Origin of the sequence: Psychrobacter raelei (genome assembly GCF_022631235.3) — a bacterium.
Taxonomy (GTDB): Bacteria; Pseudomonadota; Gammaproteobacteria; order Pseudomonadales; family Moraxellaceae; genus Psychrobacter; species Psychrobacter raelei.
In genome coordinates this window covers 2710565-2941250 of the sequence record NZ_CP093310.2, presented here as the reverse complement: position 1 = coordinate 2941250, position 230686 = coordinate 2710565, and the positions used below count along the sequence as shown (strand labels likewise).

181 protein-coding genes, 4 tRNA genes, 3 rRNA genes and 2 pseudogenes (2 of these 190 cut by a window edge) are annotated in these 230686 nt (G+C 45.0%); 101 read left to right on the top strand and 89 right to left on the bottom strand.

What is annotated here, in order from left to right; translation table 11 throughout:
• From parE to MN210_RS12300, 3 genes and pseudogenes are all read left to right on the top strand, one after another.
• Positions 1-1213, top strand: partial view of a DNA topoisomerase IV subunit B gene (parE, locus tag MN210_RS12310; protein WP_162522620.1) — the 3' portion only. The gene continues 677 nt to the left of window position 1, outside the view; the window shows 1213 of its 1890 coding nt (coding positions 678-1890); its start codon lies beyond the left edge, outside the window; its stop codon occupies positions 1211-1213.
• Between the two features lie 71 nt (positions 1214-1284).
• The gene (locus MN210_RS12305; protein WP_011961466.1) at positions 1285-1950 is read left to right on the top strand and encodes a 1-acyl-sn-glycerol-3-phosphate acyltransferase; all 666 of its coding nucleotides are present in this window, start codon (positions 1285-1287) and stop codon (positions 1948-1950) included.
• Positions 1951-2150: 200 nt separating this feature from the next.
• Positions 2151-3256, top strand: a pseudogene (locus tag MN210_RS12300) (RNA-guided endonuclease InsQ/TnpB family protein).
• A 62-nt stretch (positions 3257-3318) separates the two neighbouring features.
• Here MN210_RS12300 and MN210_RS12295 read toward each other — a convergent pair.
• Together MN210_RS12295 and MN210_RS12290 are read right to left on the bottom strand one after the other, a co-directional pair.
• Positions 3319-3996: an SDR family NAD(P)-dependent oxidoreductase gene (locus MN210_RS12295; RefSeq protein ID WP_011961465.1), complete on the bottom strand. Its 678-nt coding sequence runs from the start codon at positions 3994-3996 to the stop codon at positions 3319-3321.
• A gap of 188 nt (positions 3997-4184) precedes the next feature.
• A complete protein-coding gene (locus tag MN210_RS12290; RefSeq protein WP_011961464.1) occupies positions 4185-5762 on the bottom strand; it encodes a mechanosensitive ion channel in 1578 nt (525 codons plus the stop codon).
• 648 nt (positions 5763-6410) lie between these two features.
• Here MN210_RS12290 and bamJ point away from each other — a divergent pair.
• Positions 6411-7169: a BamJ family beta-barrel-assembly machinery protein gene (bamJ, locus tag MN210_RS12285; RefSeq protein WP_110817148.1), complete on the top strand. Its 759-nt coding sequence runs from the start codon at positions 6411-6413 to the stop codon at positions 7167-7169.
• 97 nt (positions 7170-7266) lie between these two features.
• Here the strand turns inward: bamJ and argA are convergent, their stop codons facing one another.
• Positions 7267-8589, bottom strand: a complete 1323-nt coding sequence (gene argA / locus MN210_RS12280; RefSeq protein WP_011961462.1) for an amino-acid N-acetyltransferase — start codon at positions 8587-8589, stop codon at positions 7267-7269.
• A gap of 298 nt (positions 8590-8887) precedes the next feature.
• On the opposite strand from argA, the gene MN210_RS12275 reads away from it, so the two are divergent.
• Positions 8888-9460 carry a hypothetical protein gene (locus tag MN210_RS12275; protein ID WP_011961461.1) on the top strand — a complete coding sequence of 191 codons (573 nt, stop codon included), beginning with the start codon at positions 8888-8890 and terminating at the stop codon, positions 9458-9460.
• Positions 9461-9546: 86 nt separating this feature from the next.
• Here MN210_RS12275 and MN210_RS12270 read toward each other — a convergent pair whose 3' ends face one another.
• Positions 9547-10587, bottom strand: coding sequence for a patatin-like phospholipase family protein (locus MN210_RS12270; protein WP_338412286.1), 1041 nt, complete (start codon positions 10585-10587; stop codon positions 9547-9549).
• Positions 10577-11467, bottom strand: a complete 891-nt coding sequence (locus tag MN210_RS12265; protein ID WP_110817146.1) for a CBS domain-containing protein — start codon at positions 11465-11467, stop codon at positions 10577-10579. The genes MN210_RS12270 and MN210_RS12265 overlap by 11 nt, the downstream gene beginning before the upstream one ends.
• Positions 11468-11650: 183 nt before the next feature.
• Here MN210_RS12265 and MN210_RS12260 point away from each other — a divergent pair, with 183 nt between their 5' ends.
• Positions 11651-12847 carry an Lnb N-terminal periplasmic domain-containing protein gene (locus MN210_RS12260; protein WP_110817145.1) on the top strand — a complete coding sequence of 399 codons (1197 nt, stop codon included), beginning with the start codon at positions 11651-11653 and terminating at the stop codon, positions 12845-12847.
• Here MN210_RS12260 and MN210_RS12255 read toward each other — a convergent pair.
• From MN210_RS12255 to MN210_RS12245, 3 genes are all read right to left on the bottom strand, one after another.
• Positions 12844-13557, bottom strand: coding sequence for a metal-dependent hydrolase (locus tag MN210_RS12255; RefSeq protein ID WP_241878716.1), 714 nt, complete (start codon positions 13555-13557; stop codon positions 12844-12846). The two genes, MN210_RS12260 and MN210_RS12255, sit on opposite strands and share 4 nt — an antisense overlap.
• A 121-nt stretch (positions 13558-13678) precedes the next feature.
• The gene (locus MN210_RS12250) at positions 13679-13972 is read right to left on the bottom strand and encodes a 4a-hydroxytetrahydrobiopterin dehydratase (protein ID WP_011961456.1); all 294 of its coding nucleotides are present in this window, start codon (positions 13970-13972) and stop codon (positions 13679-13681) included.
• A gap of 155 nt (positions 13973-14127) precedes the next feature.
• Complete coding sequence (locus MN210_RS12245) at positions 14128-14409, bottom strand: GNAT family N-acetyltransferase (protein WP_241878715.1); 282 nt, start codon at positions 14407-14409, stop codon at positions 14128-14130.
• 415 nt (positions 14410-14824) lie between these two features.
• Here MN210_RS12245 and ettA point away from each other — a divergent pair, with 415 nt between their 5' ends.
• The 5 genes from ettA (at position 14825) to MN210_RS12220 (ending at position 35668) form a co-directional block, all read left to right on the top strand.
• Entirely contained in the window at positions 14825-16486 is a 1662-nt protein-coding gene (ettA, locus tag MN210_RS12240) for an energy-dependent translational throttle protein EttA (protein ID WP_241878714.1), read from the top strand.
• Positions 16487-17437: 951 nt separating this feature from the next.
• Positions 17438-27439, top strand: a complete 10002-nt coding sequence (locus MN210_RS12235) for an ESPR-type extended signal peptide-containing protein (RefSeq protein WP_241878713.1) — start codon at positions 17438-17440, stop codon at positions 27437-27439.
• Between the two features lie 129 nt (positions 27440-27568).
• Complete coding sequence (locus MN210_RS12230) at positions 27569-28426, top strand: OmpA family protein (protein WP_338412285.1); 858 nt, start codon at positions 27569-27571, stop codon at positions 28424-28426.
• A gap of 641 nt (positions 28427-29067) precedes the next feature.
• On the top strand, positions 29068-33567 hold the full coding sequence (locus MN210_RS12225) for a two-partner secretion domain-containing protein (protein ID WP_338412284.1): 4500 nt from the start codon (positions 29068-29070) through the stop codon (positions 33565-33567).
• A 103-nt stretch (positions 33568-33670) separates the two neighbouring features.
• Positions 33671-35668 (top strand): ShlB/FhaC/HecB family hemolysin secretion/activation protein, encoded by a 1998-nt coding sequence (locus MN210_RS12220; protein WP_338412283.1) that lies wholly within the window; start codon positions 33671-33673, stop codon positions 35666-35668.
• A 135-nt stretch (positions 35669-35803) separates the two neighbouring features.
• Here MN210_RS12220 and MN210_RS12215 read toward each other — a convergent pair whose 3' ends face one another.
• Both MN210_RS12215 and MN210_RS12210 read right to left on the bottom strand, forming a co-directional pair.
• Positions 35804-36049, bottom strand: coding sequence for a YheV family putative metal-binding protein (locus tag MN210_RS12215; protein ID WP_011961453.1), 246 nt, complete (start codon positions 36047-36049; stop codon positions 35804-35806).
• Between the two features lies 1 nt (position 36050).
• Positions 36051-38189 carry a M3 family metallopeptidase gene (locus tag MN210_RS12210; RefSeq protein ID WP_241878708.1) on the bottom strand — a complete coding sequence of 713 codons (2139 nt, stop codon included), beginning with the start codon at positions 38187-38189 and terminating at the stop codon, positions 36051-36053.
• Between the two features lie 534 nt (positions 38190-38723).
• Here MN210_RS12210 and MN210_RS12205 point away from each other — a divergent pair.
• Positions 38724-39836 (top strand): AOC03_06830 family ribosome hibernation factor, encoded by a 1113-nt coding sequence (locus MN210_RS12205; RefSeq protein WP_201544993.1) that lies wholly within the window; start codon positions 38724-38726, stop codon positions 39834-39836.
• A gap of 301 nt (positions 39837-40137) precedes the next feature.
• Complete coding sequence (locus MN210_RS12200) at positions 40138-40893, top strand: endonuclease/exonuclease/phosphatase family protein (protein ID WP_011961450.1); 756 nt, start codon at positions 40138-40140, stop codon at positions 40891-40893.
• 138 nt (positions 40894-41031) lie between these two features.
• Here the strand turns inward: MN210_RS12200 and rnr are convergent, their stop codons facing one another.
• Positions 41032-43344, bottom strand: a complete 2313-nt coding sequence (rnr, locus tag MN210_RS12195; RefSeq protein ID WP_011961449.1) for a ribonuclease R — start codon at positions 43342-43344, stop codon at positions 41032-41034.
• A 709-nt stretch (positions 43345-44053) separates the two neighbouring features.
• Positions 44054-44281 (bottom strand): HP1242/YdcH family protein, encoded by a 228-nt coding sequence (locus MN210_RS12190; protein ID WP_011961448.1) that lies wholly within the window; start codon positions 44279-44281, stop codon positions 44054-44056.
• Between the two features lie 446 nt (positions 44282-44727).
• Between MN210_RS12190 and ahpF the strand changes: the two genes are divergently transcribed.
• Complete coding sequence (gene ahpF / locus MN210_RS12185; RefSeq protein ID WP_338412282.1) at positions 44728-46308, top strand: alkyl hydroperoxide reductase subunit F; 1581 nt, start codon at positions 44728-44730, stop codon at positions 46306-46308.
• Positions 46309-46551: 243 nt separating this feature from the next.
• Positions 46552-47679 carry a tetratricopeptide repeat protein gene (locus MN210_RS12180; protein WP_338412281.1) on the top strand — a complete coding sequence of 376 codons (1128 nt, stop codon included), beginning with the start codon at positions 46552-46554 and terminating at the stop codon, positions 47677-47679.
• Positions 47680-47834: 155 nt separating this feature from the next.
• Here the strand turns inward: MN210_RS12180 and MN210_RS12175 are convergent, their stop codons facing one another.
• From MN210_RS12175 to MN210_RS12155, 5 genes are all read right to left on the bottom strand, one after another.
• Positions 47835-48506 carry a CDGSH iron-sulfur domain-containing protein gene (locus tag MN210_RS12175; RefSeq protein ID WP_338412280.1) on the bottom strand — a complete coding sequence of 224 codons (672 nt, stop codon included), beginning with the start codon at positions 48504-48506 and terminating at the stop codon, positions 47835-47837.
• 429 nt (positions 48507-48935) lie between these two features.
• A complete protein-coding gene (locus MN210_RS12170; RefSeq protein ID WP_110817135.1) occupies positions 48936-49724 on the bottom strand; it encodes a dienelactone hydrolase family protein in 789 nt (262 codons plus the stop codon).
• Between the two features lie 120 nt (positions 49725-49844).
• Positions 49845-50177, bottom strand: coding sequence for a protein tyrosine phosphatase family protein (locus MN210_RS12165; protein WP_241878700.1), 333 nt, complete (start codon positions 50175-50177; stop codon positions 49845-49847).
• Between the two features lie 92 nt (positions 50178-50269).
• Positions 50270-50596 carry a protein tyrosine phosphatase family protein gene (locus MN210_RS12160; protein ID WP_011961445.1) on the bottom strand — a complete coding sequence of 109 codons (327 nt, stop codon included), beginning with the start codon at positions 50594-50596 and terminating at the stop codon, positions 50270-50272.
• Between the two features lie 111 nt (positions 50597-50707).
• Positions 50708-52501, bottom strand: coding sequence for a SulP family inorganic anion transporter (locus MN210_RS12155; RefSeq protein ID WP_338412279.1), 1794 nt, complete (start codon positions 52499-52501; stop codon positions 50708-50710).
• 294 nt (positions 52502-52795) lie between these two features.
• On the opposite strand from MN210_RS12155, the gene trxA reads away from it, so the two are divergent.
• Entirely contained in the window at positions 52796-53233 is a 438-nt protein-coding gene (gene trxA, locus MN210_RS12150; RefSeq protein ID WP_011961443.1) for a thioredoxin, read from the top strand.
• 17 nt (positions 53234-53250) lie between these two features.
• On the opposite strand, the gene MN210_RS12145 is transcribed toward trxA, so the two are convergent.
• From MN210_RS12145 to accB, 8 genes are all read right to left on the bottom strand, one after another.
• Positions 53251-54648: an anhydro-N-acetylmuramic acid kinase gene (locus tag MN210_RS12145; RefSeq protein WP_338412278.1), complete on the bottom strand. Its 1398-nt coding sequence runs from the start codon at positions 54646-54648 to the stop codon at positions 53251-53253.
• A gap of 89 nt (positions 54649-54737) precedes the next feature.
• On the bottom strand, positions 54738-55208 hold the full coding sequence (locus MN210_RS12140; protein WP_338412277.1) for an acetyl-CoA carboxylase biotin carboxyl carrier protein: 471 nt from the start codon (positions 55206-55208) through the stop codon (positions 54738-54740).
• An 81-nt stretch (positions 55209-55289) separates the two neighbouring features.
• Positions 55290-56474 (bottom strand): NRAMP family divalent metal transporter, encoded by a 1185-nt coding sequence (locus MN210_RS12135; RefSeq protein ID WP_011961439.1) that lies wholly within the window; start codon positions 56472-56474, stop codon positions 55290-55292.
• Positions 56475-56561: 87 nt separating this feature from the next.
• Complete coding sequence (pxpA, locus tag MN210_RS12130; protein WP_241878694.1) at positions 56562-57326, bottom strand: 5-oxoprolinase subunit PxpA; 765 nt, start codon at positions 57324-57326, stop codon at positions 56562-56564.
• Positions 57316-58275: a 5-oxoprolinase subunit C family protein gene (locus MN210_RS12125; RefSeq protein ID WP_110817130.1), complete on the bottom strand. Its 960-nt coding sequence runs from the start codon at positions 58273-58275 to the stop codon at positions 57316-57318. The genes pxpA and MN210_RS12125 overlap by 11 nt, the downstream gene beginning before the upstream one ends.
• 21 nt (positions 58276-58296) lie before the next feature.
• Positions 58297-58992, bottom strand: a complete 696-nt coding sequence (gene pxpB, locus MN210_RS12120) for a 5-oxoprolinase subunit PxpB (protein WP_338412276.1) — start codon at positions 58990-58992, stop codon at positions 58297-58299.
• 37 nt (positions 58993-59029) lie between these two features.
• The gene (gene accC, locus MN210_RS12115) at positions 59030-60376 is read right to left on the bottom strand and encodes an acetyl-CoA carboxylase biotin carboxylase subunit (RefSeq protein WP_338412275.1); all 1347 of its coding nucleotides are present in this window, start codon (positions 60374-60376) and stop codon (positions 59030-59032) included.
• Positions 60377-60467: 91 nt separating this feature from the next.
• Positions 60468-60974, bottom strand: coding sequence for an acetyl-CoA carboxylase biotin carboxyl carrier protein (gene accB / locus MN210_RS12110; protein ID WP_241878692.1), 507 nt, complete (start codon positions 60972-60974; stop codon positions 60468-60470).
• Positions 60975-61471: 497 nt separating this feature from the next.
• Between accB and tyrS the strand changes: the two genes are divergently transcribed.
• The 3 genes from tyrS (at position 61472) to MN210_RS12095 (ending at position 63646) form a co-directional block, all read left to right on the top strand.
• Positions 61472-62716: a tyrosine--tRNA ligase gene (gene tyrS / locus MN210_RS12105; RefSeq protein ID WP_011961433.1), complete on the top strand. Its 1245-nt coding sequence runs from the start codon at positions 61472-61474 to the stop codon at positions 62714-62716.
• A gap of 116 nt (positions 62717-62832) precedes the next feature.
• Complete coding sequence (locus tag MN210_RS12100) at positions 62833-63414, top strand: GNAT family N-acetyltransferase (RefSeq protein ID WP_338412274.1); 582 nt, start codon at positions 62833-62835, stop codon at positions 63412-63414.
• Positions 63407-63646, top strand: coding sequence for a DUF1653 domain-containing protein (locus MN210_RS12095; protein WP_110817126.1), 240 nt, complete (start codon positions 63407-63409; stop codon positions 63644-63646). The genes MN210_RS12100 and MN210_RS12095 overlap by 8 nt, the downstream gene beginning before the upstream one ends.
• Positions 63647-63740: 94 nt before the next feature.
• Here the strand turns inward: MN210_RS12095 and MN210_RS12090 are convergent, their stop codons facing one another.
• The 3 genes from MN210_RS12090 to MN210_RS12080 form a co-directional block, all read right to left on the bottom strand.
• Positions 63741-64946: a low temperature requirement protein A gene (locus tag MN210_RS12090; RefSeq protein ID WP_011961430.1), complete on the bottom strand. Its 1206-nt coding sequence runs from the start codon at positions 64944-64946 to the stop codon at positions 63741-63743.
• 168 nt (positions 64947-65114) lie between these two features.
• On the bottom strand, positions 65115-65714 hold the full coding sequence (locus tag MN210_RS12085) for a YceI family protein (RefSeq protein ID WP_011961429.1): 600 nt from the start codon (positions 65712-65714) through the stop codon (positions 65115-65117).
• Positions 65715-65982: 268 nt separating this feature from the next.
• Positions 65983-66432, bottom strand: coding sequence for an Mpo1 family 2-hydroxy fatty acid dioxygenase (locus MN210_RS12080; protein WP_011961428.1), 450 nt, complete (start codon positions 66430-66432; stop codon positions 65983-65985).
• A 268-nt stretch (positions 66433-66700) separates the two neighbouring features.
• On the opposite strand from MN210_RS12080, the gene htpX reads away from it, so the two are divergent.
• Positions 66701-67612, top strand: a complete 912-nt coding sequence (htpX, locus tag MN210_RS12075; protein WP_011961427.1) for a protease HtpX — start codon at positions 66701-66703, stop codon at positions 67610-67612.
• Positions 67613-67700: 88 nt separating this feature from the next.
• Here htpX and pnuC read toward each other — a convergent pair whose 3' ends face one another.
• Both pnuC and nadR read right to left on the bottom strand, forming a co-directional pair.
• Entirely contained in the window at positions 67701-68444 is a 744-nt protein-coding gene (pnuC, locus tag MN210_RS12070; RefSeq protein ID WP_338412273.1) for a nicotinamide riboside transporter PnuC, read from the bottom strand.
• Positions 68445-68536: 92 nt separating this feature from the next.
• The gene (gene nadR, locus MN210_RS12065; protein ID WP_255017098.1) at positions 68537-69595 is read right to left on the bottom strand and encodes a multifunctional transcriptional regulator/nicotinamide-nucleotide adenylyltransferase/ribosylnicotinamide kinase NadR; all 1059 of its coding nucleotides are present in this window, start codon (positions 69593-69595) and stop codon (positions 68537-68539) included.
• Between the two features lie 480 nt (positions 69596-70075).
• Between nadR and MN210_RS12060 the strand changes: the two genes are divergently transcribed.
• The 6 genes from MN210_RS12060 to epmA all read left to right on the top strand — a co-directional run bounded on the left by MN210_RS12060 (position 70076) and on the right by epmA (position 77460).
• On the top strand, positions 70076-70291 hold the full coding sequence (locus MN210_RS12060; protein WP_011961424.1) for a PspC domain-containing protein: 216 nt from the start codon (positions 70076-70078) through the stop codon (positions 70289-70291).
• A 322-nt stretch (positions 70292-70613) separates the two neighbouring features.
• Positions 70614-71567 (top strand): glycine--tRNA ligase subunit alpha, encoded by a 954-nt coding sequence (gene glyQ, locus MN210_RS12055; protein WP_011961423.1) that lies wholly within the window; start codon positions 70614-70616, stop codon positions 71565-71567.
• Between the two features lie 57 nt (positions 71568-71624).
• On the top strand, positions 71625-73718 hold the full coding sequence (gene glyS / locus MN210_RS12050) for a glycine--tRNA ligase subunit beta (protein WP_338412272.1): 2094 nt from the start codon (positions 71625-71627) through the stop codon (positions 73716-73718).
• A gap of 206 nt (positions 73719-73924) precedes the next feature.
• Positions 73925-75154: an AI-2E family transporter gene (locus MN210_RS12045; protein WP_011961421.1), complete on the top strand. Its 1230-nt coding sequence runs from the start codon at positions 73925-73927 to the stop codon at positions 75152-75154.
• 140 nt (positions 75155-75294) lie between these two features.
• A complete protein-coding gene (locus MN210_RS12040) occupies positions 75295-76419 on the top strand; it encodes a 4-phosphoerythronate dehydrogenase (RefSeq protein ID WP_338412271.1) in 1125 nt (374 codons plus the stop codon).
• A gap of 48 nt (positions 76420-76467) precedes the next feature.
• Positions 76468-77460, top strand: a complete 993-nt coding sequence (epmA, locus tag MN210_RS12035) for an EF-P lysine aminoacylase EpmA (protein ID WP_110817120.1) — start codon at positions 76468-76470, stop codon at positions 77458-77460.
• A gap of 91 nt (positions 77461-77551) precedes the next feature.
• Here epmA and MN210_RS12030 read toward each other — a convergent pair whose 3' ends face one another.
• From MN210_RS12030 to MN210_RS12010, 5 genes are all read right to left on the bottom strand, one after another.
• Complete coding sequence (locus MN210_RS12030; protein ID WP_041773844.1) at positions 77552-78001, bottom strand: YaiI/YqxD family protein; 450 nt, start codon at positions 77999-78001, stop codon at positions 77552-77554.
• Positions 78002-78045: 44 nt separating this feature from the next.
• Positions 78046-79245 (bottom strand): 5-(carboxyamino)imidazole ribonucleotide synthase, encoded by a 1200-nt coding sequence (locus tag MN210_RS12025; RefSeq protein ID WP_338412270.1) that lies wholly within the window; start codon positions 79243-79245, stop codon positions 78046-78048.
• A 174-nt stretch (positions 79246-79419) separates the two neighbouring features.
• On the bottom strand, positions 79420-79980 hold the full coding sequence (gene purE, locus MN210_RS12020) for a 5-(carboxyamino)imidazole ribonucleotide mutase (protein ID WP_011961416.1): 561 nt from the start codon (positions 79978-79980) through the stop codon (positions 79420-79422).
• A 109-nt stretch (positions 79981-80089) separates the two neighbouring features.
• Positions 80090-81079, bottom strand: a complete 990-nt coding sequence (locus MN210_RS12015) for a metallophosphoesterase (protein WP_338412269.1) — start codon at positions 81077-81079, stop codon at positions 80090-80092.
• Positions 81080-81330: 251 nt separating this feature from the next.
• Positions 81331-81486, bottom strand: coding sequence for a DUF1328 domain-containing protein (locus MN210_RS12010; protein ID WP_011961414.1), 156 nt, complete (start codon positions 81484-81486; stop codon positions 81331-81333).
• Positions 81487-81753: 267 nt separating this feature from the next.
• On the opposite strand from MN210_RS12010, the gene MN210_RS12005 reads away from it, so the two are divergent.
• From MN210_RS12005 to MN210_RS11985, 5 genes are all read left to right on the top strand, one after another.
• Positions 81754-82314, top strand: coding sequence for a DUF421 domain-containing protein (locus MN210_RS12005; RefSeq protein WP_241878686.1), 561 nt, complete (start codon positions 81754-81756; stop codon positions 82312-82314).
• A 156-nt stretch (positions 82315-82470) separates the two neighbouring features.
• Positions 82471-83805, top strand: coding sequence for an FUSC family protein (locus MN210_RS12000; protein ID WP_241878685.1), 1335 nt, complete (start codon positions 82471-82473; stop codon positions 83803-83805).
• Between the two features lie 71 nt (positions 83806-83876).
• A complete protein-coding gene (locus MN210_RS11995; RefSeq protein WP_241878684.1) occupies positions 83877-84593 on the top strand; it encodes a hypothetical protein in 717 nt (238 codons plus the stop codon).
• Between the two features lie 274 nt (positions 84594-84867).
• Positions 84868-86472 (top strand): AbgT family transporter, encoded by a 1605-nt coding sequence (locus MN210_RS11990; RefSeq protein ID WP_011961410.1) that lies wholly within the window; start codon positions 84868-84870, stop codon positions 86470-86472.
• 317 nt (positions 86473-86789) lie between these two features.
• Positions 86790-87407, top strand: a complete 618-nt coding sequence (locus tag MN210_RS11985) for a hemerythrin domain-containing protein (protein ID WP_241878683.1) — start codon at positions 86790-86792, stop codon at positions 87405-87407.
• Positions 87408-87558: 151 nt separating this feature from the next.
• Here the strand turns inward: MN210_RS11985 and MN210_RS11980 are convergent, their stop codons facing one another.
• From MN210_RS11980 to parC, 3 genes are all read right to left on the bottom strand, one after another.
• Complete coding sequence (locus MN210_RS11980) at positions 87559-88758, bottom strand: L,D-transpeptidase family protein (RefSeq protein ID WP_338412268.1); 1200 nt, start codon at positions 88756-88758, stop codon at positions 87559-87561.
• A 112-nt stretch (positions 88759-88870) separates the two neighbouring features.
• Positions 88871-89299 (bottom strand): lysozyme inhibitor LprI family protein, encoded by a 429-nt coding sequence (locus tag MN210_RS11975; RefSeq protein ID WP_338412267.1) that lies wholly within the window; start codon positions 89297-89299, stop codon positions 88871-88873.
• A gap of 53 nt (positions 89300-89352) precedes the next feature.
• The gene (gene parC, locus MN210_RS11970; protein WP_338412266.1) at positions 89353-91641 is read right to left on the bottom strand and encodes a DNA topoisomerase IV subunit A; all 2289 of its coding nucleotides are present in this window, start codon (positions 91639-91641) and stop codon (positions 89353-89355) included.
• Between the two features lie 571 nt (positions 91642-92212).
• Here parC and MN210_RS11965 point away from each other — a divergent pair.
• The 5 genes from MN210_RS11965 (at position 92213) to MN210_RS11945 (ending at position 98347) form a co-directional block, all read left to right on the top strand.
• A complete protein-coding gene (locus MN210_RS11965; protein WP_338412265.1) occupies positions 92213-93943 on the top strand; it encodes an AMP-binding protein in 1731 nt (576 codons plus the stop codon).
• Positions 93944-94306: 363 nt separating this feature from the next.
• Positions 94307-96073, top strand: coding sequence for an AMP-binding protein (locus tag MN210_RS11960; RefSeq protein WP_155587331.1), 1767 nt, complete (start codon positions 94307-94309; stop codon positions 96071-96073).
• Between the two features lie 238 nt (positions 96074-96311).
• A complete protein-coding gene (rph, locus tag MN210_RS11955) occupies positions 96312-97028 on the top strand; it encodes a ribonuclease PH (RefSeq protein WP_011961403.1) in 717 nt (238 codons plus the stop codon).
• 35 nt (positions 97029-97063) lie between these two features.
• Positions 97064-97552, top strand: a complete 489-nt coding sequence (locus tag MN210_RS11950; RefSeq protein WP_011961402.1) for a hypothetical protein — start codon at positions 97064-97066, stop codon at positions 97550-97552.
• 96 nt (positions 97553-97648) lie between these two features.
• Positions 97649-98347: a hypothetical protein gene (locus tag MN210_RS11945; RefSeq protein WP_227832409.1), complete on the top strand. Its 699-nt coding sequence runs from the start codon at positions 97649-97651 to the stop codon at positions 98345-98347.
• Between the two features lie 92 nt (positions 98348-98439).
• Here MN210_RS11945 and hemJ read toward each other — a convergent pair whose 3' ends face one another.
• The 5 genes from hemJ to serB form a co-directional block, all read right to left on the bottom strand.
• Positions 98440-98874, bottom strand: a complete 435-nt coding sequence (hemJ, locus tag MN210_RS11940) for a protoporphyrinogen oxidase HemJ (protein ID WP_110817106.1) — start codon at positions 98872-98874, stop codon at positions 98440-98442.
• Positions 98875-98908: 34 nt separating this feature from the next.
• On the bottom strand, positions 98909-100012 hold the full coding sequence (gene bioB, locus MN210_RS11935) for a biotin synthase BioB (protein WP_425605611.1): 1104 nt from the start codon (positions 100010-100012) through the stop codon (positions 98909-98911).
• A 264-nt stretch (positions 100013-100276) separates the two neighbouring features.
• Positions 100277-100783, bottom strand: coding sequence for a hypothetical protein (locus MN210_RS11930; protein ID WP_041773365.1), 507 nt, complete (start codon positions 100781-100783; stop codon positions 100277-100279).
• 339 nt (positions 100784-101122) lie between these two features.
• Complete coding sequence (aciT, locus tag MN210_RS11925; RefSeq protein ID WP_011961397.1) at positions 101123-101566, bottom strand: AciT family ciprofloxacin tolerance protein; 444 nt, start codon at positions 101564-101566, stop codon at positions 101123-101125.
• A 453-nt stretch (positions 101567-102019) separates the two neighbouring features.
• Positions 102020-103327: a phosphoserine phosphatase SerB gene (serB, locus tag MN210_RS11920; protein ID WP_338412264.1), complete on the bottom strand. Its 1308-nt coding sequence runs from the start codon at positions 103325-103327 to the stop codon at positions 102020-102022.
• Between the two features lie 99 nt (positions 103328-103426).
• Here serB and MN210_RS11915 point away from each other — a divergent pair, with 99 nt between their 5' ends.
• The 12 genes from MN210_RS11915 to MN210_RS11860 all read left to right on the top strand — a co-directional run bounded on the left by MN210_RS11915 (position 103427) and on the right by MN210_RS11860 (position 116528).
• Positions 103427-104866 (top strand): hypothetical protein, encoded by a 1440-nt coding sequence (locus tag MN210_RS11915; RefSeq protein ID WP_011961395.1) that lies wholly within the window; start codon positions 103427-103429, stop codon positions 104864-104866.
• Positions 104867-105067: 201 nt separating this feature from the next.
• The gene (locus MN210_RS11910) at positions 105068-105316 is read left to right on the top strand and encodes a PA3496 family putative envelope integrity protein (RefSeq protein WP_011961394.1); all 249 of its coding nucleotides are present in this window, start codon (positions 105068-105070) and stop codon (positions 105314-105316) included.
• Between the two features lie 453 nt (positions 105317-105769).
• Positions 105770-106321, top strand: a complete 552-nt coding sequence (locus MN210_RS11905) for a YecA/YgfB family protein (protein WP_011961393.1) — start codon at positions 105770-105772, stop codon at positions 106319-106321.
• A gap of 3 nt (positions 106322-106324) precedes the next feature.
• The gene (locus MN210_RS11900) at positions 106325-106759 is read left to right on the top strand and encodes a YbjQ family protein (RefSeq protein ID WP_241878674.1); all 435 of its coding nucleotides are present in this window, start codon (positions 106325-106327) and stop codon (positions 106757-106759) included.
• 61 nt (positions 106760-106820) lie between these two features.
• Positions 106821-107312: a YbjQ family protein gene (locus MN210_RS11895; protein ID WP_011961391.1), complete on the top strand. Its 492-nt coding sequence runs from the start codon at positions 106821-106823 to the stop codon at positions 107310-107312.
• A 184-nt stretch (positions 107313-107496) separates the two neighbouring features.
• Entirely contained in the window at positions 107497-110427 is a 2931-nt protein-coding gene (locus tag MN210_RS11890) for a valine--tRNA ligase (protein WP_241878673.1), read from the top strand.
• A gap of 329 nt (positions 110428-110756) precedes the next feature.
• Positions 110757-111227, top strand: a complete 471-nt coding sequence (locus tag MN210_RS11885; RefSeq protein ID WP_241878672.1) for a hypothetical protein — start codon at positions 110757-110759, stop codon at positions 111225-111227.
• 391 nt (positions 111228-111618) lie between these two features.
• Positions 111619-113070: a peptide MFS transporter gene (locus MN210_RS11880; RefSeq protein WP_110817100.1), complete on the top strand. Its 1452-nt coding sequence runs from the start codon at positions 111619-111621 to the stop codon at positions 113068-113070.
• A gap of 50 nt (positions 113071-113120) precedes the next feature.
• Positions 113121-113471, top strand: coding sequence for a hypothetical protein (locus MN210_RS11875; RefSeq protein WP_241878667.1), 351 nt, complete (start codon positions 113121-113123; stop codon positions 113469-113471).
• Between the two features lie 103 nt (positions 113472-113574).
• A complete protein-coding gene (brnQ, locus tag MN210_RS11870; protein ID WP_338412263.1) occupies positions 113575-114918 on the top strand; it encodes a branched-chain amino acid transport system II carrier protein in 1344 nt (447 codons plus the stop codon).
• A gap of 143 nt (positions 114919-115061) precedes the next feature.
• A complete protein-coding gene (locus MN210_RS11865) occupies positions 115062-116102 on the top strand; it encodes an ornithine cyclodeaminase family protein (RefSeq protein ID WP_338412262.1) in 1041 nt (346 codons plus the stop codon).
• A 6-nt stretch (positions 116103-116108) separates the two neighbouring features.
• Positions 116109-116528 carry a YbaN family protein gene (locus MN210_RS11860; protein ID WP_338412261.1) on the top strand — a complete coding sequence of 140 codons (420 nt, stop codon included), beginning with the start codon at positions 116109-116111 and terminating at the stop codon, positions 116526-116528.
• A gap of 130 nt (positions 116529-116658) precedes the next feature.
• On the opposite strand, the gene MN210_RS11855 is transcribed toward MN210_RS11860, so the two are convergent.
• On the bottom strand, positions 116659-117117 hold the full coding sequence (locus tag MN210_RS11855; protein ID WP_011961383.1) for a universal stress protein: 459 nt from the start codon (positions 117115-117117) through the stop codon (positions 116659-116661).
• Positions 117118-117569: 452 nt separating this feature from the next.
• Between MN210_RS11855 and MN210_RS11850 the strand changes: the two genes are divergently transcribed.
• Both MN210_RS11850 and MN210_RS11845 read left to right on the top strand, forming a co-directional pair.
• Entirely contained in the window at positions 117570-117779 is a 210-nt protein-coding gene (locus MN210_RS11850) for a cold-shock protein (RefSeq protein ID WP_011959622.1), read from the top strand.
• Between the two features lie 263 nt (positions 117780-118042).
• A complete protein-coding gene (locus MN210_RS11845) occupies positions 118043-119059 on the top strand; it encodes a putative bifunctional lysylphosphatidylglycerol flippase/synthetase (protein WP_338412260.1) in 1017 nt (338 codons plus the stop codon).
• Between the two features lie 92 nt (positions 119060-119151).
• On the opposite strand, the gene ccmE is transcribed toward MN210_RS11845, so the two are convergent.
• The 5 genes from ccmE to ccmA all read right to left on the bottom strand — a co-directional run bounded on the left by ccmE (position 119152) and on the right by ccmA (position 122467).
• Positions 119152-119679 carry a cytochrome c maturation protein CcmE gene (gene ccmE / locus MN210_RS11840; protein ID WP_011961381.1) on the bottom strand — a complete coding sequence of 176 codons (528 nt, stop codon included), beginning with the start codon at positions 119677-119679 and terminating at the stop codon, positions 119152-119154.
• A 125-nt stretch (positions 119680-119804) separates the two neighbouring features.
• Positions 119805-120008: a heme exporter protein CcmD gene (gene ccmD / locus MN210_RS11835; protein WP_110817096.1), complete on the bottom strand. Its 204-nt coding sequence runs from the start codon at positions 120006-120008 to the stop codon at positions 119805-119807.
• Between the two features lie 11 nt (positions 120009-120019).
• Positions 120020-120808, bottom strand: a complete 789-nt coding sequence (locus MN210_RS11830) for a heme ABC transporter permease (RefSeq protein WP_011961379.1) — start codon at positions 120806-120808, stop codon at positions 120020-120022.
• A 184-nt stretch (positions 120809-120992) separates the two neighbouring features.
• Positions 120993-121703 (bottom strand): heme exporter protein CcmB, encoded by a 711-nt coding sequence (locus tag MN210_RS11825; RefSeq protein WP_338412259.1) that lies wholly within the window; start codon positions 121701-121703, stop codon positions 120993-120995.
• Positions 121700-122467, bottom strand: a complete 768-nt coding sequence (gene ccmA, locus MN210_RS11820) for a heme ABC exporter ATP-binding protein CcmA (RefSeq protein WP_241878663.1) — start codon at positions 122465-122467, stop codon at positions 121700-121702. Before ccmA ends, MN210_RS11825 begins: the two co-directional genes overlap by 4 nt.
• A gap of 374 nt (positions 122468-122841) precedes the next feature.
• Between ccmA and MN210_RS11815 the strand changes: the two genes are divergently transcribed.
• Both MN210_RS11815 and MN210_RS11810 read left to right on the top strand, forming a co-directional pair.
• Positions 122842-124038: a type III secretion system chaperone family protein gene (locus MN210_RS11815; protein ID WP_338412258.1), complete on the top strand. Its 1197-nt coding sequence runs from the start codon at positions 122842-122844 to the stop codon at positions 124036-124038.
• Between the two features lie 24 nt (positions 124039-124062).
• Positions 124063-124971, top strand: a complete 909-nt coding sequence (locus tag MN210_RS11810; RefSeq protein WP_011961375.1) for a histone deacetylase family protein — start codon at positions 124063-124065, stop codon at positions 124969-124971.
• A 125-nt stretch (positions 124972-125096) separates the two neighbouring features.
• Here MN210_RS11810 and MN210_RS11805 read toward each other — a convergent pair whose 3' ends face one another.
• Together MN210_RS11805 and MN210_RS11800 are read right to left on the bottom strand one after the other, a co-directional pair.
• Positions 125097-126905: an ATP-binding protein gene (locus MN210_RS11805; protein ID WP_338412257.1), complete on the bottom strand. Its 1809-nt coding sequence runs from the start codon at positions 126903-126905 to the stop codon at positions 125097-125099.
• Between the two features lie 117 nt (positions 126906-127022).
• Positions 127023-127745, bottom strand: coding sequence for a response regulator transcription factor (locus MN210_RS11800; protein ID WP_011961373.1), 723 nt, complete (start codon positions 127743-127745; stop codon positions 127023-127025).
• A 723-nt stretch (positions 127746-128468) separates the two neighbouring features.
• On the opposite strand from MN210_RS11800, the gene pilG reads away from it, so the two are divergent.
• The 7 genes and pseudogenes from pilG to MN210_RS11765 all read left to right on the top strand — a co-directional run bounded on the left by pilG (position 128469) and on the right by MN210_RS11765 (position 137851).
• Positions 128469-128858 (top strand): twitching motility response regulator PilG, encoded by a 390-nt coding sequence (gene pilG, locus MN210_RS11795; RefSeq protein ID WP_241878658.1) that lies wholly within the window; start codon positions 128469-128471, stop codon positions 128856-128858.
• A 101-nt stretch (positions 128859-128959) separates the two neighbouring features.
• Positions 128960-129322, top strand: coding sequence for a response regulator (locus tag MN210_RS11790; RefSeq protein ID WP_155587319.1), 363 nt, complete (start codon positions 128960-128962; stop codon positions 129320-129322).
• Positions 129323-129327: 5 nt separating this feature from the next.
• The gene (locus MN210_RS11785) at positions 129328-129867 is read left to right on the top strand and encodes a chemotaxis protein CheW (protein WP_338412256.1); all 540 of its coding nucleotides are present in this window, start codon (positions 129328-129330) and stop codon (positions 129865-129867) included.
• 721 nt (positions 129868-130588) lie between these two features.
• Positions 130589-131764 (top strand): annotated as a pseudogene (locus tag MN210_RS11780) (methyl-accepting chemotaxis protein); the annotation flags it as partial.
• A 3-nt stretch (positions 131765-131767) separates the two neighbouring features.
• Positions 131768-136591, top strand: a complete 4824-nt coding sequence (locus MN210_RS11775; RefSeq protein WP_338412255.1) for a hybrid sensor histidine kinase/response regulator — start codon at positions 131768-131770, stop codon at positions 136589-136591.
• A 124-nt stretch (positions 136592-136715) separates the two neighbouring features.
• Positions 136716-137171 carry a hypothetical protein gene (locus tag MN210_RS11770; RefSeq protein ID WP_338412254.1) on the top strand — a complete coding sequence of 152 codons (456 nt, stop codon included), beginning with the start codon at positions 136716-136718 and terminating at the stop codon, positions 137169-137171.
• A 137-nt stretch (positions 137172-137308) separates the two neighbouring features.
• The gene (locus MN210_RS11765; protein WP_201545271.1) at positions 137309-137851 is read left to right on the top strand and encodes a cytochrome b; all 543 of its coding nucleotides are present in this window, start codon (positions 137309-137311) and stop codon (positions 137849-137851) included.
• A gap of 109 nt (positions 137852-137960) precedes the next feature.
• Here MN210_RS11765 and minE read toward each other — a convergent pair whose 3' ends face one another.
• The 5 genes from minE to yihG form a co-directional block, all read right to left on the bottom strand.
• A complete protein-coding gene (gene minE, locus MN210_RS11760) occupies positions 137961-138248 on the bottom strand; it encodes a cell division topological specificity factor MinE (RefSeq protein WP_011961364.1) in 288 nt (95 codons plus the stop codon).
• A 2-nt stretch (positions 138249-138250) separates the two neighbouring features.
• A complete protein-coding gene (gene minD / locus MN210_RS11755; protein WP_011961363.1) occupies positions 138251-139063 on the bottom strand; it encodes a septum site-determining protein MinD in 813 nt (270 codons plus the stop codon).
• 371 nt (positions 139064-139434) lie between these two features.
• Complete coding sequence (gene minC / locus MN210_RS11750; RefSeq protein ID WP_155587315.1) at positions 139435-140304, bottom strand: septum site-determining protein MinC; 870 nt, start codon at positions 140302-140304, stop codon at positions 139435-139437.
• A gap of 156 nt (positions 140305-140460) precedes the next feature.
• A complete protein-coding gene (locus MN210_RS11745; RefSeq protein WP_338412253.1) occupies positions 140461-141537 on the bottom strand; it encodes a hypothetical protein in 1077 nt (358 codons plus the stop codon).
• Between the two features lie 108 nt (positions 141538-141645).
• Positions 141646-142632 (bottom strand): 1-acylglycerol-3-phosphate O-acyltransferase, YihG family, encoded by a 987-nt coding sequence (yihG, locus tag MN210_RS11740; RefSeq protein WP_011961360.1) that lies wholly within the window; start codon positions 142630-142632, stop codon positions 141646-141648.
• A gap of 770 nt (positions 142633-143402) precedes the next feature.
• Here yihG and MN210_RS11735 point away from each other — a divergent pair.
• From MN210_RS11735 to MN210_RS11710, 6 genes are all read left to right on the top strand, one after another.
• Complete coding sequence (locus tag MN210_RS11735; RefSeq protein WP_110817083.1) at positions 143403-144059, top strand: YiaD family glycine zipper/OmpA-like lipoprotein; 657 nt, start codon at positions 143403-143405, stop codon at positions 144057-144059.
• Positions 144060-144294: 235 nt separating this feature from the next.
• Entirely contained in the window at positions 144295-145755 is a 1461-nt protein-coding gene (locus MN210_RS11730) for an imelysin family protein (RefSeq protein WP_011961358.1), read from the top strand.
• Positions 145756-145935: 180 nt separating this feature from the next.
• Positions 145936-147561, top strand: coding sequence for a di-heme oxidoreductase family protein (locus MN210_RS11725; RefSeq protein WP_110817082.1), 1626 nt, complete (start codon positions 145936-145938; stop codon positions 147559-147561).
• Between the two features lie 116 nt (positions 147562-147677).
• Positions 147678-148820 (top strand): imelysin family protein, encoded by a 1143-nt coding sequence (locus MN210_RS11720; RefSeq protein WP_011961356.1) that lies wholly within the window; start codon positions 147678-147680, stop codon positions 148818-148820.
• Complete coding sequence (locus tag MN210_RS11715) at positions 148820-150238, top strand: DUF1513 domain-containing protein (RefSeq protein WP_338412252.1); 1419 nt, start codon at positions 148820-148822, stop codon at positions 150236-150238. Before MN210_RS11720 ends, MN210_RS11715 begins: the two co-directional genes overlap by 1 nt.
• A 5-nt stretch (positions 150239-150243) precedes the next feature.
• Positions 150244-150948: a M48 family metallopeptidase gene (locus tag MN210_RS11710; protein ID WP_241878642.1), complete on the top strand. Its 705-nt coding sequence runs from the start codon at positions 150244-150246 to the stop codon at positions 150946-150948.
• Between the two features lie 69 nt (positions 150949-151017).
• Here the strand turns inward: MN210_RS11710 and MN210_RS11705 are convergent, their stop codons facing one another.
• Positions 151018-151929, bottom strand: a complete 912-nt coding sequence (locus tag MN210_RS11705) for a hydrogen peroxide-inducible genes activator (RefSeq protein WP_011961353.1) — start codon at positions 151927-151929, stop codon at positions 151018-151020.
• Positions 151930-152456: 527 nt separating this feature from the next.
• Between MN210_RS11705 and ahpC the strand changes: the two genes are divergently transcribed.
• Positions 152457-153023 carry an alkyl hydroperoxide reductase subunit C gene (gene ahpC, locus MN210_RS11700; protein WP_241878641.1) on the top strand — a complete coding sequence of 189 codons (567 nt, stop codon included), beginning with the start codon at positions 152457-152459 and terminating at the stop codon, positions 153021-153023.
• A gap of 119 nt (positions 153024-153142) precedes the next feature.
• Here the strand turns inward: ahpC and MN210_RS11695 are convergent, their stop codons facing one another.
• The 3 genes from MN210_RS11695 to thrS all read right to left on the bottom strand — a co-directional run bounded on the left by MN210_RS11695 (position 153143) and on the right by thrS (position 157165).
• A complete protein-coding gene (locus MN210_RS11695) occupies positions 153143-154396 on the bottom strand; it encodes a toxic anion resistance protein (protein WP_011961351.1) in 1254 nt (417 codons plus the stop codon).
• A 307-nt stretch (positions 154397-154703) separates the two neighbouring features.
• Positions 154704-155207, bottom strand: a complete 504-nt coding sequence (gene infC / locus MN210_RS11690; protein WP_011961350.1) for a translation initiation factor IF-3 — start codon at positions 155205-155207, stop codon at positions 154704-154706.
• 23 nt (positions 155208-155230) lie between these two features.
• Positions 155231-157165, bottom strand: coding sequence for a threonine--tRNA ligase (gene thrS, locus MN210_RS11685; protein ID WP_338412251.1), 1935 nt, complete (start codon positions 157163-157165; stop codon positions 155231-155233).
• Between the two features lie 965 nt (positions 157166-158130).
• Here thrS and MN210_RS11680 point away from each other — a divergent pair.
• From MN210_RS11680 to yjgA, 13 genes are all read left to right on the top strand, one after another.
• Positions 158131-159665: ribosomal RNA gene (locus tag MN210_RS11680) — 16S ribosomal RNA — on the top strand.
• A gap of 61 nt (positions 159666-159726) precedes the next feature.
• Positions 159727-159803: transfer RNA gene (locus MN210_RS11675), tRNA-Ile, on the top strand.
• A 131-nt stretch (positions 159804-159934) separates the two neighbouring features.
• A tRNA-Ala gene (locus tag MN210_RS11670) sits at positions 159935-160010 on the top strand.
• Between the two features lie 320 nt (positions 160011-160330).
• Positions 160331-163184: ribosomal RNA gene (locus tag MN210_RS11665) — 23S ribosomal RNA — on the top strand.
• Between the two features lie 162 nt (positions 163185-163346).
• Positions 163347-163460, top strand: a 5S ribosomal RNA gene (gene rrf, locus MN210_RS11660).
• The 16S, 23S and 5S rRNA genes sit together here with 2 tRNA genes alongside, the layout of an rRNA operon.
• Before the next feature lie 147 nt (positions 163461-163607).
• The gene (locus MN210_RS11655) at positions 163608-164603 is read left to right on the top strand and encodes a 5'-nucleotidase (protein ID WP_338412850.1); all 996 of its coding nucleotides are present in this window, start codon (positions 163608-163610) and stop codon (positions 164601-164603) included.
• A gap of 53 nt (positions 164604-164656) precedes the next feature.
• Positions 164657-165253 carry a rhomboid family intramembrane serine protease gene (locus tag MN210_RS11650; RefSeq protein ID WP_338412250.1) on the top strand — a complete coding sequence of 199 codons (597 nt, stop codon included), beginning with the start codon at positions 164657-164659 and terminating at the stop codon, positions 165251-165253.
• A gap of 146 nt (positions 165254-165399) precedes the next feature.
• Entirely contained in the window at positions 165400-167544 is a 2145-nt protein-coding gene (gene pcnB, locus MN210_RS11645) for a polynucleotide adenylyltransferase PcnB (RefSeq protein WP_338412249.1), read from the top strand.
• Positions 167545-167580: 36 nt separating this feature from the next.
• Positions 167581-168108 (top strand): 2-amino-4-hydroxy-6-hydroxymethyldihydropteridine diphosphokinase, encoded by a 528-nt coding sequence (gene folK, locus MN210_RS11640; RefSeq protein ID WP_011961345.1) that lies wholly within the window; start codon positions 167581-167583, stop codon positions 168106-168108.
• A 74-nt stretch (positions 168109-168182) separates the two neighbouring features.
• Positions 168183-168995, top strand: a complete 813-nt coding sequence (panB, locus tag MN210_RS11635; RefSeq protein ID WP_338412248.1) for a 3-methyl-2-oxobutanoate hydroxymethyltransferase — start codon at positions 168183-168185, stop codon at positions 168993-168995.
• Positions 168996-169014: 19 nt separating this feature from the next.
• Positions 169015-169875, top strand: coding sequence for a pantoate--beta-alanine ligase (gene panC / locus MN210_RS11630; RefSeq protein ID WP_241878638.1), 861 nt, complete (start codon positions 169015-169017; stop codon positions 169873-169875).
• A gap of 66 nt (positions 169876-169941) precedes the next feature.
• Positions 169942-170889: an RNase adapter RapZ gene (gene rapZ / locus MN210_RS11625; RefSeq protein ID WP_241878637.1), complete on the top strand. Its 948-nt coding sequence runs from the start codon at positions 169942-169944 to the stop codon at positions 170887-170889.
• A gap of 169 nt (positions 170890-171058) precedes the next feature.
• The gene (gene yjgA / locus MN210_RS11620; RefSeq protein WP_011961341.1) at positions 171059-171568 is read left to right on the top strand and encodes a ribosome biogenesis factor YjgA; all 510 of its coding nucleotides are present in this window, start codon (positions 171059-171061) and stop codon (positions 171566-171568) included.
• Between the two features lie 14 nt (positions 171569-171582).
• Here the strand turns inward: yjgA and cutA are convergent, their stop codons facing one another.
• The 4 genes from cutA to dapA all read right to left on the bottom strand — a co-directional run bounded on the left by cutA (position 171583) and on the right by dapA (position 174342).
• Positions 171583-171894: a divalent cation tolerance protein CutA gene (gene cutA / locus MN210_RS11615; RefSeq protein ID WP_011961340.1), complete on the bottom strand. Its 312-nt coding sequence runs from the start codon at positions 171892-171894 to the stop codon at positions 171583-171585.
• A gap of 140 nt (positions 171895-172034) precedes the next feature.
• Positions 172035-172754, bottom strand: a complete 720-nt coding sequence (gene purC, locus MN210_RS11610; protein ID WP_338412247.1) for a phosphoribosylaminoimidazolesuccinocarboxamide synthase — start codon at positions 172752-172754, stop codon at positions 172035-172037.
• A 138-nt stretch (positions 172755-172892) separates the two neighbouring features.
• The gene (locus tag MN210_RS11605) at positions 172893-173258 is read right to left on the bottom strand and encodes a hypothetical protein (RefSeq protein WP_011961338.1); all 366 of its coding nucleotides are present in this window, start codon (positions 173256-173258) and stop codon (positions 172893-172895) included.
• 175 nt (positions 173259-173433) lie between these two features.
• Positions 173434-174342 carry a 4-hydroxy-tetrahydrodipicolinate synthase gene (gene dapA, locus MN210_RS11600; RefSeq protein WP_110817070.1) on the bottom strand — a complete coding sequence of 303 codons (909 nt, stop codon included), beginning with the start codon at positions 174340-174342 and terminating at the stop codon, positions 173434-173436.
• 416 nt (positions 174343-174758) lie between these two features.
• Here dapA and MN210_RS11595 point away from each other — a divergent pair, with 416 nt between their 5' ends.
• A complete protein-coding gene (locus MN210_RS11595; RefSeq protein ID WP_338412246.1) occupies positions 174759-176018 on the top strand; it encodes a saccharopine dehydrogenase family protein in 1260 nt (419 codons plus the stop codon).
• Between the two features lie 182 nt (positions 176019-176200).
• Here MN210_RS11595 and MN210_RS11590 read toward each other — a convergent pair whose 3' ends face one another.
• Entirely contained in the window at positions 176201-178717 is a 2517-nt protein-coding gene (locus MN210_RS11590) for a helix-hairpin-helix domain-containing protein (protein ID WP_338412849.1), read from the bottom strand.
• A 688-nt stretch (positions 178718-179405) separates the two neighbouring features.
• Between MN210_RS11590 and ompR the strand changes: the two genes are divergently transcribed.
• A complete protein-coding gene (gene ompR / locus MN210_RS11585; RefSeq protein ID WP_011961334.1) occupies positions 179406-180152 on the top strand; it encodes an osmolarity response regulator transcription factor OmpR in 747 nt (248 codons plus the stop codon).
• A 168-nt stretch (positions 180153-180320) separates the two neighbouring features.
• Here ompR and MN210_RS11580 read toward each other — a convergent pair whose 3' ends face one another.
• The 4 genes from MN210_RS11580 to ubiG form a co-directional block, all read right to left on the bottom strand.
• On the bottom strand, positions 180321-180587 hold the full coding sequence (locus MN210_RS11580; RefSeq protein WP_011961333.1) for a DksA/TraR family C4-type zinc finger protein: 267 nt from the start codon (positions 180585-180587) through the stop codon (positions 180321-180323).
• 222 nt (positions 180588-180809) lie between these two features.
• Positions 180810-181586, bottom strand: coding sequence for a YciK family oxidoreductase (locus MN210_RS11575; protein ID WP_241878636.1), 777 nt, complete (start codon positions 181584-181586; stop codon positions 180810-180812).
• Positions 181587-181663: 77 nt separating this feature from the next.
• Positions 181664-182371 carry an HAD family hydrolase gene (locus MN210_RS11570; RefSeq protein WP_241878635.1) on the bottom strand — a complete coding sequence of 236 codons (708 nt, stop codon included), beginning with the start codon at positions 182369-182371 and terminating at the stop codon, positions 181664-181666.
• 81 nt (positions 182372-182452) lie between these two features.
• On the bottom strand, positions 182453-183241 hold the full coding sequence (ubiG, locus tag MN210_RS11565; protein ID WP_155587550.1) for a bifunctional 2-polyprenyl-6-hydroxyphenol methylase/3-demethylubiquinol 3-O-methyltransferase UbiG: 789 nt from the start codon (positions 183239-183241) through the stop codon (positions 182453-182455).
• 477 nt (positions 183242-183718) lie between these two features.
• On the opposite strand from ubiG, the gene MN210_RS11560 reads away from it, so the two are divergent.
• The 6 genes from MN210_RS11560 (at position 183719) to MN210_RS11535 (ending at position 188826) form a co-directional block, all read left to right on the top strand.
• A complete protein-coding gene (locus tag MN210_RS11560; RefSeq protein WP_110817065.1) occupies positions 183719-184360 on the top strand; it encodes a thiol:disulfide interchange protein DsbA/DsbL in 642 nt (213 codons plus the stop codon).
• 298 nt (positions 184361-184658) lie between these two features.
• Complete coding sequence (locus tag MN210_RS11555; RefSeq protein ID WP_011961328.1) at positions 184659-184868, top strand: (2Fe-2S)-binding protein; 210 nt, start codon at positions 184659-184661, stop codon at positions 184866-184868.
• A gap of 307 nt (positions 184869-185175) precedes the next feature.
• Positions 185176-185655 (top strand): bacterioferritin, encoded by a 480-nt coding sequence (bfr, locus tag MN210_RS11550; protein WP_011961327.1) that lies wholly within the window; start codon positions 185176-185178, stop codon positions 185653-185655.
• A gap of 66 nt (positions 185656-185721) precedes the next feature.
• The gene (gene bfr, locus MN210_RS11545) at positions 185722-186195 is read left to right on the top strand and encodes a bacterioferritin (RefSeq protein WP_011961326.1); all 474 of its coding nucleotides are present in this window, start codon (positions 185722-185724) and stop codon (positions 186193-186195) included.
• A gap of 203 nt (positions 186196-186398) precedes the next feature.
• Positions 186399-187547 carry an aminotransferase class V-fold PLP-dependent enzyme gene (locus MN210_RS11540; protein ID WP_011961325.1) on the top strand — a complete coding sequence of 383 codons (1149 nt, stop codon included), beginning with the start codon at positions 186399-186401 and terminating at the stop codon, positions 187545-187547.
• Between the two features lie 172 nt (positions 187548-187719).
• On the top strand, positions 187720-188826 hold the full coding sequence (locus MN210_RS11535; RefSeq protein WP_338412245.1) for an RNA-guided endonuclease InsQ/TnpB family protein: 1107 nt from the start codon (positions 187720-187722) through the stop codon (positions 188824-188826).
• Positions 188827-188868: 42 nt separating this feature from the next.
• Here MN210_RS11535 and MN210_RS11530 read toward each other — a convergent pair whose 3' ends face one another.
• Complete coding sequence (locus MN210_RS11530; RefSeq protein ID WP_011961324.1) at positions 188869-190551, bottom strand: AMP-binding protein; 1683 nt, start codon at positions 190549-190551, stop codon at positions 188869-188871.
• Between the two features lie 473 nt (positions 190552-191024).
• On the opposite strand from MN210_RS11530, the gene MN210_RS11525 reads away from it, so the two are divergent.
• On the top strand, positions 191025-193130 hold the full coding sequence (locus MN210_RS11525) for an FAD-dependent oxidoreductase (RefSeq protein ID WP_338412848.1): 2106 nt from the start codon (positions 191025-191027) through the stop codon (positions 193128-193130).
• 114 nt (positions 193131-193244) lie between these two features.
• Here the strand turns inward: MN210_RS11525 and MN210_RS11520 are convergent, their stop codons facing one another.
• The 11 genes from MN210_RS11520 to MN210_RS11470 all read right to left on the bottom strand — a co-directional run bounded on the left by MN210_RS11520 (position 193245) and on the right by MN210_RS11470 (position 203309).
• A complete protein-coding gene (locus MN210_RS11520) occupies positions 193245-194213 on the bottom strand; it encodes a calcium/sodium antiporter (RefSeq protein ID WP_011961322.1) in 969 nt (322 codons plus the stop codon).
• 108 nt (positions 194214-194321) lie between these two features.
• Positions 194322-194702 carry an aspartate 1-decarboxylase gene (panD, locus tag MN210_RS11515; RefSeq protein WP_011961321.1) on the bottom strand — a complete coding sequence of 127 codons (381 nt, stop codon included), beginning with the start codon at positions 194700-194702 and terminating at the stop codon, positions 194322-194324.
• Between the two features lie 187 nt (positions 194703-194889).
• Positions 194890-195474: an aminoacyl-tRNA hydrolase gene (gene pth / locus MN210_RS11510; RefSeq protein WP_041773826.1), complete on the bottom strand. Its 585-nt coding sequence runs from the start codon at positions 195472-195474 to the stop codon at positions 194890-194892.
• Between the two features lie 83 nt (positions 195475-195557).
• Positions 195558-196232: a 50S ribosomal protein L25/general stress protein Ctc gene (locus MN210_RS11505; RefSeq protein ID WP_110817060.1), complete on the bottom strand. Its 675-nt coding sequence runs from the start codon at positions 196230-196232 to the stop codon at positions 195558-195560.
• Between the two features lie 226 nt (positions 196233-196458).
• A complete protein-coding gene (locus tag MN210_RS11500) occupies positions 196459-197415 on the bottom strand; it encodes a ribose-phosphate pyrophosphokinase (RefSeq protein WP_011961318.1) in 957 nt (318 codons plus the stop codon).
• Positions 197416-197496: 81 nt separating this feature from the next.
• Positions 197497-197572 (bottom strand) — tRNA-Gln (locus tag MN210_RS11495).
• Positions 197573-197793: 221 nt separating this feature from the next.
• Positions 197794-197869: transfer RNA gene (locus MN210_RS11490), tRNA-Gln, on the bottom strand.
• Positions 197870-198031: 162 nt separating this feature from the next.
• Complete coding sequence (ispE, locus tag MN210_RS11485) at positions 198032-199003, bottom strand: 4-(cytidine 5'-diphospho)-2-C-methyl-D-erythritol kinase (RefSeq protein WP_338412244.1); 972 nt, start codon at positions 199001-199003, stop codon at positions 198032-198034.
• Between the two features lie 69 nt (positions 199004-199072).
• Positions 199073-199795, bottom strand: coding sequence for a lipoprotein insertase outer membrane protein LolB (gene lolB / locus MN210_RS11480; RefSeq protein ID WP_241878630.1), 723 nt, complete (start codon positions 199793-199795; stop codon positions 199073-199075).
• A gap of 247 nt (positions 199796-200042) precedes the next feature.
• The gene (locus MN210_RS11475) at positions 200043-202229 is read right to left on the bottom strand and encodes a tetratricopeptide repeat protein (RefSeq protein WP_338412243.1); all 2187 of its coding nucleotides are present in this window, start codon (positions 202227-202229) and stop codon (positions 200043-200045) included.
• Positions 202230-202373: 144 nt separating this feature from the next.
• On the bottom strand, positions 202374-203309 hold the full coding sequence (locus MN210_RS11470) for a polyprenyl synthetase family protein (RefSeq protein WP_338412242.1): 936 nt from the start codon (positions 203307-203309) through the stop codon (positions 202374-202376).
• Positions 203310-203782: 473 nt separating this feature from the next.
• Here MN210_RS11470 and fadB point away from each other — a divergent pair, with 473 nt between their 5' ends.
• The 5 genes from fadB to MN210_RS11445 all read left to right on the top strand — a co-directional run bounded on the left by fadB (position 203783) and on the right by MN210_RS11445 (position 209343).
• Positions 203783-205942: a fatty acid oxidation complex subunit alpha FadB gene (gene fadB, locus MN210_RS11465; RefSeq protein WP_338412241.1), complete on the top strand. Its 2160-nt coding sequence runs from the start codon at positions 203783-203785 to the stop codon at positions 205940-205942.
• Between the two features lie 161 nt (positions 205943-206103).
• Complete coding sequence (gene fadA / locus MN210_RS11460) at positions 206104-207276, top strand: acetyl-CoA C-acyltransferase FadA (protein WP_011961312.1); 1173 nt, start codon at positions 206104-206106, stop codon at positions 207274-207276.
• Positions 207277-207432: 156 nt separating this feature from the next.
• Positions 207433-207831: a hypothetical protein gene (locus MN210_RS11455; RefSeq protein WP_338412240.1), complete on the top strand. Its 399-nt coding sequence runs from the start codon at positions 207433-207435 to the stop codon at positions 207829-207831.
• Between the two features lie 149 nt (positions 207832-207980).
• On the top strand, positions 207981-208559 hold the full coding sequence (locus MN210_RS11450) for an isochorismatase family protein (RefSeq protein ID WP_011961310.1): 579 nt from the start codon (positions 207981-207983) through the stop codon (positions 208557-208559).
• Between the two features lie 166 nt (positions 208560-208725).
• Positions 208726-209343 (top strand): HD domain-containing protein, encoded by a 618-nt coding sequence (locus MN210_RS11445; RefSeq protein WP_110817054.1) that lies wholly within the window; start codon positions 208726-208728, stop codon positions 209341-209343.
• A 78-nt stretch (positions 209344-209421) separates the two neighbouring features.
• Here the strand turns inward: MN210_RS11445 and asd are convergent, their stop codons facing one another.
• The gene (asd, locus tag MN210_RS11440) at positions 209422-210309 is read right to left on the bottom strand and encodes an archaetidylserine decarboxylase (protein WP_049751019.1); all 888 of its coding nucleotides are present in this window, start codon (positions 210307-210309) and stop codon (positions 209422-209424) included.
• A gap of 236 nt (positions 210310-210545) precedes the next feature.
• Between asd and dtd the strand changes: the two genes are divergently transcribed.
• The 3 genes from dtd to phoR all read left to right on the top strand — a co-directional run bounded on the left by dtd (position 210546) and on the right by phoR (position 213783).
• A complete protein-coding gene (dtd, locus tag MN210_RS11435) occupies positions 210546-210986 on the top strand; it encodes a D-aminoacyl-tRNA deacylase (RefSeq protein WP_241878624.1) in 441 nt (146 codons plus the stop codon).
• A 242-nt stretch (positions 210987-211228) separates the two neighbouring features.
• Entirely contained in the window at positions 211229-211930 is a 702-nt protein-coding gene (gene phoB, locus MN210_RS11430) for a phosphate regulon transcriptional regulator PhoB (protein ID WP_110817052.1), read from the top strand.
• A gap of 185 nt (positions 211931-212115) precedes the next feature.
• Positions 212116-213783 (top strand): phosphate regulon sensor histidine kinase PhoR, encoded by a 1668-nt coding sequence (gene phoR / locus MN210_RS11425; protein ID WP_338412239.1) that lies wholly within the window; start codon positions 212116-212118, stop codon positions 213781-213783.
• A gap of 146 nt (positions 213784-213929) precedes the next feature.
• Here the strand turns inward: phoR and MN210_RS11420 are convergent, their stop codons facing one another.
• Positions 213930-214412 carry an FKBP-type peptidyl-prolyl cis-trans isomerase gene (locus MN210_RS11420; protein ID WP_011961304.1) on the bottom strand — a complete coding sequence of 161 codons (483 nt, stop codon included), beginning with the start codon at positions 214410-214412 and terminating at the stop codon, positions 213930-213932.
• A gap of 433 nt (positions 214413-214845) precedes the next feature.
• On the opposite strand from MN210_RS11420, the gene MN210_RS11415 reads away from it, so the two are divergent.
• Positions 214846-216741 (top strand): M61 family metallopeptidase, encoded by a 1896-nt coding sequence (locus MN210_RS11415; protein WP_338412238.1) that lies wholly within the window; start codon positions 214846-214848, stop codon positions 216739-216741.
• Between the two features lie 61 nt (positions 216742-216802).
• Here MN210_RS11415 and MN210_RS11410 read toward each other — a convergent pair whose 3' ends face one another.
• The 4 genes from MN210_RS11410 to MN210_RS11395 all read right to left on the bottom strand — a co-directional run bounded on the left by MN210_RS11410 (position 216803) and on the right by MN210_RS11395 (position 222886).
• Entirely contained in the window at positions 216803-217414 is a 612-nt protein-coding gene (locus MN210_RS11410; protein WP_338412237.1) for a pseudouridine synthase, read from the bottom strand.
• A gap of 55 nt (positions 217415-217469) precedes the next feature.
• Positions 217470-217997 (bottom strand): ion channel, encoded by a 528-nt coding sequence (locus tag MN210_RS11405; protein WP_241878618.1) that lies wholly within the window; start codon positions 217995-217997, stop codon positions 217470-217472.
• Between the two features lie 115 nt (positions 217998-218112).
• Positions 218113-220335 (bottom strand): NADP-dependent isocitrate dehydrogenase, encoded by a 2223-nt coding sequence (locus MN210_RS11400; RefSeq protein WP_425605608.1) that lies wholly within the window; start codon positions 220333-220335, stop codon positions 218113-218115.
• 331 nt (positions 220336-220666) lie between these two features.
• A complete protein-coding gene (locus MN210_RS11395) occupies positions 220667-222886 on the bottom strand; it encodes an NADP-dependent isocitrate dehydrogenase (RefSeq protein ID WP_110817047.1) in 2220 nt (739 codons plus the stop codon).
• Between the two features lie 624 nt (positions 222887-223510).
• Between MN210_RS11395 and MN210_RS11390 the strand changes: the two genes are divergently transcribed.
• The 3 genes from MN210_RS11390 to glyA all read left to right on the top strand — a co-directional run bounded on the left by MN210_RS11390 (position 223511) and on the right by glyA (position 226918).
• Positions 223511-224863, top strand: a complete 1353-nt coding sequence (locus MN210_RS11390; RefSeq protein WP_338412235.1) for a GNAT family N-acetyltransferase — start codon at positions 223511-223513, stop codon at positions 224861-224863.
• 34 nt (positions 224864-224897) lie between these two features.
• A complete protein-coding gene (locus tag MN210_RS11385; protein WP_011961297.1) occupies positions 224898-225407 on the top strand; it encodes a chorismate--pyruvate lyase family protein in 510 nt (169 codons plus the stop codon).
• Between the two features lie 254 nt (positions 225408-225661).
• Positions 225662-226918: a serine hydroxymethyltransferase gene (gene glyA / locus MN210_RS11380; protein ID WP_241878615.1), complete on the top strand. Its 1257-nt coding sequence runs from the start codon at positions 225662-225664 to the stop codon at positions 226916-226918.
• Between the two features lie 556 nt (positions 226919-227474).
• Here glyA and MN210_RS11375 read toward each other — a convergent pair.
• Complete coding sequence (locus MN210_RS11375; protein ID WP_241878614.1) at positions 227475-227723, bottom strand: DUF2164 family protein; 249 nt, start codon at positions 227721-227723, stop codon at positions 227475-227477.
• A 187-nt stretch (positions 227724-227910) separates the two neighbouring features.
• Between MN210_RS11375 and pepF the strand changes: the two genes are divergently transcribed.
• Positions 227911-229707, top strand: a complete 1797-nt coding sequence (pepF, locus tag MN210_RS11370) for an oligoendopeptidase F (protein WP_241878613.1) — start codon at positions 227911-227913, stop codon at positions 229705-229707.
• A 72-nt stretch (positions 229708-229779) separates the two neighbouring features.
• Here the strand turns inward: pepF and gltS are convergent, their stop codons facing one another.
• On the bottom strand, positions 229780-230686 hold the 3' portion of the coding sequence (gene gltS / locus MN210_RS11365) for a sodium/glutamate symporter (protein WP_011961293.1). Its footprint extends 368 nt past the window's final position; the window shows 907 of its 1275 coding nt (coding positions 369-1275); its start codon lies beyond the right edge, outside the window; the stop codon is at positions 229780-229782.

The window sequence follows — 230686 nt, the reverse complement described above, 5'->3', positions numbered from 1 at the left end:
TGATGGCCTAGAAACACTACCACCAGAGCCGTTTTATTTTTCTTATGAAGCAAAAGAAGGGGAGCGCTCAGGGGTAACCTTTGCTTTGTCATGGCTGCCCGAAGGTGGCACACCAATTCAAGAAAGTTATGTTAACTTGATTCCGACTGCCCAAGGCGGCACGCATGTTAATGGTCTGCGTACCGGTATTTTAGAAGCCTTACGTGAGTTTTGTGAAATTCATAACTTACTGCCGCGTAATGTTAAACTGACCGGCGAGGATGTGTGGGATGGGGTTAACTACATCTTATCGCTGAAGTTCTCAGAGCCACAGTTCTCAGGGCAGACAAAAGAGCGTTTATCTAGTCGAGAAGCAGCAGGTGCGGTGCAGGCTCAGGCCAAAGATGCTTTTAGCTTATGGTTAAACCAACATGCTGATTTAGGAGCGCAAATTGCTGAGCTCGCTATTTCTAAAGCAGGCAGACGTTTAAAATCGGCCAAAAAAGTGGCGCGCAAAAAAATCACACAAGGCCCAGCGCTACCTGGTAAATTAGCTGACTGCCGTGGTGGAGTGCGAGATGGTGCTGAGCTGTTTTTGGTTGAGGGTGACTCAGCTGGGGGGAGTGCTAAGCAAGCACGTGATCGACATTTTCAAGCGATTTTGCCATTAAGAGGTAAGATCTTAAATACTTGGGAGGTCTCACCTGATACAGTACTTTCAAGTCGTGAGATCCATGATATCGCCATTGCTATTGGTGTGGACCCGGCATCAGATGATTTATCAGAGCTGCGTTACGATAAGGTATGTATCTTGGCCGATGCTGATTCAGATGGACTACACATTGCCACACTTATTTGTGCGCTGTTTGTGAAGCACTTCCCAGCTTTGGTCGATGCAGGGCATTTGTTTGTGGCTATGCCGCCCTTATATAGAATTGATATCGGTAAAGAGGTGCATTATGCGCTGGATGAAAGTGAGCTTGAGCATATCTTAAGTAATGTACCTGGCAATAAAAAACCACAAATCACCCGGTTTAAAGGTCTGGGCGAAATGAGCGCCGAGCAGCTGCGTGAGACTACCATGAACCCAGATACGCGAAGATTGGTGCAATTAGATATGGATGACATGCAGCTAACCAATAGTGTGATGGATATGCTATTGGCCAAAAAACGAGCCGGTGATCGTAAAACGTGGTTAGAGAGCAAGGGGGATCTTGCCGAGATTATGGTCTAAGCATATCAGCACTTAGTAAACGAAACCAACCGCGATAATAAATAAATCTAGAAATGTAGGGATGCAGTTTAATGTCTAACACTGACACTTCAAAAAACACAGCAGTGGCTAAATTCAAGCGACTGACGCATAAAGACCTAGGGGATAAGGTACCTAGGCGTGGCGGAAGCGTTGCACCACCTATTGCCCGTGCTCTGTTTAAACTTATGGGTTGGCGGGCAGTCGGTGAGATTCCTAATGTACCAAAGGCGGTCTTTTTGGCTTTACCGCACACCTCAAATTTTGATGGACTATACGCCATACCTTTGGTGTTGGGGTTAGACTTAGACATTAATATCATGGGAAAAGACAGTTTATTTAAGTATCCAGTATTGGCGAGCTTCTTTAAATGGGCGGGTATTATTCCTATTGATCGCAGCAAAAAGGGTACGGTGCTACAGGCCAGTATCCATAAGTTAAAATCCAGTAAATCGATGTACTTAGGATTATCACCTGAAGGTACTCGAGACTATACCGATAGCTGGAAAACTGGGTTTTATTATATTGCCGATGGTGCTCAGGTTCCTATCGTGCCAGTCGCTATGGACTATAAGAGCAAAGAGGTTCGCTTCTTAACGCCGGTCTATACCACGGGTGATTATGAAAAAGATGTGCTCAAAATCGTAGAGCAATACAAAGGAGTAGTGCCCAAACACCCTGAGAAGATGTCAAAACCCCTGCAGGATATTAACAAATAGCAGTAAATTTTAATGATAAAAAACCGCTTATTATGAACTAAACCGTCCAAGATTTGGGGTTCAGTTCAATTAAAGCGGTTTTTTTATCACCGGTCGCCGTAAAACCACCCACTTCAGGGGGTGGATATAAGGCGACACACACTGTCGTGATCAGTACTTAAAGTATTGCAAGTTAAAATTAACCTCGCCATACTGACCCTATGAAAACACTCAAGCTACGCATCAAAGACAAACACGTAAACCAGCTAAACAAACTAGCTGGGAGTGTTAACTATGCGTGGAACTATGTTAATGCGTTAAGCTTTGAGCATTTAAGACGCACAGGTAAGTACTTTTGGGCCTATGATTTAAGCCAATACACCAAAGACAGTGGTGAGTATTTAGGCTTACACTCGCAAACTTTGCAAGCCATCAACGAAACTCATGCCAAATCTCGTAAGCAGTTTAAAAAAGCCAAACTTAATTGGCTAACCAATCGTCCTGATGCCAAACGAAAAGCTTAGGTTGGATACCTTTTAAAAAGTCTGCCATAAAGTATCTACATACCAGACAAACAGGTAAAAAAGCACTTAAATCAACCATACAGCTATCGCTCTGTAAAGGTCAAAAGCTTATCATAGACGTATTCGATAGCTATAATCTAAGCCTATATCAAATCAACACGCTTGAGATAGTGCAAGACAGTCGTAATCGTTGGTATGCCTGTATTACCGTCAAAGATTTTCCTAGACAAGCAAGTGGCAAAGGCAGCGTTGGTATTGACTTAGGCTTAAAGCAGTCTGCTACCACATCAAACGGTGACAAGCTGACTATTAAGCAAACGCAAAAATGGGCGAATAAATTAGCAGTCGCCCAGCGTGCTAAGAATAAGAAGCATGTCAAAGCAATACATGCCAAAATTAAAAATACAAGATTAGACTTAATTCATAAATTCACCACCAAGCTAGTGCAGAGTAATGCCTTAATTGTGGTCGGTGATGTTAAATCACGCTCATTTACAACTAAAAAGACCAAAATGGCTAAATCGACATACGATGCAGGATGGTTTGAACTTAAACGACAACTGGAATACAAATGCAAGCATGCAGGTTGTCAGCTTGAGATCGTAAATGAGAGTTACACTACCCAGACCTGCTCGTACTGCCGCCAAATAAGTGACAGTAGTCCAAAAGGTAGAGCAGGTCTTGGAATAAGAGGATGGAGGTGTGCTGAGTGTGGCACATGGCATGATAGAGATATCAATGCTGCTAAGAACATCCTTGCGGTCGGGCTTGACCGTCTAGCTGTAGGAATCCCCTCGGTTTAGCGAGGGGAGGAAGTCAAGGCTGTACAGCTAGCAACTGCTTATCTTCACTTATCACGCATAATCTAATAGGTTAAGCTTAATCCCCCATCGACTGGTAAGGTGACACCAGTAATCATACGGGCCTCTTCACTGGCTAAAAAAGTAATGGCCTCAGAGGCGTCCTCTAAGCTGACAAGGTCGCCTAAAGGACTGTGCTGTAAAAACAGCTGACGGCTGTCATGACTATTACGATCGTCAGCTGTTAGCCCTACATTTACCGCATTGACACGTATACCGTTCGTACTGTGCGTTAATGCCAGCTGCTTAGTGTTTTCAGCTAGCTGATGGTTTTGTTGCTGATAATCGTGAAGACTCCACTCACTGCTATTGTCCGACAGTAAGCCAACATTAACTACACTGCCTTTAGATTGGGCTAACGCTTGCACTAAGCTGCCCTCCAAAGGCAGCGAGGTATTTATATTAATTAAAACATCGATTTTTTGATACTTTTGTAAAACGTGAGTAACCAGCTCATCTGACGGTGTGGCCTGGTCTAGACGATAGGTAATGGCTAAGTGATTGCCTGAATTGATCCAAGTATGGTCTTCTGGCAAGTCTGCTGCTATATATTGTAATACCTTGCTGTTACTGCCTACTAAGATCACATTAGCGCCTTCTCTGGCCAGTTTCATAGCAGTGACTCGGCCCAGGCTTGAATCAGCTCCAGTCACGATAACGGCTTTATCATTAAAACGCTTCATAAGAGTTGGCCTTATTTTATTTAAAAGTTTTTCGTGTTTATGATTTTGACAAGATTTAGCCTTTATAGCAACCTTCAATAATAAGGCTGGCAAAGTGTAAAAATTACACTTATTCGGGGCATAGAAAAAGCAGCCTATAAAAGGCTGCTTTTTTGAGATTAGAGACAATGACAGCTAGTCGTTAGCTGTTATTTGTTATCCACATCCACATTAGGAATTGAAGGCTCATCACCTGAAACAGTAGTGATTGAAGGCTCTTTATCTGTCTGTTTAGCAGTATCAGCAATGGCTTTTTCAACTTTCGCTTTTTCAGCTTCAGTTTCTGCCTTGTCTTGTAGCTTACGTAAGAAGCGAGCAGCAGCCTCTTGACCACCAAGACCGAACGATAGGGCAAAGGCAACAGCCACAGCACCCAAAGTAAGACCAAAGGCAAGGTTAACAATAGAATCGGCAATCCCCATCGCTTTTAGACCCATCGCAAGCACAAGGCCCATGATAAGAACACGAACGATATTGGCTAAAAATTGTGATCCTTTATCAGAACGCTCAACCACACCAGCGATGATGTTGGCTAACCAGAAACCGATGAACAAAATAACAGCGCCTAAGATAATGTCAGCACCAAAAGCAATGAACATAGTGATGATGCCACTGATTTGCCCAAAGCCTAGTAAGTCTGCAGCTAAGATACCTGCAAATAACATAGCAAAGAAGATGATAGCATGGCCAACAAGGTCTGAAACTTGGGTTTTACCCATAGCACTGTCTAGACCAACCTTGGCAGGCAGGGCATTAACTGTGGTGTTTTCAAGCAAGCCTTTAACCACATTCGCGACCATTTTCATGATGTAGTAGGTGATGATTAAAATGGCTGCTGCAGTAAAGACATTCGGCAGCGCGCTCATAATTTTGTTCAGCATATTAGTCGCTGGACGCGAGATAACTTCGATGTTTAGGGCATCTAAAGCTATGATCGTGGTTGGAATAATGACCAATAAGAACGCCAATGAACCGGCGATATTAGGTAAGCTATTTTCACGATTATTACTAATACCGGCTTTCTCAGCAAAACCTTGTAGGTTTAAGCTGGTAACCATATTAGTTACGATACCACGGACAATTTTTGCCACGATATAACCCACAAAGAACACCACACCTGCCATAAATAGGTTCGGGATGTAACTTACTGCTTTATTTAGCATGTTGGTTAATGGGGCAAATAAGCCATCTAATTGTAGCTGGCCTAATACAATAACGAGTACAAACAGCAAGATAACCCAGTAAACCATATCAGCAATGGTGCTGCTCATAGGTTGAACGCCCGCTTGTGCACTTAGTCTTTCATCAAGAGTGGTCTTAGATAAAGCGGTGTTGATAGCGGTACGTGCCACTGTCGCCACGACCCAACCAATCACGCCAATAATCACAGCGCCTAGTAAGGTGGGAATAAATGACAGTACGTTGTCAATCATATTAGCAAATGGGGCTGAAATGGCATTTAGGCTCAACATACTTAATGCGCCTGAGATTGCCATTAAAAAGATAAACCAAAAAACGACCTTAGAAATTATGTTTTCAAGGTCGTAAGCTTTACCTGTTGAGGTGTTCATACGTTGGTTTAAATTAACACGGGCCAGTAAGTTGCGTACAACACCAGCCAGTGCCATAGCAATTAACCAACCAATAACGAATACCAAAATGGCTGCGATAATCGAGCCGATTGGTCCGCCTAGATTGCTATTAAACCAAACAAACATGTTGTCCATGCTGTTTCTCCTGTAATGTAATTCAATAAGTGGATCTAAAGATGACCCTAATATACTTTTGTATTTTTAAGTTTGTCTATCTAAAAAGGTCAGTTTAATAGTATTTTTATCTGCTACTTATAAGAAAATCAATAAGATAACTTATTTTATTTTTGACAATCTTAAGGCTGCAAAAATTAGGTTAACTACTTTAGTTAAATTTATTTCTAAAAAAAACTAACCTATATCTTAGATAAGAAGCTGTCAGTAGTTACGTTCACTATAAAAAAGTGACAGCTTACGATGTCACTTTATCGGAATAACCAGTAATAATAAATAGCTATTTTTAATATTAGTTTAGATATATGTGAGAAGGTGTGACATATTTAGCATTTATTAACATTTACTATACAATACTTTAGCATGTTAACTTAGTTATATGGTGATTAATTGCCATTTTTGATATTATTACGCCTATTATTATGCGAAGCACTTTATTATGCGAAGCACTAAATGTCGAATGACTCATAACTTTGTGAGTCAATGAAAATTAGAGGGGCTTATTGGTTTAAACCCTTAAAGACACCTTGGCCTGTGTAGATGCTGACAGCGTATAAATAATAACCAGATTTAGCAGACAATAATTTTAATTAACAATAGAGTTTATTTATGAAAAAAGTAATGGTTCCTAAGTTTTTAGCAGTAGCTTTAGTGAGCACCTTAGCTTTTGGCTGTGCTAATAATGGCAACAAAGCTGACCAAAGCAGCTCAAGCACTACCGTAACTGAAAAAAGCTCTGAGCTTGAAAAAGTAGGCTACAGCATTGGCTATGCCACAGCAGAGAGTTATAAAGAGTCGTTGAATGACTTAAATCTCGATACCTTCGAAATGGGCTTTCGTGATGCTTATGGCGATAAAAAAGCAGCTTTGACCAAAGAGCAAATGCAGGAGGTCATGGCTAAGTACGAAGAAAAGAAACAAACTGAAATGATGGAAAAGATGAAAAAAGACGCCGTCACTAATAAAGCCGCTGGTGACAAATTCTTAGCCGAAAATGCTAAAAAAGAAGGCGTTCAAACCACCAAATCAGGATTACAGTATAAAGTTATCAAGCCAGGTACTGGAAAATCAGTAACTGCCAGCGATATGGTTAAAATTAACTATGAAGGCAAATTGCTAGATGGTACAGTATTTGACAGCTCGTATGACCGCGGTGAGCCGGTAGTATTCCCTGTTGAAGGCATGATTCCTGGCTTCACAGAAGGTCTAGAGCTGATGAAAGAAGGCGGTGAGTATGAATTGTATATCCCAGCTGATCTGGCTTATGGCGAAACCGGTAACTCAGGCATCGATCCTAACAGCACTTTAATCTTTAAAGTGCAGATGATTGAGGTAAATCCAAAAATGCCTGAGCAGCCTGCACAATAATTAATAATTGGCAGATTTGACAATTTCAAAAATCATCAAAAAAATACCTGCTAATTAGCAGGTATTTTTTATGGTCTACAGTCGTAGCAAAATAGTGCTACAGTCTTTTTTGGAATACTTTTGAATTACGACCATTGTGATAGGCGGTGCGGCGTGGCTCAGGCAATTGATCTGCGCTCACTTCGATAAAACCTTGCTCCACAAACCAGTGTGCGGTACGGGTGGTCAACGCAAATAGGTTGTGCAGACCATGACTGCGAGCTTGCTGCTCTAAAAAGGCGAGCAAATCTGCACCACGACTGCCATTACGATAATCTGGGTGAATGGCAATGGACGCCACTTCTGCTGACTCGTCATCTAAGGGATGCAAGGCTGCGCAGCCCAAGATCATACCATCGCGCTCGATCACACTATACAGCTCAATCTCCTGCTCTAAGCGCTCACGTGAACGCTGGACTAAAATGCCTTGTTCCTCAAGAGGGGAGAGCAGCTCAATTAAGCCTACCACATCATCAATGGTGGCACGGCGAATCTCTTCATAAGGGTCATGGCTAATGAGTGTGCCTGAGCCATCACGAGTAAACAGCTCCTCTAGCAGTGCCCCATCTTCAGCATACGAGATGATGTGTGTACGGTGGATACCGGCACGACAAGCTTGAGCGGCGCAGTATAAGAAGTAATAAATCTCACGGTCCAAGTCACGATCACGTAAGAAGCGGTCCACTTCATTAGGGATCATAGCGTGTAGCAAACGACCCTCTTCATTAATTCCCGTCTCATTACCTAAGAAAATCAGCTTATCGGCATTGAGTGCAACGGCCGCTTTAAGCGCCACATCTTCTCCAAGTAAGTTAAATACTTCGCCGGTGGCCGAGTAGCCCATTGAGCCTAGGATGACGATATGATTGTGAATAAGATTGTTTTTGATGGCTTCAACATCAATGGAGCGCACTTCGCCGGTCATTTGATAATCAACGCCATCACGGACACCATAAGGTCTGGCAGTAACGAAGTTGCCTGAGACAGCATCGATGCGTGAGCCATACATGGGGGAGTTGGCAAGGCCCATCGAAAGCTGAGCTTCGATCTGTAAGCGAATCGCACCCACAGCTTCTAAAATGGCGGGCATGGCTTCGCGCGGCGTGACTCGAATGTCTTTATGTAGTGGAGAGTCTATACCCAATTTATCTAAGTTCTTCTCAATCTGGGGCCGTGCACCATGCACTAAGACTAAGTTAATACCTAGACTGTGCAGTAACGCAAAGTCATGAATAAGATTGCTAAAATTAGGATGGTTTACAGCTTCGCCGCCAAACATAATGACGAACGTTTTGCCTCTATGGGTATTGATATAAGGAGCTGAGTTTCGAAACCAATGAACATAGTCTGGCGTTATTTTTGGCATAGCAGTATCAATCATATGAAAATATCACAATAGGCTTAAGGCATAAGGGAATGAAATAAACGCTTTTACGATAGCAAAAAATGCCAACTTGGGCTATCTTTATTTTAGGTGTAAGACTGAGGCAACTGACTTAATACAGATAATTACGTGAATTTGTCGCATACTATCGATTTATGTCCTTATACTGTAAGTTTGCAGTATTTTTAAATCATAAAGATAATAACAACAGCAAAGACACTGCGGCGCTTACTACCTAATGGCTGACTTTATTTAACCCTTGTTTATCACCCCACTTCAAAAGGATACGTATTTTATGAAATTTTATGCATCAACTTCCTCTAAATTGGTCACAAAGCTTGCCGGCAGTATGGCCATTGGCTCAATGCTATTGGCAGGTAGCGTAAGCGCTCAAGCTATGTTACCCACACCAGAGCCTGAAATGAGCAGCCCAAGCAATCAAGCCAATGCCGCCGCCATGCAAGCTACCCAGGCCAATCAAGTTGTGTCTAAGACTGTGGCCGCCTTAGTTAGTGTGGATGCTCAAGGTCAGCCTACTTTGAAGCCTATTGATGCCAATACTCGCCTACAAAAAGGCAATGTGATTGAGTACCACAGCTATTTTACCAACACCGGTAAAGACCGTATGCGTAAAATGGATGTGACCATGACTATTCCAGAAGAGGTGAAGCTCGTCGGTCAAGTATCACCCGATACAGCCTCTGCCAGTATCGATGGCACCAACTTTAGTCATATGCCACTGCGTGGTAGTATTAATGGCCAAATGCAAGATGTGCCACTTGAGTACTATAAGAACTTACGCTGGACCATAGAAGGCTTGGGTATTAATGAAACTGCGGTGGTTAAATATCGCGCCATCGTAAAATAAACACAGTTTATTGTATAAAAAAAGCCCACTATCAATATGATAGTGGGTTTTTCAATTTGGGCTTATTCAATGGCAAAGATTGCGTGTCAATTATTGAGCCGATATTGCACGTGAGCCTTAGCAATCGCTGCGCGGATGGCTGGCAAGTTTTGCTCGGTGGCAGCAGCGCCAGCAGCAATGGCTTTTTCGCGATCTAAGGTGGTAATGGCACTGATAGTCGCTACATCAGGGCGAATGACCACATCAGCACGGCCTATTTCTGCCTCATTAATCGCCGCATAGTGTTGACGGTAAGCTTGAGTGGCTGAGTCTTTAGCACTGCTATTAAGATAGCTATTATAGCCTTGTTCAATTAATGACCACAGACTGCGGTTGGCATCTTTGATACCCGATGGAGAGGTGTTTTTATTTTTATTTATTTGTAGATCCACCGCAATTACAATATCTGCACCCAGTGCTTTGGCGCTATCCACGGGTACGATACTGACCACCCCGCCGTCGATATATTTTTTACCCACGATGCCTGACGTCTTAGGATCAGGAATACGGGGAGCAATAAATACATTAGGGACACTACTTGAGGCCTGTACAGCAAGTCCAGCTTCACCTTGGGTAAATGCGGTCTTAGCTAAGCTGTGCTTTTCAGCCGCCACTGCGCCAAAGCGAATGGGAAAGGCTTCAATGGGCTGATTATTGACCTGTAGATTGACAAAATCACGCAGCTTGTTGCCCTCGATGATACCTTGATAAGCTAAGGTAAAGTCGGTCAGCTCGCTGTCTGCAGTAGTGCGGGCAATGCGCTCAAGTTCGGCAGCAGATTTACCACTGGCATAAAGACTGCCCACAAAGCTACCGACGCTGGTGCCTACCACCAAGTTTGGGTGAATGTTATTGGCCTCCAAAGCTTTAATCACACCTACATGAGCAAATCCCTTAGCGCCGCCGCCACCTAATACCAAAGCGATGGTTGGGGCAGAGGCAGTAGACGTCGCTACATGTTGGCCAGATTTGCCAGAAGCGACAGATGAGGTATGACAAGCGCTCAACAGCAGCGTAGAGGCCATGACCGCTACACAGGTTAAGCCGGTCTTTTGGCCATTAAAAGGCAAGCCAGCTCTAGTCCTCATTGTATAAGTCTTCAGCCACGGGGGTTAATTCAAGCAGTTTGATAAAGCGTCCTTCCACATCAATGATGGAGATGTGCCAGCCTTGAGTAGTCACGCTTTCACCTTCTAAGTCGCCCACATAGCCCAGCTCCTGCATGACTAGCCCGCCCATGGTATCAACGTCGGTGTCATCAAAATTAGCATTTAGCTCTTCATTGCAGTCTTCAATGAGGGTTGAGGCCTGAACAATCCAAGTATTGGGTTTTTCGGGGTGAGGAATGATGTTATTGATGTCACTGTCTTCTTCAAAGTCATCGTGCTCATCAACAATGTCACCGACGATTTCTTCGAGCAAGTCCTCCATCGTGACCACGCCCACCATGTTACCAAACTCATCGACCACAACAGCCATGTGCACTTGAGTACGCTGTAGTGAGCGCAACAGCGTGTCAGAGCGTGCGGTTTCGCTGATATATAAAGGTTGACGGATCAATGACTTTAGGCGAAAAGAAGTATCTGCATCTTCATCTTGACGAATCATGTTGACCAGCAAAGGAATTAGGTCTTTGGCCAATAAGATACCAATGACGGCATCATCATCTTGACTGTCAAACACCGGATAGCGTGAATGACTGGTCTCCATGATCATGTCCATAATATCGCCTAGGGTATCATGTTCACGAACTCCCTCGACTTGAGGACGCGGGGTCATAATCTCACGAACTTGCGTGGCGGGTAGGTCAAGCACCCCTTCCAGCATATCTACGGTATCGGCTTCTAAAAACTGGCGTGAGTTTTGGACCAATTTTATCAGCTCGTCCCGGGTTTCGGGGGCAGTATGAAGCCAGCGCTTTAAGCCGCGCATGGACCAGCTGGTTGTGCCAGAATTGTCATCAGACATGGGGGGAGTATCACCTCGTATGGTTATTTAGTTGCTCTCACTTTATCCCAAGGTGCATTTATATTCAACGCCCAAGGCTACTATTTTCTCGTCTATTTTGTATTATCCCTGTGAGCTTATTTGCTAAGTTACGGACACTAAAATAAACTTACGGCAAACCTAGCCTTTGGACGCCTCCCACTTATGACCAAAATCAACCCCTCTCATACTGCTAATCTGACCAAACAGCTTGTGGTTAAGCCCCCGCAGGCACGTATTTCACCGCTCATAAAAGCAGGCGTAACTCTGGCGGTGCTACTGGCTGCATTATGGGCAGGCTTGGTGCTGTGGATACATTTGGTGCCCCTAGGGGGTCTGCGAGTAATTATACTGCTGGTGCTTGGTGTGGGCGTTGGGTTAACTTTAAAGTCGTATTGGCAGCAAGCGCTGCACTGGCAAAAACAGCTGGCTCTACTGTGGACGCTGTGGCTGATGCTTTTGATGTGGTTTGTTTGGTTGCCACCTAAGCAGGATAGACACTGGATGCCAGAGGTGAGTCAAGTGCTACAGTTTACCCAAGATCCCCAAAACCCCAATCTGATTACCTTGCATAATGTGCGTAACTTTGATTGGGTACGAAGCACAGGCACTCAGCCTCTACCGCAGCCTGAGGCGCCTTATTATTATAAAGTGGCCAGCGATGACACAAAGGAAGTAGTCGCCACCGAGCGCTGGAGCGAGCGTACGGTAGATTTAGACAAGCTGAGCGGGGTAGATATTGTCAACTCGTACTGGATGGGTGAGCAAATAGCGCACACTTTGCTAAGTTTTCGCTTTGAAGATGAGCGGCCACTGAGCTTCTCTATTGAAATACGTAAAGAAGAAAGTGAGTCATTCTCAGCGTTTGGCGGATTTGTAAAACAATTTGAAATGGCCGTAGTGGCCGCAGAAGAGCGCGATATTATTTATACCCGTACCAATGTACGCGGTGAGCAAGTATATCTGTTGCCTATTGAGGGGATGAGCAAAGCGCAGATGCAAGCGCTGTTTAAGGCCTATTTGCAGCAGGTCAAGCAGCTACAGCAGCAGCCCATCTGGTATAACACTCTCATTCGTAACTGTACCACGGTCATATTTGATATGGCACGTGCCATTGATGGTAGGGACTTTCCTTGGGATTATCGCATCTTGATGTCCGGCTATGTGCCAAATTACCTTTATGACCAACACCTATTGCCTAGGCAGACAGAGAATTGGCGTATTGAGCAATGGTATAAAGCGGCGCATATCAATCCCAAGGTGGCACACTTTAGCGTTGAGAACAATCAAAGCGCAGACAGCTACTCAAAGCAAATCCGTCAACAGATACCGCAGCCAGCTTTAGTGGCCAAGGCAGACTAAATATTACGCATAAGTACCTGAGGTAATATCTCATCTTTTAATACCCACCAAGTGATGGGGTCGGTAAGTTTTTCAAAAAACGGCTCAAAAGGCGGGGAGATGAAAATAAATATCAATAAAATAGTATATAGCCCCAGATAATAATAGCGCTGAGAGTCTTGATAAAACTTCATGGCTGTACCCGATGAGCGCTTCAGACGACGGTTTAATAAGTCAACGCTATACGCTTCATCTAAGCCCAAATGTACCAGTGAGCCTAACAATAAAAAGGATCCATAAAACCAGCTAATAATGGCGGGTATATCAAAGATATAAAAGTTCAGACACGTCAGCCCCAGTGCCAATACCAGCATATAAGGAACCGAGTGGATAATACCGCGATGCACCGTCAAACGGGTGAAAATAGCAAAAACCCCATAGCGCACAAAGCCATAGCCTGCCAGCCATAACAGTATCATTGAAACCAGCGACAGCTCACTGCGCCAGTGAATCACCAACGCAAAGGCAGTCGCCAGTGACACAAAGTCAAAGCCCATTTTAATTGGCGTGGAGTTGTCAGAGTCGATATCAGGCAGCAGGCCGCCCACCGTGCCTGCCAACACACACATTAAGAACTGCTGAGCATCTACCAAGCCTGCTTTATAAGTAATCAAGCCCAAAACCCCACTGACTGCAAAGCCGCCAGTAAGGTGGGTTTTAAAATTTGCCACAGAATATTAGCCTATCAATCAAAAGAGGGTGATAAAAAATAGGTAGCTGTTGATTACGCAACCGCTACCTATGCAAACAGAGGGTTAAACCATTAATCTCTAAGAGCTTTGCTCAGTGAAATTAAAAGGTTTTTTGCTGCAATATTTGCTCCATACGCTTGGCCAGACGAATATCATGGCTTGAAATACCGTTTAAGTCATGGGTAGTCAAACGCACGTGGACCTCATTATAAATATTGGTCCATTCAGGATGATGCTCGAGCTCTTGGGCGCGAAAAGCGGCTTGAACCATAAAGCTCATCGCCTCGACAAAATCATGGAAAATAAAGGTCTTGACGATAGCATTACCTTCTTTAACCCAGCCTTCTAAATCTTGCAATTGCAGCTCTACTTGAGAGTCGGTGAGATGGCTCATAAAGCCCTCCTAAATAAGTCAAAGATACCCCTATAATAATACACCAGAGCACTGCAAAACAGCCTCTAGTATATTATATTTGCTTTATGGGAATTGTAATGCCTAAGTGTGTATTATTGCTTATATTTTTTTATAAACCACCTTGGTTTTTATGGCTATTTTACCAGGTCTTGGTACGCCTCATGTTTGTTAATATAGGAGGCTACGAATGAGCACTGTGGCACTACTTTTTTGTTCTCAGTACGGGCATAGTCTAGGGCATGCTTCACCAGCGCCGACCCCACGCCTTTACCACCAAGCTCTGATGGCACGATAGTGTGGTCATATACAATGGCATCGCCTTGATCTTGATAGCTGATAAATCCTGTATGACCATCAATTGTGGTTTCAAAACGGTTTTCAGCGGTGTTATGAGTGATATCGATAGCTTGTGTCATAAACGACTCCCTAATAAATGGTTAAGGTAGAACAGTTAAGCCCTTAAATAAGTAATAGACCGATTTATAAGTTTTATTACTCACAGATTACTAAAGTGTTGGGGGGTATTTAGAGCGCAAACTCTAAGTAAGATGTCCAAATGATAAGGGCTGACTCTTAATGATTACTTTAGCATAAAGCGCTACAATTCATGCAGTGTATTGTTATAGCTTTTGGGTGATAACGTAAATAGGCCCCCGTTTGTGGCAATAGGCTGATAATAGCTATGAAAAAGCCATACAATAGCAGGAAAACCACAACATAAGATGATAACTGTAGGCCAATATGCGATAATGCTGCTTAACCGTATATTCGATTTCTAATTGCTTTTTTATTTGATTTTTAATCAGACCTAACCCTGATAATGGAGTCTTAATGGCACAATATATTTATACCATGAACAAGGTATCAAAACTTGTTCCGCCAAAACGTGAAATTCTAAAAGACATTAGCTTGTCTTTCTTTCCTGGCGCAAAAATTGGCGTTTTAGGCATTAACGGTGCGGGTAAATCAACACTGCTACGCATTATGGCTGGCGTGGACACCGATTATAGTGGTGAAGCTCGTGCGCAGCCCGGTACAAAGATTGGTTACCTGCCTCAAGAGCCACAGCTAGATGACAGCAAAGATGTACGCGGTAACGTTGAAGATGGTATGCGTGAGGCGTTAGATGCGCTGACCCGTCTGGATGAGATTTATGCAGAATATGCCGCCCCCGATGCCGACTTCGATAAGCTGGCTGAAGAGCAAGGTAAGATGGAAGACATCATTCAGGCTTGGGATGCGCATAACTTAAATACCCAGCTTGAAAAAGCCGCCGACGCACTACGTCTGCCACCTTGGGATGCCGATGTAAGCAAACTATCGGGTGGTGAAAAGCGCCGTGTGGCACTGTGTCGTCTGTTGCTATCTCGCCCTGACATGTTACTGCTTGATGAACCGACTAACCACTTGGACGCAGAGTCTGTGGCGTGGCTAGAGCAGTTCTTGAAGAACTTTAGTGGTACCATCGTTGCCATTACCCACGATAGATACTTCCTGGATAACGTGGCCGAGTGGATTTTAGAGCTTGACCGCGGTTATGGCTATCCCTATGAAGGTAACTACACTGAGTGGCTAGAGCAGAAGAACAAGCGTCTAGAAGAACAGCAGAAGCAAGAAGAGTCTTTTGCTAAAGCACTGAAAAAAGAGCTTGAGTGGGTGCGTAAAAACCAAAAAGGTCAACAGGCCAAATCTAAGTCTCGTATCCAGCGCTTTGAAGAGCTAAACTCAAAAGAATTCCAGCAGCGTAACGAGACCTCAGAGATTTATATTCCACCAGGTCCTCGTTTAGGTAACAAAGTAATTGAGGTGAATAACATCTCAAAATCTTTCGGTGATCGTCTATTGTACGAAAACCTAAGCTTTAACGTACCACCAGCGGCCATCGTCGGTATCATTGGCCCTAACGGTGCTGGTAAGACCACTTTGTTTAACATGATGACCGGTCTTGATAAGCCAGACACGGGTTCAGTTGATTTAGGTGAAAGTGTGAGCGTGGCCTATGTGGGTCAGGTTCGTGATAACCTTGATGATAACAAAACGGTGTGGGAAGAAGTATCAGACGGCTTAGACATCATTAAAGTAGGCGACTATGAAACCCCAAGCCGTGCGTACATTGGCCGCTTTAACTTCAAAGGTCAAGATCAGCAAAAGCTGGTAGGTAACCTGTCTGGTGGTGAGCGTAACCGTCTGCAATTAGCAAAAACGCTAAAGCAGGGCGCCAACGTTATCTTACTGGATGAGCCATCGAACGACTTGGACGTAGAAACCTTACGTGCCCTAGAAGACGCGATTCAAGTATTCCCAGGTACCGTATTGGTCGTATCGCATGACCGCTGGTTCCTTGACCGTATCGCAACCCATATCTTGGCGTTTGAGCCAGAAGGTCCCGTATGGTATGACGGTAACTATTCAGAGTACGAAGCGTATCGCAAGAAGACTTTAGGTGATGATGCTGGTCCTAAGCGTATGAAGTACAAGAAGATTAGCGGCTAACGTTAAACGTCGGCATCTATAAAACAATAATAGGGCATAACTGAAATTTCAGTTATGCCCTATTTTTTTATCTGGGTTGTTTTTATCTGGGCTATAGATAGCAAATAGCGATTTTAGAGGATAAATATGGTACCTACTTATACATACAGCTTTTAATATTTTAGGCAGGTTATTAATAAATAACATTATTTTTATTTACAATATTAATGGTCATTTTTTAGAGTTTGGGTGGCAGACTTATTGAAATAAAGTTCGTACAAAAATAATGAAAGTATGTAATATTTATTGTACTATAGTAATTCTACATATCTGTTTAGTTAATATACGTAATAAAATAGTTAGCAAGTGAGCTATTCAATGCTACAAAATTGAAATGAATTATGCTTAATGGAAGAAGTAGAAGTAATATTACGTTAACTTAACCCTTAATTTTTCCTTTAAAATTACCACAATCTTCTGGAATGTGGTCGTCCCAATTTATATCAAAATAATACCCCTCGTACTGTGCAAAGCACAATGACATCAACCTGACTCTAATCACGGCGGAATCACTATCAAGATATCTTTATCTGGTGATCTCTATTTATCCTTTTTTTAAACCATAAACCAGGATATTTAAGGCACTGAGATTGCGATCAAGTTTATTCAAATTATCAATCAATTTTATTTGATTGATAAAGATAATTATTCACAAGCAAGCTATTAGATATTAAACAAGACGAAGCCCGTGACCATAACACTAAACCTGCGACTTTTAACAAAAGATGGTAAACATTCAACAGGTTAATTTGGAGCTCTATGGTGCTTATATAAGCGATGTCACTCTTATTGATTAAATAAAGTGTATAAATTATATGTTTTTTCTAATCAATAAAAGACTAAAGTATCCTTCCACAGCCCGCCTTATCTTATATAGCATATTTCATCCCATACCCTCCAAGGAAAAGCCATATGAACCACATTTATAAAGTTATCTTCAACAAAGCCACAGGTACATTTACCGCCGTAGCAGAGTATGCCAAGGGACAAGGGAAAAAGAGTCATGGCTCAGTAAGCAAACCGTCTTTTATCGCAGCGGGGATATTTAAGTTTTCATCGTTAGCAATGGCCCTCTTAGTGGTTAACAGTCCTGTTATGGCGGCTGAAATAAATGGAAGCACAGTAGGCTGTAGAGGTGATACAAATGCAGTTTGTGGGAACCCTAATACTGGTACACCCGGTGGCGAATATTCTGCTTATAGATCAGGTGTGGTAGTAGCAGGTAATGATCAGACACGAGGCAATGGCGGGCTGCCCACCGCAACAGGAGTTAATAATAGAAATACAGATATAGGTGGTAATCAGGCCATCGCTATTGGCAACAGAACAATTGTTCAAGGTGGACAAGCAGGTATTGCTATAGGTTATGGCAACTATGTAGATACTGGTCTTGTCGGTGGTACAGTCTTAGGTACTGGCTCTAGAGTCACAGGGACACGTTCTACAGCGATTGGTTACTCAACAGAGGTAACGGCAGCAGATGCTGTGGCAATAGGAACTGATGCAGAGGCTAGACGCGAAGGGTCGGTAGCACTAGGACAAGGCGCCACTACTGCCAATGCAGCGACAAGTGCTAGTTCAGCGACAGTAAATGCCCAAACTTACGATGGGTTTGCAGGTAGCAGCGGTGTTGCTGCTGGCGATCAGGTCTCTGTAGGTTCTGTAGGAAATGAACGTCAAATCAAAAACGTCGCACCTGGTACAGTAACAGCAAATAGCACCGATGCGATTAACGGCAGTCAACTGTATTCAGTAGCGGATAATCTTGGTAATTTGGCAGGAGATACAGTTAGTGCCTTAGGCGGTAACGCCACACTAAATCCTAACGGTACGTTTACCGCACCGACTTATAACGTAACAAATGCAGCAACGGGTAGTAATTATAATGCTACACCAGCCAATAATGTTGGTACAGCACTAACCAATTTAAATAATTATGTGAACGAAGGGTTTGATGTTCAAGATAATGCGGGTACGGTGCAGGGCACAGTTACTCCAACTGAAGCGATACGGTTTAACAATGGAGATGCCACTACTGCTAATGTATCAACAGAAACAAATGGCGTCACCAATGTGCAGTATGACGTAGCCGTGGATGGCACTACCATTGATGTTGTAGGTGGCGCCTTGACAGTTATAGGCGGCGGTGACCCTGTTCATTTCTATAGCGTGAATAATGATGATGAGACAGCAGCTAACTATAATAATGATGGTGCGACCGGCACCAATGCGATAGCCTCAGGCGTCGGTGCGTCAGCGGATGGCAATAACAGTATTGCTATGGGTACAGCGGCAGGTGCGACGGGTGAAGGTGCTTTGGCAGCAGGTCGAGATGCATCGGCAGACGGAGAGTTTAGTGTTGCTATTGGCAGAAATGCGACAGCAACCAATGGCGGATCATTAGCCTTTGGTGAAGGTACTAACTCTACAGGTGCTAACAGTATTGCCATTGGTGAGGCGGCTCAGTCTATTAATGACAACACTATTGCTATTGGCGCAGACACCATTGCTAATACTACTTATTCTACATCAATAGGCCGAGCAGCCTCTTCTACTGGCTCAGGTGCTACGGCTATAGGTGGGGGTAATTATAATGAAAGTGCAGGTACAAGAAGCTCTGCTATTGCAGAGGGTTCTGGTGCAGTAGCTATTGGTGGAGGCTACAATAATACTAACATTGGTGCGAGAGCAGAAGCTTCACGTTCAGTAGCTATTGGCAACAGATCATCTGCTACTTTAGCTGACTCAGTGGCTTTAGGTTCGCAGTCTGTGACTACAGTTAATAGGGGTGTGGAAGGTGTCAATCCTTTAAGCGTAACCCAAAATGTTGATTTAGCAAGCTCTACTTGGACATCCACAGCAGCAGCAGTATCAGTAGGTGACGTAAATAATAATGAAAGTATTACTCGACAAATCACGAGTGTAGCAGCAGGCACCAATGCTACAGATGCAGTAAACGTGGCACAGTTACAAGCCAATGTGTCAGAAGTGACAGCAGGCGACAATGTTGCCGTTACTCGTGACGATACGTCAGGTCATCCTGTTTATACTATTAATGCTGAAGATACGACAGTTACTTCAAACAATGGCTCATTAATAGTAACCCCTAATTTGACAGACAGTACTGCTGAAAATGCGGGCATTGATAACTATGACATTAGCTTAAGTCAGGCGACGCAAGAGGCCATCGAAGCGGGACAACGCAATAACACCGTGACTGCAGGTAACAATGTTAGCATCACTGAAAGTGCTAATGCTGAGGAGGGTACTGAGTACACGGTGAATGCACAAAGCGCCACCGTATCATCAAATCGTTTAGAGGTTACGCCTACAGAAGGCGCTAATGCTGATGTTACTGATTACCAAGTAGAATTATCAACCACTGATCAAACCACATTAGATAATGCGAGCACGGGTCTTAATATCAATGCAGACAACGGTGCCACTGACAACATTCAGTTATCAGAAACAGTTACCTATACCGCTGATGACAGCAACATCGTTACCACGGTTCGTGACAATGAAGTTGGCTTTGGTTTGGCTGATACTTTAACGATTGGAGACACTGAGCAGAACCAAATTACAGTAGATGGTACGACGGGTACGGTAGGTGGCTTAAATAACACCACTTTTGATCCAAATAACTTTACATCAGGACAGGCAGCCACAGAAGATCAGCTTAGCGTAGTTGCTTCAGGTGTCACCGACCTAACCAACTCACCGCTTACCTTTACCGGTAATATCAACAACGATACAAATGGTGATGGTACTCAGCAAACATTAGGATCAACACTTAACATCGTTGGTGGTGATGGTGTTGGTGTTGGTGACTATTCAACGACTAACGTGAGAACAGTAGTTACCGATGGTCAAGTAGAAATACAACTATCGGATACGCCTGAGTTTACATCAGTGACTACAGGCAACACGGTCATGAACACAGATGGCGTGCGTATTACCAATGGACCAAGCTTAACAGCGACCGGTCTTGATAGCGCAAACCAAACCATCACTAATGTGGCGGCTGGTAACAATGCTACAGATGCTGTAAATGTCAGTCAGTTAGAAGCAGTGCAGAATGTTGAAAATTACTTTCATGTTAATGACGGTACTAATGCAGGCACAGGCAATGCAAATACAAACTCAGGCAAAGTAAATGAAGCGGGCGGGGCAACGGGTAATCAATCTATAAGCGCAGGGCAATATGCGACAGCAGCAGGTGCTCAGAGTATGGCACTTGGCTTAGCTGCAGAGTCTGCAGGCAACAGTAGTGTGGCTGTTGGTTTTTTATCAGATGCAAATGGTCAACAAAGTGTCGCTACTGGTTATCAAAGTGAAGCAAATGGGACTCTAGTTACTTCAGTAGGCGCACAAAGTGGCCTAGATTCGACCGGTAATATACAAACAAATATCGGTGCGTTAGCAGGTGCTTACGCCAGTGGCCATTCTAATACCTCTGTTGGGATGCAAGCCGGCTCAGGCACGGCAAATAACAATAATACAGGTCATAATAATGTATCAGTTGGTTATCAAACCGGTTCTACTGTTACGGGAAGCTGGAATACAGCGTTAGGTTCGCAAGCAGGACGCAGAGTAACAGGTGCACAAAATACAGCGGTGGGCCGTTGGTCTGGGCAGAATGTAGTCGGTGCAGACAACTCAACCTTAGGTGTGCGTTCCGGTCAAAATATTGATGGTTCTGATAATCTAGCTCTTGGTGCAGGAGCAGGTAACAATATAACAGGCAGTGCAAATATTGCAATTGGTCTTAATGCAGGACGTAGTATTGGTAATGACAATACCACTGTTAATGACACGATTGCCATTGGTGACTCAGCCACAGCAACTGCTAGTAATGCCGTGACTATTGGTGCTGACTCTCAGGCAAGCGTTGAGAGTAGTGTGGCTTTAGGTGCTAACTCTTCTGCAGATGTAGATAGTGGCATTCAAGGTGTGAATCCTTTAGGTGTCACTCTACCAGACTTAACAAGTAGCACATGGACATCGACTGCAGCGGCTGTCTCTGTTGGTAACACTCAGGACAATATTACCCGTCAAATTACCAATGTCGCAGCAGGCACTAATGCTACAGATGCGGTCAACGTAGCTCAACTTGCTGCTAATGTAAGTGAAGTGACAGCAGGTAACAATGTTGCCGTCACTCGTGATGATACGTCAGGTCATCCTGTTTATACCGTTAATGCCGAAGATACAACGGTTACCTCAAGTAATGGCTCATTAACGGTAACCCCTAATTTGACAGACAGTACTGCTGAAAATGTGGGCATTGATAACTATGACATTAGCTTAAGCGATGACACTCAAGCGGCGATTGCTCGTCAAACTTCAGTAACTGGTACAGGCCCGATTACAGTGGCTGCATCTGATACACCAAATGCCTCTGGCGGTGCAGAATATCAAGTTACTATCAATACGGACGATACGCTTAATACGACTAACAACCAACTGGGCGTCAACACAGGTAATGTCACTACTGCCACACCAACATCAGGTACGGTAACCGCAGCAGATGGCGCCACCATTGCTACTACAGGTAATGTTGCTGATGCCATTAACTCTGCGTACTTTACGGCTAATGGCACCAATACAAACACCCAAGTGGATGCAAGCGATGGCAGCGCTCAAATATCAGCGGGTGACACCTTATCACTTGAAGCTGGTCAAAACTTAGCCTTAGCGATGACTGACGCAGGTGCTATCCAATTATCTACGACACCTAATGTCGCATTTAACAGTGTTACCACAGGTAATACGGTCATGAACACAGATGGCGTGCGTATTACCAATGGACCAAGCTTAACAGCGACCGGTCTTGATAACGCAAACCAAACCATCACTAATGTTGCGGCGGGTAGTAATGCTACAGATGCTGTGAATGTTAGTCAGTTAGAGCAATTAGCGCAAAATTCTGATAGACAAACTTACTTCCATGTTAATGCAGATGGTAATAATACAGGTGGAGATGCAGCAACCAATTTAGGTAGTGTCGGCACAGCTGCAGGCGCTACGGGTAACCGTTCGCTTACGGCTGGCGCTCAGGCTCAAGCTTCAGGTGTTCGTACAGTAGCTGTGGGCAACTGGTCATCCGCTATTGGTAATGACAGCACGGCACTTGGTAATAATGCTTCGGCTAATGGACAACGCACTACCGCTATTGGCAGTAGTGCACAAGCTAATGGTGAAACAGTATTAGCCATAGGACGTCAAGCTGGTAACGGCGCAGCTGAGGGACGTTATAACACCTTTGTTGGTGCACAAAATACTGGCGCACGCTCAACGGGAGAAGTAAACACCTTTATTGGTACCAATGCAGGGTTTAGTGCAGATGGAGGTCAAAACAGCTATCTAGGTGGCTATGCGGGTAACCGTGCTACTGGCTCTGATAATACCTATGTGGGAACCAGTGCTGGTTGGATTTCAGAAGGTAATCAAAACACCGCATTAGGAACCTATGCAGGCAATAGCGCAGAAGGTAATGAAAATACCTTTATTGGTTATGGTAGTGGGTTTAATGCTGGTGTTAATGGAGAGTCAACTGGTAATGCTGTATTAGGCTACCAAGCAGGCCAAAATTTAAATGGTGAACAAAACTTAATTAGTGGTTATCTTGCGGGGAGTTCATTACAAGGTGACCGCAATGTTGTAATGGGTGCGTTTGCAGGAGCGACAGACACTGAAGTATCAGATACTGTAGCGATTGGTTCAGTTGCTGAAGCCACACAAACAGGAAGCATTGCACTTGGTGCAGGGTCACTGGCTAATACAGCAGAAGGCTTTACAGGTGTTAACCCACTTGATATAGAAAATATTGATTTGTCTAGCAGCACATGGACATCGACTGCAGCGGCTGTCTCTGTTGGTAACACTCAGCACAATATTACCCGTCAAATTACCAATGTGGCGGCAGGTACTAATGCTACAGATGCGGTCAACGTAGCTCAACTCGCTGCTAATGTAAGTGAAGTGACAGCAGGTAACAATGTTGCCGTCACTCGTGATGATATGTCAGGTCATCCTGTTTATACCGTTAATGCCGAAGATACAACGGTTACCTCAAGTAATGGCTCATTAACGGTAACCCCTAATTTGACAGACAGTACTGCTGAAAATGCGGGCATTGATAACTATGACATTAGCTTAAGCGATGACACTCAAGCGGCGATTGCTCGTCAAACTTCAGTAACTGGTACAGGCCCGATTACAGTGGCTGCATCTGATACACCAAATGCTTCTGGCGGAGAGGTATATGAGGTATCAGTAGAGACAGACAGTTTTACGCCAGCTGCTATAGGCACAATTAGTGCAAATACCCCAGCGGCGCTCGCTACAGCAGGTGACATTGCCAATGCCATTAACCAATCAGGCTTTACTGTTAGCGCCAATGGTGATGCTGGTGAGATGATTAACCCAGGTGATGCGGTTGACTTCATCAATGGTGATAATATCGAAATCACTAGTACAGGTGGACAGTTCACGGTTGGCACCAAAGCAGATGTTGTCTTTGATAGCATGACCGCAGGTCCTGTTGTGATTAACAATGAGGGCATCAATGCTGGTAATACGAAGATCACCAACGTCGCTGCAGGCACTAACCCAACAGATGCGGTGAATATGAGTCAGTTGGGTGAACAAGTGGCTGCTGCTACTACAGAAGTGGCTGGTGGCACCAATGTAGCCGACGTTATTACCTCCACCGGTGATAACGGTCAAACGGTTTATACTGTTAACGCTCAGAACGCTAGTGTGTCATCAGACAGTTTGGATGTGATAACAACCACGAATGCAGAGACCAATGTCACCGACTATCAAGTAGAGCTCACAACACAGACACAAGACAGTCTTTATAGAGCTGACAGTGCCCTACAAACAGTGGTTACTCAAATTGATGGTAACGATGTTAAGACCATTAATAAAGACAACAACACTGCCAATTTTGTCACAGGCGATAACATCGTTTTAAGTGATGATGGTAATGGCGGTATTGAAGTGGCCACCGCTGATGATGTGACATTTAACACCGTGACTGCTAATACTGTGACAGCTGGTGATACCGTGATGGACAACTCAGGAATCACGGTTAATAACGGTCCTAATGCTCCTGTTCGTCTAACCAACACCGGATTAGATAACGGCAATAACACCATTACTAACGTTGCTAATGGTACCAACCCTAATGATGCGGTAAATAAAGAGCAATTAGATACTGTTGCTGCTGCTGCAAAAGCATCTAAAACAACAGTTGAGGCTGGTCGTAACACGACAGTAGCCGCGACTACTGATGATGAAACAGGTGCAATGACCTATGTCGTGAATGCCGATAGCTCAAGTGTTAGTGCAGGCTCAGAAGCTGTGACCGTTGCTGCTGGTGAGCGTGATGAGCAAGGCAACACAGACTTTGCGGTTGATTTAAGTGATACTACCAAAGCCAGTATTGCCAAGGCAGACACAGCCATTCAGTCTGTAACAGGTGCTGATAATCTCACGGCAACCACTGACGGTAATAACAATGTCATTGTTGAGCTAAACGATGACATTACAGTAAGTAACGTCAACACCGGCAGTACAACGATTGGTGATACCGTGACAATCAACAATGAAGGTATCAACGCTGGTGGTACTAGAATCACCAACATCGCTAACGGTACCAATCCAAATGATGCGGTGAATAAAGAGCAATTAGATACTGTTGCTGCTGCTGCAAAAGCATCTAAAACAACAGTTGAGGCTGGTCGTAACACGACAGTAGCCGCGACTACTGATGATGAAACAGGTGCAATGACCTATGTCGTCAATGCCGATAGCTCAAGTGTTAGTGCAGGCTCAGAAGCTGTGACCGTTGCTGCTGGTGAGCGTGATGAGCAAGGCAACACAGACTTTGCGGTTGATTTAAGTGACACTACCAAAGCCAGTATTGCCAAGGCAGACACAGCCATTCAGTCTGTAACAGGTGATGATAATCTCACTGCAACCACTGACGGCAATAACAATGTCATTGTTGAGCTAAACGATGACATTACAGTAAGTAACGTCAACACCGGCAGTACAACGATTGGTGATACCGTGACAATCAACAATGAAGGTATCAACGCTGGTGGTACTAGAATCACCAACATCGCTAACGGTACCAATCCAAATGATGCGGTGAATAAAGAGCAATTAGATACTGTTGCTGCTGCTGCAAAAGCATCTAAAACAACAGTTGAGGCTGGTCGTAACACGACAGTAGCCGCGACTACTGATGATGAAACAGGTGCAATGACCTATGTCGTCAATGCCGATAGCTCAAGTGTTAGTGCAGGCTCAGAAGCTGTGACCGTTGCTGCTGGTGAGCGTGATGAGCAAGGCAACACAGACTTTGCGGTTGATTTAAGTGACACTACCAAAGCCAGTATTGCCAAGGCAGACACAGCCATTCAGTCTGTAACAGGTGATGATAATCTCACTGCAACCACTGACGGCAATAACAATGTCATTGTTGAGCTAAACGATGACATTACAGTAAGTAACGTCAACACCGGCAGTACAACGATTGGTGATACCGTGACAATCAACAATGAAGGTATCAACGCTGGTGGTACTAGAATCACCAACATCGCTAACGGTACCAATCCAAATGATGCGGTGAATAAAGAGCAATTAGATACTGTTGCTGCTGCTGCAAAAGCATCTAAAACAACAGTTGAGGCTGGTCGTAACACGACAGTAGCCGCGACTACTGATGATGAAACAGGTGCAATGACCTATGTCGTCAATGCCGATAGCTCAAGTGTTAGTGCAGGTTCAGATGCAGTGACTGTTGCTGCTGGTGAGCGTGATGAGAATGGTAACACTGACTTTGCGGTTGATTTAAGCGACACTACCAAAGCCAGTATTGCCAAGGCAGACACAGCCATTCAGTCTGTAACAGGTGATGATAATCTCACGGCAACCACTGACGGCAATAACAATGTCACTGTTGAGCTAAACGATGACATTACAGTGAGTAACGTCAACACCGGCAGTACGACTATTGGTGATACCGTGACCATCAACAATGAAGGCATCAATGCTGGTGGTACTAGAATCACCAACATCGCTAATGGCACCAATCCAAATGATGCGGTGAATAAAGCTCAGTTGGATAGTGTCGATGCTAGAACTGGTGCAATTGATGCTCGTGTGACAACAAATGAGGGTAATATTGCGGCCAATACCAACAATATCACTCAAAATGCAGGAGCTATTTCACAGATAGGTGACAAAGTTGCTGTTAATGAAACGAATATCCAAGCCAATACGAATAGCATCAACAAAGGCCTGAATATAGGTGATGGCGTGACTGCAAATAACTATCAGCTTGGAGATACGGTAGCGGTCACAGGTGATAGCAACATTACCACTACCACACGCACAAGCGGCGTTGAAGTTGGCTTAGCAGACAATATCACAGTAGAGACGGTCACTGCTGGCAATACTACCATTAATAATGAAGGTGTTGTGGTTAAAGCACCGGCTAATAGTGAGGGCCGTACAGATGTGGCATTAACGGCACAAGGGCTTAATAACGGCGGTAATCGATTAACCAATGTCGGGCCAGGTGTTGATCCAATGGATGCGGTTAATGTGAATCAACTAAATAATTTAGGCTACAAGTTAAGTAGCAAAATTGATGATGTTGAAGATGATGCCAATGCAGGTGTCTCCTCTGCAATGGCAATGGCCGCTTTACCGCAGGCCTATATACCAGGTAAAAGCATGGTAACCGGTGGTATGGCTTCTTATAACGGTCAAGGTGCTGTTGCTATTGGTTTGTCTAAATTATCGGATAATGGCCGCTGGGTATTTAAGATCAGTGGTAGTGCCGATACAGAAGGTAATGGCGGCGGTGCAGTAGGTGCAGGTTTCCACTTTTAATCACGCTTAATTGAATGTGTATTCACAAACAAGCTTGCCGCTTATTTTGAGTAAGTGACAAGCTTGCAAGTTGTATTAGAGTGATATCCAGTATTTTTATTTAATCTGATTAATAGTAAAGGAATCCTAATGAAGAAGAGTAAACTCAACAAATTAGTGCATCTAGGCAGTATCGGACTTGCTGTCGTTGCGATGAGCAGCTGTATGGGCACCCGTTATTTAAGTGAAGGTATCTCAGAGGAGGGACGTGTCCAACAACAGGATTTGGTATTTCCCAATATAAAAGACGCGTGGCAGACGGAGGGTCAATTCGCTAATACAGAAAATCTGTCTAAAATTAGACCCGGTATCAAAAAAGAAGAGCTGTATCAGCTAATTGGACGTCCACATTTTAGCGAAGCTCAATATGCGCGTGAATGGGACTATATTATGAAGTTCTATCAACCAGATGATTCTGTCAAAGTATGCCAATATAAGGTTATCTTTGATAAAAATTATCGAGGGCAGGAGTTTTATTGGCATCCAGAAGATTGCCCGCCTAAAAAGGCCGAGCCAGCATCTAATATAGCGCCAGTGATTGTGGCAGCGCCGATTAAAGAGCATATTAATCTTAGTGCTGATGCGCTTTTTGAGTTTGATAAATGGCAACAAGAATATATGTTGCCTCAAGGTCGACGTGAGCTTGATACGCTGGCTAAAAAGCTCAACCAGTATCAAAGCATGGGGGATAGCCGTATCATTATTACCGGCCACACTGACCGTAAAGGGGATGATATGTATAATATGAGTTTATCCCAATTACGTGCTCAGGCTGTCCGCTCTTACTTAATCAATCAAGGTGTTGAGCCAAGCTCTATGATTGCCAATGGTGCAGGGGAGTCACAGCCGATTCAACAGTGCTCAACAAATCTACCCCGTCAACAAGAAATTAATTGTTTACAGCCCAATCGCCGCGTCACCTTAGATGTGACGGTTACCCAAGACTAGGTCATAACAGCCCTCAAAAAAGCTAATAAAACCAGTCACTAACCAAAAAGTGTCTATCTTCTGATAGGCACTTTTTTAGTTACAAAGCAGTTACAATTTTTTTTGTTAATGAGAAGTAACAAGTCACAGTATGAGATAGCAATTATTTTTATTTAGTATTATTAATTTAACAATTAACCTGAAAATAATTCTCATTATTGTTATGTCTGATAGATAAAGTGCTGAGCTACAAGAGGACAAGTATTTGCAGAGAAGACGAGCGATTCATATGAGTAATATTTATCTTGATATATGTAACTTAATTTAAATTTATTAATTAATGATTATTTTAAATAGAGTCCTATTATCACATTTAGATACAAAAATAGCAGCTAAGCAGTTGTTTTATTTGCTAATTTAAATGATGAAGTGTGGTTAATAAATGATCTACCATTAACTATAGGTAACAAGTGGTGGCAATTGTAACGACAGCGTTAATTGTAATAATAATGTCATATTTATCTGATTAGATGAATCATAGATTTGATTTTATTAGTAAGTTGATGTGATAGAGCTTCATCACTGTCAAATCTAGCTTATGGTACGGATGAGCTTCAACAATGAAGATAGGTTTGGCAATAATTACTAAAAAGGGCACGGTTATGAATCACAGACAAGCTTTTAGATTATCCCCTCAAGGCCGGATTGCAAGCGCAGTCAGCATGGCACTGGTATTACCTTTTATGAGTGTTGCTGCACTTGCAGACAATATTAAACCCGTTGGCGAAACCAGTGTGAGCCAAGTAGGTAATGTCGATGTTGTCAATATTGCTAACCCAAACTCAAAAGGTCTTTCTCATAACCAGTATAAAGACTTTAATGTGAGTAAATCGGGCGCTGTATTAAATAACTCACTGACCGCTGGTAAATCACAGCTTGCGGGTCAACTTGATGCTAATAGCAACTTAACGGGGACCGCCTCTGTTATCTTAAATGAGGTGGTCAGCAAAAACCCATCATTGTTGTTGGGTCAACAAGAAGTATTTGGGATGGCTGCTGATTATGTACTTGCTAACCCTAATGGCATTACCTCTGAGGGCGGCGGTTTTATTAATACCAACCGTGCGTCGTTGGTTGTGGGTACGCCAAATATTGCAAAGGAGCGTCTAGAGAGCTTTAATGTGGGTGACCGTCAAAGCAATACCTTAACGGTAAGCGGTGATGTGAATGGTGCACAGCGTTTGGATTTATTGGCACCAAAAGTAGATATCAATGGCAATATCACAGCAACGGATGCCATTAATGTCATCTCAGGGCGTAATAAAGTAGATTATGACACGCTTGAAGTAAGCGGCTTAGAGCGCTCTCAGCCCAAAGTAGTGTTAGACGGCCAAATCCTAGGCAGTATGCAATCAGGCCGCATCCGTCTGCATAATACAGATGAGAAAGCGACACAAACTTTACAAGGTCAGTTTACTGCTGGGCAAGAATTTGATGCCACGGCTGCCAACCTAAAAGTTGTTGATAGCACTATTAAAGGTGGCTCAGTTGATTTAACAGGTCGTGATAGCTTGTCTGTTGGCGGTGATGTTACAACGGCCCGTACGGACAAAGAAGTCACTAAAGAGGAGCTTGAAGATAGAGTGACACTAACCCATTCAGGCTATCAAGAGACAGAGACATTTAACGGCTCAAGCATCTCTGGTACAGACGTTGCACTAGCAGGCGGTGATATCACCGTATCAGGCAGCCAAGTGACAGGTGATAATATTAATGTCAGCGGTGAGACAGTTGATTTAAGTGGTGTGACCACAACCGATACAGACAGCACGACGGCACGTAACAGCAAAGGCTTGTGGTTTAATGAAGATGAAACCTTAAACAAAACCCAGCAGTATCATCAATCAAGCCTAGATGCTGCCGACCAAATTAATGTCAGCTCTGCGGCAGATACCAGTATTGCAGGGACAGCGATTAACGCGAAGACTGTAGCGGTTAATACTGGCGGCGATTTGCAAGCGTCTGCTGAAGCCACTGAGAATTCACAAAGCCAAATCAATCGCTATAAGCGTGAAACGGCTGCCTTAAAATCAGGTGCGCGTACTCAAACAGACACAACTCAAGCCGGTCATCAAACTGCTATTAACGCAGATAGCGTGGCACTGAACAGTGACGGTGAGCTGGGTTTAGAAGGTGTACAGCTAACGGCAGATAGCGCTCAATTAACAGCCAATAAAGGGCTGAGTATTGCAGGCAGCACCATCACAAATCGCCAAACAGATGAAGAAGACTTCAAATATTGGGGCGGTATCGGTGGCGGTGAAACTCACATTGATAACAAACAACAAACCGCGGTTACTGGCAGTCAAATCAAAGCCAATAACGTAAGCTTAGCCAGTGATACAAATGTCAGCGTCAATGCCAGTTCAGTTACTGCTGACGATACACTGGATATCAATGCAGGTGAGGCACTAGAAGTCGCTAACGGTTTTGCAAAAGAGAAAGATTATAGCGAAGATCGTCACGGGACAGCCTTTAATATCACCGATAAAAAGTCAGCGACAGATCGTGTTGCGACATCTGCAGTTGCCAGCAGCTTAACAGCAAAAGATATGCGCTTAACCGGTGACAGCGTGACGGTTTCAGGCAGTGATGTTTCAGCAACTGACCGCCTAAATGTGACCGCAAACAGTGAGCTAAATACAGAAGCTGCCAATGCGACTGATATTACCAAAACCGAAACCTATGATATTGAGAGCGGTACAGAAGCCAGCCTTAATGTTGATTTGAGCCAAGGTTTAGCGGCGTTTGATAAGCCAGATTTATTTGAATCAAAAAGCTCTATTAAAGGTGTGACCACGCTAACGACGACTGGTACAGGTAGTGCCCGTGCTAACACGCTACAAGCGGGTAATGCTGAGCTTAATGCCGCAGAAATCAACTTAAATGGCAGTGATTTAACCACCGCACAAAACACCACTATCCGTGCAGATAATGTGACAGTCGGTGCCAGTGAAGCGCTGACTGCAGTTGATAGCAAAGTGGCTAAGAGCACCGGCCCTGAAGCTTATATTAGAGGCGGCGCAACGGGTGTTGAAGTTGGTCTGAGTATCGGAACCGATCAAATTATTGATGAGCACAATGAGTATCAGGCCGTTAACTCTAGTGTTAACGCAGGCGAGAGCGCCTCATTAACGGCGACTGAAACCTTAGCCAATAAAGGGGCACAGATTACAGCGGCTGACGTACGCTTAAGCGGTCAAGACATTACCAATGAGGCGTCTTACGACCGTGTGGTTGATCGTAATGTTGTGGCCGGTGGTGATGCCGCATTAACGGCTTTCGCAGGTATCAGCCCAATTATTGGCGGTGCGGTTAGCCTATCTGGAGACGGTATTGGTCAAACCACTGAGGTCAAAACAGCCCATACGACAGCCATCAATGCCGACAATACAGTGACAGTTGATGCGGCCAATAGTGCGGTTGATGCCGGTACCCAAATCAAAGCCAACAGCATTAATATTAAAGCAGATGACTATAATGGTACTTCTGCATATGATTCAACGGTCACAACCACGCACAGCGGCCGCGGTGATGTAGGCGTTAGCGCCAGCAGCAGCACCTTGGCTGATGTGACCATTGGTGTTACTGGCAGCGGTGAGTATGAGTACTTACAAACCGGTGATGCAAAAGCGGTTAAAGGCCAATTAAACGCAAAAGAGGTTGCGATTAATGCAGGCACACGTGCGACAGCGGCACAAGATGTCACGGCAGATAACTATACGCTTAGCGCCGGTGAAGAGGCACGAATCGGACAAGATAATGACAAGCAATGGACCACTGTAGGCGGCGGTAAACTTGGTGGTTCAGTGGGTCTGACGGTTATTCCTGCCACAGCCGCAGCGGGAGCAGTCGTTGGTACGCCTTCATTTAATGGTCAAGCAGGCTTTAATTACCTAAGCGTAGAAGACTCACAAGCCAAAACCGCAAATGTAGATGCACAAAAAGTAGCCGTAACAGCTCAGCAGTTAGCACAAGTTGATGGCGCAACTATCAATGCCGATGAGGTCGTCATAAAAGGCAACCGTGCTAATATCGCAGCAGCTCAAGACAACCATCGTGCCGTTGGTGTCGCTATGGGCGGTAACACAGGGTTTTCACTAAATATTGCTGATACTATTCTTAGTAGCGATGACATCGGTGTTGGTGGCCACTTAGGTGTGGTTAATGAGACTGGTAATAAAGCGCACGGCGCTACCGTTAATACCAGTGACTTAACCGTGACCGCAAATGAGGCAGATGACGCTTTGGTTGTTGAAGGCGCCACAATCCATGCGGATACTGTGAGCTTAACCAATGACAATAAAGACGGTAACGTCGCGGTTATTGCCGCCGAGTCTCGTAACAAAGTAGGCAATGTTGGTATTGGCGGTAATGTCCCTGCCAATGCAGGTGAGGGCAGCTTTAATACCGATAATATCGGTGCTCACCTAAATGTTGAGACCGACAACAGTCAGTACTATCAGTTGGGTGAAGTCAATGCCGACCGCATCACCATCAATAGCGGTAAGGATGTGACATTACAGAGTAATGTCGATGCAGGCAGCTTGCAAACCGTCTCGGGCAATGATCTGACTATCAGCTCAGCGCAAGATGTGGTTAGAAAGGTAGATGTAGATACTGACCTTGCTGTTGATGGCTCACCTATTCAGTTTATTGCAGATGCGGCTAAAGGCGATGTGCTGGGCTTATTAAAAGATGACTTTAATAATGGCACTATCTTAGGTGTCAGCGCCGCTGGTAGAGCTGGATTTGATATTGATCATCAGCAAACGACGCACCACGCTACAGTGACTGCGGATAATCTTGATGCGTCAGTGGGTAGCAATGATATTGCTGTCAAAGCTGCCACCGTCAGAGCCGCTAATAGCAAGCTGGGTGATGCAAAGGTGAAAACCACCAATAATGATGACTTTGTGCATAATGTTGGTGCAAGCGTAGATGCAAAAACCTTTAGTATCCCAGGCTTTGTTCAAAGCATCCCAAGCTTGGTTCAAGATGCCTTTGAAGGCAAGCCGCTAGATTTACCTGTAAATATTGATGCTAATTTTGATTGGGACGATAGTGATGGCGCTCATACCAAGGCAGATGTTAAGCTTTAACGCCTCGCTGTAGCAGCTATTGTTTTTATAGATGCTTTGTACGTTATTCGAGCCCATACCTGTCACAGGTGTGGGCTTTTTAATCCTCCATGATAGATGTTGAATGATTATGTTATCACCTTTTATAACGGTCGCTATTAATAGCAACGAACCCTCTTTTAAAACCAGACATGAGTCTCACGGTTATCTACGCAGTACGCTGCTAGCTCTAATGACCAGTGGTGCTGTATTGCCTGTCGTAGCGGCGGCTGCCACAGGAGATATCAGTAGTGCCGCAGCGATTAATAACACTTTGGCCTCTCCCTCAAAGCAGACCATTGAACAACAACAAGCTTGGCAAGAGTCGCAGCAGCAGCAGCGTATTGATGCCCTGCGTCAGTCGCAGCAAAGCGGCAATGACCAAGGTGCAGACGCATCGGCTAATACTCAGCCCAGTCCAGCTGAACCAAGCACGGCGGCTTGCCTGCCTATTCAGCAAATCACGTTGGGTGACATGCCGCAGTTAACTCAATCTGTGCAAGCTAAGCTGCGTCAACAAGCCAGACAGCTGTCTGTAGATAACAAGGAGATGACGGCTAATCCGCAGACTGATTCTCAAACTACGGCGTCTTCATCAAACCTCCAGACAGGGCAGTGTGTGTCAGTATCTGATGCTAACGACTTGGTGCGTGCGATTACTGAAGCGTATCTGGATGCCGGTTACTTTAAGATAACCATTGATCCCACTCCGGCTGAAAATGGCCGGTCTACATGGCAAATACTGGTAGCAAACATTCGTGAGATAGACAATCAAACCAAGCTTCCGACCGCACGCTTATTTGGCGATATTATTGGCAAAGCGGCAAATATGGCGATACTGGATCAGGCGGTCAGTCACGGTGAGCGTGTGATTGATGGGCAATTGCTACTCGATATTTATCCTGTCGGTCAAGATGTGCGTATCAAGGTCAGTCAACAAGGTGAGGTTGATCCGTTTAGTACCGATATACAGTGGCGCTATGACCCAGATGACAGCTACGGCCATAACTTAATTCAGCTCCATGGCACCCTACGTAACGTATTAGGTCAGGCAGATTATACCTCGATATCGATGGAGCAAAGCCTACGTGATAACTACGGCTATGATGAAGACAATCAGCGCCGTAGTGCCAGTATTTACACCCTAGTTCCGAATGGTCGCTGGCAGTGGTCAGCACTATTTGCAGCAGATGAGTACAAACGAACCACTCAACTGCCAAACTCAGTACTTGAGCAAGAAGGGGACAGCTGGCAGGCCAATATTCGTGGCGATTATATGTTCAAGCGTGACCAAGACAGTATTACCACGTTATATGGTCAGGTCGCTCACCAAGAGGTGACCAGTGAGCTGCTAGGCAGTCGGTTAGATATTCAAAGCCCCACATTAAGCAGCGGCCGCTTAGGTATCAGCCACACCAAGCTTTTTGATAAGCGCTCAAGCACTGATCCGAGTAAAATCACTACGGGGGCGTGGGTGGTCGACTTAAGTGCTGAGCAAGGATTTGGTAATCATGATAATCCGGCGACTGAGCAAGGGCTAGAGGATGAGTATTTACGCTGGCTGTTGTCAGGTTACTTCACCCATCAACATCCCATCATCAAGTCTGGTCAAAGTAAAGGCTATTGGCAAATGACACATGAGTTACAAGCACAGTACAGCGACGATCAGCTATTTGGTGTCAGTCAGCAGTCGCTTGGCTCAACTTACTCTGGAGTGCGCGGTATTGATAATGCCTATAATGCGGCCGAAAGTGGGGTCACGCTACGCAACACGCTAAGCTATGAGCCGAGTCAGGCAGACTGGAAAAGCTTTGGCTCTCAGAAAATACGGTGGTCGCCTTATGTGGGTGTCGACTATGGGGTGGTCAAATACAGCGACCATCGTTTGGATGATGATACCAGTGATGCAGCCAGTGGCACGCTTGGTCTAAAATTGACCGCATATGATGCACAAGATCCCTCGTTTGATAGACGATGGCAGCTGGATGTGAGCGCCAGTCGTGCCCATACCGATTATGCCAATCGAGAAGACGATGGCTCACAAGATACAGAGATATCAGCCGCTTGGCAGTGGTTCTTTTAATAAGCAGCACCGCTCATTAGGTGATATGTCCTGTCCTAAAATAAGTTGATGATTTTAAAAAAGACAAAAGCCAGATACTAAATTTAGTATCTGGCTTTTTTGTGGCCAAGCGCTTAGCTAATTTAGATGCTTAGACTAGTCTAAGAACTTAACCGTCCCTGAGGTACCGGTACTCATGGCGTCATTGGCCAAGGCGTTTTTTTCGATAATCGCTTCTGGATCAGGGCGCCGCTCAGTATGGCCACACTGTGTACACTCGATGTATTCATCAGGCTCAGGTTCAAATACCCGAACCTGTACCACAGCATCCATGGTCTGACATTTTGGACAGCTGACACCGGCTAAGAACTGACGCTTAGGGCGAGTAGATTGATAGCGCATCTTAGGCCACCTCGTCATCTATAAAGCCGCCATGACGCAGTAGTGCCTCAATGCTGGCTTCACGGCCTCTAAAGGCTTCAAAGTTGGTCTTGGCAGGCAAGCTGCCGCCTACCGCTAAGATATTATCGCGGAAAGATTGACCGGTGTCTGCATTAAAAATCCCCTCTTCCTCAAAGCGGCTAAAGGCATCCGCGGACAATAGCTCTGCCCATTTATAAGAGTAGTAACCTGCCGCATAGCCCCCAGCGAAGATATGACTAAAGCCATTGGCAAAGCGGTTGTAATCTGGGGTATCTAGGATGGCAATATCATCACGCACACCATTTAAAGTCGCTAAAATGTTCTGATAATCGGGTGCCGGTGATTGGGCATGGATGAGCAAATCAAATAAAGCAAATTCAATTTGACGTAAGGTTTGCATACCGCTTTGGAAGTTTTTGGCTGCCAATAGTGCCTCAAGCTGCTCTTTTGGTAGCGCCTCACCAGTGTCAACATGCGCACTAATAAGTGCGATACCCTCTGAATGCCAAGCCCAGTTCTCTAAGAACTGACTGGGCAACTCCACAGCATCCCATTCAACGCCATTGACGCCGGCCACATCGCTAACGCTCACTTGGGTTAATAAATGATGCAGGCCATGCCCAAACTCATGGAACAAGGTCAATACTTCATCATGGGTCAATAAACTTGGCTTATCGGCAGTTGGCGGTGTGAAATTACCCACCATAAAGCACACAGGCAGTTGGCTATAAGCATCATGTGTACTGCCAGTATACTCATAATGGGCCTGAAAACCGCTCATCCAAGCACCGCCACGTTTGCCGCTGCGAGCATATAAATCGAAGTAGAAACCGCCAATTAAACTGTCATCTTTATCAAACAGCTCATAAAAGCGCACATCGTTATGCCACAGTGCCACTTTGTCAGACTGCTCTATGGCACGTACCCCAAACAGCTTGTTGACAATGGTAAATAGCCCTTCAATCACTTTAGGCAGAGGGAAATAAGGACGGATTTCTTCTTGTGATAAGTTGAATTTGGCCTGTTTTACTTTTTCGGCCAAGTAGGCAGTATCCCAAGGCTGAATCTGCTCGATGCCCAGCTTAGCAGCTTCTGCTTGTAACTGTGCTAAATCAGCCTCGGCAGCAGGCATAGCTTTGCTGGCCAAGTCACGTAAGAAGCGCTCTACTTGCTCAGCACTGTCTGCCATCTTGCGTGATAAGGAGACTTCAGCATAGTTGTCAAAGCCCAAAAGCTGTGCTTTTTGAGTGCGCAACTGTAATATCTGCGCCATGATATCGCTGTTATCCAGCGTCTCTTGTTTGGCGTTTGTGTGGCTATCAAACTGTGAGGCACGAGTGACATACGCTTTGTATAATATTTCGCGCAGCTTACGATCCTCAGCATGAGTCATCACAGCCAGATACACTGGGATATCTAGGGTAGCCACATACTCAGGCTTATCTTGCATCGACGGGTCGGCGTCTTGCTTGGCGATATACTGCTCAGCTGCTGCTTTGAGCATGGCAAGACCACTTTCGGTAATGCCGGCAAGCTGCTCATTGCTTAAAGGTAGCGCAAAGGCCTGTGTGGCATCCAAAATATTGTCTGAGAACTTAGCAGATAAGGTCGATAACTGGCTTTGAATATCAGCATAACGGGCCTGCTCTTCGGCAGCTAGGCCAATACCAGACAGCTCAAAGCTTTGAATAGCAAGCTCAATAGCACGCTTGCGTGCAGGCTCTAAGCTTGCAAAGAATGCGCTGTCATTTTTGATGGTTTGATAGCGGCTATATAGAGGTTTGTTTTGACCCACACGGGTACCAAAGGCGGAGAGGGCAGGCAGCAAGTCATGATGCACATCACGGATATCCTCATTACTCATCACGCTATTAAGATGAGACAAAATACCCCAACTGCGGTCTAAGTCTAGGCCAATATGGTCAAACTCGATAATATCATCCAAAGCCTGCTGAGCTTCAGCCGGTGCACTGTGCTGCGTATCTAATTTATCCAAAAAAGCGGTGCCTTTCGCTAAAGCATCAGTTACCTGCTTTTTGAGCTGCTCTGGGGTAACTTCAGAGAAGTTGACCAGATGTAAATTTGGATCAATATCTTTGGTATAAGAGGTAGGGTGCATAAATGAATTCCTAAAGCTAACAAGCGAATGGACAGTAATAAAAGGGATATTAACTTAAATACCGGCCAGCTACATAACAGTCTAATAACAGCCGGCTAAATAGTAACTGTAAACAAATTAACAGCTTAAAGTATAAGAAATCCTAGGTTAATACTGTAAAAATAGACGACAAAATACGCGCTTTGTAATAACTATTGAGTCTATCAGCACAGATTACAAGAGGCCAGTTGCGCCCTTATCTGCTGATTGTGCGATTAAGCGGTGTTTAGGGCAATTTGTTTATCGCCGTTGTTTTTATGGTTTGTTTGTAGTTTTGTCTGCAGTGAGATTGTAGGAATACTTGATCGACAAAAAGGGCGACTCACTTAATTACACAACACACACAAGCTATTAAGTGCCCTCAACATTGCTTTACAAAATCATGTGGCAGATAGGGTGTTTAGTTGTTAAGGTGAATTATATAGTCAAAATAAACAATAATTTTAAGAAAGCAAAGCAACAATAGTCCAAAGCAACAATAATAAGGAAATTTTTATGAAAGCGACTTTGAAAAGTTTACGCGAAAGCACAGCAAACCCTGCAGTAAGTATCTTTGTAACCACGCACAGACAGCATCCTGATAATGAGCAAGACCCTATTTCTTTAAAGAATCAACTTAAAGTGGCGCAAGAGCGGATTACTAATGAGTACGATAAAGGGACAGCGGCGGCTATTATGGACAAAATCCATGCCGAAACTGATCATCTAGACCACAACTATAACCTAGATACCTTAGCGATATTTGCCAGTACAGAAGATGTCCAGGTTATTCGTCTGCCTTTTGATGCCAAAGAGCGTGTGATTATCGGTGAACGTTTTGCGACCCGTGATTTGGTTCGTGATATGGCAAGTGCTGTACATTATTACGTGGTGGTACTCGGCCGTGACCAAGCCCGCCTGATTGAAGCGGCAAACGGCCGTGTGATCAAAGAGTTTGATCAGAATGACAAAGCGCAAAACCACATGGAAAGTATTCCCTTTCCTATTGAGAACAACAGCCTTTATAAAACAGGCGATGGTGGCTCTGATCGTTCAGCGAACAACGAAAACAGCTACCTAAAAGAGTACTTTAACCGTGTGGATAAGAGTGTTCAGGAGCTGTGGGGTGAGCATAGAATGCCACTGATTTTAGTAGGGGATAACCGTAACATCAGCTATTATAAAGAAGTCTGTGATCGCCCTGATAATATCATCGGCGCCGTATCTAACGTAACCGATTTAGAAAATGGCAGTGCTCAGCATATAGTAGATGGCGTACAAGAAGCCGTTGAAGCATATCGCAGCTCACTGCATGAAGCGGCGTTAGGCGATATTGATAAAGCGCGTGGTGTAGAGATGCTGCGCACAGATTTACAAGAAGTTTACCGTGCAGCCTTCCAAGGTGCGGGTGAGACCTTGTACTTGCGCCGTGGTTATATGCAGCCTGCAACAATCGATGAAAAAGCGCAGACGTTAGAATTAGCAGAGGATCCTACTGCTGACGGGGTAACCGATGATGCGGTGGGTGAAATTATTGAACAGGTCATTCATAATGGGGGTAAGGTGGTATTTATGCCGCAAGACATTATGGATGAACAGATGCCGATTGCTTTGGTAACTCGCTATTAGCCTCAAATCGTATCATCCAAACAGCGCTAAACCCAAGCTGCTGTGAGTGATATAAAAAGACACTGATTTATAATCAGTGTCTTTTTTATTAGGTTCATAAGATGGGTTTATTAAGCCGATAAGATAAGTGAGCTATTAAGTCTTGCCAAATAATTGCTAACAATATACTGCATTAAAAAACGAATCGACCTCAAACCTTAAGCCCAATCCATATTATAATCATCCAGACAAGGCTAAGCGCTCATAATAAAAATAAAGCCATTTTAGTTCACTCACTTTGACACTATTAAGTATATTGATAATGATAAATTCCAATAGCATCACCATTACCACTTATAACATCCATAAAGGCATGTCTCCGCTCAATCGCCAAGTTGTGACCAAGCAAATAGGCATGGCTTTAAAAGACTTACACCCTGATATCTTATGTCTACAAGAAGTGCAGGGGCAAAATCTTAAACGTATGGTCAAATACAACGAATACCCCAATCAGTCGCAACATGAGTGGTTTGGTGAATATCTAAACTGCGCACATAGCTATGGTAAAAACTGCGAATATGAAAATGGTCACCATGGCAATGCAGTGCTCAGTCGTCATCCACTTGACCCCAAGCACAATGTAAATATCACTGTAAATAAGCTTGAGCAAAGAGGCGTGCTGCACTGTGAAGTGTTGCCTTTGGGTTGGCCTGAGCCGGTGGTGGTGCTGTGCGCTCATTTAAATCTGTTAGAGAATGATCGTCAAAAGCAGTATAGAGCCATTGCTGAGTACGTCAATGACACCATTGATCAAAGCCGCCCCCTTATCTTAGCGGGTGACTTTAACGACTGGAAAAAAGTCTCGTGTCAAAGATTGGCGCATGAGCTTAATATGACAGAAGCTTTTATGCAAAAACATAAAAAGCTGTTGCCCACTTATCCGGCTAAGCTGCCGGTACTAAGCCTTGATCGTATCTATGTACGTAACCTAAAGGTTAAGCGGGCTTGGGTGCATAAGGGCAAGCCTTGGTCTGAGCTATCGGATCATTTACCCATCAGTGCTGAGCTGAGCTTATAGGGGACAATAAACCTCAAGCATTAACTGTCAGCTAAAATGATAAGCCAATAAAAAAGCCACCCAGATAACTGAATGGCGCCTTTTTATGCTTAACGGTTCAACTTTTTTGTCTCAAGCGTTGTAAGCTTATAGACCGGTCTAAGACTTAGGTTTACCACGGCCTCGGCTACTACGGCGACGAGACGGTTTTTTGTCTTCCCCATGTTTAGCGCTGCTGTTTTGAGCCGATGGCTTTTGTTTAGCGTTGGCTTTACCGTCTTTTTTGGTTTGGTTCATGGCGCTGGCTTTAAGCTTGGCAATAAGCTCAAAGTCAATTTGCAATAAGTCCATGTTGACCGCAGCCACTTTAATACGTACTAAGTCGCCTAGACCATAGACCATACCTTTGTCTTGGCCGATAAGTTGCTGCTGCTTTTCATCATAAACGAAGTAGTCTTTACCCACGTTTGAGATGTGCACTAAGCCATCAATAAACAATTCAGTCAAATTGATAAATAGACCGAAGCTGGTGACTGTGGTGACCACACCATCAAACTCTTCACCCACATGATCTTTCATGTAGTGGCATTTTAACCAGCTCTCAACAAAGCGCGAAGCTTTTTCAGCACGGCGCTCCGTATCTGAAGTCTGCTGACCGGCTTCTTCTAGCGTAAAGTCCATTTGCGGTTGTTTTTTACCAGTGACTTTGGCCTTAATAGCACGGTGCAGCATTAAGTCAGGATAACGGCGAATCGGTGAGGTAAAGTGTGAGTATTCATCATAAGCAAGACCGAAGTGACCGATGTTGTCCGGTGAGTAGTTGGCCTGCATCATAGAGCGCAGCAGCATGCTGTGAATACTCACCGCATCTGGACGATCTTTGGTGGCTTCGATAATCCGCTTGTAGTCCGCCTGAGTGGGGTTTTCCTCTGGGAAACTGATACCGAAGTTTTTGGCGTATTCATGCACTGTGCGAGATTTCTCAGAATCTGGCTTATCGTGATTACGGTATAACACGGGCAGCTCATTTTTAAGGGCAAAGTTAGCAGCACAGGTGTTGGCCAATAACATAAGCTCTTCAATCAGCTTGTGCGAGTCACCACGGGTACGTGGCACGATGGCATCAATGCCGCCTTCTTCATTAAACTTAATATAAGTCTCAGGTGTCTCAAACTCCATCGCATTGCGCTCTTCGCGCTTTTTAACCAATACTTTGTATAGCTGATGCATGGTATCGACAGATTTTTTAACGTCTTTATTGCCTGTTAAAGAGTCTGGGACATTTTCCATATTACCGTCAAAGTAATCATTGACTTGGTTATAAGTCAAACGGGCTTGAGAGTGCATCACAGAAGGGTAGAACTCATAACCGGTGATATTGCCGGCGCGTGATAACTTAATATCGGCGACCATGCATAGACGGTCAACGCCTGGGTTTAATGAGCACAGGCCATTAGACAATACTTCTGGTAGCATCGGTACCACATGATGTGGGAAATATACGGAAGTACCCCGCTCGAAGGCTTCATGGTCTAATGCTGAATTGGGGGTGACATAATGGCTCACATCGGCGATGGCCACTACCACACGGTAGTTACCGCCTGGACGCTTCTCCGCATATACCGCATCGTCAAAGTCGCGTGAATCTTCACCATCAATGGTGACCATTGGCAAGTCGCGGATATCAATGCGGCCTTGCAAATCTTTCTTGTTAGGCTCTTTATAACTATTGGCTTGCTTGATAACACCTGCACCAAATTCGCTTGGGATATCATAGTTAAGCAAAGTGGTTTCAATAATTACCTCACGGTCATTATCATCATCCATCACGTTAACGATTTTACCCGTGGCAAATTCGTGTTGAGTCGGCCAATCGATAATGTCGACTTTTACCGCAACACCTGGCTTGGCATTCACTGCCTTGACATTGTCTTCGGTAACGGTAATCGGTTGATGATTGTTGGGGCTTGCCAAAGATACGGTATAGCCTTCATCATCTTTTTCTAAGGTACCGATAAAGTGAGTCTGTTGCCGATCGATAACCTCAACAATACGTCCTTCAGTGCGGCCACGATTATCGGTGGTGGTGCCGATAGCATTAACGGTATCACCGTTGAATACCCAGCGCATCTGTTTTTCATGCAAAAACAAATCTGGCATGTCATCAAGTACCAAAAAGCCGAAGCCTTTGGCATGCGCTGATACGGTACCTGTGACCACATCTTGCTTTGTCACAGCGCGGTATTTATAAGGTCTACCTTCACGGTTGACTTGGCCATCACGGGCCATGGCCTTTAGGCGGTTGCCTAAAGCGTCAAATTGATCTTCATTGTCAATCCCAAAAGATTGAGCCAATTGTTTGTGAGTAAGCTCTCCTTGATCGGCCAAGGTTTGCAAAATAAGCAAGCGGCTTGGGATAGGATTTTCGTAGTTTTGAGCTTCTTGTTGTGCGTTAGGATCGTTCCAGGTCATATAATACCGTATGAGTTATTTGTGTTTTAATTTAAATGTAAGGGTGGTCTGATAGTTCAAGTGATTTGATAGTTAAATTGACCAAGTCAGTGTTTATAAATAAGGTGACTGTGTTGGTCTCACAACCGATTTTTTCGTGCTAAGTTGAGTAGCCATATAGGCTAATAAACACGGTTTGGTTCAATAGCGCTTTCATTAGGTACTATGTGATTAACTATATAAGTGATTCATTATAAGTCAGTACAGGGTAGGGGGTATCGAATCGCTTATTAACCCGGTGGCCCTTATTATTTGCTTTTTTTAGCATGTGTACTTATTTTAGCGTGTGTACTTAGTTTGTACTGAGTCTTATAGATAGTCAAATGAAGGTTTTTGTACCATCGAAGCTATATTAACATAAAAAAAGCGTTAATAAGTATGAGCAACGATGATACTACGGGTTAACTAACGTAAACAAAGCGTATTGATTGTGACTGCTTGATTTCCTGCCCTCACTAAAGAGATTGCATTTGTAGTGCAGTTGTCTTGTAAGATTAAGCCATCTAGCCTTGTATGTTGATGTGGCCAGCTTGGTTTTTTTGTGAAATGAGCGTCATTTGACACAAGTTAGCCGACCCCCACCACAATTAGGCCCTAAAAAGTCAAAGCCCCACTGTAATCAGTAGGGCTTTGATGTTTCGTTGATGAAAACTACGAAGAGCATGGTGGCTTATTCAGCTTTGCTTTTTTCGTCTAAATAACGACCGATTTCATCTTTAAGAGCCAATTTACGGCGCTTCATTTCCTCGATTTCTTCTTCACGGCTAACTGACTTAACTACGTCATTTTCAAGCTTACCAATTTCAGTATCTAATTCGTTGTGTTCTTTGAACATTTTTTGGAAATGAGAGTCTGTGTTTTTAAGTTCAGAGATTAAATCACGGTGTTCATGGAACATAGCGTAGTCCTTATTTTCTTGGTTTTATAAACTAAATAAAGCGCTTATCTTAATGTTAAAAGTAGCACCCTATTTAGTGGGAGAGTTTATATTTATTGTTGGCTTTAACTAAATTGTACCCAAAATTGTTGCTAAACACTATGCCTAAAAGCGGTTATTTTGCCAAAATTACAATACTCCTCATCTCATCCATTATTAAGGTAGTGGCCTGACCAAAGGCGCATGATAAGCAAATGTATTGTTTTGGAATACAAAACGTTTAATCTTAATCGTTTAGTTTTATAAATTGCAGTGTTGAGGTTTATCCGCTTGCCGTTTGGGGCGCAAGCTTCGATAATAGGGGTATGAGATAACACGACAATCAGTCAATGGGCTGGCTCATTAATGTCGTGTTTCACCCTTTTTGGTAATAAGACAGCAAATAAAAATTAGATAAGGAGCTTACCATGTTAGACCAAAGTTTATTAGATGCGGTAAAAAGTTATAGTGAAAATATGACTCGCCCAATCCATTTTGTGATTGGTACTGGTGAGCATGATAAAAAAGCTGAGTTGGTTGATTTTTTAAGCAAAATTGCAGGCACCACAGACAAGATTAATTTTGATGAAAATAACACAGACGACAGCCTGCCAAGCCCAATCAGCTTCAAGATTACCACAGAAGGCGATGATGTCAGCAGCGAGACCGGTATCGTATTTAGTGGTATTCCAGGCGGTCATGAGTTTACCTCACTTATCTTAGCCATCTTACAAGCGGGTGGTCACACACTAAAGCTTGATGAGAGCATTCAAAAGATGGTGAAGCGTATTGGTCATCCATTACAGTTCCAAACTTATGTGTCGCTATCTTGCCACAACTGTCCTGAAGTGGTGCAGGCGCTTAACCAGTTTGCGTTATTAAACGATGGTATTAGTAATGAGATGATTGATGGCGGCTTGTTCCAAGAGCAAGTGGAAGCCAACAACATTCAAGGTGTGCCAGCGGTATTCCTAAATGGTAAGCCATTCTTAAACGGTAAAGTGGACACAGCACGCATTATCGACAAGCTACAAGAGCAGTATCCTGACTTGTTAAGCGCAGCAAGTGAAGACGATGCTGAGCAGCTAGAGCGTCAAGATGTGACTGTTATTGGTGGTGGCCCAGCCGGCGTTGCAGCAGCAATTTATACCGCACGTAAGGGTCTAAAAGTGACCATCGTTGCCGACCGTATCGGTGGTCAGGTGAAAGACACCCAAAGCATTGAGAACTTAATCTCTGTGCCATTGACCACAGGTACTGAGCTGTCTGCTAACTTTGAAAAACACCTAAACGAATATGACATCAACATCAAAGAGCATGTGAGTGTCAAAGAGCTGGGCGAAACTGAAGATGAAAACTACACCATCGAGCTAAACACCGGCGAGCAGTTTGAAACCCGCAGTATCATCTTAGCGACAGGTGCGCAGTGGCGTAAGCTAAACGTACCAGGTGAAGATGAGTACGTCGGTAGTGGTGTGGCATACTGTGCACACTGTGACGGTCCGTTCTTTAAAGGCAAAAAGATTGCCGTTGTTGGCGGTGGTAACTCAGGTGTTGAAGCGGCGCTTGACTTGGCAGGTATCGTTGAGCATGTGACCGTGGTTGAGTTTGCTGATGACTTAAAAGCCGACCAAGTACTGATTAACAAAGCAAAATCAAAAGACAATATTGACTTTATTACCTCAGCGGCGACCAAAGAGATTAAAGCCACTGACGGCAAAGTAAGCTCGATATTGTATGAAGACCGCGCCTCAGGCGAAACCAAAGAGCTTGATTTATCAGCGGTATTCGTTCAGATTGGCCTAGTGCCAAACTCAGAGTTTGTTAAAGGCTTTGTCGATGTTAACCGCTTTGGTGAGATTGAGATTGATGAAGCTTGTAAGACAGACCGCAGAGGTATCTTCGCAGCCGGTGACGTGACTACCGTTCCCTTTAAGCAAATCAACATTGCGATGGGCGAGGGTTCAAAAGCGGCACTATCAGCGTTTGAATACCTAATGATGCAGTAAGCTGCATGATTTATTAGCCAATATTAAATCATTAGCATCTACTAATATGATCCAATATTGAGCGACTTAGAAAGCCATCCTACGGTGTAGGGTGGTTTTTTTTGTTTTCAATAGTCACTGTTAAATGGTTATTAGGTTTATTTGCTTGGAATGCTGTATGGTCTAATACTAAATTTATTGCTTTTAATCGATAAAATAAAACAACCGGTAACGTGAAATGGGCCAGAGGATGGGCGGTATAAAATGAATGATGAACTTAATAACTTGCTGACTCAGCTTCAGCAGCAGCCTGATAATGACCAACTGATGGCATCTCTTGCGCTTTACTATATGCAACATCCAGAGGGTGACAAAGACCTTGAGTATTTAAAAAAAGCTTATCAGATAAATCCCTCTATCAAGAACACTCACAATCTCGCCTTTTGGTCTTTTTTTGAATATGGTGTGGATGATAGTCTGCCGTTGCAACAACAGGTTCTACAACTGGCCCCACACGCTTATTATCCCTATGCGGCTTACGCTCAGATGCTGATATCTAATGAGGTCACTTTTGAAGATGTTCAGCCTGTTTATCATTATCAGGCTGAGGATTATCAAGCGATTATAGCTGTCTCACACACTGCTTTAGAGAAGTTAGAGAGGCTCAATCAGTCTCAGTCAGATGGCAGTGAATTTATTTTTTATAACAATATCGCTTATGCATATGCAAAATTAGGTGACTATTTGCAAGCTTTTGCTTACTTCGAAAAAAGTGAAAGTCATATCAAGGTATTAATAAATGGCGGCAATAGCCAATATGTGGAACCGATTCTTAATGATCATTTGTATTCGGTGTTATTAAATAAAATCCGCTTGCATATCCTAATGGGCAACAAGCAGCAGGCATTGAATTTACTAAAAGATGCCAACAATAATGAAGCGTCTGACACATTAGATTTGGCCGATTTGTACGCCCAGATAGGAGAGTATGATAGGGCAAATAATCTGGTTCAGACCGAGAATGTGGATGTATCCTGGGGCTGGATTTGGTATGCGATTTACAACAGTGATAAGCAGAATTGGCAGCAAAAAATTGAGCAGAAACTGTATCAGGAGCAGGAGATACTATTAGAATATCAGAATGACCTCAAAGTGTTACTAACAAGCCCTAATAGTGAGGATATAGCCGCAAAGCTAAAAGAGTCTGAGGAAGAGATTAGCTATCAAAAAGCAGAGGTTGAAAAATTAGAGACACTATTGGCAAACGACAGACAGCCCAAGCCACAAGACAACATTCTTAATGACTTGCGTGCTATGTATATTGGCTGTTTATTGTTCGGTTGCCAATGTCATCATAACTTATTTGATGACTCTCTCATTAAAAATGATTAGAACACCATCCCTACTTTTAATCATTGTGAAGAAAAGCTTTGGAATAGCGTTATAACCAATCTAACCCTTCCTTTTAAAAAGGGAGGGTTAGTTATGAGCAGATAAAGCTCTACAAAATCAAGCTTTGGTAGAGTGCTATTTTAAAGAGTTAAATCCTATTTTTTCTCTGGCACAAAGCCATCCGCTTCAAAGCCAACTTTGACATGAGTACTGTCACAAAACGGCTTGTGCGCTGAATGACCACAGCGGCACAGATGCACCTCAGTATCACGAGTGATGGTGCGCCCCGTGCCTGTCACTACTTCGACATTACCATAGATAAAGTTTGGACCATTTTTCATCGGTTCAATGCGTAGCTCGCTGCCACTGGCATCTTTAACCTCAGGCAGTTTGATTTCAACTGAGGCAGGCTCGCCGGTGGCTTCAAAGTTCACCTCTTTATGACTGCCATCACAATAGGGCTTTTGTTTAGAGTGACCACAGCGGCATAACACCATACGTGTGCCATTGTCTTCACCTTGCACACTGTGCTTGGCATGAATGTAGGACGGCCCATTTTCAGTGACTCGAATGGTATTCACCTTGGGTGCGGTTTCCATCGGTGTGCCATCAGGATGATACACTTGGATGGCGCCAGAGGGGCAGTTGTGAGCAATCTCTAACAGCTCATCTGGTGAGGCGTTTTCAGGATGAATCCATTCGCCGTCTACATTGGGCACAAACACATCAGGGCGACCTAACACACAGTTGCGTGAGTGAATGCAGCGATTGCTATCAAAGGTAACGGTTGCATTGTCAGACTTAACGACTTCTTTATTATTGTCCATTGGAGCTCCTATTGGCTTGCCAAGTTAACTGGTATCAGTAAACTTGGCTGGCTAGATAGTAATACCCATTCTCTAAAATAACATACCTTTGTCAAACTCACTTAGTCTACTGATTGTAGTACTTGCGCTCGTTTTTCTTGGTATGTTAATTAATAGAAATAGTATAAATGTTTATTAAGGGGCGTTTAGGCGCCTTAACACTAAATAACTATAAGTACTACTAAGTTAATAATACTAAATAATGATATGAGCGATAGAGATAGGTCAGAAAGCAGTCAATCGGATGACCCAACCACTAACATCTATCGCCTTCATTTAAGATATTAGCACTGATTAAACATAAAGGGCTGTATAGAATTCTATACAGCCCTTTATTTAAAATAAATTCATCGGAGAAGTCTTCGATAACTCGATGCTTAGGTTCGATGCTTATTTGTCGTATAGAGTATCTAAGAAGTCCAAATAGCGGTTCCATGAATTTTTATCCGCGTAGGCGTTATAACTGTCAGAGCTTGATTCGGTAAAGGCATGCCCCACGTTGCCATAAGTGGTCATCTCATTAGGCACATTGGCGTCGTCTAGGCGCTCAGCGAGTTTAACAAAGCTGTCAAACGGAGCGACATCATCTGATGTGCCATGAAACACTAAAATATTCCCTTTGGTGTTGTCATAATTCTGACCCGCTGGTGTATCTAGCCCGCCATGAAAAATAACAAAGCCTTTTTGCTCAAACCCAGAACGTGCTAACTCTAACGCCAAGGTACCACCAAAACAGTAGCCCATAGTCACGCCATTGTAGACATCGTTGCCTTCTGCCTGTGCAGCATTTAAGGCACCCGCCATTAAACGGCGCATCTTATTGCGGTCGTTATCAAGCCCGCCTGTTAAGTGCATTTTGTCGTCAACAGAGGTAGGGCGTATCCCTTGACCAAAGGCATCGGCAGCAAAGACGTTATAGCCCTCTTCTGCTAGCATATCGGCACGCATGCGCTCATATTCTGTCAAGCCATCCCAGTCGTGCAATAGCAATATAAAGGGTGCATTCGGCTTATCTGCTTTCGCATAATAACCCTCATAAGGCTCATTATCGACAGTATAGACGACATTTTTAGTGGTAATCGCTGCCGCAGTTTGGGTAAGTCCTACAGTAGCAACACTAAACACAATAGCGCTTAAAGCTGCTTTGGTTGTTGCTAACGTCGTAAATCTGGATAGCATGACGACACCTCGAAGATTGATTAAAAGTGGGTTAAATGGTTACTGCTTATTAAGCTGCGACAGTTAAATCATGAAAGTTAAGCCATGGGATTTAAACCACGAAATTTAAACCATGACAGATTAGTCGTCTAACATATCACGTTGTTTAGCCGCTTCATATAGACCGTTTGAGCGATTACCGGTACGGCAGAACATTAAGATAGGCTGCTCGGCTTGATTGAAATAATCGGCGAAATCTTCAACATGTTGCATATTTAACTCATTACCTGCAAATGAGATTTCTTTATACGCAACTCCAGCGGCTTTGGCAGCGGCTTCAATCTCAGCGCTGGTGGGCTGGTCTACAGCTTCTCCATCAGGGCGGTTGTTAATGATGGTTTTAAAGCCTTGATCGGCGATTTGTTGAACTTGTTCTGGGGTGATCTGACCTGAGAAGCTGACTTGATGTGACATAAGAAATCCTTATTAACAATAAAATTATGTTTTTTGATGTTATAAAATAATCATAAATACGTGCTATGCGTAACCGGTGACGTCAATATAACTTATAGCAAACCTTGCATCAATGCACTTTGGTAAAGCAGCTTGGCGCGGTGGCCAGAGCCACAAAACAGCATAATAGGTTTTGGTAGCGCGTGATATTGCTCCGCAAAGCGTACGACGGTAGCACGGCTAAGACGCTCTTCATCGAAGGGAATGTGGACATAAGCTAAGTCTTCTTGCTGAGCGGCGACACTTAGCGCTTCACTTGAGGGCTGATGCTCAGTCTCAAGGTCTGGACGAATATTAATCAGTGAGCGATAGCCCATCTGTGACAGCTTTGCGCACTGAGTAGGGTATATTTGCTTATAGATAGTTAACGAGTCGCTCATAATTTTGTGTGTCTAATAAAAGTAAATGGAGGCCACAGACTTTGAGCAGTCAAAGCTTGGGCTTGTGTTAATTTTAGCGTGGTTTTGAACACCAGGTAGTGCTTAATTCGCCTAATGAAATTCTTGTTGCTGCACAGTAGGGTGCTGGTCGTTGTGAAGATTGTCATCGGTTAGTAGGTTAATGGCCTGAACGGTACTCAAAAATACACGTCCGGATAACTCAGTAATCACCGCTGTTTGTTCTATAACATCCATCACCGGCCCCTTAATAAAACTGTAGTGCAAACGCTTATTGTTGGCCACCAGCTCACGGTTTAAGGTGATAAGCATCTCTTGTGCCGTCAAGTCAATGTGGTTGACTGAGGACATAATCAGTACCAACTCAGAAGCTTTAGGGTGCTGGTTGAGCGCTTGCTGGATTTGGCTATGCACTGACTCACTATTACCAAAAAACAAGCTTTCATCAACCCGCATAATCAGTAAATTCTCGTAGGTAATCACATCATGGCGATTTACGTTACGAAAATGCTCGGTGCCTAGTAGGCGGCCTACTACGGCGATATGAGGCTGGCTTGACTGCCAGATCAAGCCAGCAAAAGAGACAATAATGCCGATGACCAAGCCCACATTAAGCCCAAATAGCAGCACCCCAAAAAAGGTGGCTGAAAAGCTTAATGCATCCAGACGATCAGTTTTCCAAGCGCTTTTAAAGGTGCCAAAGTCAATGAGGCTAATAATCGAGGCCATAATCATTGCACCGAGCAGCGCATAGGGCAGCGGCGCTATCATTTGGCTCAAAGACAATAGCGCGATGACCATGACCACTACACTGACCACACTGGCCAAAGGGGTCTTAGCACCAGAATCGACATTGATGGCTGTGCGAGAAAACCCGCCTGCTACCGGAAAGCTTTGGCTAAAACCGCCGGCAATATTGGCCAGACCCAGTCCTCTAAGCTCAGTATTGGCATCGAACTTCTCGCCGCGCAATCGGGCATAGGTACTAGCGACTGAGCTGCTGGAGATAAACACAATAAGCGCCATCAAGCCTGCGGTGGGTAGTAAGGTGGCAACTTGTGAAAATGACTCAAATTCAGGCACAGAGAAGCTGGGTAGGCCGCTTGGGATTTCACCAATAGTGCGAATACCTCGGCTTGCCCACTGACCCAAGTAACTTAAGACAATGGCTACCACCACCAGTAGCAGCGGAAACAATCGTCCAGCCCATTTTGCCTGAGCTTGCGGTAGCCAAGATTCCCAGACATAAGCACTGGCATAGCGATTTAATAAAAACAGAACAAAAGCGGTAGCACCAATTAGCAAGGTGGGCAGATGTAAGCTGTTTAACTGGCTAAACATGGAGATGGCATAGCCTGGCAAGGTGTTGCCGCTGATTGCAATATTGGTTAAGTATTTTATCTGGCTAATAAAAATAAGCACCGCCGCCCCACTGACGAAGCCTGCCGATACCCCGCGGCTAATAAACTGCATGATCCAGCCAAGCTTCAGCTTGCCGGCGAGCCATAATATACCGCCCATCATCAGTGCCAATAAGCTGGCAAGCATGATGTATTGCAAACTGCCCTCAACTGCCAGACCATGCAGGCTACTGGCGGTCATGATCGCAGTAATGGCAACGGCGCCGAGTGCTTGTACACTGCTTGAGCCGACCCAGGCGTAGACCAAAACTGGCACGATTGAGGCATATAGCCCGTACACAGGGGGCAATCCCGCTAATACAGCGTAGCCGAGGCTTTGTGGAATGACCAAGATACCAACCACAATACCGGCGATAATGTCAGCGGGTAGGCGAGAGGGGCTATAGTCTGAAACCCAAGCGGGAATCAGCTTTTTCAGCCAGTCTTGCTTTGTGTGCGGGATGAGTGAGGTCGGCTTGTCAGTCACTGTGGCCTCTTACAGATGGCGAGATAAGTTAATATACTTAATTGTATAATATAACAGATGGCGCAAGATAGCTTGAGATAATGAGTAACGGTTATTTTCAAAGTGATAACTCACCCCAGAGTAGGTGGTGACTTTGTATCAGTTTTTTGCGCTAAGCTGGCAAGTTTGATAAATAACCCCCATTATAGAATTCTAAATAAAATATATAGTGCTAAATAAAACCAATATCCAAGGCAATAAATCAAACATAAACTGCTGTTATTACAGGCGTTAAACCATAAGAGGTAATTTATCATGACCACAGCACAATCACGACACTTGGTTTGTCCTCACTGCTCAGCCACCAATCGCATTCCTGCTAACCGTATCAATCAAAATCCAATATGCGGCAAATGCCAAAATGCCTTGCTAATAGGCAAGCCTGTGATATTGAACGCTCAAAGTGCCCCCAAGATCATCCAAAAAAACGAGGTGCTAACCATCGTCGATTTTTGGGCCAGTTGGTGTCAGCCTTGTCATATGATGGCGCCACAGTTCGAGCAGGCCGCAGCTCAATTGCCGCATATTGTCTTTGCTAAGCTACAAACCGATCAGTTTGAGCAGACCGCAGCACCTTATGGTATCCGCAGCTTACCGACTATGGTGGCTTTTAAAGGCGGAAAAGAAATTGCCCGGCAGTCAGGCGCCCTGCCGAGCAATCAAATTGTGCAATGGGTTCAGTCTTTGAGCTAATTTAAAATCTGATTGGGTTAGGCAAAACACACCTGACCCAAGACCACTGTCTTACTGGCACCGGTAACCGCAGGCAGGTTACCGGTGGCACCCATGATGGTCTGACGTGCAAGCCAAGCAAACGCCATGGCTTCTACCCAAGTAGGCGCAATCCCAAAGTCTGCGCTGGTCAGTATTTGCCAGTTTGGCAATAACGCAGCAAGACGCTTAAGCAAATAAGCATTGTAAGCACCGCCACCACACACAATCAGCTCACCACCTGTCATATCAAGTCGAGTCGCTTCTGCGGCAATGGCATCGCTTAAGCTACGGGCACTTAGCTCAGTTAATGTAGCCTGCACGTCTTGCGGATGCAGTTGGGCGTGAGTCTGCTCGGGTAACTGTTCAAGCTGCTGCTGTAACCAGGAGAGATTGAAATCTTCACGTCCAGTGCTTTTGGGCGTGGGCTGGGTAAAATAGGGGTGACTCAGCAACTGATTTAACAGCTCATCATTCACTTGTCCTGACTGCGCCCACTTGGCATCTGTATCGTACAGCTCATTGTCTTTGAGGCTCTCATCAAGACTTGGCGCATGGTATTGGTACCAAGCATCAAGCAGGATGTTGGCCGGGCCGGTGTCATAACCGATCACCGAAGCTGCTTGCTGCTCAGCTGAGCTGGCTGGCAGCACCGTAATGTTAGCAATGCCGCCTAGATTGACGACGATACGGTGGCCACTATTGTGTTGTGACGGCTCTAACGGCGCACCAAACTGGTCTAAATGAAAAGCGGGTGCCAGCGGCGCGCCTTGTCCACCCACCGCCATATCGCGGCGGCGAAAATCGGTGACCACACTAATTCCGGTGCGCTCAGCGATGATATTGGGATCGACCAACTGTAAGCTAAACCCTAAGTTGGGACGGTGACGCACAGTCTGACCATGACAGCCGATGGCTAAGATGGCCTCAGGACTAATGCCTGACTTTTGTAGCAGCTCATTGACCACGGTACTGGCAAATTCGGCATACTCTCGGCTCGCCCAGCCAAACCACTCAAGCTCGCTGTGTGGCTGCTGATCCAAAATAATGTTTTTTACTGGATAGGCAAGCTGGGCGGTACCATTGGGTTGGCACAGTGCCAATAAGGTCTCACGCAGGTGTTCAGGGAAGGGCTGTGAATGGGTGGCCACAATTTTGTCTGCTGCAGCATCTGTAGCCTCTGCGCTATCAAACTGACAAATCACAGCGTCCATACCATCTAGGCTGGTGCCTGACATCATGCCAATGTAGTAGCCGCTATCGAAGCTCTCAAAGAGGGTGTCTGATAAAGCAGACTCTAAGTCTTCTAGATGGCTTTCATGAGGATCTAAATGTTCTAAAGAGCTGTCTGAGGGGGATAAAGAATGGTCTAAAGAGGGTGCGTCAGTATGTGTCATAGGCCTGCTACAGTAGTTGCAATAAAAAAGGGTAGGCTGCCAAAAGGCAGGACTACCCTATTATAGCAAAAGGCGCTTAGTTAAGCTTTTTATTGAATTTTAATAAGGGGCTTACCATAATCTACCTTATCTGCATTATTGACCAAAACCGCCTCAACAATGCCATTATCTTCACTCAGCACAGGCATCAGTTTAGATAAAACATCGATATAAGCCACAGTTTGACCGACTTGGACGCTATCCCCTGGCTGTACTAATGGTGCCGCAGCCGCATCTTTTCCCAGTTGAACATAACCCACATAGGTTGAGGTGATGTATTTGGCAGCAGGTTTGTTAGAATCACTCTCTTGTTGATCTGCGGCGGCGGTACTATTTTTAGCTGTGGCACTATTTTCAGCTGTAGCACTATTTTCAGCTGTAGCATAGCTTGCAGTACTGCTTAGCTGCGATGGGCTACGATTCACCACAGTAATGGACTGAGTGCCCTCACTGATGGTAACTTGCTGTACTGAGCTGTTGGCAACTTTTTTTACCACAGCTTCAATGGTCGTAATGTCCATGTTGCTCCCTTTTTCTCTTCATAATAGGTGCGAAACCATTGTTTTAGGTTTATATCGTTAGGCAAAACTTAGCGATCTTGTTTAACCGGTGATGTAATTTGCAATAGTAATGACGCTTAATACACTCATGATAAGCGCAATGATCCAACCAAAAGCGGCAATCCAAATCGGATGCTTATAGCTGCCCACAATATTAGAGCGATAAGCGGCAATCAGGATAATAATCATAGCAATAGGTAATATCAGACCATTTAGTGTACCTGCCAAGACCAATAACTGAGCAGGTTTACCCACGGTGGCGAACACAAAGGTAGAGATGAGGATAAAGCCAATAATAAAGTAGCGGCTGTTGCGCTCGATAAAGGGATGAAAATTACTCATAAACGAGACGGATGTGTAAGCTGCACCAATGACAGAAGTAATGGAGGCGGCCCAAATCACAATACCAAAGATAATCTTACCGGCATTGCCTAAAATATGCTCAAAAGGTGACATAGCCGGGTTTGATGGATCGAGCGATACACCCTTAGACACCACACCCAATACTGCTAGGAATAAAAAGACACGTACGATCGACGCTATTAAAATACCTGATACTGAACTGCGAGTGACAGACGGCAGGTTCTCTTCACCACTGACACCCGCCTCCAACAGACGGTGAGCACCGGAGAAAGTGATATAACCACCGACCGTACCACCCACCAAAGTTACGATGGCCATCGCATCAATTTTGCTAGGCATAACAGTCCGAGTCACTGCTTCAGCAAAGGGAGGATTTGATTTGAACATCACATAGATAATCAAAATCAGTAGAATAAAGCCCATCAGCTGAGTAAATCGGTCCATCATAGGTCCCGCTTCACGGCTTAGGAAAATGGCTACCGCAATTACCCCACTAATAAGGGCGCCAGTGATGGGGGAGATGTTGAATACAGACTGCATACCCAAACCTGCACCACCGATGTTACCAATGTTAAAAGCCAGCCCGCCAAGCACGACCAAGAAAGTAAGTAAATAGCCAACCCCTGGGAATACTAAGTTAGCCACTTGTTGTGCGCGCATCTTGGAGACAGCGATAACACGCCAAACGTTAAGCTGAACCCCAATATCCATAATGATGGATATTAAGATCACAAAGCCAAAACTTGCCATTAAGCTTTCGGTAAAGGTAGCGGTCTGGGTCAAGAATCCCGGCCCTACAGCGGAGGTCGCCATTAAGAAAGCGGCTCCTAATATTGCGGTGTTTTTCTTTTTTAATGCTGTCATAAACATCCTTGTTGTCGGTGAGCTGTCAGGAGTAGTCTTAAAATATTTTAAGGTTAAGGGGGTGTTTACATACTCAAATTAAAATCATCAGATACAAATGAGAATGCCTTGTTGCTCAAGCTTTTGCTTAATCTCAGCTGCGAACTGCACAGCATGCTCACTGTCACCATGGAGGCAAATACTTTGGGCTTCCACAGGTACTTGAACTCCATCTACACTGGTCACGATGCCTTGGGTAATCATTTGTAGAGCGTGCTGGGCTGCTTGGGTCGCATCGGTAATCAGTGCATTGTCTTTGCTTCGGGCAACCAAAGAGCCATCGCTTTCGTAGTTACGATCAGCAAAGACTTCGGAGATTGAGGTTAAGCCTTGAGCCTTAGCGACGCTGATTAGGTAACTACCCGATAGCCCCATAATTGCTAGGCTTGGATCAAAGTTTTTGACCGCATTGACAATAATTTTAGCCAACTTCTCATCCTTAGCCGCCTGATTATATAAAGCGCCATGCGGCTTGACATAACTTAGCTTAACGCCAACCAAATCGCACATGGCTTTTGCTGCACCCAGCTGATAATGAATTAGGGCACGGCACTCTTCTTCTGGTAGCTGCTGTGCGGTGCGCCCAAAGTTATCTCTGTCATCAAAGCCAGGATGTGCCCCGACTCGTACATTATGCTGTTTGGCCAGTTTTAAGGTCTCAAGCATGTGCTGATACGAGCCGGCATGTAAACCACAGCTGACATTAGCAGAGCTAATAATATTCATTAAAGCAATATCTTGGCCACAGCCTTCAGCCACATCTGCATTCAAATCAATAGTTTGCAGTTTATTAACAGGTAAATTAGTGGTCATAAGCATATTTCCTAATACGTTCAATATAACGGTGTCTGTCTTGACGGGCTTGTATTGCCTCTTGTATAGAGACCATTTTAAATTGGCATTTTTGGCCAAAACGGGTCTGTGCCATCAGTCCAATATCCGCCTCAATAATGGTGGCAATCTTAGGGTAGCCACCTGTCGTTTGGGCATCGGCCATTAACACAATGGGTTGGCCTTGAGGGGGCACCTGAATCATGCCTGCGGCCACGCCATGCGAGCTCATCTCTGACTTTTGAGCAAACTCAAGTATATTTTCACCAATACAGCGATAGCCCATACGGTTGCTGCTGGTATCGACTTGCCACAGCTGATTCTCAAAGTTGTGTTTGGCAGCCTCAGTAAAGTGGTCGTATTCACTGTTGGCAATAACGCGGATTTGGGGCGCGCTGCTATCAAGATGGGAAGCTGGCATACGAGGAGCGGCCACGCCAATCTCGCTGGTATGCCTATGTGCTGAGTCTAGTTTGGCGACTTTAACGCTATCTTGTGGCTGCAAAAACCGCCCGTTTAAGCCACCAAATTCGGCCTTAGTATTGGTGCTTTTTGAGCCCAGAACAGCCTCAATATCAAAGCCGCCTTGCACTGCAAAATAGGTATACATGCCTTGCAGGGGGCGCACAAGCTTTAAGGTTTGTCCAGCCTGAGCCGTAATGCGCCAATAAGCGTACACCCGCTGCTCATCGAGATAGGCCTCATACAATCCCCCAGTCAAGCAAAAGCAAGTATTTTGCTCGAATTGCACGCTAAAGCTGCCTAAAGTAATTTCAATGGCAGCCGTATCTAATGGGTTTTGTAATAAAGCATTGGCAGCTTTTAATGCCCAAGGATCCATGGCTCCATTTGTGCCCACGCCTAGGCTACGAAAGCCAAAGCGCCCCAAATCTTGAAAACTGGCTAACGCATTTGAGGCTAAAATCTTCATAATCAGTGGCCTATCCCTTGTTTACGAGTAATGAATATCAAGCACCGTGAACTGCAGAGTATCTCCTGCACTCAGTGCGGTCGGCGGGTTTTGTGTCAAATCAAACAGCGGCATCTGAGTACGCCCTAGCAATTGCCAACCGCCTGGGGAGGAGAAGGGGTATACCCCCGTTTGTTCACCGCCAATACCGACCGAGCCTGCTGGAACCTGAGTACGCGGTGTCTCTCGCCTTGGGAAATAAAGCTTTTCTGATAAGCCGCCCAAGTAAGGAAATCCTGGCTGAAATCCAATAAAGTAAACGGTATAAATTGCCTCGCTGTGTAGCTTTACCACCTCTTCTACAGACAGGCCTAACGCCTGAGCCATCGGCTTTAGGTCAGGGCCATATTCGCCGCCATATTGCACAGGTATCTGAATATGCTTGCCTTGAATGCTTTGACCCTCTGTTTGTTTTATCAGCTGTGTTAGGTGTTGTTTTAGCTCATTTAGCTCAATAAAAGTTAATGGCTGGGTAAAAACGCTCAAAGTATTCATACCAATGACGACTTCGGTCACCGTCAGCAGCTTGCGAATACGATCAGCCAAAGCCCAGCAAAGCTGCTGCTTTTGTAGGGTGATAGGCTTAGCAAAATGTAGCGTTAAATTGGTCTCACTACATAATTGCCAAGTGTGCTGGTCAGGGCTGTTGAGTTCAGCATTACTGATCAAGTTTGGCATGCCTTAAGTCCTTTAAGGGTTGATAATATAGAGTCAGTTAAATATTTTGCTCAATCCACTGTTCTAAATAATGGATACTAACCTCACCTTCTTGAAAGCCTTTATCCTCAAACAAGCGCTTATGTAAAGCTAAATTGGTATCAATGCCTTCTATGCTAGCTTCCTTGAGTGCTGCTTGCATATAATTCACTGCCGTGGCTCTGTCTGCTGCATAAACACATATTTTGGCCACCAGACTGTCATAAGAGGGGGGAATCACTGAGCCTGACTCAACATGACTGTCGACACGTACGCCCATACCTGCAGGGAAGTGGCAATAGCTGATTTTGCCGGGTGTCGGTAAAAAGGTGTAAGGATTTTCGGCATTAATTCGGCATTCAAACGCATGGCCAGAAAGCTTAACGTCAGTCTGTTGATACGATAAAGGTAGACCTGCAGCTACGGTAATTTGAGCTTGGACAATATCAATACCACTCACCAACTCGGTGATGGTATGTTCCACTTGAATGCGGGTATTCATCTCGATGAAAAAAAACTCGCCATTTTCATATAAAAATTCAAACGTACCCGCACCAACATAGCCCATTCTCTTGCAGGCATTAACACAGGCCTCACCAATTTGTTGACGCTGTGATTCACTGATACCTGGAGCAGGGGCTTCTTCAATCACTTTTTGATGGCGGCGCTGCATTGAGCAATCACGCTCACCTAAGTGAATCGCGTGGCCTTGGGTATCGGCCAAGACTTGCACCTCGATATGACGTGGTTTTTGTAAATAACGTTCAAGATACACCACAGAATCACCAAAGTTGGCTTCCGCTTCACTCTTGGTCATTGCAATGGCTTTAAGCAGCTCACTTTGTTTGTCGACCACACGCATACCACGGCCACCACCACCGCTGGCCGCTTTAATAATCACCGGATAGCCCACCTTCTCGGCGAGTGCCAATACCTCATTTTCAGTTTCTGGCAAGGCGCCCTCAGAGCCAGGGACACAAGGAACACCCGCTAGTAGCATTTGTTTTTTGGCTTCTACTTTGTCACCCATTTGACGAATGTTTTGTGCAGTAGGGCCAATAAAAACCAATCCTGCGTCAGTTACCGCTTCAGCAAAAGCGGCGTTTTCGGCTAAAAATCCATAGCCGGGGTGAATGGCTTCAGCACCGCTCATGACTGCTGCTGAAATGATGGCTTCTTGGTTTAAATAACTTTTAGGAGCAGGTGCAGGACCGATACAAACACTTTCATCTGCTAATCTTACAGCAAGCGTATCTTTATCTGATTGAGAATATACCACCACTGATTTAATGCCCATTTGTTGACAGGCACGGACAATACGTAGGGCAATCTCACCCCTATTGGCTATCAGAATTTTTTTGAACATATCGGCTTCCTTGCAGAGGCAGGTTAAAGGTTACACAGGGTAATAATGCGTGTCATAAAATGATAAATAAAGCAGAGGGTACGAATTTGCTTTACAGCGTGCGAGTTTCAAATAAAGACTGATCAAATTCGACCACATCACCTTCTTTGATTAATATCTTCTCGATGACACAGTCAGTCTCCGCTTTGACTTCATGCATAATTTTCATCGCTTCAATCACACATAGGGTATCACCAGCTTTGATGCTATCACCAACGTGAACAAACACCTCAGCATTAGGCTCAGGGCGTAGGTAAAACGTGCCCATCATCGGCGCGATAACGGTTGTCTTGGTGGCCAAGTCAGCAGATTTTGCAGTGTCTTGATCACAAGAGGGCGTAGCAGTTGATGAGGCTGCGGGGATGTTTTGAGTCTGTGCTTGGGTATTTGCACCATGATGAGTGGTAGGGCTATGCGCTAACTCAGCGGTATTGGCTAAGCTTGCCGCCTGACAAACAACATGTATGCGCTGAGATCCATCCACCACTTCTAATGATTGAATATTTGAGCGTTCAGCGAGCGCAATTATTTTTTCTAAATGATCAAAATCTATATTCATTATGATTCCTTAAACGCAAAACACAGTTAGAAGTAAGGACACACAGGTTAGTCAATTAACAGCTGTCTAGTAAAAATCCTGCAAATAGCACAAAAACTACAACGCCAAACCCGTTGGGCAAAGACGGTCTAAAGCCACCTAAACAATCATTAAAGGTTAATATAATAAGCACATGGATTGAGTAGATTCGTTTAACTTGGGCTATAAATTATCATAGCTTATAAAAGACAAAATATAAAATCATCTAGACAAATTATCGAAAAAAAATTGTTTTTTTTTACATCCGAGGTTTTTGACCCTAATAAAAGTTTTTTTAATAGCGCCAAAAATAGAAATCAAAACAGACAAGCTTTTGCCAAATCTAAGCCCAAAACGGCGACTAACATAGCTTTTTGCTAAATTCTTCATTAAAATCCTAGCATTCATTTTTTATACTCATTAACATAGTCCTGATTAGACTGTCATTTCCTATTCATTACCCAACTATTGAGGCAATTATGAGCCAAGCGACATCAGAACAATCATCAAGTCCATCCAATGCTTTAAGTCTAGACGAGCAGCTGGCTATCATTAAGCGCGGCACTCATGAGATTTTTTCAGAAGAAGATTTGGTGGCCAAACTAAAGCTGGGCCGTCCCTTAAAAATTAAAGCCGGCTTTGACCCCACCGCCCCAGATTTACACTTAGGGCATACAGTACTAATCAATAAATTAAAGCATTTTCAAGATTTAGGCCATGAGATCTATTTTTTGATTGGGGACTATACTGCTAAAATTGGTGACCCTTCTGGTAAGAATACTACCCGTCCACCGCTTACTGATGAGCAGGTGATGGCCAATGCTAAGACTTATGCTGAACAGGTTTTTAAAATCTTAGATAAAGAGAAAACCAACGTAGTATTTAACTCACAGTGGTTCAATGACATGAGCGCCGGCGATATGATTCAGTTGGCAAGCCAGTTAACCGTATCGCGTATGCTTGAACGTGATGACTTTGCTAAGCGCTATGCCTCACAAACTCCGATTGCTATCCATGAATTCTTATATCCATTAGTACAAGGATATGACTCAATTGCGCTTGAAGCGGACGTTGAGATGGGGGGGACTGATCAGACCTTTAACCTATTAATGGGGCGCACCTTACAAGGCCGTTATGGCCATGAAGCGCAAGTGTGCATTACTGTGCCTATCTTAGAGGGGTTAGATGGCGTTAATAAAATGTCAAAATCACTTGGCAATTACGTCGGTATCGAAGACGCACCGGGTACCATGTACCAAAAAATCTTATCTATGCCAGACTCGCTTATCCATCGCTACTTTGAGTTTTTAAGCTTTAAGCCCATGAGCGAAGTGGACGCCTTAATGGCTGAGATGGCAGCCGGCCGTAATCCGCAAGAGATTAAGCGCATCCTAGCTGAAGAGCTCATCGAGCGTTTCCACGGTGCCGAAGCGGCAGCAAATGCCCACAAATCAGCCGGTAACGTCTTAGCCGATGGTGAGTTACCTGTTGATTTACCAGAGGTAACTCTAGAGCTAGAGGCTGGTCAAGAGGCGTTATTTATCACTCAAATCTTAAACCAAGCAGACTTGGCCAAAAACAGCGCTGCTGCCAAAGACATGCTAAAGCGCAATGCAGTGAAGGTAGATGGTGAGGAAGTAAACGCAGGCTTTAGCCTAACTTCTGGTCAATCGGTAGTGATTCAGGCCGGTAAAAAGGCTTTTGCTAAAGTGACCATTGCTTAATAAGCGGGCCGTCTCAAACCTCGTAAATGAGTCTGGGTATCAAGCACTTTGCAAGATGCTCAAGGCTCTTTAAACTCTAAATCATTATTGAGCAATAACCATTAATGGTAAACATAATGATGCCAAATGCGCCCATATTAACCAGTGCTAAAGTACGGCTTGAACCTTTAACTCAAAAGCATGCCACTGATTTGGCACACGCCTGCCAAGACGGAAAACTGTGGGAAACAGCCTATACTTTTGTGCCAGACCCTCAGTCGATACCTACTTATATCGCTACAGCAAATGATACCGAAGACAGAATTGCGTTTGCGGTCATAGATATGGCTACCAATCAAGCAATTGGCTCAACCAGTTTGTATCGAATCAGACCAGACGTTAAGCGGTTAAGCATTGGCTATACTTGGTATGCCAAGTCGTACTGGCGCACCCATGTGAATACAGAGTGTAAGTTGTTGATGTTAACCCATGCTTTTGAAGCGCTAGGCTATCAGACGGTGGGGTGGTGTACCGACATCATCAATACGCAATCTCAAAATGCCATTGAACGACTGGGTGCCAAAAAAGACGGTATCATTCGAGGCGATAGAATACGCCAAGACGGCACGATTACAGATTCGGTGTTTTATAGCATGACTGCTGATGAGTGGCCACAAGCCAAAACACAACTTGAAGAGAAACAAAAACGCTATGAGTGAACATCATAACAATCACGTGCCCCAAGGTATCTATCAGCATTACAAAGGCAATCTGTACCAAGTATTACACACCGCGCGCCATTCAGAAACCGAAGAGGCAGTTGTGGTCTATCGCTGTCTTTATGGCGAATATGGCGTGTGGGTAAGACCCCTAGCTATGTTTACTGAGACTGTGCAGCTCGAAGGGCAGACTGTACCGCGCTTTAAATTGATACAGGCTTTAGCCGATTAATTGTTTATTGCCAATGGCAAAGTCTCATTTAGTAGATGTCGTAGATGTGGCTTTAGGACGCTAATCTGCTGATGACGTAATGTCACCTTGTTAATTATCCTGATTTCATGGCCCAAGTCTTGTTGTCCCAATTAAATAAGGCAATCAGACTCAGGGGTGCCAGTACGCTAAACCAAATGCCATAAGTGATTGAAATACCTTGATGTACCATCGTGTAGCTTAAGGCTAGGATAACTAAGCTTGCCAGTACCGCAACCATATTGTGACTCGAATTACGGCACATGAGGGCTCGTAATGTAATTAAGGCCAATAAAAAGCTTGCTAACTGCAGCATAATCATCGCCATGGTATAGGACTGAGAGATGCCTTGAGCGGTTATTTCACTAGTTTCATCAATGATTTCGGTGACCAGCTTTAGGGTGCTGCCCAGACCGGTCAACGCCGCAAAGATAAAGAAATGACCATAACCAAAAAATACAAAGTCATGGCGGCGACGCTCTTCATCCAAGATGTCATCAAAGGGGATGCTAAAATATAGCCACCATACAGCAAATAATAGCGCCACCAAAGCTGAGCCTGAGATTATAATGGCAAAGGCGGAGTAGGCCGGACTGATTAAAAAATGCAAAATAGTCTGACTGACGCCCAATATGCCTTCCCCAAGCACAATAATGGTAAGTAACCCATAACGCTCTGCAATGTGACGGGGATGCCAATTATCAAATTGCTCTGAGCGGGCCCAGATGGGCATCAACAGCTCTGCTGTGATGAATAAAAATAAGGCAGGTTTTTTTATTGCAGCGGGCAAAAACAACCAGCTTATCCACATCAGTTGTAGCGTTATGAGACCAAAGATACTGCGGCCAGCTACCTTTTTGTGGCCTGGCACATGGCGATACACTCGCCACCATTGACTACAGCTGGCCAAGCGCATGATGGCGTAGCCTGCAACCCCAATCCAGATCAGCCCTTGCTCGAAGAATTGGTGGATATTGGCGGCAATCAGTAACGAGCCAAACATCTGCATCATGACCGATATCCGATACGGCAAGTCATCAGGGTCGTAGCCGGAACCAAACCAAGTAAAGCTAGACCAGGCATTCCATAGAATAAAAAATGCCACGGTAAAGGTAATAAACCCTGCATACTCATGTGCCAATAAATCTTTATACAGTCCCTGAGCTGCCGCAGAAATGGCAATCACGTACACCAAGTCAAATAAAAGCTCAAGCGGGGTTGAAGCGCGGTTAGGCTCATGGGTATCTCTTGCCGAAATAGGCCAAATATGGGGTAGGCTCATCTATTTTGATACTCCGGTCATCTGTAGAAAAACGATAATCTTGACTTATTGAAACACAAAAAGGCGCCACTGTTGAGTAGCGCCTTTTTTGGGCCTGTGCTTTGGATGAACTAGGTTGGGTCTACCCTAAAGCAGCCTTGACCAAAACGTGATGAAAGCCTGTGGTTATTAAGACTTTTTGTTGTCGTCTTTTAGACCCGCTTCGATCTGGATTTTTAGTTTAACGTCTTTCATCATACCGCCGTCAGTGTAAGTGTTAATACCCCACTGAGTTCTGTCGATAGTGGTTTCAAAGTCACCACCACAAGTTTTTGTTTCTAAGATTGGGTTATCGTAGCAGTTAAACTTAGTGGCTGTTAAAGTAACTGGGTGTGTTTGGTCAAGCATGGTTAGCTCGCCTTTGACTGATTTTACTTTATCGCCATCAAATTCCCATTTGGTAGATTTGAAGTAAGCAGTAGGGTATTTTTCTACGTTGAAGAAGTCAGCAGATTTTAAGTGCTTATCAAAAGGCTTAAAGTTGGTGCTTAAGTTGTTCATAGGAATGGTAATACCCACAAAGCCTTGTTTCTTCTCAGGAGAATAATCTACCACACCTGTTAGACCGTAGAAGCCGCCAGCGTTCGTGGTGGTACCAAAATGGTCTACAGAAAAGCGAGCATTGGCATGGGCAGGATCAATTTCATAAAGCGCAGCATTGGCAGCAACGCTTAAAGAACCTAGGCCAACTACAGTGGCAATAGTAAGCGTTTTTTGAATTAGATTCACAGTACATTCTCCTGTTATAAGTTTTATAAGGTGCGATTATAAAGTCATCAAATCCATCGTCAGTTAGATCGATAAGCAGTCGCATGAAAAGCTACACTAAGTGAGACATATCCTATTGAACAGACAGCCCTTGGTTAGGCATCCTAAATCTATAAGGGGTACTTATATATAGCGCTCACTAGTTTAACAAATATTTAGTAAATTTGGGATAGCTAAAACCACAAAACCAACAGTTTTGGTTGTAGTTTGGTTATAAGCTGACATTTGGTTAACGACTAGGGGCCACCTTGCGTCCCATTAAGGTATTGGCTACCCAAGCTGGACCGATTAATAAAAATTGTAAATCTTCAAAAAAAGAAGGTTTTTTACCTTCAAGCTTGTGACCGATAAATTGTCCAATCCATGCCACTACAAATACGGCGGCCCAAGCTTTAAAGCCAAGAGGAAGTAAAGCGATAGCGGCCATACTGATCAGCATAAATATGCCCATGGCGATAAATAAAGGGGTTGATAAGCGCAAATAGAACACCGCAACCAGCATGGCCGCCACAATGGTAAACCAAGCGGCCAGCGACATGCCCATGCCTAATATGCTGACAAAAATTGTCGGCACACACAGCCAGTGTATTTTTTTATTAATAGGGTTTTGGTGGCTAACGGCATAATCTGCCAGCCATTGATCTAAGCTACGCTTTTCAGAGCGTTTACGTGATGTCATTCTAATATCCTTATTAGTAATGAGGTAGAGAGTGATAGCGTGCACTATTGACGGCTTATAGTCATTCATTATTACAATAAGCCACCTTAAAGTAAACTGCTGTCTTGTTGTTTGGTTAAAACAGGATTTTATTAGTCAGGCGATATGTTGACTTTTTGGCGCTTAGACCCCATTTAAGAGGGTCATGACTGCTGCAAAGGGCGCTTGGATTTTGGCTAAGATTTCATCGCTTATTTGCCTCTCAATTATATTTAAAGGAAGTTAACGTATGATGCGTATTGGCCTGTTTTTATTGACCAACTTAGCAGTGCTGGTGGTATTTAGTATTGTGTTTGGGATTTTATCCAGTGTTTTTGGACTGGGTTCTGTCCATGGAGCAGGGGGGCTAAACATTGCCAGCCTAGCCGTAATGTGTGCGGTATATGGCATGATCGGTTCTATGATTTCACTGTTTTTATCCAAATGGATGGCAAAACGTTCTACGGGTACCGTGGTGATTGAACAGCCTCGTAATGCCAGTGAGCAATGGCTGGTTGAGACAGTGGCCAAACAAGCCAAAGCGGTAAATATTGATATGCCAGAGGTGGGTATCTTTGATAACGCTCAGCCCAATGCGTTTGCTACGGGCTGGAATAAAAATAAAGCGCTGGTAGCGGTGTCTTCAGGCTTACTGCATACCATGACCCCAGATGAAGTCGAGGCGGTATTGGCACACGAAATTGGCCACGTGGCCAATGGTGATATGGTCACTTTAGCCCTGATTCAAGGGGTGGTTAACGCCTTTGTGATGTTCTTTGCTCGTATTGTCGGCAGCTTTGTAGATAGAGTCGTCTTCAAGAACGAAGATGGCCCAGGTATTGGCTATTTTGTGACCAGTATTGTGATGGATATTTTATTGGGCTTTTTAGCATCAGCGATTGTGATGTGGTTCTCACGTCAGCGTGAGTTCCGTGCCGATGCTATGGGCGCTAAGCTTGCTGGCCGTGACAAGATGATCAGTGCGTTAAATGCGCTGCGTCCGGCCGAAGCACGTCCCGATCAGATGCCTGAAAACATGCAAGCTTTTGCCATCTCATCAGGTCAGACACAAGGCTTTAGTATTGCTAATTTCTTTCGCTCTCATCCCACCCTTGATGACCGTATTGAAGCGTTAAAAAAGTACACGCCAGGCCAGTCTTAAGTCATTAAATCACATAGACCCTATAACGTATCCTCATAAAAAATACCGCGATGAAGATCGCGGTATTTTTTTGTTTACACGATAGCTTTTAGCCCACTTTGTTTTGACTTGCACTACGTTTCCATTCATACAGACCAATAAAGGCATTAATCTGATACACCATGGTTTGGATAGCAAAGATATAGTTACCACTCATTAAATTGACAATGAGCCACACAAAGTTTACGGCAATCCAAATCCACCAGTTAAAAGAATAACGTAAGATCATAGTGGCCTGAGCGGTAATAGACAGCACAAAGGCAAAAACGTTAATCCAATAAAAATCAATGAGGCCTAAAAACTGACTGCCATCATCTTGTACCACAGCGTAGCCCTTTTGGGCTAAAAAGTCATTCACGATAGGGAACATGGCCAGACCAATGGCGATAAAGGCAAGGGTGACTAGCCACACCCATTTGGTCGCAGATTTGGGCACCATATTGCCGTCTGGATCGGTGTTTTTTGACCAATACACCAGACCATACACATGAGTAAAAAAGTTAAATAAAGGCGCCAGCATTAAGCCCACGGCACCTGAAGTACCTTGTACAACTACCTCACCGGCAGTGGCTGCCATGCCCAAGCCGTTGCCCATAACATTGCGGCGGAACGAGAGGGAGACCACACACACCAGACCGACCAAAGATACCCCCAGATAAAACCAATCTAAGCGGGTATGTTCTGTGGTGAGCCAAAAGCCGGTGCTCAAGGCGATTACCCCGAACACGAACCAAGCAACAATCCATTGCATTGCCCATTTACCGGTCAGATTATCTAGCAGTTCTATACGCATATCAGTCCTAATTATGTGATTGGTGAGATTGAGTTATCGTCATCTGGTAAGATTTTTTGAGTGTACGGGATGTTATGGCGCAATAAACAGGCCTACTTTCCAAAGATATGTTGATCGATATAAGCAATGGCCTGCTCATAGCGTGCAAAATAATCTGGACTATCAATACGATAAGTTTGGATATTATGACGCGCAAAAATATCAGTCAGTCTACTCTCAAAACGATCTCTGGCACTTGGGGTACCCAAAGAGCGCATGCCATCATCTATCCACGGGGTGTTATTGGCCAAAAACAAGGTATGATCGAAGCGAAACTCCTCAATACAGGCGGTGACGAACGGATGGGCACGTCCCTCATATTCCTCACAAAAAGCTTGAGTGGTGACAAAATCGGTATCAACAATGGTGACCGGTGACTGAGCTTGATATAAGGTCTCACGCACCGCTTGAGCGTGGTCTAACGCAATGGGTCCGTAGTCGCTGTATTGTAGACCCTCTTCAGTACCACCCAAATCTGTGCCCACATACAAACGGCCCATCTCAAGTACTAAGTCTGCGCCATAGTAGTTGGCAATCTTGTGTGACAATGTGGTCTTACCTGAGCTTTCACCGCCAACGATAGCGACAGTGCGGGTATAGTTGCCACGCGCTTCAGGATGAATAATATCCCAGTTGGCAATGGGGTTGTAATGAATGGCGGTACTGTCAAATTCAGGGTGTAGTGGGGTAGTGGCCACTTGGGTGTTTAGCGCAGAAGTCACTGACGGCTTAGACAGTGGATGGCCTTCAGTGACCAACAATACGGTGTCCTCATCCATATTGAATTTATCTTGGATGTAGTCAATCTTGGCATTATAGCCATCGATATTAATCGTAATGTCCTCGATGCTGTCGTGAACTGGGAACGAAAAATCATCACAGGTGTGAATTTTGATAAAAGGTAAGTCGCTACACGCCATCTGTAACCAGCGTGCCTTATCTTGCAAAGTAACCGGGAACTTTTGATTGGGATTGGGGTGGCGAGTAATCACAATGTGAAGCACCTCAACCATAGATGAGGCGTGCAAAATACTGCGAATATGACCTAAATGTAGCGGTTCAAAGTGACCAATCATAAGTCCTGACTTTTGCATATACTGCTCCTTAACAATGTTAGTTGGATAATATTTTTTTATTTAATGTAGCTTATCTTAATATTTTTTTGATAAAAATCTATGGGTTTTTAGTCACGTTCAAAAAAGCGTCTGTCATTTTTGTATGCGCTAAAAATCCTTAATAACCCTTTTTAAAACATTGCTTTACCTGTCGATAGCTGCTTTTATAGTTGGGCTAGGATTGTGCAATACTTTGTGGTTATAAAGTTACAAACTTCGCCTAAATTCTCAACAGCAATAGTTAAATCATACGCTATAATTAACTCAGTCAATCAAAGGGTGTAACTTGGGTTTTAATGCTTTTTATTAATCTGTTTGTACCTTGTCTATCATACCTTGAATCCCCATAATATTAAGTAGGATTTATTTTATTTGATATTTTAAGCAGTAGTTTAAGGTTTTAAGCCGTACTTTATAGGCGATGTGCTTAAACACTAATCTTAGATTGACGCTCTTGTCTTGATAGGGAGAATAACTATGGCAAAACTTAACAAGCTTCATCGTTCGCGTAATCATCGAATGATCGCTGGGGTAATGGGCGGTATTGCTGAATATTTTGGTTGGTCACCTAATCTGACCCGTATCTTATTCGTGTTTATTTCTACGGCAAGTGTGGCAGTACCCGGTATCTTAATCTATTTGATTCTTTGGTTAATTATGCCAAAGGCAACCGCAGACTCTTATGTCTCTTAATTGCCTTATTTAAGACAAGCTATTTATTTTATTTTGCGATTAAAAATACCAACAACAATAACGTCAATATAGATAACTATAATTAAAACACTTAAGTGGTCGTATCTAGGCCACGACAGCACCACTTTCCTCCTGCCTAGATGGGTTACCATCTAGGTATTTTTTTTGTCTATATTTGCATCAATTGGGCTCTGAATATAGATAAAATAGCGATTTTTTAGTAAGGTGAGCGTACCAAAGGTAACCCCTCAAAAAAAAGAGGCTAAGCTCACATTTTTTTGCTGTCTATTAACCCTTATTTTAATCAAAACATGGCGACATTATGACTTTTCAAGAACTCATTTTAACTTTGCAAACCTATTGGGCCAACAAAGGCTGCGTGGTATTACAGCCTTATGATATGGAAGTTGGGGCGGGCACGTTTCACACAGCGACTTTTTTGCGCTCATTAGGCCCTGAAGTTTGGAACGCCGCGTATGTACAGCCGTCACGCCGTCCGACCGATGGTCGTTATGGTAACAACCCCAACCGTTTGCAGCATTATTATCAATTCCAAGTTGTGATGAAGCCCAACCCACCCAATATTCAAGAGCTGTATTTAGGCTCACTAGAAGCAATCGGTATCGATACCTTAACCCATGATGTGCGCTTTGTAGAAGACAACTGGGAATCGCCAACGCTAGGTGCTTGGGGTCTGGGCTGGGAGGTGTGGTTAAATGGTATGGAGGTGACTCAGTTTACCTACTTCCAACAAGTGGGCGGCCTTGAGTGCTTCCCAGTAACCGGTGAAATCACTTATGGCCTTGAGCGACTGGCCATGTATATCCAAGGCGTAGACAGTGTGTATGACCTTGTTTGGACCGATGGTGAGTTTGGTAAAGTGACTTATGGTGATGTGTTCCATCAAAACGAAGTAGAGCAGTCGACCTATAACTTTGAGCACGCCGATGTGCCTAAGATGTTTGAGCTATTTGATTTTTATGAGCAGCAAGCAGATAAGCTGGTAGAAGCCGACTTGCCGCTGCCTGCCTATGAGATGGTGTTAAAAGCGTCACATACCTTTAACTTGCTTGATGCGCGTGGGGCGATTTCGGTTACTGAGCGTCAACGCTTTATTTTAAGAGTACGTACGCTGGCTCGCAAAGTGGCACAAGGCTATGTACAGGCTCGCGCAAAACTTGGCTTTCCCTTGGCTGCTGAAGAGCACAAGGCTAAAGCGTTAGAGAAGTATTTGCCCAAAGACAACAGCCCAGAGCCTGATCAAGCGGCAAAGTAAGTCCGTATTGTGATTCGCCAGTAACCTTATACCTTGTTAAAAAAATCAGAGACCCTCATGAGTACAATTTTATTTGAATTAGGTAGTGAAGAGCTACCACCAAAAAGCCTAAAGCCATTACGTGATTCGTTAAAAGCTAGTGTTGAGAGCCAACTACAAGAGGCTAATATCAGCTATGACAGCCTAAAGGCCTATGCTGCGCCGCGCCGTCTAGCCATCGAAATTGAAGGCATTAGTGAAAAGCAGCCGGACCGCACTGAACAAAAACGTGGACCTGCAGTAAAAGCCGCCTATGATGCTGAGGGTAAGCCTACCCGTGCTGCAGAAGGCTTCGCTAAAGGCCTAGGTATTGATGCCAGTGAGCTTATCACTATCGAAACGGACAAAGGCGATTACATTGGCTATGAGCTAACCATTCAAGGTCAAGCCACCACTGAGCTGCTGCCCAATATTTTTCAAACCGCTTTAGACAATCTGCCCATTGCCAAACGTATGCGCTCAGGCGCCAGCCGCGAAGAGTTTGTGCGTCCTGTAAAATGGTTGGTGTTGATGCAAGATGATCAAGTGATTGACGCCACTGTGCAAGGTCTTGACGCCGGTAATCAGACATTAGGTCACCGTTATCACTCTCCAAATCCTATCACTATTGCGCATGCTAGCGACTATCTTAGCGTGCTTGAGAGTGCTAAAGTTATTGCCGACTTTGACCGTCGTCAGCAGCTTATCAGTGAGCGCGTTACTGCCTTGGCCGATGAAGTAAATGCCCGTGCCATCGTACCGCAAGACTTGCTCGATGAGGTGACCTCATTGGTAGATTTACCCGTGGCACTTCGCGCCAGCTTTGAGGAGCGCTTCTTACAAGTGCCACAAGAGGCGCTGATTAGCACCATGCAGGCAGACCAAAAGTATTTTTGTTTAACCGACAGTGAAGGCAAGCTGCAACCGTATTTTATCTTTATCAGTAACATCGAATCCAAAGACCCAAGCCAAGTGGTCAGCGGTAACGAAAAAGTAGTACGCCCACGCCTTGCTGATGCTGAGTTTTTCTTCTTACAAGATCAAAAACAGCCACTGATCGAGATGGCCGAGAGCCTAAAAAATCGCGTCTTCCAAGACAAATTAGGCACGATTTGGGAAAAATCTGAGCGTATTGCCAAGCTTGCTGCCTTCATTGCAGCGACTTTTAGACAGCAAAATATTGCCGGCTACGCAGACATCGACGTGGCACAAGCCACACGCGCGGCCATGTTGTCCAAAGCCGACTTAACCAGCACGCTGGTTGGTGAGTTTCCAGAGCTACAAGGGGTGGCGGGTACTTATTATGCACGTCTAAATGGTGAGCCTGAGGCGATTGCGGCGGCCATTGAGGAGCAGTATTTGCCAAAGTTTAGTGGTGACAAACTGCCACAAACCGCTGTGGGTATTTGCTTAGCACTGGCCGATCGCATTGATACATTAGTGGGTATCTTTGGTATTGACCAAGCCCCTACAGGCTCAAAAGATCCATTTAGCTTACGCCGCTCAGCCATTGGGGTACTGCGTATTTTAATCGAAAAACAGCTGCCCATTAATTTGGTCAGCTTAATTGAGCAGGCCATTTTAAATTACCAAGATAAACTGCCTAAAGCGGGCGAGACCTTAGCTCAGGTTATCGACTTTATTAACTCACGCTACCGTGCTATGTATACCGAGCAAGGTGTGAGTGTAGATACCATTCAGGCAGTGCTCGCGATTAACCCACACATGCCGCTTGATTTTGACCAACGTATCCATGCAGTGAATGAGTTCCGCAGCTTGCCACAAGCAGCGACGTTGGCTGAAATTAATAAGCGCGTGGCCAATATCTTAGCCAAATCTGAAGGTCAAGTGGGTGAGGCAGTTGATGAGTCGCTACTGACTGAGGATGCAGAAAAAGCCTTGTATCAGGCGTTAAGTACGGCCAAAACTGAAGTGGCGCCGTTACAAGCAGAAACTCAGTACACTCAGATCTTACAATCTCTTGCCACATTAGAGGTGCCCTTGACCGGCTTCTTTGATAATGTGATGGTCAACAGCGAAGATGAGGCACTTAAAGTCAATCGTTTGACCTTGCTTAAGCAAGTACGCGAGCTGTTTTTGACGGTGGCCGATGTGGGTGAATTACAGATTTAATGTGTTATCTTGATAAGGGCTAATTTAAGGGCATGACGTTTTTGCGTTATGCTCTTTTTTTAGAGCTTAAACAACGTCAAAGACGGCTGTAATATTGTAAGTAAAAGTTACAAGTTAACATTACTCATTTTTGAAATCTTATCGCATAATAGGGTGGCTTAAACTGCTTTGAAATTCTCTATTACGTTACTTGGGTATGCGCTGTCATGATTGAAAACTGGACAAGAGAGCTGGTCACACAGCGTGTGCTGACTGCTACTTTATTGGTCATTTTGTTTATTCTTTGCTTTAGGGTGGTGCAGTTCTTTATTGTACCGGCTTTATGGGCCGCTATTTTGGCCTATGTGACCTTTCCTATTTATAATTTCTTCCATAAAAAAGTCAAACTTAGCCCCAATATTAGCGCCGGTATTATGACCGTGAGCATCTCGCTTATGCTAGGGGTGCCTATTGTGTTAGGTCTTTTTGTGCTACAACAAGAGGCCGTTAACCTATATAGTAACTTGTTGTACCGCATCAAGGTTGGCTATGTTGATGTGCCACAAGAGATCAAAAACCTACCGGTCATTGGTCAGCAGATCAAAGATATTTTGTGGGAGATTAATAAAGACCCTGAAGCCTCTTTGAGTGCTTTTAGAGCTTGGTTGCAGTCGCATTTGTATTATGGCAAGGTGGCGCTCGATGTGGCCTTTAGTACCATGGCCAAATTGGGTATGGCGCTTATGACCATCTTCTTCTTTTACCGAGATGGCATCAGCCTGATTAAACAAATTCGCCAAGCGCTACGTAATATTATTGGCAACCGTATCGACGATTATCTAGATTCAGTAGGCTCCACCACTCAGGCCGTGGTGTATGGCATTGGTCTGACCGCTTTGGCGCAGGCTTTATTGGCAGGCGTCGGTTATTATTTTGCTGGTGCACCCAGTCCTATCTTGTTGACTTTAATGACGTTTGTGGTGGCATTAGTGCCCTTTGGAACCCCTTTTGCTTGGATGGGTGTGTCCATCTGGCTATTAACCCAAGGCCATACGCCAGAGGCCATAGGCTTGGCATTATGGGGGATGCTGGTAATCAGCTGGGTTGATAATTTAATTCGCCCGATTGTTATCTCTGGTGCCACCAAAATTCCGTTTATTATTATCTTTATTGGGGTGCTCGGTGGCCTAACTGCCTTTGGTTTTGTGGGCTTATTTATTGGACCTGTGGTATTGGCCATTGCGCTGGCAGTATGGCGTGAATGGATTAATCAGCACCGCAATGTTATCTTTGCGCCCTGTTATGCGCAGCTTGATGAGCATCAATGGAAGCCGGCCGATAGACCCATGGCGTTAGAGATATCGCCCAATGTGGTGACTTTTAGCAAGTATCCTTTTGCCGATGCACCAAAAGAGGAGCCGGATACCTCAGATGACAAGCAGCCTCATAATGACTAGGCTAAAGGACTGACGGCACAGCTGCCAAGAGCAGAACACAGATCACAGATCACTCATTGACCTAAGAGACAGATAACCACAGTTTTAACCTAATGGTCTGTATCACCCCGCTTTTTACTTAAATAAGGACTGACTTTTTTATGCTCACCATTATTGCCGATAGTAACATTGCTCATCTGCACGATTATTTTAATGAGCAGACTCTAAATCATCCTATTCAGGTGATTAGCATGGCTGGACGTGACATTACCGCTGATGCGCTACAACAGTATCAGCCGGATGTACTGCTTATTCGTTCGGTGACGCAGATTGATGCCAAGCTGCTCGATACCAACCAAAGCGTTAAGTTTATTGGCTCAGCCACCATTGGTACCGACCACGTCAATGAAGGCTATGTGAGCCTCAGAGGTATGCGTTTTGCCAATGCCGCAGGCTGTAGCAAGCATTCTGTAGCGCAGTATGTGATGAGCGCTATTTTGCAATTGCGCCCTGAATACTGGGCAAGTAATACCAGTCAGTCGGACAAGCCTGTCAAACTAGGCATTATTGGCTTGGGTAATATTGGCAGTACGCTGGCGCGTTATGCGCTAGATTTGGGCTGGGAAGTACTCGGTTATGACCCGTTTCAATCTGCATCTGTGATTAATAACGCAAGCGTTGATAAAGTGTTAGCACAGAGTGATGTGATTAGCCTACACGTACCCTTGACCCTGACAGGGCATAGCGAGCTGCCCACCTATCATATGATTGATGCAGACGCTTTGGCTAAAATGCCCAGCACCACAATGCTCATTAATACCTCACGCGGTGCAGTGGTTAGTGAAGCGGACTTATTGGCTGATTTAAATCAAAATCCTGAGCGTCAAGTGGTGCTTGATGTGTTTGAAAATGAGCCAACCGTTTCTGCTGAGCTGCTAGATAAGCTAACCATTGCCACGCCGCATATTGCGGGTTATACCCTTGAGGGTAAGCTGCGAGGTACACAAATGATATTTGATGCTTTTGTACGCTCTTATGGTGAGAAGGGTGCGGATATTTTGAGTATTAAACAGACAGATTTAATGGCTGATTTATTGCCCGCCAATCCTTATCACTGGTCGCAGTTAAAACAGTTGCCTGAAAAACTGCCGCAGTTTTATGACATCAAGGCGGATGACAGACAGCTCAGAGACAGTGTGAATGAACAGGCTGGGGCGGTGCTAGGAACTGACTTTGATGCGCTTAGAAAAAACTACACTTTGCGCCGTGAGTGGTTATTCGATTAAGCATCCATTTTATGACAAAATACCAAATAATATAAGAGCAAGAGAGTTATGATGAGTGATGAGCGTTTAACGTCACCTGTGCTATTTGCGCCAAGTATGAGCCTAGAGATGGCTTTTAAACGTGCCCAGCTAATGGCCACTTTGCGTCATTTTTTCGCGGAGCGTCAGGTGTTAGAGGTGCAGACACCGTTGATGTCGCAGGCGGGCAATACGGATGTGTTTGTGCCGTCTATTTCGACCAATATCACTGTTGCCGATAAACCAAAAACTTATTATTTACATACATCGCCTGAGTTTGCGATGAAGCGTATGCTGGCGACGTGGAAAGTGGCTATGTATCAGATCTGCTCTGTGTTTCGCGACAACGAGGTGGGTCGTCGCCACAACAGTGAATTTACCATGCTTGAGTGGTATCGGCCGGGTTTTAACTTAGAGGCGTTGGCCGCTGAGCTGTCTGACTTACTGGCTGTGGTATATGGGCAGCCACAACCTTTAGCCCACTATAGCTATAGCCAAGCATTTATTGATTATGTGGGTATTCATCCCTTGAGTGCTAACCTTGAGTTGATTATCAATGCTGCCAATGAGCAGGGGCTGGGTGGGCTTGACTTAGGTGAAGACCGTCAAGGCTGGCTTGATGTATTATTTAGCCATCTTGTAGAGCCTAATTTGGGCCATGATATGCCAACGATTATTACCGACTATCCGCCTGCTACTGCGGCTTTAGCTAAGCTGGAGATAGATGAGCAGGGTAATGAGGTGGCCAAGCGCTTTGAGCTGTATATCAAGGGTATAGAGATTGCCAATGCTTATGATGAGTTGGCAGATGGGGCTGCGCTGCAAGCTCGGTTTGAAGCGGACAATGCAGAACGGATCCGCCGCGGATTACCGGTGATGCCCATTGATGAGCGTCTGGTAGCCGCGTGCGATGAGCTGCCAGCCTGTAGCGGCATTGCGCTGGGCGTCGATCGTCTGTTAATGGTGGTAACGGGCGCTGCAAGTATTGATGAGGTTATTGGGTTTGGTATTGGGCAGGCGTAGGGAATTTAGTCATAAGCGCACACGGCCGCTTGCATCAATGACTCAAATAGTCATAAAAGACGCACCGTTAATTTAGGCAGAAACACGAAGCTTAACGCACCAACTTATTGAGCCCATCAGCAAATTGCTTTTTATCTTTATCCGAATACGGTTTTTGACCGCCCATTTGGGTTAAATCCAGCATGCCCGTTGAGCGCATGGTATCCATAAAATCACGGGCATTTAGCTTCTGCTTAATGTTGTTTTTGTCATAAATAATGCCATGTGGGGTTAGTACCTGACCCCCATTATTTAGCACATCATTGGCCAAAGGGATATCGCTGGTGATCACCAAATCACCAGGTGACACATGATCGGCAATATAGTCATCTGCCACATCAAAGCCTGACCCCACCACCTTCATGCTAATAAGCGGAGACTTGCGCACTTTAATCGGCTGATTGGCGACAAATATTGCCGGAGTATTGGTGCGAATAACCGTCTTGGTAATCAGATCTTTCACCACCAAGGGGCAAGCATCGGCGTCAATCCAGATGGTCATGCCCGCTTGTGGTTTGGCAAGATTGGTAGCTTGAGTATCTAAGCTCAAGACTCGAGCCCCATCTTATTAGGCAAGGCACGTACCAAAGCAGCCAAGGCCTGCTCAAGGGCAGCCACGTCATTTGGCATCAAGGTTACGTGGGCAATCTTGCGATCGTCACGCTCCTCTTTGTGATAGGTGTGATAATGAGCGCCATCGATTTTTAGTACCTCCTCAATATTGGGATATTGGCCCAAGACATTAATCATCATTGACGGATAAACATTATCGGTATCACCCAGTGGTAGACCGACCACAGCACGAATGTGGTTCTCGAATTGACTGGTCACCGCCCCCTCAATGCTCCAATGTCCTGAGTTGTGTACCCGAGGCGCGATCTCATTGGCCAAAATGGTATCTTTACCCGCAGCATCTTTGCTGACGAACAGCTCAAGTGCCATAGTACCGACATAATCTAAGTGGCTCATTAAGGTTTCAATGGCAGACTTAGCAGCAGGCAATAAGTGGCTGGTACCCACGGCAGGTGCTTGCGACTTGGCCAATATGCCATTGTGGTGGTGGTTTTCTACCAAGTCATAGGTGCGCATGCTGCCATCTTGAGCACGGGTGGCGATGATAGAAACTTCGCGGCTAAAGTTGATAAAGCCTTCTGCGATAAGCGGGGCTGGAGTGGGGGTCAAGTTGCCTTTACCGGTCACAGCCTCCCCCAAAGCCTGCCAGGCCTCATTGATATCTGCTTCTGTTTTTAGTACAAATTGACCCTTACCATCATAACCGCCGCGGCTGGTCTTTAATACCAACGGTAGCCCCAGCTCTTGGGCAGCCGCTTTCAACTCTTGCTCTGAGCTGACGCTCTTAAATGGCACGGTCTGGATACCCAGCTCATTAAATAAAGATTTTTCGCTTAAGCGGTCCTGCGCCACCTCTAAGGCTTGTGGTGGTGGATACATCCCTTGTTTGGTGCCCTCATCTGACAGCTGCTTGAGCCAAGCCACCGTTTTGGCAGGCGTGTTTTCAAACTCTAAGGTAAACACATCAGCTGCAGCAACGAAGTCGTCTAATTGCTCACTGGTAAAGACTTGGCCGTACAGTGAGGCGGGGCAATGGGGCGCGTCTTCTAAAAATACGCAGCGGTAGCCCAAAGGTAGTGCGGCTTCTGCCAGCATCATACCGAGTTGACCGCCACCTAGAATACCAATGGTGCGGATGGTTTGGTTGGCAGGATAAGCGTTGGCTGTGGTCATGTTTGGCTCTTAAATTAGTGAAAAGTAGGAGAAGTCAAAACCGTAAAAATAACAATAAATAATAAGATGATTTGGACAACAAGGGTATCGCACAAAAATAAAAAACAAAAAGGTGCTCACAGCACCCCTTTGTTCACCATCTGGTTCGTCTATTACTACTCAAGTATAGCAAACTTAGCTGTTTATGATGCCAGGGGTCGGGCTCGCCAATACCGTTTCAGTCTGATTTTGACGAAACTCAACCAGCTGTTTGGCCAGTGCGTCATCTTGTAAAGCCAGAATCTGAATCGCCAGTAAACCTGCGTTATAAGCACCTGCTGTGCCAATGGCTAAGGTGCCTACAGCAATACCTTTTGGCATCTGTACAATTGATAACAAGCTGTCCCAGCCGCTTAGGGTTGAGGATTTCACTGGTACGCCAAGTACCGGCAGCTCAGTTTGGCTGGCACACATACCGGGCAGATGCGCGGCGCCGCCTGCGCCGGCGATGATCACCTGTAGACCTTTGTCTTTAGCAGATTTAGCATAATCAAATAGCTTGTCTGGAGTGCGATGGGCTGAGACAACCTCACATTCAAAAGGCACACCGAAGTCGGCCAATAATTGAACACCCAAACTCATGGTGGCCCAATCAGATTGCGAGCCCATAATAATGCCCACTTTTGGGGTGCCTGCAGGAGATTGAATCGGTCCAAGAGGAGCGTCAGCTTGCGGGTGGTTGGTGGCATTTGCCATGGTTTGAGTTTCCTTGCAAAAAACATTCATCATACAAAATTTTTGCGCTAATAAAAAGCACCTTTTTCAAAACCCAATTAACGCTTATTTAAAGCCATCTGTATGCACTCTATTCAGGGGTTATGGCAGATGGCTTATATTGTATAAAGTTATCAGAACAAAGGGGCAGAGGCTGCTGAGTATCGAAGCGATAGGCCGTCATATGGCCTTGTCCTGCGACCGAATAATCGGTACACACCACTTGAGGACTTAGCGGCTCAGGCTCACCATTTAGCCAGTAATGACCGACAAATATGGGCTTGTCTGTCAGCAGCTCAAAGCTCAAATCTTCTACTCGGGCCTGCTGCGGAATTTGTGCCAAATCTGAGCGTGCGGCTCGGGCGATATCAACGATGCGCTCTCCTTGTAGCGGCTGCTGCCACCATTTGACTCGCATACGGTGACGCACTGCGCCATCTTTATCAGTAAAACTTGTCCCCTCTGGTAAAGCAACTTCTACGCCTTTGAGCACTCGCTCTAGAGCGTCATACTCTGGTGAGTGCTTCTGACTGCTGCGCTGCAAGGCCTCAAATGTTAAGCGATTATCCTCAGTTAAATAGGGCTTTAACACCGCCATACTATCGACATCCCAGCAGGCGTGTACGAAACAAGCATGTTCAGTCTCTATCCACAGCGGTAACTCATAAAAGCGAGTTAACCAATAATTGTGCGCTTCAGAGCCAAACGGTATCTCATCTAAAAAAGCTTGGTGTTGATGAGTATGCGTTTGATTATGCGAGCGCAAATACTTAAGTTTGCCGTGAGTAGGCTCGGCCATGTCATCGACAGTGGCATAAGCAAGCGCATTGTATTCATGATTACCCATCAAAGCATCAGCAACGCCGGCATCAAGCATAGCAAACACGAGTTGTAAGGTTTCAATCTCGTGGGGGCCACGGTCGATCAAATCACCAATAAATATCGCTCTGTGGTTTGGTGGCGGCTGATAGTACGAGATATTCAAAGTTTCATGCTGGGTCATCTTATAACCAAGCTTATCAAGCAATCCTTTGAGCTTATCGGCATGACCGTGAATGTCTCCAATAACATCATAAATCATAGGCAGACTCCAACTGGTTAAAAGTAAAGGGGGAGAGGTGGCGGGTAGTTCATTTGCCAAAATTGTACTTATTATTGAGGCTGTGTTAGCTAACTTCTGGCTTGATAATAGCATTGAACCGGGTAGGCTCGTCAAAAACAGCCCAGTCAAAAACAAAAAAACACCTCAAATGAAGGTGTTTTTTTATTAAGCTTATGATCCCATCAAGGGTAAGTATCTAACTCATTAATCAATCATTGTTAATTGAGCTATTAAGTTCTACGTGAAATAAAGCCAATGATGAATAAGATAACCGCTACGACTAAGAAGATATAAGCGAAGTTCTGGCTTAAGCCTGCCACACCGCCAAAACCTAATAAACTTGCCAATAAAGCGATTACCGCAAATATGATAGCCCATCTAAACATAAGACACTCCTTGTAAATTGTAATTGTATATATAACTTGTTAGAGTTAAATTTAAGTTTTTTGATTTGCTGCATTTTTTCGATGCTTTTAATTAACTCTAAAGCATGATTTATAATAGCTTAGAAAAAAAACCATAGCGTAAGTTATTGTTATACATTGAGTGTGCTATTGTTATGTTGTAGCAAAGAAATATATACCTGCGCTTATTTACAGTATTGAGCTACCTCCACATAAACCAACACAACACACTGAAACTAAGAGGGCATTATGGATGAGTCAAAGTGGTTTTCGATAGACTTAACACAAGTGCTAGGTATTGCGCTGTCTGCGGTGGGGATTTATTTTGGTCTGATGCTGTTTACGCGGCTTATGGGGCTACGCAGCTTTGCTAAGATATCTAGCCATGACTTTGCGATGACCGTGGGCGTAGGTAGTATTTTGGCGTCCACCGTTTTGTCGAAGTCACCCTCTTTAATGCAAGGCTTAGTCGCGATGGCAATGCTGTTTGTTTTGCAAGCCTTGGTCTCTATGCTGCGCCGTAATGTTAAACCACTAAAAGATTTGATTGATAATGAGCCATTGGTACTGATGGCCCACGGGGAATACCACTGGGATAATATTAAAAGTGCCAATTTGGCCAAAAGCGATATTCAAGAAGTGCTGCGCAAAAATGGACTAAAATCTAAGTCAGAAGTATTTGCAGTGGTGATGGAAACCACCGGTGATATGAGCGTGATCAAACAAAATGATGTCGCCCCAGATCCAGACTTATTCGATGATATCAGAGACTTTGAGGTGCTTTTTACACCCTCGGGGTCTCATAACTAAGGTGTTAGTGATAATAGGTAGTTTAGTCACTGACAATGCCCTAATAATCTTTAAATATTATCCAAAACTCTACATATTATCCAAATAACAACCGGCATGTTTACGCGACTTGTTATGGTTACTTTTTTAATGGCCCTTTAAAAACGATCTTTACTCATGAACTACTCTTTAAAGTCTCGCCTGATCGCCCCTCTATTTGAGCCCTATGCTCGCTATTTGCATGCTGATTTATTGCACTCCATTAGATTGGGTGTGGCGGTGGTTTCCTCATTAATATTCAGTAAGGTCACACAACTCCCACATTCAGAGTGGGCCACCATCACTGTGTTCGTCATCTTAGGGTTACTGCAATATCAAGGTGCGATTTATACCAAAGCCAAAGAACGTATCCTCGGTACGTTGTTAGGTATTGTTGTGGGTTTAGGCCTGCTGTGGATTAATCACCACGTACAAGGGTATCTTGGCATCGCTTGGCTGTATTATGTGTTGGTCGGGCTCATTAGTGGGATTATCGGTTATTACTCTATCAAGCAGCTAGGCTACATTGGCCTTTTAACGGGGATCACCATGTGTATGGTTATCTCAAGCCATAACAGCATTGGTCCTGATGGGATTGCTCGAGCGTTTAACGTATTAATTGGTACCCTATTTGCGGTGGTGGCCACGTTAATTTTGCCGTTAAAGTCGACGTTAATGTGGCGCTTTTTATTGGCCAATAACCTAGAAGCCTGCGCGAATATGTATGATGGGGTAGAGGCGTATATCTCAGATCCAAGCTTAGATCAGCGTTTTGCAGAAGCGGATATCGAAGAAGATGAGATGGCCGATAAGGAGCTGAATAAACATCATCCCAGCTCTGCTGAAGTGGCCAATATAGATACCCAACATGTGCAGTTAGACTTGGGAGCCACGACAGTGACAGCCATTGATGGTGTTACCAATACTGCCTCGACCACTTACGTTAATAAAGACATGGTAGAGCAGTTTAAAGAGATTAATAAGCGGCTATTGCGAGTCAGAGCCCATATTGCGGCAACGGCCAAGGAGTCTGGCATAGATATCCAAGATTTGGATATGATTCAGCGTACCCATCGCAATATTATTGGTACCATTGACCTGCTATTGAGTGCCGCGCCTAAGCTTGCTCACAGTCCTATTGATGAGGAAAATCGGATTTTAGTTGATCATTATCACCGAGAATTAACCCAAGCTATGCGTCATATAGCCGCGGTATTAAGAAGCCCCAGTGATGAGGTGTTTCGGCCCATTACCCGCATTCAGGTTTCAGATTATCCGAGTGTGCAGACCCTACCTTTTGAATGGCAGGGCTATTTTTGGTTAACCCAAACCTTGCAAGGTCAATTGCAAAGCTTGAGTGATTTACTACAACATACTCAAGCCCAGTGGTATAAAGGATCGGGCCTACGCTATCAGCGCCAAGAGCAGCGCCGTATACATGCCCATGGGGGTGAGAGTGATTTGGATGTGTAGGGGGCAGTTGTTTACATGGCCTTTTTAGGTGTGATGGTTGGGTATGATCAAGGGCATAAGGACTATAAGCGATGATGGGTTATTTTGAGGACAAACAGCGGCGTATAAATGAGTTTGTGGCACGGGCCAATGTGGTATTGGGCAATGACCCGCTGTGTTATACCGGTAACTTTATTAGTGGTCAGATACAGCGCCCTGATCTGTTATTCGTTAGCATTAATCCAGGCCACAGTAACCGAGAAGACTGGGGCGATATTGAGGCGCGCCGAGCCCAAGCTGTGGTTCAAGATTTTAAGGCGGTGCCTTGTAAGTATATAGCTGATGCGGCCCGAGGTAGCCGTTATGCCCAGCGTATTATTGATGTGATTTGCTTAGGTGAAAGTGGGCGTTTAAATCACTGTGCTGAGACCAGCTTTGTGTCGTACTTTGCAGCGCCTAAAGAGTCCGTGTTACAAGCCCAACTGGCCGAGCTGCCAGAGGAGATGCAGAGAGAGCATCACGCATTAACTCAGCTTGATATCGACCGCATTGAGCCAAAGCACATCATTTGTATGGGCTGGCGTGCCTTTGATAGATTTTTGGCGCAGTATGGTGACGGTCAAGAAATCACCATTAAGCAATTACCGCTAATGGGTAAAATGGAATCTTACTACGCTTATACCGAGGTGGCGGGGATTCCGGTACATGGTTTGCGTCATTTATGTACTAAGCTTACGCTTGAAATGCGGGCTCAGCTTGAACAGACATTCTTACAGGTCTGGAATCAGATAGAATCCTCTCCAGATTAGTCCTGCCGATAACCGATAAAACCCCTCATTACTTAAGTAGTGAGGGGTTTTTTTATTTAACCTACTAAATGGGGCTGTTTTCTGACGAATCTTGTCCTTAAGCCCTTAATTATCAAGAGTCTTGATTGCAAACTATTTTTTTTGTGAACTCAAAGTATTTGTTTCTATTTCGTAAATGTGTTTCAATCCCCGCCTAAAAATTAATTCCCAAGTAAGCAGAAGTCACATTATGTAAATTTAACAGTCACTTATATTTAGTTAGGAGTAACAAACTATGCAAGGAAGTGGTTCACCAAACTCTCATTACGATTCGAGTGCTGACAGCTCGCGCATGCAGCGATTCTTAAAAGGGGTAGAGTGGCTAGGTAATTTGTTGCCTCACCCTGTTATTTTATTTGTTTGGATGTCGGTATTGCTATTGGCGCTTTCCGCTATCCTGTCTTACTTTGGCGTATCTGTTATTGATCCAAGACCAGAAGGCACAGCCGGTCGTACTGAGGACGGTATGATCTATGTTGTCAACTTAGTTAATGGCGATGGGCTGGCACGTATTGTCGAAAACTTAGTGACCAACTTCACTGGATTTGTGCCACTAGGTACGGTACTGGTTGCCCTACTGGGTGTAGGTATTGCTGAATATTCAGGTATGATTTCAGCGGCCATGCGTGGTCTTGTGATGAATGCCCCGAAGAAGATGGTGACGTTTACCATCGTGTTCGCCGGTATTATGTCTAACACTGCATCCGAGCTTGGTTATGTGGTACTAATCCCGCTGGCTGCCATGATTTTCCACTCATTAGGTCGTCATCCACTAGCAGGTTTGGCAGCAGCCTTTGCTGGTGTATCAGGCGGCTATAGTGCCAACTTATTGCTAGGTACAGTTGACCCGCTACTATCCGGTATTACCCAAGAAGCGGCTCGTATCATTGACCCGACTTATACCGTTGGTGCAGAAGCAAACTGGTACTTCATGATTGCCAGTACATTCTTAATCAGTGCGATTGGTTATTTCGTTACCGAAAAAATTGTTGAGCCAAGCTTAGGTAAATATAATCCAGATGATGCCGGTGATGCCTCCTTTTTAGAGAGCGACATTGAACAAGTAAGTGCTGTTGAGAAAAAAGGTCTTATCTGGGCCGGTATCAGCATGTTGGTGTTCTGCTTGCTGTTAGCTTGGACGATCGTACCTGCTGATGGTATTTTGCGTCATCCAGAGACAGGTCTTGTTGCCGGATCGCCTTTTCTAAACGGCATTGTGGTCTTCATTTTTGTGTTCTTCGCGATACCAGGTTACATCTACGGTAAAATCACTGGCAGCATCAAGAACAACCAAGATGTGGTTGATGCCATGAGCAATGCAATGAGCTCACTGAGCATCTATATCGTTTTGGTATTCTTCGCGGCTCAGTTTACCGCCTTCTTTAAGTGGTCAAACCTAGGTTCAGTAATGGCGGTATCTGGTGCTACTTTACTAAATGATATTGGTCTAACCGGTCCCCTGTTATTGGTCGGCTTCATTCTGATTTGCGGTTTGGTTAACTTAATGCTAGGTTCAGCATCAGCACAGTGGGCGGTGACTGCACCTATCTTCGTACCAATGTTAATGTTAACCGGCTATGCGCCTGAGATGATTCAAGCGGCATACCGTATTGGTGACTCAAGTACAAACATTATTACCCCAATGATGAGCTACTTTGGTCTGATCCTAGCGGTTGCGATGCGCTATAAAAAGAACACTGGTGTGGGTACACTGATGGCGATGATGTTGCCCTATTCAATGATGTTCTTGATTGGCTGGACGGCTCTATTCTGCGTTTGGGTATTCGTACTTGGTTTACCTGTTGGTCCTGGCGCAGAAACTTATTATCCTGCACGCTAAGCGCCAATAGCAAAAAAGTCGAGATTTTTTAAAAGACCCTCATGGATCCATGAAGGTCTTTTTTTATGTTTAATATTATTTGATATATGTTTTGTGCCAAATGTGAGTCAGAAGTGAGCTTATGTAAAATGAGTAAAAGCAGCTATTGTTTACTTGATAGCTAGAGATGACTGTAGATACGCAAATGAAGGGTTGATTATGAAAAAAAAGTCCTTACATTAACACTAAACATTGTTTAATTTTGGTTTAGTATAATTTACTAATTATAGACCATAAGTCTTTACTATATTTTTTTTCTACAAAACAAGAGGGTTATCATGGGCATCAATAACTCACAGATAGCAGATCAACCGCAAGCGACGGTTGGCAGTACGGACGATAATGCTAAAGTGGAAGTGAAGCCGCGACATCCTGAAAGCCGTTTACAGTCAGATTGGCTGTTTTTATATGAGAAACTGCCGTCAAATCAGTGGTATTCCTCTGACTATGCGTACAAAACTTCCGGCTGGCTCAATGTGCACACCAACATTCGTAAGCGCCAGCGCATTTTGCGTCAGCTTAGCGAAGAGTATTTGATGGGGGCGCTAAATTGGGAAAATTACCGCTCGCAGATTCTACAGCGTATTGGTATCCATGTGCTCAAATTACATCAGCATCATAGCGTAGAAGACCATGGGTTTTTCCCGGATTTTGTCAGCTCTTATCCGCAGCTAAAAGCTGGATTTGAGATTCTAGAAAAAGATCATGTGACGCTCAATGCGTTACTCGATGAGCTACAAGGGCTTAATGATGAGCTTGCCAAAGCCAATATAGAAGATAAGGCGCTGGCTGATCGTCTGCATCAGAATCTCATCACCGGCACCGACTTTCTATCGCAGCATTTAACCGATGAGGAAGATTTAGTTATTCCTATCTTGGGGCTGCGCTGGGGGTAGTGATCTGCACCAAACTAAGCCCATTCAATCTTAGCATAAGGTCTATCTGATAAAATCAGTTGCCACAAAAAAGCCTGACGCTCAAATTGAGGGTCAGGCTTTTTACAAGGCACAGAGGTTTAAAACTTAAGGTTAATGGCTATGGTGTACGTTATAAAAACTCAACTTTAGCACCCTCTTCAATGGTGCCATATAAGCCTAAGGCATCCCAGTTGGTGAGACGGACACAGCCAGAAGAGTTTTGACGGCTAATTTTCTCAGGATTGGGCGAGCCATGAATACCGTAGCTGCGTTTATTAATACCAATCCACACTCGGCCAACAGGGTTGTTAGGTCCGGGTGGCAAGACCGTATTTGGGTTTTTAAAGTCTTTATTATAGCTTGGATCTTTGATGCGACTCAGCACCTTATAATCCCCATCCGGAGAGGGCTTATAGACGCTGCCCATAGTAGTGGGATAGCTTGCGACCAGCTCGTCTTTGTCATTATAAGCATAGAGTAGGTTTTTGGCCTTGACGGCCACCACTCGGTGCACCTCTTGCTCATTAGGCTGATACGGGTTGTACACCACAATGGTGTTGCCTGCTTCAAGTGGCGTGTCTGGGTTGAGTCGCCAAAGTAGACCTTGGCTCATATGAAACTTCTCTGCAACCGCTTCGGTGACAGTCGTAAACTGTTGACCTTTAGGGTTTTTGATTAAAGTGACATCCTCAGGGGTGAGGGTATAGTTAACCAACACCGGTTGAGACATAAGTGCTGGGTCTTCGGTGAGCTTGGCCCAAGTTTCAGGGTCTAATTGGCCGGTGGGCTTCATGGCCTGTTTTTCTTGAAATACTTTTAGTGCTTTAATCACATTCTCACCAAAGCGGCCATCGACGGCGCCCACTGAGTGATGATTGTAATTTAGCAAGGCTTGTATTTTCAGGATTAAGTTTTCATCTAAAATGGCATCTTCTGTCCACTGGGCAGCATTCACTTTCTGAGCTTTTTCAGGCAGATTATCCACGCTATAAGGCAGCTCCGCAAAGGCTTTGGCTAAGCGCAATTGAGAGGGCGTATCGCCAATGAATTGCTGACTGATATTCGGCTGCAACTGCTTGGCAGGCTCAGCTTCTGGCTCGGTCTTAGTGGCTATTTCCAACTCAGAGTCACTGCTACTGTTTGCAGATGCCGATTCAAAAAACTCAGTCACGGCCTCTATGCCTTGGTCTAGCTGAGCGTTACTCCCATCAGAAGAAGAGCAGCCGCTTAAGCTGAATAAGCCCAGCATGGTATAGCTGAGCAGCTTGATAGGAGACATCGCCTTGATGGGCGCATCAGCTGCCAAAGGCGTAGAGGAAATAAACCACATAGGTAGACTCTCTTTTTTTATTAAAGTTAAATCCAAGCCAATCTTGGTTATACCATGGTCACATTAGGTCGCCAATGGTTTAAGCTTATAAGAGGCCGCCTCTGAGTTGGACTCAGTGCTGCGTCTCTTGAAGCCAGTTAATCTCACCTTCTATCTGTTTGCGCCGGACTTCAGTGTGCTTTTTTAAGCAGCTAGAGGTCAGTAAAGGATAGATACTGCCGCCTTTTTCGTTTCTGTTCTCGAAGTCACAAACCTTGTCTCTATAACTAATCCAAGCCAGCTGTACTTGCTTTAGTTGGTCTTTTTCTTCAGTGTTAAGCAGACTTCTTAACGTTTTATAGGCGCTATTAAGCTTAGCATCCTCGTCTTTATAGTCCGCTTGAGCACACTGATTCATTGAGGCCTGATCATACTTGCCGTTACAGTACTCCTCTGAGGCCATAGCATGGGTGCTGGCCAGCAGCGTCACTAGCATTAATGGCGTAGCGGCTAATGCGCTGTGAGCGCTAAATGCCCGGTTAAATAAAGTCTGAAAAACCATGGTTGTGTCCTTAGTTAGGGGGTATGTCCTTATAAAATAGCTGCTGTCACAAGCTATTGAGTCACTTCGATTTGGGTCACATTCTGAAAACCACGCGGTAATTGACCGCCACGGTTGCCACGTTTGCTGGTGTAATTGGCCAAGTCCATCGGTTTTAGTGTCACATGGCGTTTGCCGGCGGTGATGGTTAAGCTGTCATGGCTGTTTAAAGCAATCACGGCCAATACTTCCTCGCCTGCCTTTAGGTTAATCAGCTTATTGCCTTTGCCACGCTGCTGCTCGGGCAGTTCATCGACCCCAAAGATAAGCAAATAGCCCGCTGACGTCACCACAGCGATTTGATTTTGAGTTAACGCCTGTGCGTCATCTGGCGTCTCTGAGTCTGTTTTATCAATGGTTGCAACCGTTAACAGCTTAGCATCGGCATCAAAGTTAATGACATTTTTACCCGCTTTTTGATTGGTCTCAAGATTGCCTAGGGTATTAATAAAGCCATAGCCTTGTGAGCTGGCAAGGATAATGCGCTGATCATCAGCACCGGCCAACAGCTGCTCGAAGCTGGCACCGGCAGGCGGTTTTAACACGCTGGTGAGTGGGTCACCTTGACCTCGCGCCGAGGCTAGGGTATGCGCCTCTATACTATAGCTGCGACCGGTACTGTCCATGATATAAATCTTCTCATTGGATTTGCTGTGCACATGCGCTTGATAACTGTCACCTGAGCGGTAGCTCATGCCTTTAGCATCAACGTCGTGACCTTTGGCAGCACGAATCCAACCTGCTTTAGACAATACGGCGGTAATCGGCTCGCTTGGCACCAAGTCAGACTCTTTTAATGCGGTGGCCTCCTCACGCTCAACCACAGAGGACATGCGATCATTGCCATGCTCTTTCATATCCGCTTCAAGCTCTTCAATCATAAGCTGAGTTAAGCTCTCAGGATTATCTAATAGCTCTTGTAGCGTGGCACGCTCAGCCTCTAATGCGTCTTTTTCAGAGCGAAGTTCAATCTCCTCTAAGCGTGCTAATTGACGTAGACGAATGTCTAAAATGGCATTGGCTTGGATGTCACTGAGGTCATATTTGCCCATTAGCTCTTGTTTGGGGTCGTCTTCTTCACGAATGATGCGAATCACCTCATCGATATTAAGATAGGCGATAAGTAGACCGGCTAAAATGTGTAAGCGCTTGTCAATTTTATCCAATCTAAATTGTACCCGGCGAGTAACCACTTGGCGGCGGCTGATCAGCCACTCCTCTAGCACTTCTTTGAGGTTTTTGACCTGCGGTTTACCATTTAAGCCAATCATGTTCATATTGACCCGGTAGCTGCTCTCAAGGTCAGTACTGGCAAATAAATGGCTCATCACGCGCGCCACATCGACACGAGTAGAGCGCAGCTCAAGCACAATACGGCAAGCGTTTTCGTGGTCTGATTCGTCATGGATATCCACCACCCATGGCAGCTTCTTATCCATCATAAGCTTGGCAATTTGTTCTTGTACTTTATTGCCTGAGACTTGATACGGCAAGGCATCGATAATGACCAGATTTTTCTCTTGTTGATCGACATGATAAACCGCGCGCATCTTATAGCTACCGCGCCCTGTTTCATACATCGCCTGCAAGTCTTTTTTAGAGGTGATGATCTCAGCAGCAGTGGGCAGGTCGGGGGCAGGAATAGACTGGGTTAATTGCTTGACCGATAAATCTGGGTTTTTTAGCAGCCGAATGGCGGCACGCACCACTTCATTTAAGTTGTGCGGCGGGATATCCGTTGCCATACCCACAGCGATACCTGTGGTGCCATTTAATAAGATGTTGGGCAAGCGGGCAGGTAAGGTGACCGGCTCTTGCATCGAACCGTCGAAGTTGTCCTGCCAGTCGACTGTGCCTTGCCCCAGCTCAGCCAATAAGGTGTTGGCATAGGCTGACATTTTGGCCTCGGTATAACGCATCGCAGCAAAGGATTTTGGGTCATCTGGACTACCCCAGTTGCCTTGACCGCTGATCAGTGGATAGCGATAACTAAACGGCTGAGCCATCAATACCATGGCTTCATAACAGGCCGTGTCACCATGAGGATGGTATTTACCTAACACATCACCAACTGTACGTGCAGATTTTTTTGGTTTGGTCGTAGACTTAAGTCCAAGCTCGCTCATGGCGTAGATAATACGGCGTTGCACCGGCTTTAGACCATCAGCGATGTGTGGCAGCGCACGATCCATAATCACGTACATGGCGTAGTTAAGATAAGCTTGCTCGGTGAATTCAGCCACAGAGCGGGTATCCATCGCTTCGTTTGGAATTACAGACGCGGGAGTTTTAATATCAGACATAATAAAAGCTTCTGCCTTATTTCATATAAAAGTTTTTAAGAACAAAGGGGGTCATGGTTTCGATTATAGACATTAAACCTTTAAGTTTAAGGTTGTCTATGCGGTCAATTTTATTCACTGAGTACTTTACGATTGTTAAATTAATATTTTTAAATTAAATGTTGGTACGTAGCCTAGCAGCGTCTACAGGCGAATAACCTTGGCATAAAAAACAGATTATTAAGCCCTATAAAAAAGCTTATTTAATCATCTTTTAGGCGCTAACAGGTTAAAAAAGAGCAATCATGAATGATTAAAATTATAAAGTAAGCCTATCGTAAAGCATATTATCCCAATAAAAAAGGCACTTTAAGCACTAAACGTCAACTGATGACGTAAGCGTCTCTGTTATTATTTGTGAACAGTCAGTTCCTTATTTTGCAGCCATTAATGCACAATGTTGTTGTCATAAGCCAACTAAATAGTGTATTTTAGATTTAACAATCAGCGTTATAGTTATTTATCTGTTATTGAACAATAAATTTCGGCCTTATCTGCCTTATTTAGCACAACTTTTGGAGTTTTATAGATTATGGAAAATCAACAAAGTCATTTTCGTCGTAATGATAGACCTTGGCTAAAAACCTATGAAAAACTAGGTATGCAATACGACTTTGAAATGCCCGCCGCCAACACCTCTTTAATCGATATTCTTGAGCACAGCTTCGTTGAGCATGAAGGCCGTACCGCTTTTGTATGCATGAATCAAGAGCTGTCTTATAATGATTTAGAGCGCTATAGTCGCCAAGTCGCCGCCTATCTGCAGTCACTTGGCCTACAAAAAGGCGATAAAGTCGCTGTGATGATGCCCAACATCTTACAAATGCCGTTAACGGTACTTGGTATTATACGTGCAGGCTATATTTTAGTTAACGTAAATCCTTTATATACCGCCCATGAGCTTGAGCACCAGTTATCTGACTCTGAGACCAAGGTCTTGTTTTTGTTAGAAAACTTTGCCAAGACTTATGAAGACATTGGTAAAAAGATGGTCGATCAGGTGGTGGTGACCTCAATGGGCGACTTGATGAGCCCTGTCAAAGGCTTTATCGTTAACTCTGTAGTACGCTACGTTAAAAAAATGGTGCCAGATTATAACATTCCTGGCAGTGTAAGCTTTAAAAAAGTGCTTAAAGTAGGCGCTGCCAAAAAATACAAACGCCCAACCAATATTGGCTTAGATGATGTGGCGGTATTACAGTACACCGGTGGGACCACAGGTGTGGCCAAAGGCGCTATGCTTACCCATGGCAACTTAGTGGCCAACTTGCTACAGGCCGATACTTATATTGGTAATGCTTTTGATAAATTCATCGAAAGAAATGAGCAACCGGTTATTATGACCGCATTGCCGCTATATCATATCTTTTCATTCACCGTATGCGGCATGTATGGCTTATATAAAGGCTGCATTGGCTCATTGGTACCAAACCCCCGTGATGGCAAAAGCTTAATTAAAGCTTACAAAGACTATCCACCTGCTTTCTTCCCTGCGGTGAACACTTTATTTAACGGTTTGATTAACAGTGAGCACTTCCGTGTTCTTGACCATAGCAAGCTTGAGATGTCTATGGGCGGCGGTATGGCGGTGCTAAAAGACACGGCAGCTAAGTGGAAAGCGGGTACAGGTAACGTCATTGTGCAAGGTTACGGTCTGTCAGAAACCTCACCTGTGGCCTCAGCCAACCCACTGGGATTAGATGAGTTCCCAGGTAACATCGGTGTCCCATTTCCTGGAACGGATATGGCCATTATTGATGATGAAGGTAATGAAGTGGCTATCGGTGAGCGCGGCGAGATTTGTGTGCGTGGCCCACAGGTAATGAAAGGCTACTGGAAACGTGAAGATGCCACTGCTGAGGTTATGACTGAGGACGGTTATTTCCGTACCGGTGATATCGGGGTGATGGATGAAGACGGTTACTTTAAGATTGTTGATCGCAAAAAAGACATGATTATTGTATCAGGCTTCAACGTTTATCCTAACGAAGTTGAAGATGTGATGAGTGGCCATCCAAAAATCTTAGAGTGTGGTGTGATTGGTGTGCACAGTGATAAGAGTGGTGAAGAGCCCAAAATTTTCGTAGTACGTAGCGATGACAGTTTAACTGAGCAAGAGGTACTTGATTACGCCAAAGAAAACCTAACTGGCTATAAGCGTCCTCGCATTGTTGAGTTCATTGATGAGTTGCCTAAATCGAACGTGGGTAAAATCTTACGTAAAGATTTGCGTGAAATGGAAGCGGCGAAAAGTAAAGCTTAATATTAACTATACACGCTGTGTCAATCTTATGCTTTAAGTTTGATTGGTTAACGAGTACAATTAAAAAGTTCACAAGGAAGGGATACGAGCATTAATCGTATCCTTTTTTTGTCTAAAAAATCAGTAAAAAATAGCCTTATTGCCCGTACGATAGGCAGTACAGGCCTAAAATACAGAGGTCGCTTGAATACCACGGTAATCCGTAAGACACAAACGTTTATTTTAGTAAAATTATTTAAACGACATCACCAAACAACGGTATCTAAAAAGTTAATTTGCTAAAATCTTGATCATAACTTTACTCTCTAAAACCAACTAAAATTTATATAAAATTAACCAACCCTTCATATTACAGGTAATGCCATGACAGCAGCTTCAAATTCTACCCAGAACACTCAGCTAAGTGATCTTCACGGAACCTATCCTACTTATCCTGATATCCCCAGTGACCGTCCTTGGTTTGAATCTTATGAGCGCTATGGCATTACTTCACAAATCGAACGCCCCGCCGATGACACCTCTTTATTAGAAGTATTTGAACGTAACTTCGCCCGTTTTGGTAATCGCGATGCTTATATCTGTATGGGTGGCTCGATCACGTATCGTGAGCTGGATACCAAAAGCCGTCAGATAGCCGCTTATCTGCAGTCACTGGGCCTAAAGGTGGGCGATAAAGTGGCAGCAATGATGCCCAACGTATTGCAGTATCCTGTGGTAGCTTTAGGCGTATTGCGTGCAGGTATGATCTTGGTCAATGTGAACCCACTGTATACCAGTCATGAGCTTGAACATCAAATCAATGACAGTGGTGCTAAAGCGATTTTTATCGTAGAAAACTTTGCCAAGACCTTTGAAGATGTAACAGACAAAGGCAGTGTAGAGCATGTGGTGATCTGTAGTATGGGTGACATGTTGGGGCTGGTAAAAGGCTTTGTGGTCAACACGGTCGTTCGCCATATCAAAAAAATGGTACCCAGTTATTCATTGCCCGGTAGTGTGTCTTATAAGCACGCCTTAGAGTCGGTTTCCGCTCATGAATATCAGCGTCCTACGTTAGACTTAAGTCATGTGGCTTTGCTGCAATATACGGGTGGCACCACAGGGGTAGCCAAAGGCGCTATGCTAACGCACGGTAATTTAATTGCCAATATGCTACAGATCAATGCGGTAATGGACGCCGCTTTTGGCGACTCAAATGGCACTGAAGTTATCCTCACAGCGCTGCCTTTATATCACGTGTTCTCTTTTATGGTGTGCGGTATGTATACCATGTATAAAGGCTATACCGGCCTACTTATTCCAAATCCACGCGACTTGGATGGCCTGATTAAAGAGATTGATAAGTATAAGCCGGCCTTTATCCCCTCTGTCAATACTTTATTCAATGGCTTGGTGCATCATGAGAAGTTCAAAGATTTGGATTTTTCAAACCTAAAAGCCTCCATTGGCGGTGGCATGTCTGTTCTACCCAGCGTCGCAAAAGCTTGGCATGAAGCCACTGGTCTGCCTATCGTAGAAGGTTATGGCTTGTCTGAGACCTCACCTGTGGTCAGCTTTAACCCTATGAACATCTCTGAATTCACCGCCAAAATTGGGGTGCCTGCCCCCGATACCGATATTATCTTAATCGATGATAATGGTCAGGTCATGCCGATTGGTGAGCGCGGTGAGATTTGTGTGAAGGGCCCACAAGTGATGGTTGGCTATCAAAATCGTCCTGAAGAAACCAAAGAGGCTTTCACCGAAAATGGCTACTTCAAAACAGGCGATATCGGTATCTTAGATGAAAAAGGCTTTATCAAAATCGTTGATCGTAAAAAAGACATGATTTTGGTGTCAGGTTTTAACGTATATCCTAATGAGATTGAGGAGGCTATGGCGCAGCATCCTGCTGTATTGGAAGTAGGTGCCATTGGTATTCCTAATGATGAGCGTGGTGAGGATCCCAAAATCTTCGTGGTCAAGAAAAAAGGTGCCAGTGTCACCGAAAAAGAGCTGCTAGACTTCGGTAGAAAGCAGTTAACTGGTTATAAGCGCCCGCGTCATGTGCAGTTTGTGGATGAGCTACCAAAGTCAAACGTGGGCAAAATCCTGCGTAAAGAGCTGCGTAAGATCGAAGGCTTAGAATAATCAGATTGGCAGGTTGTTTACATATGCTGCTTATAAATAGCCAGATAACTGCTAAAATAAGCACTTATGACGGACAGCTCTGCCGTCCGATAACTCTTGCTTAAGACCCTGCATTGGCTTTGCTATTGCAGGGTCATCAAGTTACGATGAAGGCGAAATTGAAGGTTTTTTTCGATTGTGGCCTGATTTTTATACCCAATTTTTACTATGAATGATAAATAAAGGATACCCCGTAGCAATGCGTATAGATAACCGCGAGCTTGACCAACTGCGCACAGTGACTTTTGAGCGTAATTACACCAAACATGCTGAAGGCTCTGTACTGGTCTGCTTTGGTGACACCAAAGTTTTGTGCACCGCCAGTGTGGAGGCCGGTGTGCCACGTTGGTTAAAAGGAAAGGGCCAAGGCTGGGTCACCGCAGAATACGGCATGCTACCTCGAGCCACCAATACCCGCAACCAACGTGAAGCGGCGCGTGGTAAGCAATCTGGCCGCACCCAAGAGATTCAACGTCTTATTGGACGTAGCCTACGAGCTATGGTGGATTTAACCAAGCTTGGCGAGAATACCATCTATCTAGATTGTGATGTGCTGCAAGCCGACGGTGGCACCCGTACCGCTAGTATTACTGGGGCAGCCATCGCCCTTATTGATGCGCTAGAGGTGCTGCAGCAAAAGAAAAAACTCAAAGCCGATCCGCTAATTGGCTTAGTGGCAGCGGTCTCTGTCGGTGTCAAAAACGGTGAGGTATTACTGGATTTGAACTATGAAGAAGACTCCAGCTGTGATACTGACTTGAATGTGGTAATGACCCAAAAGGGTGAATTTATCGAAATCCAAGGCACGGCTGAAGAGAAGCCATTTACCCGTGCAGAAGCCGATAAAATGCTGGCCATGGCCGAAAAAGGCATTGCCGACTTGGTAAAACTACAACAAACTGCGCTGGGCTGGTAAGCCTGTTATAAACTGCTAACTTTTATGGGTTAATTATGCTACAAGTGACTGAAAATGGCGCTAATATTACGCTATCGGGTAAAGCCCAAGGCGGTACAGATGGGCTGTTTTGGTTTGGGGTGGCATTATTAATCGGCGCTGTGGGTGTGGCCATGGCAATGAGCTTGCTGCCTGAGCGCCTGGCCATTGGAGCCCTAGCCGTTTTGATTGTGGGAAGCTTTTTGTTTAATAAGATGCGTCATAAGCAAAAAATCGATAATAGCCACATTTGCTCTGGTATCTTAAAGGTGTATTCAGGCGGCTTCGTACACAATCTTCTGGGTAAGACCCAACAAGTGGCGGTGCAACCCGATAATAGTATTAGTGTTACAGGTACTCAGCTGATCATCTGTGATGATAAAGGCAGTGTGCGTTATCAGATTTCAGGCTTCGACAGTCAAAAAGAGGCTGAAGTGATGCAGGCCATATTGCAAGGCCAAAGCCTTGGTAAGCGCAATGCCAATATTAAGATGCAATCTTCTTGAGTTTAGGGCGTTAACTGGTTTATATTTTAAGCGGTATGTTAAGGCAGTGACATGGCTGCCTTATTTGAAATTAGCTTATTTGTTAAGGAGGGTCACATGGATGTGTCCACTTTGAACATGAATAACCGTTGCGCCTTTAAGACTTTATCCCATCAGCGTTATCATCTTAAGTCCAAGCCTTGGGTGCGCTCAGCTTTGTGGCTGACACTGCTGGCAAGCCCTATGCTACATGCCGATGACTTGGCAGATTTAATCCGCACAAAAAACCAAAGCTATGCGCAAGCCCCTGCCGTACGAGCCCCATTAAGTACCGCCTATTTAAATACCACGCATCCAAGCTTCTATCAAAATTACGCCGCAGCGCCTAATATTGATAGCGATTATATAGAAACCCTATACCGCGCTGAACAAGTGGCGGCACCTGCCAGCAAGCAAGTATTGCAAGTGGCACGACAGATGGCGCTTGATAATAAGGAGATTATTAAAGGCTCGTGCTGGGACTATCTAAATGCGGCCTTTAATCGAGCCGGCGTGGCACGTGAAACGGTGTTTAAGGGAGCGTATCAGGTTGGCCCCTTTATCGATACCAATCAGATTCAGCCGGGCGATTGGCTGTATTATATCAATCACAGCTATAATGATGTCGAGCACAGCGGCTTATTTGTAGGCTGGCTCAACCGTGCTAACAATCAAGCACTGATATTAAGTTATGCCGGAGAGCGGCGCAATGAGCCGGCCCGCTACAAAGTGTATGATGTGTCGCATACTTATAATGTGATTCGTCCTAGCTTATGACACTTAAGCTAAGCGCTCACCGAGTCGTATATTACGCCAAAAAAAATAAACCCAGAGGGTGACACTCTGGGTTTATGTTTTATCTTAAGATTTTAAAAGGGTTTGACGATAACCAGCACCACCACAGCGATCAACACAAACACAGGGATTTCGTTAAACCAGCGCCAGAACACATGGGTTTTGTACTGAGGATTGTCGATAAGCTTTTTTCGGTAAGCCCCGCACATGCCATGATAGCCTGACAACAGCACCACCAGTAGTAGCTTCACATGTAGCCAACCTTGGGCTTTATACACCTCCCACCCCAAGCTAAGCATCCATAGACCAAATACCCAGGTGGCTATCATAGATGGGGTCATGATACCGCGATATAGCTTACGCTCCATAATTGCAAAGCGCTCTTGACTCACCTTATCTTCACTCATCGCATGGTATACAAACAGCCGTGGCAAATAGAAAATAGCCGCAAACCAGCAGACCATAGAGATGACGTGCGCCGCTTTTATCCAATTAAAATACTCAGGCATAATCACATTACTCAGTTAAGGATTGATAGCCCTATTATAGCTGACTTTGATGACCACTTAGCGCATCAATCACAGTAAGCTTCGGCTTAGGTGCTTCAGGGATAAGTCCAAGCATCTGCATCATTCTATCATCATTAGATTGACTGGCATTGCCGGTGGTGAGCAGTTTATCGCCATAAAAAAACGAGTTAGCCCCTGCCATGAAGGCTAGAGCCTGCTCAGCATCAGATAGACTCTCACGTCCTGCCGATAGCCGTACATAACTGCTGGGACAACAAATACGAGTCACCGCGATGGTGCGAATCCACTCTAGCACCGGCAGCTGGCCTTCACTAAGCACCTTATCACCAAGAGGCGTGCCTTGAATGGGCACCAATAAGTTGACTGGAATAGACTCTGGGGGTAGCGGCATACTGGCCAGCTCAAGCACCCAATCAATACGGTCTTCACGGCTCTCACCCATGCCCACAATACTGCCACTACAGACATTGATACCTGACTTGCGTACGTGGTCGATGGTTTGCAAGCGCTCATCATAGCTGCGTGTACTCACCACCTCATCATAATAGCGCCGAGAGGTATCTAGGTTATGGTTGTAATAATCAAGTCCAGCTTCAGCCAGTTGCTCTGACTGCTCAGCGGTGAGCATACCTAACGTCATGCAAGTCTCAAGTCCTAAAGCCTTAACCTCTTTAATCAGCTCAGCAACATAAGGCATATCTTTGGCACTCGGATGCTTCCATGCTGCACCCATGCAAAAGCGTGAAGAGCCCGAAGCCTTAGCTCGCTTAGCGGCGGCGATGACTTTATCAATCTCAAGACGTTTTTCGGCCTGTAGCCCCGTAGTATCTCGGTGGTGGCCAGATTGAGAGCAATAGCCACAGTCCTCAGGACAGTTGCCGGTCTTAATCGACAACAGGGTACTGATTTGTACGGCATTGGCAGTGAAGTGCTGACGGTGCACACTTTGAGCTTTTAGCAGCAGATCCATAAACGGCATATCAAAAAGATTGGCGATATATTCGCGGCTAATAGCAGCCGTAGAGGGGGCATGGTCATGTAGGCTCGGGCTTTGAGCCGGCTCATTTTTTAAGCAAACGCTGGTGCCTGGTTCTTTTAAGGTGGCCAAAAAGCTCATAAAACATTCCTTTGTTAACTGGGGTAGGGTCAAATATAAAAATTAGCCTAATTGTAACATTTTATTAGCAAGATAAAAAAATACAAAACGCTTAACCTTTTAAGCGTCGATAGCACCCATAAAAAACGCCCAAGCTTATGACAAGAAGCTTAGGCGGTTTAAGATAGGAGGGGTTATTGACGGCAGTAACTATCTAAAAACTAAAAAGTTATCTATTTAGAAGGCATTTTAAAGTCTAGCCATCTAAGCTTTAGACCTCTTTAGTTATTTAGACAGTTTATGTTTTGCCATACCGATAAGCTGTGAGGCAACACCTTGCGCTTTTTCGGCCAAAGGACGCGCCTTCTCTAATAAAGGTTTTACCTCTGCAGGAATCTCTGGCACGATGTGTTTGGCCAATTGGTTAAACCACATAAGTAGGCTGTAATCACCTTCCATAACCAATTCTTTGTCTTGAATGGCGGTCATAAATGCTGCTACATTGCCACCTGTTAATAGTTTTACGCCAGTCATTGAGTCTTTAAAATCAATACGTAAGCTTGGGTTATTGGCGCTACCTGAATACTGGTTAAAACTGCCATTATCAAAAACATAATAGCGAGCCACGCCGTCCGCTTTACTGCCAAGCTCAATGCTTACTTTGCGGTCATTTAGGATTTTAGCAATGTTAGGATCATCACTTTTGGCCAGCATAGCCAGACGATAGCCAACAGCGGCCAGTAGGGCATCTAAAGGATTGGCTTTGATATTTAGGATAGGAAGAGTAAACATAATAAGGTCCAAAATTTTCCAGTGAGTGAAAGCTAACAACACATTAAGGATTGGGCAAGCCATTAAGCAATAGATAAGCTAAGCTGTAAGTTGATCAAATAATCGCTCGATCAAACACTCAATCAAATGATAAGTTAAGCGAATAACATACAGGCATTTTAGAACATATCCTTGTGATTTAGTATTGCCAATTGTGAGCTTTTTTGCAAAGCTAAGTAACACCTTATAGCGACTGTGCCCCGTGCTCTACGCTGACAGCCGCTACAATAACTAAGCCCCATCAAACGGTGGGGCTTAAATAGATAAGGTTATGATTACTAAATATTTGATTAATAAGTTTTAATTACGAAAACGTGGTTTGTAGTTATTATAAATAGGTGTGTGTTCAATATATTTGTCTTGAGCGATACCAGATTTAGCAAGGGTGGCCACAGGACGACCACGGCGGTCTAATGTCTCTACCCCAGTTTTTTGCGCCATAGTAACGCTTTGTTTTTTGTAACGATAAGCAAGGAAGCTTGCCATCAAAACAATGCTGAGAATAAAAGCGCTTAAGTAACCATAACCACTACTCATAGATGTGACAGTCACCACGATAGATTGCAGCACTTCAATGACCAGCCAGTAGCCCATGCCTGCGGCCATATAGCCCATTAAGTAGCGGCGGCCTGATAATAAAGTAGCTAATACGCCTATAGTCAAAAGCATATAGCCTAAAGAAGACCAGGATAAAGTGCCATAAAGCCCAGGTTGACTGGTTGCCATAATGGTAAGAGTTGCCATGTTTATTTGCCTCATGAACGGTCAACAGATACAACACGAAAGCGGTGTGTTGTGAGTCGAATGTTGCGATTGGTTGATAGTTATTATGCCCATGTTTTATTAAAATACAAAGAATATCTATAGAACTTACGACAATGACTGTCGTTTAATTTTGCTAAAAATTTGACAGCATCGCTAAGCCTAGAGCATATCTAAGGTGCATAAAATCGGCTAAAAAAATATTTTTTGTAAAAACTTGGAGCCCAAAAGTGCCGCTGTAGATTTTTGACAGAAACAAAGCGGTAACCTTATTTTGATAAAAAAAGCAAATAAAAAAACCAGACGCTAGCGCCACAATAAAGTAGGTAGGGTCCGGTTTTTTTTAAGGTATAGACTTTTGGTGTATGATGCCGGTTATTTATCACACATGACGATAACCATAACCATAACTATAATCATGACTATAATATAGACTTATAACAAGTCTTGAGCGGCGTAACCGAGCACGTAGAGCACACCCTCAAGTCCAGTGGCATTGATGGCCGCATCGGCACGGGCGCGTACGATGGGCTTGGCATGATACGCCACCCCTAAGTCGGCAATGGCCATCATAGGTAAGTCATTGGCACCATCACCGACACAGATAACCTGAGATAAAGGCAACTGCATGCGCTTGGCGACCTGCTCTACGATCAGCGCTTTGCGCTCGCCATTGACGATAGGCAGCTGTACATTGCCAGTCACTGCACCATCTTCGATATCCAGCTCATTGGCATACACCTCATCGATACCCAGCTCTTGGGCAATACGCTGCGCAAAATAAGTAAAGCCACCGGAGACAAGCACCGTGTAATAGCCCAAGGATTTTAAGGTGGCAAGCAAAGTGCGGGCACCAGCAGATAAGGTAAGCTGCTGCTGAATGTCATCTAAAGCATGGGTCGATAAGCCCTCAAGTAGCGCTACACGCTCAGTAAATGAGGTGTCAAAATCAATCTCACCGCGCATGGCCGATTCAGTAATTTCGCTGACTTGATCACCAATATTGGCGTGTTTGGCCAGCTCAACAATGACCTCTTGCTCAATTAAGGTTGAGTCCATATCAAATACGGCCACTCGGTGCGGGCGTAGCATCTTGGCTAGTGACACAATATGACAGTCAATGGCCGCATCTCCGCCTAAGTCACTGGTGATGGGTAAGGTATTGATAAACTGACGCAGATGGGCGGTGATACCCTCATCAAGTAGACGGGCTGCAGCAGATTTTTTGCCAGGCTGCATGATGGTAGTGTCACTCGGCATTAAGATATAGCGGTAAGTGAGTACTGAGGTTAAGCGGTCACTGCCTGAGTGGTCTTGTAGCTCATCGGTACTGCGCACCACTTTAATAATTTGCCACAAAGGGTTTTGCTGCGCCCACTCAGCGATGTGGGCTTCAAAGTCGCTTTTTTTATCCAACTCACTGCCGTCTGATGAGCGTAAGGCCTGCTTTTGTACCACCACAGATAACGCAAAAACTGGCAAGTCCTCCAGCTGCTCGATAAGGCTGAGTGAGATTTTGCCTTGGTCATTGGCGCCTTGTTCAAAATCTACGTCATCAAAACGCAAATTGCTTGGCAGCAAGTCGTTAGCTTTTTGTAAGGCAGTTATCCATGCTTTTAGATGGGCGGTCATGCCTGAGCCGAAGCGGGCAAAGTTAGCCGTGGCATTTAGGGGGGGCGCGGCTGCCTCTGAAGTTGCTGAATTTGGGTTATTTTGATGATTAGTTGTAGTATTTTTTGTCATGGCGAGCTAAGCCCCTTGTAAGCGTAAGCAAGATTAGGAATAATAGAGCGTGCTCAAAAATGGGGCACCCCCTACCTATTAACAAAAGTTTAGCATAACATGACCTATTTAGCGCCACGGCAAGGCTTGTTTGCCATAATTATTCTCATCAGCTTCTTGATTCATACCACATTGATGCTTATTAGCACCGACCAACAGCTTGATGAGCTGAAAATGCAAACAGGACAACGAATGCTGGTGCAACTTATTGACGAAGTTAAACTGCCTTTACTGAGTAAAGACAAGGTTAGCTTGAGTGTCTTAACTGGTCGATACACCAGTGAAAATAACGTTGCCAGCTTAACAGTAAAAGACATCGATGATGAGGTAATATTACAAACCGGTCAGGCCCAACTTCTAGAGGGTGAGACCATCAGTCGCAAAGTGATTATGAGCGACACTGTCATTGGTAAAGTGGAAATGACGCTGCGTGATACCAGTTATGGGGAGATTATTGCGTCACAGTGGATCTTTATCTTAGGATCACTCATTACCCATCTGCTGATTTGGTTATTGTATGGCTATATCGCACGTCCTACGCGCGAGCAGTTGGCTGCGCTCAGTCGCGACGTACAAGACTATCTAATCACCCAAAAATCTCAGAGCGGGCGCAGCAGTCGCAGTCAAAGCGCAGCTTTAGGTGATGAAGCGCCAAAAGATGGATTAAGCATTCATCAGGCGCTAAATAACTACATTCAGTCTAAGCAAGAAGATGGTGCTGAGGGCAGTGTCGCGGATAATGCAAATAATTTGTCACAAGCGGATAATTCATCAGCTTCAGGACAAGACATTTTAGCCAAAATAGATGATAATGCAGCAGCCGATGCTGAGGGTGACAGTTTGCAGGCGGGCATGCCAAGCAAAATAGAGAACAGTGCTGACAATAAGAAGGCCTTGGTGGCCAATAGAGCTTTTGAAGTGGCCAGTGTTCAAATTCGCTTTTATGACCCCAATAAGCTATTAACGACCTTAGCTTATGAAAAGTCAGAGCCTTATTTTGCCCTATGTACCCAGCTGCTGCACCGCACCATTGATGAGATGCTAAAGCAGCCTATTTTGTTTGGCATTGAGCTGCACAATAAGCCGGTATTTAATGAACATGGCGCAGTGGTAGAGTTTGTAGGCAGTACCAGTCATAGCCGTCCTGCTTTAGCAGCGATGATGTTGGCCAAAGCTTACGTCATGCTGAATCAAGTCACTTATATTAAGCATCGTGAACTACAGCGCTTTGCATCTGAGGTGATGGTTGGGGTGAGTGATGAGGCGACCGCAGATAAGCTTGAGCAGCTACTGTACAATAAAGCCAAAGCCAGTGATATTTTTGCGTTATTACCGGTCGAAGGTATCAAGCAGCTACGCGGTTATATCCAATTAGATAACCTAAAAAACCCAACCACAGTATATGAGCGAGACTGCGCGTCACTACAAGGAGTGAGCGATTCTATGATGCAGCGCTTGATCGAAGTGCGTAATGCAGTATTGCTCTCTGCGCTAAATTAAATGTGCTATTACCTATTAACTAAATAGCCTAACTTAATTAAACTAGCGTTTTTACAATAACCGGCATAGGTTAATTAATAACAGGCTAATATGAGCCTGATAACTGTCTGCGAATTGGGACGGCTGAGTGTTAATTAACTGATATCCGACCAATCAAACCCAATCGGTCAAATCAGACCATTAAGATAAGAGGATAAAGACATGAGTGATAATGATCTTGATGATTTCGATGATGATAATTTCGAAGATGACGATGATGCCAAAAAGGTAGATGAGGCCGAAGCCGAAGCTGCGCGATTAACCAGCCTAGAAAAACGCCGTCTTATCGATAATATGCTAGAAGAAAAGCGTCTAGAACGTGAACTAAAAGATGGCTTCGATGACGATTTCGATGACTTCGATGATGATTTAGATGACGATGATTTCGACGACGACTTGGATGATGAGTAATGGCTGCGGTTAGCCTGTGCTAGCCGCATTTGTTACCCCCTGCAAGGTAATTACTTAGGTCGACATGTTAACTCAGTCGCTTCAAGTAAATCACTTCATGCAAGTCATAGTGTCGAAGGTAGATTGTTATTGCTGTCTCAATAGCGGCTCATTCAAAAGCGATTACCCCTCATCCTCACCACCGTTTATAGTTAGCATCTCTCAATGATTTCTTTTAGTCTATGCTAAGTGATGGCTTAGCGGACTCATCAGTGCTTGCTGCTGTTTATATGAGGATATATGGCTTGATAAGCAGCGGCAGCCGATACTGAGCTTAGTCTAGATAGCATATCAAGCTGTTTAGCGGTAAGATTACCTAAAACATAGCCCAAATACTAATATGGTAAATGCCAAGTTAACCCAAATTTATCACCCAACTGATCACCCAATTTGTCACCCAATAAAGAGACCCATATGACCTTAGATGAGCTACAAGACTTCTTAGATTCTGATGCCAACAAACATGGCCTTGATAGCGTGGCTACCCACGGATTTTTGACCGCTACCATCGTCGGTAAGCCATTACCAAACTGGTTGTCGCTCTTATTTGAAGGCCAAGATGCCCAAGTTGATGCTGCAGTGAAAGCGGCAGTAAAAGAGTGGCGTGCTGAGCTTCTAGAAGATTTACAAAGCGAAGAGGGCATTGCCTTACCGCTTGATATCGATGAAGATTCTGGTGAGATGGATTTTTCACCCGACTCAGAGCTTACCGCTTGGTCCATCGGCTTCGTTGATGCTATGTATGGCGATGAGAATGTAGACTGGTTTAGCGATGAAGACAGCTCTGAAGATGTGGCCATGCTGACTTTACCAATGATGGTATTTAGTGGTATCGATACTGTGGACGGTGAAGAAGATGAGGATTTGGCTGCTATCCGCCGTGATGACGATGCTTTGGCCCAAATGGCTAATAGTATTGAAGGCAATCTAAGCGAGCTGTTTTTGTTATTTAACACTGACGAGTAAGTGATGAGCGTGCTACTGTCCAATCTTGAACACCTGCCAGGCTACACCATCACTGAGCGATTAGATGTGGTGTATGGCAGTACCGTGCGCTCAAAGCATGTGGGTAAGGATATCTTTGCCAGCCTAAAAAATATCGTGGGTGGCGAATTGACCGCTTATACCGAGCTATTAGAAGAGTCGCGGCAAGAGGCGATAGATCGCATGTTGGCGAAGGCCGAGGCGCTAGGGGCTGATGCGGTGGTGGGACTGCGTTTTTCGACCTCAAGTATTGCTCAAGGTGCCTCTGAGCTTTTTGTCTATGGCACTGCTGTTAGAGCGGTTGCCAATCCGGCGCCAGCGAGCGTTGCTGAGCCAAGCAGTGCACCTCAAAGCGCGCCGCCTGCTGAGCCTATAACCGTACCACCACTACCGCCTATAGACCATACGCCGTATGACTAGATCGCTTAAGTTGAGTCAATCAGGCTGTCTTACTCAAGACCTAAGCTAGGGGGCGGCGCTCATGGATACTGTTTTTGACTTTTTTATCGATAATATAGTTTTTATTGGGCTGTTTTTTATTGGATGGGTGTTTGGTCGTTATAACGAAAATGATCATCTTAAGCGTCTAGATAGCACCGAAAAAGAGCTGGGGCACATCATTGTCTCAACTGAGCGCTTTTATCAGCCGATCATTGCCGATGCCACTCAGCCAGTGTTGGTGATGGGCAGTGTGGTGATTGCTCAAGATTACTTTAAGATGATAGTCGCTCGGGTGCTTAATGTGTTTGGTAAAAACCTCACCACCTATGAGACGCTACTTGATAGGGCTCGGCGTGAGGCGGTAATTCGCATGAAGCTTGAGGCGCAGTTTTTGGGCTACAATCAAGTCTATGGTCTGCGCTTGGAGGTCACCAGTATCAATATTAGCGGAAGTATGGTGGAAGCCATTGCTTATGGCACGGCGGTTTATACTGTGGGCAATCCAAAAATCCCGCCGCCATTACCCTTATAGCTGTTTTATCGTCTAGCTGTAGCAATCCCCTCATTTTAGGGAGGGCAGGAAGTCAAGACGTTCTGAGCTAAATTGGCTTAACCTCTAACAAAATCCTGCTATCTGCGTTAAAATCATACCCATTAACGTCTTTGTATCTGCCTTTATTTTATAAATTTCTCATCAACAATAAGACACTTTTATTATGAGCAATCAAAATCTTACTGCCTCTATTCAATCGGCCCTAAAACAACTTGAAAACGCCTATAATCCCGGTGAAGTTGAACAGGGTATGTATCAGCGCTGGGAAGAAAGTGGTTATTTTCAGCCCAAATATAACAGCGATGAGTCGTTTTCTATTGCCCTGCCACCACCTAACGTGACTGGCAGCTTGCACATGGGTCATGGTTTTAACAATGCCATTATGGACTCGCTCACCCGTTATCATCGTATGCTGGGCGACAATACATTGTGGCAGCCGGGCACAGACCATGCCGGTATTGCCACACAGATGGTGGTAGAGCGCCGTTTAAATGCAGAAGGTATTAAGCGTACTGATTTAACTCGTGAAGATTTTATCAATAAGGTTTGGGAGTGGAAAGAAGAGTCGGGCGGTAACATTACCCGTCAGATTCGCCGTTTGGGCTCATCCGTGGATTGGTCGCGTGAACGCTTTACCATGGACGAGGGCTTATCAAACGCGGTAAAAGAAGTATTCGTACGCTTGCATGATGAAGGTCTAATTTACCGCGGTAAGCGTCTGGTGAACTGGGATCCTAAGTTTCAAACCGCACTGTCAGACTTAGAAGTAGAAAACCATGACGAAAAAGGCTCACTGTGGCATTTTCGCTACTATTTCACTGACAAATCTATCAAAACCCAAGACGGCAAAGATTATGTTGTGGTAGCAACCACCCGTCCTGAGACCTTGCTTGGTGATACCGCAGTAGCTGTGAACCCAAAAGATGAGCGCTATACCCACTTGGTCGGCCAGACCATTACCTTGCCGATTACCGGCCGCGTAGTGCCTATCGTGGCTGATGACTATGTTGAAAGCGACTTTGGTACCGGTGTGGTAAAAATTACCCCAGCGCATGATTTTAATGACTATGAGCTTGGCCGTCGTCATAATACACCGCTTATCAATATCTTTGATGCACACGCCCATATACTGCCTGAGATGGAGATTTATCCAGATCTGCAGACCCGTGAGCCTAAGCTTGAAAAAACCCCTGAAGCTTATGCCGGTGTTGAGCGCTTTGACGCTCGTAAGCAGTTGGTTGAGCAGGCTCAGGCTGAGGGCTGGCTGGATCAAATCGAGGACTATCAGCTTAAAGCGCCTCGCGGTGATCGCAGTGGGGTTATCGTTGAGCCTTGGTTAACCGATCAGTGGTATGTGGCAGTAGAGCAATTGGCGAAGCCGTCGATTGAAGCGGTGGAAGATGGCCGTATTGAATTTGTGCCTGCACAGTACAAAAACATGTACATGGCATGGATGAACAACATTGAGGACTGGTGTATCAGCCGTCAATTGTGGTGGGGTCATCGCATTCCAGCCTGGTATGACAACGACGACAACATTTATGTGGCACGTGATGAGGCCGAAGTACGCAGCAAATACAATCTTGATGACAGCGTTGAGCTGCGCCAAGATGAAGACGTGCTAGACACGTGGTTCAGCTCAGGTCTATGGACCTTTAGCACCCTAGGTTGGGGCGATGAATCACAAGACCAAAAAGCGCTACAGACTTTTCACCCGACCAGCGTATTGGTAACCGGCTTTGATATTATCTTCTTCTGGGTGGCGCGTATGATTATGCTCACCATGCACTTTATGAAGAATGAAGATGGCACGCCGCAAGTACCATTTAAGACGGTCTACGTGCACGGTTTGGTGCGTGATGGTCAGGGCCAGAAGATGTCAAAATCTAAAGGTAATGTGCTTGACCCCATCGATCTGATTGATGGTATTGATCTGGAATCTTTGGTAGCAAAACGCACCAGCAACATGATGAACCCCAAAGATGCGGCCAAGATTGAAAAACAAACCCGCAAAGAGTTTCCAGAGGGTATTCCAGCCTTTGGTACTGATGCGCTGCGATTTACCTTTACCTCGCTTGCCAGCACCGGCCGTGACATTAACTTTGATTTAAAACGTGTCGAAGGGTATCGCAACTTCTGTAACAAAATCTGGAACGCCAGCCGCTTTGTACTGATGAACTGTGTTGACAAAGAGGGCAGTGCGCTGGCCATCGATAAGGCGCCCAATACCCAAGTGTGGGAGCTACCTGAGCAGTGGATTATCAGCCGTCTAAATTCGACCATTGCCAATATCAAGCAGCACTTTGAGCAGTATCGCTTAGATATGGTCAGCCATGATATTTATGAATTTATCTGGAATGAGTACTGTGACTGGTATGTGGAGCTTGCTAAAGCCAGCTTAAATGATGACACGGTATCGAGTGAGCGTAAGGCGCAGATTCGTTATGTGCTGCTACATGTATTAGAGACGGCGATGCGCTTTGCTCACCCTGTCATGCCGTATTTGACAGAACAGATTTGGCAGACCATTGCACCGCTATTAGAGCGCAGAGATACTGACAGCATTATGATTGCCCAGTTCCCTGAGGTCAATGAGTCGCAAATCAACGCTCAAGTTGAAGCCGATATGACCTGGTTACAAGAGCTTATCGCTGGCGTACGCAACATCCGTGGTGAGATGAAGCTGGGTAACGCAGTACGTCTGCCGGTACTGCTTGAGAACATCACAGCGGAGCAAACTGAGCGCCTACATCGTATTGAAAACCAGTTTAAAGCGCTGGCCAAAGTTGAGAGCCTAACCATCCTAAATGACGGTGATGAAGTGCCATTATCCTCCTCTAGTATGGTCGGCAAGCTGCGGGTGATGGTACCGATGAAAGGTCTTATTGACCCAACAGCTGAGCTAGGTCGTCTGTCAAAAGCACAAGAAAAACTGCAAAAGCAGGCGGATGGCATCGCACGTAAGTTGGGTAATGAAGGCTTTGTTAGTAAAGCCCCTGCTGAAGTGGTTGCTGCAGAAAAAGCCAAGCTTGAGGAACTTGAAGGTCAGTTAAAAGTGATGAGCGAACAGATGGCTCAGCTTAAAGCACTATAATCGCTAAAGTCATTGGACAGCTAGCTTTACTGTTTTTATTTTGTATTTACCTTATTATGGCGGCTTCAATTTTATATTGGGGTCGCCATTTTTTTAGTTAAGTTTACGGCTAAACAGGGTATTTATACCCAATCAATAGTTATCGATTAAACATAAAAAACCTACAATGACACCTAAGTTGGTAAACGATTGGCACAGCAAAGTAAGCTACCATAGTAAGTTGCTAACATAGTAAATTGCTAACATAGTAAATTGCTAACATAGTAAATTGCTAATAGTTACTGTTTACCTACCTTCTCCTTATCAAGGATTGAATCAGAGGAACGATTATGAGTCATCGTATGAAGATTTCAGCTGCTACCATCATCAGTAGCGCCCTATTTTTATCAAGCTGTGCCAGCACTGGTATGGCGCCCAATTCAACTAGCATTGCCTACCAGTTGCCTCAAGGCATATCTGAGGGCTATTGGGCCATGACCTCAGCGATAAATGGCGAGGCATCAGTCGTCAGCTTCAACAATGGCATGAGCCAGAATTACCGCTTTAAGTGCTATGCTGACGGTACTTATCAGCAAATAGGCATGGAGCAATATAAGCTGGTACCGACTGCTAACGCCGTTGGACTACAGTATCAAAATCAGCCTGTTTTTTCTTATATCAAGGCCACTAAGTTTGCGCCAAAACAATCGCTTATGTTAAATCAGACCTTTAATGAGCCTGAGCTACAGCGTGCTTACCCAAATGGCCAAAATTACTCTTATGTTTATAAGAGCCGTTTAGAGCCTGTTTGCTCACTATAAATTAAGGAGCGGCTATGCTAACTTTAATTAACAAGACCACACGGGCATTGGCCATTATACTAACCAGCTCGATATTTTTGAGTGCGTGCACAGTCACTGGATTGGTGGGCGGCACTACCGGACATTAAACACAGATTAATGGTGACTTTACAAGCAATTGATAACAGGCTGCTGATGAAAATCAGTGGCCTTTTTTGTAGACGCAGTATTTCATCAAAAACCGAGTATTTGGCTTAACCATGAGTGCCGAATTAAGATAAAATAGCCGATTTCTGTCGAAATTCGAAATTATCTATCCTTAACAGCCATAATAAAGTCACCGTTTGGGTGGCTTTATTTTTTTGATTGCACATGCGAGAGGTACCCAGTGTTTAATAAAAGAAACCTAGTAATGATGTTTTGCCAAATGGGTTTTGGCTTCTCGTTTTATGGGGTAATGATTGTCCTTACTCCGTTTTTCTTAGAAAAATTACAGTACAGTGAAGCTGATACCTTGATGGTTATTGGTGCCTTTGGTGCTGTGGGCACTTTGTTTTCTATTGCTGGCGGCGTTATTGGTGATAAGTTTTTGGGGGCGTACCGCTCCTTGGTGGTGGGCTATGTCGCCTTTACCTTGGGTTATGTGCTGCTTATGATTAGTGCCGTAGGGGTCAATGTGCCGCTAAGTTTAATGGGGATTGCTTTGGCCAGCTATGGCCGCGGGCTGATGTCACCCAATTATCCGACCTTGTTTCAGACCACTTTTGCCTCACAAGCTGACTTTGAAAAAGTATATCCAATTAACTATTCGGTGAATAATTTAGGGGCTTTTTTGGGTCAGTATGTGTTTCCGTTTTTGACGTTGATTATTGGCTATAAAGGTAACTTTATGCTCTCAGCCATTATGGCGGGGCTGGGTGTGTTATCCCTATTATTGATACGCAAACCCTTGGTCACCCATGCTGATGAGATTGATAAAACACCGGTTTCTGTACAAAGCTGGCTAAAGTTTTTTGGGCTTAGTGCATTAATGATTGCCGTTGTATTTTATATGTTTAGTGACATGGATATAGGGCAATACATTGTTTATGCCATCAGTGCTGCAGCGATAGGTTATTTTGTGGTATTGATGCTCAAAGCTGCCCGATCAACGGCGCTGCGTATGGGAACTATCTTGATCATGGTGCTATTGAGTATCGCCTTTTTTGTGTACTACGGGCAGATGATGACCTCAATGAATATCGTGGCGATTAACACCATGCGTGGTGATTTATTTGGCATAATTCCAATTCAGCCAGAAGGCTCGTTGGTTATGAACCCCCTATGGTGTGCAGTGGCAGGTCCTGTGATTGCTTTTATTACCAATCGTTTAGAGAAGCGGGATATCTTCTTAAGCACACCGGTCAAAGTGGGTGTGGCCTTTATTCTAACGACCATAGCTTTCGCTATCTTAACCGTCTCTTTATTGCACATTGGCCCTGATACCATTTTAAGACCAGAGATATTTTTACTGGTACATTTCTTCCAAGCCTTTGCTGAGGTGGTGGTAGGCAGTCTGGTGGTGGCATATATTTTATCAGTTGCGCCCAAGGCCATTGCCAGCTTTTCAGTGAGCCTATTTATGGTGGCTATGGCAGTGAGCGGCATTATTGGGGCGGTGTTTTCAACTTCAATTGCTTTGGATAAAGGGACTAAGCTGACCCAAGCAATAGCGGTAGAGAGTTACGGTGGGTTCTTTATGACGCTTACAATCTTTGCGGTTGTGCTCACTGTGGTGGCTTTTTTATCGGCGATACTGATCAAAAAGATGCTTAAAGCGGCCGATGACTGGGATCAGCAGCAGTCACAACATGGCCAACATTAGCCTATTTACCTAACTTACTTCTAAGACGTCAAAACTATGATAATAAAACTATGATAATAAAGCTGCTACTGTTATTACTTCTGCCAGCTTTATGGTTATTGTGGCGGCGTCATAAGTTGCTAGATAGGGCAGCCATTTATGCCAGTCTTGTTATGCTAGGTTATCTTTTGGCGCTGCTATTGACTCTGACTTTGCATTTTGAGCCCATAAAACATTGGCCTTGGTTTGGTTATTTAATCATGGTATTGCTGCTGTTACCCTTTAGCAGTTATCTGTTAATTATCTACACGACCTTGAGTCTAAAGATGCCCAATCCTGTTTTTAAGCGAGCAGGGGCATTGGGACTGGGCATCTCAGCGCTGCTGCTACTGTGCGTAAAAGGCCTACTTGGCTGGGGCTAAAGCGCTGATATCAGTAGTTTTTGCCATACGCTTGGTGTTGCTATACAATTGGCCATTTTTTAGTGCATATACGATGTGCCGGATTCAATCAGGTGGCCCCTTCATGGACAAAGATCACGCAGTCAACCCCTCTTCCTCAGCCAGCAATCCCTTATTCTTAGGGTTTATGCTGTTGTCCTTCTTTTTTGGTGCCGGTAATTTAATTTTTCCGCCTATGTTGGGGATGAATGCTGGGCTTAACTTTACGCCTGCGGTCATCGGTTTTATCGTTACTGCCATTGCACTACCAATGCTCAGCCTCATTGCCATTGCCAAGTCTAGTGGAGGGTTGTTGGGTTTGGGGTGCCGAGTGCATCCGGTATTTGCTTATGTTTTTGCCATCTTAATTTATCTGTCTATTGGTGCGATGTACGGTATTCCGCGCGCTGCTAACGTGGGTTATGAGATGGGCTTTCGCCACTTTATAAACTTGCCAGAGGGCATAAGTCTGATTACTTATGTGGTGGTGTTTTTTAGCGTGTGTTATTTATGCGCCCTTAAATCAGGTCGCTTGGTGGATATCATTGGTAAGGTATTGACGCCGGTACTGCTCGGGGTGATTGCACTGCTTTGCGGTCTGGCTTTTATGCATCTGACGCCAAGCGTGCATGCGCCCTCAGAGCAATTTAACAGCAATCCTCTGTCAGCGGGCATTATCGAGGGCTATTTTACGTTGGATGCGCTGGCAGGCCTGGCCTTTGGTACGGTATTGGCCAATGCCATTATGGGCTCGACTAAGGCGGCGGGTCAGGCACCTTTGGCGCCCCAGCAGTTGGTTAAAGTAATGATTCAGTCCTCATTGGTGGCGGGTCTATTTTTGGGTCTGATTTACTTTGGCCTGGCTTGGATTGGCCGTGGTATGTATCGTCCTGAGGGCTATGAAAATGGAGCGGTGCTGCTATCGAGTGCTGCCACGCAACTGATGGGCAATGCTGGGAACGTGGCCTTTGGTATGATTGTTATTTTGGCCTGTTTAACCACCTGTATTGGCTTAATTAATGCCTGTTCAAGCTTTGCCAATCAAGTCTATCCTAAGATTGGTTATGGCGTTTATGTGCTCATCTTCACTGTGCTGGGTGCTTTGTTCTCAAATCTTGGACTAGACAGCATCTTGGCCATAGCGGTGCCCATTATGGTATTTTTATATCCCATTAGTATCGCCTTAGTTCTGTTGTCTTTGATACATCCTATGATTGCCAAGCATCCTTTGACCTATGTGTTCGGTGTAGGAACAGCCACCTTGTTCGCCTTTAATGACATGCTGAGCAATTTGGTGAGCAGCCCACTGCCTTGGCACAGCTTAATTGAGAAGCTGCCTATGGCTGAGCTGGGCTTAGGCTGGATAGTACCGACCATTTTAATGGCACTGCTGGGTTTTGTTATCAAACGATCTGATCAGGCAATATAGCCCAAAGTAGTGTATTAACAGCGGGCTTAGCGTTGAGGTATTCTGACAAAATTTGACATTTCGCCTATTGTTTGCGCCCGCTGTGTGCTGCTAGCATACTTCCTTTATAATATATCTATAAATAAAATGATAAAGGAATAATGATGCAAGTATTAAACATGGAAACCGTTAAGCAGCAGCTGACTATGCCCATGGCAATTGAGGCCATTGAACAGCTACTCATCCGTCAGACTGAGCACCCAAATTGGGTCAAGACGCCCGAGCGCTTGGTCATTCCCACCAATAAAGATTCAGACACGCATCAGCAAGGCTCGCACTTATCCATGCCCTCTGTCGTATTCGATGGCGAGCAGGAGTATGCTGTGGTCAAATTGGTCACTATTTGCCCAGACAATCCGCAGCGCCAGAAGCCAACTACTGTGGCTACCATTACCGTATCAGATACTGCGACAGGGGATACCTTGGCATTTATGGATGGCATCTATGTCACTCAAGTTCGTACGGCGGCTTTGTCTGGGGTTGCCACTAAGTACTTGGCCAATCCTGAGAGCCAAACTGTGGCTGTCATTGGCACCGGCGGCATGGCCTATGAACAGCTTAATGCGGTGTTAACCGTATGTCCTAATATTCGCCAAGTGAACTTATGGAACCGCAGTGGTGATAAAGCCCAGCAGTTTAAAGCACAGTTTATTGCTGATTACCCACAGTGGGCCCAGCAAGGTATCAGCGTTAAGGTATGTGAGTCTATTGAAGCGGCTGTGGCAGAGGCGGATGTGATTAATTTGGCCACACGGGCCACCCAAGGGCTGTTTGAAATCGAGCAGATTAAACCCAATGCGCATATTAATGCGGTCGGTGCTTATCAGCCGCATATGAAAGAGGTGAGTGATTCGGTAATTGCCGCTTGTGACTATGTGGTAATCGATGATCTAGAGGGCGGTAAGCATGAAGCGGGTGACCTAATTCAGGCCGATGACAATGCTGACTGCGATTGGGGCTGGGATGAGCTAAGTGGCCAGCTAATGGACTTGGTCAATGGTAAATTACAGCTAAGCGATGAGCAGGCGAAGAGCAAGCTCAGCTTATTTAAATCTGTGGGGGCTGCAAGTTTTGATGCAGCTGTGGCACTCAAGATTGCCCAATTGGCGAAGCGTGATGGGCTTGGACAGGCTGTAGCGCTATAAGTTTATATGACTGAACAAACTAAGTATCGACATACCGGACGCATAAACCCCTCGAAGTATGCCCACATGCGCTGGCTATATCTCATCTTGGGGTTTGTATTTTTTGCACTCGGCGTGATAGGGGCGGTGTTGCCCGTTATGCCCACGGCTCCTTTTATTTTACTCGCAGCAGGGTGCTGGGCTCGCGGATCTAAGCGTTTTTATTTGTGGCTTATTAATCACAAACACATGGGTAAGTACATTCGAGACTGGGAGGAGCGCCGAGCAGTGCCACGCCGAGCAAAATGGCTGGCGTGTATTATGATGAGCTTCTCAAGCAGCATGCTGCTGTTGACAGTACCTGAGGCCAAAGCTTGGGTGGCATGGACGGTGGCCTTGGTTTGCTTTTGTGTCGGCGTCTATCTATGGCGGTTGCCTGACGCCTGATTGGCTGCTATGTCTGTCTATCTATGCACAATGGGCTATAGGCTGTTGCTACAGACCATTTATCCGCTCATTGTCCACCCAGGCGGCTTGATGGGAGGGTGCAGCGCTTCGGCTCAAGCACAGTCAAGCTTTATTTTACCGGCTTTTCTAGTCTGACTACCAACACATCACAAGAGACATTGGGCAAAATAGCATCTACCGTCGCGCCGTTAATCCAAGCGGAGATACCATGGCGCTCATGGCGACCGATAATGACTAAATCCACGTCGTTTTTATGACAATAGTTAATAATACCCTCGCTATTTGAAATAGCGGTGGTGACTTCCTGACTCTTGCAGTCTAGACCGTTTCGCTTGAGAAACTCAATCAAATCACCTCTTGCGTTTTTGCAGCGCTCATCATCTATCTCATCATAAAGACTGGCAGCAGGGACCATTTCATATCCAAAGCCTACCATCGTATCTTTAATAATATGTAGTACTGACAGCTGTGCATCTTGTTGACGTGAGTGAATGTATTTGGCTTTTTGGGCAACAACGTCGGCATCAGAGCGTAAGTCAGTAACGAGCAAAATATGTTTATAGCTCATGGCAACACCTATATCAAACAGAGTGAAAGATACATTAACGGGCATGCTTAGCTGCGCAGTTAATGGCAATGATAGTGGCATATTGTTAGAGGCTGATTGCATGATATATGCCTTACTGTTTAATACTATCATAAGCTTATTTTAATAGATATGCAGCCTCATTTTTGGGTAAACATAACTAATTTTGTGACATGAATAGCGCCCCATACTCACCACTAACAGTGATTAACGGCATATTTTTTAGTAACTTTTTCTATTTTTTTAAGTTATTTTAAAATAAAGCTTGCTAAAGGGGAGTTGTCACCCTATACTAGGCTCCTGCTTGAGAGAAGCCCACAACAAATCATTACCTCGTAGTATTAGCATTAATCCTCCGTTTTAAGATTTACCGTAGTTGCTCAGAGCGTTACCGACCAAATTGGTCATTATGTTTTAAAATTAGGATTATATATATGTCAGATACTATCAAAGGTACAGTAAAGTGGTTTAACGAAGCTAAAGGTTTTGGCTTTATCGCTCCAGAAACTGGTCCAGACGTTTTTGCTCATTACAGCGAAATCGCAAGCTCAGGTTTCAAAACCTTAGCTGAAGGCCAAGAAGTTGAGTTCACCGTAACTCAAGGTGCTAAAGGCCCACAAGCCCACGGTATCACAGCTATCTAATTAGCGATGATGATTTAAAGTGGTGATCATTAAATAATCATTACTTTAGATGAATCAAAAAAAACGAGCCTTTGGCTCGTTTTTTTGTGTCCGTTATTTAATCGCTACTTTGAGTAAAAAAAATTTGTGCCTAAAATGCCCGCTAAATCGCATTAATACACAAACTGAGGGCTCAGACTGTTATTATATGCACTATAATTATCAGTCTGTTATTCACAGCGGTAATCTTCTTTGAATTTATAGCGTCTTGATAAAGTGCCTGTATGTCTATTAATCTAAAAACCGTCATAAATCCAAAAGCCATCTTGCTTAGAGGTGTGCTTTTTTTATTGGCATTGGTTATATTCGTACTTGCCATAAAAACCCTATACACCATCACCCACAGCATTAGCCTCTCCGAGATTTTTTTAGCCATTGAACAAATCCCCAATTTAGATATCTTTTGGGCATTATTGGTGGTTGCCTTTGGCTATTTGGTGCTTACTCTATATGACACCATCGCCTTTAAACACATGAATATCGCTCTACCGTTTAAAAAGGTGGCGTTTACCTCGTTTACGGCTTATGCGATCGGTCACACCATAGGGCTGGCCATTTTGTCCGCCTCTGGTGTTCGTTTTAGGATGTATGGGGTCAATAAGATACGCCCTGAAAATATCGCCAATGTGGTGTGGTTGGTATCCATGGCTTTTACCTTTGGTATTACTACCTTGGTATCTTTGTCCTTGGCATTTAACCCAGAAGCCACGGTCACTATGATGAATCAGCTCGACTTGCAGTTGGCAGAAGTCTCTATTGATATCCCTGAGTTTTTGCGCAATGCGTCGGTGATTCGTGGTTTGGGCTTGGGCCTACTTGCCATGGTAGCTGGTCTAATAGCTTGGTCGGGCAGACAAGGCCGCCATATTCAGGTAAAAGGTTGGCGCTTTGATTTACCGCCTGCGACGATGATGATTAAGCAGATTATCATCTCTATTGTGGACTTAGCCAGTGTGGCTTTTGTGCTGTATTTATTATTGCCGCATGATGCTGGTGTTGGCTATTTCACCGTGTTTTCAGCTTTTATCCAGTCGATGATTTTGGCAATCTTAAGTCATGTGCCGGGTGGACTTGGTGTTTTTGAATTGACCATGATGGCCTCCTTGCCCACAGTCGATAAGACCTATCTACTGGCCGTATTGCTGGTGTTTAGACTGCTGTATTACCTTCTGCCATTTTTCTTAGCAGTGCTGTTCTTTATTGGCCATGAAGTTTGGCTACGCTGGTTACGCCAAGATTAAGGTGTCTAAAATGAGCGATTAAAAAAGGCGGAGATAATTGCTATCTCCGCCTTTTTTTGGGATAAGTTATCTGCCTTTAGCAGATGGCCGCATTACTCTTGTAGGGTGCTTGTGGTGTGGTTACCTTCGCCCGCTGTTTGTTTGACTGGAATGGCGGGACTAAACTGCTCTGAGGTGGGCGTAACCCCTTTGGCAGCATGGTCTTCTTTTAACGAGGCGGCAACTTCAGGAGGCATATAGTTCTCATCGTGCTTGGCCAATACTTCGCTGGCAACGAACACCTTGCCTTGCATCTCTCCTGTGGCAACAACGCCGGAGTTTTCTGCAAATAAATCCGGTAAGATGCCCTGATAGCTGACAGGCACGGTGGCATTAAAGTCAGTGATCTCAAACTGTACTTTCAAGTCATCGTTAGGGTCACGACGCACACTGTCTTTCACCACCATACCGCCTGCACGAATGCGTTTATTCTGAGGTGCGTCCCCAGCAGCAATAGCAGTCGGGTCAAAGTAATAGTCAGTCTGCTGCCCAATGGCGTAGATGACCAATAGCACGGCAATAATAGCGCCTGCTAAAGTAGCCGCGACCCATATCAGTTTTTTACGACGTACAGCATTCATAAGATTGCCTTTTATTTAATACGCTCAAATCATTGAGTGTTGTTGCAAAAGTTGGGTTCTGTTTTTGAGCCATTATAAAAACATGCGCCAAAAAACAGGCCTAATTTAGTCAGATAGAGTATTGCTTACGGGCGGCGCTGAGCTTGCTTGCGCTGCTGTTGACGGGTATGCTGGATTTTTAGATCTTTGACCAGTTGGCGACGTTGGTGCACACTATATAAGACAAAGCCCAGTACCACAATTAAGGTAAGACCCCAAGTGCTCCAGACATACATACCATGCTTACCCATGGCCAAAAACTCTTGAAAGCTATAAAAATACGGCTGCATAAGTCGCTCCTTTATTTGGCGTCACGCACATATTCTTTGACCCAAGCCTTATTTTGATCGCGGCGTAGGATAAGGGTGTTGGTGCGATAAATGGCTAAGGCGGCCACCAACAGGTAGCTACCAATAATCATCAATAGTAAAGGCGCCAACATATCTAATGACATCTTTGGTGCTTCAGTGAGGGTAATGGTAGAGCCTTGGTGTAGGGTGTTCCACCAGTTTACTGAGTACTTGATAATGGGCAGGTTAACTGCGCCCACAATCGATAAAATAGCAGCAGCTTTACCGCGGTTTGGTGAATGCTCAAAGGCGGCAAATAGCGCCATCACACCTGCGTATAAAAACGCTAAAATCAGCATCGAGGTCAGGCGAGCATCCCATACCCAAAAAGTACCCCAGGTCGGCTTGGCCCAAATTGATCCTGTTATTAAACTTAAAACACACAGCATAAATCCGATGGGGGCGATTGCTTGAGCCACTAGGTTGGCGGTCTTAATACGCCACACCAAAAATATCACGCCCAGTACCGCAAGCGCAAAATAAATAGATAAGGCGATACCGGCAGCAGGCACATGGATAAAAATAATGCGATAGCTGTTGCCTTGTAGATAATCAGGTGGCGCAAAGGCCAGCCCCCAAACACTGCCGACTACCAACATAATAGTGGCCAATGCCGCCAGCCACTTTACCCAAGGCGTGAAGATACGAAAGAATTCACGGGTACCAACAGTGGCCAAAAAGCCCTGCCATAGGCGTGAAAAAAAGCCCGGGTTTTGAGGTGATAAATTAGCGTTTGGCATAATAAAACGACCTTGTAAGCCACAGTGTGAGCAAGGAAGTGTGGGCAAACAGTCCCACACACGAGTCAGTGAGGCGCTCGGTAAGTTAAGCCATGGATTCCTGATATAAAGGGGCTCGCCTGCCGTAGTGCCTACTACAATGAATACTTTATCTAATGTTTAACTATTATAGCAAATATTGGCCTCAGTTAAGCCATGCCATCTTCAGAGTCATAGCAATCACCCAAGGTGTAATGAGGATCGATAAGATACTACCGGCTGCCAATAAGGCCAATATGGGCAGACCATTGAGGCCTGTTGCGTACAAGTCAACCGCTCCTGTGGCAAATATCAGCACCGGCAACTGCATCGGCAAGGCAATTAAAGGCACCAAAACTGCGCCATTTTTTAAAGATAAGGTCAGGCTGCTGGCGATGGCCGATAGCATAAGTAGCATGGGGCTACCCACGACAATAGAGGCCAAAAGTGCGCCCGCTTCTCCCCAAGATAATCCAAATAACAGTATGGCCAGTAGACTTAAAAGTGCCACAAAGCCGCTGCTAAATATCCAGTGAATGCTAAGACGAATAAGCACCCAAAGCGGTAATGAGGTCTTAGAGACAATCAGCTGTGCTAAGGTACCATTGTCCATTGCCGGCTTAAACAAATCATCTACGCCCATCACCAACGACAGCAGAGCCGCTATCCATACAGCCGGCACGCCTAGTCGGTGCAGTAATTGTGGCTCGCTGCCGACTGCCAGTGGAAATAAGGTGATAATCACCAAAAACAACACCAAAGGATACAGCCATTGAACGGCGCCTTGCTGCTTGACCTGCCATTCACGGCGCCATAGTCGAGCAGTGCTGATACCGACAGAAGTTGCTTGGTTTGGGTTTAATGGGTCGTGGCTCATAGTGTTCCCTGATTATTAGGGTCATAGTGATCGTCATCATAAGCATATGACGCAAAATTGTCATCACTGTCTAAATCATCACTGCCTGAATAAGAGGGCAGGTAACCAGATAAATCCAGCTGCTTATTGGCGACCTCTACCGGCTGGTGACTGGTCATTAATACCGCGCCGCCTGCGTTCACAAAACTGTTTAATTGCTGCTGCAACCGTGCCACCATGGCCACATCCAATGCCGTAAACGGCTCATCTAATAGCCACAAAGGCGTGTGCTGTGGCGTCATCAGGTACAAACGCGCCAAGGTAACACGGCGGGTTTGACCCGCTGAGAGCTGATTGCTGCCCATGTTCTCAAACCCTGACAGTCCGACCCAGTCCAGTGCTGCTTCAATTTGAGCATTGCTTGGCTCAATACCATACAGGTTCAATAAAAAACTAAGGTTTTGCTTAACGGTGAGGCTTGGATGGATACCCAATTGATGCGAAACATAGACAGGCGCTATCGGTAAGCTGTTTTGGCCTTGATACAGCACCTTGCCTTCAAGCAGCGGTAATAGTCCGGCCAATTGCATCAATAGCGTGGTTTTGCCGGTACCGTTGGCACCAATAAGATGGCAAATATCGCCAGTATACAGCTGCAGCATCACCCCTTCACACAGTGGAAAGTCGCCACGCTGTACGGTAAGGTCTTGTAAGACCAGCACCGGCGTAGAGGAGCTATCAGAGGCATTTATGTGAGCTGAATGTGTCGAGGTTGTGGGGTGCATGGTGGCCTGATGTATAAAAAGGTGGACAGACAACTAAGCTTACGCATTAGTGTGAGTTTAGGGTATCCCTTGTGATTTATGCCGCGTAATGGACCTTATACTGCATTTGCCGCCATACTTTTGACGACACAAGCGGTCCAAGTTACAAATAAACTCGCCTCCATGTGCGTTTTTAGCGCAGTGTGAGGTGATTGTGCTTTAATATAGGGATATTAACTGTAAAGCTGTTGGCATTTATGTCCGTGTTTGTGGCGCTCAGGCTATTGCAATCGGAGCGCCTAGCCGTCATATAGCTTTAATAGGCCATCGCCTGATACAGATTATAGTGCATAGTATATCAAACCTCGACCCACAACTAACGTATTGTCCCTATTATGAGCTCACAAAAAAAGCCATCTTTTTGGCAACGATTAAAATATTTAATAACGGCAAAGTCCGATATCATAAAAAGTGAGGCCGAGACGTTGACCACAGCGCACCGTTTCTCTGAGTCTTCGGCCACGCCGCCATTGAGTCAGACGCGTGAGCCAACACAGATGTCTAATGCTGAGCATCAGGAGCTTACGTCAGCTTTTGAGCTCGAGCAAGCCTCACCTGAGCGGCTAACAGCAGATTTGATGCAAGCACAGCCACCTAAACGCGAGCGATACGATTATCAAAAAAGTCGCACACAGCAGCCTGGCACCAGTGATGCGCATAAGATGACCCCCAGTGGCTACGAAAGCACCAGTTATTTTTCTGATGAGGACAGTATCGATGCCGCAGCAGTGGATGAAGCGCCTGCCAAATTTATCAGCTTATCTAATCTAGATAATGCCGATAACATGAAAATGCGCACCGCTTCTTTTCAGTATTCGCAAAACCCCATTACCGATAGTATTTTGGATTTTTTGGAAGCCAGCGATTTAAACTACTATTATCATGATCCGGTCGAAAGCAGTGAGGTTAACGACTCAAGTGAAGAGACGGCAGATACTCCCTCCGGCAACCAGACCCAAAAATACCAAGGCAGCATTACTAAACGAAACGTGCACCATATTTCTATGGCAATGCGCTACTATAATGACACCACGGGTGACTATGATGTTGATGCTGATCACAGCAGTGAGGGGCAAAGACGACCTGGCACAGGCAGCACACCTGATGCCAATGAAGTAGAGTGGGGCTGTGTGATACGAGTCCATGAGCACACCCAACTGGTGGCCATGTACGGTGTGTTGCCATTTAGCTTACCTGAAACCCACTTAGAAGCAGGCCTGGCACTGGCCACTCAGCTGAACTACGATATGATGCTCGGCTGCGTAGAGATTGATATTCGAGATGGCGAGATCCGCTTTAAAAACTCGTTAGATTTAGAGCCGATTATCAATGCCAGCGGTGGTATCGTACCACCTACTGTCATCAGTTACTTGCTCAAAGGGGTGATGGCAATGACGGCTTCTTTTTCTCCCTTATTTAGTGACTTATTGGCCAGTAATCCTGAAGACTTTGAGTTATCCACCATATTACAAGAGCTGCACAAGGCGCAGATGGATAAAACCTTCTTTTTGCCTACCCGAGTGACGCAGTAGCTTAGATATTATGATTATACGGTTATGTTAAAAATTGCTTTTTCACCCATTTACTTATATGACGTGCCCGAAAAACACCGTTTCCCGATGCAAAAATATCGGCTGATACCTGAGCGTTTACTTGCAGAAGGCACACTGACTCAGGACAACTTTTTTGCACCGGACAAGGTCAGCGAGGCAGAGATTCTAACCACACATACTCCTGAGTATTGGGATAAATTAAAAACCCAAACCTTACCACGCAAAGAAGCCCGTGCTATCGGCTTTGAGATGACACCTCAGTTGGTTGAGCGGGGGCGTTATATTGCCCATGCCACTTATGAGTGTGCCTTGTACGCCAAGCAGTACGGGGTGTCTCTTAATGTCGCAGGTGGTACACACCACGCCTTTGCCGATCATGGTGAGGGGTTTTGTGTGTTCAATGATGTGTGTATTGCCAGTAATTTGCTGCTCTCACGAGGGCAGGCAAGCAAAATCTTGATTGTGGATTTAGATGTGCACCAAGGCAATGGCAATGCCAGTATTATGGCCAATGAGCCTCGGGTATTTGTGTTTAGTATGCACGGTGAAAAAAACTACCCATTTCGTAAGCCGCCCTCAGATTTAGACATAGATTTGCCTAATGATACCGATGACGCCACTTATCTGACTCTGTTAAAAGACACCTTGCCTAAGTTAATTGCAGAGCATGAGCCTGATTTAATTTTTTATCAATCAGCGGTCGATGTGCTGGCCAGTGATAAGCTGGGTAAGCTGGCCCTAAGTTTAGAGGGCTGCAAAGCACGTGATGAGTTTGTGCTAACTCAGGCCAAAGCGCATCATATCCCAATAGCCATTGTCATGGGCGGCGGATATTCAGAAGAGGTGGAACAGGTGGTAGAGGCCCACTGCAACACTTTTAGATTGGCCAAACAGATATTTTTTGCCGACTAGAGTGCAGATTGGCCTCGCTCTTGCAATGACAATTACCCCAGTAGAGTAGCAGTGAGTCGTATCACTGCCCGTGTCCCTCAGGTGATCCGTAAGCTTACGTGAGGTAATAGCAGGGGCATTTTTTATTAAGAAAAACTCGGTTTCTCCACCGTCACCTTATCATTGACTGGTAACAGCACGATAAAGCGGGTACGACCATTATAGGTATCGGTGCGGATGCGGCCATTATGTGCCTCTACAATTTGTGCCACCAACGACAGACCTAGTCCTGACCCTTTCTTTTGCTGCTGTAGACGCACAAAGGGACTAAATATTTCCTCACGCTTATCAACTGGAATGCCTTTACCTTGGTCTATCACCGCCAATACCACATAGTTGGGCTGGGCAATGGGCTCAGCTTTTGGCCGGCGTAAGCGTTTGGCAAAGCTCATGTCATTGAGCTTAGAGCTCTCAGATTTTGCTTTTTTATCGACTTTTTTGAGCTTGTCGGCCTTATCTTTACCCTCATCTGCCTCTTTAGCAGCGACTGTATTGGGTGTGCTGTCTGCGCTTTGGTCATCGGCGATCTCTTGAGCGTCAGAGATTAGGCTTTGGTGCTCATCCTCATCTTGCTCAGGCGATTGATCTGCCTCCTCACTTGCCAGCTCTGTGCCGAGCGCTGGTAAATTCGCCTCACTCTCGTATTCGGCTAAGTCCTCTAACACTTCTAGCTCATCTTCAGCATGTGATAGCGCAATTTGATCCAGCAGCTGTTTGGGCGGATACAGCGCATCTTTTTGATTGACCACGCCGTAAACATGCACTTCAATGGGCGGCTGACCATGGATAAGGGCATTATTTAAAAGATTGCGTATCAAATGAATCAGCAACTTAGGCTGACCTTCAATTACCAAAGATTTGCCGTATAAAGTGGCCTCAGGGTAATGCTGGCACTCTTGATTGACCAGTTCAAAAAAGTCAAAGCGTTCATTTGCTTGGGCAGCGTGACCGGCATCTAAGCGGCTCACCAGTAAGATACTCTCCACCAAGTCATTAAGGCCAGTGAGGTCACGATTGACAGCTTGTGCCCGTTTATGGAACTTGGCTTTGGTGCCCTCGGACATCTCATTAGACAGCATCTCCATCATCTCAATCTGTAGGCGAATACGAGTAATGGGTGTGCGCAGCTCATGTGAAGCATGCGCCAGCAATAGATTATTGGCATTGATAAGCTGCTCAATTTTTTGTGCTGCTTGGTTGAAGCCGCGTGCCAGACTGGCAATCTCATCCGTCCCTTTGGCAGGCACCCGCACACTAAAATCACCCTCACCAAGCTGAGCCATCTGTTTGCTCATCTGATTAATGCGCCAGGTCATAGAGTGCGCAATCCACCACAGCACGGCCGACATCAGACCAATTAAGGCCAAAGTACCGGTGAATATATTAAGTACCGCCCATAATTCAGAGCGTTTTGGGGGATTGCGTGGCTCATACAGCAAGGTATAGCCACGATCACTCATGGCCTGCACGTTCACCTGATCTGAGGAGAAAAAAGCCGGTAGCATACGCGAGATTAATGAGGGGTCCTCGGGTAGGGTCTTGGGCAAGTCGCTATCGTCAGTTTGAATTAACAAATGACCCTTGCGGTCATAAAGCCCCATTTTGGCTTGTAGGGATTCATCAAAAACATCGAAGCTTTTTTTTATGACAGCCAGCATAAATCGGGCCTGTAACAGCTCGTTCATGGTAGTGGCATTGTCTAATTCGTCAATAAACGGGTCAACTTGGCTGACAATTTGTTTTGCCAGTACCTCCCATCTTGCGTCTGCAGAGTTGTTGTGCACCATGTTCATCAAAGTAATCATGGCCGCCGCAAAAAAAACCAGCGTCAACACCACACTGGTAAATAGCTTATTAAAAACAGAGGTAAAACCAAATCGAGGCAGTCGGGGCATAAGCTTATCTAATCTAGATGAGAGTAATTGAGGGTCTAAGCCAACCGGTTTTGCTTAGACCCTCAATGGATGGTAGATATCAACCGTAGAATATCAATTGTAGAATATCGAACCGAATTAAACTTGATCGGTAGCAAATTGATAGCCGACACCGCGCACAGTAATGATGCGTTTAGGCTGACGTGGGTTGTCTTCAATTAATGCACGCAGTCTTGAGATGTGCACGTCAATTGCGCGATCAATGTTATCTGAGCTGTCATCATTGGGCATGGCTTGCCACAACTGCTCACGGTTTAATACCTTGCCTGCATGGGTGGCGAAGTAGTGGAGCAGCTGGAATTGATGGGTGGTTAAACGGACAGGCTTGTCATCAATGGTGACTTCATGACTATCAGGGAATACGCTTAAGCGGCCGAATGTTAAGCTATCAGACTGGCTGTCGGCTTGATTTGGCTGCTCATGACGACGCAGTACGGCACGAATACGGGCCAACAGCTCACGAGGCTCGAATGGCTTTGAAATATAATCGTCTGCGCCCATCTCCAGACCCAGTACTCGGTCGGTTGTATCGCCTTTGGCGGTCAACATAACGATAGGCACTTTATTGGTTTGGCTATTTTTACCGCCACGGATTTTTTGGCAAACCTGCATACCATCCATATCCGGTAGCATTAAGTCTAGGATAATTAAGTCGATGGCGCGTTCTTTGGCATCAAGAATATCAAGACCTTCTTGACCTGTGGGCGCATGGTGCACCTCATAATAATTCATTGCCAAGTAATCGCTAATTAATTCTGCTAAATCAGGATCATCTTCGATCAGGAGTATTTGCTTGCTCATAACTATCCTTAAAAATTATAAAAATTGAATCATCTGGCTTGGCTGTTAATTTTGTGATGATTATTGGTTATTAACAGCTTGGGCGGCTGTTTTAAGTTAGGGCCTATCTTTTATGACCTTAAGTATGACCTTAAGTATGACCTTAAGTAATTAAGTGCCGAAGTAATAAAATGGCTTAACTTAAGGGCTTAATGGGGCTATAAATGCCATTAACAATTGAGCCGGTGTAAATAAATGTTGCACGCCCAGTAAGCACTATTATAACTATAATGCCTAAGGTGTGCCTATCATAACAATACACAGTTTGTTACTTTTTCTCGCTATTGTTACACACAGATTGTTAAGCCTAAATTGTCTAGATTGCTACAACTGTCAAATAAAAATATACAGTGAGTTTGATAATACACCATCTATATGGCCTAATAGAGATAAGCTAAGTACAGTATAAAGCGGATTGACAGTGATTAATGTGATTAAATTAACTGCTTAGAGAGGGTTGTCATTAAAAACTTTGAGTGTCTATGGGGAAACAAGTAGTAAACCCTGTATTTTTATGCTAAAAATGACAGGAGTAACTGTGAGGGTAATCGTGAGTAACTCAGATAACTAAAGGCTTAGATAAGCGGCAAAAGCGCATATCAAACAAGCAGTAGATATCATATTAGTGTACCAATAAAGATAAAAACTGTTTAAAAAAAGCGTTTTACATATAGGGTAGGTGCAATGGACATAAGTTTTGAGGGGCTAAAGGTGATGGTGATTGATGATTCAAAAACCATTCGCCGTACAGCCGAGATGTTATTACAAAGAGTGGGCTGTGATGTGGTCACTGCAGTAGATGGATTTGAGGCTTTGGCCAAGATAGCCGACTACAAGCCTGAGATTATCTTTATTGATGTGGTGATGCCGCGCTTAGATGGTTATCAAACCTGCGCCATTGTAAAAAATAACAAAGACTTTGCTGATACCCCAGTGATTATGTTGTCCTCAAAAGATGGTCTGTTTGATAAAGCGCGCGGACGCATTGTGGGGGCAGATGAGTATTTGACCAAGCCCTTTAGTAAAGATGACCTATATACGGCCATTCAGCAGCATCACAAGGCCGACCGTTAAGCGGCTGGTTTTATGCTAAAAGTAGTACCCAAAAATTAGGAAATACAAAGCACAGAGTCGGGCTTATAAAAGACGCAGGGAATCGATAGTAAGGACAACACATGCACAAGGTTTTGGTGGTAGAAGACTCACAATCTGAGATGGCTCGTTTTCGGGAGTTATTGATAAAAAATAACTACGAAGTGATAGAAGCGTCTGATGGCCAACAAGGGGTTGAGATGGCGCAAATGCACTTACCCGATGCCATTTTAATGGATATTGTTATGCCTGAAATGAACGGCTTTCAGGCCACACGTAAGATTACTCGCAATGAGGCTACAGGTCATATTCCTGTGGTGATGATCAGCACCAAAAACCAAGAAACCGATAGGGTATGGGGCAAAAGACAAGGCGCTAAGGCTTATCTAACTAAGCCTGTTAATGAGACCGAACTGCTGACTACCATCGACTCGGTCATAGGGTAGCAATTGTGGCTTTAAAGGGATTTATTGAGTTACTGCGCTTAGAGCATATGGCCAAATCACGCCAAGTGGAGCGTCAGCAAGGGATGGATACCCCGTGGCAGGGAGTGGCATTTTGTGTGGCTGGGCTAAATTTTGTGGCCCCCATTGGTGAGGTGACCGAGGTTATCAGCTTCCCTAACAGCCTAACTGAGGTACCTATGAGCAAGCCGTGGCTGTTAGGGATTGCCAACATACGTGGTCAACTGTTGCCCTTGGTGGATTTGGCAAGCTTTGTCAACCTATCTGGTACAGCGGAACAATTAAACCGTCGTAAAGTACTGGTAGTTAAGCAGCAAGACATAGCAGTCGGGCTATTGGTCGATACCGTGTGGCACATAAAAAACTTCTTACCTAAGCATTACCTGCCTGAGCACCTGCCAGCTGGCGCCCCTGTTTTACCCTATACCCACGGTCAATTTGTTACCGATACCGAGCTTGAGGCTTGGCCGATATTTAGGCCAAGCTTATTGTTAGCCGATCCTAGGTTTTTGGAAGTATCCCTTTAAATAATAGAGGCGCTTTTACCAACACAGTTATAATTTTCTGAAAGTAAGATTGAGCCAATTTTAAGGCTTCAAGAGTAGTCATGAGGGACCATTAACTACGCTGTATGCCCTATACCTTATGCTAAGGCTCCAATGCGCAGTAATAAGAATTAACCTTAAGGAACGATGAATGAAAGATGCAGCGAAAAGGCCTGCCCACAATACCGCTCAGCCTCAAAAAAAATGGATTTATGGCCTATTAGGCTTAGGGGTGCTGGGCGTTATAAGCATCATTTATCTGATCATTAGCATCAGCAAGGTCGCAGGATATGTCAGCAGCATTAATCAATTAGAGGTGGCTTCAAGCACCTTGGTACGTCATGTCAACCAAGCAATATTCTCAACCCCTCCTCAAAAAGGCATGAGCGCTCAGCAGCAATTACCCGATGACCTAATCACCTATCAAGCTGCATTAAATCAAGTGCAGACCTACGCCTTAGATGACCCAAGTATTTATCAAAATCTCAATCAGCAGTGGCAAATGGTTAAGCCTGAAGTTGAGTCTGTGATTAATAGTGGTCAGGCAAAAGATGAGGTAGGTGATGAGCAGAGTACTATGCCTACGCTTGAGCGACAACAAAGCGCTAATAAGGTGAGCCTATTCGCCGCACAAACGCAGCAGAACTTGCAGCAGGTAGATCGCAGCTTATTGTCACGCAAGATAATTATTATTCCAGCGCTGTTGTTTTTGCTAAGTTTGCTTGGCAGCATTTATGCCCTGTATCGTTTGTATCAAGCCAATAATCTCACTCAGCGTTTATTGATTGAAAAAGAAACGTTGCGTCAGCGTGATGAGATGGATGCGCAATTTGAGCGGGCACGAGCAGTACAGCAAGAAAATGAGCAAAACCAAGCGGCAATTTTGCGTCTACTTGATGAGCTTGAGCATGTGGCTGACGGGGATTTGACAGTCAGTGCCACAGTGTCAGAAGACATTACGGGCGCCATTGCTGACTCAGTGAACTACGCCATCGATCAGCTGCGTCATCTGGTGCAAGCCATTAACCGCACCGCCTTTACTGTGGCTGAGTCATCAAGCCATACCCAGCTTAATGTCACTGAGCTGGCACAAGCTTCTGAGCTGCAATCACAAAAGATTGGCGATGTGTCCTCAGCCATCAATGATATGGTGCTATCTATCAAGCAGGTTTCCTCCAATGCTTCGCAGTCGACTTCGGTAGCAGAGCGTTCGGTAGAGATTGCCCATAATGGGGCGCAAGTGGTGCAGCGCTCAATCAATGGAATGAGCACCATTCGTGAGCAAATTCAAGAGACCTCTAAGCGTATCAAGCGCTTGGGTGAGTCGTCACAAGAGATTGGTGAGATTGTGGGTCTGATCAGTGACATTGCTGATCAAACCAATATCTTAGCGCTTAATGCGGCCATTCAGGCGTCGATGGCAGGTGAAGCAGGTCGAGGCTTTGCCGTGGTGGCTGATGAGGTACAACGCCTAGCCGAGCGCTCAGCCAATGCCACCAAGCAAATTGACACCTTGGTAAAAACCATTCAGGCCGATACCAATGAGGCGGTGATGTCGATGGAGTCCACCACCGCTGAGGTGGTGCAAGGGGCTAAGCTTGCAGCCGACGCAGGCGAGGCACTAAAAGAGGTGCAGACTGTCTCCAACAGCTTGGCCTCTTTAATCCAAGAGATCTCTAACGAGGCCAAAGCTCAGGCCAGCTCTGCCGGGCACATCTCGCAGACCATGGGGGTGATTCAAGAGATAACCTCTAAGACCACTGCAGGTACACGTGCAACTGTCCGCTCTGTGGGTCAGCTCAATGAGATGGCCGCCTCGTTACAAAAATCAGTTTCTGGCTTTAAGCTTGAGCAAGATCCAACTGGTGATAAAGGATAAATAATGAGCGATCAGCCAAATGCCTTATTCACCGTCCGCTGGATGCTACCGCTACTAAAACAGCAACTGCTTGAACTGCATAATAAACAGCTTAAGCAGCCTGCCACCGCTGACAACTTGGCGCAGATTTGTCACGGCTATCAGCAAGTTTTTGAAAAGCTGCACAGTGCTGATTTGGTTGATTTTGCGAATGTTGCACAAGCTATTTATAACACGACTTGTGCTGTAAGCTCCCAACAGCTTAACCCTCAAGTATTGCCTTCGGTGGTTACTGCCAGTAAGCAGCTGTTACAAGAGCTGAGCTATTATGTAGAAATTGGTACATATCAGCCTGATATTTTGCATCAATGTGAACAGCATTTACAGCAGCTTAGTACAGGCGCTGTAAAAGGCCATCTGAAAAAAAATAGCAAACACAAACCTGAGCACGATATTAAACCAACTCAGGTTAAGCAAGAGGATAACAGCACTGAGGACGACCGGGTAATTATTGCGCTGCCCGCCCGCTATGATACTGAGCTGAGCTTAGATCAAACCCTAACGAGCAGTCAGCCAAAACAGACGGACTTTGCCACTGACAGCGCGCTTTATGATAAGCGCGGTTACAAACGTCTGTCCCATTCTAAAACTTACCCCACCAAGCCTGACTCAAGCATTCAGCACAGCCAATCTTTGGCATCTTTACACAGCACTAAAGCCGCTGGTCTATCTGAGTTATTAAAAAGCACCGTCGATGAGGTGCATTTGCCAAGCGATGACCCCGACTGTGATGTTGAAATAAAGCAAATCTTCGTTGAGGAAGCACAAGAGGTGCTACAAGCGATAACCGAAGCAATGGCTCAGCTTACACCTCACTTGCAGGACAAAGTGCAGCTCGGTGAGGTGCGCCGCGGTTTTCATACGCTAAAGGGGTCGGGGCGTATGGTTGGAGCACATACCATCGCTGAGCTGGCTTGGGCCATTGAAAACATGCTTAATCGGCTCTTAGATGACAGTATTGAGCCGACGACAGGTATCTGGCAGTTACTCACAGAAGTGGTGGCACAATACCCAGCGCTGGTGACGATATTCGCTGAGCCTGCTTCTGCAGACAAGCCGCCGCTTTATCCCTCAAAGATAGTAGATCAGATAGCCGCTGCTAACTTATATGCCAACAACAAACACACAGAGTCTGATGATTGGCAGCTGCTTCAGCCACAGCTTTCTGAAGCTATCGAAGCTATCGAAACTATCGAAGCTATAAATGACGACCAGGCTCATCTGCCTCAGCGCCTACCGCTGTCTTTAGACGCCGCTGCACCGGCACAGAGTACTGCGCTTAGAAACAGTGTAGATAATGCCATTGATGAGGCAGAGCTGGCGCAGGTGTTTATTGCAGAGGCCACTGAACTGCTGCAAAGTATCGACGCTATGCTGGCACAACACCAAGACTCATCAAGCTTTGAGGTGGATGACAAGCTGCTGCGCGCCTTCCATACCTTGCGAGGGGCAGCCAGTAGCCAATCTTTAACCACCATTAGCCAGTTAAGTGCCGCAGTAGAGCAAGATCTAGAGCAGCTGCAACAAAGCGATCAGCTGATCACTCCAAGCTATGCGGACACCTTGAGGCAATCAATTGGACTGATAAAAAGTCACTTACAGCAGCAGTATCCGCACCCGTATTTAGAGCAGACACGCGATAATGACACCCAGCACCATGTTGGCCTAAAAGATGCGCCGATAGATGCACCAATAGCTGAGCCAATAGCTGAGCATCATGATGATGTCAAAGAGCTAGATAGCAATATTGGTAGTCATGTGGCTCTTAGTGTGGCTGAGCTGATTGACGGCATCGATGACCTATTAGATGCAGAATGGCGTCTGTTGCCGTTGGCACATACAACAAATGAGCCGATAGAGGATAATGAAGCTGAACAAAGCAGTGAGCAGTCTTTATCGCAGCAAAGCCTTCAAGGTTATGTGGACGATATGCTTCAGCAAATTAAGCAGCTGAGCTTACGTGTGGGTCATTCTGCCAAATTTATCAGTGTCCTAAATTGTTTGCAGTTGGTATATCAAGCATTTAGTAATGACATTGAACTTGCTCAAAAATGGCTGCACGACCGCCGAAGGCTTGCTCTTTTGATTGCCGTGCACGAGCAGTTGACTGGCTTATTTGACGCTTTGGCAGGTCGCATGACGCTCAAAGTGGATGACACATTATTGGCTCAGCTCGGTGATGAGTTAAATAAAGCTCAGGCCAGCCGACCTTTGATAAACCGATTCAGTGCTGAGCCTAAAAGCAAACAGGGGTTAAGCGATGATAACGAACAACAAAACACCGAGGCAGATGCTGAGCTGCTTGCCATCTTTATTGAAGAAGCACAGCAGCTTGATACAGATAGCCAAGAGCAGTTGCGCTTATGGCAACAAAACCCAGCGGATTTAGCACCGGTTAACGTTTTGCTGCGTTATCTACACACCTTAAAAGGTGGGGCACGCATGGCTGGTATAGATAGCTTAGCTGAGCTGACACATGAAGCGGAGACGTTATACGAGTATTTGTTAGATCAGCAAATTGTGCCTGATGCTAATTGGGTGGCACTGATGCAGTCAGTACAAGATACCTTGTCCGCTCAAGTAGACAGTTTGGTGCGTCAAGGGCAGTCATTTTTTGTGCCTGAGCTGGTGGCCAAACTGCAGACCATAGTACGTAGCAAGCGACTACCGGAGTCTGATGTTAAGCCGATTCAGCTTTACACAGAGGGGGATACTGCGGCTGACCATGATAAAGTGTCTGTTAAAGCTACTATAATGGCTGAAAATAAGGCGCCAAAGGCTCAAAGTACTGAAAACATTGACCACAAACAGAGTGCCCATGATATCAGTCAGATGCCACCTAGCTTGCTAAGATCTGACAGTGGTGCGACGCAAGATAGCAGCAACGAGATGATTCGGGTGCCTGCCAAGCTGATGGAGCAGATGATTGATTTATCGGCAGAGTCGGCTATTCGTCGTTCAGGTATTGAGCTCAATATGAGCAGCGTGGCAGGTACGTTAAGTGAGATGGAGTCTACCGTACAGCGTCTGGCAGAGCAGTTGCGGCGTATGGATATTGAGCTTGAGGCTCAGATACGCTCTCAGATTGAGGACCACGTCTTACAAGCCGATCAAAGCTTTGATCCACTTGAGATGGATCAGTACTCAGCGCTTAATCAGTTGTCGAAGTCTTTGTCCGAATCGGCGTCAGACTTATTGGAGATTAGAACCAGCTTGCGCAGCAAGACCCGTGAGACGGAGAGCTTATTGCTGCAGCTGTCACAGATTCAGACCCAGATGCAAGAGGGGCTGATGAGCTCAAGGATGGTGCCTTTTTCGCGGCTACTGCCCAGATTGCAGCGTACGCTTCGACAGACCGCAAATGAGGTGGATAAAGAGGCCAAGCTTGAGCTCATCACCGATATAGATGAGATAGATAGAACTGTGCTTGAGCGTCTCACTGCACCACTTGAGCATATGGTTCGCAACGCCATCGATCATGGCTTAGAGACGCCAGATCAGCGCGAAGCGTTAGGCAAGCCGCGCACAGGTCATATCATCATTGAGATGGGCCGAAAAGGCAGCGAAATTGTCATTCGTGTTAAAGATGACGGTCAAGGTATTGATGTCAATTCTGTGCGTAAAAAAGCAATCGCTTGCAGGCTTATGGATGCCCAAGACAATACCTTAAGTGATCTGGAAGTGATGCAATATATCTTCCATGCAGGGCTGTCGACCGCCAGTAGCCTCACTCAGATATCAGGGCGCGGTGTGGGCATGGACGTGGTGCTCAATGAAGTACGCCAGCTGGGGGGTAACATCACCGTGCACTCCAGTGCTAATCAAGGGGCAGAGTTCACCCTCACATTACCACTGACCCTTGCGGTGATTGATGCTCTGGTTGTTCGGGCAGGGGATCAAACTTATGCAGTGCCTTTATTACAAATTGAACGGATTGAGCGAATAGCGGCACAACGTTTGCGCAGTTTGTATGATTCTAAGCGTAATCGCAATCAAAATGGATCGCCAAATACCGTGGGCGGTCATGAGTCGGCACAGCTTAATGTGGGGGGTAAACCGTATCGAGTGCGCTATCTGACCCAGCTGCTATCCGGTGAGACGGTGGATGTTAAAGTATTCGATACGCAAGACAGCTTACCGGTGCTGTTAATTAAACATCACGCTGGACAAAGCTTTGCGCTACATGTCGATGAGATTATAGGCTCTCGCTCTGAGGTGGTGGTTAAGCCATTAGGCCGTCCGCTATCAAGCATCGCTGGCTTATCGGCTGCCACCATTACGGCTGAAGGCTCGGTCATGCTTATTTTAGATGTGCAGGCCTTGATACGTAAAGCATCGCTTCCCATAAGTGCTCAGAGTCGATTAAGTGGCAGTACACAACCTGAGCGGGTCATTCAAAATCCAGCGCCTGCTACCAAATCCCTTAAACCACAAATCTTGATTGTTGATGACTCGGTAACGGTGCGCAAGGTAACCGCACGCATGCTACAGCGACAGGGTTATCAAGCTCATGTTGCTCGTGACGGGGTAGAGGCAGTCGAGATGCTACAAACCTTGCGCCCTGATTTAATGCTACTTGATATTGAGATGCCACGTATGGATGGCTTTGAGGTGGCTACCCATGTGCGTCACAATCAAGCTATCAGTCATCTGCCAATCATTATGATTACTTCGCGTAGCGGTGATAAGCACCGTCAGCGGGCGCTAAAAATAGGGGTTAATGCCTACCTGGGCAAGCCATTCCAAGAAGCGAAACTGGTGGCGCTTATTCAAAATCTCATCAGCTAATTTATCAGTGATGACCAAGCAAAGGGGATGGATAATCAGCAGCTACCAGCAATGCTCATCACCAAACACTCCCAGTAGTCGCCAAGCCTCATGTCATACACTCTCTTAATAAGGCACAGAAGTCGTGAAAAACAGCCCATCCTCCCTGAAAATTAGCCCCCTATTAATGCTCAATCAAGGTGGCCTAAATATCACTATCATTCCACGTGGCACTCAGCCCGACTGGATAGTGCCGAGCGCACTTATCTTGGACAGTATGGCCTGTTCTGAGCGAGTAAGCAGTTACGAATGGCAGCAGCAACCGCTGGCTGTATATTCTTTGCTCTTGACCAATGCGGCCCCAACAACAGTGGTTATTTTAGAGGGCAGTAGTGAGCAACAACGGCTCGGCTTATTGATTGAGGGGGCGCTAACCGAGCGTTATATCCAAGTATCGGATATCAAAGACCTTGATACCAGCCCTATATCCACAGCCAGTACGGCGCCTAACTTTGTGTTTCAAGAGGTGATACTAGACCAACAGGTCTTTGTGGTACCAGACTTAGCCAAGCTTGCTAAGATGCTGTATAAAACAAAGTAATTGCCCCATAAAAAAATGCGATAACTCAAAATAATCACAGGTTACCATAATAGCGTTCAGTCCCTTATAATACTCAGTTATTATCTAAACGTTTTTTGGTATTTATTGATTTGAGTTCCACTCAATATAGGTAACCTATGTCTGTTAACACAAATGCAGTAACCCCTTTAAGACCCACTATGTGGTCGCGTGCCGTTAAGCTGTTTCATTGGGGCAGTGCTTTATTACTGGTCATTACTTGGGCGATGATTACCTTACATCAAAACTCAGATGGCAATACGTTTATAGACCTGCATAGATCCTTTGGCTTAAGCCTACTGCTTTGGATGATTTTCCGTGTCATTGTCAGGGTGATTAGTCCAACACCAGCGCCTGTGGTCATGCCAAAGTGGCAGACCGCGTTGTCACACATTAGCCATTTAGTGCTTTATGTGCTGTTATTCGCTATGCCACTTTCAGGTATTTTGATGACTTGGTATGGGGGACGTGGTATTGAGGTGTTTGGCTTATTTGATTTACCCAGTGTTTTGACCACTGATCGCAGCCAGGCGCGCTTTATCAATGAATTACATACTGATGTGTTCTGGCCGGCCTTGTTGGCGTTCACAGCATTACACATTTTAGCCGCATTGCAGCATCAATTTATCAAAAAAGACAATATCTTAGCACGCATCAAATAGCTTCAGCCTAAAATTAAAAAAGCCGCCCTCATTGAGGGCGGCTTTTTAGGTATAGCTTGAGATAAGCGGCTTTTTAGTAAAAATTACCTGTCATACCTCAATAACACCATTATTTGGCGTCAGGTAAGTTGATGTTCATCTCTAACACGTCAAGGTTGTCCTCATGACGGTGATTGATGTTTACATCGTTGATTTGCACCCCATTAACGTACTTGTTCACCACTTCAAGAATTTCACGTTTCATTTTCTCGATACGGTCAGCAGTTAAGCGTGAATTGAGACGATTTTCACTGGCAACGATAACTTTCAGTCGCTCAGTAGCTGTATTGGCGCTGCCTGATGATTTGGTTTCTGTCCCAAACAGAGCGCTCCAAAATCCTTTCTTCCGTGTTGACATCCTTAACCCCCAAACCAGCGTTGCAAGAAGCTCTTCTTCTTAACATCAATGTGACGTAATGGTCTTTCTTCCCCTAAGAAACGCGCCACGATATCTTCATAGCATTGACCCGCAATTGAGTCTGGGTTATGAATGACTGGTTCACCATGGTTTGAGGCTTCTAGTACACTATTGCTCTCAGGCACCACACCTAATAAAGGCACTTTTAGGATGTCATTAGAGATGGTGTCGATATCCATCATCTCTTTGGCAGCCGCACGTTCAGGATTGTAGCGATTGATTACCAAGTGCTCACGAACGGTACCTGTGCCTTCTTCTACCTTTTTGGTACGGCTTTGCAGAACACCGATAATGCGATCCGAATCGCGTACAGAGGAGATTTCAGGGTTGGTGACGATGATGGCTTCATCTGCATGATACATGGCCAACTGAGCACCGCGCTCAATACCGGCCGGAGAGTCACAGATAATATAGTCAAACTGTTTAGACAACTCATCGATAACTTCAGCCACCCCTTCATCGGTTAGGGCGTCTTTGTCACGGGTTTGGCTGGCAGGCAAGATGTACAAATTCTCTAGCTGTTTGTCTTTTACCAAGGCTTGTGACAAACGGGCATTGCCTGAGATAACATCAACGAAATCATAGACGATACGGTTTTCGCAGCCCATAAGTAAGTCAAGGTTACGTAAGCCCACATCGAAGTCGATGACAACGGTTTTGTAACCCCGCAATGCTAGACCTGCGGCAAATGAAGCACTGGTCGTAGTTTTTCCGACACCGCCTTTACCTGAGGTAATTACAACGATTTTTGCCACTATGGCATACTCCTATGAATATGAAAATGGGCAGAATGTGCCCATAACTGTTATAAGATTAGGCGCACTTTTTAGGGACAGTGTTGACTTACCCTGTGAGCGACATTTTGTAGTCGACAACACAAAATACAAATGCACCAAAAAGTCAAATTTTGTGGCTCTAGATTATCACAGATAACCTTAAAGTCATAGCATTCGCTTGATTATAAAGGCTTTGAGTGCTTATTACGTGTAAGTTTAATACAGAGTTTTATTTCTATTTTATTACTATTAAAGGTAAATTTTTGCTATCAAAGCTTTAGGTATAATCGATTAAAATGGACACAAGCGGCATTCAACCGATTATGCCCCAGATGTCTGCTCCACTGTTATCAGTTATCGGTAATAATCTCAAACACCAAGCCTTGTCCCTCAACGTATCTAACTTGGACCGGCTTATCAATCATCTCTTGAGGAATATTATCATTTAAGCAATAGGTTCCGGCCACAGATACCAGTGAGGGGTTAAAGCGCTGACAGAAGATACGTGCATCTTTGTCCCCTGTGGCACCGGCTACCAAGCGACCTTGCGCTCGGCCATAGACATGTAAGCTGTTGTCGGTAATGGCTTCAGCACCGTTATTAACACTGTTGGTTAATACCAAGTCGCCGCCCACATGATTGATGCTTTGGCCTGAGCGCAGCATCTGATCATAAAACAAGGTGGTCATGGCATCCACACTGCCAAAGTCGCTATGGCTTTCGGAGATGATGTCGCTGTTAGTATTGGCCGCCTGCACAGTAGCCGATGTAGTATCGGCAGAAGGCTCAGTGACGAGATCTTGACCTTGAGTGGGACTGATGCTCTGTGAGCCATCCATGTTCTGGGTGGCCTGAGTGGCATTTACTGCTGCTTGCGGCTCATTGACCACTGCCTTTTTGATTGGACGGATGCGCTCAATACGCTTCCCATCGCCTGGGAATATTGCCAAGCGCTTGGCCTTGGCTGCGTCATCTAACACCCCTGTGACCACGCCAATAGGCTGAAGTCCCCAAGACCAAAATAGCTCAACCAAAGCGTCTAAATCTTGCTCAATGTCACTGTCAATAATTACTGGGATTTGACTGTCTTTATTACTTAGTTGGCCCGATAGATAAGCTTCAATTTCTGTTAAATTATCGGTTTCTAACTTGATACGGGTAAAGGTGAGCATTTTGCCAAACATTTTTAATGCAGGGGTAACCTCAGTGGCGGCGGTCATAGTAAATCCTTAAAGATCAAAACAGCAAAGTTTTTTTAATTAGGGTTATTGGTGAAAAAAGCTCTGTCCTATAAGCCGGCTTAGATAGGGGGGATAAAGAGCGTTAACTTGGATCTGATTTTATGAGCGTCAGCCTACGATTATTATAATTATAGGCTACAGATGCAAGTATTCTTGGTGTTTCCATTGTTGTACTTTTACTTGAGCTTCAAAAGCGCTCAAAGCGTCATTGATGATACCTGATAGTAAGGCATCTAGCTCAGGATTACTGAGGTCAATATAGGCGATAGTTTGGGCCACCTCATCGATAATGGCTTCAGTAATATGCGGCTGAGTTAAATGAGTGAATAGGGTTTGAGTGATGTTCTCACCTATGTTTTGGCTGACACTGTGCAACTGGCCTTCAATAAGGGTGCCGGCAATAGGAATCAAGCGCAAATAACGACGCAGCTCAGGGGTGTTGTTAAGTGCCTCTTGTACGGCTATACCCACTTGCTCGGACAACTCGCGGGTGGCTTGGCTGCGTGCCATGTGTTGTAGCTGCGGTGCCAACTGCTGCTTGAGCAAAGAGGCAAGCATAGACTGGATGTGAGGCCGGTTCTTATTTAGAGTGTCTTCGATAAAGCGCTGATGCGCTTTTTCGTCAGCGAACTGTTGACGCAAGTTATCAGTGGCGGTCAAAATCACTCGATCAGAGAGCTCTTCAAATACCACGTCATAATAGAACTTACCGGTGGCTATCCATTTTTTGGGTAGAACCTGATAGCCTAGTTGATAAAGCTTACGCCCGATAAAAAATGCCCGCAGCAGACGTAACGCCCGAAATTGGGGAAAACAGCCAAGTACTTCATACCAGTGAGCGAAAGGAAAAAAGAGCCACCGAGTGTACTGTTTGCTGATAATGGCCAACAGCCAACGTAGCCCCAATTCTGCCATTAAAAAAATGGTAAAAAACCCACCCAAAACCCTGAGTGGATGGTGGATGTTATCGACATAGATGCCTAAAGATTCAGATAAACTGAGCCATTCAGCCACTTGAGCGGCAAACTTACTCATAAGCAGCAAATCTAGGCTGATGATGGCTAAGTCAATAATGATAACAACCAGCATAGCGATGTCATACAGCAGCGCCAGCTTGGTGGCTGTCTTACCTTTTAAAGGGGAGACAGGCTCAGTAGAGGGTCTCATAGAGTCAGTGGGTGACAAGTTGGCGTCGTTTTTTAAATCAGTCATGCAGGGGGGATGCCTCTAGGTTGAATCGTCCTGCAATATCATTCCATAACTTACGCTAAGTGTCACCCTTATTATGAGATGAGTACACTGATAACCGCTAATAGCCGATTAGCTTGCTGCCTTTTCTACTGACTCTACTGACTTGGGATTATCAATGAAATCCGCTTTCATGCGTGAGATTTGCTCATCTTTATTGCGCCAAATCTCATCCAACCACGTGTACATAGTCTCGCGCATGGCCTTATCGTTATTATAATCACCCTCTTCAATGGCGGTAAATAAAGCTTGCGGGATATCGATGCGCTGCACATGTACCCCAAGGCGTTTGACGTTGCCTTTCCACAAGTCTGCATAAGAGGGGCTACCATCAGGATAAACAATTGTCATGTCCAAGATGCCATCAATTTGAGGGCCTAACGCCTGAATCGCCAAAGAAATCCCCCCCGCTTTTGGGCGAAGTAGGTTTTTGTAAGGTGATTTTTGAGCATCACGCTTAGCAGGCGTGAAGCGGGTACCTTCAAGATAATTGAGTAGCGCAAAGGGTTTGTCTTTTAAGAGTTCACAAGCGCGTTTGGCTTCTAATATGTCACGATCTTTTAGACTCGGGTTTTTGGCAATCTCTTCTTTACTGTGCCGCTTCATCATCGGGAAGTCTAAGAAGTAAAAAGCTTGTCCGATAAAGGGGATATAAATAAGGTTATACTTGGTAAAAAAGCGGGTCAAAGGCAGTCTGTCTTGACTGATATATTGCACGATGCTGGTATCTACCCAAGACAAATGGTTACTAATTAATAGATACTGTTTGTCTTGTTCCAAATCATCAGGCAGCTCAATACGCCAATCTCTCTCAGGCAGCACATTATCGATGAGGCGATTGTTAGTGGTAATCCAGTGTTTGGCAATTTTAATGACCGTATTGTCAGCAACGCTTGAGCCGGTGGCAATTTTGGTGGCACCCAGTAGCCATAAAGGCAATCCATAAGATAAGGTGTTGGCCCCAATCACGCCCACAGCGGTGGTGAAAGATGCCGCCTTACCCACAACAGGCGATTTTGCATGTAGGTTTTGGTAGATATTCTTTATTCTATGTTTCATAAGACAGACCAAGTCAAGTAGAGTATTCAAAAACCATGAAGTAACAGCGCAGTTCACTTGTTTTAAGCTTGTTCAACCCCTACTTTATTTCTAAAGGCGTTTTGATCAACTAAAGTAGGGTGCCCCCAATGGCATTGAGCAAAAGCCCACATTAGCATAAAACAGGCTCAGTGACAGGCTTAATACGCCTAATATATATAGGCATATGCCTAGTCTGGCCATGTCTAATCAATAGCAGGCTAACAAGCTAAGCCAAAATTAACCACAAGGCCGGCTAAAGAGTAGGGTGGGGATGCAGACCCAATGTCTGATTAGCAAGACAAGATAGTTTACGATTGTAAACCAAGCTTGAGCATAATGACAATGGCTATCCTCAAACTGCTCATTCACACCAAAGCGCTAAAGACAATGACTGCTTGAAATCTAATCTACCGATTACCCGTTTAAAATATTGGACTATCAGATGACACAGTTCTGATAGCTTAAAGTGATAAAAGTCCGAGTTGTTGTATAGATGTAATACAGCAAAACGACAAATTATTACATTAAGGTAGGCTTGAAACGTCATAATAATCCATGAAACATTTGCTAACTATATTAACCAAAGCTTTCTATTATAATAACTGCTATATCATTAGTGTCTAAAACGCGTATAACGTGATGTACTAATGAGAAGAGGTTAATTCTCTGTCATAAAACCTCTGTCATCAACAGAGAAGGCAGTTTAGCAAAGACATATAAAACTAACGGATAATTTTGAGGAACATACTATGAAAAATAAACTAATGATTGGCGCTTTAGCTTCTACACTAGCTCTAGCTGGCTGTGCTACTGATCCAGTAACTGGCCAACAGTCTATCAATAAAGGGGTATTGGGTGCTCTAGGTGGTGCCGCTGCTGGTGCCGGTATCTCTAAAGTAACTGGCGGCGAAAAAACTGGCCGTGATGCTGCTATCGGTGCCGCTTTAGGTGGTGCAGTTGGTCTATACATGGAAAACCAAGAAAAACAGCTAAAACAGCAGATGGCAGGGACGGGTGTTGAAGTAAACCGTAACCCAAATACCGGTAACATTGATCTAGTAATGCCAGGCAATATTACCTTTGCTCACGACAGCACTAACATTAATGGGTCTTTTTACAATACTCTAGATAAGCTTGCCTCAACTATGGTTCAGTACGGTGATACCACAGTAAATGTCATGGGCCACACTGATAGCGTAGGTAACCCTTCTTACAACCAAGGTTTATCAGAGCGTCGTGCGCAAGCGGTAGCAAGTTACCTAATCCAGCGCGGTGTATCAAGCAACCGTATCCGCACCATGGGTTATGGTCAAAACCAACCAGTTGCTTCTAACAGCACTGAAAGTGGTCGCCTACAAAACCGCCGTGTTGAGATTCAAATTGTTGCCCCAAAAAGCGTAAACTAATTTAATCTTACCTCGCCCTAAGGTACAGTTAAGGGCAAATAGCTAAACCATAAGCCAGTGATTATTCACTGGCTTATTTTTTTGTCTGCCATGCCCTTTCAAGTGTTTATTTTCAATGTTAGTTAAGTTTTTATATAATATTATTGATAATGGTTATCGATACCATTATAATTCATTAACAAATAGCGCACTTTGTGCAACAATTCTTTTAAAAATTCTAATCTGAGAATACTCTATGGCTTTAGCTACTTCGAATCACTTGATCAAATCAAAACTAACCACAGCGCTAATGGCAACCCTTATTGGTGCTTTAACTTTATCAGGCTGTTCAAAAGAGGCAGATAATGCAAGTGGTGCAGAAAACAGCGCTGAAGTTACCAATGAAACCACAGAGACCAAAAATACCCAGACGCTCGCTGGTGATGAGGCTTCTGTTAATAAGCTATTAACCAGTTATGCCGATATGGCTCAAGCCGCTTATGAAGACTCTTTAAGTGAAGCCAAAAAATTACAAGCCGCAGTAGATGCCTTAGTGGCCAACCCTACTCAGCAGAATTTAGAGGCAGCTCAAGCCGCTTATAAAGCTGCTCGCCAGCCTTATTCACAGACCGAAGTTTTTCGTTTTGATGAAGGTTTTGTGGGCAAAGACGACAAGCGCGCTATCGGCAGCATCGATGGCTGGGAAGGTCAGGTGAACGCATGGCCATTAGATGAGGCCTTAATTGATTATGTTGCAGACGGCTATGCCGGCGAGTACAACAGCAAAGACAATATCATTAATTCAGACAAAATCACTGTGGGCAGCACAAGCCAAGACACCAAGACCATTACCCCTGAGCTCTTGGCTGAGATGAATGAGATTGGTGGCAGTGAAGCCAATGTCACCACAGGCTACCATGCCATTGAGTTTTTACTTTGGGGTCAGGATTTAAATGGCGTGGGTGAAGGGGCAGGTCAGCGCCCAGTTACCGATTATATGGCCAATGACAGCTGCACCAGTGGCGAGGGCAATTCTGCTGAAGCGGCAGTATGTGCTAAGCGCGGTGAGTACCTAAAAGCAGCCACCCAGCTGTTGGTTAATGATTTAACAGATATGGTGGCTCAGTGGCAGCCCAATACTGAAAATACTTTGCGTAGTGACTTGATGGCTCGCAGCTCAGACAATGCCGTACGCCAGATATTTTATCAAATGGGTAGCCTAGCTTTAGGAGAGCTTGCCTCAGAGCGTATGCAAGTGGCATTCGTTACTGGCTCCACTGAAGATGAGCACGAGTGCTTTAGTGACTTGACGCATCTAAGCTATGCCAATAATGCGCGCGGTATTGCTAACATCTTTAATGGCCAATACAAAACAGTATCTGGCAGCACTGTGGGTGATTATGGTATTAAACAGTACCTAATCGATGCCGGTCAAAAAGACTCAGCTGAACAATTAGATGCCGCCTTCAAAAAAGTAGAGGCAAGCTTCAATACCATCGCTGAGCAGGGTGAGAAAAACGGTATTAAAATTGATCAAATGATTGCGACAGTGGGTCAAGCTACCAAGCAAGGCGTTTCAGCTGAAGAGCAAAACAAACGCCGCGGCTGGATGGAGTCTGCCATCAATGATCTAAAATCTTTAACCGATGTCTTAGAATCATCTGCAAAAAGCATTGGTATTGATAATCTAGACGCCGATACAGGCTCGCAGTTTTAACATAAGGTAAGTGCTCGTGGCTGAACTTAATTAGTGACTGATGCAAAATTTATTACCAAGACTTTATTCGTCTTAAATTGTAAAATAGACACGTTGCCAGTGTAGAATTGGCAACGTGTTTTTGTTTTAAAGATTGCCATTTTTAGTGTGTTCTATCCGCATCTCTGTAAGGCTTCTATTATGATCCATCGATCTACGCCCTCCTCAAAAACGCCCGTTTTTCATGCTTTAGCTTTTACTCTTCCAAAAAAAGCGGTCTGGCTATCGCTATCGGCGGTAGCTGTGCTGGCCTTAAATGGCTGTCAGTCAAAAGAGGAGAGCTCAGCTCAAGCCAATGCGCGAACGCAGAAAATTGAAGCACTGGCAGGTGTGCCACTGAGCAAACTGGTCACTTTTGATCCCCAAGAGGTCAAGCAAGGCGGCGATACGGGCATAGCCATTACTTCAGCAGAAAGCTATTCTAAGCCCTCATCGAACATTGCCGCCTCCCGTAAAGGTAACTTTTTTATTGGTAATGCCTTTTTTAAGCAGCCTTGGGTGGTCGCTCCTGCCAGTACCGATAGCCGGGATGGACTTGGGGCATTATTTAACGTGGCTGCTTGTCAGTCTTGCCATATAAAAGATGGCCGCGGGCATGCCCCTCTGCATGAGGGAGATGATGCCGACAGCCTATTAATTCGATTGGCCATGCCTGCCGTCACTGAGGCGCAGCGCAAAGCTTTAAGTGAGTCTCAAATTGAGAAGGTTGCACACTCGGTATACGGAGGTCAGTTACAAGATCGGGGTGTACAAGGGGTGCCTGCAGAAGCTAAAGTAAGTGTCAGCTGGAGCGATGTACCCGTGACCTTTAAAGACGGTCATATCGTCACCCTGCGTCGGCCTAATTTTCAGTTAAAAAACCCAGGTTATGGCCCCTTTGATGAGACACTGATGCTCTCACCTCGAGTGGCACTGCCTATGATAGGTCTGGGATTACTGGAGTATATTCCTGCTGAGGACATCAAAAGCCAAGCAGATGTTGATGACAAAGACAAAGACGGTATTAGTGGTAAATACAACTGGGTCATTGATCCTGAGACCGGTGAAAAAGCGCTGGGTAAGTTTGGCTGGAAAGCGGGACAAACCCGACTTATTACCCAGAATATGAGCGCCTTTAATGAGGACATGGGGCTCACCTCACGTATCCGTCCCATTGAGTCTTGCACCAAAAACCAACCGCAATGTCTAAGCGCCCCAACTGGTGCAGATGATCAAGGTGATGGTAAGCCGCCGGTAGAGGTTAGCAATGAGGTGGCCAAGTTTGTGGAATTTTATACCCAGAATTTATCGGTACCCAATCGCCGTAATGCCGATGACAAAGTAGTCTTGGCTGGCAAGAAGCGCTTTTATGATATGGGCTGCCAAGATTGTCATACGCCGCGCTATCAGTTGCCCAAAGCTCAAGATGCTATGGCTAAGACTCATTTAGAGCAGCAAGGTCAGGTGATTTATCCTTATACCGATTTATTGTTACATGACATGGGTGAGGATTTGGCCGATCGCACCGTCGCAGGTAAGCTGCCACCCAAAGAGGCTCAAGTAGAGTTTTTGGCGACCTCTTATGAATGGCGTACGCCAGCACTGTGGGGAATAGGTCTGGCTCAAAAAGTAGATTCACAAGCGACCTTCTTACATGATGGCCGTGCCAGAACCTTGATGGAAGCGGTATTGTGGCATGGTGGCGAGGCTGAGCCGCATAAACAAAAAGTATTACAGCTTGATAAACAAGGCCGCACTGAGTTTGAAGCCTTCTTAAATTCGTTATGACCCTTAAGACCATAACCTTGTGTTTTTAAATCTACAAGCACAGTTATTTAATGGCCAATTGAGGGTTGCTTGACAAAAAAAGCCCACAGGGCACCAACTATCACAATGAGATCTTTATGAAAAAACACCAACTTGCCGCTATGGTACTGTCGGCCTTAAGTGCCGGTATTTTAATCAGCTGCAGCAAACCTGCTGACGAAGCGCAGCCGACGGCGAATAAGCAAGCTGCCGATGTCAAACCTGCGACTGAAAGCAGCGAAACGGCGGCAGATACCACGGCAGTAAAAGCCATTGCTTTATCTGACGCAAGTGCTGAGAGTTATCTCAAGCAAGTCGCAGATACCCAAATTATCAGTGCCTACAAAAATGTAGTAGAACAAAGCCAAGCTCTGAACGCTCTAGCGACTCAAAGCTGTCAAGCAGATGGTTCGGTCGCAGCCGATAAGCTTGCCGCCCTTAGAGCACAGTGGTTACAACTGGCTAAAGCTTGGGCACAAGCAGAAATCATCGGCTTTGGCCCAGCGATGGACAGCATGAGCAACTTATATATCAACTATTATCCCGATGAGCGCGGCTTGGTGCACCAAGGGGTGATTGACTTGATTGCTGCCAATCCGAATTTGACACCGGAGCAATTGGCCTCAGAAAGCGCCATTGTTCAAGGGATACCCGGATTAGAGGAGGTGCTGTATGCCAACGATAGCTTGGATAAATCTCAGTGCCAATATGTGATTAGTGCCAGTGCGGCTCTAGCAAATCGATTGGATAAAGTCAGTCAAGATTGGCAAGCATCACCGCAGAGTTTACTGAGCTATGGTAGCCCTGATGATAACAAAGAAGGTCTAAATCGCTGGGTTAACTCTATTTTAGCTTTGGTTGAGACCACCAAAAGTACCTCTTTAGATCAGCCGCTAGGCATTACTGGCAATAAAAAAGGTCACTTGCCAGCGGATGCAGCAGGGCAAAGTCGAGAGATTATTACTGCTAAAGTGGCGGCTTTAAATAAGGCATTAACTGATCCGGCCTTGGTGGCCATCTTATCTGAAAATGGCCAAGATACCTTAGCAGATAAGTTATCTACACTATTATCTGATACCTCAACCTTATTGGCACAGCTGCCAGAAGATTTGGCCACAGCCACCCCAGAGCAGCAAAAAGCACTGTATGACAAGCTCACCGAGCTGGCACAGGTTGTCAAACGCCAGTTGATGCCAACGCTTGGGGTACAAGTGGGCTTTAACAGTACGGATGGCGATTAATGTCGACTCCATTACACAGTCGTCATAAGCCAAGCCGTTTGATTGGTAGTGATAAAGAGACTGGGCTGAATATGTTGGCCCAAACTTTAAAGAACACACTCACCACTTTGGGGCTGGCAAGTGTTGGCACTGCCGCCTTGGTGGGGGCTCATCATTTGGGACGCAAGCAGTACAACTCTCAAGCACGCCTAACTGATTATCGTGACGGGCTACGACAGGCTTTAGGTAAAGTCACCGCAGCAGCCCCCATAGTGATACCAAGTGACGCGCCAGCTAAACTTGTTCAGTCCCAAGCTCGCCTAAATAACAGCTCAGTAACCTGGATAAGCGGCGTGGCTGAGCTGACTACCAGCGAATTTGCAGTAGTGGGGTTGAATGCAGCTCGAGAGATAGTATGGCAGAGCGCCATGCCAGAGCGGGTACATGACTTGCTCATTCAGCCCTTAGCTTCTAAAGCTTTACAAGCGCCGCACGTGGCAGTGATGGGCAGACGGCCTAGCGAGTGGTTTTGGATACTTGATGCGCACAGTGGTGAGGTTGTCCACAGCATCAAAGCCCAGACAGATCGACATTTTTATGGTCATGCTTGTTATAGCCTCCAAGGTGACTTGCTTTATGTTACCGAGAACAATACGGCTGACTTTAGCGGTAGGATCGGCATATACGAGGTGGCCTCAGGCTATAAAAAAATCGCCGAATACGCCTCGCATGGTATTGGTCCCCATGAGATAGTCATGCACCCTGATGGCGAGAGCTTACTGATTGCCAATGGTGGCATAAAAACTGAAAGAGCCTCACGCGAAGAGCTTAATCTTGATAGCATGCAACCCTCCTTGGTGTATCTCAATCGGCATACCGGACAACTATTGCAGCAGGTTTTTCCGGCACACAATCAGATGAGTGTTCGGCATTTGGCCATGCATGACAATGGTAGCGTGATTATCGGTATTCAGTTCCAAGGCGAGCGTCATTTGAGCGTGCCTATGGTGTTAACGCATAGGCGAGGTGAGCCTAAGTTTACCGAGTTGCAGATTGCTAAAGACGATAGCAAAGGGTGGCACCGCTTCCATCATTATATCGCCAGCGTGGCGGTAGACTCTAAGCACAATCTGGCATGTGCCACCAGTCCCATTGGCGGCTGCGCTGCGGTATTTGATTTAAGCACAGGAATAATGATTGGTGACACACCCTTGGCTGATTGTGCCGGTGTCACCACTTGGCCTAGCCAAACGCAATACCAAGCGACACAGCAGATACTGTCTGGTTTGCCGCTATTCTTGGTTAGTGATGGACAAGGCTATCTGAGCAGTATTGGCGTAGATCAGGCCGCGTATCCCCAATCCATTTGGGTTGAAAAAAAGCATCAAAGTTATGCTTTTGATAATCACCTGACAACATTAGGTACAGTAGATAGCTAACCTCAATGCGATTGAATCATGTGCCCTCACAAACACCGCCCCTTGATGACCATCAGCCACTAAGGCGCAGGTTAGCAGAAGCCGGTATTGCCCTTGAAGTCACACGAAAGCGGGTGAAAAACATCAATTTTCGGCTCAGGCCACATATCTTGTCGGTCTCAGCTCCGCACTACGCCAGTGATAAACAGGTTATGGCCGCTTTGGCTCGGCGTATACAATGGGCGATTGCTCAGCATGCGGTACTGTTAAAACGCCAAAGCTTGATACAGAGTCCATTGCCGGATAGTCATAGTACCAAAGAGTCTTCGCCCTCGAATAATCTATCCGTTATTAGATTATGGGGACAGCGGCAATCATTAACTATGAGCGAGACTGAGCGAATTAACTGGTATCGCCGTGAGCTGCAGCAGGTTATGCCAGATTTATTTGCCAAATGGCAGCCGATCGTGGGGGCATACGCCAACGAGATGCGGATAAAAAAGATGAGCACTCGATGGGGCAGCTGCAATACTCGGGCTAAACGTATTTGGCTGTCGGTGTATTTGCCAGCTTATCCGATTGAGTGCACTGAATATGTCATCGTGCACGAGCTGTGTCATTTACATCATGCCAATCACAGCACCGCCTTTTGGAATCAGGTAAAGCATGCCATGCCAGACTACAAACGCTGGCATGATATGTTGGCAGGCAGATCAATTTTGATAGATTAGCAAAACTTAGCGCATAGCAAAAAGCCCCTGTGAGTGTGATAGGGGCTTTTGTTGAGCAAGATTTTAAGCTCATCTTTTGGTTTGCTTGTCTGCCTCAAAAGCGGCTTTAAAGATAGTGCCTAATAAATTGACATCATCAACCCGTGCATAATTCAAACGAGTGACAAAAGCGATGTGACGGTGTGGTCCGGCCTCAGCCAAAGGCACAGTAGCCACCTCATTGTTTTGGTGGCGCACTTGGTTTAAAGCCATTTCTGGAATTAAAGTGGTACCCATACCAGCCAATGCCATTTGAATTAACGTGTTCAAACTGGCATCTGAAAAATTGGATTTGAATTCATCTCGGTCAAATGAGCACACACTCAGTGCATGATCAGTTAGGCAATGGCCTTCACCTAATAGCATCAAGTTGGCATCACCGAGCTCATCTGCACTAATGGTGTCAAGCGTGGCCATGGGATTGTCTTGTGGGAAGATAGCAAAGAAATCCTCTTGCCAAAACTCAAAAGTATGTAGCCCATCTACCGCATAAGGCAGTGCAATAATGGCCGTATCGATATGACCATAGCGGACTTGTTCGAGCAGGCGTTCGGTCTGCTGCTCAACCACAGTCATACGAAAATTTGGGTATTGAGCCTTTAATTCAGGGAGTACTTTGGGTAATAAATAAGGTGCAATGGTCGGAATCATACCGACAGTCATGGGGTAGGCTAGAGGCGTCTGATGACTGTGGGCACGAGTGGTTAAGTCATTGATTTCTGAGAAGACACGCTGAGCACGGATTAAAATCTCTTCGCCAATGGGGGTAATTAACACCTGTTTATTATTGCGCTCAAAAATCTGGGTATCAAGTTGTTTTTCAAGCTCTGCAATACCTAAGCTCAACGCCGACTGAGAAATATTGCACTCTTCTGCTGCGCGCTTAAAATGACGGTGTTTGGCTACGGCAATGGCAAATTCTAGTTGTCTTAAAGTGATCATTAAAATTCTCTTGTGGGTCAGCGGTTGATAGATTGCGATAGGCAGTATATAGGGCAAGTCTGTAGTAAGTTAACTGTGCGATTGAAGCTTGAAATCTCTCCTAAACGGGGCCATGTATAATGATAACAGCTTGATAAGAAGTAGGTCTATGTTTTATTAAACAAAACATCACGTTAAAATCTTTAAAATAGATTAAAGATAAACGCTTGCTATAATAGGTCTTGTAGTTAGCAACAGGCACTGCTTAAACGGTTATCAGCATTGGGTTTATAAGATAACGATATGGTTATCAACTGGATAATTTCAACCAGTAGCTACATAAAACCACCACTTATGCTCACAACCTTTAACGTCATAGAAATGTAATCGCGTTATGATAGGTTAAGCCAAGCAAGCGGACTTAATTTTCTAAAATAAAGTTTCTCCAAAGCTATAGAAAATAACACGGCATTTAGTCGTATTGATAAATCACAACAAAGTACAAAATAACAATTTTTATTAAACCCACCAAAAAAAGGAGCCAAAACATGGCGTCAATTATTAATCAAGAAATCCCTGAGTTTTCAGCTGAAGCATTCGTTAACGGTGAGTTCAAAACCATCACTTCAGACGACGTAAAAGGCAAATGGGCTATCTTCATGTTCTACCCAGCAGACTTCACTTTCGTGTGCCCAACTGAACTAGAAGACATGGCCGCTCAGTATGAAGAGCTAAAAGGCCTAGGCGTAGAAGTGTACTCAGTATCTACTGACACTCATTTCACTCACAAAGCATGGCACGATTCTTCAGAAGCTATTGGTAAAGTAACTTTCCCAATGATCGGTGACCCAACTGGCCGTATCACTCGTGGCTTCAACGTAATGATTGAAGAAGCGGGTCTGGCTGAACGTGGTACATTCGTCGTAGATCCAGACGGCAACATCCAAGTTGCTGAAATCCATGCAGGCGGTATCGGCCGTAGCGCAAAAGATCTAGTTCGCAAAGTAAAAGCAGCTCAATACGTTCGTGAAAACGACGGTGAAGTATGCCCAGCTGCCTGGGAACAAGGTCAAGCAACGCTTAAGCCAAGCCTAGACTTAGTCGGTAAAATCTAATTAATGCTGGATCAATGAACCAAAGCATTGAGTTAGACGTATAATAAAAAACCCCGCTATTAAAAATTAGCGGGGTTTTTTTATGTCTTGAATTTATCACAATAAGATGGCTACAACCATTAGATATCAATATCTACCGTATTAGAACCATTGGTCTGATTGGTGATTTTTTTGGTATCAATCTCTTTGGTAACTTCAAGGACCGTAGTTTGGTTGGCTTTATCAAGATATTTTTGCGCCTTATCTACCTCAGTGGTCAAGGTGTCAACAGTCTGTTTCATATTATCCAAAGCTTTCACTTTATAGTCACTAATCATATCCATGGTCTCATAGATATTATTAAAGGCACTTTGTAGTTTATCAAGCTCAATGGTACTGTTGCTGGCCTGCTCATGAATTTCTGTAGACTGACGCTTCATCATGGCTGAAGTAGATTCAATTAGGCTACTGGTAGTTTTGTTCAGTGCACTGATTTGATCTAAGACCAGTTTTTGATTGGTCATTGCTTGAGCCACAATCACAGCAGTACGAAGTGCCGATACTGTGGTAGTAGTGGCGCGATCAACCCCTTTTATCAGCTCCAGATTGTTTTTGCGGATGGTGTCTAGTGCTAAATAGCCTTGGACGTTGACCGCTAATTGAGTCAAAAAGTCGGTGTTCTTTTGACGCACATAAAACAGCATTTCCTCTTTAATGATGCGTGCTTTTTCAGGATCTGTGGCCTCAATCTCATAGACTTTCTTTTCCAATTGCTCATCAATTTTTTTGCCCACATAAACATATTGGCGAATGGACTGCATAAGATTCCACATGTTGACTTTTTCTTGTTCAATCATGGCATTGTCTTTAAGCAGCTCATCTTTACCATTATATAAACTGGTCACTACCGCATTGATGTGTGACTGCGCCGACTCATATTGACGAAAATAATCTTGCACCTTGTTGCCCATCGGAATCAGTCCGAACAGTTTGCGTGAGCTGGTCAGCTCCTTTTTACTGGGATCTAAGTCTTCAACGATGCCGCGCAGTTCAGTCAATGACTTGGCGATAGGGGAGTTGTCAAATAAGCCTTTGTCCAAGCTTTTGGCAGGTAGCTCAAGCATGCGGTTTGATACTTGTGCCGATTCACGGATTTCTTGGTTACCCAAGTTGTGAATAGACTGCACGTTTTGCTTAAATTCGCTACTTTGTACTGGGTTGGTCAAAACATGATTAACAAAAGCATCTACTTTGGCATCTAGCTCAGGGATTTGGTTAGGATCAAGCTTCACAATTTGATCCGCTTCACTGGTGGGTACTTCTTTTACCGGCTCAGGCGGCGTTAAGCTAATAGAAGGCGTGGTGGCATTTTCTGGAGGCGTCAATTCTTGCATAACAGGTCCTTATAGTTGTTTTAGTGTGTTTTGATAAGTAAAGTAAAGAAGGGGCGTATCAAAAACTTTAAGCTTATAAAATAAATACTACAAGAAAGAGAAAACCTATGATATTGATTATAAGTAAACAATGTTAATGGTTAAGTGAACTTCATTAAAAGACAGCCTTATGGGATAGGCTAAAAATAGATTGGCACATAAAAAAACCACCAATCTGCTGCTGCAAATTGGCGGTATCGTTCATAACTGTAATATTAATTGCTTTAAATGTGACAAACCGATGGGCTTATCACGCTTTATTAGCGAATTATTTTTTACGTGTTGGGCCAAGTAGCATACCCATCTGACGGCCTTCCATTTTTGGATGTTGCTCGACATTTGAGATCTCAGCGGTATCTGCAATGATACGCTCAAGTTGTTGGCGGCCAAGCTCAGTGTGAGCCATTTCGCGACCGCGGAAACGGATGGTTACTTTTACCTTGTCCTGATCTTCTAGGAAGCTGATGATTTTACGCAGTTTTACCTGGTAATCGGCTTCGTCAGTACTTGGGCGAAGTTTCATCTCTTTAAGCTGAGTTTGCTTTTGGTTTTTCTTAGCTTCTTTCGCCTTTTGCTTTTGGTCATACAAGTAGCGCTTGTAGTCCATAATCTTACAAACAGGCGGCTTAGCATCCGGTACCAATTCAACCAAATCTAGATTGTCATCACGAGCCGCTTTACGGGCAGTTTCAATATCGACAACGCCCATCTGTTCGCCATCTTCTTTCACTAAGCGAACTTCTTTTTGCTGAATCTCTTCGTTGATGTTCAAACGGTTTGACTGTTTAATAGGTATTACTCCTCATCAGTTTTTGTTGTTAGTCGACCCTTTTGGGCGACAGCTTTCTGTACTAATTCGATAAAGTCGGCCACAGACATGACGCCAAGGTTTTCGCCTTCACGAGTACGTACGTTAACCTGTCCTGACTCAACTTCCTTATCCCCTAATACTAGCATATAGGGAATACGTTCTAGTGTTCTTTCTCGTATCTTAAATCCAATTTTTTCATTACGCAAGTCAGTAATGGCGCGCAGACCGGCATTTTGTAGCTCGCTGGCCACATTTTGACAGGCATCAGCCTGCTTGTCAGTGATGTTCATGACCACCACTTGTTGCGGCGCAAGCCATACAGGCATCCAGCCGGCATAATGCTCAATTAGCATGCCCAAGAAGCGCTCAAACGATCCTAGAATCGCACGATGCAGCATAATGGGCGTTTCACGCTCATTGTTCTCATTGACAAACTCAGCCTCTAAGCGCTCAGGCATATTGGGGTCTACCTGAATGGTACCGCACTGCCACACACGGCCTAAGCTGTCTTTTAGGCTAAATTCAATTTTTGGACCATAAAATGCGCCTTCACCAGGCAGATACTCCCACTCAAGACCTGAGCTGTCTAACGCATCAGCCAAGGCTTTTTCGGCGATGTCCCAAGATTCGTCAGTACCCACACGTTTTTCTGGGCGAGTAGAGAGTTTCATCTCAATTTGGTCGAAGCCAAAGTCTTTATAGACATCCAAGGTTAGCTTAATAAAGTTGGCTACTTCTTCTTGAATTTGGGCTTGGGTACAGAAGATATGAGCATCATCTTGAGTAAAGCCGCGTACCCGCATCAAGCCATGTAGAGAGCCTGAGGGCTCATTACGGTGGCAAGAGCCAAATTCTGCCAAACGAATTGGCAATTCACGATAAGACTTTAGGCCTTGGTTAAATACTTGCACGTGGCAAGGGCAGTTCATCGGTTTTACTGCATAATCACGGCTTTCACTCGAGGTAGTGAACATATTGGTCGCATAGTTACCCCAGTGTCCTGATTTTTCCCACAAGCTTCTGTCAACAATCTGTGGTGTCTTGATCTCTTGATAACCATTGTCTTTTTGTACTTTACGCATGTATTGCTCAAGCACTTGATAAATGGTCCAGCCATTTGGATGCCAGAACACCATACCTGGCGACTGCTCTTGCATATGGAATAAATTCAGCGCTTTACCAATTTTACGGTGGTCACGCTTTTCAGCTTCTTCAATACGCTGGATATAAGCTTGTAAATCTTTTTTATCTGCCCAGGCGGTACCATAGATACGCTGGAGCTGCTCATTTTTGGCATCACCGCGCCAATAAGCACCGCTCATTTTCATCAGTTTAAATACTTTTAAGAAGCGGGTGTTTGGTACGTGTGGGCCGCGGCACATATCTACATATTCTTGATGATGATACAGACCCAGCTCTTTTTCCTCTGGCATATCTGCGATTAGCTTGAGCTTATAATCTTCACCGCGCTCTTCAAAGATTTTAATCGCTTCTTCACGTGGGGTCATTTTCTTAATGACATCATAATTTTGCTTGATCAGCTCCGCCATACGCTTTTCAATAGCGGCCATATCCTCTGGGGTAAAGGGCTTTTCACTAAAAATGTCGTAATAAAAGCCATCTTCAATAACAGGGCCAATAACCATTTTTACGTTAGGATACAACTGCTTAACCGCATGACCTAGTAAGTGTGCGGTAGAGTGACGAATAATATCGACGCCATCTTTGTCTTTTGCGGTCACAATTTCAACACTTGCGTCTTGGGTAATCGGATCACTTGCATCCACAAGCTTACCATCCACACGTCCAGCGATTGTTGCTTTAGCAAGGCCTGGGCCAATACTTTGAGCCACGTCCATCACTGTTGTCGCACCGTCAAACTCTTTTACATTGCCATCAGGTAAAGTAATTGCAACCATAATATTAAATCCAATAATCTATAACGCAAATAAGAAGGACACCATCACTATAATTGTGATGATTATAATAAACACAACCATTAAAACAGAAAAACTGACCGTAAGGCCAGTTAATAATTCGTCATTGCTTCTATTATAAAGGATTTTAACGCAGTTTTTATAGCTAATCCTTTAACGTTTTAAAGATAGTGAAAAACCTGATTGGCTTAAGCTTTGTGATTAAATTTAAACCTACTATATAGGTAACTCTACTAAAGCTGAGCTGCGCGTAATCAAAAGTGTGTTTAAATAGTGATATAAACAACAGTTTTTTTGAGTTTTGGCTTGAACTAAATGTAAAAGGGTATATACTACGCAGCTCTGTTAAGAGCAAAAACAAGTTTTGAAAAAACTGATTAGAAATAAGCAGTTGAAAGCTAACTGGATTATTTTGATTTACTGGATTATTTTGATTTAAAGTATACAGCGCCAAGCTGAATGACAAAAAATCAAATAAAGCGAAAAAACCCCTTGACTAAGAAAATAAAGCGTCTATAATACGCACCTCATCGGGACAACGGGATTGATAATCGATAAGATTTAGAGATTGTTACCTGATGAAACGAATTAAAACAAAAGCTTGACACATACCGAATTGATGGTATACTGGATGGCTCGCTAAGTAGGAAAGCAAATTGCTTAAACTTCTCTTAGTGTGATTAACTTAATACGGACGACGTAATAAGTCAACTATTTAAAAGCTTAAATCAAAGAACAACTTGTGTGGATTTTTGCTGATTTAGGATGCTAAAAATTAAAGTTGGGACGTCATCTTTTCGGTGATGTGACTAACTATAAAAATTATCATTCTTTATTAGTAGAAAAACTCGAAGTTAATTCATTATATGAAACATACGGAAAAGCAATTTGCTAGTATTGAATGAGCCAAGTTTAGAAGCTTCTTTAAAGAGCTTCATAGCAAGATTAAACTGAAGAGTTTGATCATGGCTCAGATTGAACGCTGGCGGCAGGCTTAACACATGCAAGTCGAGCGGTAACAGGAGAAGCTTGCTTCTTGCTGACGAGCGGCGGACGGGTGAGTAATACTTAGGAATCTGCCCAGTAGTGGGGGATAGCTCGGGGAAACTCGAATTAATACCGCATACACCCTACGGGGAAAAGGGGGCGCTTGCGCTCTCGCTATTGGATGAGCCTAAGTCGGATTAGCTAGTTGGTGGGGTAAAGGCCTACCAAGGCGACGATCTGTAGCTGGTCTGAGAGGATGATCAGCCACACCGGGACTGAGACACGGCCCGGACTCCTACGGGAGGCAGCAGTGGGGAATATTGGACAATGGGGGCAACCCTGATCCAGCCATGCCGCGTGTGTGAAGAAGGCCTTTTGGTTGTAAAGCACTTTAAGCAGTGAAGAAGACTCTATGGTTAATACCCATAGACGATGACATTAGCTGCAGAATAAGCACCGGCTAACTCTGTGCCAGCAGCCGCGGTAATACAGAGGGTGCAAGCGTTAATCGGAATTACTGGGCGTAAAGCGAGCGTAGGTGGCTTAATAAGTCAGATGTGAAATCCCCGGGCTTAACCTGGGAACTGCATCTGATACTGTTAGGCTAGAGTAGGTGAGAGGGAGGTAGAATTTCAGGTGTAGCGGTGAAATGCGTAGAGATCTGAAGGAATACCGATGGCGAAGGCAGCCTCCTGGCATCATACTGACACTGAGGTTCGAAAGCGTGGGTAGCAAACAGGATTAGATACCCTGGTAGTCCACGCCGTAAACGATGTCTACTAGTCGTTGGGGAACTTGATTCCTTAGTGACGCAGCTAACGCAATAAGTAGACCGCCTGGGGAGTACGGCCGCAAGGTTAAAACTCAAATGAATTGACGGGGGCCCGCACAAGCGGTGGAGCATGTGGTTTAATTCGATGCAACGCGAAGAACCTTACCTGGTCTTGACATATCTAGAATCCTGCAGAGATGCGGGAGTGCCTTCGGGAATTAGAATACAGGTGCTGCATGGCTGTCGTCAGCTCGTGTCGTGAGATGTTGGGTTAAGTCCCGCAACGAGCGCAACCCTTTTCCTTAGTTACCAGCGGTTTGGCCGGGGACTCTAAGGATACTGCCAGTGACAAACTGGAGGAAGGCGGGGACGACGTCAAGTCATCATGGCCCTTACGACCAGGGCTACACACGTGCTACAATGGTAGGTACAGAGGGCTGCTACACAGCGATGTGATGCGAATCTCAAAAAGCCTATCGTAGTCCAGATTGGAGTCTGCAACTCGACTCCATGAAGTCGGAATCGCTAGTAATCGCGGATCAGAATGCCGCGGTGAATACGTTCCCGGGCCTTGTACACACCGCCCGTCACACCATGGGAGTTGATTGCACCAGAAGTGGGTAGCCTAACTTTTAGAGGGCGCTCACCACGGTGTGGTCGATGACTGGGGTGAAGTCGTAACAAGGTAGCCGTAGGGGAACCTGCGGCTGGATCACCTCCTTATTGACGCATCCGGTCAGCAAGAATTCACAACAAGTTGTTCTTTGATTTAGCAAGCTCTTAAGGGTCTGTAGCTCAGCTGGTTAGAGCACCGTGTTGATAACGCGGGGGTCATAAGTTCAAGTCTTATCAGACCCACCACTTATCTCTGAGTACAGTGAAGCCTAAGAGGTTTCAAGCTCTACTAGGAAATTGGGCTTTTAGAATTTTCCCTTTAAGGAAAATTCTCTTGCGCTCGGGTCAAAGCAGTGCTTTGACTGTATCCTCGCTCAGGGGCCATAGCTCAGTTGGTAGAGCGCCTGCCTTGCACGCAGGAGGTCAGGAGTTCGACTCTCCTTGGCTCCACCATATTGGATACAGATTTAAGAGTGAAAAGATATAAGCCAGAATTAAGCAATTGATAAAACGATTACTTACTTCTGTTTTATACAGAAACTATATGACGACTGGATGACAGCGTTATTACTATTTAAAAACATAGATATGAGTTGTAATACGGTTAGACGATGAATCATTCACTGAGCCATTGTCTAACCAGTAACCAACCTTTTAATGACATCAGTTGTTATCCCAAGGGGTTGGTTACAAAGTAAAGAGAACTGAATCAAGCGTAAATTATCAAGGTGATATCGTTATAATTACAGACTAAAGACCCTTTGGGGTTGTATGGTCAAGTAATTAAGCGCACATGGTGGATGCCTTGGCAGTCAGAGGCGATGAAAGACGTGACAGCCTGCGATAAGCTTCGGGGAGGCGGCAATATCCTGTGATCCGGAGATTTCTGAATGGGGAAACCCACTTAGCGTAAGCTAGGTATCCTAATTTATTAGGAAGCGAACGAGGGGAAGTGAAACATCTCAGTACCCTTAGGAAAAGACATCAATAGAGATTCCCCTAGTAGCGGCGAGCGAACGGGGAGGAGCCGACGGATTTATATGTAGAAGAACAGTGTGGGAAAGCTGGCCATAGTGGGTGATAGCCCCGTATTCGAAACATATAATGAAGCATATTAAGTAGTGCGGGACACGAGAAATCCTGTATGAAGATGGGGGGACCATCCTCCAAGGCTAAATACTCCTGACTGACCGATAGTGAACCAGTACCGTGAGGGAAAGGCGAAAAGAACCCCTGTGAGGGGAGTGAAATAGAACCTGAAACCGTGTGCGTACAAGCAGTGGGAGCACCCTTGAGGTGTGACCGCGTACCTTTTGTATAATGGGTCAGCGACTTATATTCTGTAGCAAGGTTAACCGTTAGGGGAGCCGTAGGGAAACCGAGTCTTAATAGGGCGCCATAGTTGCAGGGTATAGACCCGAAACCGAGTGATCTATCCATGAGCAGGTTGAAAGTGCCGTAACAGGCACCGGAGGACCGAACCCACTGTCGTTGAAAAGCCAGGGGATGACTTGTGGATAGGGGTGAAAGGCTAATCAAACTCGGTGATAGCTGGTTCTCCCCGAAAGCTATTTAGGTAGCGCCTCGGACGAATACCATTGGGGGTAGAGCACTGTTTCGGCTAGGGGGTCATACCGACTTACCAAACCGATGCAAACTCCGAATACCGATGAGTAATATCCGGGAGACACACGGCGGGTGCTAACGTCCGTCGTGGAGAGGGAAACAACCCAGACCGCCAGCTAAGGCCCCAAATTCCTAGTTAAGTGGGAAACGAAGTGGGAAGGCATAGACAGCTAGGAGGTTGGCTTAGAAGCAGCCATCCTTTAAAGAAAGCGTAATAGCTCACTAGTCGAGTCGGCCCGCGCGGAAGATGTAACGGGGCTCAAACTAGGAGCCGAAGCTGCGGATTTGAAAATTGTTTCAAGTGGTAGGGGAGCGTTGTGTAAGCCTGTGAAGGTGTATCGTAAGGTATGCTGGAGGTATCACAAGAGCGAATGCTGACGTGAGTAACGATAATGCGAGTGAAAAGCTCGCACGCCGGAAGATCAAGGGTTCCAGTCCAACGTTAATCGGGGCTGGGTGAGTCGACCCCTAAGGCGAGGCCGAAAGGCGTAGTCGATGGGAAATCGGTTAATATTCCGATACTTGTTTATGATGTGATGGAGGGACGGAGAAGGTTATGCCAGCCTGGCGATGGTTGTCCAGGTGGAAGGATGTAGGTAGACGGCTTAGGCAAATCCGGGCTGTTAATACTGAGATCTGATAGCAAGCTGTACTTGTACAGCGAAGTGGCAAATACCATGCTTCCAGGAAAAGCTTCTAAACTATAGTCATAAACGAATCGTACCCTAAACCGACACAGGTGATCAGGTAGAGAATACCAAGGCGCTTGAGAGAACTCTGCTGAAGGAACTAGGCAAAATGGTACCGTAACTTCGGGAGAAGGTACGCTGTCGATGGTGAAACCCTTGCGGTGTAAGCTATTGACAGTCGCAGATACCAGGCTGCTGCAACTGTTTATTAAAAACACAGCACTCTGCAAACACGAAAGTGGACGTATAGGGTGTGATGCCTGCCCGGTGCTGGAAGGTTAATTGATGGGCTTAGCGTATGCGAAGGTCTTGATCGAAGCCCCAGTAAACGGCGGCCGTAACTATAACGGTCCTAAGGTAGCGAAATTCCTTGTCGGGTAAGTTCCGACCTGCACGAATGGCATAATGATGGCAGCGCTGTCTCCAGCAGAGACTCAGTGAAATCGAAATCGCAGTGAAGATGCTGTGTACCCGCGGCTAGACGGAAAGACCCCGTGAACCTTTACTACAGCTTTACATTGAACTTTGACCTGACTTGTGCAGGATAGGTGGGAGGCTTTGAAGCAGATACGCCAGTATCTGTGGAGCCATCCTTGAAATACCACCCTGGTCATGTTGGGGTTCTAACTCAGGTATAACAATACCGAGGACAATGTATGGTGGGTAGTTTGACTGGGGCGGTCTCCTCCTAAAGAGTAACGGAGGAGTACGAAGGTGCGCTCAGAACGGTCGGAAATCGTTCATAGAGTATAAAGGCAAAAGCGCGCTTAACTGCGAGACCCACAAGTCGAGCAGGTACGAAAGTAGGTCTTAGTGATCCGGTGGTTCTGTATGGAAGGGCCATCGCTCAACGGATAAAAGGTACTCTGGGGATAACAGGCTGATACCGCCCAAGAGTTCATATCGACGGCGGTGTTTGGCACCTCGATGTCGGCTCATCTCATCCTAGGGCTGAAGCAGGTCCTAAGGGTATGGCTGTTCGCCATTTAAAGAGGTACGCGAGCTGGGTTTAGAACGTCGTGAGACAGTTCGGTCCCTATCTACCGTGGGCGTTGGAAATTTGAGAGGATCTGCTCCTAGTACGAGAGGACCAGAGTGGACGAACCGCTGGTGTTCGGGTTGTCATGCCAATGGCATTGCCCGGTAGCTACGTTCGGATTGGATAACCGCTGAAAGCATCTAAGCGGGAAGCCAACCTCAAGATTAGATTTCCCTTAAGAGCCGTTCAAGACTAGGACGTTGATAGGCAGGGTGTGGAAGCGCAGTGATGCGTGTAGCTAACCTGTACTAATTGCTCGTTTGGCTTGACCATACAACACCCAAGTGGTTTTGTATAAGCTATAATTATTTCGATATCATCCTGATAATCATTTATAAATAATCACTTATTAACAGTGACTTGATTCAGGTTCTTGATATAATAGTCAAACAAAGTTAAGCTCACCCTTAACCAACTCATATCTATACCCCCTTTGCTGACGACAATAGCACGATGGAACCACCTGATCCCTTCTCGAACTCAGAAGTGAAACATCGTCGCGCCAATGGTAGTGTGGTTCGCCCATGTGAGAGTAGGTCATCGTCAGCTCCCTATACCTTAAAGCCCCCATTCATCCGAATGGGGGCTTTTTCCTTTGCAGAGGGGTTTTATTAGCGGTGCAACATACCAATAAAGGGGTTGTTTAGAAATTAGTGGTAGAATACAGTAATCTTTATAAGCTCTATGAGTACTCAGATGGCCATTGATTTATCTAATACCCTTATTGTTGCAATCTCTGCAACCGCACTTTTTGACTTAAATGAATCCGAAACCTATCGTGAGCAGTTGATTAAAAAAGATCCTCTAACTGCTGCCCAAAGTTTTAGGGAGTATATGTATGAGCGTGAAAATGAGCCATTAGAGACTGGCGCTGGCTTTCCGTTGATTGAAGCCATTCTTAATTTGAATAAATGTGCTCAAAATACCAGTGACAGCAGTTATCAGAATAATGCTCCTTTAGTTGAAGTGGTGATTATTTCAAAAAGCTGTCCTGAGACAGGTATTAGAGTGCTGAATGCTATACGGCAGCGAGGTCTGTGCATTACGCGTTCCGCCTTTATTTCAGGTGCGAAAGTGGCGGATTATATTGCAGATTTTAAGGTGGATTTGTTTTTGACCACAAATCGTGAGGATGCTCAAAGAGTGGCTGACGCTCAAATCTGCGCTTGTGCTATTTTAGACGCTACTCCTGTTAATACTTTTAAATTAGACACAGATCAATTACGCATTGCCTTTGATGGTGATGCGGTGCTATTTGATGATTCAGGTGAGTTGCTATATAAGCAAAAAGGACTTAAAGCCTTTCATGATAGAGAGGCTAAGATGGCGGACTTACCCATCGAAAAAGGGCCCTATGCAGATTTACTGATTAAGTTGTCGGTGTTGCAAAGAAGATTGCCAAATTTAGAGGCGCAGCAGCCCATTCAGATTGCACTAGTGACCGCACGGAATTCGCCCGCTGATTTGCGCGCTATCAAAACTTTGCGGCAATGGGGCGTTACGGTTGATATGGCTTTCTTTTTAGGGGGGCTTGAGAAGACGGCTGTTCTTAAGAGTTTTGCCCCACATATTTTCTTTGATGACTCTATTCAGCATATTGAAGCCGCTAGAAATTATGTGCCTTCAGGTCTTGTACCATACCATTCCACCTCGAAGCTACACTCACACACTTGGCAACTGACCGAAAAATAGCCGTTAACAGAGGCGCTTTTACGCCATCTATGACTTTTGATACGGCATGACTTATGAATTGGCAAAGAATCTTTAGATTAGTCGGGCAGCGCATTCAGCAAGTGTTTGGCTTGTATGCCTTCATGTTGATCCCTATTTGGGGCATGTTTTTTATCAATAGGTTGGTGCTGTTTGATTACTGGAATGCTTTTGGTATCGTACCACGCACTTTAAGCCTTGGTAGCTTGATAGGGATTACCGCCTCTTGGACCATGCATGATGGCTTCGCGCATCTGATGGGCAATACGTTGGTGTTGGTGCAGATTTTATTTTTGTTTGGTATCTTTGAGCGCAATGCTTATCGCACTATGGTTAAGCTCATTATTGGCTCAGGCTTGATGACTTGGGGGCTCGGCTCTCCTTTTTCGATTCATATTGGTGCTTCAGGTCTGATTTTTGCTATGTTGGGCTATATGGTTGGTGGTGCATTTTTTGCTAGGCGTTGGGGCTATCTATTGGCCTGTGTGCTGATGAGTGCCAGTTATTGGCTGATTCTTAGAGAGGGGCTAATGCCGCAAGCCGGTATTTCTTTTGCTGCTCATTTTGGTGGTCTGTGTATTGGGCTGCTATTAGGCGCAAATTCTAAGCATTATTATGGTCAGGCTTACTAACTGACTGATTAATGTAGCTTAGGTTGAGTATGTTGGGCAGCAGCCTTGAAAATTTGTTACACTAACGCTTATATATGCCTAGTGTTACTGCTTATAATTGATAGCAGTTAATACAGCGCTTTTGTTGGTTTGTAGGGAGTAGATGCATGGCAGAACGTTCAGCCAAGCAGTTAGGGTTAAGTAAGGCGGATTTACCCAATTCGATTATTGAAGTGATTGCCACTTTAAACAAGGGTGGTTTTGATGCCTATATTGTCGGTGGCGGGGTTCGCGATACACTTTTGGGCTTAAGTCCAAAGGATTTTGATGCCGTAACTGATGCCAGACCGCATGAAGTAAAAAACTTATTTGGCAAACGTTGCCGTATTATCGGTCGCCGCTTTCAATTGGCGCATGTGTATTCTGGCCGTGATATGATTGAAGTGGCTACTTTTCGTGCGCCACCAACGGGAGATGCGCATGCCACCAGTGATGGCATGATTGTGCGTGATAACGTCTGGGGCGATATTGAGCAAGATTTTGCGCGCCGTGATTTTTCTATCAATGCCATGTACTATCAGCCTTTAAAAGGCGTGGTACATGATTTTTGTAATGCCTTAGACGACATCAAAAATAAGACCCTAAGATTATTAGGTCATGCGCCTTTGCGTATTGAAGAAGACCCCGTTCGTCTGCTACGTGCTTTACGTTTTAAAGCAAAGTTGGGTTTTGAGTTTGATGAAGAGCTGTCCAATCAGTTTCATGATGATAATTGGGCGCTGTTAGATCAAGTGTCTCCGCACCGTCTGTATGATGAATCACAAAAAATGTTTACCGGCGGCTATTTGGTCCCTTTATTGCCCTTATTATTTGAATATGGTGCCATTCGTCATTTGATTATTTATCCACCACAAGCGCCCACGCGACTGGTTAATCAAGTGGCCATTAATACCGATAAGCGTATTGCTCTGGGCAAAAGTATTAATCCAGCGTTCTTCTATGCCGCTTTGTTGTGGGAGAATTATTTGCATCAATTGGCTAAGTTTAAAAAGAAAAACATGCCTTTTCATGATGCACAATTGCAAGCAGCAAGTAAGGTCATTGACCGTCAACGGGTAAAAACAGCCATTCCTCGTTTTGCTGAGCAATTTATTCGTGATATCTGGGTTATGCAGCCCAAGCTTGCCAATCCTAGAGTAAAGCAGATCCCACAGTTGGCCGAGCACCCTCGTTTTCGCGCTGCGTTCGACTTTTTATTATTGCGTGAGCAGTGTGATGATGAGCTCAATCCTTTATCTGAGTCGACCAATGGCATGGGTGAGTGGTGGCAGACTTACCAGACCCTATCTGAAAAACAAAAGCAGCAAGCCATTGATAACTTTGCAGGTGATGCGCGCCGTGGCAGCGGTAAGTCAGGTCGCAATCGTAGCCGTAATAGAAATCGCATCGAGGAGCAAAACCCAATAGACGCACAAGCCAATACTGAGGCCACCAATAGCTATAAGCCAAAAGTGCCCAAACACAAGGCAGCGCTTGATTCTAAGCCAAAAGACGCTGCTCAAGATGATCGCTATGTAGAAGAAAGAGCCCAGCTTGAGAAGCTGTCATTAGGTAACTTAGTGAGTGAGCAGTCGCCCAAGCACAATCAGCCAAGCCCACTATTTACTATTAATGCTGAAAAAATGGCCAAACAAGTGCCGCAGCAGCCAGGTATTGAGGCGCAGGCAGAGTTACAGGCTACCAGCGTACAAAATGAGGTAGAAAGTAAAGCAGCAGGGCGCACCGAGACTGCCTCTAAACCTGCTAAAGCTAAGAATTCTCAAAAGCAGGAGCCTCAAAAGCAGGAAGCTAAGCTAGATCAGGCTACCGCTCAAGTTCAGTCACAGGCCGTGCTATTGCCTAAGTCTGAACCAGTACCTGCCAAGCGCCGTCGTCGTCTACCCAGTCAAGAGATGAGCCAGTCTGAACAAGCGCAGGCTAAGCTCGCTACCGCTCAGCCGTCATCCACTAAAGCCGACGTAACACCAGCTGCTAACAACGCCGCTTCTGCCGACGCTAAGTCTGCCAAAGCAAAAAAGCCTGCCAATAACAGTAAAGCTGCTAAGACATTAGTTGAGGTACCCGCTAATAGCGAAACGAGAGTTGATAGCGAAACCAGAAAGGCTAAGCCGGAAGTAGCAAAAAAACGGTCAAAGGCGGCAGCAACCCTTGATGTGAATAGTCTAATTGCAAAAAGTGAGCGGGTTCCTGCCACACGTCGTCGTCGTCAACCAAGCTCGATGCTTAGTGTGAGCGAAACAAGCCAGTCGTAACTTTTGTTAAGCATTTGGAAGAGGATAACCACTAATATGGTCAATCTGTCTGAGTCTCGAGCTTTAAAAACCTGCTACCTTGGACTCGGTGGCAATCTAAGCAATGAGCTAGGTACGCCCAGTGAGCATATTGCTAAGGCCATAGCCAGCTTAAGTGCGCATCCACAAATTGAGCAAGTGCGTGCCTCTTCGTTATATGCCTCTAAGCCTATGGGGCCCCAAGATCAGCCGGATTTTATCAATGCTGTGGTCGAGCTGCAGACCTCGCTTAGCGCGCAGCAACTGTTAGAAGTGTGCCAACACTTAGAGCAACAAGCACAAAGAGTACGCCTACGCCGCTGGGGTGAGCGCAGCTTGGATGTGGATGTGCTGCTTTATGGTGATGAGAGTGTATCGACGCGTACGTTAACTGTGCCGCATCCAGGGATTAAACTGCGTAATTTTGTGCTTATTCCTTTAGCTGAGCTCAATGCTAAGCTTGTGATACAAGGTGAGCTGATAACTGATTTGGCACCCACTCATGACTGGACGGGACTGACCCGTTTGGATGACAATCCTTCTTAACCTCTCATTTCAATCAGTACCGCTATACCAGCGCGCACTTCTTTGTTCTTACCCATTTTGCCTAGGTACTTTCTATGATTACTTTATCCACTTTAAAAAAATACAAAAAAGAAGGTCGTAAGTTCAGCTGCCTAACTTGCTATGATGCTATGTTTGCAAAAATGATGCAAAATGCTCAAGTAGATACCATCTTAGTTGGAGATAGCTTAGGCATGGTGGTGCAGGGTAATGACTCAACCTTACCTGTAACGGTAGAGGATATTGTTTATCATACTGGCAATGTGAGTCGTAGCAATAAACATGCCCTTATCCTAGCTGATCTGCCTTTTATGAGCTATGTCACAGTAGAAGATGCCATTGCCAATACGCGCAAAGTGATGCAGGCTGGTGCTCAAGTTATTAAGCTTGAAGGTGGGGCAGAGCTGAGCGAGATGGTAACCACATTGACTAAGGCAGGCGCCCCTATCTGTGTACATTTAGGCTTAACACCGCAGTCAGTAAACGTATTTGGTGGCTATAAAGTGCAAGGTAAAAGCGATGATGCGGCCGCTAAGCTTATGAGCGATGTTCATGCTGTGGTAGCGGCGGGCGCCTCACTGATCTTGTTAGAATGTGTTCCAGCCTCCTTGGCCAAAGCGGTAACTGAAGCGGTGGATGTGCCAGTGATTGGCATTGGTGCAGGTGCGGATACTGATGGTCAAGTACTGGTGATGCATGACATGCTGGGTGTGACCCACGAGCGTACTGCTCGCTTTGTCCATGATTTCTTGACTGATGAGCGCAATCAAAAAAGTGAATACGCCGGCAGTGTGGAAGGGGCTTTTGCTTTGTTTCATAACTCAGTCATTGAAGGCAGCTACCCTCAAGCTGAGCATCAGTTCAATTAGTTAATTTCGGACAACAGTTATGACGATCACATTTAACACCATCCAAGATCTTCAGCAAGCGTTGCATCCGCTTCGCACGGACAAAAAAATCGCCCTAGTGCCTACCATGGGTAATTTACATGACGGCCATATCTCTTTAGTAAAACTGGCACAAGAGCACGCAGATGTGGTAGTGGTCAGTATCTTTGTTAACCCTACTCAGTTTGGTGTGGGGGAAGACTTAGACAGTTATCCTCGCACGCTTGAGGCCGATACCCAAAAGCTGACTGAGGCTGGGGTAGATTATATTTTTGCGCCAAGCGTGGAGGAGATGTATCCTGTCATGCCACCGCCTACTCAAGTATTAGCCGGTGCTATCAGCCAGTATTTATGTGGCAAGTCACGTCCTACACATTTTGATGGGGTCGGCATTGTGGTGACTAAGCTGTTTAATATCGTGCAGCCGAATGTGGCAGTATTTGGCAAAAAAGACTATCAGCAATTGGCCATCATTAAGCAATTGGTGCGTGACTTAAGTTATAACATTGAAATAATTGGCGCGCCTTTGGTGCGGGCAGTAGATGGATTAGCTTTATCATCTCGCAACCAATATCTTACCGAAACAGAGCGTCAGATTGCACCGATGTTAAATCAACACCTGAGTAAATTGGCTCAAAAACTTAAAAATACCCCTATCGCTAATAATCAACAGCTACAGGCCTTAATCGAAGACACGATAGCACAAATAAATAATGTAGGCTTTAGGGTGGATTATCTTGAGGTTAGCAATCAAGATTTGAGCGAGATTACGGACTTTTACGGTCAAAAGCAGTGGGTTATCGCTGTAGCAGCCTGGCTTGGCAAGGCGCGCTTACTCGATAATCAAGAGGTAAATGCCTAAGCGCCTAAGCGGTGATAACCTTGGGTCGTTATTATCTGTCGTATCATAAAATAGGGAGCAAGCTTTATGTCGGCCAATGAGTCTGTGGTAACTGCTGACTTAGAACCAAGAGTACCTTCGACAGGCGGTGTGGATGTACTTATCGTCTCAGGGCGTTCAGGCTCGGGCAAAACGTCAGTGCTTAATATCTTAGAGGATTTGGGCTATTATGTGATTGATAATATGCCGCTGTCTTTGCTCTCTGATGCCGCCCATAAGCTTACCGAAGATGGCGGTATTACTAATCTGGCGTTAGGGGTAGACATACGCACCTTAAAGGCAGATTCAGCCAGCTTCTCAGCCATATATGACACTTTGCTAAACAGCTATGGGCCTGATAAAGTCAGAATTATGTATGTGACGGCTCAAGAGTCGGTATTGGTGGCTCGATTTGCTGCTACTCGCCGTGTACATCCTCTAATGGCAGTTAATGATTACGAAATCAAAAACCTGCCCAGCGCGATCATAAAAGAGACTGAAACGCTGCGTCCGATATCGGGCAATGCTGATATTACCATTGATACCAGTCAGCTGAACATTCACCAGTTAAAAGAGTTGGTACGCGAATATGTGGGAGCGGACAATCAAATCACGGTGAATGTTTTGTCTTTTGGGTTTAAATATGGCGTGCCTATTGATGCAGACTTCGTGTTTGATGTGCGTATCTTACCCAATCCGCATTGGGAGCCACAGCTTCGCGTCAAAACTGGCAAAGATACCGAAGTGGCAGAATTTTTTGCCAACTTTCCCCAAGTTGAAGAGATGAAGCAAGATATCTATCGCTATTTGGACCGCTGGCTACCTGAATTTTTGCATAACAATCGTCACACAGTGACAGTCGCCGTAGGCTGTACAGGCGGTAAGCACCGATCAGTGTTTCTTGCTGAATCCTTATATAGCATGTTAAGTGAGAGCCTACCACGTGAGATTAAGCTGATGGTTAAGCACAGAGAAAAAGCGCACTGGAAAGCCTAAAAGATACGGTCTTATATCGCATAAAGACAACATGCTAAAAGTATCGCCTATAGCACCACTGCCTGCCGAATTGGTAAAAATAGCAGGTGATAATATTAGGAAAATTGCGGCGCTATGAACGTTTTAGCCCCAGCCGCGCAAGTTTATTTATTAATAATTTGAGAGTTTTATGATTGATTGGTCCGAACATGATATGCGAGTTTCTCGCACTGAGCTAAAAAAAGCACACGAACGCTTACAACAGCTGTCTGTGCCCTTAGCTGCATTATCAAAAAAACAGATGAAAAAGCTGCCAACCACTGAGTATTTTTTGGCAGAATTGATGGCTTTAGCCGACATAACCAGTGCGAATGCTCGCAATCGTCAAATCAAGCGTGTGGGTAAGCTGATCAGTGAGGAGGATCGTCATGCCTTGGTAGATGCTCTATTTCAAATCCGCTTTAGTCATGAGCAGGCGGCTAAGATTGAAGGCTGGTTCACCCGCTTAAACATCCATGATGAAGGCACTCTCAAACAGTTTGGTAAACAGTTTAAAGCCTCTGAGCGCAACAGCGTTTATCAGCTATTATTGTGGATTGAGTATGCCAAGCACATGAATGATGATGAGCTGCTGCAAGAATCTGAAGATGATTTAATGAGCTATATTAAAGAGGTTGCCATTTTAACTCAGTTAGCTTAGCAGGCTTAACGTATCTAAAACGACTCTAGCTTTATCACGTCGTAAGCGGGCGTCTCATAAGGATGCGCCTGCTTTAAAGCCTCTATAACGGCTGTTATCTTATCTTTGGCCACCACCATCTCGACCCGCCACTCATTTACTTGCTCTATATGGTTTTGCTGACCGATGTGCGGCTGACTGCCTGATAAGGGCATAAACTGCCCTGTGCCTTGCACCTGCCAACAGCAATGAGAGTAGTTACCAATATGACCAGCACCTGCCTTAAATAAAGCGGCCTTGACTGCTTGTAGATCAGAATCTGGTATAAACACGGTTAGTTTGTACATAAATAGAGACTCCTTAAGGGTTTATTATAAGACTTAAATCGGGTCGTTAACTGTAGATGCCCCCACACAGTGCAAGGCGAAAAAAAAGGCCGACTATAAATTACTCATAGTCGGCCTTTTTTACACATTAGCAGTCATTTTTAGTTCATTGGAACGCCGATACGTTGAGCCACTTCTTCATAAGACTCGATAACATCGCCTAGGCTCTGACGGAAACGGTCTTTGTCTAGTTTTTTCTTGGTTTCTTTGTCCCAAATACGGCAGCCATCTGGAGAGAACTCATCCCCTAATACGATGCGGTCTTGGAACACACCAAATTCAAGTTTGAAATCAACCAACATCAAACCGCCTGCATCAAACAGCTCTTTTAGCACGTCATTAACCTTGAAGGTAAGATCTTTCATTTTTGCTAATTGCTCAGGTGTCGCCCAGCCTAAAGATACAGACAATGATTCGTTAACCATAGGGTCACCTAGCGCATCATCTTTGAAAAACAGCTCATAAGTGGGGGGTGTAAGAGGCTGTCCTTCTTCTAGACCTAAGCGGCGTACTAAGCTGCCGGCAGCAAAGTTACGTACCACACACTCTACAGGAATCATCTCTAGGCGTTTTACCAATACTTCATCATCAGAAAGCTGTTTTTCAAAATGAGTTTCAATACCGGCTTCAGCAAGCTTTTGCATGATAAACGCATTGAAGCGGTTATTCACTTGTCCTTTACGGCCTAACTGTTCGATGCGCTCACCGTTAAAAGCTGAGGTGTCATCACGGAAATGAAGTATCAGATAATCAGAGTTCTCTGTTTCATAAACAGATTTGGCTTTGCCTTTGTAAAGGAGGTCTTGTTTTTGAAGCTGCATGATTTAAGTCCTATGCAAATAGCTAAGTGGGATAAGTATCTTAGCTAAGAGGGGGTTGAAAAGGGTAATGTGAGTGCAACCAATCACGCGACTGGGCGCATAAACGCAGGGTATAGTGTACTAAATTAGAGCATCAGACTAGTTAGAATCAGACTCAATATCGCCAGATTTTTGTCCCAGTACTTGACGATAAGGCGGTGGTAGCTCGAAGCGTTTACCAGACTCATTTTCAAGATCAAGCGTATTTACCCCAACAGCGGGTGTGGCATAAAGTGGAACAAATGGGCCTGCTTCTAGGTCTGCAGGCAATTGAATTGGATCAAGCTTTTCAGCTTTTTGGTAAGCCAAGCTGCCATCATCAACCTTACCAAATACGCCTTTGGTGGCTTGGCATCCTGATAGAATAGCCAGACTACTCGCACCGACAATGAGCAGTTGTATAGCGGTGCTAAGAGCAGCATTAACCGGCTTTGGTGAAGTTTTAGAAAGTTGGGTTTGGTGCATGGGAAATCCTTTGTCAGTGGCGCTTTATGCAAACCCAGCGTGGGTAATTGGCATAAAACAGCCACTTATCTTCAAAAGTACTATGTATCAAAGTACAGGCGTTGAAACGGTTGGTCGTAACCATTGATCTTAGTCGTAACCATTGATCTTAATAATGGGTATAACTGCTTTAAATCTAGTCAATCAAACCGGCAGCTCGCAAACCGGCGTCCACTTGGTCATGAAACTTCTCATTTAACCACACCATAGGTAAGCGGATACCTTTCTCAATTTTGCCCATTTTATTTAAAGCATATTTGACCGGAATGGGGCTTGATTCAACGAACATAAGTTTGTGCAAAGGCTCAATGCTGTCGTGCACCTTTTTAGCCGTCTCAAAGTCACCTTTTAAGGCGGCACTAAATACATCACTCATCGCTTTTGGCACAATGTTAGCCGTTACTGATATATTACCTTTGGCACCATGTTTCATCAGCTCTAGCGCCGTGCCATCATCACCTGATAACACCACAATACGATCACCTAAAGCGTCAATTAATAGCTTGCCACGTTCTACCGAGCCGGTGGCATCTTTTATGGCGACAATGTTGTCAAAATCTGCCAAACGCTCTACGGTCTCTTGAGCAATATCGACCACAGTACGTCCTGGCACATTATAAAGCATTTGCGGCATATCTACAGCCTCAGATATCGCTTTATAGTGCTGGTATAACCCCTCTTGAGTGGGCTTATTATAATAAGGCGCTACTAAAAGGGCGCAATCGGCGCCGGCCGCTTTTGCCTCAGAGGTTAGGTGAATTGCCTCTTGAGTATTGTTGGCACCAGTACCTGCTATTACGGGCACTCGGCCGTTTACGTGTTTCACAAAAAAGTGGATAACATCACTGTGTTCTTGCATAGATAACGTGGCTGACTCTCCGGTGGTACCTACGGCAACCAAGCAGTGAGTGCCTTGTTCAATTTGCCAGTCAATCAGATTGGCTAAGCGCGGGTAATCTACTTCGCCATTGGCTTTCATTGGGGTTACTAAGGCAACCATTGAGCCTTGCAGTTGGGTTTTAAAGTCAGAATAGCGGTTACTCATAATATTGCCTTGTTATTTTAACTAATTTGTTTTAACTAATGTTATCTGAACTCGTTTGGCTCACCCTAAGCGGCGTAAAACTGAGTTGGGTTAAACTGTGTGGCCCACAGTTTTGAAATTGCAATACTGATGTCAATTAGTGTAGCACAATCTAGCCTGCGCAATCATCAAGCTATTTTACGTCTAAATGTAGCACAGTGATACCATGAGCGGCATAAAAAACATGAATAAAAGATGAATTCTTTTTTACCCATACGGCAAATACCCAATTAGCTTACCTGTCTGTTGTGACTCCTTACAAACTGTAGTTTTGTGTGCTAAGCAAGTGTGGTTTAATTAAAGGACATTTTAAGCCATATTTTAAGGCCCACTTGCCTTTTTTTATTGATGCCCTATTTTTTAAAGGATGAAGCAACATGAGCTCTGATACTGCCTCACAGGACAGCCGTCCCTATGACATCATACTTTACGGTGCCACCAGTTTTGTTGGTCAATTGACTGCCGCTTATTTACATCAGTTTTTATCACAGGCTAATAAGGATAACGCCGACTCAGTCAGATGGGCCATCGCTGGACGTAATCAAGATAAGTTAACTCAGGTCAAAGATCAGGTGGGTGATAGCAATTTGCCCATTTTAATTGCCGACAGTGAAGACTCACCAAGCTTAGATGCGCTGGCCTCTAAAAGCCGCGTAATTATCTCAACAGTTGGCCCTTATCTTAAATATGGTGAGCCATTAATTAAAGCCTGTGTGGACAATGGTACCGATTATGTTGACTTAACCGGTGAGGCTATTTTTATCAAAGCCATGCTTGATAAATATCAGTCTGCCGCTCAAGCGTCGGGCGCTCGCATTGTTAACTCATGTGGCTTTGACTCTCTGCCTTCTGATTTGGGCGTGCTTTTTACCCAAAATTATGCCCAGCAGACATTAAACGCGCCTTGTCATACTATTCATATGCGTGTCAAAGCAGCCAAAGGCGGCCTGTCAGGCGGTACGTTTGCTTCGATGGCCACTATATTAGAGGAAGTCGGTACCAATAAGGCCGCGCGCAAATTATTGGCCAACCCTTATGTGTTAAATGATGACCCAAAGCGCCCCAATGTTCGCCAAAATAGTGTAAAAGTACCTGAGTGGGATGCGCAGAATAAGCGCTGGCTGGCACCATTTATCATGGAGTCTATCAATACCCGCGTGGTACATCGCAGCAATCAGCTACGTGGCTATGAGTATGGCCGCGACTTTAAATACGATGAAGCGATGTGGATGCCATCTGGACTAAAAGGTCGCTTGCTAAGTTATGGCTTAGTGGCGGGCATGGCCGGATTTGCTGCAGGCATGATATTTAAGCCCACTCGTGATTTGATTAACGACAAGCTGTTACCACAATCTGGTGAAGGTCCAAATAAACAAGAGCGAGACGAGGGTTACTTTGATATTCGCTTCTTTGGCGAGGGCAGTCATGGCAAGCAGGTGTTGACCAAAGTAACTGGCGATAAAGATCCTGGATACGGCAGCACTTGCCAGATGTTATCTCAAAGTGCGCTTTGTTTACTACAAGATATCTCAAAGCAAGAAATAACAGGTGGGTTTTGGACGCCGGCGTCATCAATGGGCGAAAGATTAATCGAGCGTCTACAGGCGCATGCTGGTATCACGTTTGAGGTGCTGTAAATCGCTGTCAATCACAGTTAGGCTAGCTGTGATCAGCTTTTATGGACAGTCATATTTATGAATAGTTATAACAGTCACGCATAAAAATACCCCACAAGTTGTGTGCAACTGATGGGGTATCGTTTAATGGGCGGCTCTATTTGATTTTAGATATTGATTGCAAAGCAGCAATGAATGCTAGGTTATTTTTTTAACCCGGCTTGCTGTAGCAAGGCACCGAGTGAGCCTACTTTAGCCTCTTCAGCTTTGGGCTTAGCAGATTTGCTAGGCTTTGGCTTATCACTGCGGGTATTGGCAGTACGAGCGGCTTTATTGGCAGGTTTAGCACGGCTATTTTTGCGGGCCTTGGCCGGCTTAGTCGCAGCATTCTCAGCGTTTTTGTCAGTACTGCGCTGCGGGCTAGTAGCACGTTTGGCCGAAGCGGCATCTTCTGATTTCATGCTAAAGCCGATACGATTGCGTTTGGCATCAATTGAAATAACGCGAACGCTGACGATATCACCGGGTTTAACCAAGTTCATGGGGTCTTCAACAAAGTCGTTGGCCATCTCAGAGATATGCACTAAGCCATCTTGATGTACGCCAACATCCACGAAGCAGCCAAAACCAGTCACATTGGTAACCACGCCTTCAAGCTGCATGCCTTCTTCTAGATCGCTTACGCTGTTTACGTCGTCTCTAAACTGAGCTGTTTTGAACTCAGGGCGAGGGTCATGAGCAGGCTTAGAAAGCTCTTGTTTAATGGCGGCAATGCTGATGTTGTCATCGTTGGCTGCGTCAATACCATCGGTGCTTAGCGTATTGATAAGGCTGTCATTACCCAGTACGTCAGCAATTGACTTGCCAGACTTGTCTAATATGGCTTTCACCAAGTCATAGCTCTCTGGATGCACACCGGTAGCATCCAGCGGCTCTTCGCCATCACGAATGCGTAGGAAACCCGCTGCTTGTTCAAAGGTTTTTACCCCAAGTCTGGGCACATCTTTTAGCTGCTCACGGTTAGTAAATGCACCATGTTCTTTGCGGTAGTTGACAATTTGCTGAGCGACGTTACGGTTTAGACCGGCAATGTGGGCTAAGATAGCAGGGCTTGCGGTATTGACATCCACACCAACTGCGTTCACACAGTCTTGCGTCACTTTATCTAAGCTGTCAGACAGCTGAGCTTGGTTCACATCATGCTGATATTGACCCACGCCAATGGCTTTTGGCTCAACTTTAACCAGCTCTGATAAGGGGTCTTGTAGACGGCGGGCGATAGACACTGCACCGCGGATAGAGACGTCTAAATCAGCGAGCTCATCACTGGCAAGCTCGCTGGCAGAATACACAGAAGCGCCTGATTCATTGACCACGACGGCTTTGGCTGTGATGGTCTCATCGGCTTCAATCAGCTCTTTGATCATGGCATCGGTTTCACGGCTGGCCGTACCATTGCCGATTGCCACAAGCTCTACCTGATGGTCTTTTAACAGCTGAGCAATAGTTGCTTTAGCCTCATCCATTTTGTTATCGGGGGCAAATGGATAGACTGTCGCTATGGCCGGCTTACCTTCGCCATCTTGCATGACTTGACCTTGTGCATCGATCACCGCCATTTTTACACCATGACGAATACCAGGATCCACACCTAAAATAACTTTACGGCCGGCAGGGGCGGCCATTAATAGGTGCTGTAAGTTACTGGCGAAGACATCAATAGCATCAGCTTCTGCGGCCAGACGTTTTTCGGTCAATAAGCGGTGCTCTAAATGCGGGCGCCACTTATCCTTCCACAAGCTGTTGGCAGCAGTTATTAAAAAGTCATGACGCTCTTGAGGCTTGGTATTTTCAAGCTCAAATTTATTGATAACTTTATCGACAAAAGGAGTATCTTCACCATCGACTTTAAGCACCAATACATTTTCTTGACGACCACGTAGCATCGCAAGCAGGCGATGATTGGGCAGGCGTGCTAAGCTTTCGCTATGCTCAAAATAATCAGCGAACTTCTCACCCACCTCACGTTTTTCGTCAGAAGCTAGGCTTGAATTGATAGTGGCAGTTTTAGCAAAACCGCTACGTAAGTTATCAAGTAGCTCAAGCTCTTGGGTCCAGCCATCGATGATAATGGCTTCCACGCCGGCTAATTGTTTTTCGGTATCTGAAAAATCAACGTCAATCTCAGCGCCGGTATCATCAGTGATAGTCTCAGGCAGACTGTAATCGCTTAGGGCGTCAAGTGGCGTGACTTCATTATTAAGTAGAGTTTTAGCAACCTTATCCAGACCTGCAGCACGGGCTTTAGCAGCCAATGAACGGCGGCGAGGGCGATAAGGCAGGTAGATGTCCTCTAATTCAAGCTTAGAGGTGGCCTGCTCAATTCGAGATTGCAGCGCTTCGGTTAAGTTACCTTGGCTTTGCAGTAGCTCAAGAATCTTAGCACGACGTGAGGCCATGTCACGCTCGTAGTGTAAACCTTTTTCCAAAGCACGTAATTGGCTGTCGTCTAAGCCTTGTGTTTTTTCTTTACGATAACGAGCGATGAACGGCACCGTAGCACCTTCGTCGTAAAGCTTAACAAACGCATCGACTTGCGCAGGCTTAATACCCAGCTCTTTTGCAAGCTTATTATGGATGTTGGCAATGACATCAGCCGGCAAATTGCTGCTGCTTTGGCTGGTAGGGGTGTTGGCAGTTGTAGTATCGGTTTGGTTCATATCCGTATCGAAGTTAAGAAATGTGGTTGGCATTATAGCAAAAGCTGAGATAATAAAAATGGTTTTGCTTATTAATGTTTATTTATGTGATTTTGTCTGCTTAAATTAACAAACACATACAGCATTACTATGTAATAAGTGTGTAATTTCTTGCGTAATCTTATACACTAATTAATTGCTACAGTTTATCTGCTTTATGTGGGTAATAAAAGCCGACGCTTGGTGTCATTAAATACAGATACTATATCGTCTAAAGATGGTTTATTAAAAGCACCGTCATTATCAGACAAACGTAACTGCGCTAAAATAAACCTGTGTCAGCCGCGCATAAACAGCAACCAGATAACTAGCAGCCGCATAAATGACAAGCAGATAAAGCGCTGCTGTATAGGATTTAAAAGACGCTTAAAATAATAATAAATACCGGACAATAAGGGATAGGGAATAAAAAGATTGATAAATAGCCCAAACACTCCCATATAAATAATGAGTCTCTTATAATAATTTAAGCGAATAAGTAGTACCCTTTAAAACCATTGCCCCTTTATAATCAATTTATAATAATGAGTGATAGCCCTTTTATCAAAAATACGCTTTAATCGTGATTTGCTAAACTTGCGCCATAAGCTTTAGCGCTAAATGTGTATAATTAAGCCATATTAAATAAAATAACAATAGGACGCCTAGTATGTCAGACAATAAAATCAACAATACCGACAGTTTAACCCACCGTATCTTGGTGGTTGATGATGATGCCCGTTTACGCTCTTTACTACAGCGCTTTTTGGAAGATGATGGCTTCGTGGTGCGTACCGCCCATGATGGCAGCCAAATGGATAAACTGATGCAGCGCGAGTTATTCTCCTTGGTGGTATTAGACTTAATGCTACCCGGTGAAGATGGCATTGCTATCTGTAAGCGCCTGCGTGAAGAGAACAGTGATATCCCTATTATTATGCTCACTGCAAAAGGCTCAGACAGTGATCGTATTGCTGGCCTTGAGGCGGGTGCTGACGACTATTTGCCTAAGCCTTTTAACCCAAAAGAGTTGCTGGCCCGTATCAAAGCGGTTCTGCGTCGTCACAGCCGTGAGCTGCCTGGCGCGCCTTCGCAGCAAGTGGAGGTGGTGGAGTTTGGCCCATGGACGCTTGATTTATCTACTCGAACTTTAAAACGTGATGGTAACGTGGTCACCTTGACCACAGGTGAGTTTTCGGTATTGAAAGCTTTAGTACAGCACCCTCGAGAGCCACTCACGCGTGATAAGCTGATGAATTTAGCACGTGGCAGAGAGTGGGGTGCTATGGAGCGCTCAATCGATGTGCAGGTATCGCGTCTACGCCGCCTGATCGAAGATAACCCTTCACAGGCTCGTTATATCCAGACAGTCTGGGGTGTGGGGTACGTATTTGTTCCTGATGAAGAAGAGGCCTAGCCTGCATGTAGGTATTTATTAGTAGGTATTTGTTAGGGTATTGATAGGTGACAATACTCCATTTTACCGATTAACACATCTAATAAGACATGGCTCATCAAAGACACAAGACAATAAAAAAGGCGCTTAGCCCTATAGGGCTAAGCGCCTTTTTTATTGTCTGCTTGGCTAGCGTAGCTGACTGTCTTTACTACCACGGCGGTTATACAGCTCTTGGCTCTTGCTATGAGCTTCTATTTCACTTTGGCATTTTACGCAGTGCTCGACACCAGGCAGCGCTAGCCTACGTGCTTTGGGTATTTTTTCTCCACACTCATCACAATACAGCAGGCTTTCACCACTTGGCAGCGCCCTGCGAGCCCGCTCTAGAGCATCATTCACTGTGGCGTCCATTTGTTCGTGTTCTGCGCCATCACGCGCCCATCCTCCGGCCATAATTGACTCCTTTTTATTATGCAGATGCACCCGGTAATCAGGGCGCTATCCTTGATATATGAGGCTCAAGCCGCCTGTTATCAAGCCAGAGTAAATAGGATTGGTAACACGCATAGCACAAAAATGTCACAAAAAAAGGCCACCTATACGAGTTAGGCGACCTGATGTACTTAGCCTTGATGACAGGGCACTGGTTTAAAACACAGTTAGCAGGTGTCAGCTTTATTTAGGTTGTAATGCAATAACTTGACCTCTAACCCCAATACTGGCATCGCTCATTAAGCAGACATATGCCGGCATTAAGTCCTCAGCAGTCTTTAATGACATAGGGTTCTCGCCGGGAAAGGCATGGGCGCGCATGTTGGTGCGGGTGGCGCCAGGATTGATACAGTTAAAGCGTAGGCTGGTGGTATTTTGGGTTTCTTGAGTGAATATGTCACTCATGCCTTCCACCGCCTGTTTTGATAAGGCATACGCGCCCCAGAATGCGCGAGGATGCGTACCCACTGAGCTGCTTGTGAACACAAATGAGCCGTTATCTACAGATGTGACCAAGGGCATAAGCACTTGAGTGAGCATAAAGGTGGCAGTGGTATTCACTCGCATTACCTGCTCGAAGGTCACCACATCATACATCTCAAGCGGGGTTAGGGTCCCCAATATACCAGCATTGTGTAACACGCCATGCAGCGTACCAATCTCACTTTGGATGAGATTGGCCAATTGCTGCATATCGCTATAGCTGGCTGATTCTAGGTTCATCGGCATGATGGCTGGCTGCTTACCACCAGCGGCTTCTATTTCATCATAGACCGCCTCAAGCTTGCTTAATGTTTTGCCAAGCAGTAATACAGTGGCGCCATATTTGGCATAGGTTAAAGCAGCCACGCGGCCAATGCCGTCACCGGCGCCAGTGACTAAGATGGTTTTACCCTCTAGACAATTGGGCTCAGGGTTAAAGGTGCGTATCGCTTCATGAGTTAAAACAGGTTGAGTCATAAGGTCACTACTATTTTGGTAGAGGTTTTATTAAATGGTAAATACTAAGTGATAAATACTAAGTTATAAGTACTAAGTTATAAATAATCAAACTGCTTTGAGCGCAGTAGTTTCACCAAGGCCTTGGGCGTGTCGGCAATATAATCGGCGCCCCAAGCTTCCAAGTCATCTTGGTCCTCTGGCGGGATATAGCCATAGCTGGCCAGAACCGTCGTCATGCCTGCTGCACTACCTGCTTGCACATCACGGATATGATCCCCGATATAAATCACACTGTTGGCAATACCGCGTGGCAATTCTAACTTCTCTAATGCCAAATACATAGGCTCAGGGTCAGGCTTGGTATTGCTCACATCATCGGGGCAGACCAGCACTGAGCAGCGCTCATCGAGAGCAAGGCTTTGTAATAATTTGGTGGCCAAATAGCGCGGCTTATTGGTGACAATTCCCCAAGGAATGCCGCTTTTTTCATAAAAGCTTAGCAGTGGCTCAAGCTCTGTAAACACCTGGCTGTCAACACAGATATCGGCCTCATACTCATCCAAAAATTGCTGACGGTAGTGCTGAATCTGCTCTTCAGTAAGCGGCTGCTCATTGTGCTTGAGCATTAGGCTCACCATAGCACCTGCACCGGCCGATACTTGCTCACGAATGGCTTGACTTGGCGGTAATTGCCAGCCATTTTGCTCTGACATACGCTTAATAATACGGATAAAATCAGCGGCGGTATCAATTAGAGTACCATCTAAATCAAATAAGACGGCTTTGACATAATTTGTTGACATAATGTTGTACTTTTTAAAAGGTGTGTTTATAACGCTAAACTTAAGCTCAGTGGCCCATTAAATAGAGCGCTAAATGGGCAATTAAGCGGGTTTTACGACGGCCATCATGTAGTTGACATCAACATTCTGTGCCAACCAGTAGCGTTTGGTGATGGGGTTGTAGTGTAGACCGATTAAGTCTTGACGGTTGAAGCCGGCATTAATTGCCATCTTGTCTAACTCAGCAGGCGTGATGAATTTGGCATAATCGTGGGTACCACGGTCAAGTAGACGCAGCACATATTCAGCACCAATAATGGCGAACAGATAAGACTTAGGATTGCGGTTAATGGTCGATAGCACACACACCCCGCCCGGTTTTAGTAAATCATAGCAGGCTTGCACGATTTGGCTGGGGTCAGGTACGTGCTCTAGCATCTCCATACAAGTGATGACATCATAGCTCTGTGGCTGCTCAGCGGCCAATTGTTCAATAGCAATGTGCTTGTATCTTAGGCGGTCGGTTAAGCCGCTTTGCTCAGCATGTATGGTCGCGGCCTGTAGATTTTCAAGTCCCAAGTCCACACCGGTAGCATCAGCGCCTCGGCGGGCCATAGATTCGGTTAAAATACCGCCGCCACAGCCCACATCCAATACTGTTTTTCCGGTGAGCCCTGTGCCTGTGTAACGAATGACGTTCTCTTCTATCCAGTTCAAACGAAGCGGGTTAATCTGATGCAAGGTTGCAAAAGGACCTTGTTTGTCCCACCATTGGCTGGCGAGTTGAGTAAATTTACCCACTTCACTCATATCAACATTATTACCCAGATTAGAGGCGGTATTATCAGTGGCAGCAGTGTTAGAGATTGCGTCGGTATGGGTCTGAGTCATGAGCTGTCCTAAACCTTAAAATATTAGGGGGGTTAATAGGGGAAGATAATATAAGGCTGATACCCGATACTGGGCTTAAAATGCCTTATTATGAGATGGTCTATCTTACCATGCTTCGTAAATCCTATCTTACCATGCTTCATAAAATAGGGCATCTTTGATAATATTTTGCTACGATGACTACGCCATTATTTTAAGGTTGTTGGCTGAAAAAAATCACAATATAAGATCTAAATGAGAATTACTAACGCTTATTTAACCATTGGTTAAGGTTTTAGCAATGCTGACGGTTCACACAGACTGGGCAAATGCGGTATCATAGGCAATCTTAAAAAAAGTAAAGTAGCAGGCGACAATCTACTAAAGATATCAAGATCAGGGTTGTTTGAACTCGCTGTCGCTGTAAGCTCTATGTTGAATACAAGCCACTTATAATATAGACCCCAATCACCTCCTAAATATTCTTAAGGAATTACGATGAAGTTTTATTCTCAACGAGGTTTTGCTTTGGCCTCTTTAGCTGCTGCCGTTGGTTTGGCTTCTATGCCAGCATTTGCTGCAGATTATGTGGCCGGTAAAGACTATATAGTATTGGACAATCCCGAAACCATCAGCGGTGACAACATTATTGTACGTGAGTTCTTCTGGTACGGTTGCCCTCATTGTTACAATCTAGACCCTTATATGCTTAAATGGGCGAAAAACAAGCCAAGCGACGTCATCTTCATGCAGTCGCCTGCTGCGCTTAATCCTATGTGGGAAACAAATGCCCGAGGATTCTATGCCGCTCAACTTATGGGATATCTACCGCAAACTCACACTAAGCTATTTGATGCCATCCATAAAGACAACAAGCGTCTGTTTGATCAAGCTTCTTTATCTAAATGGTATGCAAGCCAAGGCTTAGACCAAAAAGAGTTTAACAAGCTATACAATTCATTTGCGGTAAGTACCAAAGTAGCGCGCTCTAAAGCAGGTGCTATGCGTTATCAAATTACTGGTGTGCCTGCGGTAGTGGTACATGGTAAATACGTGGTACAAGGTGAAGATGGTAAGGTGCCAAAAGTGGTGGATTACTTAGTCAAAAAAGTACGTATGGATATGAAAGCGGGTAAATAGCCAAGCTTTTATGTCGTGGTTTGATTTTTGATTACCGCTACTTATTATCCTAAGACAATTAAGACTGAGCTTAAGCTCAGTCTTTTTTTTTGGCTAAAAGCTATATAGGTAGGTGATTTTTAGGTGTTATCACTAATGCAAATAGTGGCGTTAATCAAGTTTTTCTGAAGGTGATTATTTTGTAAATATGGCGAATTAGATAAAAATAACTGTTGTGAATAAGAATTATTATCGTTATCATAAGCAGTAACTTACTAATCTTAGGTGCTTTGGCAAGCCAATAACTGAGGGTGTTAAAATGATCGTTTGCATATGCAATAATGTTAAGGACCGCCAAATTAAAGCGGCACTTGCTTCGGGCGTGGACTCTATGGATGCCTTAAAAGAGGCCTTAGATGTGGCTACTTGCTGCGGCTGCTGTGAACCTATGGTCAACGACTACCTAGAAGAGCATCATGCCATGAGCTACGATAGTGAATTGGTAAGTCAATTGGCTTATGCCGTTTAGCTTGCCTTTAACCTTAGTGGATTAAAAGCAAAACAGCCTAAAGCGTAGATACAATATAAAAGACAATATAGTGAAAGTGAGCCATGATAAATTCAGGTTCACTTTTTTTTGTTTGATACGTTCTCATTTGCATTTGTCCCTCCATTCTCAGTTCTAAAAACAACTGTCTTAATACTGTGAATTTGCTACTATATTATTTATACAAAGAGTTATGGTTATACAAAGAGTTATGGGTTTAAAGACGTAGCCACATTGAAAATGATAGGGCGTCACTTATAAATAAAATGTTAAATAAAAGGTAACTACCATGAAAGGCAGCCAAAAAGTCATTGATTACTTAAACTTCTTGCTCGGGGGTGAGTTAGGGGCCCGCGATCAGTACTTTATCCATTCAGAGATGTATGGTGAATGGCATTACGGTAAGTTATATGATCGTATTCATCATGAAATGGAAGATGAAACCTTACATGCCCAAGCCATTATCCGCCGTCTATTAATGCTAGGTGGCAAACCTAACATGACTGTAGATCCTATCAATATAGGTAGCACAGTACCTGAGATGCTGAAGCTAGACTTAGAGCTAGAATACAAAGTACAGCAACATCTAAAACAGGGCATCGCGCTGTGTGAACAAGAGCACGACTATGTCACCCGTGATATTTTGGTGGCTCAGTTAGAGGATACAGAAGAAGATCATGCGCACTGGTTAGAGCAGCAGCTTCGATTGATTGACATGGTAGGTCTACCAAACTACTTACAGAGCCAAATGGGCGAGATTTCAGAATAAGCCTCATTTGCTATGAGTACACAATTTTAGCCGCCATGAAGTCAACAGCAGGATTAGGAGAAAGTTATGCAGGGTGACAAAGACGTTATTCGTGCCTTAAACAAGGTGCTTGGCCAGTCATTAATCGCAATCAACCAGTATTTTTTGCATGCCCGTATTGCCAAAAACTGGGGTATTGAAGAGTTAAATGAGGCGTTTTATAAACAATCTATCGCTGAGATGAAATGGTCAGATGCGCTGATTGAACGCATCTTATTACTAGAAGGTCTGCCTAATTTGCAAGATTATGGCAAGCTGTTCATCGGTGAAGATGTGGCCGAGATGATTGAGTGCAACGTACTTTTAGAAAATCAAAAATTTGATACTATTACCGAATCAATTACACTGTGTGAGCAAAAGCAAGATTACGTGTCTCGCAAGCTGCTACTGGATCTAAAAGACGGTAATGAAGATTATGTGGATTGGTTAGATACTCAAAAAGACTTGATTGAAGCTATGGGTATTGAGAATTATATCCAAGCCAAAATCGAAGATGAGTAATACGTTATCTTGCTATTACCTTTGTAATCTTTGCCAAAGACCCGCTTAGTCATAAGTGGGTCTTTTTTTTGTTAATTCCGCTCAGTCATGAGTTAAGTTGTACTCATCAGCAGGTTACAGCTATACTAAAAACGCAAGGTAGTATTTGTGGTATAACTAGTGTCACCCCCCAAGTATGATTTTAATAAAAAATAGGAGTAGCTATGCCTGCATTACGTTCCGATGTTGATCCTGATGGTTTGTTAGAGTATTCAGTAGTTTATACCGATCGTGCTTTAAACCACATGTCAAAAGTATTTCAGCAAGTCATGACTGATTTATCCAGCAATCTAAAGCAAGTTTATGCCGCCGATGCTGTGGCCATTGTGCCAGGCTCAGGCACCTATGCTATGGAAGCGATTGCCCGCCAATTGGCCACAGACAAAGACTGTTTGGTGATACGCAATGGCTGGTTTAGTTATCGCTGGACCCAGATTTTAGAAAAAGGCAAAATTGCCAAATCTGTAGAAGCGCTAAAGGCCCAGCAAGTAGAGGGTGAGTCAGAACAAGGCGCGCCCAATCCATTTGCACCTGTGGCCATCGAAGACGCTGTGGCTGCCATTAAAGACAAAAAGCCTGCTGTGGTGTTTGCGCCGCATGTTGAGACCGCCTCAGGTATGATTTTATCTGATGACTACATCAAGCAGTTAGCAGAGGCTGTACATAGTGTGGGTGGATTACTGGTTATCGACTGTATTGCTTCAGGCTGTATCTGGTTGGATATGAAGCAGTTAGGTATTGATGTTCTGGTTTCTGCGCCGCAAAAAGGGTGGAGTAGTACCCCTTGTGCCGGTCTTGTTATGCTCAGCGAAAATGCGGTCGCCCAAGTAGAGGCGACTGAGTCTGACAGCTTTAGCTTAGACTTAAAGCAGTGGCTTAATATCATGCGTGCCTATGAAAATGGTGGACATGCCTATCATGCCACTATGCCCACCGATGGCCTACGTATGTTCCGTGATGTGATGCTAGAAGCCAAAGAAATCGGCTTTGAGGAATTAAAGCAGGCGCAGTGGGAGCTTGGCAATCGTATCCGCGACTTGCTAGAAGACCGCGGTATCCAAAGCGTTGCTGCCGAAGGCTATCAAGCACCAGGTGTGGTGGTGTGCTACACCCAAGATGAAGAGATGCACAAAGGCCGTGCTTTTGCTGCTCAAGGTATGCAAATTGCCGCCGGTGTGCCGCTACAAGTGGGTGAGCCTGATGGCTTTAAAACCTTCCGCTTAGGTCTGTTTGGCTTAGATAAATTGATCGATATCGATGGGGCAGTGGCGCGCTTTAAGCAAGTGCTAGATAAGGTGCAGCCTGCTGCTTAATTGGCTGATTGTAAGAGTTAAAAAGACGCCAGCGAATCATTCCTCGTTGGCGTTTTTTATCACCGGTCGCCGTAAAACCACCCACTTCAGGGGTGGATATAAGGCGACACACACTGTCGTGATCAGTACTTAAAGTATTGCAAGTTAAAATTAACCTCGCCATACTAACCCTATGAAAACCCTCAAGCTACGCATCAAAGACAAACATGCAAACCAGCTAAACAAACTAGCTGGGAGTGTTAACTATGCGTGGAACTATGTTAATGCGTTAAGCTTTGAGCATTTAAGACGCACAGGTAAGTACTTTTGGGCCTATGATTTAAGCCAATACACCAAAGGCAGTGGAGAGTATTTAGGCTTGCACTCGCAAACTTTGCAAGCCATCAACGAAACTCATGCCAAATCTCGTAAGCAGTTTAAAAAAGCCAAACTTAATTGGCGAACCAACCAACCCGATGCCAAACGAAAAAGCTTAGGTTGGATACCTTTTAAAAAGTCTGCTATCAAGTATCTACATACAAGACAGACAGGCAAAAAGGCACTGAAATCAACCATACAGCTATCGCTCTGTAAAGGTCAAAAGGTAATCATAGACGTATTCGATAGCTACAATTTGTCTTTGTATCAAATCAATACGCTTGAGATAGTGCAAGACAGCCGTAATCGCTGGTATGCCTGTATTACCGTCAAAGATTTTCCTAGACAAGCAAGTGGCAAAGGCAGCGTTGGTATTGACTTAGGCTTAAAGCAGTCTGCTACCACCTCAAACGGTGACAAGCTGACAACCAAACAAACGCAAAAGTGGGCTAAAAAGCTTGCAATAGCTCAAAGAGCGAAAAACAAACAGCGAGTCAAAGCAATCCATGCCAAAATTAAAAACTCAAGATTAGAATTAATTCACAAATTCACCACCCAATTAGTTAAGGATAATGCCTTAATTGTGGTTGGTGATGTTAAATCACGCTCATTCACCAATTCGATGACCAACCTAGCTAAATCAACATACGATGCAGGATGGTTTGAACTCAAAAGACAACTGGAATATAAATGCAAGTATGCAGGTTGTCAGCTTGAGATGGTAAATGAGAGTTACACTACCCAGACCTGCTCGTGCTGCCTTAAAATAAGTGGTAGTAGTCCAAAAGGTAGAGCAGGTCTTGGAATAAGAGGATGGAAGTGTGCTGAGTGTGGCACATGGCATGATAGAGATATCAATGCTGCTAAGAACATCCTTGCGGTCGGGCTTGACCGTATAGTTGTAGGAATCCCCTCGGTTTAGCGAGGGGAGGAAGTCAAGGCGGCTATAAAGTATGGATACTGCCTAAGACTTTACCTTGGGCTCTTCATTGGCCATAGATTGGGCGGCATTACGCAGCTCAAACTTTTGTATTTTTCCGGTGCTGGTTTTAGGAATTTCACAGAAAATCACATGTTTGGGCACTTTAAACTTGGCCAGATGCTGACGACAATGCTCAATAACCTGATCACGGGTCAAAGTTGCGCCCTCAGCTATTTCGATGAAGGCCACAGGCACCTCTCCCCACTTATCATTGGAGGCTGCCACCACGCCGCAGCTACTCACCTCAGGCATTTTGTATAAGGTGTTTTCAATCTCAATACTTGAGATGTTCTCGCCTCCTGAGATAATGATATCTTTTAGGCGATCCATAATTTTGATATAGCCATCTGGGTATTTGACGCCCAAGTCACCGGTACGGAACCAGCCGCCTGCAAACGCCTCTTTGGTCGCTTTGGGGTTTTTTAAATAGCCTTTCATAACCATGTTGCCCTTTAAGGCCAGCTCGCCCATCTCAGTTGCATCAGCAGCAACCGGCTCGGTGGTGCCTTGTTTGAATACCTCAAAGCCGCTCATTAAGTGTGACACCACACCTTGACGCGATTTTTTGGCAGCACGTTCTGACACCGAAAGCTGTTGCCATTCATCATGCTCAGCACAGATGGTTACCGGCCCGTAGACCTCAGTGAGACCATACACATGAGTGACATTAAAGTTCATCGCCTCCATCTTCTCGAGCATGGCTTCAGAAGGCGGCGCACCGGCCACAAAGCCTTTCACATTATGGTTAATGGCTTGCTGTAACTGGCTATCACCTGCCGCGATCATATTATGCACAATGGGGGCGGCGCAGTAATGAGTAATCTGATATTTGGCAATGAGTTTTAGGATTAAATTGGCATCGATTTGACGTAAGCAGACGTTAATACCAGCACGCTCAGCGACTGTCCAAGGAAAACACCAACCGTTACAATGGAACAAGGGTAAGGTCCATAAGTAGGTGGTATGCTTGGGCATGTCCCAATCTAAAATATTTGACAACGCATTCAAAGTAGCGCCGCGGTGATGATAGACCACGCCTTTGGGCTTGCCGGTGGTACCTGAAGTGTAATTGAGAGCAATGGCATCCCACTCATCGGTGGGATAGATGGTGCCATCAAAGGCTCTGATTGCCTCATCAGAGTCAAATTCACCGCTTTGTAAGAGTGCCTCATAGCTCATTTTGCCAAAAGCAGGCACATCAGGCAGCGTCATGTCGGTGGCGTGAATGAGGATTAAGTTGGGGAAGGTTTCTTCTATAAGCTCTACATGATGAGCGTATTCGCTGTCAATGATCAACACTTTGGCTTCGGAGTGCTGCAAACAAAAGGTGAGGGCATTGATGTCTAAACGCGTATTTAGAGTACACAGTACCCCTTGCGACATAGGTACTCCAAAAGCGGCTTCCACCATGGCCGGTGTATTGGGTGCCATAATGGCCACAGTATCTTCTTTGCCAATACCAAGCTTGCGCAGGGCGTGGGCCAATTTACGGCAGCGCTCAAAGGTTTGAGACCAGGTATAGGTAATGGGCGTGTTGACTAAATCATCATAAATGATAGAGGTTTTATGAGGATAGACCGAAGCGGCGCGAGTGAGGAATTGTAAGGGCGTGAGCGGCTGGTGATTGGCCTCGGTTTTGCCTAAACCGGTAGTATAATCGGTCATAAAAGATAGTCCTTTATCAGAAATGTTGAGTTAGGTATCTGAGCATGAATGTCTAAGCGGTCATTGCATACCCTTTGCACGACCCCTCTAAATAAGCTTATGATACAGATAGTTTGTCATTTTTATTGTGATGACAATGAGTGAGTATATGTTAACTCAAATTAGTTGGTCAACTACCAATATCAAATTTGTATTACCCAATATACCGGCTAAGTATAAGTTAATAAATAATTTTTTTTATGATTGAGTTGCCGCTTTAGTCCGCAGCCCTTTATAAGAGCTAATTATTAGTTCAGTTAAGTTAAGCAATGTTATCGGTAGAGAACCCGCTACCCATCTGTTACCTAACCATTTAGATAATTTTCCCTTTAAGTCATTGTATATTGATAAGGATATTTTTTATGGCAGCTGCCGCTACCTCAGCCCAACCTTCCATCTCGGTCGATAATGCACAGAATATTTCTGTGACCAATATGGCCTATCCACATATTTTTGAGCCTTTAGATTTGGGCCATACCAGCTTAAAAAACCGTATTGTCATGGGGTCGATGCATACCGGATTAGAAGATCGCTTTTATAACTACGGCAAGCTGGCAGCTTATTTTGCTGAGCGTGCTAAAGGCGGCGTGGCGATGATGATTACCGGTGGTATTTCACCCAACCGTGAAGGGTGGCTGCTGCCGGCAGGTGGTAGTATGAATACTAGAGCGGATGTGATTAATCATCAGCGGTTAACCCGTGCGGTACATCGCCATGACAGTAAAATCATTATGCAAATTTTGCACAGTGGTCGTTATGGTTATCATCCATTTGTGGTATCTGCCAGTCCCTTTAAGTCGCCCATATCCCCCTTTAAACCGCGCCAAATGAGCATTAAAAATATCAAAAGTACCATTGCTGATTATGCGCGCTCTGCGAGCCTTGCCAAACAAGCTGGCTACGATGGGGTAGAGGTGATGGGCTCAGAAGGCTACTTACTGAACCAGTTTTTATCGCGTCATGTGAACCAGCGCACCGATGAATATGGTGGTGATATCAATGGGCGTATGAAGTTTGCAGTCGAAGTAGTCGAGGCAATACGTGAAGCGGTGGGTGAAGACTTTATTATTATATTTCGCTTATCCATGATTGACTTGGTCAAAGATGGCAATGTTATGGATGAAGTCATCACGGTCGCCAAGGCATTAGAGGCGGCTGGGGTGAGTATCTTTAATACAGGTATCGGCTGGCACGAAGCCCGTGTACCGACCATTGTCACCAGTGTCCCACGTGCCGCTTTCGTGGACTATACTGCAGAGGTCAAAAAACATGTGTCCATCCCTGTGATGGCAGCCAACCGCATCAATATGCCACAGACAGCAGAGCAAATCTTGGCGAATGGGCAAGCTGATTTAATTCAGATGGCGCGCCCCTTTTTAGCGGATCCAGACTGGATCAATAAGGCCAAAAATGGTCAAACCGATCGCATCAATACCTGCATTGCTTGTAATCAGGCCTGCTTAGACCATACTTTTGAAAACAAGCGCTCCACCTGTTTGGTCAACCCCAGAGCCTGCTATGAGACTGAGCTTAGCTATGAGCCTACCAAAAAGCCGAAGAAAATTGCTGTGGTTGGTGGCGGTGTGGCAGGCATGTCAGCGGCGACCATTGCTGCCAAACGTGGCCATGATGTCACCCTTTATGAGGCCAAAGACATCTTAGGCGGCCAGTTCAACTACGCCAAAGTGATTCCGGGTAAAGAAGAGTTCTTTGAAACCACCCGCTATTATCTCAACGAATTAAACTATCAAAACGTTGCCATTAAACTCAATACCAAAGTGACCAAAGAGATGTTGGACGAGGCTGACTATGACCACGTCATTATCGCCACAGGGGTAGTGCCACGCAGCTTAGAAGGCAAGCTTGAAGGGGCGGATAATGCTAAGGTGATTAGTTATGCTGAGCTGCTATCTGGCGAAAAAGCTGTGGGTGAGAGCGTAGCGGTGATTGGGGCTGGCGGTATTGGCTTCGATGTCAGTGAGTACTTGACTGCCCGTCATGGCCAGCCACTACATGAATTGGGCCCTGAGACCTTAAAAGACCCAAGCTACCGCCCTGAGCCGCAGTCTGTGACTGACTGGAAGCAAGAGTGGGGGGTGAATACTCAAGCGGATTATCAGACCGATGGCGGCTTAACTCGTCCTGAGAAGATTGTTCCGGCTCGCCGTGTGTATTTGCTACAGCGCCGTGATGGTCGTCTGGGCAAGGGGCTGAACAAAACCACCGGCTGGGTGCACCGTGCCCATATTAAGTCTCATGGTGTGCTACAAATGCCTGGTGTGACTTATGACAAGGTAACCAATGAGGGCTTATGGGTCACCACGCCGCAAGGCCACAGTCAGCTACTTCGTGTTGATACCATTGTGGTCTGTGCAGGGCAAGAGTCAGTCAATGAGCTTATGCCGGCCTTAACAGATGCCAAAGCCAGTACCAAACTAGGTAAAACTGAATACCATATTATTGGCGGTGCGAAATTAGCAGCAGAGCTTGATGCCAAACGGGCGATACGTGATGGGGCTGAGCTTGCTGCTAGACTATAACGCCAGCTCATAGCTTAATCATAATCAGACATAAAAAAAAGAGGCCGTTAACGGCCTCTTTTTTTTGGTTTTGCGACAACAATGGCTTATCTGGCTAAAAGCTACGTGCAGCAGCTAGGCGGCAGATTTCGCCAACAACACTGAATAGAAGATAAAGGTTAAAATGAGCACCACGCCACTGCCATGCTTCATCTCACCTTGGCGCTTAAAGGCTATAATTGCCAATATAAAAAGTAGCACGCTGACCATGCCCACCATCATCACATCGCGAGACAAAATCTGAGGGTCAATGTGTTGCATGGGTTTAATGATGGCAGCCAGCCCTACCACACCTAATGTATTAAATAAATTTGAGCCAATGACATTGCCCAGTGCCATGTCATGCTCACCGCGTCTAGCGGCTGCCACACTGGCTACCAGCTCGGGTAATGAGGTGCCAATGGCCACGATGGTTAGACCGATAAGCAGCTCACTCATGCCCCACAGTGTGGCTAATTCAACCGCACCCCAAACGATGGCTCGTGAGCTGGCGATTAATAAACTCAAGCCCAGGATTAATGTGCCAAAGGATTTGAAAACATTAACCTGCTCTTTGGCTGCCAATTGCTCTGGTAACTCTACTTTGTCCTTGTTACTTCGTAGACTTAACAGAATCTGTATCAGTAACACCGCCACTAAGGCGACAACAAGCACAATGCCATCGAGCCGAGATAAATTGCCATCGACCAACTGAATAGCTGCCAAAGCAGTGACCGCCAGTAACAGCATTAAGTCGTATCGAATCACATCGCTACGGATCAAGATGGGGCTAATTAACGCGGTCACGCCAAGTACTAAGGTAATATTGATAATATTAGAGCCATAAGCGTTACCCAGCGCCAAATCCGGACTACCAGCAAACGCTGCCAAGGCAGATACCACAAGCTCGGGCGCTGAAGTACCAATGCCTAAGATAATGACCCCAATCAAAAAGCTTGGCATATTAAAGCGCACAGCCAAGCTGGTGGCACCATCAATAAAGGTGTCTGCACTCCAAACTAAAATGGCCAATCCAAGGACAACAGCGACAATCGCTAGGCCCATAAAACACTCCCATACGGATTAATAAAAATAATAGGATAATAAAAATAAAAAATGCTAAGCAAAGTGAATCGCTTAGCATTTACTAAAAGGGGAAATAAAGGGTAGGGATTAAGACACTTGGACCGGAATGATATTGGCCGTATCTTTTACAGTATTGTCTTCATTACAATAGACTAGTTTTGGTTTATGCGTATCGGCTTCTTGCTCATCCATCTGAGCGTAAGCACAAATGATAACGATGTCGCCTAAGTCTGCCATATAAGCGGCAGCACCATTTAATGAAATAATACCAGAGCCGGCTTCAGCACGGATGGCATAAGTGCGAAAGCGCTTGCCATTGCTGACGTTGTAGATATCAATGGATTCGTTTTCACGAATACCAGCTAGATCCAATAAGTCGCCATCTATCCCACAAGAGCCTTCATAGTGCAAATCTGCATGGGTAACGCGGGCACGGTGTAATTTGCCTTTTAATAAGGTCAATAACATAGAGGATTCCTTGAAATAATGGGCCGGAAAAATTGTACGCAAAAAACGTGAGAGCAAATTATACTCATAAAAACAGCACTATTCTGCTATTTTTTCAATAAATTCGCAAAAAGAAAAATACGGAAGGGGTAGTAACTTAATAGCGGCAAATATCAAAAAATCAATAGCCGCCTTAAGTTAATGTCTATCAATTGGGAAGTTTAAAGCCATTAATTTGACTGCGTGCTTTTTCAATATCGCCAGTTACCATCAACTTTAATGAGGACATAGCGGCGTCTAAAGCAGCTTCAATAGCAATTTGATCTTCAGGAGAGGGTTTAGATAGGACATGGCCACTTACTTTAGATTTATGACCGGGATGGCCAATGCCTATACGTAAGCGGTGAAAGTCATTGCCTAAATGGGGCGTGATATCACGTAGGCCATTATGACCGCCATGACCACCGCCAGTTTTTAGCTTAATACTACCTGCTGCAATATCAAGCTCATCATGAGCGATAAGGAGCTCTTCAGGTTTAATGTCATAGTATTTCGCCATAGGCACAACCGATTGACCTGACTTATTCATAAAAGTCATCGGCAACAACAGGCGAACATCGGTACCAAAGATACGTCCGCGTCCGGTTAAGCCATTGAACTTCTTGTCAGCTGCCAATTCAATATTAAATTGATCGGCAATCAGGGCCACAAACCAAAAGCCAGCATTATGTCGGGTTTCGACATACTGCTGACCTGGGTTGCCAAGCCCAACAATAAGTTTAAGTTGGGACATAGCGTTCTCACTGTCTAGTAAGTAAGGAGGGCCACCCATAACTGATAGCACAAGGCGTATCGGTTGTGAGTGGCGGGCGAAAATTATTCGCCTTTGTCTTCTTCACTACCTTGTTCGGTAGCTGGAACGTCAGCTGCGTCAACTTCTTCAGCATCAGTGTCAACTTCTTCAACAGTTGGGGCCTGCATGTTAACCACAGTGCGGTCAACTGGCTCATCAACGTCAAGTTCGAAGATAACAACACCTTCAGGAAGTTTGATGTCTGTTAAGTGTAGAGACTCACCGATTTCTAGGTTAGACACATCTACTTCTAGGAATTCTGGTAGGTTAGAAGGTAGACATACGATTTCGATGTCAGTCACTAGCGTAGATAAGATACCGCCTGCTTTGATACCTGGCGCTTCTTCACGACCTGTGAAGTGCAATGGAATCTGCATGTTGATCTTCTGACCTTTAACGATGCGCTGGAAGTCAGCGTGCATTGCAAAGCCTTTAGAAGGATGACGCTGTAGGTCTTTAATAACCGCTAGATGCTCTTCGCCTTCAAGGTTGATGGTCAAAATGTTTGAGAAGAAAGCTTCGTTTTCAAGAAGTTTCCATAGCTCATTTTTTTTGATAGCGATAGCTGTAGGCTCTTCGTTACCACCATAGATAATGGCTGGTACAAGATTTTGCTTACGCAGGCGGCGGCTCGCACCTTTGCCCTGCTGATCTTCGGTACGAGCGATGCCGTTTACCGTGTATAAAATATCACTCATGAGAGTATCCTTGATTAAATAATTTGGTTTGATGCTATCTTCAAGCTACGCTTGCGACCAACGTGGCCAGACAAACATCGTAGTTTTTGTACCCAAAATAGCCTCAACTTGAGGTTGATACAGATACAAAGGCCGTATTATACGGGTAATGGGCATTAAAATCTAGCACAAAAAAACCGCCCGGCATTAGCGGGCGGTTTTTTTGTTAGTCATCAGGCTGCAGTGATTAGTCGATAGACTCAAACATTGCACTGATAGACTCTTCATTGTTGATACGGCGTAAGCTTTCGGCCAATAGTGAAGCAATGGTCACTTGACGAATTTTGCTGCAAGCCTTAGCTTCATCAGACAAAGGAATACTGTCCGTTACGACCAGCTCATCCAACACAGATTCGCCAATGGTTTTAATCGCATTACCCGATAATACAGGGTGAGTGATATAACCTAAGACGCGACGGGCGCCATTGTCTTTAAGGGCTTGGGCGGCTTTACATAGCGTGCCTGCGGTATCTACCATGTCATCAACAATCACACAATCACGGTCTTTTACATCACCAATGATATGCATAACTTGTGATTCATTAGCACGAGCACGACGCTTGTCGATGATGGCAAGCTCGGTGTTACCGCCAAGCTCTTTGGCCATAGCACGCGCACGAACAACACCACCTACGTCTGGTGACACAACCATTAGGTTGTCGTAGCCTTGCTTTCTAAGGTCTTTTAACAATACTGGCGTACCGTAGATGTTATCTACTGGAATGTCAAAGAAACCTTGAATTTGGTCAGAGTGCAAATCGACAGTCATCACACGATCAATACTAACGATGTTTAGCATGTCTGCCACTACTTTTGCCGAAATAGGCACACGCGCTGAACGGGGACGACGATCCTGACGAGCATAGCCGAAGTAGGGCATAACCGCAGTGATACGACCGGCACTTGAACGACGCAGTGCATCAGCCATCACCATGATTTCCATCAAGTTATCGTTGGTAGGGGCGCAAGTAGGTTGTAGAATGAAGACGTCTTTACCACGTACGTGCTCTTTAATCTCAACAGCGATTTCACCGTCAGAGAAGCGCGTGACATCAGCACGGCCAAGAGGAATGTGTAAGTGATCTGCGACAGTTTTTGCCAGCTCAGGGTGGGCATTACCCGTAAAAATCGCCAGATATGGCATGGTTCAAGTCCTATTTATTTGACTTAGGAGAGGAGCAGTAGAGACTGCACAAATAAAGAAGAAAGTTGAACGTTTAGAAAATGGCAGGGGTAGCTGGACTCGAACCAACGGATGTCAGGATCAAAACCTGATGCCTTACCAACTTGGCTATACCCCTGTAACAGACAAACTTTATCAAGAACTCATGTGCTGCTGTTAAAGTAGCATGTCTCTTGATAATTTACTATCAAAATATTTATAATTTATCAATATTTTGATACTTTTTACTTACTGTCTTCTCGGTTGCGTTCGACGCGAACTATACCGAAAACTAACTAGATATGTCAATAAACTAAGCCATTTAATTTTATAAATACCTGGCTAAGCCTTTGACGAATATGGCAGGGGTAGCTGGACTCGAACCAACGGATGTCAGGATCAAAACCTGATGCCTTACCAACTTGGCTATACCCCTTTATGGGCGAGTTATTATACACAAGAATTTTTCGATTGCAATAGTTTTTCAATACTAATTTAAAAGATATTATTTTTGATGGAAATTACCAGGGTTTAAAGTAGCAGGGTGCCCTGCATTTAGGTAGTCTTTAGGCAGCCTTTAAGTAGCAATTTTGCCAAATTATTCAGGGTTTTGTCCGTTTTTATCTAAACTTTGGGTCAGTACATAATCACAAGGCGCCCCAGCATTGCTAAGGTGATGTGTTATGAGGCTGATTTTGTCAGTAGGTATTGGCAAAAATACACTGCTGCCGGTACCGGTCATACGTGCTTGGGTGCCGGTGAGCGCCTCAAGCTGTCTAAGATAATTGAGTGCCTGATTCACCTCAGGCACCAACTTGGTCACCACCGGCTCAAATACATTGCTAAATGGCGCATTAAGCTGCTGTAAGTAGCAAGATTGTGCCGCTTTTATCTCATCTATGCTTAATGCGGGCACATTGCGCTGCAAGTCAGGGTGGGCAAATAGGGCTTGGGTTGCTGCATGAGCTGCAGGATTTAATAGCAAATATTGATGCTGTGGCAACTTGATGGGGGTTAGCCGCTCGCCGATGCCCTCAGCAATGGCATCTTGCCCAAGCACAAAAATTGGCACATCAGCGCCGACCGTTGCGCCAATCTTGATTAAAGCCTCAATGTCATAATGAAAGCCCCATAGCTTATTTAGCGCTATTAAGGTAGTGGCTGCATTTGAGGAGCCGCCACCAAGGCCTGCGCCAGTTGGTAGAACTTTGTTGAGCGTCACTTCGATAACCGGCAGGTGAGGGGTTACCGCGGGGTCAGATGACCGTGCGGGGGCACTGTTTTGCCATGCCTGTAGCAGCGCAACAGCCGCTTTGATGACCAAGTTGTCCATCACCTGTGCGGTGATGGCCACTGTACTACTTAAGCGAACCGGTAAGTGCTGCTCATTAATCGGCGCTGTAGGATCGAAGCTGTCTTGGGTGACCAAGAACTCTAGGGTATCACCCCAGTCTAGCAAACGAAACACCGTCTGCAAGTTATGATAGCCATCTGCTCTTTTACCGGTAATGTGCAAAAACAGATTGATTTTCGCCGGTGAAAATAAACTAAGCTTGGCATACGAGGTCATAATACAGTCTTCTTACAAAAGGCTATTAACGTATCTGCTTCAATAGTGAATTGGACGCAACTTTATTGGTTATTTATCGTGCGCTATGGTCAAGATAACTCGGTGACCATCGTTACGCATCACAGTGATTTTATTGGGTCGACGGGTTTGTGCTGCGCTGTCTTTATAATCGAAGCGGGCTATCCAGTCGCCATTTTGTGAGGTCTGTAGGCGCCCTTGTGCGTCGAGCTCACTGTTGCTATCAGTAGGCGCAGGGCGACCAGAAATCCAGTGGCGCAGCTGAGAGATCGGGGCTTGCCAGCCTGTGGCTTGCTGCAATAATTCCTCTGGTGAGGCGGCACTAATCTCACCAGTACGGTCGCTGACTAAGGTTGCGGTATTACCATCATATTCAATCACAGTGTGGCCGATGCCCAGTGCGCCAGTGATATCAATGGCAAAGCGCTCATCTTCTTGTGCCCACACATAAAAGGCACTGCCAGATTGTGCAGCGGCAGTTTGTGTCTTAGGCGTGGTAACCCCAATTTTACCGCGAATGCTAAAGCTTTTTAGCAAGTCAGGATACTGAGCATCGCCTGCGGTGACGACCTGTGTGGTATTAGCGCCCCCTAACGTCTGAGTGGTCTGGCAGCCCGTGATTACCACAGCACAAGCGGCTAGGGCTAAACCTGCCCAAGCTTTGGTCATGCGAGGGGTATTGGTAGGCTTAGTAGCGGTAATACTAGTGTCAATCATAGCGTCACTAGGGCGCTGAGTAACAGTAGCCGCACGGCTTGAAAACAGTAGGGTCATAATTGTCCTTAATAAATAAGTCTTAAAAATAAATCCAAAATTGAAGCAAGTGTATAACAATGATAATAAAAAGATAAAACTGGGCGCTAAAAACAGCCAATAAGCGCTAAGTTTAGCAAAGCTTTATCATCTGTAAGCATCTAGATGGTTCGGTTTTTGTGATTTTCACGGTATCGGCGGCGGCCAAATTTATAAGCTTTGTCGGTTTATAATTAGGATAGATTGACAGCTGCACGACACATTCATACTAATACGACTGCAAGCGATCACTTAAATCTTGCTGACCGACCGCAAAGCGCTGCTGAATATCATTAAATAAGCTCAGCACTTTATCCTGCTCATCTAAGCCTTGATAAGCGCGCAGCAAAATAATTCCTGAGTCTAGGGTGGGCGAGATGTCATAAGGCCCCTCTAAATATTCGACCACTGCTTGATACTGCTGCTTTGATAGAGCATCAGCGGCTAAGATGTTTAAAGCAGCCAAATAATTGTTTTGCTTAAACATAGGTGAGTCAAAAGGAATCTCTAATATTGACTGCGCCAAAGTAAGCGACTTTGCCACCTCTGTCTCATCACCTTGCTCAAATAACAATACCGCCAATGCCAAAATATAATCCGGGTTTTCTGGGTTAATCAGCAGCAGATGGTCCAGCAGTTCGTGTTTGAGCGCCGTATCTTTTTCATTATCTAACAGTTGTGCGCGGGCAAAAAGTAGCTTGGTATCATCGGGCGCACGCGCATTGGCGTCGGCTAACAACTGCTGCGCTTCAGGCAATTTACCTTGCTGACGTAAGATATCGGCCTGCATGATGGCACTTTCGGGCGCATAGACATCAAATTGATGGCTAAACTGCTGTAAGGTGGCCAATGCTTGATCGGCATGACCCTGTAGCAACTGGATAGACACCAGCTTTTGACGTGCTTTTAACACTAAGTTTTCTTGCATGACTTTGGACAAAAACCGCTCAGCACGCTCGTATTTGTGCTGACGTTCGGCGCTGATACCCAAATAATAATAGGCTTGGTCGATATAAGCGGGGGAGGAGGCCAGCTCAGAGAGCAGCTCATCGGCCTTGGTATAAGCCTCAATATCGATACTGACCAAGGCGGCCAGCAAAGTCACCTCTTCATCATGAAATAAATCATGCGCTACTAATAACAAATCCCAAGCTTCTTGGGTCTGACCTAGCTCAAGTAGATAGCGTATTTCATAAAGATATAAGGTTTTATTATTCTTTAAGCGTTTGCGCTCGCTACTGACAAATTTTAAAACCTTACGATCAGGTTCTAGCTGCTTTAGGATATCGGCTTTTAGCACAATAAAGGGGGCGTTGTTGGGCTGAGACTTCAAGGCACGATTGACACTGACCAAAGCAATATCTGGCTGACCCAAATGTGACATTAGTCCAGCCTGCATGACAAGCAGTGAGGGGTTGTTGTGCTTGGGCAGTCGCAGCAAGGTCTCTAACAAGCGGCGCTGATCGGCCTCGTTATTGGGATAAATACCGATCAAAATCTCGCTCAAATCGGCTTGAGAATCATAACTTAATATCTCAGAGAGTACTTTTCCGGTCAGCTCATAATCACTGGCCTTGAGTGCCAGATGCGCCACATAAAATAAAGCAGGAATATGCTCTGGGTTTTGCTGCTGCCATTTGAGTGCAAAATCTAAGGATTCTCTGGGCGTCTCGTATAACAAAGACAACTCAAGCGCACGCTCAAACACACTGGTGGCATCTTGTTTGAATGACTCTTGTTTATAAAGCGCCAAGGCTTGATCAATCTCGCCGCGACTTAACAAAAACTCGGCATTCATCACATTGAGCAGGCTAGGTCGGTCTTTGGTTAAGGACAGCCGGGTATTGCTATCTTCTTCTATGGGATGACTGCTGATATCGGGGTCTAAAGCGGGCTGTTCGGTCACCAATTTTCCTGCTCGCGGCTCAGAAGGTGGCTTTCTATCAATAATATTAATAATGGGCGAGAACACTCGGCGGATAGGATCAAGCACACTGGCATTGGCAGAGACTGAGAAAGTCGCCATGCTGGCCAGACTCAATAAAATACATAGCCTTAAAAAGCGTTGGCGGGCACTCAAGCTATTGGCAGCAGGCAAAACGGCATAAGAGGTCTTAGTGGGGCTTAATCGGTCATTTTGAGGGCCATTTAAGGGTTGGCCGATATCATAAGAGGAAGTGTTAGATGTGCGCTTGACAAAAAAAGGCTGTGACAAGCCATTCAACAGCCGAGTGCGCCCACTAGGGCTGCGTTTGGCAGCTTTACTATGTTTGGCGGCCGTGCTGTTAAGGGCAGGATTTGTTTTGGCTGACTTAGATTTAACGGCATTATGCAAGCGGGCTTGAGCGCCCCGAAAACGATTTTCGACCCTTTGGGCTAACGCTTTAGATGAATCAAACTTACGCGAGAAAAGCATAATTTTCCGGTTGCTATGATAAAGAGTTAAGTCAAAAGCGCCGCTTATTGATTAAGCTAAGCCTGCCCAACAGCTGACAGTATAAGTTATCTATTATAATCAAATATGATAGGGGCTAATAGTATCGATAGCGTATCAAGCTTGTTATTTTTGACGCTGCCACAACCACTGTGCTAAGTCGATTAAGCTGCTATTTTTATCAAAATTATCATCAATGGCTTGATTTGCCGCCAAAAATAATGACTTGGCATAGTCGGTGGCAGCCTCTACGCCCATCAATTTGACATAAGTCGATTTGTTAAGTCCCTCATCACTGCCAGTAGGCTTGCCTAAAGTATCAGTACTTGAGGTGACATCCAAGATATCGTCTTGGACCTGAAATGCTAAGCCCACATTAGTGGCAAATGAAGTAAGGGCTTGGTACTGAGTGTCATTGGCATCAGCGCAGGCGGCGCCCATTAACACCGCAGCCTCAATTAACGCCCCAGTTTTATCGCGGTGAATGGCCTCAAGCTGAGGCTGACTCACTTGTTTGTTCTCAGCATTTAAGTCCAGCATCTGACCTGACACCATGCGGCGGGCACGGGGTGCAAAAAGGGTAAGTAAGCTGGCCGCTTTGTCATTGGATATGGGCGCAAAACCAGGCAAGTCAGCGCTTAAAGCTTCAAAAGCCAAGGTCTGCAACACATCGCCGGCCAGCAGGGCTGTCGCCTCACCAAACTTAATATGGCAAGTGGGACGGCCACGGCGCAAGTCATCGTCATCCATACAAGGCAGATCATCATGAATTAGTGAGTAGGTGTGCAAGAATTCAACCGCTAACATGGCACGGCGACAGTTGTCATCAAAGAGGGGTAAGGTGTCGATTGTGGCCGCCTGACTACTGGCAAGCACGGTAAGATAGCCGCTGGCCACTAGCAATGGACGCACTTTTTTGCCTTGCCCAGTCATGGCATAGTGGCAGGCCTCATGTAAGGGACTAGGCAGATTGGCATGATTAAGCAGGGTCTCGATATCCGCTTGTAAGGTAGAGATGACCTGTTGGCTGAGAGTGTCAAAGTTGAGGTGCTGATTAGTCATAAAAGCGGACCCGATAAACAAAATTAGGACGATAAGAGAAGGTTAGGAGGCGTAGTTTACCATGAGAGGGAGAAATTTAGCGTAGCCGCTGGCCTTTACCCATGACCAATTACAATTAAAAACGGCACAGATAAGGCGCAGTTAAGTTACCAATGCCGTACGTAGCAGCTTTTGACAATCGTAACACGCACATCCATTATAGAAAATATATGACCTATGAGTCAGTCATTGCGCTGTGACAGCGGGGGGTTAAATCCCCTACACTAACCGGCGTAGAGATTGTAGGAGCAGATAGAAACGGGCAACCATATAATAGAAATTTAATACAGCTGCCCCGCGTTTAGTGCTATAAAATCAAGACATGTATGATTCAATCCATTCCCCGACCTACATTGACCTAAGTTTAGATTCTGAAGCAAACACTTGCTGTCAGGACTGAAAAAAAAGCGCTATAAAATAACAAGGAGATTTACATGATATATCAAGGTAACCGCATTACGGTATCGCTGTTAGACGAAGGTATTGCTAACATGCAATTTAACGCCGAGGGTGAGAGTGTTAATAAGTTTGATGCCGAAACAAATAAGCAGTTCGATGAAGCTGTGAGTGCCTTAGAAAAAGCAGATAATGTAAAAGGTTTAATTGTTACCTCAAGTAAAGGCGTCTTTATCGCGGGTGCTGACATCACAGAATTCGTGGGTCATTTTAATAAAGAAGCAGCTGAGATTGAAAAGTGGATCGTTGACATCAACGGTGTATTTAACCGTTTTGAAGACCTGCCATTCCCGAAAGTTGCGGCCATTAATGGCGCAGCATTGGGCGGCGGCTGTGAAATGACTTTGGTTTGTGAATACCGTGTCATGGGCGACAAAGCACAAATCGGTCTACCAGAGACTCAGTTGGGTATCTTCCCAGGCTTCGGTGGTAGCGTGCGTACACCTCGTGTTATCGGTATCGATAATGCAGTAGAGCTGATTGCAACCGGTAAAGCACAAAAACCTGCTGAAGCGTTGAAGCTGGGTCTAGTAGATGCTGTGGTAGCACAAGATGACTTACAAGAAGCGGCCGTGGATCTGGTCAAAAAATGTATCGCAGGCGATCTTGATTGGCAGGCCAAACGTGAAGAGAAGCTTCAGCCGGTTAAACTAAACCAGCTTGAGCAGACTATGGCATTTAGCACTGCTAAAGCGGCCATCTTTGCCAAAGCCAATCCAAAACAGTACCCAGCGCCCGCCATTGCGATCGAAACCATCGAAAAGCATGTCAATCTAGGCCGTGATGAAGCGATTAAAGTAGAAGCAGCCGGTTTTGCCAAAGCGGCGAAGACCCCACAAGCAGAAAGCTTAGTGGGTCTATTCTTAAATGATCAAACGGTTAAGAAGCTTGCCAAACAGCACACCAAAAATGCACATGACATCAATGAAGCGGCGGTACTTGGCGCTGGCATCATGGGTGGCGGTATTGCCTATCAAGCGGCTTCAAAAGGCTTGCCAATTATCATGAAAGACATCAAGTCTGAGCAATTAGACTTAGGTATGGGTGAAGCCAGCAAGCTATTAGGTAAAATGGTTGAGCGTAAGAAAATGACCCCAGCACAAATGGGTGAAACGCTAAGCCGTATCCGTCCTACTTTGAATTACGGCGACTTTGGTGAAACTGACATCGTGATCGAAGCGGTTGTTGAAAATCCAAAAGTAAAACACGCGGTACTAAAAGAAGTAGAAGGCTTAGTAAAAGAAAACGCTATCCTTGCTTCTAACACCTCAACCATCTCTATCACGCATCTAGCCACTGTGCTTGAGCGTCCAGAGAACTTCGTGGGTATGCACTTCTTTAACCCAGTGCACCGCATGCCGCTAGTGGAAGTTATCCGTGGTGAAAAATCATCAGAAGAAGCCATTGCAACCACGGTTGCGTTAGCTCAGCGTATGGGTAAAGTGCCTGTTGTGGTCAATGACTGCCCAGGTTTCTTAGTCAACCGCGTATTGTTCCCATACTTCGGTGCGTTTGACCTGCTATTAAAACAAGGCGCTGACTTTGTTCATGTTGATAAAGTCATGGAGAAATTCGGCTGGCCTATGGGTCCTGCCTACTTAATCGACGTGGTGGGTCTAGACACTGGCGTACACGGCGCAGAAGTGATGGCTGAAGGCTTCCCAGATCGCATGAAGCCAGATTACAAAGGCGCTATCAAGCATCTGTTTGAAAACAACCGTCTGGGTCAGAAAAATGGCGTTGGCTTCTACAAATACGAAAAAGACAGCCGTGGTAAGCCTAAGAAGACTGCTGACGACGCCACTTATGCACTGCTTAAAGACACGACTGATACAGATACGCAGCAGTTCGATGATCAAACCATCATCGATCGTATGATGCTGGCCTTCTGTAACGAAACCGTGCGCTGCTTAGAGGACAACATTGTTGCGACGCCAAGCGAAGCGGACATGGCGATGATTATGGGTGTTGGCTTCCCTGCATTCCGTGGTGGTCCATGCCGTTACATCGACCAAGTTGGCCTTGATAACTACTTAGCGCTATGTGAGAAATATGCACACCTAGGCAAAGCGTATGAAGCGCCGCAGAAAATCCGTGATATGGCAGCGGCTGGCGAGACATTTTACCCAAAAGCCTAATACGATAAACGGTTAAAACAATTTAATTAGGGCTTATGGCAATAATAGCTTTAATAACAGAGTGCCATTTATTTGCACTGTCTGACAGATAAAGCCAGAAGTTTAATACCTAAATTTATTTGCGTAAGTCCTAACAATAATAAAGATTCAAGGAGTATTACATGACAACATTAAGTCCAAAAGACGTGGTCATCGTAGATGGCGTGCGTACCGCAATGGGTAAATCTAAGAACGGTATGTTCCGCAACGTTCGTGCTGATAGCATGTCAGCTGAATTGGTACGTGCTTTGGTTAAGCGCAATGACTTTGATACCAATGAAGTAGAAGACATTATCTGGGGCTGTGTTAACCAGACCCTAGAACAAGGTATGAATATTGGCCGTAACATTGGTTTATTGGCTGATATCCCTAAGACTGCCGGTGGCCAAACCGTTAACCGTCTGTGTGGTTCATCAATGCAAGCGCTACACACCGCTGCCGCTCAAATCATGACCAACCAAGGTGATGTGTTCATCATCGGTGGTGTTGAGCACATGGGCCACGTGGGCATGATGCATGGTATCGATATTAACCCAGAAGCCTCTAAGCATTATGCAAAAGCCTCTAACATGATGGGCTTAACCGCCGAAATGCTCGGCCGTATGAATGGCATCACTCGTGAGCAGCAAGATGAGTTCGGTTATGAATCACATCGCCGTGCTTGGGCAGCCACTCAAGCGGGTCGTTTTGATAACGAAATCATCGGTATTGAAGGTCATGACGCAGAAGGTCGCCTACAGCTTTGTACCGTAGATGAGGTGATTCGCCCTGACACCTCAATGGAGTCATTGGCTAAGCTACGCCCAGTATTCGATCCTGCAAACGGTACAGTAACCGCAGCCACGTCTTCTGCATTATCAGATGGTGCTTCTGCGATGCTGGTGATGAGCGCTCAAAAAGCCAAAGACTTAGGTCTTAAGCCACGTGCCCGCATCCGCAGCATGGCAATCGCTGGCTGTGATGCCGCTATCATGGGTTATGGCCCAGTGCCTGCCACTCAAAAAGCATTAAAGCGTGCTGGCCTAACGGTTGAAGACATGCAAACCATCGAGCTAAACGAAGCGTTCGCCGCTCAAGGTCTGTCAGTACTTAAAGCGCTAAACTTACTTGATAAGCGCGACATCATCAACGTTAATGGTGGTGCTATCGCTCTAGGTCACCCACTGGGCTGTTCTGGTGCGCGTATCACTGTGACGCTACTAAATGCCATGGAGCAGATGGATACTGAAATTGGTCTGGCCACTATGTGTATCGGTCTGGGCCAAGGTATCTCTACTGTGATTGAGCGTGTTTAATCCTTGATTTTAAGTGATTAAATGGCTGTTTTGCAGTAGCAGACGTTAACCATTAGCGTCTTGTATAAAAAGCACCTCTGACGTAATGTTAGAGGTGCTTTTTTAGGACTTACATTAAGCCATACACATACTGCTTTCGCTAAAAGGTAATACCTTATGACTGACAATAAAAATCCCTATCGCAAGTCAGCGCTTACCAAGCTATTTTTAATCTCAGCGGTGGGCGTGGGTCTTAGTCTCATATCTAGTGCCAAATTGGCATCGAGCACTGTGGCACACAAAGCGGGTCAAGATGCTATCACGCCAAAAGTATTGGTGGGTAAGGTGACCAAAGGCTTGGAGCAATTTAGCCTTACCAGCGAGCAAGGGGTGCAATACCATATCTCAGACCCAAGTCATATCTTGGACGACTTGGCCAAAAAAAGAGGGGTGGTAGATAATTTTTATACCCTAAACCGAGTCCGAGTCAAGGCGGTGATTAGTAAGGCCGGTAATTATGGTCATATGGGCTATTATGAGCGTCAAATTAGTATTGTTGGTATCGCGGATGATTAACGCGGCTTTGTATTTTAGGTTCAGCATAGTGGCAACTCTAAATTTGCTTCAAATTACAACAAGTGTGCACCAAAGGGTTTGACCCGATGACACTAATATGACTTAATAGAGACAGGTATTTTTGTCCCCAACAACACAAGGAGCGTGTTATGTCACAAACCATCACCACTGATAAAACTTATCGCATCATGCGCGAAAATACTCAGGCAATGATCATTGATGTGCAACAAAAGCTTACCCCGCACATTTATCGTCATGAAGAGATTATCAAAAAGACCATTACCCTTATTCAAGGCTTACAAATACTTGGCATCCCCATTGTGCTCAATGAGCAATACAAAAAAGGGCTGGGTGAGACGCTGCCTGAGATCATGGAGGTGCTAGATACTTCGAAGGCCAAAATTATCGAAAAAGTCACCTTTAGCGCGTGTGACAATGATGAGACTTGGAATTATTTGGCGCAGCAAAACCGTATTTCTGTACTGGTCTTTGGGGTAGAGACCCATGTTTGCGTGCTACAAACAGTGCTGGATTTACTTGATAATGGTATGCAGCCAGTCGTGATTGCGGATGCCACAGGCTCGCGTGATGCTTATGACCGCCGTCAAGCCATTCGTCGTATGCGTAGAGCGGGCGCAGTCGTTACCACTACCGAAGCCATTTTGTTTGAGCTGTGTCGTTCAAGCCAAGACCCTACGTTTAAGGCCATTAGCCAGTTAATTAAATAAACTATCCAGGCTTTACGCCTTGCTGTAACTAATCCGTGATAATGCCATTTATCACGGATTTTTTTATGACTGTTATTAGATGCTTTAGCACATAGCGCAGTCTTGTATAAGCCACTGTATTCGATTAGCCTATACCCACATTATCTATCAAAATATAAGGTTTATTATGCCGCTCACCCCGCCCAATACACACCGCGATAAAGCGCTGGATATGACCCAAATTACTGAGTTTTTGTTAGAGCTTGATGCCTTAAAACGCGTGGATCGGCGTAGCTATGTGCCGCAGACCACTCGCTTTGAGAACTCAGCTGAGCATTCTTGGCATTTGGCCATGGCGTGTTGGTCTATCGCTGAGCTATTTCAGCTTGATGTCAATCATGAGAAGCTGTTAAAACTGGCTTTGGTGCATGACTTGGGTGAGATTGATGCCGGCGATACGTTTTTATACGCTGAGAGTCGCAGTGAGGCACATATTGAGGAGAGAGAAGGGATTGTACGTTTGCAGGCACATAGCGGTAATGGCATCAGCAACTTGCTTGAGGTGTGGGATGAGCAAGAAAGTGGAAGCAGTGCTGAGACTCAGTTATTAAAAGCAATAGATCGTTTATTGCCATTTTTATTAAACCTAAATACTCAAGGCAAAACATGGCGTGATCATGGGGTGAAGCGCTCCCAAGTGGCAGGTATGCATGCATTTATAGCAACCAGTTTTCCAGTTATCCATGAGTGGATAGAGCTACAGCTTGATTATGCGACCAAGCAGGGCTGGTTATTAGACGCTTAGTTATCAATAAAAAATGCGATAAATAAAGGTGCATTCGCTGCACCTTTATATTGTCAAGCATAGACTCATCGTAGGTAGTTAGGCTTTGTCAGCCACACCCAGCAGCTGACCCATCTGCACTACAGCACCATGCTGCATGTCTTGTGCCCAGTTGACGCCTGCAGACTTTGGCATGACCACAATAGCGGTTGAGCCCAAATAGAAGCGGCCCAGCTCATCGCCTTTTTTTAAGCTAAGCGTGTGCTCTAAAGTTTGGATACGGTCGCTGCGATCAATTTTACCCGTGGCGACTGTCTCGATACCCGCCACAATCATAGCGCCGACCAGCACCACCACAGCACGGCCAAACTCAGTATCAAACACACACACCAAACGCTCATTGCGGGCGAATAAATCAGGAACATTGGCGGCTGTGACATTGTTTACTGAGAACAAGCTGCCAGGTACATAGCGTGTCTCAACTAAGGTGCCATCGAACGGCATATGCACTCTATGGTAGTTGCTAGGTGCTAAGTATACCGTAGCGAAGCTGCCGCCCTCATAGTAGCTGCTGTGCTTATTATCGGTGTCTGCTAACAGATGGCTCACCGAATAATCACGGCCTTTAGCCTGCAAGATTTGGCCTTGCTGAATATGGCCAATCTGTGAAATCATACCGTCTGCTGGAGAGACAATACCGTCTTTGGTGTCATCAATGGGGCGGGCGTCCTGCGCAAGCTCTCGGGTAAAAAAGTCATTGAAGCTTTTAAAATCGCCTAAGTTCTTGCGCGCGTATTCCTCTAAGCTAATGCCATAGGCTTTGGCAAAAGTATGCACAAAGGCTTTTTTGACCAGAGGGTTTTGGCTGGCAGCCAGACGTCCGGCCGTTTCACTGAGTTTTTGCTGCGGCACTAAGTGCTGAGCTGCAGTAAATAAGCCATCACGAGTGAGCAGCTGCTCGGCTTGTTTTTTTAAAGAGGCTTTCATTAAGTTTTTCATAAAAGAGATCATCGTAAGCTGTAAAAATGGGGGATCATCACTGGTTTAGATAACATAAACTTGCCAGTGATAAAAACTAAAAGTTAAGGAGCACCTAGTTTAGCATAATCAAGATTAAGCAAGGTCGTCCGTAAGTAGACCTGCCGCTTATAAATCACTATAAAACATAGCGGCTAAACCATTAGATAAATAAAGAGTGCCAGTAAAATACAGGAGCAGATATTATGAAAGCCTTAATACAGCGAGTCAGCGCCGCCAGTGTGCGTGTGGACAATCAGATTGTGGGTCAAATTGAGCAGGGTATATTGGCCTATATTGGTTTGGGCCCAGAAGATACATTAGAGAGCGCCCAAAAGATGATTGATAAAATTTTGGGTTACCGAATATTTGATAATGACGCCGGTAAGCTGGATAAAAATGTACAGCAAGTGGCGGGTGGCTTGCTGCTGGTGTCGCAGTTTACGTTGATGGCAAAGACCGATAAGGGGCGTCGTCCTGATTTTGGTGGGGCAATGCCGCCTGCACAGGCCAGTGAGCTGTTTAAGCAGATGATCGATTATGCCAAGCAGCAACATGATAAGGTCGCCACTGGGGAATTTGGTGCCAATATGCTGGTTCAGGCAGACAATGATGGGCCCTTAAACTTTATTTTGGAAATAAGTTAATAACAACGTCTTTAGCAGCACATGATATGTAAAGGGTGATATATTAGTATGATGATACAGTCTGTTTAAAAAGCCTAATATAGGGCGTTTATAAAATACAAGGTTGCGCTTAATCTCATCAGTTACACTTTTTTCATCTAACTGTCATAATTTTACGTTGTAATATAACGGTAATATTTGCCTACCTTTGTAGTGCGTGGCCAATAAGCCATTAGATATGCCAATAATAGGACAGTAAACAGATGAATATCGAAACCATACTAGTTGTAGAAGACGAGCCTGCCATTCGCGAGATGATCGTCACTACCTTAGAAATGGCAGGCTTTGAGTGTCTGCAGGCCGAAGATGTCAGTGAAGCGCACAGTCAAGTGGTAGACCATAGACCAGCTATGATCTTATTAGATTGGATGTTACCGGGTAACCAATCCGGTATCGATCTGTGCCGCCGTCTAAAAAAAGATGAACTGCTCTCTGAGATTCCCATAATTATGCTGACTGCGCGCGGCGAGGAAGACAATAAAGTACAAGGCTTAGATGCGGGGGCAGATGATTATATCACCAAGCCGTTCTCCACCCGCGAGCTGGTCTCACGGATTAAGGCAGTACTGCGCCGTAGCAGCGCCTTATCAGGTGACAAGCCTATTGAAGCTGAAGGCTTAAGTCTAGACCCAGTCAGCCAAAGGTTGTCAGCCGATGGTACCCCGCTTGAAATTGGTCCGACCGAATACCGTCTATTGGCATTTTTTATGAGCCATCCAGAGCGGGCTTATACCCGTACTCAGCTGTTAGACCAAGTATGGGGTGGCAACGTCTATGTCGAAGACAGAACCATTGATGTGCATATCCGCCGCTTACGTAAAGTGCTTGAACCGTATAACTATGCTGAGTTTATCCAAACGGTACGCGGCACCGGTTACCGCTTTTCAACTCAGCGTAATGGCTAATTGTAAGTCATTAACTGGTTTTTTGTCCTATTGAACGCTGCTGATCAGGCGGCGCTCTTGGTGTTAAAAGTCGATTTTTACACGGCATCTTTGCTACTGCCTGCCATAAAGGTTAAGCAGATATCGACGTTAACTAAGAGCTTGGGGCCAACTCTATTATTGATTATTGTTAAGTTGAGAGCACCATGAGCCAGTCTAAATCACAGTCTAATTCAGCTTCTAAGCTGGGCCGTCAGTCTGATATGCCTCATCAACAGCAGTTAGAGGTCGGGGAGGCTGTCTCTGAGCAGGTGACGGTAAGTGATGAGAATAAAGAGCGCTTAATAGATGGCTTTGATGGTGCTACAACAGCCACACCTCTTAAAAAAGTAACCAAAAGCAGTCCTTATAAAAACCCCTACAGTAATCTGTATCAGAACCTTAGCGACACTAATTCCAAAAACATCATAGAGCCACTGCCCGATAATAAAAATCCCAGAGCCACGTTGCTCTGGTCAGACTTTAAGTGGTTGGTCATATTAATTTTGCTAGGGGCTTTATTAGGTCACTATATGAATGCGCTGCCTTGGGGGATTATCGTGGCACTGGTACTGTACTATGTGTGGCGCTTGTACTCGGTTCAGCAGTTTTATGGCTGGATGAGTAAGTCGTTAACCCTGCCGCCGCCTGAGTTGTCAGGCAGTATGACGTTTATGGCCAATCAGCTTTATGAGAGCAAAAGACAAGAGCAAATGACCCACCAAAGAATGATGGGTCTGATTAAAAAAATCCGCAGCTCATTACTGGCTTTGCAAGATGCGGTTATTTTGCTGGATAAAGATGACAGCTTGGAGTGGTGGAATCAGGCAGCCGAAACCTTACTGGCTTTACGCTCACAAGACCAAGGTCGCAGTATCTTAGACTTAATAGATGCGCCTGAGTTTAAAGCGTATTATGTCGATGCCGTCTCTCCTAACGATGGCTTAAGAATGCGCTCTTGGCGCGATTATGAGCGGTTTTTGCAGTGTGAGGTCACTCATTTTGGCACAGAGAAGCTACTGATTATCTATGACGTGACCCGCTTGCATCATTTAGAGCAGATGCGTAAAGACTTCGTGGGTAATGTTTCACACGAGCTGCGAACCCCGCTTACAGTAATAATGGGTTATATCGAAACCTTCTCAGACCAGCCAGATTTGGACCCCAAATGGCGACGCGGCTTTAGCCTTATGACTCAGCAAACCGTGCGTATGAATCAGATTATCAATGATTTGTTGCTGTTGTCTCGTTTGGAGAACGAAGAGTCGATACAAAGTGAGCGTGTGGATATGCCCAAGCTACTTACCCGTATCTTCGATGATGCGCAAGCTTATAATAAAGACTACAACCACTTGATCGATTTGCATCTAGATTCGCAACAAGACATTTATGGTGCTGAGGGGTACTTGCACAGTGCGCTGCTCAACTTGGTGACCAATGCCATCAAATATACCCCCAAAGGGGGGGAAGTGCGTATTACATGGCAAGAGGTTAAAGAGGGCTGTCTGTTTACAGTAAGTGATAATGGCATAGGTATTGCTGATGAGCACCTAGATAGGCTCACCGAGCGCTTCTACCGAGTAGATGGCGGTCGCAGCCGCTCAACAGGTGGCACGGGTCTAGGATTGGCCATCGTCAAGCATGTACTTTATCAACATGAAGCCAAGCTGACGATCGAGTCAGTGGAGGGTAAAGGCTCTAAGTTTCATGTTCTGTTCCCCAAACGCCGTATTTATCAGAGTGTGAGCAGTAAGTCGGCTGCTAAGTTAAAACCGCCAGTCACAGACAATAACAACGTGCAGGATTTGCAGGATAAGCCCAGCTCAAACAGCTAGCTGCGACTACGTATAGCGGTATAGGCGTATAGGTGACAGAGGGTTATTTAATCGGCATAAATTTCACTCAAAAAAAGAGCCACTCAACTTGAGTGGCTCTTTTATGTCAGCTATGTCAGCGTTAGTCGCTAACACTAACGGCTAAATTAGTGCTGAACGCCGCCGTTGCCATGTACATGGCCGTGGTTTAGCTCATCTTCAGTCGCTGCACGTACTTCAACGATTTCTACGTCAAAGCTTAGTTTTTTGCCAGCTAGAGGATGGTTAGCATCGACAGTAACCGTGTCATCGTTTACGTCAGTTACTGTGACTAGCATAACTTGACCTTCTGCTTCAGACTGGAACTGCATGCCAGGTTGGATGTCTTCAACGCCTTGGAAATTAGCACGAGGTACTTTTTGTACGGCTTGCTCTTGGTATTCGCCGTAAGCGTCAGCGGGTTCAATAACCGCAGTTAATGAATCGCCTGCAGATTTGCCTTCAAGCTCTTTTTCAAGACCTGGGATGATGTTGTTATGGCCATGCAAGTAAGCTAAAGGCTCACCTTGTGACTGATCGATAACGTTACCATTTTCGTCTTTTAAGATATAGTTGAAACGTACGGCAGTATCTTTTGCGATTGTGGTCATAAAAATTCCTCGAATAATATAGGCGTTCTATATGTTAATTAATAATACAATAAAGAAGGGTGTTTATGTTGGCAAAAAATCACTGATGCCACACCTCTGCTAATTGCCTTGTCTAATAGATTGCGATGATAGACAAAAGTTTCAAGTCATGTTCTCAAATTAATTGGTAAATTGCGAAGTTTTTTTACATTTTTTTAAAAATATAGCCCAAAAAACAGCCATAAGACCACAAAATATGAGTTTATTCTCATTTTTTAGGAATAAAAGTCGATATTTGCTGACTAAATTTTTACGATGGTTGAAGTTTGAATGCGTACCCCTAATTATAAATTAAAGCCCCTAAGGTTTTGGCCACTCCTTTACCTAAGTATTGATGGTGGTATTGATGGCTACTGGGTTACTTTTTTCGCTAACACGGATATGACAGACCTTTATGACTACTTCAAATAATGCTTTAACCACTCAGTACGATCAAGATTTGGCCGTGCATTACCATTTGGATTTTGAGCGCTTCACTCAGCACTTAGTCGAGGTGACTTTAAGCTTCACTGCAGACAAGTCGGCGCCTGTGCTGTGGCTGCCAGCTTGGATTCCAGGCAGTTATTTGATGCGTGAATTTGCGCGTAATATTACCGCAGTGCAGTATCACGTTGTTGGCAAAGATGAGAGATACAGAGCGCAAAAGCTGAGTAAAAACGAGTGGCAATTGCCCAAAATTACGGCTGGTGAGAAGGTAGAGGTGCGCTATGAGGTGTACTGCTATGACTTATCAGTACGTACCGCTTATGTTGATCAAACCCGTTTGTATGGCAACTTTACTTCATTGGCCTTGGCGATAGAGGGGCAAGAGGCGTTACCTGTGGCGGTGACTTTAAGCGTGCCGCAAGCCTTTTATGACGCGCAAGCTAAGGGTGCAGAGCCGGTAAAAATTGCCTGTGGTCTTAAGCATCGCTATCTGCATACAGATCATGTCCATTATTATCAGCTCAGTGCTGAGAGTTATCCTGAGCTTATCGACTATCCTTTTGAAATCGCGCCGCAATCTGAGTTTGATTTTATTGTTCAAGACCGTAAGCACAATACCACGGTGCATCATTTTTATATCTCAGGTAAGCACAGCGCCAACATGGGCCGCTTACAGCAAGATGTGACTCAGATTTGTCAAAGCTATGTCAGCTGGCTCGGAGATGCACCTTTTAGTGGTGAGGATTATGAGGGCTATACTTTCATGACCTATGCCAGTGGCAACGATTACGGCGGCCTTGAGCATATTAACTCTACCAGCTTGGTGAGCCCGCGTAGTGATTTACCGTCCGCTCAAGAGCCACAAGAGCCGAGCGAAAGCTATCAGCGCTTTTTGGGATTGTGCAGCCATGAGTATTTTCATGCTTGGTGGGTGAAGACCGTACGCCCTGATGTGATGATGGCTGTGGATTTACGCCGTGAGGCTTATACGCCGCTGCTGTGGGTATTTGAGGGGTTTACCTCATATATTGATGACTTTATGCTCCAAGCTTCAGGGGTTATCAATCAGCAAAGCTATCTAAAGCTGCTACAAAACCAAATTAACCGCTATAACCAAACGCCAGGACGCGCTTTACAAAGTGTGGCAGAGTCCAGCTTCGATGCTTGGATTAAGCTATACCGCGCTGATGAAAATACGGGTAATGCCGGTATTAGTTACTATAACAAAGGGGCCTTGGTGGCTTTATGTTTGGATTTAACACTGATGCAGCAAAGCGGTGGCAAGCATCGTTTGTTTGATGTGGTAAAAGCTTTTTATGAGCAGGCCAAGGCTCAAGGCGCAGCGGGCAATCGCATTCGTATCGGTATGAATAACGATAACCTAGAGGCGGTCATCAGCCAATTTATGGACAACGCCATTTGGCAAGAGTTTAAGGCACGCTATGTCGATGGTGTAGAGGCGTTACCTATTTATGAGCTGCTAGAGGCTAATGGCATTAAGATAACTCAAGACAGCCGAGACAACAGCTTAGCGTGGGGTATTAGCGTTACTGAAAGTGCTGAGGGCTTGCAAGTCACCAAAGTGCTGCGTGACAGTGTGGCCGCTGAAGCAGGTCTCTCTGCCAAAGACGTCATTGTGGCGATTGACGGTATTAAAGCCACCAAAAAACAGCTACAAACTGTGGCGGAGTCAGGTCTTGATAGCGTGAGCTGTCATGCATTTCGCCGTGATGAGCTGTTGAGCTTTGAGGTGAGTCACCAAACCCAGTCAGGAGTGAGTGCCAATCCAAGTTTAGAGAAGATTAGTTTAAGTTTAGGCGACTCAGGCTTTGAGCACTGGTTAACACCGGATTTTATACGGTAGTGATTGATAGGGTATAGCCGAGCCAAAAGGGCACGGCTATACCAGGGTGTTGTTTAATGATTTAAAAAACACCCAAATCCTTTAAGCGCTTGTCATTTAAATGTACCCGTACAAACTCGCCTACCGCTAAATTGCCCAGCTCAAAGCCGGCAGCAGACCAGCGAATCAGGCGTAGGCAGGGCAGGCCAACATGAGCAGTCATGCGGCGCACCTGGCGGTTTTTACCCTCATAAATGGTCATCATTAGCCATGAGTCAGGCACACTTTTGCGTTCACGAATGGGTGGATCACGTTGCCAAAGTGGCATGGGTAAATCCTCTTCACTAATGTGTTTTACCTCAGCGGGTAGGGTCTGACCATCTTTTAGCAGCACCCCTTGACGCAGTTGCTCTAATTGCTCACTTGAGGGGATGCCCTCTACCTGTACTAAGTAAGTTTTGCCCTGCTTACGCCCTGCATTGGCTTTGGGCGGATGGGTAATGGCTTTATTGACCTGGCCATCTGAGGTCAGCAGCAAAAGCCCCTCACTGGTCGCATCGAGTCGTCCGGCCACTCGGAGCGATTTATCGGTGAAAAACTGGGATAACGGCGCAAACTTGTTATTGGCATCATCACTAAACTGACTTTGAACGCCGTAGGGTTTGTTAAATAAGATAACACTTGAGGTGGCCATAAAAGGGAAGTTCCAAATACATCAATGAAAAGGGAGTAAACAACGATTTTGGTGCCTAATCAGGATCAGTACCGCGGTTTACGCCACTGCCTTTGGCCGTCCACTGAACAACCGATAAGCTAGTTGAGGCCATAAGGCCAAGCACCAAATACCCCACCAAAGCATGCATACTTGATAAGACGCGGCCAACACCTTGTGGCCGAAAGTCACCATAGCCTGTGGAGGTAAAAGTAATAATAGAATAATAGCAGCTCAGCCAAAAATCATGGGTGAGGGGACTACCGTCACGGGTCGTGTCCACAATACCAATCTGAGAATACATGGCCGAAAAAACCAACAAGAACAAAAAGACATTAAAGCTAAAGAGTATAAGCTCTTTGTAGAGATTGCCACTGTCGCCATAAATGCGTTGTAACGTGCTAAATACAGACCACAAAAATACGCCGCAAAATAAGAAGCTAAAGCCAATAATAACGCTATCGCGCCAAGCGCTATCGGCTAAAAAACGGGTCAAAGTATACCAAACAGTGGCCACAATAATAAAAAGAATAAGCGTGCGTCTAGCTGTGTTTAGTTTTAGCATGATAAAGCGCCTAATATAAAATACCTCAGTAGTTTAAACTACTGAGGTATTAACATAAAATCAAACGGGCGATGTAGCGAACCATGTCAGCCAGATGAGGCTTCATGGCTTGTGCTTATAGCGCAGCTAAAATCTTATTGAAGGTTTGGCTTGGGCGCATCACCTGCTTCACAACCTCATCATTGGGCAGATAGTAACCCTCAATGTCGACTTGATGACCTTGCACCTCATTAAGCTCTTTGACGATAGTATCCTCATTATCGGCAAGTGCTTTAGCCAGTGGTGCAAATCTTTGTTTTAGGCTGGCATCTTGGTCTTGCTTAGCCAATGCTTGAGCCCAGTACATGGCCAAGTAAAAATGGCTGCCGCGGTTGTCCAGCTCACCCACTTTACGTGAGGGTGACTTGTTGTTTAGCAGGAGCTTCTCGGTGGCATCGCTTAAAGTATCGGCTAGGATTTGCGCTTTTGGGTTTTGTGCGGTGCCATGCTCAGCTTCGTGCTCAAGTGACACAGTCAATGCCAAAAACTCTCCCAGTGAATCCCAGCGTAGATGATTTTCCTCCAGCAGCTGCTGCACATGTTTGGGCGCTGAACCACCGGCACCGGTTTCAAACAGGCCGCCACCGTTCATAAGCGGCACGATAGATAGCATCTTAGCACTGGTACCCAGCTCAAGGATGGGAAATAAATCGGTCAGATAATCACGCAATACGTTGCCGGTGACTGACAGCGTATCCTTGCCAGCGATCAGACGCTCAAGCGTAAATCGGGTTGCTTCACGAATGGGCATGATATGAATTTCTAAGCCTTCGGTGTCATGGTCTTTTAGGTACAACTCGACTTTTTCGATTAAGGCGGCGTGGTGAGCTCGGTTTTTATCCAGCCAGAAAACGGCCGGCATGCCGCTGGCTCGGGCACGGGTCACTGCAAGTTTTACCCAGTCTTGGATAGGGGCATCTTTGACACGGTTCATGCGCCAGATGTCATCTTTTTTGACCGCATGCTCAGTCAGCACGTTGCCATCGGCATCGATGACTTGGATTTTTCCTTTGCCTGGCATCTGAAAAGTGGTGTCATGCGAGCCATACTCTTCAGCTTTTTGAGCCATAAGGCCAATATTGGGTACAGTGCCCATGGTGGTGGGGTCAAAGGCACCATGCTCTTTACAAAAGCGGATGGTCTCATCATAAAGGGCGGCATAACTGCTGTCGGGGATTACTGCATTCACATCATGTAGCTTGCCATCAGGGCCCCACATTTGACCACCGTTACGGATCATCGCTGGCATAGAGGCATCGACAATGACATCACTTGGCACATGCAAGTTGGTAATGCCTTTGTCTGAATCGACCATGGCCAGTGGCGGATTGGTGTCATATACCTGTTGAATATCCGCCTCTATCTGTTGACGCTGATCATCTGGCAGCTCTTGAATCTTAGTCAGCAACTGGGCAAAGCCATTGTTGACGTTGACACCGAGCTTGTCAAAAGTCTCACCGTGTTTGGCAAACAAGTCTTTAAAATAAACTCGCACCGCCTCACCAAAGATGATTGGGTCAGACACTTTCATCATAGTCGCTTTTAGATGAATAGAGAATAACAGGCCCTGTGCCTTGGCATCTTGCACTTGTTCTTGTAAGAAATTGCTTAGCACATCAAAACATAAGATAGAGGTGTCCATCAGCTCCCCCTTTAATAGCGGAGCAGGCGATTTAAGCTCGGTAGCTGTACCGGTTTCATCGGTATAGACCACACGGTACTTGGTTTCTTTATCGATGGTCACTGACTTTTCGTCATCAACGAAGTCACAATGTGCCATGGTAGATACATGGGTTTTTGAGTCACGGCGCCAAGGCTTCATGGCATGTGGATTGGCTCGGGCATAGGCCTTAACCGCTTTTGGGGCGCGGCGATCGGAGTTACCTTCACGTAGTACTGGATTTACCGCACTGCCTTTGATTTTATCAAAACGGGCCCGCACTTCTTTTTCTTTATCGGTGCTGGGGGTATCTGGGAAGTCAGGCACCCCAAAGCCTTTGTCTTGTAGCTCTTTAATGGCTGCTTTTAGCTGAGGAATAGAGGCGCTGATATTGGGTAATTTGATGATATTGGCGTCAGGCTTTAGCACTAATTGGCCAAGCTCGGTAAGTGCATCAGGCACTTGCTGCTCGGGGCTTAGATACTCTGGAAAAAGTGCCAAAATACGGGCGGCTAATGAGATATCACTGACTTCAACTTCAATGTCGGCACTATGCGTAAATGCTTGTACAATGGGTAAAAATGACTGCGTGGCCAGCGCTGGGGCTTCGTCGGTTTTGGTATATATAATTTTTGACATGATGGTATTCATTCCTTTTTATTGTTTTATGACTGAGGCCGTGTTTTGTTATGGCGAAAGATATTCTGACGGCTCAAAAAAAGTTTTGTTTTTGGGGTTGTGAGCAAAAGGTTTTAATCTGCTTAAGTTTAATCATACTAAAAGGCGGACTTAATAGTCAGTTTACAAATCGTATCTGTCATCACTTATGAGCGGTTGTGATTTTAATTTCTAACCAAAAAAAATACCCCAAGAGACTGCTCTTAGGGTATTTTTTTAGATAAAGCGGAATCGCTTTAACTAAATGGGCTTAGCTTTAAGCTGTGAAAAATACTTAAATAAGTACCTAAACTTAGATAGAAGCGATAGCTTCATTAAAAGTTTTGCTTGGGCGCATAACTTTTTGAGCCAAATCTTCATCAGCAAAATAGTAGCCATGAATGTCTACAGGCTTACCTTGTACTTCATTAAGCTCTTTAATGATGGTTGCTTCATTATTGGTAAGCTGCTCAGCTACAGGCGTAAATTGAGCTTTTAACTCAGCATCTTTGTCCTGAGCGGCAAGCTCTTGAGCCCAGTACATGGCCAGATAGAAGTGACTGCCACGGTTATCAATCTCACCCGTTGAGCGAGAAGGTGACTTGTTGTTAATTAACAGCGTCTCAATGGCTCGGTCTAGCGTCTCTGCCAATAGCTTAGCTTTGGCATTGTCATCGTTGTTGGCCAAGTGCTCTAATGACACAGTTAACGCTAAGAATTCACCCAAAGAGTCCCAACGTAAGTGGTTTTCTTCTAGCAATTGCTGAACGTGCTTAGGCGCAGAACCACCAGCACCGGTTTCAAATAGACCGCCGCCCTTCATTAATGGTACCACGGATAACATTTTCGCACTGGTGCCCAGCTCTAAAATCGGGAATAGATCAGTCAGGTAGTCGCGTAGGATGTTACCTGTGGCTGAAATAGTGTCTAGACCACGGGCCACACGCTCTAGCGTATAACGCATTGCACGTACTTGTGACATGATTTCGATGCGTAGACCTTCCGTGTCATGATCATTTAAGTAAGTTTTTACTTTTTTAATCAGCTCATTTTCATGAGGACGGTAAGGGTCTAACCAGAATACCACAGGGGTATCTGACTCACGAGCGCGGCGAACGGCAAGTTTTACCCAGTCTTGGATAGGCTCATCTTTCACCTGACACATACGCCAGATATCGCCTTTTTCAACATGCTGCTCAAGCAGTACTTCACCTGTCTCATTATCGACAATACGAGCCATGCCTGCATCACTTGATTCAAAGGTTTTGTCATGTGAGCCGTATTCTTCTGCTTTTTGAGCCATTAGACCCACGTTTGGTACCGTACCCATAGTGGTTGGGTCAAAGTTACCATGCCATTTACAGAAGTTGATCATCTCTTGATAGATACGCGCAAAAGTTGACTCAGGCATGACCGCTTTACAGTCATACATCTTGCCATCAGCACCCCACATTTTACCGCCGTTACGAATCATAGCAGGCATTGAAGCATCTACGATAACGTCACTTGGAGAATGGAAGTTGGTGATGCCTTTTGAAGAGTCTACCATGGCCAGACGGGGGCGATGTTCTTGGCAGGCATGCAAGTCTTGTTCGATCTCTTCGCGCTTAGAGGCAGGCAATGTTTTGATCTTCTCGTAAAGATCGGCCATACCGTTGTTTACGTTAATACCAAGCTCTTCGAACAGCTCGCCATGTTTTTCGAAGGCTTCTTTATAATAAATACGTACTGCATGACCAAATACGATGGGGTGAGATACCTTCATCATGGTCGCTTTTACGTGTAAAGAGAACAAGATACCTGCGTCGCGGCAGTCTTCCATTTCACGCTCATAGAACTCAAGCAAAGCTTTTTTGCTCATGAACATTAAGTCGATAATTTCTTTGTCTTTTAACGCAATCTCAGGCTTAAGTACTTTGGTTGAGCCATCGTCAAGTTGTAGCTCCATACGTACGTTACGCGCCTTGTCTAGCGTCATAGACTGCTCACCGTGGTAGAAGTCACCACTGTGCATGTGTGAGACGTGCGTACTTGACCACTGCTTCCATTCACCCATTGAATGCGGATGTTTGCGCGCGTAGTTTTTCACCGCTTTTGGTGCACGGCGATCTGAGTTACCTTCGCGAAGTACTGGGTTTACGGCACTACCAAGAGCTTTACCATAGCGTTTGCGCAGCGTTTCTTCTTCTTCAGTTTTTGGGTCTTCTGGAAAATCAGGAATCGCATAGCCTTTGTCTTGAAGCTCTTTAATGGCTGCTTTAAGCTGTTGTACTGAGGCACTGATGTTTGGCAGTTTGATGATGTTGGTATTAGGGTCTTGGGTCAGGCGACCTAGCTCAGCTAGATTGTCTGGAACACGTTGCTCTTCGGTTAGATAGTCTGGGAATTCAGCTAGGATACGCGCAGCAACTGAAATATCGCTGGTTTCAACAGAAATACCTGCTGTCTTCGTAAAGGCTTCAACAATAGGTAGCAGTGATAACGTGGCAAGCGCTGGCGCTTCATCGGTTTTGGTATAAATAATTTTTGACATTATAGTAATAGGTTCCTTTAGGCTGTAGTGAATAAGAAAGCTTAAATTGTCAAATAGCTCAATTGTGATGGGCAACAATGAGCTATGAAAGGGGGAAGTCCCCATGGGGCAGTTTTTCAAGATATTTTCGATCAGTTATCACCCATAACAGCGTAATCTGAACGAGGGGTCTCAACCTTTCTTTGATTTAAGCCAGTTTCAACTAATGACTCACAGAGGTATTATAGTCGATCAACTATAAATTCGATATGATGTCAATTGTATAGGATGAACTAAGTATACTATTTTTACCAATATGCTCTGTATACAAATTATATTAAGCTATTTAGGGTATATTTTACCAGTGATTGGCGTGGATATCATCCCTTACGTACAATTGTTGTTTTTTGAAAAACAAAATAGCAAAATAAGTCATCTATGGGCGTGTAGATGGCTTTTTTTATGCCTAAAGCAGCCTGCTTGAGCGCTTATTAACGCCTACATAACTTATTAATGCCTACCTAAGTACTAATGCCTACCTAAGTAGTGAAAAAAAACGGCGCATTTAACGGGTTGCAAATTGTGACCGCAAAAAAGCTCTGTATTTGCTAATCTAATAAGCCATTAAAACCATAAATAGACCTTATGACCTATTCATATGCCCTAACTCAAGACTTAACTTGGCAGTCTGCTATTAACTGGCAACAGCCCGATACCCCTTTTATGTCCTATGCCTATTGGCAAGCACTGACAGACACTGGTGCTATTGGGCAACAGTCGGGGTGGGTGCCGCTGTATGTGCTGATTTACAAAAATCCGCGGCACAACGACAATGGGGATGCGTCCAATAATTATCAAGACAACCTGCCACAAAACCTGCCTAAAACGGATACTTTTGAGAACTTAGTTGCTGCGATACCTTTATTTATAAAGGGGCATCATCAAGGTGAGTATGTGTTTGATCATGCATGGGCCGAGGCTTATGCCCGTTATGGGGCAGACTATTACCCCAGATTGGTCACCGCTGTGCCTTATACGCCCGTAAGCGGCCAGCGGTTTTGGTTAGCAAAAGGCGCTGCTTTAACGACTGAGATTTGGCAAGCAGCGATTGCGGCCATTGATGAGGTAGCCAAGCAGACGGGTGCGTCAAGTTGGCATGGCCTATTTATGCAGCACCAGCAAATAACCGCAGCCAAACCCTTATCTTCAATGAGCCCGCAGCTACTTGAGCGTCAAGGCTGTCAGTTTTTGTGGCACAATCAAAAGCTGACTGCCGCCGCGGATAACCATACAGATAATCATACAGATAACAACACAGAGGACACCTCGGCGGTGCAGGGTATCAACTCATTTTTAGATTTTGACGATTTTTTGACGACGCTTACCGCCAAAAAGCGTAAAAATATTCGAGCTGAGCGTAAAAAAATTGCCAAGCAAAAGCTAACATGCCGTATCAAAACTGGGCATGATATTGGCTCAGATGACTGGGATATATTTTACCAATGCTATGCGATGACTTACGCAGTACGTGGTCGCCATCCTTATTTGTCCGCAGAGTTTTTTGAGCAAATAGCACAAAGTATGCCGGAGCATCTGATGCTGGCGCAGGCTCTAGATGAGGGCGGTGATATTATTGCCAGTAGTTTGTTCTTTTATGATGATCCAAAACAAAAAAATGCCACTTTATACGGCCGTTATTGGGGGTGCTTAGAGGAGTATGATAGCCTACACTTTGAGCTGTGTTATTATCTGGGCATTGAATTTGCTATTGATAAAGGTTTGGCGTACTTTGATCCGGGTACCCAAGGCGAGCACAAATTGATTCGCGGCTTTGTGCCAACCAAGACTCACTCATTACACCGCATTTATGATCCGCGTTTTGAGCCGGCCATAGCCAATTTCTGTGCCGAAGACCGTCATTATATGCAGCAGTATCGGCAACAGGCTCATGAAGCCCTGCCTTTTAATATTGATAATATGCCGGCGTTTAAAGGCTAAATACCGGCACAAACCTTCTATAAGCTGTCTTTTTATGCGTGCATTTTCCAAAGATTGTATCCCGTTTACCGCCTTTAAAACTCTTGACGAAAGCCAAAAAGCTTGGATAACCTCTGATGGTTCGTTGACTGCACTATTGGAGGCCAAATCTGGTCAACCGCTGCAGGTCAAACGTACTTTTGAGGGCTATAGATTGCTGAGCATGGCGCAAAAAAAACAGCTGGGTTATAAAGGTATAAAATTAAATCGTCCGATGTTGGCGTGGGTACGTGAGGTGTTGCTTTTTGGCAATAGCTTGCAGCCATGGGTCGCTGCGCAAAGCATTTTTCCGCTACCAAGTCTAAAGGGAGAGGCCAAGCGCTTACAGCATTTGCAGGGTACGCCCATCGGGTATGTGCTATTTAAGCGCCAAAAAACCTTACCCAATCGGCGCCTTATTGAGCCCACTAAAGCGGGCTGGCGGCGCAGTACCGTTTATGACTGGCATGGTCGCTCACTTATTATTAGCGAAACCTTTTTACCTGAGCTTTTTTTGGTCAAATAAGGGCAAAGTATCCATCCTATAATTGGCGTCAAAAATAGCTGAAAAAACATCCGCTTTTTGGGGTGTTTTTTCGCTATAGTCAATGACATTTCATGTTACACTTATTGCTTAATGTGCGAAGTTGCTGCCTCTTACAATGTCTTTATGGCATTGCCTGATGTTTGTCGTTTCAAATTTCACAAGACCTAGGGGTGGGCTGGTTTAGCGCTTGTATTTTTTATATGTTGTATGTGACTGATTAATAGGATAAAACTATGTTTAAAGATATTAGCATTAAAGATTATGACCCTGACTTGTATCAAGCCATGGTGTCAGAAACCAAGCGTCAAGAAAGCCACATCGAGCTTATTGCATCAGAAAACTACTGCTCACAAGCAGTAATGGAGGCGCAAGGTTCTGATTTAACTAACAAATATGCCGAAGGTTATCCTGGCAAACGTTACTATGGCGGCTGTGAGTATGTGGATATCGTTGAGCAATTGGCCATTGACCGTGCTAAAGAATTGTTCGGTGCTGAGTACGCCAACGTACAGCCCCATGCAGGTAGCCAAGCCAACTCTGCTGTTTTCTTAGCTCTATTAGAAGCGGGTGATACGGTACTGGGCATGAGCTTAGACGCTGGTGGTCACTTGACTCACGGCGCACACGTGAACTTCTCAGGCATCAACTACAATGCCGTTCAGTACGGTCTAGTAGAAGAGACGGGCCTTATTGACTATGACGAAGTTGAACGCTTAGCGAAAGAGCATAAGCCAAAAATGATCATTGCTGGTTTCTCAGCGTACTCACAAGTGGTCGATTGGCAGCGTTTCCGTGACATCGCAGACAGCGTTGGCGCCTATTTATTTGTTGATATGGCACACGTTGCAGGCCTTGTAGCCGCTGGCGTATACCCAAGCCCAGTGCCTTTTGCTGATGTGGTCACCACCACCACGCACAAAACTCTACGTGGTCCACGTTCAGGTCTCATCCTATCTCGTGATGACAAGTTAGCTAAGAAGCTAAACTCAGCGGTATTCCCAGGCAACCAAGGCGGCCCATTAATGCACGCTATCGCTGCTAAAGCGGTGTGCTTTAAAGAAGCGCTTCAGGACGACTTCAAAACCTACCAGCAGCAAGTGGTTAAAAACGCTCAAGCAATGGCAAAAGTTATCCAAGAGCGTGGCTATGAAATCATCTCTGGCGGTACCGAAAACCACCTAATGCTAATCAGCCTAGTTAAGCAAGAAATGACCGGTAAAGAAGCGGACAAATGGTTGGGCGACGCCGGCATTACCGTCAACAAAAACGCTGTACCAAATGATCCTAAATCACCATTTGTGACCTCTGGTATCCGTATTGGTACACCAGCCATCACCACTCGCGGCTTCAATGAAGCACAAGCTGCTGATCTAGCGGGCTGGATTTGTGATGTGTTAGACAGCCGTGGTGATGAAAAAGTATTGGCAGATACTCGTGCTAAAGTTGAGAAAATCTGTGCAGAGTTGCCAGTATATGAGCGTAACCAGTAAGCTATTGTAGTAATATAAAGATAGATAAGGGGGCTAAGTCTTAGCCCCCTTATTTTATACATGGATAGCAAATATAGACTACCGTTAAGTGCTCTCAATGAAGAAGGTGTTACTAAGCGATAGTAAAAATAATTAAGGAGGTTTAAATGTTTAAGACATTAGTAATACCAATGGCTCTTGCTGTTATTTCAACCAGTGTTTATGCAGGCAGCATATCATCTACAAGAATAGGTAATACCAGTATTTATTCAAATGGTATGTCATCAACAGATATCGGTAATCAGACGCTGTATTCGAATGGTAGCTCATCAACGCACATTGGAAACCATTCTATTCATTCAAATGGAAGCTCGTCGACACGTATTGGCAACAATACAATAAACTCCAATGGCACATCATCGACGCGTATAGGCAATAGTACGCTTCATTCAGATGGCACGACTTGTACTACTATTTACTCTAATACCATCTGTAACTAGGAAATAAAACCCAGCGTTGCAAATAAAAAAGCCGCTTAGCTTATAGCTAGGCGGCTTTTTTATGCGGATAAAAACGGTTAGTCTTTTTTTAAAACAGACAAGTCTTCTAATATGCTGGTAAATCTATCATATAGCCAAGGCTCAGAATCCTCGATGGCTTGATCATAAATCTTGGGACCAATTAAATTCACCATATAATCTAGTAATAACTTAGTTGGCAGGTTACCTATATCTATATCAAGCTCATCACTCATATAATCTCGCAGCTCATCGAGCAGAAGCTCTTCGTCCTCTTTATCTAGTTGCAGCAGTTTTTTGTGCTTCATAATTAACTCAGTCAGTATCTATAAAGTAGAACACTTGAAGATAGCTCAAGGCGCAGGCAGGGTGTGGTACTATTGATGCTGATTAAAACCAGTCTACTAAAAGCCCATAGATAAAAGCTATTTAGACCGACCACTACCACATAATGGTTATGCCATCTTACTACAGACAAAAAATTAAAGGAGTTATATGACGACTCAAGCGTTACCCAAGCGTAGCGATGTACCCAACCATCTAACCTGGGATATGACCGCACTATATGCCACGCCAGAAGATTTCTATGCAGACCTAGATAAAGCGGGCAAGCTTGCCAATGAGCTGACCTCAGAGTCGATGCTGAATCTCACCGATGCGGCCAGTATCGTACATCTACTACAGACTTATGAAGCTTATTTGACCATTTTGTCCAAAGCAGGCACCTATGCCGGCGCCCAAAGTGCGGTAGATATGGGCGATCGTGAGCTGCAAATCAGAGCCAGAGATTTTGACTCAGAAACGGCTAAATTAAACAGCCAGACTGCAATAGTGGCGCAAACCCTAAAGCAAGCTGACGAGGCTGTGATTAAACAAGCGATGGCCGACAATGACAAATATCGTGCTTTTTTAGCAGACTTATTGGCGCAAAAGCCGTACACCCTAAGCTTGGAGTTAGAAACGGCGCTGATGTCGTTATCGCCAGTACTCGACTTGCCGTATCAAAACTACGAGCAGTGCAAATTGGCTGATATGAGCTTCCCAGACTTTGAGGCCAATGGTCAGAGCTATCCGTTAAGCTTTTCAGCGTTTGAAAACGAATACGAAACCGCAGTCGACACCGAGTTTCGCCGTAATGCTTTTAAGGCGTTTTCAAAGCGATTACGTGAGTCTCAGCACACCATTGCTAGCAACTATTTAACCCAAGTCAAAAAAGAGAAAATCATGGCCGATATGCGCGGCTATGACTCAGTATTTGACTATCTACTGCACGATCAAAAAGTATCGCGCGCCATGTATGACGAGCACATCGATACCATTATGCAGCATCTTGCACCGCCAATGCGCCGCTATGCCAAATTGCTGCAAACGGCTAATGGTATCGACAAAATGACCTTTGCTGATTTAAAAGTGCCACTGGATGCCAACTTTGTGACGCAGGTGAGTATTGAAGAGGCTAAGCAGTATTGCGTGGATGCTTTATCGTTACTGGGCACCGATTATACTGATATGGTAAAGCGCTCGTTTGAGGAGCGTTGGTATGACTTTGCCCAAAACCAAGGTAAGAGCACGGGCGGATTTTGTGCCTCTCCTTATGGTGAGCACTCGTATGTCTTGATGTCTTGGACGCATAACTTAGGCGATGTGTTTACCTTAATTCATGAGATTGGACATGCTGGGCATTTTTATAATGCGGGCCAGACTCAGAACTACTTAAGCTATGAGCCATCTTTGTACTTTATTGAAGCGCCTTCAACCTGTAATGAGCTGCTACTTGGCCATCATTTATTACAGCAAAATACCGATGACAAAGCGTTTCAGCGTTATGTGGTGTCATCACTGTTATCAAATACTTATTATCATAACTTTGTGACCCATTACCTAGAAGCACACTTCCAGCGTGAGGTATACCGTGCGGTAGATGCTGGCAAGAACTTGAGTACTGAGGATTTACATCAGTTGATGCAGTCCACATTGCAGCAGTTCTGGGGTGATGCGGTAGAGATTGATGAGGATGCGGCGCTGACTTGGATGCGTCAGCCGCATTATTATTTAGGTCTGTATTCTTACACCTATAGTGCTGGTCTTAGTATTGCCACTCAGCTGTTTAAAAAGCTGCGTCAAGGTGAGGATGTGATTGATGATTGGCTGGCTGTACTGCGTGCAGGTGGCACCAAAACTCCGGCTGAGTTGGCACAAATGATAGGGGTAGATATCACTGACAAAGCGACGTTAGTTGATAGTATTGGCTTTATTGAAACGTTAATCGATCAGGCTATAGATTTAACGTAATAGATAAAAAAAGGGAGAGATTAAAGCAAATCTCTCCCTTTTTTAGGTTATTTAAGCGTGTACTAAACTTTCTTACATAAACGGTAATTTAGTGAAAATCTGTAATACGGTAGCGTTGACGATATCCACAAAGAAAGCACCTACCATAGGCACAATTAAGAAAGCTTTGTGCGAAGGCTGATAACGATCGGTGACCGCTTGCATGTTGGCAATGGCAGTCGGGGTCGCACCCATACCAAAGCCGCAGTGACCTGCTGCTAAAACGGCAGAATCATAGTCTTTACCCATAATTCTAAAGGTCACCAAGTAGGCATAACCGATCATAACTAAGGTCTGTACGACTAAGATAATCAATACAGGACCGGCAAGGTCGGTCAGCTGCCAAAGTTTTAGTGACAACAATGCCATTGCCAAAAATAGGCTTAATGAAGCGTTGCCAATCACGTCAATGGCGCGGTCAAACATATGGAAGTCAAACACCATGGTCAATACGTTACGCAAGATAACACCGCCAGCCAATGCCCAAACGAAGGTGGGAAGCTCAAACCAAGTGCCTTGACCCAAATTAGTCATGATATCTGCAAAGGCTAATGACGCTGCAAATAATGCCAAAGACTCAATGGTCGAGGAGGCAGTAATCAGACGAATGTTGTCTGGTTTCTCAAAGATCTCTTTATTGCGATAAGCTTCTTCTTCATTGTGCTTGGTGCTATATAAAGATTGCTCACCGGCCAGCTTTTCAGTCGGGGTAGGGTTGGGGTTAACCTCGCCTGGTTTTACACCCAATCTGTTGATTAAACGGCGAGCTACTGGGCCACCAATCACACCACCGGCAACAAGACCGTAAGTGGCCGCAGCGATACCCAAGGTCGTTGCACCGACCACGCCGTATTGCTCTTCAAGCGTGATACCCCAAGCGCCTGCAGTACCATGACCACCGGTCAGCGCAATAGAGCCTGTCACCAGACCTAGCAGAGGA

Coding starts and splice junctions, on each gene's coding strand:
- yjgA (WP_011961341.1), top strand. CDS start 171,059: ATGATTGATTGGTCCGAACATGATATGCGAGTTTCTCGCACTGAGCTA.
- MN210_RS12225 (WP_338412284.1), top strand. CDS start 29,068: ATGAATCACAGACAAGCTTTTAGATTATCCCCTCAAGGCCGGATTGCA.
- ettA (WP_241878714.1), top strand. CDS start 14,825: ATGGCACAATATATTTATACCATGAACAAGGTATCAAAACTTGTTCCG.
- MN210_RS12165 (WP_241878700.1), bottom strand. CDS start 50,177: ATGTCACATCAAGTCAGCTTCTCAGGTCAGATCACCCCAGAACAAGTT.
- MN210_RS11375 (WP_241878614.1), bottom strand. CDS start 227,723: ATGAAGCACAAAAAACTGCTGCAACTAGATAAAGAGGACGAAGAGCTT.
- MN210_RS12265 (WP_110817146.1), bottom strand. CDS start 11,467: ATGTCTGATGACAATTCTGGCACAACCAGCTGGTCCATGCGCGGCTTA.
- MN210_RS11825 (WP_338412259.1), bottom strand. CDS start 121,703: ATGAGCCACGACCCATTAAACCCAAACCAAGCAACTTCTGTCGGTATC.
- MN210_RS12275 (WP_011961461.1), top strand. CDS start 8,888: ATGAAATTTTATGCATCAACTTCCTCTAAATTGGTCACAAAGCTTGCC.
- hemJ (WP_110817106.1), bottom strand. CDS start 98,874: ATGCCTGAGTATTTTAATTGGATAAAAGCGGCGCACGTCATCTCTATG.
- MN210_RS11980 (WP_338412268.1), bottom strand. CDS start 88,758: ATGTGGTTTATTTCCTCTACGCCTTTGGCAGCTGATGCGCCCATCAAG.
- aciT (WP_011961397.1), bottom strand. CDS start 101,566: ATGGCAACTCTTACCATTATGGCAACCAGTCAACCTGGGCTTTATGGC.
- MN210_RS11605 (WP_011961338.1), bottom strand. CDS start 173,258: ATGCACCAAACCCAACTTTCTAAAACTTCACCAAAGCCGGTTAATGCT.
- MN210_RS11910 (WP_011961394.1), top strand. CDS start 105,068: ATGAGTGATAATGATCTTGATGATTTCGATGATGATAATTTCGAAGAT.
- pnuC (WP_338412273.1), bottom strand. CDS start 68,444: ATGCGTATAGAACTGCTAGATAATCTGACCGGTAAATGGGCAATGCAA.
- pxpB (WP_338412276.1), bottom strand. CDS start 58,992: ATGCCAAACTTGATCAGTAATGCTGAACTCAACAGCCCTGACCAGCAC.
- MN210_RS12015 (WP_338412269.1), bottom strand. CDS start 81,079: ATGATTTATGATGTTATTGGAGACATTCACGGTCATGCCGATAAGCTC.
- fadB (WP_338412241.1), top strand. CDS start 203,783: ATGATATATCAAGGTAACCGCATTACGGTATCGCTGTTAGACGAAGGT.
- MN210_RS11975 (WP_338412267.1), bottom strand. CDS start 89,299: ATGGTTTTTCAGACTTTATTTAACCGGGCATTTAGCGCTCACAGCGCA.
- bamJ (WP_110817148.1), top strand. CDS start 6,411: ATGAAAAAAGTAATGGTTCCTAAGTTTTTAGCAGTAGCTTTAGTGAGC.
- MN210_RS11765 (WP_201545271.1), top strand. CDS start 137,309: ATGTCTGTTAACACAAATGCAGTAACCCCTTTAAGACCCACTATGTGG.
- MN210_RS12005 (WP_241878686.1), top strand. CDS start 81,754: ATGGATGAGTCAAAGTGGTTTTCGATAGACTTAACACAAGTGCTAGGT.
- MN210_RS11390 (WP_338412235.1), top strand. CDS start 223,511: ATGACCTATTCATATGCCCTAACTCAAGACTTAACTTGGCAGTCTGCT.
- MN210_RS12090 (WP_011961430.1), bottom strand. CDS start 64,946: ATGAGCCTACCCCATATTTGGCCTATTTCGGCAAGAGATACCCATGAG.
- MN210_RS12160 (WP_011961445.1), bottom strand. CDS start 50,596: ATGAGCGACTCGTTAACTATCTATAAGCAAATATACCCTACTCAGTGC.
- MN210_RS12045 (WP_011961421.1), top strand. CDS start 73,925: ATGATTGAAAACTGGACAAGAGAGCTGGTCACACAGCGTGTGCTGACT.
- MN210_RS11865 (WP_338412262.1), top strand. CDS start 115,062: ATGCAAGTATTAAACATGGAAACCGTTAAGCAGCAGCTGACTATGCCC.
- MN210_RS11505 (WP_110817060.1), bottom strand. CDS start 196,232: ATGAGTGATATTTTATACACGGTAAACGGCATCGCTCGTACCGAAGAT.
- brnQ (WP_338412263.1), top strand. CDS start 113,575: ATGGACAAAGATCACGCAGTCAACCCCTCTTCCTCAGCCAGCAATCCC.
- ccmA (WP_241878663.1), bottom strand. CDS start 122,467: ATGCACCCCACAACCTCGACACATTCAGCTCACATAAATGCCTCTGAT.
- MN210_RS12260 (WP_110817145.1), top strand. CDS start 11,651: ATGACCAAAATCAACCCCTCTCATACTGCTAATCTGACCAAACAGCTT.
- MN210_RS11580 (WP_011961333.1), bottom strand. CDS start 180,587: ATGGCCGGAGGATGGGCGCGTGATGGCGCAGAACACGAACAAATGGAC.
- MN210_RS12100 (WP_338412274.1), top strand. CDS start 62,833: ATGATGCCAAATGCGCCCATATTAACCAGTGCTAAAGTACGGCTTGAA.
- minE (WP_011961364.1), bottom strand. CDS start 138,248: ATGTCAACACGGAAGAAAGGATTTTGGAGCGCTCTGTTTGGGACAGAA.
- MN210_RS11855 (WP_011961383.1), bottom strand. CDS start 117,117: ATGAGCTATAAACATATTTTGCTCGTTACTGACTTACGCTCTGATGCC.
- glyS (WP_338412272.1), top strand. CDS start 71,625: ATGAGTACAATTTTATTTGAATTAGGTAGTGAAGAGCTACCACCAAAA.
- cutA (WP_011961340.1), bottom strand. CDS start 171,894: ATGTACAAACTAACCGTGTTTATACCAGATTCTGATCTACAAGCAGTC.
- MN210_RS11525 (WP_338412848.1), top strand. CDS start 191,025: ATGGCCTATCCACATATTTTTGAGCCTTTAGATTTGGGCCATACCAGC.
- MN210_RS12095 (WP_110817126.1), top strand. CDS start 63,407: ATGAGTGAACATCATAACAATCACGTGCCCCAAGGTATCTATCAGCAT.
- pepF (WP_241878613.1), top strand. CDS start 227,911: ATGACGACTCAAGCGTTACCCAAGCGTAGCGATGTACCCAACCATCTA.
- MN210_RS11650 (WP_338412250.1), top strand. CDS start 164,657: ATGAATTGGCAAAGAATCTTTAGATTAGTCGGGCAGCGCATTCAGCAA.
- glyQ (WP_011961423.1), top strand. CDS start 70,614: ATGACTTTTCAAGAACTCATTTTAACTTTGCAAACCTATTGGGCCAAC.
- MN210_RS11715 (WP_338412252.1), top strand. CDS start 148,820: ATGTCGACTCCATTACACAGTCGTCATAAGCCAAGCCGTTTGATTGGT.
- ccmD (WP_110817096.1), bottom strand. CDS start 120,008: ATGCAGCCGTATTTTTATAGCTTTCAAGAGTTTTTGGCCATGGGTAAG.
- ubiG (WP_155587550.1), bottom strand. CDS start 183,241: ATGACTCAGACCCATACCGACGCAATCTCTAACACTGCTGCCACTGAT.
- pth (WP_041773826.1), bottom strand. CDS start 195,474: ATGTCCCAACTTAAACTTATTGTTGGGCTTGGCAACCCAGGTCAGCAG.
- MN210_RS11535 (WP_338412245.1), top strand. CDS start 187,720: ATGAAAACCCTCAAGCTACGCATCAAAGACAAACATGCAAACCAGCTA.
- accB (WP_241878692.1), bottom strand. CDS start 60,974: ATGAATATAGATTTTGATCATTTAGAAAAAATAATTGCGCTCGCTGAA.
- MN210_RS11450 (WP_011961310.1), top strand. CDS start 207,981: ATGTCACAAACCATCACCACTGATAAAACTTATCGCATCATGCGCGAA.
- dtd (WP_241878624.1), top strand. CDS start 210,546: ATGAAAGCCTTAATACAGCGAGTCAGCGCCGCCAGTGTGCGTGTGGAC.
- MN210_RS11470 (WP_338412242.1), bottom strand. CDS start 203,309: ATGACTAATCAGCACCTCAACTTTGACACTCTCAGCCAACAGGTCATC.
- MN210_RS11735 (WP_110817083.1), top strand. CDS start 143,403: ATGAAAAATAAACTAATGATTGGCGCTTTAGCTTCTACACTAGCTCTA.
- MN210_RS11400 (WP_425605608.1), bottom strand. CDS start 220,335: ATGTCAAAAATTATATATACCAAAACCGACGAAGCCCCAGCGCTGGCC.
- fadA (WP_011961312.1), top strand. CDS start 206,104: ATGACAACATTAAGTCCAAAAGACGTGGTCATCGTAGATGGCGTGCGT.
- MN210_RS11985 (WP_241878683.1), top strand. CDS start 86,790: ATGGGCATCAATAACTCACAGATAGCAGATCAACCGCAAGCGACGGTT.
- MN210_RS11990 (WP_011961410.1), top strand. CDS start 84,868: ATGCAAGGAAGTGGTTCACCAAACTCTCATTACGATTCGAGTGCTGAC.
- pxpA (WP_241878694.1), bottom strand. CDS start 57,326: ATGACCACTAATTTACCTGTTAATAAACTGCAAACTATTGATTTGAAT.
- MN210_RS12175 (WP_338412280.1), bottom strand. CDS start 48,506: ATGGACAATAATAAAGAAGTCGTTAAGTCTGACAATGCAACCGTTACC.
- MN210_RS12205 (WP_201544993.1), top strand. CDS start 38,724: ATGAAAGCGACTTTGAAAAGTTTACGCGAAAGCACAGCAAACCCTGCA.
- MN210_RS11590 (WP_338412849.1), bottom strand. CDS start 178,717: ATGAACCAAACCGATACTACAACTGCCAACACCCCTACCAGCCAAAGC.
- glyA (WP_241878615.1), top strand. CDS start 225,662: ATGTTTAAAGATATTAGCATTAAAGATTATGACCCTGACTTGTATCAA.
- MN210_RS11875 (WP_241878667.1), top strand. CDS start 113,121: ATGATAATAAAGCTGCTACTGTTATTACTTCTGCCAGCTTTATGGTTA.
- yihG (WP_011961360.1), bottom strand. CDS start 142,632: ATGAAACATAGAATAAAGAATATCTACCAAAACCTACATGCAAAATCG.
- MN210_RS11880 (WP_110817100.1), top strand. CDS start 111,619: ATGATGTTTTGCCAAATGGGTTTTGGCTTCTCGTTTTATGGGGTAATG.
- epmA (WP_110817120.1), top strand. CDS start 76,468: ATGATGAGTGATGAGCGTTTAACGTCACCTGTGCTATTTGCGCCAAGT.
- MN210_RS11455 (WP_338412240.1), top strand. CDS start 207,433: ATGACTGACAATAAAAATCCCTATCGCAAGTCAGCGCTTACCAAGCTA.
- bioB (WP_425605611.1), bottom strand. CDS start 100,012: ATGAGCTTTTTGGCCACCTTAAAAGAACCAGGCACCAGCGTTTGCTTA.
- minC (WP_155587315.1), bottom strand. CDS start 140,304: ATGACCGCCGCCACTGAGGTTACCCCTGCATTAAAAATGTTTGGCAAA.
- MN210_RS12080 (WP_011961428.1), bottom strand. CDS start 66,432: ATGACATCACGTAAACGCTCTGAAAAGCGTAGCTTAGATCAATGGCTG.
- folK (WP_011961345.1), top strand. CDS start 167,581: ATGGTCAATCTGTCTGAGTCTCGAGCTTTAAAAACCTGCTACCTTGGA.
- MN210_RS11570 (WP_241878635.1), bottom strand. CDS start 182,371: ATGTCAACAAATTATGTCAAAGCCGTCTTATTTGATTTAGATGGTACT.
- lolB (WP_241878630.1), bottom strand. CDS start 199,795: ATGACCCTACTGTTTTCAAGCCGTGCGGCTACTGTTACTCAGCGCCCT.
- MN210_RS11800 (WP_011961373.1), bottom strand. CDS start 127,745: ATGAGCAAGCAAATACTCCTGATCGAAGATGATCCTGATTTAGCAGAA.
- MN210_RS11950 (WP_011961402.1), top strand. CDS start 97,064: ATGCTACAAGTGACTGAAAATGGCGCTAATATTACGCTATCGGGTAAA.
- phoR (WP_338412239.1), top strand. CDS start 212,116: ATGAGCCAGTCTAAATCACAGTCTAATTCAGCTTCTAAGCTGGGCCGT.
- MN210_RS11405 (WP_241878618.1), bottom strand. CDS start 217,997: ATGCTAAAACTAAACACAGCTAGACGCACGCTTATTCTTTTTATTATT.
- MN210_RS11530 (WP_011961324.1), bottom strand. CDS start 190,551: ATGACCGATTATACTACCGGTTTAGGCAAAACCGAGGCCAATCACCAG.
- MN210_RS11850 (WP_011959622.1), top strand. CDS start 117,570: ATGTCAGATACTATCAAAGGTACAGTAAAGTGGTTTAACGAAGCTAAA.
- argA (WP_011961462.1), bottom strand. CDS start 8,589: ATGATTGATACTGCTATGCCAAAAATAACGCCAGACTATGTTCATTGG.
- MN210_RS11560 (WP_110817065.1), top strand. CDS start 183,719: ATGAAGTTTTATTCTCAACGAGGTTTTGCTTTGGCCTCTTTAGCTGCT.
- MN210_RS11890 (WP_241878673.1), top strand. CDS start 107,497: ATGAGCAATCAAAATCTTACTGCCTCTATTCAATCGGCCCTAAAACAA.
- MN210_RS11710 (WP_241878642.1), top strand. CDS start 150,244: ATGCGATTGAATCATGTGCCCTCACAAACACCGCCCCTTGATGACCAT.
- panB (WP_338412248.1), top strand. CDS start 168,183: ATGATTACTTTATCCACTTTAAAAAAATACAAAAAAGAAGGTCGTAAG.
- MN210_RS12235 (WP_241878713.1), top strand. CDS start 17,438: ATGAACCACATTTATAAAGTTATCTTCAACAAAGCCACAGGTACATTT.
- MN210_RS12170 (WP_110817135.1), bottom strand. CDS start 49,724: ATGCTATCCAGATTTACGACGTTAGCAACAACCAAAGCAGCTTTAAGC.
- MN210_RS11415 (WP_338412238.1), top strand. CDS start 214,846: ATGACTACTTCAAATAATGCTTTAACCACTCAGTACGATCAAGATTTG.
- MN210_RS12215 (WP_011961453.1), bottom strand. CDS start 36,049: ATGCGCTATCAATCTACTCGCCCTAAGCGTCAGTTCTTAGCCGGTGTC.
- MN210_RS12305 (WP_011961466.1), top strand. CDS start 1,285: ATGTCTAACACTGACACTTCAAAAAACACAGCAGTGGCTAAATTCAAG.
- MN210_RS11965 (WP_338412265.1), top strand. CDS start 92,213: ATGGAAAATCAACAAAGTCATTTTCGTCGTAATGATAGACCTTGGCTA.
- MN210_RS12000 (WP_241878685.1), top strand. CDS start 82,471: ATGAACTACTCTTTAAAGTCTCGCCTGATCGCCCCTCTATTTGAGCCC.
- ahpF (WP_338412282.1), top strand. CDS start 44,728: ATGTTAGACCAAAGTTTATTAGATGCGGTAAAAAGTTATAGTGAAAAT.
- MN210_RS11705 (WP_011961353.1), bottom strand. CDS start 151,929: ATGATCACTTTAAGACAACTAGAATTTGCCATTGCCGTAGCCAAACAC.
- MN210_RS11575 (WP_241878636.1), bottom strand. CDS start 181,586: ATGACTCAACCTGTTTTAACTCATGAAGCGATACGCACCTTTAACCCT.
- MN210_RS11995 (WP_241878684.1), top strand. CDS start 83,877: ATGATGGGTTATTTTGAGGACAAACAGCGGCGTATAAATGAGTTTGTG.
- pcnB (WP_338412249.1), top strand. CDS start 165,400: ATGGCAGAACGTTCAGCCAAGCAGTTAGGGTTAAGTAAGGCGGATTTA.
- MN210_RS12135 (WP_011961439.1), bottom strand. CDS start 56,474: ATGACAGCATTAAAAAAGAAAAACACCGCAATATTAGGAGCCGCTTTC.
- MN210_RS11905 (WP_011961393.1), top strand. CDS start 105,770: ATGACCTTAGATGAGCTACAAGACTTCTTAGATTCTGATGCCAACAAA.
- MN210_RS11775 (WP_338412255.1), top strand. CDS start 131,768: ATGAGCGATCAGCCAAATGCCTTATTCACCGTCCGCTGGATGCTACCG.
- MN210_RS12030 (WP_041773844.1), bottom strand. CDS start 78,001: ATGACCATCTGGATTGACGCCGATGCTTGCCCCTTGGTGGTGAAAGAT.
- MN210_RS12200 (WP_011961450.1), top strand. CDS start 40,138: ATGATAAATTCCAATAGCATCACCATTACCACTTATAACATCCATAAA.
- MN210_RS12250 (WP_011961456.1), bottom strand. CDS start 13,972: ATGAGCCATCTCACCGACTCTCAAGTAGAGCTGCAATTGCAAGATTTA.
- MN210_RS12180 (WP_338412281.1), top strand. CDS start 46,552: ATGAATGATGAACTTAATAACTTGCTGACTCAGCTTCAGCAGCAGCCT.
- MN210_RS12060 (WP_011961424.1), top strand. CDS start 70,076: ATGGCAAAACTTAACAAGCTTCATCGTTCGCGTAATCATCGAATGATC.
- MN210_RS11475 (WP_338412243.1), bottom strand. CDS start 202,229: ATGCTTTTCTCGCGTAAGTTTGATTCATCTAAAGCGTTAGCCCAAAGG.
- ispE (WP_338412244.1), bottom strand. CDS start 199,003: ATGACCTCGTATGCCAAGCTTAGTTTATTTTCACCGGCGAAAATCAAT.
- MN210_RS12145 (WP_338412278.1), bottom strand. CDS start 54,648: ATGACACATACTGACGCACCCTCTTTAGACCATTCTTTATCCCCCTCA.
- MN210_RS12220 (WP_338412283.1), top strand. CDS start 33,671: ATGATTATGTTATCACCTTTTATAACGGTCGCTATTAATAGCAACGAA.
- phoB (WP_110817052.1), top strand. CDS start 211,229: ATGAATATCGAAACCATACTAGTTGTAGAAGACGAGCCTGCCATTCGC.
- rnr (WP_011961449.1), bottom strand. CDS start 43,344: ATGACCTGGAACGATCCTAACGCACAACAAGAAGCTCAAAACTACGAA.
- MN210_RS11900 (WP_241878674.1), top strand. CDS start 106,325: ATGAGCGTGCTACTGTCCAATCTTGAACACCTGCCAGGCTACACCATC.
- MN210_RS11720 (WP_011961356.1), top strand. CDS start 147,678: ATGAAAAAACACCAACTTGCCGCTATGGTACTGTCGGCCTTAAGTGCC.
- MN210_RS11500 (WP_011961318.1), bottom strand. CDS start 197,415: ATGCCATATCTGGCGATTTTTACGGGTAATGCCCACCCTGAGCTGGCA.
- ahpC (WP_241878641.1), top strand. CDS start 152,457: ATGGCGTCAATTATTAATCAAGAAATCCCTGAGTTTTCAGCTGAAGCA.
- purE (WP_011961416.1), bottom strand. CDS start 79,980: ATGGCAAATGCCACCAACCACCCGCAAGCTGACGCTCCTCTTGGACCG.
- accC (WP_338412275.1), bottom strand. CDS start 60,376: ATGTTCAAAAAAATTCTGATAGCCAATAGGGGTGAGATTGCCCTACGT.
- MN210_RS11915 (WP_011961395.1), top strand. CDS start 103,427: ATGACCTATTTAGCGCCACGGCAAGGCTTGTTTGCCATAATTATTCTC.
- MN210_RS12025 (WP_338412270.1), bottom strand. CDS start 79,245: ATGACCACAGCCAACGCTTATCCTGCCAACCAAACCATCCGCACCATT.
- MN210_RS12245 (WP_241878715.1), bottom strand. CDS start 14,409: ATGACACAAGCTATCGATATCACTCATAACACCGCTGAAAACCGTTTT.
- MN210_RS11810 (WP_011961375.1), top strand. CDS start 124,063: ATGTTAAAAATTGCTTTTTCACCCATTTACTTATATGACGTGCCCGAA.
- MN210_RS11555 (WP_011961328.1), top strand. CDS start 184,659: ATGATCGTTTGCATATGCAATAATGTTAAGGACCGCCAAATTAAAGCG.
- MN210_RS11410 (WP_338412237.1), bottom strand. CDS start 217,414: ATGGCCACCTCAAGTGTTATCTTATTTAACAAACCCTACGGCGTTCAA.
- MN210_RS12230 (WP_338412285.1), top strand. CDS start 27,569: ATGAAGAAGAGTAAACTCAACAAATTAGTGCATCTAGGCAGTATCGGA.
- MN210_RS11805 (WP_338412257.1), bottom strand. CDS start 126,905: ATGCCCCGACTGCCTCGATTTGGTTTTACCTCTGTTTTTAATAAGCTA.
- MN210_RS12040 (WP_338412271.1), top strand. CDS start 75,295: ATGCTCACCATTATTGCCGATAGTAACATTGCTCATCTGCACGATTAT.
- asd (WP_049751019.1), bottom strand. CDS start 210,309: ATGAAAGCCTCTTTAAAAAAACAAGCCGAGCAGCTGCTCACTCGTGAT.
- rapZ (WP_241878637.1), top strand. CDS start 169,942: ATGTCGGCCAATGAGTCTGTGGTAACTGCTGACTTAGAACCAAGAGTA.
- MN210_RS12140 (WP_338412277.1), bottom strand. CDS start 55,208: ATGGACATTACGACCATTGAAGCTGTGGTAAAAAAAGTTGCCAACAGC.
- serB (WP_338412264.1), bottom strand. CDS start 103,327: ATGACAAAAAATACTACAACTAATCATCAAAATAACCCAAATTCAGCA.
- MN210_RS11725 (WP_110817082.1), top strand. CDS start 145,936: ATGATCCATCGATCTACGCCCTCCTCAAAAACGCCCGTTTTTCATGCT.
- MN210_RS11445 (WP_110817054.1), top strand. CDS start 208,726: ATGCCGCTCACCCCGCCCAATACACACCGCGATAAAGCGCTGGATATG.
- tyrS (WP_011961433.1), top strand. CDS start 61,472: ATGAGCCAAGCGACATCAGAACAATCATCAAGTCCATCCAATGCTTTA.
- MN210_RS11790 (WP_155587319.1), top strand. CDS start 128,960: ATGCACAAGGTTTTGGTGGTAGAAGACTCACAATCTGAGATGGCTCGT.
- panD (WP_011961321.1), bottom strand. CDS start 194,702: ATGTTATTGACCTTATTAAAAGGCAAATTACACCGTGCCCGCGTTACC.
- MN210_RS11885 (WP_241878672.1), top strand. CDS start 110,757: ATGAGTCATCGTATGAAGATTTCAGCTGCTACCATCATCAGTAGCGCC.
- MN210_RS11860 (WP_338412261.1), top strand. CDS start 116,109: ATGACTGAACAAACTAAGTATCGACATACCGGACGCATAAACCCCTCG.
- MN210_RS11540 (WP_011961325.1), top strand. CDS start 186,399: ATGCCTGCATTACGTTCCGATGTTGATCCTGATGGTTTGTTAGAGTAT.
- MN210_RS12270 (WP_338412286.1), bottom strand. CDS start 10,587: ATGAGGACTAGAGCTGGCTTGCCTTTTAATGGCCAAAAGACCGGCTTA.
- MN210_RS12010 (WP_011961414.1), bottom strand. CDS start 81,486: ATGTTTAGATGGGCTATCATATTTGCGGTAATCGCTTTATTGGCAAGT.
- ccmE (WP_011961381.1), bottom strand. CDS start 119,679: ATGAATGCTGTACGTCGTAAAAAACTGATATGGGTCGCGGCTACTTTA.
- MN210_RS12190 (WP_011961448.1), bottom strand. CDS start 44,281: ATGTTCCATGAACACCGTGATTTAATCTCTGAACTTAAAAACACAGAC.
- MN210_RS12210 (WP_241878708.1), bottom strand. CDS start 38,189: ATGCACCCTACCTCTTATACCAAAGATATTGATCCAAATTTACATCTG.
- MN210_RS11595 (WP_338412246.1), top strand. CDS start 174,759: ATGAGCTCTGATACTGCCTCACAGGACAGCCGTCCCTATGACATCATA.
- rph (WP_011961403.1), top strand. CDS start 96,312: ATGCGTATAGATAACCGCGAGCTTGACCAACTGCGCACAGTGACTTTT.
- MN210_RS11845 (WP_338412260.1), top strand. CDS start 118,043: ATGTCTATTAATCTAAAAACCGTCATAAATCCAAAAGCCATCTTGCTT.
- MN210_RS11655 (WP_338412850.1), top strand. CDS start 163,608: ATGGCCATTGATTTATCTAATACCCTTATTGTTGCAATCTCTGCAACC.
- MN210_RS11815 (WP_338412258.1), top strand. CDS start 122,842: ATGAGCTCACAAAAAAAGCCATCTTTTTGGCAACGATTAAAATATTTA.
- MN210_RS11730 (WP_011961358.1), top strand. CDS start 144,295: ATGGCTTTAGCTACTTCGAATCACTTGATCAAATCAAAACTAACCACA.
- MN210_RS11945 (WP_227832409.1), top strand. CDS start 97,649: ATGGATGTGTCCACTTTGAACATGAATAACCGTTGCGCCTTTAAGACT.
- MN210_RS11830 (WP_011961379.1), bottom strand. CDS start 120,808: ATGCCAAACGCTAATTTATCACCTCAAAACCCGGGCTTTTTTTCACGC.
- MN210_RS12125 (WP_110817130.1), bottom strand. CDS start 58,275: ATGAAGATTTTAGCCTCAAATGCGTTAGCCAGTTTTCAAGATTTGGGG.
- MN210_RS11420 (WP_011961304.1), bottom strand. CDS start 214,412: ATGACCACAATCGCAAAAGATACTGCCGTACGTTTCAACTATATCTTA.
- bfr (WP_011961326.1), top strand. CDS start 185,722: ATGCAGGGTGACAAAGACGTTATTCGTGCCTTAAACAAGGTGCTTGGC.
- MN210_RS11895 (WP_011961391.1), top strand. CDS start 106,821: ATGGATACTGTTTTTGACTTTTTTATCGATAATATAGTTTTTATTGGG.
- thrS (WP_338412251.1), bottom strand. CDS start 157,165: ATGGTTGCAATTACTTTACCTGATGGCAATGTAAAAGAGTTTGACGGT.
- MN210_RS12295 (WP_011961465.1), bottom strand. CDS start 3,996: ATGAAGCGTTTTAATGATAAAGCCGTTATCGTGACTGGAGCTGATTCA.
- trxA (WP_011961443.1), top strand. CDS start 52,796: ATGACCACAGCACAATCACGACACTTGGTTTGTCCTCACTGCTCAGCC.
- purC (WP_338412247.1), bottom strand. CDS start 172,754: ATGCAGCTTCAAAAACAAGACCTCCTTTACAAAGGCAAAGCCAAATCT.
- parC (WP_338412266.1), bottom strand. CDS start 91,641: ATGTCTGATATTAAAACTCCCGCGTCTGTAATTCCAAACGAAGCGATG.
- dapA (WP_110817070.1), bottom strand. CDS start 174,342: ATGAGTAACCGCTATTCTGACTTTAAAACCCAACTGCAAGGCTCAATG.
- MN210_RS12290 (WP_011961464.1), bottom strand. CDS start 5,762: ATGGACAACATGTTTGTTTGGTTTAATAGCAATCTAGGCGGACCAATC.
- MN210_RS11745 (WP_338412253.1), bottom strand. CDS start 141,537: ATGACTGATTTAAAAAACGACGCCAACTTGTCACCCACTGACTCTATG.
- MN210_RS11395 (WP_110817047.1), bottom strand. CDS start 222,886: ATGTCAAAAATTATTTATACCAAAACCGATGAAGCGCCAGCGCTTGCC.
- MN210_RS11960 (WP_155587331.1), top strand. CDS start 94,307: ATGACAGCAGCTTCAAATTCTACCCAGAACACTCAGCTAAGTGATCTT.
- htpX (WP_011961427.1), top strand. CDS start 66,701: ATGATGCGTATTGGCCTGTTTTTATTGACCAACTTAGCAGTGCTGGTG.
- ompR (WP_011961334.1), top strand. CDS start 179,406: ATGTCAGACAATAAAATCAACAATACCGACAGTTTAACCCACCGTATC.
- MN210_RS11695 (WP_011961351.1), bottom strand. CDS start 154,396: ATGCAAGAATTGACGCCTCCAGAAAATGCCACCACGCCTTCTATTAGC.
- MN210_RS11930 (WP_041773365.1), bottom strand. CDS start 100,783: ATGTTTACTCTTCCTATCCTAAATATCAAAGCCAATCCTTTAGATGCC.
- MN210_RS11520 (WP_011961322.1), bottom strand. CDS start 194,213: ATGGGCCTAGCGATTGTCGCTGTTGTCCTTGGATTGGCCATTTTAGTT.
- MN210_RS11385 (WP_011961297.1), top strand. CDS start 224,898: ATGCGTGCATTTTCCAAAGATTGTATCCCGTTTACCGCCTTTAAAACT.
- panC (WP_241878638.1), top strand. CDS start 169,015: ATGACGATCACATTTAACACCATCCAAGATCTTCAGCAAGCGTTGCAT.
- pilG (WP_241878658.1), top strand. CDS start 128,469: ATGGACATAAGTTTTGAGGGGCTAAAGGTGATGGTGATTGATGATTCA.
- bfr (WP_011961327.1), top strand. CDS start 185,176: ATGAAAGGCAGCCAAAAAGTCATTGATTACTTAAACTTCTTGCTCGGG.